The organism is Flavobacterium ginsenosidimutans, assembly GCF_037478105.1.
Classification (GTDB): Bacteria; Bacteroidota; Bacteroidia; order Flavobacteriales; family Flavobacteriaceae; genus Flavobacterium; species Flavobacterium ginsenosidimutans.
This window is the reverse complement of record NZ_CP147988.1, coordinates 1-230,686: the sequence shown is the minus strand read 5'-3', so window position 1 is coordinate 230,686 and position 230,686 is coordinate 1. Positions and strand designations below refer to the sequence as shown.

222 protein-coding genes, 6 tRNA genes, 1 pseudogene and 1 riboswitch are annotated in these 230,686 nt (G+C 32.8%); of the genes and pseudogenes, 83 read left to right on the top strand and 146 right to left on the bottom strand.

The window, feature by feature from the left end; all coding sequences use genetic code 11:
• Positions 1–168 precede the first annotated feature (168 nt).
• Both V6624_RS01145 and V6624_RS01140 read left to right on the top strand, forming a co-directional pair.
• Entirely contained in the window at positions 169–1,038 is an 870-nt protein-coding gene (locus V6624_RS01145) for a M48 family metalloprotease (protein ID WP_338840628.1), read from the top strand.
• Positions 1,039–1,231: 193 nt separating this feature from the next.
• Positions 1,232–2,104, top strand: a complete 873-nt coding sequence (locus V6624_RS01140; protein WP_111285680.1) for a M48 family metalloprotease — start codon at positions 1,232–1,234, stop codon at positions 2,102–2,104.
• Between the two features lie 52 nt (positions 2,105–2,156).
• On the opposite strand, the gene V6624_RS01135 is transcribed toward V6624_RS01140, so the two are convergent.
• The 7 genes from V6624_RS01135 to murB all read right to left on the bottom strand — a co-directional run bounded on the left by V6624_RS01135 (position 2,157) and on the right by murB (position 7,602).
• Complete coding sequence (locus V6624_RS01135) at positions 2,157–2,537, bottom strand: PH domain-containing protein (protein WP_111285682.1); 381 nt, start codon at positions 2,535–2,537, stop codon at positions 2,157–2,159.
• A 134-nt stretch (positions 2,538–2,671) separates the two neighbouring features.
• Complete coding sequence (locus V6624_RS01130; protein WP_111285684.1) at positions 2,672–3,499, bottom strand: energy transducer TonB; 828 nt, start codon at positions 3,497–3,499, stop codon at positions 2,672–2,674.
• 158 nt (positions 3,500–3,657) lie between these two features.
• On the bottom strand, positions 3,658–4,209 hold the full coding sequence (locus V6624_RS01125; RefSeq protein ID WP_111285686.1) for an RNA polymerase sigma factor: 552 nt from the start codon (positions 4,207–4,209) through the stop codon (positions 3,658–3,660).
• The gene (locus V6624_RS01120; RefSeq protein ID WP_111285688.1) at positions 4,200–5,306 is read right to left on the bottom strand and encodes a glycosyltransferase; all 1,107 of its coding nucleotides are present in this window, start codon (positions 5,304–5,306) and stop codon (positions 4,200–4,202) included. Before V6624_RS01120 ends, V6624_RS01125 begins: the two co-directional genes overlap by 10 nt.
• A gap of 84 nt (positions 5,307–5,390) precedes the next feature.
• A complete protein-coding gene (locus V6624_RS01115; protein ID WP_111285690.1) occupies positions 5,391–6,005 on the bottom strand; it encodes an FMN-binding negative transcriptional regulator in 615 nt (204 codons plus the stop codon).
• 39 nt (positions 6,006–6,044) lie between these two features.
• Positions 6,045–6,557 carry a hypothetical protein gene (locus V6624_RS01110; protein ID WP_111285692.1) on the bottom strand — a complete coding sequence of 171 codons (513 nt, stop codon included), beginning with the start codon at positions 6,555–6,557 and terminating at the stop codon, positions 6,045–6,047.
• Positions 6,558–6,588: 31 nt separating this feature from the next.
• A complete protein-coding gene (murB, locus tag V6624_RS01105; protein WP_111285694.1) occupies positions 6,589–7,602 on the bottom strand; it encodes a UDP-N-acetylmuramate dehydrogenase in 1,014 nt (337 codons plus the stop codon).
• Between the two features lie 170 nt (positions 7,603–7,772).
• Between murB and V6624_RS01100 the strand changes: the two genes are divergently transcribed.
• Positions 7,773–8,507, top strand: coding sequence for a hypothetical protein (locus V6624_RS01100; protein WP_111285696.1), 735 nt, complete (start codon positions 7,773–7,775; stop codon positions 8,505–8,507).
• A 70-nt stretch (positions 8,508–8,577) separates the two neighbouring features.
• On the opposite strand, the gene V6624_RS01095 is transcribed toward V6624_RS01100, so the two are convergent.
• The 3 genes from V6624_RS01095 to recF all read right to left on the bottom strand — a co-directional run bounded on the left by V6624_RS01095 (position 8,578) and on the right by recF (position 11,597).
• A complete protein-coding gene (locus tag V6624_RS01095) occupies positions 8,578–9,627 on the bottom strand; it encodes a glycosyltransferase (RefSeq protein ID WP_111285697.1) in 1,050 nt (349 codons plus the stop codon).
• A gap of 100 nt (positions 9,628–9,727) precedes the next feature.
• The gene (locus V6624_RS01090; protein ID WP_111285699.1) at positions 9,728–10,405 is read right to left on the bottom strand and encodes a DUF2461 domain-containing protein; all 678 of its coding nucleotides are present in this window, start codon (positions 10,403–10,405) and stop codon (positions 9,728–9,730) included.
• A gap of 112 nt (positions 10,406–10,517) precedes the next feature.
• Complete coding sequence (gene recF, locus V6624_RS01085) at positions 10,518–11,597, bottom strand: DNA replication/repair protein RecF (RefSeq protein ID WP_111285701.1); 1,080 nt, start codon at positions 11,595–11,597, stop codon at positions 10,518–10,520.
• 241 nt (positions 11,598–11,838) lie between these two features.
• Here recF and V6624_RS01080 point away from each other — a divergent pair, with 241 nt between their 5' ends.
• The 6 genes from V6624_RS01080 to V6624_RS01055 all read left to right on the top strand — a co-directional run bounded on the left by V6624_RS01080 (position 11,839) and on the right by V6624_RS01055 (position 18,162).
• Positions 11,839–12,618 carry a tetratricopeptide repeat protein gene (locus V6624_RS01080; protein ID WP_111285705.1) on the top strand — a complete coding sequence of 260 codons (780 nt, stop codon included), beginning with the start codon at positions 11,839–11,841 and terminating at the stop codon, positions 12,616–12,618.
• A gap of 85 nt (positions 12,619–12,703) precedes the next feature.
• Complete coding sequence (ribH, locus tag V6624_RS01075; protein ID WP_111285707.1) at positions 12,704–13,276, top strand: 6,7-dimethyl-8-ribityllumazine synthase; 573 nt, start codon at positions 12,704–12,706, stop codon at positions 13,274–13,276.
• A 165-nt stretch (positions 13,277–13,441) separates the two neighbouring features.
• Complete coding sequence (gene mutL / locus V6624_RS01070) at positions 13,442–15,382, top strand: DNA mismatch repair endonuclease MutL (RefSeq protein WP_111285709.1); 1,941 nt, start codon at positions 13,442–13,444, stop codon at positions 15,380–15,382.
• Positions 15,379–16,191 carry a rhomboid family intramembrane serine protease gene (locus V6624_RS01065; RefSeq protein ID WP_162614940.1) on the top strand — a complete coding sequence of 271 codons (813 nt, stop codon included), beginning with the start codon at positions 15,379–15,381 and terminating at the stop codon, positions 16,189–16,191. The genes mutL and V6624_RS01065 overlap by 4 nt, the downstream gene beginning before the upstream one ends.
• 43 nt (positions 16,192–16,234) lie before the next feature.
• Positions 16,235–17,098, top strand: a complete 864-nt coding sequence (locus tag V6624_RS01060) for a rhomboid family intramembrane serine protease (protein ID WP_111285711.1) — start codon at positions 16,235–16,237, stop codon at positions 17,096–17,098.
• Positions 17,099–17,115: 17 nt separating this feature from the next.
• Positions 17,116–18,162, top strand: a complete 1,047-nt coding sequence (locus tag V6624_RS01055) for an endonuclease/exonuclease/phosphatase family protein (RefSeq protein ID WP_162614941.1) — start codon at positions 17,116–17,118, stop codon at positions 18,160–18,162.
• A gap of 83 nt (positions 18,163–18,245) precedes the next feature.
• On the opposite strand, the gene V6624_RS01050 is transcribed toward V6624_RS01055, so the two are convergent.
• From V6624_RS01050 to V6624_RS01020, 7 genes are all read right to left on the bottom strand, one after another.
• Positions 18,246–18,860, bottom strand: coding sequence for a WbqC family protein (locus V6624_RS01050; protein WP_111285713.1), 615 nt, complete (start codon positions 18,858–18,860; stop codon positions 18,246–18,248).
• Positions 18,861–18,944: 84 nt separating this feature from the next.
• Positions 18,945–20,498 (bottom strand): signal peptidase I, encoded by a 1,554-nt coding sequence (gene lepB, locus V6624_RS01045; RefSeq protein WP_111285715.1) that lies wholly within the window; start codon positions 20,496–20,498, stop codon positions 18,945–18,947.
• 57 nt (positions 20,499–20,555) lie between these two features.
• Positions 20,556–21,257: a 4-hydroxy-tetrahydrodipicolinate reductase gene (gene dapB, locus V6624_RS01040; protein ID WP_111285717.1), complete on the bottom strand. Its 702-nt coding sequence runs from the start codon at positions 21,255–21,257 to the stop codon at positions 20,556–20,558.
• A 39-nt stretch (positions 21,258–21,296) separates the two neighbouring features.
• A complete protein-coding gene (locus tag V6624_RS01035) occupies positions 21,297–21,857 on the bottom strand; it encodes a DUF5683 domain-containing protein (RefSeq protein ID WP_111285719.1) in 561 nt (186 codons plus the stop codon).
• The gene (locus tag V6624_RS01030; protein ID WP_111285721.1) at positions 21,857–22,759 is read right to left on the bottom strand and encodes a ParB/RepB/Spo0J family partition protein; all 903 of its coding nucleotides are present in this window, start codon (positions 22,757–22,759) and stop codon (positions 21,857–21,859) included. The genes V6624_RS01035 and V6624_RS01030 overlap by 1 nt, the downstream gene beginning before the upstream one ends.
• Before the next feature lie 5 nt (positions 22,760–22,764).
• Positions 22,765–23,532, bottom strand: a complete 768-nt coding sequence (locus V6624_RS01025) for a ParA family protein (protein WP_111285723.1) — start codon at positions 23,530–23,532, stop codon at positions 22,765–22,767.
• Positions 23,533–23,751: 219 nt separating this feature from the next.
• Positions 23,752–24,156, bottom strand: a complete 405-nt coding sequence (locus tag V6624_RS01020) for a septal ring lytic transglycosylase RlpA family protein (protein WP_111285725.1) — start codon at positions 24,154–24,156, stop codon at positions 23,752–23,754.
• Positions 24,157–24,396: 240 nt separating this feature from the next.
• On the opposite strand from V6624_RS01020, the gene V6624_RS01015 reads away from it, so the two are divergent.
• Positions 24,397–26,544, top strand: coding sequence for a hypothetical protein (locus tag V6624_RS01015; RefSeq protein WP_338840619.1), 2,148 nt, complete (start codon positions 24,397–24,399; stop codon positions 26,542–26,544).
• A 239-nt stretch (positions 26,545–26,783) separates the two neighbouring features.
• Here the strand turns inward: V6624_RS01015 and V6624_RS01010 are convergent.
• Positions 26,784–26,858, bottom strand: a tRNA-Pro gene (locus V6624_RS01010).
• Positions 26,859–27,109: 251 nt separating this feature from the next.
• Between V6624_RS01010 and trxB the strand changes: the two genes are divergently transcribed.
• Complete coding sequence (trxB, locus tag V6624_RS01005; protein WP_111285729.1) at positions 27,110–28,057, top strand: thioredoxin-disulfide reductase; 948 nt, start codon at positions 27,110–27,112, stop codon at positions 28,055–28,057.
• 164 nt (positions 28,058–28,221) lie between these two features.
• Here the strand turns inward: trxB and V6624_RS01000 are convergent, their stop codons facing one another.
• The 5 genes from V6624_RS01000 to V6624_RS00980 form a co-directional block, all read right to left on the bottom strand.
• Positions 28,222–29,055 (bottom strand): GIN domain-containing protein, encoded by an 834-nt coding sequence (locus V6624_RS01000; protein WP_338840617.1) that lies wholly within the window; start codon positions 29,053–29,055, stop codon positions 28,222–28,224.
• Positions 29,056–29,139: 84 nt separating this feature from the next.
• Positions 29,140–29,874, bottom strand: a complete 735-nt coding sequence (locus tag V6624_RS00995; RefSeq protein WP_111285733.1) for a head GIN domain-containing protein — start codon at positions 29,872–29,874, stop codon at positions 29,140–29,142.
• Positions 29,875–29,877: 3 nt separating this feature from the next.
• A complete protein-coding gene (locus V6624_RS00990) occupies positions 29,878–31,605 on the bottom strand; it encodes a PspC domain-containing protein (protein WP_111285735.1) in 1,728 nt (575 codons plus the stop codon).
• A 3-nt stretch (positions 31,606–31,608) separates the two neighbouring features.
• Complete coding sequence (locus tag V6624_RS00985; RefSeq protein WP_008464689.1) at positions 31,609–31,941, bottom strand: PadR family transcriptional regulator; 333 nt, start codon at positions 31,939–31,941, stop codon at positions 31,609–31,611.
• A 123-nt stretch (positions 31,942–32,064) separates the two neighbouring features.
• Positions 32,065–32,520: a DUF4870 domain-containing protein gene (locus V6624_RS00980; RefSeq protein WP_111286014.1), complete on the bottom strand. Its 456-nt coding sequence runs from the start codon at positions 32,518–32,520 to the stop codon at positions 32,065–32,067.
• Between the two features lie 254 nt (positions 32,521–32,774).
• Between V6624_RS00980 and V6624_RS00975 the strand changes: the two genes are divergently transcribed.
• The gene (locus tag V6624_RS00975) at positions 32,775–33,227 is read left to right on the top strand and encodes a DUF4442 domain-containing protein (protein ID WP_111285737.1); all 453 of its coding nucleotides are present in this window, start codon (positions 32,775–32,777) and stop codon (positions 33,225–33,227) included.
• Positions 33,228–33,762: 535 nt separating this feature from the next.
• The gene (locus V6624_RS00970; protein WP_338840608.1) at positions 33,763–41,205 is read left to right on the top strand and encodes a gliding motility-associated C-terminal domain-containing protein; all 7,443 of its coding nucleotides are present in this window, start codon (positions 33,763–33,765) and stop codon (positions 41,203–41,205) included.
• Positions 41,206–41,274: 69 nt separating this feature from the next.
• On the opposite strand, the gene V6624_RS00965 is transcribed toward V6624_RS00970, so the two are convergent.
• From V6624_RS00965 to V6624_RS00930, 8 genes are all read right to left on the bottom strand, one after another.
• Positions 41,275–41,433 (bottom strand): hypothetical protein, encoded by a 159-nt coding sequence (locus V6624_RS00965; RefSeq protein WP_162614942.1) that lies wholly within the window; start codon positions 41,431–41,433, stop codon positions 41,275–41,277.
• Between the two features lie 118 nt (positions 41,434–41,551).
• Positions 41,552–41,953 carry a hypothetical protein gene (locus V6624_RS00960; protein WP_111285741.1) on the bottom strand — a complete coding sequence of 134 codons (402 nt, stop codon included), beginning with the start codon at positions 41,951–41,953 and terminating at the stop codon, positions 41,552–41,554.
• Positions 41,954–42,046: 93 nt separating this feature from the next.
• Positions 42,047–44,287 carry a multicopper oxidase family protein gene (locus V6624_RS00955; protein WP_338840606.1) on the bottom strand — a complete coding sequence of 747 codons (2,241 nt, stop codon included), beginning with the start codon at positions 44,285–44,287 and terminating at the stop codon, positions 42,047–42,049.
• Between the two features lie 199 nt (positions 44,288–44,486).
• A complete protein-coding gene (locus V6624_RS00950) occupies positions 44,487–47,021 on the bottom strand; it encodes a heavy metal translocating P-type ATPase (protein WP_338840605.1) in 2,535 nt (844 codons plus the stop codon).
• 374 nt (positions 47,022–47,395) lie between these two features.
• Complete coding sequence (locus tag V6624_RS00945) at positions 47,396–47,956, bottom strand: AraC family transcriptional regulator (protein ID WP_338840604.1); 561 nt, start codon at positions 47,954–47,956, stop codon at positions 47,396–47,398.
• A gap of 2 nt (positions 47,957–47,958) precedes the next feature.
• Positions 47,959–48,489 (bottom strand): DUF3347 domain-containing protein, encoded by a 531-nt coding sequence (locus V6624_RS00940; protein WP_338840602.1) that lies wholly within the window; start codon positions 48,487–48,489, stop codon positions 47,959–47,961.
• A gap of 98 nt (positions 48,490–48,587) precedes the next feature.
• The gene (locus tag V6624_RS00935; RefSeq protein ID WP_338840601.1) at positions 48,588–48,944 is read right to left on the bottom strand and encodes a hypothetical protein; all 357 of its coding nucleotides are present in this window, start codon (positions 48,942–48,944) and stop codon (positions 48,588–48,590) included.
• A gap of 71 nt (positions 48,945–49,015) precedes the next feature.
• Positions 49,016–49,849, bottom strand: coding sequence for an AraC family transcriptional regulator (locus tag V6624_RS00930; protein ID WP_095929454.1), 834 nt, complete (start codon positions 49,847–49,849; stop codon positions 49,016–49,018).
• Between the two features lie 102 nt (positions 49,850–49,951).
• Between V6624_RS00930 and V6624_RS00925 the strand changes: the two genes are divergently transcribed.
• The 4 genes from V6624_RS00925 (at position 49,952) to V6624_RS00910 (ending at position 58,372) form a co-directional block, all read left to right on the top strand.
• On the top strand, positions 49,952–51,118 hold the full coding sequence (locus V6624_RS00925; RefSeq protein ID WP_338840598.1) for an MFS transporter: 1,167 nt from the start codon (positions 49,952–49,954) through the stop codon (positions 51,116–51,118).
• 616 nt (positions 51,119–51,734) lie between these two features.
• Positions 51,735–54,962, top strand: a complete 3,228-nt coding sequence (locus tag V6624_RS00920) for a TonB-dependent receptor (protein WP_338840595.1) — start codon at positions 51,735–51,737, stop codon at positions 54,960–54,962.
• Between the two features lie 20 nt (positions 54,963–54,982).
• Positions 54,983–56,773 (top strand): RagB/SusD family nutrient uptake outer membrane protein, encoded by a 1,791-nt coding sequence (locus V6624_RS00915; RefSeq protein WP_111285755.1) that lies wholly within the window; start codon positions 54,983–54,985, stop codon positions 56,771–56,773.
• 30 nt (positions 56,774–56,803) lie between these two features.
• A complete protein-coding gene (locus tag V6624_RS00910) occupies positions 56,804–58,372 on the top strand; it encodes a DUF5123 domain-containing protein (protein ID WP_338840592.1) in 1,569 nt (522 codons plus the stop codon).
• 89 nt (positions 58,373–58,461) lie between these two features.
• Here V6624_RS00910 and V6624_RS00905 read toward each other — a convergent pair whose 3' ends face one another.
• The 4 genes from V6624_RS00905 to V6624_RS00890 form a co-directional block, all read right to left on the bottom strand.
• Positions 58,462–59,040 carry a pentapeptide repeat-containing protein gene (locus tag V6624_RS00905; RefSeq protein ID WP_422389342.1) on the bottom strand — a complete coding sequence of 193 codons (579 nt, stop codon included), beginning with the start codon at positions 59,038–59,040 and terminating at the stop codon, positions 58,462–58,464.
• A gap of 21 nt (positions 59,041–59,061) precedes the next feature.
• Entirely contained in the window at positions 59,062–59,262 is a 201-nt protein-coding gene (locus V6624_RS00900; protein WP_111286020.1) for a hypothetical protein, read from the bottom strand.
• A gap of 70 nt (positions 59,263–59,332) precedes the next feature.
• Positions 59,333–60,253 (bottom strand): helix-turn-helix domain-containing protein, encoded by a 921-nt coding sequence (locus V6624_RS00895; protein WP_239455636.1) that lies wholly within the window; start codon positions 60,251–60,253, stop codon positions 59,333–59,335.
• A 2-nt stretch (positions 60,254–60,255) separates the two neighbouring features.
• Positions 60,256–60,819: a DUF6642 family protein gene (locus tag V6624_RS00890; RefSeq protein WP_111286024.1), complete on the bottom strand. Its 564-nt coding sequence runs from the start codon at positions 60,817–60,819 to the stop codon at positions 60,256–60,258.
• A 183-nt stretch (positions 60,820–61,002) separates the two neighbouring features.
• Here V6624_RS00890 and V6624_RS00885 point away from each other — a divergent pair, with 183 nt between their 5' ends.
• The 4 genes from V6624_RS00885 (at position 61,003) to V6624_RS00870 (ending at position 65,000) form a co-directional block, all read left to right on the top strand.
• Entirely contained in the window at positions 61,003–61,608 is a 606-nt protein-coding gene (locus V6624_RS00885) for a nucleosidase (RefSeq protein ID WP_338840590.1), read from the top strand.
• A 310-nt stretch (positions 61,609–61,918) separates the two neighbouring features.
• Complete coding sequence (locus V6624_RS00880) at positions 61,919–63,721, top strand: glycoside hydrolase family 2 protein (RefSeq protein ID WP_338840588.1); 1,803 nt, start codon at positions 61,919–61,921, stop codon at positions 63,719–63,721.
• A 98-nt stretch (positions 63,722–63,819) separates the two neighbouring features.
• The gene (locus tag V6624_RS00875; protein WP_111285769.1) at positions 63,820–64,449 is read left to right on the top strand and encodes an MgtC/SapB family protein; all 630 of its coding nucleotides are present in this window, start codon (positions 63,820–63,822) and stop codon (positions 64,447–64,449) included.
• Between the two features lie 11 nt (positions 64,450–64,460).
• The gene (locus V6624_RS00870) at positions 64,461–65,000 is read left to right on the top strand and encodes a GNAT family N-acetyltransferase (RefSeq protein WP_338841899.1); all 540 of its coding nucleotides are present in this window, start codon (positions 64,461–64,463) and stop codon (positions 64,998–65,000) included.
• 43 nt (positions 65,001–65,043) lie between these two features.
• Here the strand turns inward: V6624_RS00870 and V6624_RS00865 are convergent, their stop codons facing one another.
• From V6624_RS00865 to V6624_RS00775, 19 genes are all read right to left on the bottom strand, one after another.
• A complete protein-coding gene (locus V6624_RS00865) occupies positions 65,044–65,886 on the bottom strand; it encodes a DUF4249 domain-containing protein (protein ID WP_338840587.1) in 843 nt (280 codons plus the stop codon).
• A gap of 4 nt (positions 65,887–65,890) precedes the next feature.
• A complete protein-coding gene (locus V6624_RS00860) occupies positions 65,891–68,509 on the bottom strand; it encodes a TonB-dependent receptor (protein WP_111285773.1) in 2,619 nt (872 codons plus the stop codon).
• A gap of 100 nt (positions 68,510–68,609) precedes the next feature.
• Positions 68,610–69,452 (bottom strand): FecR family protein, encoded by an 843-nt coding sequence (locus V6624_RS00855; protein ID WP_111285774.1) that lies wholly within the window; start codon positions 69,450–69,452, stop codon positions 68,610–68,612.
• Positions 69,453–69,464: 12 nt separating this feature from the next.
• A complete protein-coding gene (locus tag V6624_RS00850) occupies positions 69,465–69,674 on the bottom strand; it encodes a hypothetical protein (protein ID WP_338840583.1) in 210 nt (69 codons plus the stop codon).
• A gap of 46 nt (positions 69,675–69,720) precedes the next feature.
• On the bottom strand, positions 69,721–70,245 hold the full coding sequence (locus tag V6624_RS00845; RefSeq protein ID WP_111285776.1) for an RNA polymerase sigma factor: 525 nt from the start codon (positions 70,243–70,245) through the stop codon (positions 69,721–69,723).
• Positions 70,246–70,522: 277 nt separating this feature from the next.
• Positions 70,523–72,187: an FAD-dependent oxidoreductase gene (locus V6624_RS00840; protein ID WP_338840582.1), complete on the bottom strand. Its 1,665-nt coding sequence runs from the start codon at positions 72,185–72,187 to the stop codon at positions 70,523–70,525.
• A gap of 213 nt (positions 72,188–72,400) precedes the next feature.
• On the bottom strand, positions 72,401–72,883 hold the full coding sequence (locus tag V6624_RS00835; protein WP_338840581.1) for a GNAT family N-acetyltransferase: 483 nt from the start codon (positions 72,881–72,883) through the stop codon (positions 72,401–72,403).
• A 7-nt stretch (positions 72,884–72,890) separates the two neighbouring features.
• Positions 72,891–74,309: a PLP-dependent aminotransferase family protein gene (locus tag V6624_RS00830; RefSeq protein ID WP_338840580.1), complete on the bottom strand. Its 1,419-nt coding sequence runs from the start codon at positions 74,307–74,309 to the stop codon at positions 72,891–72,893.
• Positions 74,310–74,330: 21 nt separating this feature from the next.
• A complete protein-coding gene (locus tag V6624_RS00825) occupies positions 74,331–74,699 on the bottom strand; it encodes a hypothetical protein (RefSeq protein ID WP_111285780.1) in 369 nt (122 codons plus the stop codon).
• 166 nt (positions 74,700–74,865) lie between these two features.
• Positions 74,866–75,465, bottom strand: coding sequence for a DUF6624 domain-containing protein (locus V6624_RS00820; RefSeq protein WP_338840579.1), 600 nt, complete (start codon positions 75,463–75,465; stop codon positions 74,866–74,868).
• 68 nt (positions 75,466–75,533) lie between these two features.
• Positions 75,534–75,791: a hypothetical protein gene (locus tag V6624_RS00815; RefSeq protein ID WP_111285782.1), complete on the bottom strand. Its 258-nt coding sequence runs from the start codon at positions 75,789–75,791 to the stop codon at positions 75,534–75,536.
• A gap of 71 nt (positions 75,792–75,862) precedes the next feature.
• On the bottom strand, positions 75,863–76,273 hold the full coding sequence (locus V6624_RS00810) for an ACT domain-containing protein (protein WP_111285783.1): 411 nt from the start codon (positions 76,271–76,273) through the stop codon (positions 75,863–75,865).
• Between the two features lie 344 nt (positions 76,274–76,617).
• Positions 76,618–77,361 carry a hypothetical protein gene (locus tag V6624_RS00805; protein WP_338840578.1) on the bottom strand — a complete coding sequence of 248 codons (744 nt, stop codon included), beginning with the start codon at positions 77,359–77,361 and terminating at the stop codon, positions 76,618–76,620.
• A gap of 1 nt (position 77,362) precedes the next feature.
• Positions 77,363–77,884 (bottom strand): Pycsar system effector family protein, encoded by a 522-nt coding sequence (locus V6624_RS00800; RefSeq protein WP_338840577.1) that lies wholly within the window; start codon positions 77,882–77,884, stop codon positions 77,363–77,365.
• A 4-nt stretch (positions 77,885–77,888) separates the two neighbouring features.
• Entirely contained in the window at positions 77,889–78,416 is a 528-nt protein-coding gene (locus tag V6624_RS00795; protein ID WP_338840576.1) for a hypothetical protein, read from the bottom strand.
• Positions 78,417–78,459: 43 nt separating this feature from the next.
• A complete protein-coding gene (locus V6624_RS00790) occupies positions 78,460–78,663 on the bottom strand; it encodes a hypothetical protein (RefSeq protein WP_338840574.1) in 204 nt (67 codons plus the stop codon).
• Positions 78,664–78,683: 20 nt separating this feature from the next.
• Positions 78,684–80,744: a hypothetical protein gene (locus V6624_RS00785; RefSeq protein WP_338840572.1), complete on the bottom strand. Its 2,061-nt coding sequence runs from the start codon at positions 80,742–80,744 to the stop codon at positions 78,684–78,686.
• On the bottom strand, positions 80,713–81,240 hold the full coding sequence (locus tag V6624_RS00780) for an ABC-three component system middle component 4 (RefSeq protein WP_338840571.1): 528 nt from the start codon (positions 81,238–81,240) through the stop codon (positions 80,713–80,715). The genes V6624_RS00785 and V6624_RS00780 overlap by 32 nt, the downstream gene beginning before the upstream one ends.
• Positions 81,237–82,460 carry an ABC-three component system protein gene (locus V6624_RS00775; RefSeq protein WP_338840570.1) on the bottom strand — a complete coding sequence of 408 codons (1,224 nt, stop codon included), beginning with the start codon at positions 82,458–82,460 and terminating at the stop codon, positions 81,237–81,239. The genes V6624_RS00780 and V6624_RS00775 overlap by 4 nt, the downstream gene beginning before the upstream one ends.
• 183 nt (positions 82,461–82,643) lie before the next feature.
• On the opposite strand from V6624_RS00775, the gene V6624_RS00770 reads away from it, so the two are divergent.
• Positions 82,644–82,922 (top strand): helix-turn-helix domain-containing protein, encoded by a 279-nt coding sequence (locus V6624_RS00770; protein WP_338840569.1) that lies wholly within the window; start codon positions 82,644–82,646, stop codon positions 82,920–82,922.
• Positions 82,923–83,005: 83 nt separating this feature from the next.
• On the opposite strand, the gene V6624_RS00765 is transcribed toward V6624_RS00770, so the two are convergent.
• A complete protein-coding gene (locus V6624_RS00765; protein ID WP_338840568.1) occupies positions 83,006–83,605 on the bottom strand; it encodes a recombinase family protein in 600 nt (199 codons plus the stop codon).
• A 156-nt stretch (positions 83,606–83,761) separates the two neighbouring features.
• Entirely contained in the window at positions 83,762–84,031 is a 270-nt protein-coding gene (locus V6624_RS00760; protein ID WP_338840567.1) for a helix-turn-helix transcriptional regulator, read from the bottom strand.
• A 126-nt stretch (positions 84,032–84,157) separates the two neighbouring features.
• On the opposite strand from V6624_RS00760, the gene V6624_RS00755 reads away from it, so the two are divergent.
• Complete coding sequence (locus tag V6624_RS00755; RefSeq protein ID WP_338840565.1) at positions 84,158–84,529, top strand: hypothetical protein; 372 nt, start codon at positions 84,158–84,160, stop codon at positions 84,527–84,529.
• Between the two features lie 35 nt (positions 84,530–84,564).
• The gene (locus tag V6624_RS00750; RefSeq protein WP_338840564.1) at positions 84,565–85,176 is read left to right on the top strand and encodes a hypothetical protein; all 612 of its coding nucleotides are present in this window, start codon (positions 84,565–84,567) and stop codon (positions 85,174–85,176) included.
• A gap of 529 nt (positions 85,177–85,705) precedes the next feature.
• Here V6624_RS00750 and V6624_RS00745 read toward each other — a convergent pair.
• The 3 genes from V6624_RS00745 to V6624_RS00735 all read right to left on the bottom strand — a co-directional run bounded on the left by V6624_RS00745 (position 85,706) and on the right by V6624_RS00735 (position 88,157).
• A complete protein-coding gene (locus tag V6624_RS00745; RefSeq protein ID WP_338840562.1) occupies positions 85,706–86,347 on the bottom strand; it encodes a hypothetical protein in 642 nt (213 codons plus the stop codon).
• 445 nt (positions 86,348–86,792) lie between these two features.
• On the bottom strand, positions 86,793–87,338 hold the full coding sequence (locus V6624_RS00740) for a hypothetical protein (RefSeq protein ID WP_338840561.1): 546 nt from the start codon (positions 87,336–87,338) through the stop codon (positions 86,793–86,795).
• Between the two features lie 48 nt (positions 87,339–87,386).
• Complete coding sequence (locus V6624_RS00735; RefSeq protein ID WP_338840560.1) at positions 87,387–88,157, bottom strand: hypothetical protein; 771 nt, start codon at positions 88,155–88,157, stop codon at positions 87,387–87,389.
• 263 nt (positions 88,158–88,420) lie between these two features.
• On the opposite strand from V6624_RS00735, the gene V6624_RS00730 reads away from it, so the two are divergent.
• Positions 88,421–88,783 (top strand): hypothetical protein, encoded by a 363-nt coding sequence (locus V6624_RS00730; protein WP_338840557.1) that lies wholly within the window; start codon positions 88,421–88,423, stop codon positions 88,781–88,783.
• Position 88,784: 1 nt separating this feature from the next.
• Positions 88,785–90,032 carry a tyrosine-type recombinase/integrase gene (locus V6624_RS00725; RefSeq protein ID WP_338840555.1) on the top strand — a complete coding sequence of 416 codons (1,248 nt, stop codon included), beginning with the start codon at positions 88,785–88,787 and terminating at the stop codon, positions 90,030–90,032.
• Between the two features lie 69 nt (positions 90,033–90,101).
• Here V6624_RS00725 and V6624_RS00720 read toward each other — a convergent pair.
• Positions 90,102–90,175 (bottom strand) — tRNA-Met (locus tag V6624_RS00720).
• 150 nt (positions 90,176–90,325) lie between these two features.
• Here V6624_RS00720 and V6624_RS00715 point away from each other — a divergent pair.
• Complete coding sequence (locus V6624_RS00715) at positions 90,326–90,718, top strand: START-like domain-containing protein (protein WP_111285785.1); 393 nt, start codon at positions 90,326–90,328, stop codon at positions 90,716–90,718.
• Between the two features lie 54 nt (positions 90,719–90,772).
• Positions 90,773–91,609, top strand: coding sequence for an aminotransferase class IV (locus V6624_RS00710; protein ID WP_111285787.1), 837 nt, complete (start codon positions 90,773–90,775; stop codon positions 91,607–91,609).
• Here V6624_RS00710 and V6624_RS00705 read toward each other — a convergent pair.
• The 7 genes from V6624_RS00705 to V6624_RS00675 all read right to left on the bottom strand — a co-directional run bounded on the left by V6624_RS00705 (position 91,606) and on the right by V6624_RS00675 (position 97,874).
• Entirely contained in the window at positions 91,606–92,166 is a 561-nt protein-coding gene (locus V6624_RS00705; protein WP_111285789.1) for a YqgE/AlgH family protein, read from the bottom strand. The two genes, V6624_RS00710 and V6624_RS00705, sit on opposite strands and share 4 nt — an antisense overlap.
• A gap of 128 nt (positions 92,167–92,294) precedes the next feature.
• A complete protein-coding gene (locus tag V6624_RS00700; protein ID WP_008464760.1) occupies positions 92,295–92,567 on the bottom strand; it encodes an HU family DNA-binding protein in 273 nt (90 codons plus the stop codon).
• Between the two features lie 180 nt (positions 92,568–92,747).
• Positions 92,748–93,695, bottom strand: coding sequence for a methionyl-tRNA formyltransferase (fmt, locus tag V6624_RS00695; RefSeq protein ID WP_111285791.1), 948 nt, complete (start codon positions 93,693–93,695; stop codon positions 92,748–92,750).
• Positions 93,695–95,590, bottom strand: a complete 1,896-nt coding sequence (locus V6624_RS00690) for a RecQ family ATP-dependent DNA helicase (RefSeq protein WP_111285793.1) — start codon at positions 95,588–95,590, stop codon at positions 93,695–93,697. Before V6624_RS00690 ends, fmt begins: the two co-directional genes overlap by 1 nt.
• Positions 95,591–95,655: 65 nt before the next feature.
• Complete coding sequence (locus V6624_RS00685; protein ID WP_111285796.1) at positions 95,656–96,189, bottom strand: AAA family ATPase; 534 nt, start codon at positions 96,187–96,189, stop codon at positions 95,656–95,658.
• Between the two features lie 318 nt (positions 96,190–96,507).
• A complete protein-coding gene (locus V6624_RS00680) occupies positions 96,508–96,948 on the bottom strand; it encodes a hypothetical protein (RefSeq protein ID WP_111285798.1) in 441 nt (146 codons plus the stop codon).
• Between the two features lie 11 nt (positions 96,949–96,959).
• A complete protein-coding gene (locus V6624_RS00675; protein WP_111286030.1) occupies positions 96,960–97,874 on the bottom strand; it encodes an alpha/beta hydrolase family protein in 915 nt (304 codons plus the stop codon).
• A 344-nt stretch (positions 97,875–98,218) separates the two neighbouring features.
• Here V6624_RS00675 and V6624_RS00670 point away from each other — a divergent pair, with 344 nt between their 5' ends.
• The 4 genes from V6624_RS00670 (at position 98,219) to V6624_RS00655 (ending at position 101,691) form a co-directional block, all read left to right on the top strand.
• Positions 98,219–98,515: a DUF493 family protein gene (locus V6624_RS00670; RefSeq protein ID WP_111285800.1), complete on the top strand. Its 297-nt coding sequence runs from the start codon at positions 98,219–98,221 to the stop codon at positions 98,513–98,515.
• A 4-nt stretch (positions 98,516–98,519) separates the two neighbouring features.
• Positions 98,520–99,248 carry a DUF4290 domain-containing protein gene (locus V6624_RS00665; protein WP_111285802.1) on the top strand — a complete coding sequence of 243 codons (729 nt, stop codon included), beginning with the start codon at positions 98,520–98,522 and terminating at the stop codon, positions 99,246–99,248.
• A gap of 97 nt (positions 99,249–99,345) precedes the next feature.
• Entirely contained in the window at positions 99,346–100,659 is a 1,314-nt protein-coding gene (gene murA, locus V6624_RS00660; RefSeq protein WP_111285804.1) for a UDP-N-acetylglucosamine 1-carboxyvinyltransferase, read from the top strand.
• Positions 100,660–100,812: 153 nt separating this feature from the next.
• On the top strand, positions 100,813–101,691 hold the full coding sequence (locus tag V6624_RS00655; protein ID WP_263522369.1) for a cation diffusion facilitator family transporter: 879 nt from the start codon (positions 100,813–100,815) through the stop codon (positions 101,689–101,691).
• Positions 101,692–101,946: 255 nt separating this feature from the next.
• Here V6624_RS00655 and V6624_RS00650 read toward each other — a convergent pair whose 3' ends face one another.
• The 3 genes from V6624_RS00650 to V6624_RS00640 all read right to left on the bottom strand — a co-directional run bounded on the left by V6624_RS00650 (position 101,947) and on the right by V6624_RS00640 (position 105,705).
• Positions 101,947–104,436, bottom strand: coding sequence for a DUF5686 and carboxypeptidase regulatory-like domain-containing protein (locus tag V6624_RS00650; RefSeq protein ID WP_338840545.1), 2,490 nt, complete (start codon positions 104,434–104,436; stop codon positions 101,947–101,949).
• Between the two features lie 171 nt (positions 104,437–104,607).
• A complete protein-coding gene (aroQ, locus tag V6624_RS00645; RefSeq protein WP_111285810.1) occupies positions 104,608–105,021 on the bottom strand; it encodes a type II 3-dehydroquinate dehydratase in 414 nt (137 codons plus the stop codon).
• 126 nt (positions 105,022–105,147) lie between these two features.
• Positions 105,148–105,705, bottom strand: a complete 558-nt coding sequence (locus V6624_RS00640; protein WP_338840542.1) for a porin family protein — start codon at positions 105,703–105,705, stop codon at positions 105,148–105,150.
• A gap of 291 nt (positions 105,706–105,996) precedes the next feature.
• Here V6624_RS00640 and V6624_RS00635 point away from each other — a divergent pair, with 291 nt between their 5' ends.
• The 4 genes from V6624_RS00635 (at position 105,997) to V6624_RS00620 (ending at position 110,029) form a co-directional block, all read left to right on the top strand.
• Entirely contained in the window at positions 105,997–106,596 is a 600-nt protein-coding gene (locus V6624_RS00635; protein WP_338840541.1) for a porin family protein, read from the top strand.
• Positions 106,597–106,806: 210 nt separating this feature from the next.
• On the top strand, positions 106,807–107,382 hold the full coding sequence (locus V6624_RS00630; protein ID WP_320493162.1) for a porin family protein: 576 nt from the start codon (positions 106,807–106,809) through the stop codon (positions 107,380–107,382).
• Between the two features lie 79 nt (positions 107,383–107,461).
• Positions 107,462–108,358 (top strand): site-specific tyrosine recombinase XerD, encoded by an 897-nt coding sequence (gene xerD / locus V6624_RS00625; RefSeq protein ID WP_338840539.1) that lies wholly within the window; start codon positions 107,462–107,464, stop codon positions 108,356–108,358.
• Between the two features lie 150 nt (positions 108,359–108,508).
• Entirely contained in the window at positions 108,509–110,029 is a 1,521-nt protein-coding gene (locus tag V6624_RS00620) for a sensor histidine kinase (protein ID WP_338840538.1), read from the top strand.
• A 55-nt stretch (positions 110,030–110,084) separates the two neighbouring features.
• On the opposite strand, the gene V6624_RS00615 is transcribed toward V6624_RS00620, so the two are convergent.
• The 5 genes from V6624_RS00615 to V6624_RS00595 all read right to left on the bottom strand — a co-directional run bounded on the left by V6624_RS00615 (position 110,085) and on the right by V6624_RS00595 (position 113,839).
• Positions 110,085–110,951 carry an IS3 family transposase gene (locus tag V6624_RS00615; RefSeq protein WP_204251648.1) on the bottom strand — a complete coding sequence of 289 codons (867 nt, stop codon included), beginning with the start codon at positions 110,949–110,951 and terminating at the stop codon, positions 110,085–110,087.
• Positions 110,951–111,385 (bottom strand): hypothetical protein, encoded by a 435-nt coding sequence (locus V6624_RS00610; protein WP_204251647.1) that lies wholly within the window; start codon positions 111,383–111,385, stop codon positions 110,951–110,953. The genes V6624_RS00615 and V6624_RS00610 overlap by 1 nt, the downstream gene beginning before the upstream one ends.
• Before the next feature lie 96 nt (positions 111,386–111,481).
• A complete protein-coding gene (gene rny, locus V6624_RS00605; protein WP_111285842.1) occupies positions 111,482–113,041 on the bottom strand; it encodes a ribonuclease Y in 1,560 nt (519 codons plus the stop codon).
• A gap of 209 nt (positions 113,042–113,250) precedes the next feature.
• A complete protein-coding gene (locus tag V6624_RS00600) occupies positions 113,251–113,544 on the bottom strand; it encodes a cell division protein ZapA (RefSeq protein ID WP_111285845.1) in 294 nt (97 codons plus the stop codon).
• Between the two features lie 4 nt (positions 113,545–113,548).
• The gene (locus tag V6624_RS00595) at positions 113,549–113,839 is read right to left on the bottom strand and encodes a hypothetical protein (RefSeq protein WP_111285848.1); all 291 of its coding nucleotides are present in this window, start codon (positions 113,837–113,839) and stop codon (positions 113,549–113,551) included.
• A 180-nt stretch (positions 113,840–114,019) separates the two neighbouring features.
• On the opposite strand from V6624_RS00595, the gene V6624_RS00590 reads away from it, so the two are divergent.
• The 3 genes from V6624_RS00590 (at position 114,020) to V6624_RS00580 (ending at position 118,997) form a co-directional block, all read left to right on the top strand.
• A complete protein-coding gene (locus V6624_RS00590) occupies positions 114,020–115,702 on the top strand; it encodes a M23 family metallopeptidase (protein WP_338840536.1) in 1,683 nt (560 codons plus the stop codon).
• 12 nt (positions 115,703–115,714) lie between these two features.
• The gene (locus V6624_RS00585; RefSeq protein WP_338840535.1) at positions 115,715–118,180 is read left to right on the top strand and encodes a TonB-dependent receptor; all 2,466 of its coding nucleotides are present in this window, start codon (positions 115,715–115,717) and stop codon (positions 118,178–118,180) included.
• 97 nt (positions 118,181–118,277) lie between these two features.
• Positions 118,278–118,997 carry a hypothetical protein gene (locus tag V6624_RS00580; protein WP_111285852.1) on the top strand — a complete coding sequence of 240 codons (720 nt, stop codon included), beginning with the start codon at positions 118,278–118,280 and terminating at the stop codon, positions 118,995–118,997.
• A 454-nt stretch (positions 118,998–119,451) separates the two neighbouring features.
• Here the strand turns inward: V6624_RS00580 and V6624_RS00575 are convergent, their stop codons facing one another.
• From V6624_RS00575 to V6624_RS00555, 5 genes are all read right to left on the bottom strand, one after another.
• The gene (locus V6624_RS00575; protein ID WP_111285854.1) at positions 119,452–120,153 is read right to left on the bottom strand and encodes a DUF2971 domain-containing protein; all 702 of its coding nucleotides are present in this window, start codon (positions 120,151–120,153) and stop codon (positions 119,452–119,454) included.
• Between the two features lie 128 nt (positions 120,154–120,281).
• The gene (locus V6624_RS00570) at positions 120,282–122,111 is read right to left on the bottom strand and encodes an ABC transporter ATP-binding protein (RefSeq protein ID WP_111285856.1); all 1,830 of its coding nucleotides are present in this window, start codon (positions 122,109–122,111) and stop codon (positions 120,282–120,284) included.
• A gap of 233 nt (positions 122,112–122,344) precedes the next feature.
• Complete coding sequence (locus tag V6624_RS00565) at positions 122,345–124,072, bottom strand: phospho-sugar mutase (RefSeq protein ID WP_338840534.1); 1,728 nt, start codon at positions 124,070–124,072, stop codon at positions 122,345–122,347.
• A gap of 85 nt (positions 124,073–124,157) precedes the next feature.
• Positions 124,158–125,114, bottom strand: coding sequence for a glycosyltransferase family 2 protein (locus V6624_RS00560; RefSeq protein WP_111285860.1), 957 nt, complete (start codon positions 125,112–125,114; stop codon positions 124,158–124,160).
• Between the two features lie 8 nt (positions 125,115–125,122).
• A complete protein-coding gene (locus V6624_RS00555; protein ID WP_111285862.1) occupies positions 125,123–125,653 on the bottom strand; it encodes a DUF4199 domain-containing protein in 531 nt (176 codons plus the stop codon).
• Between the two features lie 250 nt (positions 125,654–125,903).
• On the opposite strand from V6624_RS00555, the gene V6624_RS00550 reads away from it, so the two are divergent.
• On the top strand, positions 125,904–126,158 hold the full coding sequence (locus V6624_RS00550) for a type B 50S ribosomal protein L31 (RefSeq protein WP_011921626.1): 255 nt from the start codon (positions 125,904–125,906) through the stop codon (positions 126,156–126,158).
• 158 nt (positions 126,159–126,316) lie between these two features.
• Positions 126,317–127,492 (top strand): GlmU family protein, encoded by a 1,176-nt coding sequence (locus tag V6624_RS00545; RefSeq protein WP_111285864.1) that lies wholly within the window; start codon positions 126,317–126,319, stop codon positions 127,490–127,492.
• 125 nt (positions 127,493–127,617) lie between these two features.
• Here V6624_RS00545 and V6624_RS00540 read toward each other — a convergent pair whose 3' ends face one another.
• Positions 127,618–128,061, bottom strand: coding sequence for a PepSY-like domain-containing protein (locus V6624_RS00540; RefSeq protein WP_338840526.1), 444 nt, complete (start codon positions 128,059–128,061; stop codon positions 127,618–127,620).
• Positions 128,062–128,306: 245 nt separating this feature from the next.
• On the opposite strand from V6624_RS00540, the gene V6624_RS00535 reads away from it, so the two are divergent.
• From V6624_RS00535 to V6624_RS00515, 5 genes are all read left to right on the top strand, one after another.
• A complete protein-coding gene (locus V6624_RS00535; RefSeq protein ID WP_338840525.1) occupies positions 128,307–129,944 on the top strand; it encodes an ABC-F family ATP-binding cassette domain-containing protein in 1,638 nt (545 codons plus the stop codon).
• Between the two features lie 201 nt (positions 129,945–130,145).
• On the top strand, positions 130,146–131,300 hold the full coding sequence (locus tag V6624_RS00530; RefSeq protein WP_338840524.1) for a porin: 1,155 nt from the start codon (positions 130,146–130,148) through the stop codon (positions 131,298–131,300).
• An 18-nt stretch (positions 131,301–131,318) separates the two neighbouring features.
• Positions 131,319–132,752 carry an anion permease gene (locus V6624_RS00525; protein ID WP_111285870.1) on the top strand — a complete coding sequence of 478 codons (1,434 nt, stop codon included), beginning with the start codon at positions 131,319–131,321 and terminating at the stop codon, positions 132,750–132,752.
• A gap of 230 nt (positions 132,753–132,982) precedes the next feature.
• Positions 132,983–134,134, top strand: a complete 1,152-nt coding sequence (locus V6624_RS00520) for a porin (RefSeq protein WP_111285872.1) — start codon at positions 132,983–132,985, stop codon at positions 134,132–134,134.
• Positions 134,135–134,154: 20 nt separating this feature from the next.
• A complete protein-coding gene (locus V6624_RS00515; protein WP_111285874.1) occupies positions 134,155–135,585 on the top strand; it encodes an anion permease in 1,431 nt (476 codons plus the stop codon).
• Here V6624_RS00515 and V6624_RS00510 read toward each other — a convergent pair.
• Positions 135,582–135,884 carry a GNAT family N-acetyltransferase gene (locus V6624_RS00510; RefSeq protein ID WP_239455638.1) on the bottom strand — a complete coding sequence of 101 codons (303 nt, stop codon included), beginning with the start codon at positions 135,882–135,884 and terminating at the stop codon, positions 135,582–135,584. The two genes, V6624_RS00515 and V6624_RS00510, sit on opposite strands and share 4 nt — an antisense overlap.
• Before the next feature lie 294 nt (positions 135,885–136,178).
• Between V6624_RS00510 and V6624_RS00505 the strand changes: the two genes are divergently transcribed.
• Positions 136,179–136,838 (top strand): alpha/beta hydrolase, encoded by a 660-nt coding sequence (locus tag V6624_RS00505; protein WP_111285876.1) that lies wholly within the window; start codon positions 136,179–136,181, stop codon positions 136,836–136,838.
• Between the two features lie 283 nt (positions 136,839–137,121).
• Here the strand turns inward: V6624_RS00505 and V6624_RS00500 are convergent, their stop codons facing one another.
• Positions 137,122–137,637: a DUF2892 domain-containing protein gene (locus V6624_RS00500; protein WP_111285878.1), complete on the bottom strand. Its 516-nt coding sequence runs from the start codon at positions 137,635–137,637 to the stop codon at positions 137,122–137,124.
• A 168-nt stretch (positions 137,638–137,805) separates the two neighbouring features.
• On the opposite strand from V6624_RS00500, the gene rpmH reads away from it, so the two are divergent.
• Positions 137,806–137,967 (top strand): 50S ribosomal protein L34, encoded by a 162-nt coding sequence (gene rpmH, locus V6624_RS00495; protein WP_008464848.1) that lies wholly within the window; start codon positions 137,806–137,808, stop codon positions 137,965–137,967.
• Positions 137,968–138,112: 145 nt separating this feature from the next.
• A complete protein-coding gene (gene carB / locus V6624_RS00490) occupies positions 138,113–140,968 on the top strand; it encodes a carbamoyl-phosphate synthase large subunit (RefSeq protein ID WP_111285880.1) in 2,856 nt (951 codons plus the stop codon).
• Between the two features lie 66 nt (positions 140,969–141,034).
• Here carB and V6624_RS00485 read toward each other — a convergent pair whose 3' ends face one another.
• Together V6624_RS00485 and V6624_RS00480 are read right to left on the bottom strand one after the other, a co-directional pair.
• Positions 141,035–141,340, bottom strand: a complete 306-nt coding sequence (locus tag V6624_RS00485) for a hypothetical protein (protein ID WP_338840523.1) — start codon at positions 141,338–141,340, stop codon at positions 141,035–141,037.
• A gap of 108 nt (positions 141,341–141,448) precedes the next feature.
• Positions 141,449–141,994, bottom strand: coding sequence for a DUF6252 family protein (locus V6624_RS00480; protein ID WP_338840522.1), 546 nt, complete (start codon positions 141,992–141,994; stop codon positions 141,449–141,451).
• A 233-nt stretch (positions 141,995–142,227) separates the two neighbouring features.
• Between V6624_RS00480 and V6624_RS00475 the strand changes: the two genes are divergently transcribed.
• Complete coding sequence (locus V6624_RS00475) at positions 142,228–143,415, top strand: M57 family metalloprotease (RefSeq protein WP_338840521.1); 1,188 nt, start codon at positions 142,228–142,230, stop codon at positions 143,413–143,415.
• A gap of 104 nt (positions 143,416–143,519) precedes the next feature.
• On the opposite strand, the gene V6624_RS00470 is transcribed toward V6624_RS00475, so the two are convergent.
• The 4 genes from V6624_RS00470 to V6624_RS00455 are packed head-to-tail and all read right to left on the bottom strand — an operon-like array spanning position 143,520 to position 145,561.
• Positions 143,520–144,059: a DUF4252 domain-containing protein gene (locus V6624_RS00470; protein ID WP_111285886.1), complete on the bottom strand. Its 540-nt coding sequence runs from the start codon at positions 144,057–144,059 to the stop codon at positions 143,520–143,522.
• 1 nt (position 144,060) lies between these two features.
• The gene (locus V6624_RS00465) at positions 144,061–144,588 is read right to left on the bottom strand and encodes a DUF4252 domain-containing protein (RefSeq protein WP_111285888.1); all 528 of its coding nucleotides are present in this window, start codon (positions 144,586–144,588) and stop codon (positions 144,061–144,063) included.
• A 15-nt stretch (positions 144,589–144,603) separates the two neighbouring features.
• Complete coding sequence (locus tag V6624_RS00460) at positions 144,604–145,065, bottom strand: hypothetical protein (protein WP_111285890.1); 462 nt, start codon at positions 145,063–145,065, stop codon at positions 144,604–144,606.
• Entirely contained in the window at positions 145,052–145,561 is a 510-nt protein-coding gene (locus V6624_RS00455) for an RNA polymerase sigma factor (protein ID WP_111285892.1), read from the bottom strand. Before V6624_RS00455 ends, V6624_RS00460 begins: the two co-directional genes overlap by 14 nt.
• A gap of 166 nt (positions 145,562–145,727) precedes the next feature.
• On the opposite strand from V6624_RS00455, the gene V6624_RS00450 reads away from it, so the two are divergent.
• The gene (locus V6624_RS00450; RefSeq protein ID WP_111286038.1) at positions 145,728–147,191 is read left to right on the top strand and encodes a S41 family peptidase; all 1,464 of its coding nucleotides are present in this window, start codon (positions 145,728–145,730) and stop codon (positions 147,189–147,191) included.
• Positions 147,192–147,265: 74 nt separating this feature from the next.
• Here the strand turns inward: V6624_RS00450 and V6624_RS00445 are convergent, their stop codons facing one another.
• The 8 genes and pseudogenes from V6624_RS00445 to V6624_RS00410 form a co-directional block, all read right to left on the bottom strand.
• A complete protein-coding gene (locus tag V6624_RS00445) occupies positions 147,266–148,294 on the bottom strand; it encodes a YncE family protein (protein ID WP_338840520.1) in 1,029 nt (342 codons plus the stop codon).
• A 3-nt stretch (positions 148,295–148,297) separates the two neighbouring features.
• Entirely contained in the window at positions 148,298–150,151 is a 1,854-nt protein-coding gene (locus V6624_RS00440) for a TonB-dependent receptor plug domain-containing protein (protein ID WP_338840519.1), read from the bottom strand.
• Between the two features lie 28 nt (positions 150,152–150,179).
• Positions 150,180–150,383: riboswitch (cobalamin riboswitch) on the bottom strand.
• 66 nt (positions 150,384–150,449) lie between these two features.
• Positions 150,450–150,983, bottom strand: a complete 534-nt coding sequence (cobC, locus tag V6624_RS00435; protein WP_111285898.1) for an alpha-ribazole phosphatase — start codon at positions 150,981–150,983, stop codon at positions 150,450–150,452.
• Complete coding sequence (locus V6624_RS00430) at positions 150,968–151,753, bottom strand: adenosylcobinamide-GDP ribazoletransferase (protein ID WP_111285900.1); 786 nt, start codon at positions 151,751–151,753, stop codon at positions 150,968–150,970. Before V6624_RS00430 ends, cobC begins: the two co-directional genes overlap by 16 nt.
• 58 nt (positions 151,754–151,811) lie before the next feature.
• Positions 151,812–153,491, bottom strand: coding sequence for a nicotinate-nucleotide--dimethylbenzimidazole phosphoribosyltransferase (gene cobT, locus V6624_RS00425; RefSeq protein ID WP_111285902.1), 1,680 nt, complete (start codon positions 153,489–153,491; stop codon positions 151,812–151,814).
• A 116-nt stretch (positions 153,492–153,607) separates the two neighbouring features.
• Positions 153,608–154,114, bottom strand: coding sequence for a bifunctional adenosylcobinamide kinase/adenosylcobinamide-phosphate guanylyltransferase (gene cobU, locus V6624_RS00420; protein WP_111285904.1), 507 nt, complete (start codon positions 154,112–154,114; stop codon positions 153,608–153,610).
• An 18-nt stretch (positions 154,115–154,132) separates the two neighbouring features.
• Positions 154,133–154,513: pseudogene (locus V6624_RS00415) on the bottom strand (four helix bundle protein).
• A gap of 30 nt (positions 154,514–154,543) precedes the next feature.
• The gene (locus V6624_RS00410) at positions 154,544–154,891 is read right to left on the bottom strand and encodes a DUF5522 domain-containing protein (RefSeq protein WP_422389324.1); all 348 of its coding nucleotides are present in this window, start codon (positions 154,889–154,891) and stop codon (positions 154,544–154,546) included.
• Between the two features lie 108 nt (positions 154,892–154,999).
• Between V6624_RS00410 and V6624_RS00405 the strand changes: the two genes are divergently transcribed.
• The 3 genes from V6624_RS00405 (at position 155,000) to V6624_RS00395 (ending at position 158,035) form a co-directional block, all read left to right on the top strand.
• A complete protein-coding gene (locus tag V6624_RS00405) occupies positions 155,000–156,142 on the top strand; it encodes an ABC transporter substrate-binding protein (RefSeq protein ID WP_338840518.1) in 1,143 nt (380 codons plus the stop codon).
• A 1-nt stretch (position 156,143) separates the two neighbouring features.
• Positions 156,144–157,172, top strand: coding sequence for an iron chelate uptake ABC transporter family permease subunit (locus tag V6624_RS00400; RefSeq protein WP_111285908.1), 1,029 nt, complete (start codon positions 156,144–156,146; stop codon positions 157,170–157,172).
• 86 nt (positions 157,173–157,258) lie between these two features.
• Positions 157,259–158,035, top strand: a complete 777-nt coding sequence (locus V6624_RS00395) for an ABC transporter ATP-binding protein (protein ID WP_162614943.1) — start codon at positions 157,259–157,261, stop codon at positions 158,033–158,035.
• Positions 158,036–158,135: 100 nt separating this feature from the next.
• Here the strand turns inward: V6624_RS00395 and V6624_RS00390 are convergent, their stop codons facing one another.
• Together V6624_RS00390 and V6624_RS00385 are read right to left on the bottom strand one after the other, a co-directional pair.
• Positions 158,136–158,591, bottom strand: a complete 456-nt coding sequence (locus V6624_RS00390) for a tRNA (cytidine(34)-2'-O)-methyltransferase (RefSeq protein WP_111285912.1) — start codon at positions 158,589–158,591, stop codon at positions 158,136–158,138.
• 25 nt (positions 158,592–158,616) lie between these two features.
• Positions 158,617–159,201, bottom strand: a complete 585-nt coding sequence (locus V6624_RS00385; RefSeq protein WP_338840517.1) for a pseudouridine synthase — start codon at positions 159,199–159,201, stop codon at positions 158,617–158,619.
• 368 nt (positions 159,202–159,569) lie between these two features.
• On the opposite strand from V6624_RS00385, the gene V6624_RS00380 reads away from it, so the two are divergent.
• Positions 159,570–159,944, top strand: coding sequence for a hypothetical protein (locus V6624_RS00380; protein WP_338840516.1), 375 nt, complete (start codon positions 159,570–159,572; stop codon positions 159,942–159,944).
• A gap of 153 nt (positions 159,945–160,097) precedes the next feature.
• A complete protein-coding gene (locus V6624_RS00375; protein WP_338840515.1) occupies positions 160,098–160,850 on the top strand; it encodes a glucose 1-dehydrogenase in 753 nt (250 codons plus the stop codon).
• A 56-nt stretch (positions 160,851–160,906) separates the two neighbouring features.
• Here the strand turns inward: V6624_RS00375 and V6624_RS00370 are convergent, their stop codons facing one another.
• The 5 genes from V6624_RS00370 to V6624_RS00350 all read right to left on the bottom strand — a co-directional run bounded on the left by V6624_RS00370 (position 160,907) and on the right by V6624_RS00350 (position 165,037).
• A complete protein-coding gene (locus V6624_RS00370; RefSeq protein ID WP_338840514.1) occupies positions 160,907–161,413 on the bottom strand; it encodes a MepB family protein in 507 nt (168 codons plus the stop codon).
• 45 nt (positions 161,414–161,458) lie between these two features.
• Positions 161,459–163,153, bottom strand: coding sequence for an outer membrane beta-barrel protein (locus V6624_RS00365; protein WP_338840513.1), 1,695 nt, complete (start codon positions 163,151–163,153; stop codon positions 161,459–161,461).
• The gene (locus V6624_RS00360; RefSeq protein ID WP_422389350.1) at positions 163,150–163,626 is read right to left on the bottom strand and encodes an RNA polymerase sigma factor; all 477 of its coding nucleotides are present in this window, start codon (positions 163,624–163,626) and stop codon (positions 163,150–163,152) included. Before V6624_RS00360 ends, V6624_RS00365 begins: the two co-directional genes overlap by 4 nt.
• A 126-nt stretch (positions 163,627–163,752) precedes the next feature.
• A complete protein-coding gene (locus V6624_RS00355) occupies positions 163,753–164,151 on the bottom strand; it encodes a hypothetical protein (protein ID WP_338840512.1) in 399 nt (132 codons plus the stop codon).
• 7 nt (positions 164,152–164,158) lie between these two features.
• Entirely contained in the window at positions 164,159–165,037 is an 879-nt protein-coding gene (locus V6624_RS00350) for a protease complex subunit PrcB family protein (RefSeq protein ID WP_338840511.1), read from the bottom strand.
• Positions 165,038–165,227: 190 nt separating this feature from the next.
• Here V6624_RS00350 and rmuC point away from each other — a divergent pair, with 190 nt between their 5' ends.
• The 5 genes from rmuC (at position 165,228) to V6624_RS00325 (ending at position 169,271) form a co-directional block, all read left to right on the top strand.
• Positions 165,228–166,601 carry a DNA recombination protein RmuC gene (gene rmuC / locus V6624_RS00345; protein WP_338840510.1) on the top strand — a complete coding sequence of 458 codons (1,374 nt, stop codon included), beginning with the start codon at positions 165,228–165,230 and terminating at the stop codon, positions 166,599–166,601.
• Between the two features lie 417 nt (positions 166,602–167,018).
• Positions 167,019–167,567, top strand: coding sequence for an acyl-CoA thioesterase (locus V6624_RS00340; RefSeq protein WP_338840509.1), 549 nt, complete (start codon positions 167,019–167,021; stop codon positions 167,565–167,567).
• A gap of 42 nt (positions 167,568–167,609) precedes the next feature.
• Positions 167,610–168,005, top strand: coding sequence for a VOC family protein (locus tag V6624_RS00335; protein ID WP_338840508.1), 396 nt, complete (start codon positions 167,610–167,612; stop codon positions 168,003–168,005).
• A gap of 11 nt (positions 168,006–168,016) precedes the next feature.
• Positions 168,017–168,565: a hypothetical protein gene (locus tag V6624_RS00330; RefSeq protein ID WP_338840506.1), complete on the top strand. Its 549-nt coding sequence runs from the start codon at positions 168,017–168,019 to the stop codon at positions 168,563–168,565.
• 139 nt (positions 168,566–168,704) lie between these two features.
• On the top strand, positions 168,705–169,271 hold the full coding sequence (locus V6624_RS00325; RefSeq protein ID WP_111285934.1) for a YceI family protein: 567 nt from the start codon (positions 168,705–168,707) through the stop codon (positions 169,269–169,271).
• Positions 169,272–169,274: 3 nt separating this feature from the next.
• Here V6624_RS00325 and V6624_RS00320 read toward each other — a convergent pair whose 3' ends face one another.
• Positions 169,275–170,186, bottom strand: a complete 912-nt coding sequence (locus tag V6624_RS00320; protein WP_338840503.1) for a TIGR01777 family oxidoreductase — start codon at positions 170,184–170,186, stop codon at positions 169,275–169,277.
• Positions 170,187–170,284: 98 nt separating this feature from the next.
• Between V6624_RS00320 and V6624_RS00315 the strand changes: the two genes are divergently transcribed.
• A complete protein-coding gene (locus tag V6624_RS00315; RefSeq protein WP_338840502.1) occupies positions 170,285–170,944 on the top strand; it encodes a TetR family transcriptional regulator C-terminal domain-containing protein in 660 nt (219 codons plus the stop codon).
• Positions 170,944–172,248 (top strand): ABC1 kinase family protein, encoded by a 1,305-nt coding sequence (locus V6624_RS00310; protein ID WP_111285940.1) that lies wholly within the window; start codon positions 170,944–170,946, stop codon positions 172,246–172,248. Before V6624_RS00315 ends, V6624_RS00310 begins: the two co-directional genes overlap by 1 nt.
• A 245-nt stretch (positions 172,249–172,493) precedes the next feature.
• On the opposite strand, the gene V6624_RS00305 is transcribed toward V6624_RS00310, so the two are convergent.
• The 8 genes from V6624_RS00305 to V6624_RS00270 all read right to left on the bottom strand — a co-directional run bounded on the left by V6624_RS00305 (position 172,494) and on the right by V6624_RS00270 (position 179,394).
• Positions 172,494–173,789 (bottom strand): deoxyribodipyrimidine photo-lyase, encoded by a 1,296-nt coding sequence (locus tag V6624_RS00305; RefSeq protein ID WP_338840500.1) that lies wholly within the window; start codon positions 173,787–173,789, stop codon positions 172,494–172,496.
• A 165-nt stretch (positions 173,790–173,954) separates the two neighbouring features.
• Complete coding sequence (locus V6624_RS00300) at positions 173,955–174,425, bottom strand: SRPBCC family protein (protein ID WP_338840499.1); 471 nt, start codon at positions 174,423–174,425, stop codon at positions 173,955–173,957.
• 34 nt (positions 174,426–174,459) lie between these two features.
• On the bottom strand, positions 174,460–174,900 hold the full coding sequence (locus V6624_RS00295; RefSeq protein ID WP_111285946.1) for a sterol desaturase family protein: 441 nt from the start codon (positions 174,898–174,900) through the stop codon (positions 174,460–174,462).
• A gap of 250 nt (positions 174,901–175,150) precedes the next feature.
• Positions 175,151–175,990: a phytoene/squalene synthase family protein gene (locus V6624_RS00290; RefSeq protein ID WP_338840498.1), complete on the bottom strand. Its 840-nt coding sequence runs from the start codon at positions 175,988–175,990 to the stop codon at positions 175,151–175,153.
• A gap of 4 nt (positions 175,991–175,994) precedes the next feature.
• Entirely contained in the window at positions 175,995–177,461 is a 1,467-nt protein-coding gene (locus tag V6624_RS00285; protein WP_338840497.1) for a phytoene desaturase family protein, read from the bottom strand.
• Positions 177,462–177,500: 39 nt separating this feature from the next.
• On the bottom strand, positions 177,501–178,400 hold the full coding sequence (locus V6624_RS00280; protein ID WP_338840496.1) for a MerR family transcriptional regulator: 900 nt from the start codon (positions 178,398–178,400) through the stop codon (positions 177,501–177,503).
• Between the two features lie 216 nt (positions 178,401–178,616).
• Positions 178,617–179,117 (bottom strand): tetratricopeptide repeat protein, encoded by a 501-nt coding sequence (locus V6624_RS00275; RefSeq protein WP_111285954.1) that lies wholly within the window; start codon positions 179,115–179,117, stop codon positions 178,617–178,619.
• Between the two features lie 204 nt (positions 179,118–179,321).
• Positions 179,322–179,394: transfer RNA gene (locus V6624_RS00270), tRNA-Lys, on the bottom strand.
• Positions 179,395–179,823: 429 nt separating this feature from the next.
• Here V6624_RS00270 and V6624_RS00265 point away from each other — a divergent pair.
• Complete coding sequence (locus V6624_RS00265; protein WP_111285956.1) at positions 179,824–180,387, top strand: DUF6705 family protein; 564 nt, start codon at positions 179,824–179,826, stop codon at positions 180,385–180,387.
• Positions 180,388–180,812: 425 nt separating this feature from the next.
• Here V6624_RS00265 and V6624_RS00260 read toward each other — a convergent pair.
• The 3 genes from V6624_RS00260 to V6624_RS00250 form a co-directional block, all read right to left on the bottom strand.
• Positions 180,813–180,895: transfer RNA gene (locus tag V6624_RS00260), tRNA-Leu, on the bottom strand.
• Between the two features lie 44 nt (positions 180,896–180,939).
• Positions 180,940–181,012, bottom strand: a tRNA-Lys gene (locus V6624_RS00255).
• Positions 181,013–181,052: 40 nt separating this feature from the next.
• Positions 181,053–181,125, bottom strand: a tRNA-Lys gene (locus V6624_RS00250).
• Positions 181,126–181,251: 126 nt separating this feature from the next.
• Here V6624_RS00250 and V6624_RS00245 point away from each other — a divergent pair.
• Positions 181,252–181,770, top strand: a complete 519-nt coding sequence (locus tag V6624_RS00245) for a shikimate kinase (RefSeq protein ID WP_338840494.1) — start codon at positions 181,252–181,254, stop codon at positions 181,768–181,770.
• Here the strand turns inward: V6624_RS00245 and V6624_RS00240 are convergent.
• Complete coding sequence (locus tag V6624_RS00240) at positions 181,762–182,262, bottom strand: phosphoribosyltransferase domain-containing protein (protein WP_338840492.1); 501 nt, start codon at positions 182,260–182,262, stop codon at positions 181,762–181,764. The two genes, V6624_RS00245 and V6624_RS00240, sit on opposite strands and share 9 nt — an antisense overlap.
• Before the next feature lie 150 nt (positions 182,263–182,412).
• The gene (locus V6624_RS00235) at positions 182,413–182,808 is read right to left on the bottom strand and encodes an RNA-binding S4 domain-containing protein (RefSeq protein WP_338840491.1); all 396 of its coding nucleotides are present in this window, start codon (positions 182,806–182,808) and stop codon (positions 182,413–182,415) included.
• A gap of 79 nt (positions 182,809–182,887) precedes the next feature.
• Here V6624_RS00235 and V6624_RS00230 point away from each other — a divergent pair, with 79 nt between their 5' ends.
• Positions 182,888–184,057: a hypothetical protein gene (locus V6624_RS00230; RefSeq protein WP_338840490.1), complete on the top strand. Its 1,170-nt coding sequence runs from the start codon at positions 182,888–182,890 to the stop codon at positions 184,055–184,057.
• 180 nt (positions 184,058–184,237) lie between these two features.
• Here V6624_RS00230 and V6624_RS00225 read toward each other — a convergent pair whose 3' ends face one another.
• The 3 genes from V6624_RS00225 to V6624_RS00215 all read right to left on the bottom strand — a co-directional run bounded on the left by V6624_RS00225 (position 184,238) and on the right by V6624_RS00215 (position 186,659).
• Complete coding sequence (locus tag V6624_RS00225) at positions 184,238–185,191, bottom strand: transketolase family protein (RefSeq protein ID WP_111285966.1); 954 nt, start codon at positions 185,189–185,191, stop codon at positions 184,238–184,240.
• A 74-nt stretch (positions 185,192–185,265) separates the two neighbouring features.
• Positions 185,266–186,114 (bottom strand): transketolase, encoded by an 849-nt coding sequence (locus tag V6624_RS00220; protein ID WP_338840489.1) that lies wholly within the window; start codon positions 186,112–186,114, stop codon positions 185,266–185,268.
• A 245-nt stretch (positions 186,115–186,359) separates the two neighbouring features.
• Positions 186,360–186,659: a hypothetical protein gene (locus tag V6624_RS00215; protein ID WP_338840488.1), complete on the bottom strand. Its 300-nt coding sequence runs from the start codon at positions 186,657–186,659 to the stop codon at positions 186,360–186,362.
• A 294-nt stretch (positions 186,660–186,953) separates the two neighbouring features.
• Between V6624_RS00215 and tgt the strand changes: the two genes are divergently transcribed.
• From tgt to V6624_RS00165, 10 genes are all read left to right on the top strand, one after another.
• Complete coding sequence (tgt, locus tag V6624_RS00210; RefSeq protein ID WP_111285972.1) at positions 186,954–188,084, top strand: tRNA guanosine(34) transglycosylase Tgt; 1,131 nt, start codon at positions 186,954–186,956, stop codon at positions 188,082–188,084.
• Between the two features lie 83 nt (positions 188,085–188,167).
• Positions 188,168–189,256, top strand: coding sequence for an LptF/LptG family permease (locus V6624_RS00205; RefSeq protein WP_338840486.1), 1,089 nt, complete (start codon positions 188,168–188,170; stop codon positions 189,254–189,256).
• On the top strand, positions 189,243–190,133 hold the full coding sequence (locus tag V6624_RS00200; RefSeq protein WP_111285974.1) for a DMT family transporter: 891 nt from the start codon (positions 189,243–189,245) through the stop codon (positions 190,131–190,133). Before V6624_RS00205 ends, V6624_RS00200 begins: the two co-directional genes overlap by 14 nt.
• A 112-nt stretch (positions 190,134–190,245) precedes the next feature.
• A complete protein-coding gene (locus tag V6624_RS00195; RefSeq protein WP_111285976.1) occupies positions 190,246–191,199 on the top strand; it encodes an acetyl-CoA carboxylase carboxyltransferase subunit alpha in 954 nt (317 codons plus the stop codon).
• 140 nt (positions 191,200–191,339) lie between these two features.
• The gene (gene dnaB / locus V6624_RS00190) at positions 191,340–192,884 is read left to right on the top strand and encodes a replicative DNA helicase (RefSeq protein WP_095931682.1); all 1,545 of its coding nucleotides are present in this window, start codon (positions 191,340–191,342) and stop codon (positions 192,882–192,884) included.
• 136 nt (positions 192,885–193,020) lie between these two features.
• On the top strand, positions 193,021–193,392 hold the full coding sequence (locus tag V6624_RS00185; protein WP_111285978.1) for a hypothetical protein: 372 nt from the start codon (positions 193,021–193,023) through the stop codon (positions 193,390–193,392).
• A gap of 143 nt (positions 193,393–193,535) precedes the next feature.
• The gene (locus V6624_RS00180) at positions 193,536–194,030 is read left to right on the top strand and encodes a hypothetical protein (RefSeq protein WP_239455641.1); all 495 of its coding nucleotides are present in this window, start codon (positions 193,536–193,538) and stop codon (positions 194,028–194,030) included.
• Between the two features lie 18 nt (positions 194,031–194,048).
• Positions 194,049–194,840 (top strand): sensor histidine kinase, encoded by a 792-nt coding sequence (locus V6624_RS00175; RefSeq protein ID WP_111285982.1) that lies wholly within the window; start codon positions 194,049–194,051, stop codon positions 194,838–194,840.
• Positions 194,841–194,955: 115 nt separating this feature from the next.
• Positions 194,956–195,621 carry a response regulator transcription factor gene (locus tag V6624_RS00170; RefSeq protein WP_338840482.1) on the top strand — a complete coding sequence of 222 codons (666 nt, stop codon included), beginning with the start codon at positions 194,956–194,958 and terminating at the stop codon, positions 195,619–195,621.
• 349 nt (positions 195,622–195,970) lie between these two features.
• Positions 195,971–197,230 carry an asparagine synthetase B gene (locus V6624_RS00165; protein WP_338840480.1) on the top strand — a complete coding sequence of 420 codons (1,260 nt, stop codon included), beginning with the start codon at positions 195,971–195,973 and terminating at the stop codon, positions 197,228–197,230.
• Here V6624_RS00165 and V6624_RS00160 read toward each other — a convergent pair.
• From V6624_RS00160 to thrS, 12 genes are all read right to left on the bottom strand, one after another.
• A complete protein-coding gene (locus V6624_RS00160; RefSeq protein WP_338840478.1) occupies positions 197,227–198,030 on the bottom strand; it encodes an endonuclease/exonuclease/phosphatase family protein in 804 nt (267 codons plus the stop codon). The genes V6624_RS00165 and V6624_RS00160 overlap by 4 nt on opposite strands.
• Positions 198,031–198,102: 72 nt before the next feature.
• Positions 198,103–198,336, bottom strand: coding sequence for a hypothetical protein (locus V6624_RS00155; protein WP_338840477.1), 234 nt, complete (start codon positions 198,334–198,336; stop codon positions 198,103–198,105).
• 85 nt (positions 198,337–198,421) lie between these two features.
• Complete coding sequence (locus V6624_RS00150) at positions 198,422–199,090, bottom strand: response regulator transcription factor (protein ID WP_111285992.1); 669 nt, start codon at positions 199,088–199,090, stop codon at positions 198,422–198,424.
• 9 nt (positions 199,091–199,099) lie between these two features.
• On the bottom strand, positions 199,100–200,854 hold the full coding sequence (locus V6624_RS00145) for a hypothetical protein (RefSeq protein WP_338840476.1): 1,755 nt from the start codon (positions 200,852–200,854) through the stop codon (positions 199,100–199,102).
• A 35-nt stretch (positions 200,855–200,889) separates the two neighbouring features.
• Positions 200,890–202,647: a hypothetical protein gene (locus tag V6624_RS00140; protein ID WP_338840475.1), complete on the bottom strand. Its 1,758-nt coding sequence runs from the start codon at positions 202,645–202,647 to the stop codon at positions 200,890–200,892.
• Positions 202,648–202,677: 30 nt separating this feature from the next.
• Positions 202,678–204,402 carry a tetratricopeptide repeat-containing sensor histidine kinase gene (locus V6624_RS00135; RefSeq protein ID WP_338840474.1) on the bottom strand — a complete coding sequence of 575 codons (1,725 nt, stop codon included), beginning with the start codon at positions 204,400–204,402 and terminating at the stop codon, positions 202,678–202,680.
• A 169-nt stretch (positions 204,403–204,571) separates the two neighbouring features.
• A complete protein-coding gene (locus tag V6624_RS00130; protein ID WP_111286000.1) occupies positions 204,572–205,006 on the bottom strand; it encodes a carboxymuconolactone decarboxylase family protein in 435 nt (144 codons plus the stop codon).
• Between the two features lie 79 nt (positions 205,007–205,085).
• Positions 205,086–205,658: a Crp/Fnr family transcriptional regulator gene (locus V6624_RS00125; protein WP_338840472.1), complete on the bottom strand. Its 573-nt coding sequence runs from the start codon at positions 205,656–205,658 to the stop codon at positions 205,086–205,088.
• Positions 205,659–205,809: 151 nt separating this feature from the next.
• Entirely contained in the window at positions 205,810–206,154 is a 345-nt protein-coding gene (rplT, locus tag V6624_RS00120) for a 50S ribosomal protein L20 (protein ID WP_008464948.1), read from the bottom strand.
• Positions 206,155–206,255: 101 nt separating this feature from the next.
• Positions 206,256–206,453: a 50S ribosomal protein L35 gene (gene rpmI / locus V6624_RS00115; protein ID WP_026727505.1), complete on the bottom strand. Its 198-nt coding sequence runs from the start codon at positions 206,451–206,453 to the stop codon at positions 206,256–206,258.
• Between the two features lie 104 nt (positions 206,454–206,557).
• Entirely contained in the window at positions 206,558–207,112 is a 555-nt protein-coding gene (gene infC / locus V6624_RS00110; protein ID WP_111286002.1) for a translation initiation factor IF-3, read from the bottom strand.
• A gap of 16 nt (positions 207,113–207,128) precedes the next feature.
• On the bottom strand, positions 207,129–209,075 hold the full coding sequence (gene thrS, locus V6624_RS00105; RefSeq protein WP_111286004.1) for a threonine--tRNA ligase: 1,947 nt from the start codon (positions 209,073–209,075) through the stop codon (positions 207,129–207,131).
• Between the two features lie 467 nt (positions 209,076–209,542).
• Here thrS and V6624_RS00100 point away from each other — a divergent pair, with 467 nt between their 5' ends.
• Together V6624_RS00100 and pafA are read left to right on the top strand one after the other, a co-directional pair.
• Entirely contained in the window at positions 209,543–209,749 is a 207-nt protein-coding gene (locus V6624_RS00100) for a hypothetical protein (RefSeq protein ID WP_338840463.1), read from the top strand.
• Between the two features lie 322 nt (positions 209,750–210,071).
• On the top strand, positions 210,072–211,691 hold the full coding sequence (gene pafA / locus V6624_RS00095; RefSeq protein WP_111289244.1) for an alkaline phosphatase PafA: 1,620 nt from the start codon (positions 210,072–210,074) through the stop codon (positions 211,689–211,691).
• Positions 211,692–211,803: 112 nt separating this feature from the next.
• Here pafA and ald read toward each other — a convergent pair whose 3' ends face one another.
• Positions 211,804–212,922, bottom strand: a complete 1,119-nt coding sequence (gene ald, locus V6624_RS00090) for an alanine dehydrogenase (RefSeq protein WP_111289242.1) — start codon at positions 212,920–212,922, stop codon at positions 211,804–211,806.
• A gap of 200 nt (positions 212,923–213,122) precedes the next feature.
• Here ald and V6624_RS00085 point away from each other — a divergent pair, with 200 nt between their 5' ends.
• Complete coding sequence (locus tag V6624_RS00085; RefSeq protein ID WP_053474073.1) at positions 213,123–213,581, top strand: Lrp/AsnC family transcriptional regulator; 459 nt, start codon at positions 213,123–213,125, stop codon at positions 213,579–213,581.
• Positions 213,582–213,642: 61 nt separating this feature from the next.
• Here the strand turns inward: V6624_RS00085 and V6624_RS00080 are convergent, their stop codons facing one another.
• Both V6624_RS00080 and V6624_RS00075 read right to left on the bottom strand, forming a co-directional pair.
• A complete protein-coding gene (locus V6624_RS00080) occupies positions 213,643–215,091 on the bottom strand; it encodes a glyceraldehyde-3-phosphate dehydrogenase (protein ID WP_111289240.1) in 1,449 nt (482 codons plus the stop codon).
• Between the two features lie 200 nt (positions 215,092–215,291).
• Positions 215,292–216,692, bottom strand: a complete 1,401-nt coding sequence (locus tag V6624_RS00075) for a trypsin-like peptidase domain-containing protein (protein ID WP_111289284.1) — start codon at positions 216,690–216,692, stop codon at positions 215,292–215,294.
• A gap of 161 nt (positions 216,693–216,853) precedes the next feature.
• On the opposite strand from V6624_RS00075, the gene dapF reads away from it, so the two are divergent.
• From dapF to V6624_RS00055, 4 genes are all read left to right on the top strand, one after another.
• Positions 216,854–217,636, top strand: a complete 783-nt coding sequence (gene dapF / locus V6624_RS00070) for a diaminopimelate epimerase (protein WP_111289238.1) — start codon at positions 216,854–216,856, stop codon at positions 217,634–217,636.
• A gap of 36 nt (positions 217,637–217,672) precedes the next feature.
• Positions 217,673–218,206, top strand: coding sequence for a GNAT family N-acetyltransferase (locus V6624_RS00065; protein ID WP_111289236.1), 534 nt, complete (start codon positions 217,673–217,675; stop codon positions 218,204–218,206).
• A 10-nt stretch (positions 218,207–218,216) separates the two neighbouring features.
• On the top strand, positions 218,217–219,257 hold the full coding sequence (gene mltG, locus V6624_RS00060; protein ID WP_111289234.1) for an endolytic transglycosylase MltG: 1,041 nt from the start codon (positions 218,217–218,219) through the stop codon (positions 219,255–219,257).
• Positions 219,258–219,739: 482 nt separating this feature from the next.
• Positions 219,740–220,378, top strand: a complete 639-nt coding sequence (locus tag V6624_RS00055) for a peptidoglycan-binding protein LysM (RefSeq protein WP_111289232.1) — start codon at positions 219,740–219,742, stop codon at positions 220,376–220,378.
• Between the two features lie 141 nt (positions 220,379–220,519).
• On the opposite strand, the gene scpA is transcribed toward V6624_RS00055, so the two are convergent.
• The 10 genes from scpA to dnaA all read right to left on the bottom strand — a co-directional run bounded on the left by scpA (position 220,520) and on the right by dnaA (position 230,686).
• On the bottom strand, positions 220,520–222,646 hold the full coding sequence (scpA, locus tag V6624_RS00050) for a methylmalonyl-CoA mutase (protein WP_338840458.1): 2,127 nt from the start codon (positions 222,644–222,646) through the stop codon (positions 220,520–220,522).
• A 46-nt stretch (positions 222,647–222,692) separates the two neighbouring features.
• On the bottom strand, positions 222,693–224,057 hold the full coding sequence (locus V6624_RS00045; protein WP_338840456.1) for a methylmalonyl-CoA mutase subunit beta: 1,365 nt from the start codon (positions 224,055–224,057) through the stop codon (positions 222,693–222,695).
• Between the two features lie 14 nt (positions 224,058–224,071).
• On the bottom strand, positions 224,072–224,404 hold the full coding sequence (locus tag V6624_RS00040; protein WP_248727971.1) for an FtsB family cell division protein: 333 nt from the start codon (positions 224,402–224,404) through the stop codon (positions 224,072–224,074).
• Positions 224,405–224,551: 147 nt separating this feature from the next.
• Positions 224,552–225,160, bottom strand: coding sequence for a uridine kinase (gene udk / locus V6624_RS00035; protein WP_250837162.1), 609 nt, complete (start codon positions 225,158–225,160; stop codon positions 224,552–224,554).
• Positions 225,161–225,412: 252 nt separating this feature from the next.
• Positions 225,413–226,294 carry an SDR family oxidoreductase gene (locus V6624_RS00030; protein ID WP_162614997.1) on the bottom strand — a complete coding sequence of 294 codons (882 nt, stop codon included), beginning with the start codon at positions 226,292–226,294 and terminating at the stop codon, positions 225,413–225,415.
• A 77-nt stretch (positions 226,295–226,371) separates the two neighbouring features.
• Positions 226,372–227,499 (bottom strand): methionine aminotransferase, encoded by a 1,128-nt coding sequence (locus V6624_RS00025; protein WP_111289224.1) that lies wholly within the window; start codon positions 227,497–227,499, stop codon positions 226,372–226,374.
• A complete protein-coding gene (locus V6624_RS00020; protein ID WP_111289222.1) occupies positions 227,492–227,986 on the bottom strand; it encodes an energy transducer TonB in 495 nt (164 codons plus the stop codon). Before V6624_RS00020 ends, V6624_RS00025 begins: the two co-directional genes overlap by 8 nt.
• Before the next feature lie 18 nt (positions 227,987–228,004).
• Positions 228,005–228,718, bottom strand: coding sequence for an SAM-dependent methyltransferase (locus V6624_RS00015; RefSeq protein ID WP_111289220.1), 714 nt, complete (start codon positions 228,716–228,718; stop codon positions 228,005–228,007).
• A gap of 64 nt (positions 228,719–228,782) precedes the next feature.
• The gene (locus tag V6624_RS00010) at positions 228,783–229,250 is read right to left on the bottom strand and encodes a low molecular weight protein-tyrosine-phosphatase (protein WP_111289218.1); all 468 of its coding nucleotides are present in this window, start codon (positions 229,248–229,250) and stop codon (positions 228,783–228,785) included.
• A gap of 8 nt (positions 229,251–229,258) precedes the next feature.
• Complete coding sequence (gene dnaA, locus V6624_RS00005; RefSeq protein ID WP_091492283.1) at positions 229,259–230,686, bottom strand: chromosomal replication initiator protein DnaA; 1,428 nt, start codon at positions 230,684–230,686, stop codon at positions 229,259–229,261.

Here is a 230,686-nt window from a genome sequence, read left to right as displayed (position 1 = left end):
AATATATTTTGAGGTCATTTTTTTAGTTTGTATTTAATATTTTAATGAACGATCTGATTTTTATGGAATATAAAAGTTCAGTCTTAATCTGTTACAAATTTGGCTTTTAGAGACGACAAGGGATTTATTGAATAATAATTTTGTAGCTACTTTAAATATTTAGAAAACATGAGTAAAAGATTTATTATACTAGGAATTTTAGTTGCGGTATTAAGCTTTACTAAAATGAATGCACAAGAAGATTCAGAAAAAAAAGAAATGTCGCTTAAAGATAAAGCAATTATTGGATTAACTTTTAGTGATGCAGATGCAGTAGCTATGGCTCAAAAAGGAATTGCTGAAATGGATGCAAATAATCCAGTTGCTGACCCTACAGATGGTTATGCAATTCGATTAAATCGATTATTTGGGAAGCATGCTTCTAGTGAGGGAGTTACTTTGAATTATAAGGTTTATTTAGTAAAAGACATAAATGCTTTTGCCTGTGCGGATGGAAGTGTTCGTGTATTTGCAGGTTTAATGAATATTATGGATGATAATGAATTACTTGCTGTTATTGGACATGAAATTGGTCATGTGGTTAATCATGATAGTAAAAATGAAATTAAAGCATTTTATAGAAAAGAAGCTTTATTACATGCGGCGGCATCAAGGTCAGATATTGTTAATACTCTCTCTAAATCTAAATACGGAAAGTTAGGAAACGCCATGATTGATAGTGGTCATAGCAGAAAACAAGAATCAAATGCAGATTTGTTTGCGTATAATTTTATGAAAAAAAATGGTTATGATGTTAATGCAGTAGAATCATCTTTTAGGATTCTGCAAAAAATAAGTGAAGGAGCAGATTCTTCTTTTATTACAAGAATGAAGAGTTCTCATCCCGATCCAGGTAAAAGAGCTGATGAAGCTAAAAAAAGAGCGACAAAAGATGGTTTGTATAAACCTTATGTACAACAGCAAATTGTAAATACTGCACCAGTAAAAGTAACTACAACAACTGCTAAAAAGACAACGACTACAACAAAAAAGAAATAGCCTTTTTGCAACAAATATAGAGCCGATAGATTTCTTAGAATTTATCGGTTTTTTATGTAATGTTTTCTTTATGAGGTGGTTATGTAACTCGCTAAAAATTTATATCTTTATTTGTTGAAAAACAAGTTTTGTGTGAAATTAAAATAGCATTTTGTTATGCTACATTTGTTGTTAAATCGTAATTATAAAAAACATGAAAAAGAAATTTATAATAGTAGGACTTTTATTTACAGCATTTGGTCTAACTAAAATGACTGCACAGATTAATTTTGGAGATAAAGCAATTGGTGCAGTTCAGAAAGGAGTTACTGGTTTTACTTTTAGTAATGCCGATGCGGCAAAATTATCTAAAGAAGCGGTAGATAAATTAGATGCTGAGCATGAAATTGCTGGACCAACTGATGGTTATACTTTAAGATTAAATCGAGTTTTTGGAAAACATGCGTCAGGAGACGGATTTACTTTAAACTATAAAGTATATAAACTGAAAGAAGTAAATGCTTTTGCAACTGCAGACGGAAGTGTTCGTGTTTATTCAGGATTAATGGATATCATGGACGACAATGAATTAATTGCAGTAATTGGTCACGAGATCGGACACGTTGCAAATAATGATTCAAGAGATGCTATTCGTGCAGCTTACCAAAAAGAAGCGTTAATGGATGGGGCGGCTTCACAATCTGCTACTGTAGCAACAGTTACAGATAGCCAGCTTGGAAAAATCGGAAGCGCTATTATTGACAGCAAATACAGCCGTAAACAAGAATCGGAGGCAGATTTGTTTGCTTATAATTTCATGAAAAAAAATGGATATAATGTGAATGCTGAAGAATCTGCATTTAGAATCTTGGCAAAAATGAGCGAAGGATCTGAAGCTTCATTTATTGATCAAATGATGAGTTCGCATCCTGATTCTAAAAAGAGAGCTGATGATGCAAAAGCAAGAGCAGAAAAAGATGGTGTGTATAAGCCATATGTGCAGCAGAAGATTGTAAATACAGTTCCTGTAACTACAACTAAAAAGGCTACAACTACAAAGAAAAAAACAACTACCAAAAAGAAATAGCAGTTGTTTCTTAAATTATAAAAACCCGACAGTTTTCTGTCGGGTTTCTTTTTTATCCTAAAACATGAAATGCAAGAATCTTTTGCACTTCGTAAACATTCACAGATTTATTGAATTGTTTTACAATACTTGGCTGTTGTTCGCTCGAAATCCAGATTTTTAGTTCGGCATCAAGATCAAAAGTTCCTGCAGTTTCTACACTGAATCTAGTGATGTTTTTATAAGCTATAGATTTGTATTCTGTTTTGCTTCCAGTGATTCCTTGAACATCAACTAGAATTAATCTTTTGTTAGTAAAAATGAAAGTATCGCGAATAAGTTTAAAACCCATTTCAATTTCTTCATTTGCAGTCAAAAGCTGTCCGTATTTTTTAAGTAAATCTTCTTGGCTTACAGAACCTGCATTGCCAAGAATAGCTGAAAATATTCCCATTATTTCTAATTTTATTTTGATGATTAACGTTGTAAAAGTAGTTAAAAATAAAAGAGAATTTAGACAGTAAAAGTTATAATTATGAAAGCGCTATTAAATAAAAAAGCAGAACCTAAGTTCTGCTTTTTTTATGATTATTCAACTTCCGTTTTTATTGTAATTGGGAGATTGTATGCTGTTCTTACAGCTTTTCCATCTAAAATTCCTGGGCTCCATTTTGTTTTCAAAGATTTTAAAACTCTAATGGCTTCTTTCCCCATTCCATAACCTGGATCATTTCTAACAATAATATCTGTAAGAGATCCGTCTTTTTCAACTACAAAAGAAACATATACTTTCAATGTTTTTTCCATATCCAATTCTGGTCTGCGGAAATTGTTTCCAACATATTTGTAAAACTGCCCAATTCCGCCTGGGAATTCAGGTTGTTTGTCCAAAATTGCTGAAGAAAGAGGTTCTTCAATTTTAGGTGCTGTAGAAGCAGCAACGCCACTACCATCTCCTCCTGTTGAAGGCATTACATTAACGGCAGTTCCTGTTCCGTTAGTGTTTTCTACAACTGGTGCGTTTTCTGTATTTGGGGCAATTTTGTCAACTGCTTCTTCTGGTCTTGTCACCACTGGATTAATCAATTGACTTGCATCTGTCGATTTTACGGCGCTTTGCTCAACTACTGGTGCAGGTGGAGCTGGCGGCGGAGGCACAACAGTTGGATCAATGTTTACGGGTGTAATTGGATCGTAAATCATTGGTTCGGGCTCGACTTCAACTACTGAAGGCTTAAATTTGTTAATTAGCACAGATGCGCTTCCTAAAGCCGTTAATAACAATAAACCCATAAAGAGAGCTGTGATAGAGTTTTTAGAATTCTCTTGACGTAATTGATAAGCGCCGTACTCTTTGTTTTTGTTCTCGAAAACAAGATCGGTCCACTTGTTTTCATAAATGCTTAATTTAGACATAATTTTTGGGTTTTAAGGTTAAGTAACTTTAAATCATACGCGAAAAGGTTTAGGTTTGAGCTAACAACGTGAAAGTTGTAGTTTTAGTGTTGTAGAAATATATTATTTTAAGAATAAAAATACGAATAGTGCATTATTCTTAATCTAAAGATAGTAAATTATCTATTACGTTCGATAATTTCTGCTAATAATTTTTTCGCACGCAAAAGTTTTACTTTTACGCTGCTTAAGGGTTCATCTATCTTAACAGCAATTTCCTGATAAGACATTTCTTGAAAATAACGAAGCTGAATTACTTCTTGGTAGTGCGGTTTAAGTTCTTTGATGCAAAGAAGCAAACGAGAAAGATTCTGTTCCTTAATTAAAGCATCTTCTGCAGATGGAGTAGGGTCGGCGATGTTGTATGCCTGTTGATCTTCGTTGTCTGTTATTTCTATAAAAAGATTAGTTTTCTTTTTTCGTAACAAATCAATGTAGACATTTTTTGCAATGGCAATAAGCCAAGTGTTGAATTTAAATTCAGAATTATAAGAGGTTATCTTGTCAAAAGCTTTAGAGAAAGTTTCAATCGTGATATCTTCAGCGATAGTTTCGTTTTCGGTTCTTTTGAGCATAAAGGAATACACTTCATTCCAATAATGATCTAATAAAAAAGTAAAGGCGATCTGATCGCCTTTTTTTGCTTTTTCTATTTTAGAATTTATTTCCAATATACTGGTTTTGAAAAGATATTAGTTATAAAGATATTAATTTGCGTTAATATAAGTGCTATCTCAACAACTGGAAACCAAATTTTAATATCATTTTCTTTTAGTTTTCCTGCCGAACATCCAATTACTGTCCAAACAACAGTGTAACGGGTTGCTAAAATTGCTAATACAGCAATCCATTCAAATTGGAAAGCCAATAGAATAATAACTAATAAAAAGAAAAATAATTGTGAAAGGAAGAATAATCCCAACTGCATTTTGTCAAAAAACTTATAATGTTCTGCAGTAGAAATATGTCTTCTTTTTTGAGTAAACCATTCTTTATAAGTTTTCTTAGGTTGTGAATAAGTAAAACTTTCTGGACTATAAGAAATAGTAGTATTAGCCTTTGTTGCTGCTTGATTGATAAACAAATCGTCATCTCCAGAGCGAACCTGAATATGATCAATAAAGCCATTTACATTGAAGAATTCGTCTTTTTTATATGACAAGTTTCGGCCTACACCCATATATGGAAGACCTATTTTTGCCCATGAAAAATATTGAATTGCAGTAAGAATCGTTTCGAAACGAATGATTTTGTTTAAAAACGAACGTTCTACTTTTTCGTAACCTCCATAACCCAAAATAATAGTTTTGTTTGTAGTAAAGTGCGAAGTCATAGAAGTGATCCAATCTTTAGAAGCTGGATAACAGTCTGCATCTGTAAACAATAAATAATCTTTTTTTGCGGCTTTGATTCCAAGTGTCAAAGCATATTTTTTATTTCCCCAAAAAGCTTCATTGTTTTCAACTTTAACCAAACGAATGTTAGAGAATTCTTTTTCAAATTCTTCAAAAACTTCAAGAGTTTCATCACTTGATGCATCGTCTATAAGAACAATTTCAAAATCAGGATAGTCTTGCTGCGCCAAAAGCGGAATGTATTTTTTTACATTCTCTTCTTCATTTTTAGCACATACAATTACTGAAACAGGAAGATTTTTAGGCGTAACATGTTGCGGTTTGCTAAAAGCAAACTTTCCAAAAATTCCGAGATAATAAAATAGTTGAACAACAACAATAGCAATAAAAAAGTAAAATATGTATATAAGCATCTGATTTATTTGGTGTCTATTAATTTCAAATTCTGGTGTACAAATGTACTATGAATTAGCTAATTTCAATAGCTAAAAACTGATTTACTTTCGGCATTTTGACATTTCTTTTGCAACAGCAATAGACTGAGGGTTTTCGGTTTTTTCCAATTCAGAAATAATGTTTTTATAATTATAATCGTCACGGTTTTGCGAAAGTTTTTTTGTTGCCTGAATTTCCTCAATTTCTATTTCAAAACCAAATATTCCTCTGGCTTCGCGCATTGTTTTTGCAGATAAATCTTCAACTCGAACTGGGTTTTTAGAATTTGCTTCGTATTTGTCAACCAATTTTTTTAATTGTTCGACCGAAGTTTCATAATCTACGATTTTGATTTTTCCATAAACATGTACGGCTATGTAATTCCATGTAGGAACATTTTCATGATCGTACCAAGAAGAAGAAACGTAACTGTGCGGACCTGTAAAAACAGCCAAAACCTGATCATTTTCTTTAAAACCTTCTGCTTGCGGATTTAACTTTGAAATGTGTCCTTGCAGAATCTCTTTTCCGTCATTATTAAGCTCAAGTTCTATCGGGATATGTGTTGCACATAATTTTCCGTTAGTTTGATTAATCAGAATTCCGAAGCTGTTTTCTTTTAGAAAATTTCTAATTTCTTCAGCATTTTCGTTCTTGTATAAATCTGGTGTGTACATTTTTTAAGATTTAGTCAAACATTTCTAGGTTTCGATTCCTTATTGATTTTCGGCTGTGTCTTTTTGTAAAAGGAATAGATTTGAAGTTACACTTAAATATAAAATAAATATTCCGATAACAGTAAAAACAACTCCTTCAATTAAACATTGCGTTGCAAAATCATTGGAAAGTACTGTTCTGATAGGGCGAAAAAAAAGCGAGATTACTTCTTTTCTAAAAAACTTAAGTCTCATTAGCATATAAAGAGCCAAGGCGAGTAAAATTGTATTTATCGAAGAAAGTTTGTTTTTCCAGTTTAAGAAACCAATAGCTAAAATTCCAAACAATAAACCTAGAAAAATCCAGATGTATATACTTGGCCAGAAACTTAAAGCATCTTCTTTTGTTGGGAATAAAGCGCTCCAGTTTTTTGATTCTTGAGAATTGCAATGTTTTTTTATGCAAATAACTTTTTCAGCAGCAGTATAAATCCTTAATTGCAGAATTCCATTAATTAGGATAATCATCCCAAAAAATTGAATTAAAAGAACTCCAACATTTAGTTTTTTCATTAAAGTTATAATTTGATGGAAATTCCTGTTTTTAAATCACATTCACTTCGGCTTCGATATGGATGCCAAAAGTTTCAAAAACGGTTTTTTGAACTTCTTTAGAAACCGCTAAAATTTCCTGTCCAGTTGCATTTCCGTAATTCACTAAAACCAAAGCTTGATTCTTATGAACTCCTGCATCTCCAAAACGTTTTCCTTTAAAACCTGCCTGTTCAATAAGCCAACCCGCAGGAACTTTAACTTCTGTATCTGAAACTTCATAATATTTCATTTCAGGGAATTTCTGATGGATTTTCTCAAAATCAGATTTCAGTAAAATCGGATTTTTGAAAAAACTTCCGCTGTTTCCTAATTCTTTCGGATCTGGCAATTTACTTTGTCTAATGGCAATTACAGCATTACTCACATCTTTTAATGTTGGTTCTGTAATGTTGTTTTTGGCCAATTCTGCCAAAATATCTCCATAAGAAGTATTGATTTTATGATTGCGTTTGGTTAATTTAAAAACAACCGAAGTAATAATGTATTGGTCTTTTACTTCATGTTTGAAAATACTTTCGCGGTAGCCAAAATTACATTCTGCATTATCGAAAGTTTTCAGTTCTTGAGTTGCAATATTCATAGCTTCGCAAGAAACAAAAGTATCTTTGATTTCAGTTCCGTACGCGCCAATATTCTGAACTGGAGTTGTTCCTACGTTTCCAGGAATTAGCGACATATTTTCTAGACCGCCAAAATTATTGTCGATTGTCCAAAGTACGAAATCATGCCAAGTTTCTCCAGCCTGACTTTCAACCCAAACAAAATCATCGTCTTCTTTTGTGATTTTTTTGCCTTTTAAATCAATGTGAATAACCAGCGCCTGAATATCTTTCGTTAAAAGCATATTGCTTCCGCCTCCTAAAATGAACTTTTTCTCGTTTTTGTTTTCTTGTAAAATTGTCTTTAGTTCAGCAATAGAATGAACAGCAACAAATTGTTTAGCACTGGCTTCAATGCCGAAAGTATTATATTTTTTTAAAGAAAAATTGGATTGGATTTCCATAAATAAAAGGCTTTTTAATCTGTGTCAAAAGTAAGGATTATAAGTTTTGGTTTAGCCTGTAAGGGTGTAAAGTTTGTAAAAGCTTTTATTTAAAATGTGAAACTTAACATATTTGCTTTTAATCAGATTTCGTTTTTTTGTAAGTTTGAACTAGTTAATAGCGCATAATCATGTCAAAATCAATTATTAAAAACAGAGCATTCTTTTTTGTAATTCTAAATGTGTTTTTATCAATTTCCTCTTTTGCTCAAAGTGACATTGTCGGGAAATGGAAAACAAGAGACATAATTGGATATACTGATGTTGCAGAATATTCTTTAATAAAAGAAAAAGAACCTGATAGTGGACGTACTGTAACATTCAACTTAGATGGTACATTTTCAAGCGGTGAAACAATGCAATGTCTTACGGGTTGTTTTGCTTTTACCTCGGGAACTTATGCAATGGTTGATAACGATCACATACATCTGACTGTGGAGGACGTTCGTTTTGTTGGCTTCACATGTGGAATGAATAAAAGACAGAAAGAAGATTTTATTAAAGATTTAGGCGTTTTTTATATTTATAAAGAAGGAGATAAAATTCGTTTAATTCCAAGTAGTGGAGTTTTGCAGGATGATAGAGATGAAATGCTGTATACTCAAATGGCTAATAATTTTTACAAAGAATGGAGAAAGTATGATTATGTATGGCAAAATACAAATGGAAATAATCAGCAAGAAATTATAAACGATTGTATTGATTCTAAAAAGCAGATTGTTTTATCTAATTGCAAAGTTGTTTTTTCTACAAAAAGAGATTTAGAAGAATTTCTAATTTTGAAAGATGATAAAGAATTTCATTATGTAATTTATGATTCTCATAATAAAAAAGTCTCTTTAGCGTATCCAAAAAATAAAGGCTAATATTTTATATATAAAAGGTTATAATTTATTTAGCGTTCTTCGCGTAAAAAAAACTTTGCGTTCTTTGCGGTTAAATATTTCGCAAATCAAGTAATTCGTGATATTTCTCCGAAATAACCTTCATGTTAATATTATAATTCGCATTTTCCTCCACAAATTTTCTGTTTCGAATAATCGCTTCATTTCGCAATTCGGGATTTTCAAAAGACCAGATTAATTCTTCGGCCAGCATTTCGATATTATCAATTTCAATTAATTGACCATTTTCGCGATGTGTTATCCAGCTTTGATTTCCAGGAATATCAGAAACAATAGGAAAACAATTAGAAGCCATCGCCTCAAACAAAGAAGCAGAAACTCCCTCGGTAATTGGCATACTAATATAAATATTCGATTGCTGTAATAATTTTGGAAGTTCCGTATTCGGGATTCTTCCTGTAAAAATCACTTTGTTTTCTATTTGTAGTTCTTTGGCTAAATCTTTCAAAAACTGCAATCTTGTTCCATCTCCAACAATTGTAAGAGAAAAATCTATTCCTTTTTGGTTTAAAATTCCAAAAGCTTTTAGAATAGAATCGTGTCGATATTCTGGCTGAAGCGAACGTGTAACAATCGCTTCAATTTTATTTGAATTATTAGTAGAAGGAGTAAAAAGTGATAAGTCAATTCCTTTTGGAAGAACTAATACTTTGTTCATGTCAACGCCAGTTGCTTTCATGTGAATTGCCATAACTGGTCCCCAAGCATGAATTAAATGTGCTTTTTTAAAAGCATATTTCTGAATGAATTTTTTATAAGGATATAAAACTGAAGTTTCGGGCCATAAATCGGTTCGACCTTGTTGCGCGATCGCAATGGTTTTAGATCCAGATAATGCAGCAAGAAAACCGTAACTGGTTGTTCTTTCGGCAATAACCATATCGGGTTTTTCTTTTCTGATTGTTTTTCGAATAGAAAAAGGAGCAAAGAAATACTCTAAAATACGTTTGAATCTTTTATTATTTGGCGTTTGAAGTTCCCAAGTAATAATTTCAAAATCGCCAAATTCTTTCAGACCTTTCATCCAAGTAATAGCGTCAGCACGGTAAGATTCTCCAAGAAAAAGTATTTTCCTTTTCATTCAGTTGTTATTTTTTGCCACAGATTAAAAAGATTAAAAAGGATTTTGCAGTTGCGAAAAATTAATCTGTGAGAATCTGTGAAATCTGTGGCAAATAAAACTAAAATTCTTCAGTATCCAAAGCGCGATTGATGAATTCGTTTAGAGGTTTTAAAGCGATAAGTTTTTGGCTCATTTTCTTTACAAAATCTTTCTCCATCACTTCAGAGACATTATAGACTTGAGTTGCTGTAAAACTTTTTAATTTTAAAAACTCAATTGCAGGATGATCTTTTTCGTAACCGCGAGGCATGCTTTTAAGTGAATTGTTTTCGTTTATGTCTAAACTTTCAAACTCTTTTTTGAAGTTTTTATCATTTAAAATTTCCTGTAAATCATCATAGAAAAAAGCAATTTCTTTACGGACTTTCTTTAAGTCTTCCGCTTCAGGCGAATAAAATCCACCGGCAATAAAACTTGCACCTTTTTCAATATGAACATAATATCCGGCGCGGTTCAAACCTTTTGTTCCGCCAGACATCCAGATTCCTAAATGTGCTTTGTATGGCGATTTGTCTTTAGAAAAACGAATATCACGGTTAATTCTGAAAGTACAGTTTTTAACTTCCAACAATTCTAATGAAGGATCAAGCGGTTTCATGGCATCAAGAAAATCACTTACCAATTGATGGTAATCTTTCTTGAAAACTTCATATCTCTTTTTATTTTCCTGAAACCATTCGCGATTGTTGTTTCTTTTTAAATCGTCTAAAAATTGCAATGATTCTTTCGTTAGCATATTCCTTAAATATTTATTGCAGTTGTTTTTTAAATTTTGCTCAGGCTAATTTAATGATTTCTATTTTGGGATTGATCCTGAAAACTGATACAAATTGTACCAATTTTAAGACTTATAAATTGAAGATTTTATAAGTCTGATGCGTCGATTTTACAATCGCTTCGGTTCTTTCTGGATGTGTATCAGATATAAAAAGCTGTCCGAATGTCTCGCTATTTACCATTTCTATAATTTTGGCAACACGCGTTTCGTCCAGTTTATCAAAAATATCATCAAACAAAAGAATAGGTTTTACACCGCTTTGTTTTTTCAAAAACTCGAATTGAGCCAATTTTAAAGCAATTAGAAATGATTTCTGCTGACCTTGAGATCCGAATTTTTTTATTGGATGCGAATCAATCTCAAAAGACAAATCATCTTTATGAGTTCCAACAGTTGTATAATGTAGCGCTCGATCTTTATTGATGTTTTCCTGCAAAAGCGTTAAAAGGTCTTTTTCGAACAAATGACTTTCATAAACCAACTGAACCTTTTCCTCAGATCCAGTTATCGCCTGATGGTGTCTATTAAATATAGGTATAAACTGCTCGAGAAAATCTTTTCGTTTTTCAAAAATAGATTTTCCGTAACCTTGCAATTGTTCATTATATATAGACAAGGTGTCGTTGTCAAAAACATGATTTAGGGCAAAATATTTCAAAAGAGCATTTCGCTGCGTAATCACTTTTTGATAATTTATCAATTCATGCAAATATGTAGAATCTAATTGCGAAATCACGCTGTCCATAAATTTACGGCGCGTTTCGCTTCCTTCAACGATCAAATCTCTATCTGCGGGCGAAATAATAACCAACGGAATAAATCCAATATGATCGGAGAATTTGTCATAAGGTTTTCCATTTCGCTTTAAAACCTTTTTTTGTCCTTTTTTTAAACTGCAGACAATTTGTTCTGTTCGTTCATTCTTTTCCAGTTCAGCATCAATGACAAAAAACTCTTCGCCATGTTTGATATTTTGAACGGCAAGCGGATTAAAATAGCTTTTTCCGTAAGCTAAATGATAAATAGCATCAAGCACATTGGTTTTGCCAATACCATTTTTTCCCACAAAACAGTTGATTTTGATGTCAAAATCAAAACTTGCTTCAGAAAAGTTTTTATAATTGAATAAAGAGATTTTGTTTAAATGCATTTTTCGGGACTCCATGTGAAAAATTTACCGTTTTCGACCAGTAAAATTTTGAGGCTGCAAATTACCGAAAATTATCGATATAATTGGCTTTACGGTATTCTTCAGCCGATTTATTTTGACGCTTTCGCGGAAGGACAAGAGAATCATGAAAATATTTTTTTTAAAATAGTGATAAAATTGATTTTTTTTGCCTCAGTTTCAAGAAAAATTTTATTTTTGCCGTTCACTAAATAATTTTTAAATGGCAACTTACAATAAAAGAGGATATAAGACACCAAAAGAAAAGGAAGTAAAAGAAGTTACTGAAGAACAACAAGTAGTTATTGACGAGAAAGACAGCACAACAGCTGGAGTTTTCTCAAAATTAGACGAAACAGCTTCAAGAACTGAGGATTGGGTGGCTAAAAATCAAAAAATCATTATTGGTTTAGTGGCTGGTATTGCTGTTGCTACAATTGGATATTTGGCTTACCAAAAATTCATTGCAACTCCTAAACAAGAAGAAGCTGCAAGCGAAATGTTTGTTGCTCAACAAAATTTTGAAAAAGCTGTAAATGGTGTTTCTAGCGATTCATTATTCAAATTATCATTAAACGGTTCTGAAGGTAAATTCGGATTTATTAAAATCGCTGACGAATATTCTGGAACTGACGCTGGAAATTTAGCAAACTACTATGCTGGTATTGCTTACTTAAATACTGGTAAATATGATGAGGCGATTAAATATTTAGGTGAATTTAAATCTGAAGACGTTATCTTAAGCGCTTTAGCTAAAGGTGCAACTGGAGATGCTTACTCTCAAAAAAATCAGCAAAAAGAAGCTCTTGATTTTTATGTGAAAGCTGCTGAGTCTAACAAAAACGATTTTACAACACCTCGTTTCTTATTAAAAGCAGGAAAAACTGCTTTAGCTTTAGGACAAAAAGAAGATGCATTGAAATATTTCAATGACATTAAAGATAATTACGACAGTACTCCAGAAGCAGCATCTGTTGATGCTTTGATCGGATTAGCACAATAATATTATTTGTAGAGTTAAGATTTTAGATTTTAGATTTGTATTTTTACAATCTGAAATTAAAAAACTAAAATCTTAAATATAAAAGATGGCTACTGAAAATAAAAATCTATCAGAATACGATAAAAACACAATCCCAAATGCGAAAGACTTTCGATTTGGGATTGTTGTTTCTGAATGGAATGATACTATAACAGAAGGACTTTATAATGGTGCTTTTGATGCTTTAACTGATTGTGACGTTCCTGCTCAACAAATTATCCGTTGGAATGTTCCAGGAAGTTTTGAGTTGATTTATGGAGCTAAAAAAATGCTTCAAACGCAAAAGGTTGACGCAGTTATCGTAATTGGATGTGTGATTCAAGGAGAAACAAAACATTTTGATTTTGTATGCGAAGGTGTTACACAAGGAATTAAAGATTTGAATGTTCAAACTGATATTCCAGTTATTTTCTGTGTTTTAACAGATAATAACATGCAACAGTCAATTGATAGAAGTGGGGGAGCTCACGGAAACAAAGGGACTGAAGCAGCAATTGCGGCAATCAAAATGGCTTATATTCGTCAGCAAGCCTCAATATCTCATGCTTTCAATCAGCCTTTATTGACTTCTGGGGCATTGCAAATTGAAGATTCTCCTAGAAAAATAGAGAACGAATAAAACACATTTGTTTTAAAAATATTAAAACCTATACTGTGTCACAATAGTATAGGTTTTTTGTTTTTTTTATGATTATTCTTATTCTAAAAGCCAATCAAAATTTACTAAATTTGTACTTCTTGGTTTATAAAAACCGAATTTAAACTTTAAACTTATTTTTGCTTAATGTCGAGTATTATTCAATTGCTTCCTGATCACGTTGCTAACCAAATTGCTGCTGGAGAAGTGGTTCAAAGACCAGCTTCAGTCGTAAAAGAGTTGTTAGAAAATGCCGTTGATGCAAAAGCAACTGATATTAAATTGATTATAAAAGATGCTGGTAAATCTTTAGTCCAAGTTATCGACAATGGCGTTGGAATGACCGTTACAGATGCACGTTTGTGTTTTGCCCGTCATGCAACTTCAAAAATCCGTTTGGCAGAAGATTTGTTTTCACTTGGAACAAAAGGTTTCCGCGGTGAGGCTTTGGCTTCTATTGCTGCGATCGCGCATATGGAGCTGAAAACCAAACAAGATCAGGACGAGCTTGGAACGCATATTATAATCGAGGGAAGTAAATTTGTTTCGCAAGAAGTGGCTGTTTTGCCAAAAGGAACTTCGTTTGCGGTTAAAAACTTATTTTTTAATATTCCTGCTCGCCGTAATTTCTTAAAATCAGATACGGTTGAATTTCGTCATGTAATGGATGAATTTCAGCGTGTGGCATTAGCACATCCAAATATTCATTTTAGTTTTTATCATAACGGAAGTGAATTATATAATCTTCCAGCATCAGGTTACCGTCAGAGAATTGTGGGTATCATGTCTGGAAAAACTAATGAAAAACTAGTTCCTGTAAACGAGGATACTGAAATTATAAATATTCAAGGTTTTGTATGCAAGCCTGAATTTGCTAAGAAAAATAGGGGAGAACAGTTCTTTTTTGTAAACGATCGTTTTATAAAAAGCGGTTATTTGCATCACGCAGTAATGTCTGCTTATGATGGATTGCTGAAAGATGGTTCTCAGCCAAGTTATTTCTTGTATCTGCAAGTGCCGCCAAATACTATTGATATCAATATACATCCAACTAAAACGGAAATTAAGTTTGATGACGAACAAGCATTATATGCAATTTTAAGAGCGTCTATTAAACACAGTTTAGGACAATTTAACGTTGCGCCCGTTTTAGATTTTGATAGAGATGCTAACTTAGATACGCCTTATCATTATAAAGACATGGAAGCAGAAGTACCTACGATTCAGGTTGATGGGACTTTTAATCCGTTTACAGATGATAAAACGAATCAGCATTACAGCAAAGCTAGCTCTGGAACGTCATCAAGTTACAGTTCAGGTTCGTCGTCTTCTGGGTCTGGATCATCTTACTCAGGTTCGTCTTATTCAGGTTATTCAAAAAGAGTAGAACCAACTGCAAGCTGGGAAAGTTTATATGTTGGCTTAGATACTGAAAATCCGGAAAGTATAGAAAGTTCGCCTTTTACATTCGAAAATGAAGAAGTAACATCTTCTTTATTCAATGATGATGAGGTAGAACAAGCGACTCAAAAGACGTATCAAATTCATAAAAAATACATTGTTTCGCCTATAAAATCAGGAATGGTTATTGTAGATCAACAGCGTGCGCATCAGCGTATTTTGTACGAACAGTTTTTGCTGAATATGACGGTAAATCAAGCAGCAAGTCAGCAATTGCTTTTTCCTTTGGATTTGTTTTATTCGGCATCTGAAATGAAGTTAATCGAAGAATTAAAACCTTCGCTGGCAACAACAGGATTTGTTTTTGACGAAAGTAAAATAGACCATGTTGTGATTTCAGGAATTCCGGTAAATATTACCGAAAGTGAAGTCCCTTTGGTGATCGAACAGTTATTGAGTGATTTGCAAGACGGAATTCCAGCGAACAGTTATAGCCAAAATGATACAATTGCCAAATCGATGGCCAAAAGTTTAGCGGTTAAAACGGGATCTTATTTAACCGAAAAAGAACAAGATAATCTAGTAAACGGTTTGTTTGCTTGTAAAGATCCAAATATTTCACCTTTTCAAAAACCTACCTTCATCACGATGCGTGTGGAAGATATAGATAAAAAGTTTGCATTATGATGAATATTACACCAGTAGTTAAACAACTGCTAATTATAAATATTATATTCTTTATTGGCTCTCAGTTAGTGCCAGTTTCGTATGATTATTTAATGATGTATTATCCAGAGAGTGATAATTTTAGAATGTGGCAGATCATTTCACACATGTTTATGCATGCGCCATTACCTAATTTTGCTCACATTTTATTTAATATGTTTGCATTATATAGTTTTGGTTCTGCATTAGAGCATTTTTGGGGCGGAAAAAAATTCTTGTTTTTCTATATTTCATGCGGATTAGGTGCGGCATTACTTCATACTGGTGTGAATTATTTACAGTTACAATCTCTTTTAAGTTCTGTATCTGATCTGAATTTATCTAAATCAGAACTTCATTTGATTTTAAATGCAGATTATTCTTCTCTATTTGATTCTAGCGGAAAAATGGTTCAGGGAGAAGTTTCTAATATTTTAAGTAAAGCACATTGCACTCAAGAGCAATTTAATTCTTTGGCTCAGGCAAGTTCAATAGTTCAGTCACCTGTTTTAGGAGCTTCTGGAGCAATTTATGGCTTACTTACAGCTTTTGCATTTATGTTTCCAAATGCGCAGCTTGCTTTATTGTTTATTCCTGTTCCAATTAAAGCAAAATATTTTGTTCCTGGAATTTTAGCAATTGACTTATTTTTAGGATTTAAAGGAAGTTCTTTGTTTGGTAGCGGTGGAACTGGAATTGCGCACTTTGCCCATGTTGGTGGTGCAATTGCAGGTTTTTTAATGATGCTTTACTGGAAAAAAAATCAGTTTAATAACAATCGTTGGAATTAATTTTTAACTTTAAAGTACGAATTATAAAACAAAAAAAGTTTCTATGAATATTCTAGACGATTTAAAATTACAGTATAGATTGGGGGGTATTGCTATGCGTGTTATGTATTGGAACATCGCATGTTTTATTGTATCTCTTATTTTTTTCTATCAATTTTCAATTGGTCAGTTTGATTTTCCTAGCTGGATTGCTTTGTCATCCGATCCTCAGGTTTTCATGTTCAAACCGTGGACACTTTTAACCTATGCTTTTTTTCACGACGGATTTTTTCATCTGTTATTTAATATGATGGTTCTTAATTTTGCAAGTACATTGTTTCTAACGTATTTCACTCAAAAGCAATATTTAGGATTATATCTTTTAAGCGCTCTTTTTGCTGGAGTAGCTTTTGCATTAAGTTTTTATTTTTCTAATATCAGTGGCTCTATTGTGGGGGCTTCGGCGGCTATTATGGCAATTTTAGTAGCAGCAACGACCTATTCTCCGTTAATGGATGTTCGACTATTTTTATTTGGAAATGTAAAACTTTGGCACATTACAGCAGTAATTATAATTTTAGATTTAATGCAGTTCCGTTTAGGAAACATGGGCGGACATATTTCGCATTTGGCTGGAGCATTCTTCGGATTTGCGTACATTAAATTACTTCAAAACGGTACCGACTTAAGTACCATTGTTTCTAAAACTTTAGATTTCTTTGCAAATCTTTTTAGAAAATCTCCTTCGACCCCATTTAGAAAAGTTCATAAAAATTACAAAAAACCTACAGAAAAAACGACATCAAGAATTGTAACAAAAGACAAAACGCAACAACAAATTGATGAGATTTTGGATAAAATCAGCCAATCAGGATATGATTGTCTGACAAAAGAAGAAAAAGAGTTTTTATTTAAAGCTGGAAAATAAACTTGTAGGAGATAAATATGAAAAACCTTTCTTGGTTTAATAAAGTAATGTTCTTTTTGAACATAGTCCTAACTGTGCTTACATTTAGCGTCTATGTTTTACCTTTTTTAGCACCTAAAAGTTTCCCACTTTTATCGGTGCTTACTTTGTTTATGCCAGCCTTTTTTGTGGCAAATGGATTGTTCTTTGTTTATTGGGCAATTCAGTTTAAAAAACGCCTTATTTTATCTGGTCTGGTTTTGCTGACAGGAATTACATTTATCAGTAAGTTTTATAAATTCTCTGCTAAAGAGTATGTGGAAGACGAAAAAGATTTTTCTGTAATGAGTTATAACGTACGTCTTTTTAATGTTTTTAAATGGCTAGACCGAGATGATATTCCGTCAAACATAAAAGCTTTTATAGACGAAAAAGATCCAGATATTTTATGTATCCAAGAATATTCAAATTCGGCGCATTTGGACTTAAAAGTATATCCGCATCGTTATATTTTTATTGATGGAAAAAAAATCAAAACAGGACAGGCTATTTTTTCTAAATTTCCTATTATCGAGGAAGGAAATATTGTTTTTCCAAAATCAGATAACAATGTAGTTTATGCTGATATTAAACGCGGAAAAGATATTATACGTGTTTACAATATGCACTTGCAATCAATTAAGATTTCTCCTGATGTAAGTGAAATATCAGATGATATTGATAATGTAAACCAAAAGAAATCGCAGCGTATTTATGGCAGAATCAGCAAAGGATTCGAGCAACAGCAAGAACAGGCTGAGATTTTTAAAGAGCATATCAAAAAATGTAAAACTCCAATGATTATTTGTGGAGATATGAATAACAGTCCGTTTTCGTATGTTTATAGAAATATCAAAGGAAAGCTAAAAGATGCTTTTGAAGAAGCTGGCGGAGGTTTTGGCGCAACTTATAAATTCAAATATTATCCTGCTAGAATTGACTACATTTTTACAGATAGTAAAATGAAAGTAAAGGAATTTGAAAGTTTTTCTGACTTCGAAAATTCAGATCATTATCCGATTATGACAAGACTTTCTATGGAATAATTTATTAGCCGAAAGTTAAAAGTGGAAAGACAAAAGTTAAGGGGATTATGAGAATTCATAACTCATAACTTACAATTCATAATTTATATGATTTTCTGTGTTTTTAGGTAATCAATAGCAAATTTCCCTTCGTTAAAAAGTAAGTCTAAAACACTTAAATTATTGATGAAACCGTGTTTGTCATCAAAAACCTGAGTATATTTTTCGAAAGAATTAGTGTCTTTTTTTCCATTTGCTAAATACCTGAAATCTGTAAAGTCTTGTGCTTCGTGAAAGTATTCAGTTGTTCTTCCGAACTCTAATTTCATTCTAAGGCATTTTGTTACGGTGTCAAAAACTTCGAAATTAAGATCCATTAAAAAGGTGTGCTTTTTCTCGAAAATAGTCACAATGTCGTCTTCAAAGTACTCAAAGAAAGGAGAACTTCTATATGCAGCTTCTAATGATTTAAAATGCTGTTTCTGCCAATCAAATTCATTTTCGATCAAAATGTCTTTTGTCTTTTGATGCGTTTCTTTAGAATGCTTAACGGGTATGTTTAATAATTGAATTCCGTTTGGACTATAGATATAGGTTCTGTTTCTATTAGTCTGTTTCTGGAAATTATCTTCCATTTCAAAAGTAATGCTGTCAGATTGCGCAATTACAGCAAAATGACTAATTGATGGGAAATAAGTTGGAAGTATTAAGGAATTCATGATGATTTAAGTTTAATCGGTAAATCGTTTAACCGTACTTTTTGAGAACGATTAAACGATTTTACAGTTTAACGAATTAACGTTTTATGCTTTATTTTCTCTTCTCTTTTTCCAGATAAAATCTCCTACGAAATAGATAGCAAGAAGTATTAAGAAGTATTTAAAGTAAGAGTGAGGTTGGCCTTCACCATCTACAGTTGTAAATACTCTGCTCCAGCGAACTTTATTGATGCCTTTTCCGTTGGTATCCCAACTCATCCAAATGAAAACTGGTTTTCCTACGATGTGATCTTCAGGAACGTATCCCCAATAACGGCTATCTTCAGAATTGTGACGGTTATCTCCCATCATCCAATAATAGTTTTGTTTGAAGGTGTATGTCGTTGTTGGTTTTCCGTTAATTAAAAATTTAGAACCTTCTAAAGCTAATGTATTTCCTTCGTAGTTTGTAATGATTTCTTTGTAGAAAGGAAGTGATTCATTTGTCAAAGCTACCGTTTTTCCTGCTTGAGGAATATAAATTGGCCCCATGTTATCTTGGTTCCATCTGTTGATATGAGGGAAGATAGCATTGTTATTTCCTTTATCAACCTGTCTTATTACAGCAGTAACTCCGGGAGTGTTTTTAAATCTTTCAGCGCCAGCTTCTGTCAATGCACCTAAGAAAAGTGTATCTCTTTTTTCTGTTCTAAAACCTGCTGGATCTGTAATATCTAGTTCTTTGAATAGATTTTCGAAATCAATAGAAGTTTTTCCGTCTAAAGCGACTAAATAAGAATATTGTGGTTTAGCTCTTTCTGGTAAAACTAATTTTTTCCCGTTAATGTAAACAAAACCATCTTTTATTGATAAACTGTCTCCAGGGATACCAACGCATCTTTTTACGTAATTCGATTTTTTATCGATAGGTTTGATAACGCCTGGTCTTCCTTTTGGCTCAAAGAAATAATGAACCGTATCGACCGGCCAGTTGAAGACAACTATGTCACATCGGTTTATTTTTTCGATTGCTGGTAGTCTAAAATATGGTAGTTGAGGCCAGCTTAAATAAGATTTTCTTTTAGTTAAGGGTATAGAATCGTGAACCATTGGTAAAGCTACCGTTGTCATTGGTACTCTAGGGCCGTAATTTATTTTGCTCACAAATAAGAAATCACCAATTAGCAAAGATTTTTCTAAAGATGATGTCGGGATTGTGTAAGGCTGTACAACATAAGTGTGTACCAAAGTTGCTACAATAATAGCAAACAGCAAAGAACTAATAGTGTCAGCTGTCTTGTTTTCGGGAGTTAATTTACGGTCTTTATTATACTCTAATTTCTGAGTATAATTGACAACATAGATGTAAAAACCTAGAGTGAAAAGACCTAAAATAGTATCTAAAGTTGATCTTTTACCAAAAGTTCTTAAAGTTTCTACCCATACAACTGGAAACATAATTAAGTTGATAATCGGAATAAAAAGCAATAAGGTCCACCATGTAGGGCGCCCGATAATTTTCATTAATACGATTGAATTGTATACCGGAATTGCTGCTTCCCAGCTTTTTCTTCCCGCTGCCTGATATAATTTCCAAGTTCCAAGGAAATGGATGATTTGAACAGCTAAGAAAAATACGAACCAAGAGTAAAGTGTCATAATATTGTATTTTAAGTTTTAAATTCAGGATTTTAGCAATCCAAAACTTTATTCAATTTATTGTAAGTTTAGTACATCTTTCATTGAGAAAATCCCTTGCTTTCCAGCAAGCCATTCTGCGGCAACAACAGCACCAAGAGCAAAACCTTCGCGGTTGTGTGCAGTGTGTTTTATTTCGATACTGTCAATAGGAGAGTCATAATTTACGGTGTGAGTTCCAGGAACTTCTCCAATTCTTTTTGCTTCAATACGAATTTCGTTTGCTTTAGCATCTTCCATCGTCCAATTAGCATAATTGCTGTTTTGGATTACACCTTGAGCTAAAGAAATCGCAGTTCCGCTTGGAGCATCCAATTTGTGGATATGATGAATTTCTTCCATTGAAACTTTATAAGAATCAAATTGTTTCATGATTTTTGCTAAATATTCATTTAAGCCAAAGAAAACATTTACTCCCAAACTGAAGTTTGAACTAGAAATAAAACCTCCTTTTTTCTCATTGCAAAGCGCAATCATTTCATCATAATGTTCTAACCATCCAGTTGTTCCTGAAACTACAGGAACATTAGCATTGAAAGAAGCAGAAATATTACTTACTGCCGCTGATGGAACGCTGAAATCAATGGCAACATCAGCTGTTGAAAGTCCGTCATAGGTATTAAATTCATCTTTTCTTAAAACTATTTCATGACCTCTTTCTAAAGCAATTCGTTCAATTACTTTACCCATTTTTCCGTATCCTAAAAGCGCAATTTTCATTATGATATATTTTTGATTTTTTTTAATAGAACAGATCTATTAAAACTTATAATTAAAAGTTAGTCCGACATTTGGTTTAAATGTTACGTCGGCGGGGTAAATTTCTGGTCGCATTGAAAGCCTTTCGTTTACGTTAAACTGTATCAAAGCTGCGTCGACATTGGCGTCAATAATGTTTAAAACATAAAATCCAACAACAAATAAAGCAGATAGATCTCTATTTCTTTGGTAAAATTTCTGTCCAGCGATAAGTCGGTCATCATCAAGAAATTGATAATCGTCATCGTTATAGCCTTCTAATCTTCTTTTGTAGGCATCACGATATTCGTGGTACTTTTTGTTGTTGTCTATGTAGAAATACAAACTTGTTCCGATTGCTCCATAGACCAACGGAATTTTCCAATATTTTTTATTGTATGCTTGGCCTAAACCTGGTAAAATAGCAGAATAAAAAGCTGCTTTTGCTGGTGTAAGCGGATCTATTTCTTGTAATGCAGTAGTGTCTTTTACGACCAAAACCGTGTCTTTTTTTACCTGGGCAAAAAGAGAAACGGTTCCTGTTAGAAAGAACAATAGACCAATGGGGACAATCTTATTCACTATCCGTTTATTAATTTTATAATTCTGTTAAAGTCAGCTTCAGAATTAAATGGAATTGTAATTTTTCCTTTTCCGTTACCGGCAACTTTTATATCAACTTTTGAGCCAAAATAATCGTTGAAAGTATTTTTCTGAGTTTCTCTAACAACAAATGCAGAATCAGCTTTTGGTTTTCCTTCTGCTTTTGGTTGCTGACCTTCATGGTAATTTTTAACTAAAGCCTCTGTTTCACGAACAGATAAGTTTTGGCTAACTATTTTTTGGTAAATATCAGTTTGAACGTCTAAATCTTCGATGTTGATAATTGCTCTACCGTGTCCCATACTAATAAAACCATCACGAATACCTGTTTGGATAATCGGATCTAATTTTAATAGGCGTAAGTAGTTGGCAATTGTCGAACGTTTTTTTCCAACTCTTTCACTCATTTGTTCTTGAGTTAATTGAATTTCGTCGATCAAACGTTGGTATGATAAAGCAATCTCAATTGGATCTAAGTCATGACGTTGGATGTTTTCAACCAAGGCCATAACCAATGATTCGTTGTCATTTGCAATACGAATGTAAGCAGGAACGTGTGTTAAACCTACTAATGTAGAAGCACGAAGACGACGTTCTCCAGAGATTAACTGGTATTTATTAAAATCTAATTTACGAACAGTAATAGGTTGAATTACCCCAAGTTCTTTAATAGAAGTGGCTAATTCACGTAATGATTCTTCATTAAAATTGCTTCTAGGCTGAAACGGATTTATCTCGATCGCGCTTATTTCCAATTCAATGATATTTCCAACAACTTTGTCAGCATTTTTGTCTTCTACTGATTTAATGTCGTTTTCCGGATCTTTCAATAAGGCAGATAATCCTCTTCCTAAGGCTTGTTTTTTAATTACTTTTGTCATAAAAACTATTTACTGTTTTTCTTTATAATTTCTTGGGCTAAATGAATATAGTTCACTGCACCTTTGCTTGTTGCATCATAATTAATGATACTTTCACCAAAACTTGGAGCTTCACTTAATTTAACATTTCGCTGAATTACGGTATCAAAAACCATATCGTTAAAGTGTTTTTGAACCTCTTCTACAACCTGATTAGATAAACGTAATCTTGAATCGTACATTGTTAATAATAAACCTTCAATGTCAAGATCTGGGTTGTGGATTTTCTGAATACTTTTAATAGTGTTCAATAATTTTCCTAATCCCTCAAGTGCAAAATACTCGCACTGAATAGGAATAACTACAGAATCAGACGCTGTTAAAGCATTCAATGTTAACAAACCTAGAGAAGGTGCGCAGTCGATAATGATATAATCATATTCTTGTTTTGCCTCTTCTAATGCTTTTTTAAGCATATACTCGCGGTTTTCTTTGTCAACCAATTCAATTTCGATAGCAACAAGGTCAATGTGAGCAGGTATCACGTCAACATTTGGAGCTGTACATTTTAAAACGGCTTCTTTTGGTGTTACAGTATGCTCAAGAATTTGGTACGTTCCAGTTTCAACTGTTTCTACGTCAATTCCAAGGCCAGATGTAGCATTGGCTTGAGGATCAGCATCGATCAATAATACTTTTTTTTCTAAAACACCTAATGCGGCAGCTAGATTGACTGATGTAGTAGTCTTTCCAACGCCTCCTTTTTGATTAGCAATAGCAATGATTTTGCCCATTTATTTTCTGAATTTTGAACCGTAAAAATACAATTATTTATGGTTTTTGAAAATCTATTTTGTTAACATTTGTGAAACTTTGCTTAATCGGGGTTTCATGGGTGTTTGCTTGAAAATAATTTTAGTTATGAATAAGATTATTAGCAATATTTTGACCAATTTAGGTGAGGTTCTTTCAATAAAATGACAAGAATTAAATTTTATTTTGAAGAAAAGGTGTTATTTTAAAATTTCGATAGTGACATAAACTAAACCACTTTTTTTATTAGAAGCGATTTCCATAAATGCTCTTTTGCTGAGATCAATTTCTCTTCCATTAATAAAAGGGCCTCTGTCTGTAATTTCTACGATTACAAATTTCTTATTTATTTCGTTTGTGACTTTTAATATTGTGCCAAAAGGAAATTTTTTATGTGCAGCAGTAAAATCATTGTTGTTAAATCTTTTTCCACTTGCGGTTTTTCTTCCGTTAAATTTATCATGATAATAAGAAGCGTGTGCATTTGTCTTGTATAATACGCCTTCTTTTGCTGCTGAACATGAATCCACAGAAGTCGTGTTCTTTTCTTGCGCGATTATGATATTAGAAAAAACTATAGCAGTAAACAATAGAATCTTTTTCATTTTATTTTCCCTTTCGATTAAACTGGCAAAAGAAAGTTATTGAAGAAAAATGGACATCTTCAAAAAGGTTTATTTATGTCATTAAAGGACAAAATACGGGCTTTGTATAGTTTTTGATAAGAAATATGTAAAGACACGGGTTAAAGATTATTGCTATTTTGGGCTTTCTAAAAACTACAGCAATTACATACTATCAAACCACAAAAAACAAACATTTTTATGATTAAAAAAGTAAACTCAATGTTTCTAACATTCGTGTCAGTGTTTATGCTTTCCAGCTTTGTCTCACCGAATTCGTCTGTTGAAATAAAACATGAAAACAAGATCGAACGAAAAATTATTTATAACAAGAAAAAACACAGTATAACATTATCGTGGTCGGCTTTTGGTTCTTCTGGAAATTATATAATTAGTAGAGGAGGAAGTCGTTTGGCATCAGAATTTGTATCAGTTGGGTCTACTTCCAAATTGACATTTACAGATAATAAACCGAATACAGATAAATACGAGAACTATTATAAAATTACGCGTAATGACACAACCATAATAATTTCGCTGGAAAATCAAATTTTTGGTGATAACCTATATTTATACGACAGAAAGTATGAAAAAGTTGAAACAGCCCGAAATGAAATTAATTCGCATTTTGGTGCAATTGGTTTAGGAGGAGCAAATGGAGAATGGACAACAAAACGTCAGGCATATTATTTTAAAGCAAATGTTGACGGACAGACTTATGATGTTGGTGGGTCAGGTTCTGCTTCTTCGGTGGAGGCTAATTCAATAGAATTGGGATTTTATTCTCATATTGGAGGTTTGGGTAAAGTGCCATCAGATGTTAAATTGGGTTCTATATTTACTAGGCCTCATCTTTCTGGTGGAGCAAATGCTACTTGTACATTTTGGCGTTCGGTAGAAAATGTAGAAGTAATGCGCGATTTTTCATGGACTGTTTCTCAATCAACCAGCGCAAGAAGGCTTCTTATTGATAGCACTTCGAAATATATTTCAGATGTTGGAAATACAAATTTTTGGGGAAGTGGCGGTTTTATTGCTGATACTCATTACACATCTGACAGGCCAAACTGGGGCGGACAACAGCAATGGTATACGAGAAATACCGTTTTTCCTTCTGGTTCAGGAGCAATGGGAGGTTCATACAATATGGTTTGGCAAGGATGTGTTAATCCGCCAAAAGCGGATGATGCCAATTCTCCAGTTTCTACAACTCCTATTATTAGAGAAAAACCTTTTCTGTTTATAGATAAAGATGGAGAATACAAAATGTTTATTCCAGCATGGCAAAAAGATCGAGTAGGAACTTCTTGGACAGCAACGGATATGGGAAAAGGTAATGTCCAAGATTTGATTATAAGCTGGTATGTTGCTAAAGAAGGTGATACTGATGTAGAAATTAATGCTGCATTAAAATCAGGTAAGAATATATTTTTTACGCCTGGGCATTATTCGTTGAATGCGCCAATACAAGTAAATAGAAAAGATGCTATTCTTCTCGGGGCTGGAATTGCTTCGGTAACTTTAGAACCGACTGAAAAAAATACTTGGGGTTGTATTTATGCTGATGATAAAGACGGAATTATCATTGCCGGACTTTTGATGGATTCACTAAATAGTACAACTTATCAAGTTAGAATTGGTAATGAAGGAGCAAATGCAGATCATGCTACAGGTCCTATTTTGCTTAGTGATATTACTTGCCGTGTGGGTGGAGTTCAATCAAAAAATATCCAGATACAAGCTTCCATGCAGATAAATAGTAATAATGTTGTGGGTGATCATTTTTGGTTGTGGCGTGCCGATCATGGTTCGCAAAAAGGAGGAGATGCACGCTGGACAAGAGACAGATGTAAAAACGGACTTATAGTTGCTGGAGATGATGTTACACTTTATGGATTATTTGTTGAACATTATCAAGAATATGAAGTGATATGGATGGGAGAACGAGGAAGAACTTATTTCTTTCAGAATGAACCTCCGTACGATGCGCCAAATCAGGCGAGCTGGAGCAGTCAAGGAGGTAAAGTTGATGGTTATGCGGCTTTTAAAGTTGCTAATACTGTAAAAGAACATCAAAGTATCGGAATGGGGTCTTATGCCGTTTTTACTGGAACAGATGGGAATGTGAATAAGAAAAACGGTTATGAAATTCCGAATAGCCCAAATGTAAAATTGGAGAAAATGTGTATTACTCGTTTTGCTGGTCCAGGGAATATTCAAAATGTTGTAAATAGTACTGGCGGAAGCACAGCAACTGGTGCAAAACGTGTGACATTATATACTAATAGTGAAGGAATACAGCCTTTTGATGAAGAATTTATTTTACCTAAAGGAGAATCTTATCCTGCTTATATAAGTATGGAAAAATAGTAAGAACGATTTTTTTCGCCACGAATTCACGAATTATTTTTTCAAATCTTCGCGATTATTTATTCGAATTAATTCGCATAATATTAGATAAAGTATTTAAAAAGAAAATTCGTGAATTCGTGGCGAATACTATTTATTTCGTTTCTAGTATGTTTAAGGGATAGCTAATAAAGGCGCAAAGTTTTTTATCTGAGTTTAAAGCAAAAAAAAAGTCTTTTCAAAAAATGAAAAGACTTTTGTCGGGGTGGCAGGATTCGAACCTGCGGCCTCCTGCTCCCAAAGCAGGCGCGATAACCGGGCTACGCTACACCCCGTAGCATTTGCTTATTGGTCGTTACTGTGGTCTTCCCGTCTTAGAGCGGGACACGATAACCGGGCTACGCTACACCCCGAAGATGTTTTGCTGTACTGCCCGAAAGCGGATGCAAAGATATAAATAAATTTCGTTTACAAAAGCAAAAAGCAAAAATAAATAAAACTTATTTTGAGATAGCTATTTCAGATTTAATTTCGACGTTATTTTTTATAATAAAGTTTACATTTGCAACTCAAAAAAACTATTACTATGTCAAATACAATCGAAAAAATTAAATGCCTTATTATAGGTTCTGGCCCTGCAGGTTATACTGCGGCTATTTATGCGGCTAGAGCTAACATGAATCCAGTATTATATCAAGGAATGCAACCTGGTGGTCAATTGACTACAACTAATGAGGTTGAAAACTTTCCTGGGTATGTTGATGGAGTTACAGGGCCAGAAATGATGATTCAGTTACAAGAACAAGCAAAACGTTTTGGTGCTGATATTCGTGATGGTTGGGCAACAAAAGTTGATTTTTCTGGAGATATTCATAAAGTTTGGATTAACGATACAATCGAATTACACTGTGAAACTGTAATTATTTCTACAGGTGCTTCGGCTAAATATTTAGGATTACCATCAGAACAGCATTACTTAAATATGGGTGGTGGAGTTTCTGCTTGTGCTGTTTGCGACGGATTCTTCTACAGAAACCAAGATGTTGTTATTGTTGGAGCAGGAGATTCTGCTTGTGAAGAAGCGCATTACTTATCTAAACTTTGTAAAAAAGTAACCATGTTGGTTAGAAGTGAAAAATTCAGAGCTTCTAAAATTATGGAAGAACGTGTTCGTAAAACAGAAAACATTGAAATTTTAATGAATCACGATACTGTTGAAGTTCTTGGAGATAATAATGTAGTTCATGCTATTAAAGCTTTAAACAAAACAACTGGCGAAACAATCGAAATTCCTGCAACTGGTTTCTTCGTGGCAATTGGTCACAAACCAAATACAGATATTTTTAAAGATTACATTACACTAGATGAAACTGGTTATATCGTAAATACTCCAGGAACATCTAAAACAAATGTAGAAGGTGTTTTTGTTGCTGGTGATGCTGCAGATCATGTTTATCGTCAGGCAATTACTGCTGCAGGTACAGGTTGTATGGCAGCATTAGATGCTGAAAGATATTTAGCTTCTAAAGAATAATTTAAAGTATTCAGTCACAGTCGCAGTTTTCAGTTTATTGGAATTTAAACAGAACTAGACTTTAAAAATAAAAAAGTCCCAATCATTTTACGATTGGGACTTTTATTTTATGCAAAATTTTCAGACTGTAAACTGCGACTGAGAACTGCGACTGAGAACTGCGACTACTTAACTTTCTTAAACAACTTTGCTTCTTCAGAAAAACGAGTAAGCTGAATTGCAGGACTTCCAAAAAGAGAAATTTCTGCTTTATCACCCACAGCTAGCGAAAGTGTTGTTTCAGCAAAAATACTTCCTACTGCATTACTTTCAGCAGTAACATTCGCATCTTTCAAAGTAAATTTTACTCCAGTAAATGTAGAGTTATTGTCTAATCTAATAGTTGCTTTTTCTGCAATACCTTCAACAGCAGCACTTGCTTTTTGGTACAAATCACATTTAAATTTTATAGCAGAAACTAATGTTTTCACAATAGCATTTTTACTCAATTGTAAAGTTCCTTCTTCGGCTTTTAAATTCAACTCTGTTTTAGATTTATCATCTGCAATTAAAGTGAATTTTTTCGAATTTACGTTCAAGTATAATTTAGAAAAGTCAAGAGAATTCATTGTGATATCATCCAATTGCAATTCCTGAATCGCATAAACAACAGCTTCATTTTTAGTGATTACTTTGTTTAATGATTTAGTGTAAGTAACCTTAACTGCTAGTTTCTTAAAAATAGTCGATTCTTTATTAGTATATAATCGAAGTGTTTTTTCTCTTAAATCCATTCCAATGATATCATGAAGGTTATCATCGGCTTCAATTTTAATTTCATTTTTCTCTCCTTGTTCTAGATAAACTTCAAGATTATCATCGACTTCAAGGGCATCAAAACTGCCAACTTCTTTTACTGAAGTAGTTACAATTTTAGAACCTTTAATTTTTTCTCTTTTTTGTGCAAAAGTGAATGCTGTAACAAATAATAATAGGAGCAGCGCTGTACTTTTTTTCATTAATTCTAGATTTGATTTTGACAAATATAAAAAAATCATCCACTTTTGATGAATGATTTCTTTTATATTTAACAGTTAAATCTTTTAATTTTTGCCAACATTTCCTCCAGAGCTTTCTGATTTTTCAATTTTCTTTGGCTCACCAGTGTAATTGATATTTCCTCCGCTTGAAGCTTCAGCTTTTAAACTTAAAATAGGATGTACTAAAACGGTTCCGCCACTAGAAGCGTCTGCGTGAATGTCATTTGCCATTAATTTATCAGCGTCAACACTTCCTCCGCTTGAAGCCGAAGTATTTAAACTTAAAGCTTTACCTTCTATATTGACAGAACTGCCGCTTCCAACATCAATAGAAATTCTATCAGATTCAATGTTAACATTCATCGATGCTGCACTAGAGCTTTCTAAAGTCAAGTCTTCGCTTTCAAAAACGCCTTTAGTTTGTACAGATGATGCACTCGAAGCTTCTATCTTATGAAGAACAGGCATTTTTACAGTTACCTTTTTAGAAGTAATATTTCGGAAAGAATTGTATTTACATTCGATAATAAGAGTTCCGTTTTCTACTTTGGTTACAATTTCCTTTTGAAGATTATCATCTGCTTCAACTTTAATTTCTACAGAATCTGATTGCTCAACAACCACATCGATTGCATTGCTTACAGAGATATTAGTAAAATCTCCTTGAACAGTTCTTTTTTCTGTTGTAACATTACCGCTTCCTTCAATTGAATTCATGTTAAAATTACATGAGGCAAACAATAAAGCAGTTACAGTTGCAACTATAAATTTCGTAATATGAATGATTATTTTTATCATGGTTTAGTTAATTTTGATTATCACTCCGTTTTTATCAGTAGTTAGTTTTCCTTTAGTTTTTTTTCCGTTTAAAACTTCTTTTCCATTAATTTTAACCGAAACTTCATTTATTGTATCATTGGCAGTAGTATCTATTACTTCCGCATCGTCGTCGTCGTCATCGCTATCGTCTGCTGGGCAATTTAGACACTTAACTTTTGAACCGATAACTTTATAATTGTAATTACCGTCATAATTTAGATTAAAGAAATCATCGTCGTAATTAAAATAATCTCTAACAGAATTTTCAGGTTTAAATAATTGCCCTTCTGGAAGATATAGGTAGATGTCAACTTCTTGTCCTCTAAATTTATTCTTCACATCTGTCAGAAAATAGTTATCCAAAATTAAATGATTTCCGCTAATTTGAAACTTATAATTAATTTTTTCTGCTCTTTTTTTAGCATTAGTGAAAGAGTTTCCTCTAGCGCTTTTTTCAATCTGGATAAATGGAGCTGACTCGTCTGTATGTAATACATGTAAGCGTACATCATTAGAATAAATCAATTCGTTGTTTGCTGAATCCTGTACAAATTCAAACTCTCTGTAGTGATTTAAACTTTTTGCATAATAGTCACTGTATTTGAACTTTACAAATAATGTATCAGTTGGTTTGATTGCAAAAACTTTTTTCTCTATTACTTTATTATCGTATGAAATTTCAGTTGCCTGTTTGATTCCGATACTTGCCAAAATTGCTATAGAAATAATCCAGATAGCTAAAAGTGTATATTTTGTTATATTTCCAATTGATTTTAAGTTTGGAGATAACAGTTTAAATCCTAAAAGTGTTAAGAAGAAAAACGGAATTCCAACTGCAAAGAACATTAATAATCCAAATGACCAAAGCGGATATTCTGTAAAGTTTCCGGCTTCAATAAAATTCTGCCAAGGGAAATCGATGAAAATATTAGTTCCTAAAGTGAAAACGCCAATCAACAACATGATCAAAGTTGAAAGTCCTGCTATAATTAGAATTACACCTAAAAACTTAGCAAAGATTTTAAAAACCGTCATGATAAAGTCTCCAAATGAACTACTTATTCTCTCAGCTCCCGACTTTACCTGATTTCCCATTTTGTCATAATCTGCATTTTTGAATTTATCAGAAAGTGAATCAATTTCTTCTCGAACTTTTTTTTCGATGTTCGAAATCGTTACTGGCTCTCCTGTCATTTCTAATTTTTCAGAAGTTGTAACAGCTTCAGGCGTTACAATCCAAAGAACGAAATAAGCTAAAATTCCAGTTCCGAAACCAGCAAAAACGAAGATTAAGAATATGATTTTAATCCAAACCGCGTCAATTCCAAAATAATGTCCCAAACCTGTTGCCACACCGCCAATCATACCATTTTCTTTGTCGCGGTATAATTTTTTGTGTTGTCTTGCAGTGTAGTTATTAAAAGACTGATTTGCATTTTCTTCGTCTTCAATTCTGTAATCTTCTGGCTGTCCCATTACCGCAATCACCTCGTCAACATCTTTCAGTCCAACAACATGTTTTTCACTTTTTTGTTTTTCTGTCAACAATTCAGAAACACGCATTTCGATATCTTTAATAATTTCATCCTGACCAGATGAGTTATTAAGGGATCGTTTTATAGCGTCAAAATAGCGTGTCAATTTTAAGTATGCATCTTCATCGATGTGAAAAAACATCCCGCCTAAGTTAATATTTACTGTTTTGTTCATGACTTATTGATTTTGATTGGTGATTAAATTTACGGCGTCAGATAATTCCGTCCAAGTGCCGCTAAGTTCGTTTAAAAAAGTTTGTCCTATTTCGGTTAATCCATAATATTTTCGTGGTGGCCCAGAGGTCGATTCTTCCCAGCGATAATTTAGTAAACCGTCATTTTTCAATCTAGTTAACAACGGATAAACGGTTCCCTCTACAACTAGTAATTTTGCGTTTTTTAAAGTGTCTAATATTTCAGATGTATATGCGTCTTTTTCTTTTAGAACAGATAAGATGCAAAACTCAAGAACACCTTTGCGCATCTGTGCTTTTGTGTTTTCAATGTTCATAATTTCATTTTGTTTTTTTTTGATTGAACAATTCGTTTTTTGATTGATGATGATTGATTGATGATTGATTGCGAAACTTATATGATTTGATTGATGTTTCGACTATAACTTTTAATTTTTGTATCACTTTATAAAAGGAATCGTAATCGGATATTTGTATAATTCTCCGTTTGAAGCTTTTATCGAAGCATAAATCACTAAAAAGAATTCAACAAATTTTAGAACTCCAAAAAGAACGACAGCGGTAATTCCTACACTTAAAATTCCAATGTTTGCTTGAATGTTAAAGTTTCTAATTACAAAATCGTCGTCATTAAAAACAGCTTCTAGCGGAAGATTCTGCAAGAAAACAGTAACGAAAATTGGTATCGCAATAAGCGCTAAAATCAAAGTATAAAGCAATAAGCTTAACTGAAAGTTCAAAGCCTGTTTTCCGTGATGATCTGCAAATTCAGATTTGTCTTTGTAGTTTGTCCAAATGATTAGCGGAAAAATATAGTTCCCAAACGGAATTATATATTGACTTAAAGTACTCAAATGAGTAAATGCTGCTGTATTCTTTTCTGAAGTTTTTTCCATGATGAGTGGTGTTGTTGTTTCCATGATTAAAAGCATATAGTAATTTCTTATGCAAATATATGTCTAAAAGACAGTATCTTGTTTTACATAGTACCAAATATTAACAAAAAATTAACAAACACAAAGTTGTGAAATGATGCTTAAATTGTTGAAAATCATCGCTAGTTCCCGTGTTTGTTGACTTCTTTTGATAAGTAAAGAATTTATTGTGCGTGCATAGTTTTTTTGTATTTTTACATAAAAAAATATATCCTATGGCACTTTCAGTATCAAAACTTAATAAATTCGTCCTATTCAAATTACCATCAGCATACTTTTGCGGAGTACGTGTAAAAGATATAAACGATAGCAGTTGTACCGTAACAGTCAAACACAGATGGATCAATCAGAACCCGTTTAATTCTATGTATTTTGCAGTTCAGGCAATGGCTGCTGAGTTGACAACTGGAGCTTTGGTGATTTCTCAAATCCAGCAAAGTGGTAAAAAGATTTCTATGTTAGTAGCTAACAATAAAGGAAACTTCACAAAAAAAGCTACAGGAAGAATTACATTTGTTTGCAAAGACGGACATTTAATTGCCGATGCAATAAAGAAAACTATAGAAACTGGAGAAGGGCAGACGTTCTGGATGAAATCTATTGGAACAAACGAAGAAGGAGTTCAAGTTTCTGAAATGGATTTTGAATGGAGTATTCGAGTGAAATAAAGTAGCAATATCAATTAATAAATAGAAACAGCAGTAATTTTTTACTTGTTGTTGCATATAAAAAACGTCAGTAATTTTTTTTTACTGACGTTTTTTTTGTTTTTAAAATCTGTTTTTTTTATTTTTATGTTGTTAATGTACTGAATTTCAGTACATTTATGGTATTAAACTCATACACGCAAGAAAAATGCTTTCTTTCTAAATCAAAATTTTAGCTGATAAATTGATCTTAAAATATTTATCAAGCAACTTCTACAAGCCTCTATAATTTAAGGAATTTTGAAATAATTAAGTTTAACTAAAATCGATTAACATTGGGTATTTGTAATTAGAAATAGTCTATTCTGTTGTTTTTAGGCTTTTAGAGGAAACTGTAAAAAGAAGCCTATCATGCTTTTGCCACCGAAAAATACGGAAAACCTACACTGTATAATTTTTTTAGAAAATAATAAACAATTGTTATTTAAAGCTATTTAATCTTTTTGGAAGAATAGATCGTTTTAAGTGGCTGTTGTTGAATTAATAAAAAACAAATATGAGGACAAAAATTACTTTAATTTTAACATTGCTCATCCTGCCTTTTATCAGTAACAATCTTTTTTCACAGACAGTTTCTGGTATACCAAGCACTAATGGCTGCCAGAGCCAAGGTATAATTACTTCAAGCAGTACAGGATTAGGAGCAACACCGCAGTATCAGCTTTTAAGGGCTGGTGCAGTTGTTTCTCCAGTTTCAGGAGACAATACGCAGTTTACAACAAATCCAGTTTTTACAGGATTAATTTCAGGAACGTATACAGTAAACGGAAGAGCCACAGCAGGCGGAACCGTTTATTCGAGCAGCAATATTACTGTAAACGATGGCTATACAGCAATGACAGTGACAACTCCCACAAAAATAGCCAATTGTGTGGGAGGCACTGCAGTTTTAACAACTACAGTTGCAAACGGAAAAGCACCATTTACCTACACGATTGCCACGCAGACAGCACCGGGAACAATTTTACAGAATAGCGGTGCTATTGCTGCCAATACATTTGCTTTTAATGGACTTCCGGCAAATAGCTATATTGTGAGTGTTACGGATTCTTGTGGACTTACTATTACAGGAGCAACTTCCATTTCCAATCCAACAGTAGGACTTAACGATATTAAGTTAGGAAGTATCGCTTATCCTTTATATTTAACTCGTAATAATTGTTCATCTCCAATAGTAATAACTAATGAAACAGGTTTTCAATATTCTAATGGAACTGCTATTACCGTAGCAGATGCAGATCTTTTTACATGGAAAGTAAAATATCAAGGGAATTTATATGGAAAAGATACGGATGGAGATAGCTATGGGGATTTAAATGGTGAGGGATATTCTCCGTTAACTAGAGTTTTTAGAATGCCATTAATTGCGAATCGGGCTGGTATATTTGCCGATATTGCTAATATGAAAGTTGTATTGATTGACAAATGTGGAAGAGAAAAAGAGTTTCCAATGACTCAATGGCAATCGGGTGGCTTTATAGCTGTTCAAAATTGTGCAGGATCAGGTTTGATAAAAATTACTCCTAATCAGCTTAGTTGCTTACCAATGGATATAGTTTTTACAAATATTGCTAATCCTTCAGATGTAGTTTTAAAAACAGTTAACACAGAAATTGAAAGTTTCCTTGGTCTTACAGCCGGTGCAACATATCACGTAACATATATAGATGCCCAAGGAAACACAACCGGAAACTTTCAAGGACTTCCTGCATCTCAAAATATAATTATCCCACCTAATCCCACATTTTCTGTTGTCCAAAGTTTTTATGGAATACAGCCAAACCTAAATATTTTAGGATATGGAAAAGCAATGGTTTTTGTTAATCCGTTTATAGATCCATCAGTAACTTATACAATTGTTGCTTCAGATAATCCTTTAGTAGCAGTTGGTGCTACAGGAACCTCTTCTCTAGATGTTAATGGAACAGGGGTATTATCTAAAGTAAATCCAACAGATCCAGCAGGTTATTGGCCAAAAGGAAACTATACTGTCAATATTACAAACGCTTGTGGCTCTAAAGATGTAAATTTAGTTGTCCAAGGTTATTTAGCTAGTCTTTCAGGTTATACCACAACTCCAGTCTGCGGCGGATTTAACTATGTTATGAATGGCAGTTTTGATGTGCCAAGTGCTTATGAGGTGCGCATTATTTCAGGTCCTTCAAGCGTGGGGCAGACAAGAGATTTAGCCAGCACTACGGCTTCATTCCCTTTTGACGGTTTGGGATATGGCACGTATGTTTTTGGATTACGCATTAAAGGTGGGACGACAGATGTCCTAACCCAGACTATAACCTACGACGCCAATAATGCTATTATAGTTGACAAAACCAATACGGGAGGTTTTGTGTGCGCGACAGGAGCGACAAACGGAGTCTTGACCATCACCGCAGCATCCAATTCCCCGGCTCCTAACAATGTGCTCCAATATGCCTTGAGCACCGATGGCGGAAATACCTTTGGATCTTACCAGAGCGGGAATACCTTCAGCGGACTGACCGATGCAACCTATTTTTTCAGGATAGCAGACGGCTGCGGAAATGTGATCACGCAGTCTGTACAGATTGGTGTGGCGGCAGCCCCAGAAGCTACGGCCAACGGACTGAATACTCCTGCCGTGATCTGCGATATGACCTCGGGCACGGTACAGCTGGATGTTGACATTTTCGGCGCGCTTTCCTATTTATGGGCAGGACCTGGGATAAATGCATCCAATCAGAACCAGAAAGATCCAATGATCAATTATTCAGATCTGACAATAGGCGCGAATAACTATACCTGCACCGTTACACTCGGCGCGCCATGCAACAGCAGTGTGGTTTCAAATCTGACCATTAATGTAAACGCCAGACCGACAGTGGTAACGACAGCTCCGGCTCCAGTCTGTGCGCCAAATACAGTCAATCTTAAAGATCCTGCCGTTACAGCGGGAAGCGCTGCGGGGCTTACGTATACTTATTTCTCAGACGAGCAGGCTACGATTCCTGTTGCAGATCCCACAGCGGTTGCAGTGCGCGATACCTATTATATAAAAGGAACGGACGCTAGCGGCTGTTTTTCGATTGCGCCAGTTGAGGTTATCGTAAATGAACTTCCTCAGGCAGTGATAAGCTATTTAAATGCGCCTTACTGCCAGACGGGAACAGCAGTTCCCGAAGAACTCGGCACGGCGGGCGGAACCTATAGTTCTGATGCTAATCTTGCTATTGATGCAAATACCGGAGAAATAAATTTAGAAGCTTCAACAATAGGAGATCATGTTATTACCTATACATTTAGTGATGGCAGCTGTTCGAACACTGTAACCACAGATATTACTATTAATGCACTTCCAACGGCATCTATAAATTATCCAAACGGGCCTTACTGCAACAGAGGAACAGCCACATCTGTAGAAACTGGGATTGCCAGCGGAAAATACAGTTCAGATGCAGGACTTGTGATAGACGAACTGACAGGCGATATTGATCTGGGTGCTTCGACTCCTGGAACTTATACAGTAAGTTATGAATTCAGCAACGGAACCTGTTCAAATGTAGCCACAGCCGCAATCACGATAAACCCTACAGCATTGCCATCTGCAATGGCAGATATTACAGCGCAATGTTCAATTACCCCAGCAGCGCCAATGCTTACTGATCAGTGTGCGGGAAATATAACAGCAACAACGCCAACGGTTTTCCCAATTACAGCACAAGGGACAACAGCGGTAACTTGGACTTTCGATTACGGAAATGGCTATACACAAACAGCAAGCCAAAATGTCATTATTGATGATACCATAGCTCCAGCTGCACCAGTTCTTGCAGATGTAACTGAAGAATGCTCTGTGTCATTAGCTGCCCCTACTGCAACGGATAATTGTGCAGGAGCAGTTACTGGAACTACAGCAACAGTTTTCCCGATCACAGCTCAGGGAACAACGGTGGTTACATGGAGTTTTGATGACGGAAATGGCAATATTTCAACAGCAGCCCAAAATGTTATTATTAAAGATATTACCTTGCCAACTGTTCCAGTCCTTCCCGATGTGCAAGCGCAATGTTCCGCTTCTGTAACACCTCCAACAGCTACTGATAATTGCTCCGGAACTATTACAGGAACCACAAATACTGTTTTTCCAATAACAGCGCAAGGAACAACCGTAGTGGTTTGGACATTTGATGATGGTAATGGAAATATAGCTACAGCAAATCAGAATGTAATAATTTTGGATAATATTGATCCAATTCTGCCAACTCTTCCAGATGTTACAGCAACCTGTTCTGCTTCATTAGTAGCACCAATCGCAACAGATAACTGTGCTGGATCAATTGTAGGAACTACAGCTACGGTTTTCCCAATAACAGCACAAGGAACAACAGCTGTAACTTGGACTTTTGACGATGGCAACGGAAATATAGCAACTGCCAACCAGAATGTGATCATCAGTGACACCACAGCACCTGTTCCACCAGTTCTTGCAGACATAATCGGGCAATGTTTCGCTTCACCTGCGATACCTTCAGCAATAGACAATTGTGCAGGAAGCGTATTAGGAACAACAGCAACAACTTTTCCGATAACGACTCAGGGAACAACAATAATTACATGGATATTTGATGATGGAAATGGAAACATATCAACAGCCAATCAAAATGTTATTCTAAACAGTGCAATACAAGTTCCGACGGACCTGCCAGATATAACAGGAGAATGTGAAGTGACACTTGCTGCACCCGCGACTGCGGTAAATTGTTCTAACATTATAATAGGAACAACCACCACAGTTTTTCCGATAACGGCTCAGGGAACAACAATAGTCACATGGACATTTGATGACGGAAACGGAAATATATCTACAGCTAATCAAAATGTTATTATTAAAGATGTTACTGCTCCAGCAGTTCAGGCACTTAGTGATATAACAGCAGAATGTTCCGTTTCGCCATCTATTCCAACAGCTATAGACAATTGTGCCGGAATCATTTCAGGAACAACTTCAACAGTTTTTCCAATCACAGCTCAAGGGACAACAATAGTGACTTGGAGTTTTGATGACGGAAATGGAAATATAGCAACTGTGAATCAAAATGTTATTATTAAAGATACAGCAGCGCCTATTGCACCTGTTTTAGCAGATATACAGGAACAATGCTCTGCCACTCCAGCTATTCCTGCAGCAATTGATGATTGCGCAGGAATAATTTCCGGGACTACAACAACGATTTTTCCAATTACAGCACAGGGAACAACTGTTGTAACGTGGAGTTTTGATGATGGAAACGGCAATATATCAACCGCTAATCAAAATGTAATCATTAATGATACTACACCGCCAATTATACCAATATTGGACGATGTGAATGGAGAATGCGAAGTGACACTTACCGCGCCTTCAACGGTGGATAATTGTTCTAAAACTATTATTGGAACAACAAATACAGTTTTTCCAATTACAGCACAAGGAACAACTGTAGTTATCTGGACTTTTGACAATGGCAATAATAATGTCGTAACAGCAAATCAAAATGTTATAATAAAAGATGCGTCAGCACCTGCAGCACCAATTCTTGATGATGTATATGGAGATTGCGAAGTAACCCTTTCGCCGCCTACAGCTATAGACAATTGTGCCGGAATCATTTCCGGAACAACTTCAACAGTTTTTCCAATCACAGCTCAAGGAACAACAATAGTGACTTGGAGTTTTGATGACGGAAATGGAAATATAACAGCTGCAAACCAGAATGTAATTATTGATGATGCTATAGCACCGTCAGCACCAGTTTTGGCAGATGTCAGAGGAGATTGCAGTGTTACATTAGCCGCACCAACGACTATTGATAACTGTGCAGGACCAATTACTGGAACTACAGCCACTATTTTCCCAATTGTAACTCCAGGAACAAGTATTGTAACTTGGACTTTTGATGATGGGAATGGAAATATCTCGACATCAAATCAGAATGTAATTATTAATGATGAAACACCTCCTGCAGTACCTATTCTGGCAGATGCGACGGGAGAATGTTCTGTGACACCTCCAGTACCGACAACTATAGATGCTTGTGTGGGAACAATTACAGGAACAACTGCATCAATTTTCCCGATCACAGCTCAAGGGATAACAGAGGTGACATGGAGTTTTGATGATGGAAATGGAAACATCTCAACAGCAATCCAAAATATTATCATTGATGATGTAACACCGCCTGCAGTCCCGTTATTGTCAGATGTGACAGCGGAATGTTCAGTGACAGCACTAACAGCGCCGACAGCTACAGATAATTGTGCTGGCATTATCACGGGAACAACGGCTACTTTATTTCCTATTACAGCACAGGGAACAACAGCGGTTGTCTGGACATTTGATGACGGAAACGGCAATATTTCAACAGCGAATCAGAATGTGATTATAAAAGATATCACCGCTCCGACAGCTCCAATACTCGCAGATATTACAGCAGAATGCTCCGCAGCTCCGACAGCTCCGACCGCAATAGATAATTGTGCTGGCATTATCACGGGAACAACTACGACTTTATTTCCAATTACAGCACAGGGAACAACAGTTGTGACATGGACATTTGATGACGGTAATGGTAATATTTCAACAGCGAATCAGAACGTGATAATTGATGACATTACCCCTCCAAATATCCCTGTTTTAGCTGATATTACCGGGCAGTGCAATGTTACGCCCGCGATACCGACAGCAACAGATGCGTGCGCTGGAATAATTGCAGGAGTTACAGCATCAACGTTTCCAATAACAAATCCGGGAACGACAATTATTACCTGGACATTTAATGATGGCAATGGCAATAGTGTAACGGCAAACCAGAATGTGATTATTAGCCAGATTGCTTTGGCAGGAGCAGAAACTGCGGCCTGTTCTTCTACACAGCCAGGATATAACATTACTTTATCAGTAACAGGTCAGGCGCCTTATACTGCTACTGGAACCGGAGCACCGGGAACGTGGTCGGGAAATGCTTGGACATCAGGACTTATCAGTTCGGGAACCAATTATAATGTGAACTTTCAGGATGCAAGTGCCTGCAATACAGTAAATGTAGCCGGAATTTCGCCAAACTGCTGCCGTTTCAGTGTGATCTGCCCGACTTTCCAGCCGACTTCAGTGCAATGCTATGAGGAGCTTCCTTCGGCAGTGAATCTGACGGAAGCAGAATTCGAAGCTTTAGGAAATGGAGACGGACGCATTGCAGACACCCGATGCGGAGTGGTTGAAATTACAGCATCAAATGGAGCAGATCCTGGCTGTAATGCCAATGTAGCCAGAACTTATACCATAACAGAATATGCAGATGCTAACAGCAAGGGAGTTCGCGATGCAGGAGAGGATACCGTTCTGGATACTGCAGCGTGTACGCAGACGATATTAATTCATGATACTGCAGCGCCAGTATTTGCAGAAACACCGCCTGAGGCAACAATAACTGCGGACTGTGATACCATTCCTCCAGCCCAGACTTTTACAGCTGCAGATAACTGCGGCAGTGCAGCAGTTGCTTATGACGAGCAGAGAGTTGACGGGGACTGCGCCAGCAGATATTCGCTGATCAGAACCTGGACGGCATCAGATAATTGCGGAAATCAGAATTCTTTTGTGCAGACCGTTAATGTCTCTTGCGTAGAAGAAGTCTACAATGCCGTGTCAGTAAATGGTGACGGACTAAACGACAGTTTCTTTATAAAAGGAATTGACTGCTATCCAAACAATGTTGTAAGAATCTATAACAGATATGGAGTGGTGGTTTACGAGAAAAACGGCTACGACAACGTTACCAGTCCATTTCAGGGATTCTCAGACGGACGTGCAACTGTTGCCAGAGGAAACAAGCTTCCGACTGGAACTTATTTCTACACATTAGAATATGACAGCAACGGAAGAAAAATCGAGAAAGCAGGATATCTGTATGTCAGTAGTCAGTAATAAATGATTTTATTATATACAAAAAAGACCTCAAGAAATTGAGGTCTTTTTTTTGAAATCGAGTTTCAATTATTTTTTAACGCAGCAAGATTTTTTATCTTTCTTGTCTGTTGTCTTTTTGCAGCAAGATTCTTTTTTAGTTTTTTCTTTTGCAACTGGTTTTGTTTCCTGAGCGGTTACACCAATTGAAAATAAAGCAACAGTAACGATTGTAATTACTTTTGTCATTTTGTTTTAATTGTTTTTTGTTAGAAGAATTTATAATTGAGTGAATCAAATATAAATGGATTTTTTATTGTAAGAATAGTTTTATTGTTAATGTTTTGGTAAAAGTGAATTAATTTTATCACTTGTTTTTCATAATTTGACTAACATAATTTTTATGATTACTATATCCATTTTTTTCTGGATTCTCCAAATCTAACATTTCTCCTAATGAAGTATCGAAAATCTGCCAATTATGAAGTTTTGCTAATTCAATAATTTTAAATAGTGCTTCTTCACTATAAAGAGAAATCATCTTATTACTGCTTGGCTCATCATCAAAAAAGAAATTAATATCATCATTAATAGAATCAGAAAAGAAATCCTTACTACTATTTTTATTTTTTTGATCTTCCGCATTTTTTGTTGAACAATTTTCTAGCAGTATTTTATCAAAATCGATTGGAAGAAGTTTTTCTTCATCTAAATCTTGAATAGAAATTATTTTTTCTGCGGAATTAAAAAGTACAATATCCCAACTCATAATTAATCATTTTTAAAGTAGTAAAATTATTACAATTAATAGAATTAAACAAGTTATTGTAATATGGACTAAATAACTTAAATGTTTTAAAAATCAATAATTCAAATTAACCCCAAAACCAATTCCCATATCGCTGTCATAATGTGTTGTAATTCCGAAGTTTCTCGCAACAATATATTTTAATCCCGCCATATATTCTTTATCTGTATTCCACATTAAATTCATTCGAAGTCTTTGCGAAAGCGGAATATCTTTTCGTTCAAATTGTAAACGAACATTTCCGTCGGTATAAACCTCAACTTGTGCTTTTATGAGCATGGGTAAAGTATATTCAAGACCCGCACTAAAAACGGAACGATTGTCTTTTGTGTTTTTTTGACCAAAAAGATTCTGTTCCTGCTCGTCCATTCCCATTCTTCGGTATCTCCAGTCAAAACCAATAAAAGGCATTAACCATTGATTTTTTCCGATATATCTTCCAATATGAGTTTCGGTTTCATAACCGTGTTTGTCATTGTAGCCCAATCTCCATTCGGTTCCGATACTCCAACGCGTGTTGCTAAACATCGCTTCACCATCATTTCCATTGGTTGCAAAATCATTTTCTGCCATAAAATGAAACATTCGATCGTCCATTTTCAACATTTTGAAAGCCATTTCGGGATGATGAATCAACGGATTTGGAGCTGAATTTTCGTAACTAAAAATCCTTCCCATTCCAGCCATCATGTGATATAAAATATGACAGTGAAAAAACCAGTCGCCATCGGCATTGGCCTGAAATTCAATGGTATCGGTTTCCATTGGCATAATATCAATGACATTTTTCAATGGAGCATAATCGCCATGTTCATTCAAGATTCTAAAATCATGTCCGTGTAAATGCATTGGGTGTCGCATCATCGAACCATTGTATAAAACGATGCGAACGTTTTCTCCCTTTTTAATTAAAATTTTATCGGTTTCGGAAACCACTTTATTATCCAAACTCCAAACATAACGATTCATATTTCCAGATAAAGTGAAACGCAATTCTTTTACAGGCGCCTCTTTTGGAAGATCGGTTTTGAAAGGCGATTTTAGCATTCCGTAATTCAGAGTCACAATTTCAGCAGTTTCAGTGCTGTCGCTTTCCATTTTCATGTCGCCCATATTATGATTCGAATGATCCATTTTTGGTTTTGAATTTTCATCTTCGCCTGAAATTTCTGGATACATTACAGCATTCATATCCATTTTATTCAAAGACATATTCATGCCCATATCATTCATTTCGCCATTCATTTTCATCATATCGTTCATCATTTTCATGCCTTCAAAATATTTTAATTTTGAAAGATGATGAACAGGCTGTTTTTCCCCATTTCCTAAAAACAAAGAAGCAGATCCGGTTCTGTCTTCGGCTGTAGCCAAAAAAGCAAAAGATTTATGGTCTTCGGGAATTGTAACGACAACATCATAGGTTTCAGAAACTGCAATAATCAAACGATCCACTTCTACAGGTTCGACATCATTTCCGTCGGTTGCAACAACAGTAATTTTTCCACCGCCGTAAGTCAGCCAGAAATAACTCGAAGCGCCTCCGTTTGCAATTCGCAATCGGACTTTTGAACCAGGTTTAAGGTCTGAAAATTGCTGTTCATTTTTTCCGTTGATTAAAAACTTTTCATAATACACATCGCTGACGTCCATTGCATTCATTCGTTTCCATTCATTGGTCACTTTGGTTGAAAAATGTTTTTGTTTTAAAGCTTCAAAATAACTTTGCGTTGTTCCTTTTTTGATAGCAAACCAATCATTAGCATTGTGCAACATTCGCTGAATATTCTCTGGTTTCAAATCGGACCATTCGCTTAAAATGACTGGAACTGTCGGCAAATCATCAATTCCTTTTCGAATAGTAGGATCATCTTTTTTCTTATTGATGATAAAAAGTCCGTACAAACCAATTTGTTCCTGCAAACCAGAATGGCTGTGATACCAATAGGTTCCGTTTTGAATTATAGGAAAAGTATATTTATGAGTCGTTCCAGGTTCAATCGGCATTTGCGTTAAATACGGAACGCCATCTTCTTTATTTGGCAGAAATAATCCGTGCCAGTGCATTGAAGTTGTTTCTTTTTTGAGTTCGTTGTGAACATAAATTTCGGCAATATCGCCTTCGGTAAAAGTTAGAGTCGGCATCGGAATTTGCCCATTTACTGCAATAGCACGTTTTTCTTTACCCGAAAAATTGACGATTGTATCACGAACGTACAAATCGTAACGCACTACTTTTTGGGCTTTCAGCTGAAAAGCGATTAAAAATAAAAGAAGAATATATTTGATTTTCATTACAAATTATAATTTTAAGTCGTTAGTGTAAATTGAGCACAATTTAATTTTAACACATAGAAACATAGTAATTTGAAGATTAAGAAAGGCGTTTCACTTCTTTAAATACACATAGTTACTATGTGTGGAAACTTGTTTCTTCTCTTTTTTTAGACACAAAAATCTATGTTTCTATGTGTTAAAATAATTATGCTCCAACTTACAATTTTAGATTTCTCAATCGTAACGCATTTACGATTACTGAGACAGAACTCAAGCTCATTGCCACGGCAGCTAACATCGGCGAAAGCAATATCCCTAAAAAAGGATATAAAATTCCAGCAGCAATTGGTACGCCCAAAGTGTTATAAATAAAAGCAAAAAATAAATTCTGTTTAATATTTGACATAACGGCATGGCTGAGGTTTTTAGCTTTTACAATTCCGTTTAAATCGCCTTTTACTAAAGTAATTTTAGCGCTTTCAATCGCAACGTCAGTTCCTGTTCCCATTGCAATCCCAATATTGGATTGAGCCAAAGCAGGTGCATCATTAATTCCGTCTCCCGCCATGGCTACAATTTTTCCTTGCGCTTGAAGACGTTCAATTTCTTTCAGTTTATCTTCAGGAAGGCAATCCGCTTTAAAAGAACTCAAATGTAAATGTTCTGCAACGGCTTTTGCGGTATTATGATTGTCGCCTGTCATCATGATAACCTCAACGCCTTGAGCGATTAATTCTTTAATGGCTTTTGTGCTATTTTCTTTAATGGCATCAGTAATGGCAACATAGCCTAAAACAATATTGTCTATTGAGATGTAAGAAATAGTTTTTCCTAAATTTTGTTCGGCTGTAACTTTTTGTTCTAAATCATTAGAAATGGATGCGCCGATTTCTTCCATTAATTTTTTATTTCCTAAAGCTACTTTTTTGCCTTCGATAGTTCCTAAAATTCCTTTTCCTGCAATAGTTTCAAAACCTTGAACTTCTTTGAATGAACTATTTTTTGCTTTCGCGAAATTGACTACAGCTTGCGCCAAAGGATGTTCGCTATGCTGATTTAACGAAGCAATATTTTGAAGCAGAAAATCTTCCTCATTATTAACCGAATATATTTTTTCTACAGATGGTTTTCCTTCGGTAATTGTGCCTGTTTTATCGGTAATTAAAACATCAATTTTATTCATGTTTTCCAAAGCTTCGGCATTTTTGATCAAGATTCCGTTTTGAGCACCTTTTCCAACACCAACCATAACTGACATCGGAGTTGCGAGTCCAAGTGCGCAAGGGCAAGCAATAATTAAAACGGCAATAGCGTTGATTAATCCGTAAACGTAAGCAGGTTCTGGACCAAATTTTGCCCAAAGAAAGAATGTCAAAATCGAAATAATAACAACAGTCGGAACAAAATACTTAGAAACGCGATCTGCTAATTTCTGAATGGGAGCGCGAGATCGGCTAGCGTCATTTACCATTTGGATAATCTGCGAAAGCATCGTTTCTGAACCCACTTTTTCAGCAATCATCACAAATGATTTTGTGCCATTTATTGTTCCCGAAATTACTGCATCACCAGTTTTTTTATCAACGGGAATTGGTTCTCCCGTAATCATCGATTCGTCAATACTACTTTCTCCAGTTGTTATTTTACCGTCTACCGGAATTTTTTCTCCTGGCTTTACGCGAAGTAAGTCGCCTTTTTTGATATTATGAATAGAGATTACTTTATCCACTCCGTTCTCAACCAAAGTTGCTTCTGTCGGAGCTAATTTTAATAATTCTTTTATTGCTCCGTTAGTTTGTCCGTGCGCTTTGGCTTCCAATAATTGTCCTAATAAAACTAAAGTGATAATTACAGTCGCAGCTTCAAAATACAAATGAATAGTTCCGTGATGCGATTTAAATTCAGAAGGGAAAATATATGGAAAAAACATTCCGACGATACTAAATAGAAAAGCAACGCTTGTTCCAATTCCAATTAAAGTAAACATATTCAAGTTCCAAGTCACAATCGATTTGTAAGCACGGACAAAAAACATCCAGCCTGCATAAAACAAAACTGGAATCGAAAATAAAAGCTGAACACAATTCCATTTTTCGATAGACATTATATTGTAAAGCGGATTATTTGGAATCATTTCTGACATCGAGATGATGAAAATAGGAAGCGTAAACAAAATCGCTATTTTCATTTTCTTCAATAAATCAGAATAAGTTTTGTTTTCTTCGCTTTCTGAAGCCTGCATTGGAACCAAATCCATTCCGCAAATCGGACAGTCGCCAGGTTCGTTTGAAACAATTTCAGGATGCATCGGACAAGTAAATTGTGTTGCTGTTATGGCAACTTGCGGTACTAAATCCATTCCGCAAACAGGGCAGTCTCCCGGTTTGTTATAAGTTTTATCACCTTCGCAATGCATTGGACAATAATAAACGCCATTTGCACTGTGCTGATGTACCTTTTTAGTTTCTGTTTTATGATGATTGTGGTTCTCTTTTTTATGACCTGAACAGCACGATTTTTCAGCTGTATCAGAATGATTTTTAGGAGAATCCATTTCAATTGTATAATTTCCTGCTGCAGTTAGAACTTCTTGCAATTTTTCTGTCGCAATATGCTTTTCCATTGTTATAGTTGCCAACGGAGGATTCAAGGTTACTTCTGCTTGAACGCCTTCAACTTCATTTAAAGTTTTTTCGACTTTGGTTCGGCATCCGTTGCAAGACATTCCTGAAATTATATATTGATGAGTCATTGTTTTTGTTTTTAGTGTATTACAATGCAAATTTCTGAACTACCGACGAGTTTGGTTTGTATAATTTTGAGAATGATTTGTAAGATTTACAAAGTTTTTTGTTTCACGCAGATTCCGCAGATTTTAGCAGACTTTTTTGATCTACTTGATTTAAAGCTGAATTTTTGAAAAATTTTGTATTAATCTCGCAAAGTTGCAGAGGCGTGAAGTTTTTTAAATAAAGATAAGGCAATAAGTTTTTAAAGTTTTCACGCAGATTTTGCAGATTGAGCAGATTTGATTAACAAATAAATATCTGCAAAATCTGCTTAAATCTTTTAAAATCTGCGTGAAATAAAACTTTGCGTCTCTGCGACTTTGCGAGAAATTGACTTTTACAAATTTTCAATCTGAATACGCTTTTTATCTTTCGACTGTTTGAACGAAGTAGGAGTAAAGCCTGTAATTTTTTTGAATTGATTGCTCAAATGCGCCACATTGCTGTAGTTTAGAATATCGGCAATTTCACTTAACGAAAGTTCATTATAAATCAGTAATTCTTTTACCTTTTCAATTTTCTGGCTGATGAAATACTTTTCGATTGTCGTGTTCTCAATTTCAGAAAATAAATTACTTAACGAATTATAATCTTGATTCAGGTTTTCTGCTAAATAATCAGATAAGTTAATTTTAAGATCATTGTTTTTATGATGCACTAAATCAACAATCAGGTTTTTTATTCTTTCGACGGTTTTTGTTTTTTTATCGTCAATTAAATCAAAACCTAAAGATTGAAGATTTTCTAATAAAACTTCTTTTTGCTCGTCGCTGATTTCTTTTTCCAATTCGACTTCACCCAATTCAACAGAAATAGTAGGAAGTCCGAGTTTTTCGAACTCAGACTTTACTACCATTTTGCATCGGCTGCACACCATATTTTTGATGTAAAGCTTCATATTTATTTGATCGTTTCTACCACATTTCCGCAAGTCAGCATCGAAGAACCGTAGTATGGATTCTTAACTGCTTTTTCTTTGCTTAACCAGTCAGCATCTGCCATTGGGCAATATTGTTTGTAGATTGTTTGTTCTGGACTTGAAACTTTTATTAAATCATAAGTGTTTTTAGATAGAGATTTAAAAGTTTCGCGTTGTTTTTTAAGATCTGTTGTTGCTGAAATACTTTTAGCATCGGCAGTTAGTTTTTTAACCACTTTCATCCAAACCGTATGTTCGTTGCTCTTTAGTTTGTCCATTTTTACCGCAGTAATCGCTGTCAGTAAATCTTTGGCTTTCGCCGAAGTCAATTTGCTGTCACTTTTAATAAGTGCATCTTTTACAGTAAAATAAGCATCATAAACAGATTGAAGCTGACTCGCATCAACGATTTCTGTTGTTCCTGATTCTAATTTTGCTGTATTTGCCTGAATGTTATTCGCACTAAATAATGCTGTAAGTACTGTTGCTAAAGCTATGATTGATTTTTTCATTGTGTATAATATTTGGTAAAGGATTTTAATTTCCTTTAAAATTAATTAAAAATTTAGTTTTAAAAAAGACCCAATATGGGCTGTTACAAATACGATAATTATATTTTCGGCTTGAGCCAAATAGAAGTAAATCCGGAAGAAATTGTAGAATTACTGTAAGATGAAATAGTGTTTTTTAAAGAAAAATTAAAAACATCATTTTGTAAATCAAGATCATTTGAAGTTAAAATAACAAATTGCAATGCAGAAGTTGTACAGCCAGAATGACGACATTTTCCGTCACAATTGTGTTTTTCCTGTTTTGAAGTTTTCTTTTCGCAGCATTTTTTAGAACAGCTGTTGTCTTCTTTAGAAGCAACTTCTTTTTGATGCCCCATATTGCATGCGTAAGTATAACTCGGATTCAAAAAGAAACTTAGCGTTATGAAAAGCAGTATATGGATTTTCTTTTTCAAAGAAATTGTTTTTTAGAAGTACAAATTTAGTTAAAAATGTTTGGGAAAATTACTTTTTAAGATTTCGATAACTACAGTTTCTTAAAATCAGTCGGTTTCATGTTTTTACGTTTTTTGAAATAATTCGTCAAATGACTTTCGTCTGTAAAACCAAATTCGTAGGCAATCTGTTTAATAGGCAATTGATTGTTATGAAATCTTTTTTCGATTAAAGTCGTTCTTAAATTATGAATGTATTCGCGATAACTAATACTGAAAGTTCTTTTGAAATAAGCACTAAAATAGGTTTGAGCAATATTAAAATGATCTGCAATCACTTTTACCTGAACCAGTTTTGGCTGATAAATATTCTGATGAATGTAATTAGCAATTTGTTCGCTATCCAAATGAGTCGATTTCATTTGTAAATTCATGCCTCGAATTGTTTCTTTAATTAAACCAAAAAGGGAAAGAATCTGATAGAAAACAATGGGAGATGAGGTGACATCTATATAATGTCCGTATGTTACAATGTTTTCAACGGTATTTTTTAGAATCGTTTTGCAAGGTTCGTCAAACTTCAAAACCGTTTCTTTTAGGATTTTATCGCGCATGAAACTTTCGGGAGTATTTACTAAAAATTCATCGCAAGTAAGATTCTGTTTGGAGTTGAAATAATTATCAGTGAATTTGATAAAAATGAATCGGGTACTTTTCTTTATATCAAAATAATGTTCGTCGTCTGGCGAAATAACAAATAAATCTCCTGCTTTATATGGTAGCAGATTATTATTGAGGTGATGAATTCCGCTTCCTTTCTTTATATAGATGATTTCGTAATACGTATGAGTATGCGGAGGAAGATGAAATTTCTCTTCTTCAAATTCATCAAGAACAAGCGTTTTAAACTGATTTAATTTCGGCATAACCTAAATGTACAATTTTATATCGCAAATTTACAACTTTTTTTAAGGTTAACGGTGTTAATTTTGCGTCGTAGAAATCTATTCCTTTCTACAATAATCAAAATGAAAAAAAGTCTTATTGCACTCTCTTTAGGAGGGTTAACTATTGGTATTACAGAATTTGTAATGATGGGATTACTCCCAGATATTGCTTCAGATATGAAAGTTTCAATTCCAGTTGCAGGATATTTAATTTCATCTTATGCACTTGGAGTTGTTATTGGAGCGCCTTTGTTAGTAATCGCAGGAAGAAATTATGCGCCTAAAAAAATGCTTTTAATTTTAGCTTTAATGTTGGCAGTTTTTAACTCATTGTCAATTATAGCTCCCGATTATAATGTGTTATTTGCTTCTCGATTTTTGTCTGGTTTACCGCACGGAGCATTCTTTGGAGTGGGAGCGGTAGTCGCAAGCCGTTTGGCAGATAAAGGAAAAGAAGCGCAAGCAATCTCGATCATGTTTGCAGGTTTAACGATTGCCAACTTAATAGGTGTGCCAATTGGAACTTATATAGGTCACCACTTTATTTGGCGATATACTTTCGTATTAATTGCTATTGTTGGATTATTGACTTTTTTGGCCATTTATTTATGGATGCCAAATCTTGAAAAAGGAGAAAGTGTAAATATGAAGACACAACTTCAGTTCTTTAAGAAAACAGAAGCTTGGCTAATTATCGGAATAACTGCAATTGGTTTTGGAGGCCTTTTTGCCTGGATCAGTTATATTGCTCCTTTATTAATTAATGTTTCTAAATTTTCGCCAGAAGATGTCTCTTCAATCTTGATTTTGGCAGGATTAGGAATGGTTGTTGGAAATTTCGTTGGAGGTAAATTGGCAGATAAATTCTCGCCAGCGCCAACTACATTAGCTTTATTGTTAGTAATGTCTCTAGATTTAATTCTAGTTTACTTTTTCTCATTCAATCAATATGTATCGCTGTTTCTTACTTTCTTGACCGGAGCTATTTCATTTTCGGTTATCGCGCCAATTCAAATGCTAATGATTCGTACGGCAAAAGGAGCAGAGATGATTGCCTCGGCATCACTTCAAGGAAGTTTTAATATTGGTAATGCTTTAGGTGCGTTTTTAGGCGGATTGCCTTTGGCGGCAGGACTTAGCTATTCTTCTCCAAACCTTATTGGAGTTATGATGTCAATTATAGGAATGATTATTACATTCATACTGATGAGGTTACATCAAAAACAAGTGCAGTTGCAGCACATTTAAATACAATTTAGTTATCTTTTTAAGCCCTTAACGTTTGTTTAAGGGCTTTTTTTATGTCTATAATGAAATTTTTACAGAACACATTTCTTCCAAAGTCCAGTTTTATCAGAAAATACATTTTAAAAATGCGCTCTTTTTTCTATTTAATTTGGTTTTTTTTAAAATTTCTTCAATTTTTTAAGTGTAAAATCCACACCTAATAATTTCGTAATTAATATTCCTGTAATCGATTGTTTTTTTTGCAAAAATCAAATCAAATGAACGATTAATAATAATATATTTAATATTTTATGTTGGTATAAATTATATATCTAATATAAAAAAGCGATAAAATTTCTGATTCATAATTTTTTTTATGAAATTTTTGGCAAAATTTATTTTTCGCTTAAAAAAAATATCTATGTTTGTGTAATCGATTACAACTTTTTTTTCGATGTTCGAAATCGATTAAGTATTTAGATTAGAAAAGGAATATAAATGAAGAAGAAATAAGACGTCGAAAAATTTTAATGTTAAAACAAAACCACAAGTAATAATTATTAGAATAATTGAAAAGTAACCACAAAAAACCACTTAAACCAAACGAAAAAACATTAATTAACTTAAACAATCAACCATGAACTTTAAAGAATTATTAAACAAAGGAGCAGATTTTTGCTCTAAACTTGTTTTCTTACTGTGCTTATTGATCGGTAGTCAAGTACACGCACAGGGCACAACGATAGAGGGAACCGTGAAGGATGCTGCGGGACTTTCTCTTCCTGGGGTAAACGTCTTAGAGAAAGGAACTAAGAACGGAACTTCTACCGATTTTGACGGGCATTATAAATTGAAACTGACCAATTCAAAAGCCGTATTGAGTTTTTCTTTTATAGGATTTAAAACGATTGATATCTCTGCTGATGGTAAAACGAAAGTAAATGCAACTTTATCTGAAGATTCAAATAACTTAAATGAAGTTGTTGTAATTGGATATGGAACTTCTAAAAAATCTGATTTAACAGGAGCGGTTGCAACGTTTTCTGGAAGTGAGGTGCGTAAGATTCCAGTTCCAAATGTAGCAGAAGCCTTGACAGGACGTATTGCCGGAGTATCTGTATCCTCTTCAGAAGGTTCGCCAGACTCAAATGTTCAAGTGAGAATTCGTGGAAACGGATCTTTAAGCCAAGATGCTTCTCCTTTGTATATCGTAGATGGTTTTCCTGTAAACAATATCAACGATATTTCTTCATCAGATATTGAAACGATGACGGTATTAAAAGATGCATCATCTACAGCAATTTATGGTTCTAGAGGAGCTTATGGGGTTATTATTGTTACAACTAAAAAAGGTAAAGATGGTAAAATAGCTGTGAACTACAATATGTTCTACGGAATGAAAAAACTGGCTAATACTATTGACGTAACTTCTCCAGAGGACTATGTAAAATGGCAATATGAATATGCTTTACTTGATCAGAATGATAAAACCATTTTGAGCAACCCAAGTTCTTATACCAAATATTTTGGTAATTGGCAGGATTATGATATGTACAAAGGTATGAAAGGAAATAACTGGCAGAAGCAAGTTTTTGGACGTACAGGAGAAGTGCAAAGCCGTGACTTATCTATTCGTGGTGGAAGTGATAAAATGAATTACAACTTCAACTATGCACATTATGATGAAAAAGCAATTATGCTGGGATCAGATTTTAAGAGAAACAACTTATCTCTTGCGTTAAATAGTAAAGCTTCAGATAAAATAGATTTAAGCTTTACAGTTCGTTATTCTGATACTGAAATTAATGGTGCAGGAATGAACGAACAAAATGAAGTTTCATCTGCAGATTCTCGTTTGAAAAATGTTGTTGGATATGCACCAATTCCAATTCCTGGATTAACAACTGATGATACAGATGAAGCTGTAGCTAACAATTTAGTACACCCTTTTGTTTCTATTGTAGATAACAACCGTGAGCAGTTGAGAAAAAACTTTAACACATTAGGAAGTTTTTCTTGGAAACTTACCTCAGATTTAATTTTTAAAACAGAATTAGGTTTAGATAACTACAACTATCAAGATTACCGTTTCTACGGACGTACGACGTATTACGTAAAAAATAACCCTGCGGCAGAAAGACAAGGTATGCCTGCAATGATAATGTCAGATAGAAAAGATACTCGTTTTAGAAATGCAAATACGCTTAATTACGATTTGAAAAAAATAGTTGGCGAGAATCATAGTTTGAAAATACTTTTAGGAGAAGAATCTATAGATTATAAAAGAAATGATTTAACGAATACAATTCAAGGATATCCATTGTCTTTCGAGTTAGATGAGGCAAAGAAATTAACTACACAAGGAACTCCTGTATCTGTTGATAATTTCTATTATCCAGACGATAAATTGCTTTCTTTCTTTGGACGTGCAAATTATGATTATAAAGACAAATATCTTTTTACAGCGACTTATCGTGCAGATGGTTCAAGTAAATTTTTAGGAGATAATAAATGGGGCTTTTTTCCAGCAGCAGCAGCAGCTTGGAAAATATCTGGAGAAGAATTTATGAAAAATGCTTCATGGGTTAACCTGCTTAAATTAAGAGTAAGTTATGGTGAAGCAGGTAATAACAATATTCCAACTGGACAAATGGTTCAAAGTTTTATTTCTTCTACCTCAACATGGATCAATGGTGTTGATAACTATTGGGCAGCTTCTAAAACAATGGCCAATCCAGATTTAAAATGGGAAACTACAATTACACAAAACATCGGTTTAGATTTTGACTTATTCAAAAATAAAGTAACTGGATCTGTCGAAATGTATAAAAATAAGACGAAAGATTTATTAATGCTTTTCCCAATTTCTGGAGGTTATGATAACCAATATAGAAACATGGGTGAAATTCAAAACAGCGGTGTTGAAGCGACTTTGAACTTAAATCTTATTGAAAGACCTAAATACGGAGTGAGTTTATCTTTCAATGCGGCATTTAATACCAATAAAATCAACTCACTTGGAGTAATGGATAATTTTACTGCATCTTCTGGATGGGCTTCTTCATCAATTACTGGAGATTATTTAGTAAACGTAGGACAGCCATTAGGTATCATGTATGGTTATAAGAGCGATGGGCGTTACGAAGTTTCAGACTTTGATTACAGTGCAGGGGCTTATACTTTAAAAAATGGAGTGCCAGATGCTACTACAGTAGTAGGAAAGATGCAGCCAGGTGCTATGAAATTAAAAGATATCGATGGCGATGGTAAGGTAGATGCTAATGATCTTACGGTTATTGGAAACGCTAATCCAAAAAGTACTGGAGGTATGGTGTTAAATGCTAATGCTTATGGATTTGATCTTTCTGCAGCTTTTAACTGGAGTATTGGAAATGATGTTTACAATGCAAATAAAGTGGAGTTTTCTACATCAATTCCAAATGGGCAATATAGAAATTTAAATTCTGAAATGGCTGATGGAACAAGATGGACAAACTTGAATACGGCTACAGGACAGTTAGTTACAGATCCAACGGAATTAGCTGCTTTAAATGCAAATACTACAATGTGGTCTCCTTATATGCCTCGTTATGTTTTTAGTGATTGGGCTGTTGAAGATGGTTCTTTCTTGAGACTTAATAATTTAAGTTTAGGTTATACTACACCAGGCGATTTAACTTCTGCTTTAGGAGTTTCTAAGCTAAGATTTTATTTTACAGCTAGTAATGTTTTTGTTTGGACGAAATATTCAGGTCCAGATCCAGAAGCTTCAACTAGAAGAAACACGCCTTACACACCGGGTGTTGATTATTCAGCATATCCGCGAAGCAGACAGTTTATTTTTGGTTTAAACCTTAATTTTTAATTCAGTAAAACTTTCACAAGATGAAACATAAAATATTAATCGCAGGAATATTTGTAGCAAGCTTTTTTACTTCTTGCTCAGATGATTACTTAGATGCTCCAGCAAAATCAACACTAGACGAATCGGTTATTTTTTCTAGCCCAGGATTAGCTGAATCGGCAATTGACGGAATTAAAATTCCATTTGCTGAGACCAACTCATACAGAGGACGTTTTCTTCCTTTTTATGGATTAAATACAGATACAGAATGGTACAATTCTTCTCAAACAGTTAGTGATGCTTCTGATTTATGTACTTATGATGCAAAGCCAAATAACTCTCAGATGAATACAACTAATAATGCTTGGGCAATGATGTATTCAGGTATTGAGCGTGCTAATATCTGTATTCGTGGTTTACGTACTTATGGTAATCCAACACCAGGATCAGAATTAGGATATCTGCTAGGTGAAGCATTGACATTAAGAGCAATTTATTATGCAGATTTGGTAAAAGCTTGGGGAGATGTGCCTGCAAGATTTGAGCCATTAAACAATGCAACTATTTATATTGAAAAATCAAGTCGAGATGTAATTTACAAACAGCTTCTAGCTGATTTAGCTGAAGCAGCAACATTGGTTCCTTGGCCAGGTGAATCTACTGCAACAAGTACAGTAGAAAGAATTAATAAAGCTTTTGTAAAAGGGTTTCGTGCTCGTTTAGCATTAGCGGCAAGCGGTTATCAGCAATATCCTGACGGAATTAGAAGAAGTACAGATCCTGAATTATCTGTTGCAAATATGTATGCATTAGCTTTGTCAGAATCTCGTTCTGTTATTGCTAGCGGTTCAGCACATTTGGAGTCTTCATTTGAGACATTTTGGAAAAAATACAACCAAGAAAATATTACAGCAGGAGGAGAATCTCTTTGGGAGCTTCCTTTCTCAGATGGTAGAGGTCGTATGTTATTTACTTTTGCTGTTCGTCATACTACAAATGACCAGTTTCATGCTAACGGTGCAAATCGTGGTGGTGTAGCAGGACCACTTCCAACAGTATTCTACGATTACGATCAAGCAGATACAAGAAGAGATGTAACTTGTGTTCCTTATAAATATGGTACAGCAGTAAACAATATTGCTAAACAAGAATTGGGAGCTTTAAATACTTGGTATTTTGGGAAATACCGTTACGAATGGATGACTCGTTTTGTTACTTCAACAAATGACGATGGGGTGAACAAAATTTATATGAGATATGCAGAAGTTCTTTTAATTGCAGCTGAAGCAGCTAACGAATTAGAAGGTCCAGCGGCGGCAGCTCCATATTTAAAAGAAATTAGAAGAAGAGCATTCCCAACAGCAGTTCAAACAGAAAAAGTTGATAATTATGTAAATGCATTGACTAGCAAAACAGCTATGTTTAATGCTCTTGTTGAAGAAAATAAATATGAGTTTACAGGTGAAATGGAGCGTAAACAAGCTCTTATTCGTTGGAATTTATTAAAAACAAAATTAGATGAAGCTAAAGTAAAAATGAAAAATTTAGCGGATCGTACAGGTGCTTACGCAGATGTTCCAGCAACATTATATTATAAGTACCAATCTGATAATGTAAGCTTAGATATTTATGGTCTTAACCGTGGCGAAACTACAAATCCAGGCGCAGATTATACACAATTCGCTTGGACTTGGACTGGTGCCGCATCAGAAACTAAGATCAATACTTTGTACAAACCAGGTGTTAATCCAGATAATAGACAATTCTGGCCAATCTGGCAGGTGTTCCTTGACGGAAGTAATGGAAAACTGACTAATGATTATGGGTATTAATAACATTCTGATAATTAACAAAGTAGAATTATGAAAACAAAATATATAACTAGAGGAATAATCGCTGCATTATTAGTTTTGCTGACTTTTTCAAGCTGTGAAACTTTTAATGAAGCTGTTATCGACGATTTAAATGTAACTAGAGCTTTTTCGCCAATAGGGCTTACAGCTACCGTTAGAAATCAGACTACTGTCGAATTAAATTGGACAGTAAAAGAAGATGCAGATCATTATGTGGTAGAGTTTAGTGCAGATGATCCAGAGTTTAAAACCATTTATAAAACCATCAATGTCGCTCCAACAGAACTTCCTGTAAAAGTGGCGCTAGAAGGAGAAACGGTTTATTCAATCAGAGTGAAATCAGTAAGCGCTTCAGGTTTAGATGATTCTAAATGGTCTGTTGTAACTGCTACAACTTCGTCAGAGGAACTTTTTCTTCCAATTCAAGATGGTGATGTAGAAGCAAAACAAGTGACTTTAAGATGGACTCCTAACATTACTGTTACACAAATTGTTGTAAATCCAGGTGCAATAACACATACGATTACAGCAGCAGAAAAAACAGCAGGAGTTGCAGTTGTTACCGGATTAACTGCTGAAACAGCTTATACAGCCGAGTTAATGAATGGTACTAAGAAAAGAGGTACAACAACATTTACGACTGGAATTGATATTGGAACTGGAATTTTGATTAAACCAGAAGACGATTTGAATGCTAAAATTACTGAAGCTGCTTCAGGATCAGTTCTTGTATTAATGCCTGGAGATTATACTGTATTTACAGGCGAGATCGCATTGAACAAATCGATTACACTAAGAGGACTTCGTACTTATGATAAACCGAAGTTGCATGTGAAATTTACAGTTAATGCAGGAACAGCAAATCTGTCTTTGATTGATCTTGATTTGGATGGAACAGGAATGGATAATGCGGCCGTAATTACTATCTCTGGAGCAAACTCAACTTATGGTGATTTCTTAATTAGCAGCAGTAAAGTACATGATTATACTCGTGCATTAATTGCTGCAAACGCGGCTGGTTCTAAATTGTCTTCTTTCACAGTAGATAATAGTATTGTAAAAAATGTAAACACTAATATTGGTGCAGATTTTATCGATTTTAGAAATACGTATGTTGCAAGTATTGTTCTTAAAAACAGTACATTCGATACTTGTTCTATAGGACGTGACTTTGTAAGAGCTGATGCAGTGGTTTCTCCAAATGGTTTCTCAGGAACGGGATTAACTACAAATGTATTAATTGACAGCTGTACATTATACAATGTATCAAATACAGTTGCTCCTAAGAGAATATTGTACTTACGTTTTGCAAGTAATAACTCAACAGTTAAAAACACGTTGATTACTTCAACAACTGCAATTTTTACCAATCAGCCAGCGACCAATCAGCCGACATTTAATAAAAACTATTACAATGATGCGGTAAGTTTTATAGACGCAACAATTACTAATAATAAAATTGATGCATCAGCAACTACTGCAAATCCACAGTTTGTTGATCCAGCAAATGGAGATTTCACAGTTAAAAATCAAACGTTGATTGATAACAATATTGGAGATCCAAGATGGTTAAAATAAAATTTCATGGTTAGTTAATAGAAAAGCGGAATACATTTTTGTATTCCGCTTTTTTTATGAATCTATATTTTTACAAAATGATTTCTAATTTATTCAATTATAAAATCGAATTTTTCAAGTAATCCTGCGAGCGCTGTATGTGAAACTTTTGTGCCTTTTATTTTGTTTTCTGACGGATCAAAAGAATAATTTTTAGAAGTTCTGAAATCAGTTTTCTCCAGAATACTTTCCACGAAAGTGGCGCCAGAAAGATCACAATTTTTAAAAATAGCCAGAGATAAATCGGTATTAGATAAATCTGTTTCTTTCAAAGAACAATCGACGAAATTGGTCTTCTTGAGCTTTTTATAAATGAAAGTCGAATAATCTAAAATGCAATCCTCAAAATTCATCGAAAATAGAAAACTATTGCAAGCGCTGAAATCAAGTCCCATCAATTTGCATCCAATAAATTTGATGTTTTTCAACCCAGTGTTTTTTAAAACAGCCAGCGAAAGATTGCAGTTTTTAAAAGTAGAATCTAGAAAGTCATTATGACTCAAATCACTTTTAGAAAAGTTACAGTTAATGAATTCGCAATTAACAAATTCGGTATTGGCTAAACTTTGATCCGAATAATCGATCGATTCAAAAGTTCTGTTTTGATATAATTTTGATTCCATATAAATTTTAAAAAAGCGTATAAAGTTTTATTCTAATTCGATACAATCGAAAATAGTATTGTTTTGAAGTATTTCTGCAACATTCAATTCGCTGTCAACTCTCAGAATATTGTCGCAGTCTTCAAGGTCAAAATTCCACTCAGAATTAGGTAATAATTCATTTAGAAATACAGAAGCCGATTCAAATTTGGCCTTATTATCAACGGAAGTTTTAAAAACATAAATCATAATTTGCATTTTTGAGGAAGCAAATTTCTGAAAAACACCCACATATTTGTTAGGATTCTATAATCAATAATTAGGACTTATCAATCATTTTTCGGTATCGAATAGGAGAGATTCCTTCTGCTTTTTTAAAAAATCGGCTAAAGTAAGATTGATCTTCAAAGCCTACTTGCGTTGCGATTTCACCTACAGAAAGAGTAGTTTGAAACAGTAAATATTTAGCTTCTAATAATATGTTTTCGTCAATCCATTTAACCGCCGATTTTCCAGTTACAGTTTTGACACATTTGTTTAAATGGTTTGGAGTGACATTTAATAGCGAGGAATAATAATTAACTTGGTGTTGGACTTTTATATGATCATGAATCAGCTCTTTAAATTTTCCCGTAATTACTTCTGCTGCCGAAATGCTTTTAGAAGTTTTTACCGCATTTTTATTCATTTCATAAAACAACGTAATAAGATACGATTGCACAATATTCAAATCTGTAATTGTGGTTTCTGAATATTCCTTTTTCAATCGTTCCAAGATATTAGTAATTGGTGTAATATCTTCAGGAGCGAGTTTAATTTTCGGATTTCCTGAAATCTTTAAAAAATCAAAATCATTCAGCAGTTCGCGGCTTCCGTATTTTCGAATTAAAATATCAGGATGAAACTGGCAGATATAGCCTTTATGAATGTTATTAATATTATCAAGCGAAAAAATCTGCCCAGCCGGAACCATTATCATTTCGTTATCAGTTGTGATATGTTCCTGATAACCCAATTTCATAACATGCTGACCTGAAGAAATAAAAATTAAAGTATGGCAAGAATGTTTAGAAGGCGGAACAGGATGTTGCATCTGCATCATTTCTTCGATTTCAAGACAGAAAAAATGATCAGAATTCGACTTGAAAAGCAAATGAATAGGATTGTCTTCTCCTAAAAACTTTTCTCGAAATCCTTTTGGACCATAGGTTTTTATTTTTTCTGCCTGCTTCTTTTTCATTTTTAATAATATAATCTAAAATCAAGCAGTTTACAGAGATTGTAATGTTTGGCATAAAGATCTTCGACAACTTCAAATAAATTATCGTTTTCCTGATACAAACTAAAAAAAGCTTTATCAATCGTGCTGCAGCTTGCAATTTTATTATAAGTTGATCCGTAGCCAGAAATTGCTCTCGCTCCAGTTATGTCTAAAAAATATTGTGCTTCTTCTTCATTTAAATCTAAAACTTTCAGATTCGCAAAATGAATAATTTTGCCTTTCATTTTCCCTTCAAACAATTCGGCAATTTCTTCGATGCTGTAATAATAATCGTGAAGACAAATATTGTTTTCCTGACCTGGCATGGCAAGATAAATAATTTCATAATCCTTGAAATTATGATCTTCGTAAAGTAAAATATTCAAACTTTCTTCTAAACCTTCGATTGTATCACAAGTTTTATGAATGCTCGAAATTCCTTGGTCAATGGCCAATTCTTCCAAACATTTTACCACATTAGTTGGGGTATGATCGTCTATATCTTTGACGCCTTCAAGGCAGAAAATAAATTTTTCATTATCCATGCAGTTCTTCTTTCTGGTATTTAGGGATTGAAATTCTTCTTTTTTTGTTTCTAACAAAAGTATTTTTTCTGAAATGAAATCTAGCATAGAAAATAGAATTTAACGTGCTTTTTAGATTTTAAACTTTGGTTAAAGCCGAGTAAATTTTTAAGCGTATTTTTGTAAACCGAAAATAAATTACACATGATACAAATTAATCAGACGGCATCTTTTGCCCTCGAAGATATATTATTCTCTTTTGCTCTTGAATCTGAAGCAGCAGAAGTTTTTAAAGGACAGAATGTTTTATTTACCGGAATTGGAAAAGTAAACGCAACTTATGAATTGACAAAAGCGATTCAAAAGAAAAGACCTTCTGTAATAATAAATTTAGGATCGGCAGGAAGTAGCTGTTTTCAAAAAGGCGACGTAATTTGCTGTACCAAATTTATTCAAAGAGATATGGATGTTCGAGGCTTGGGATTTGCATTATACGAAACGCCTCTTTCGGGTTTGCCTCCAGTTTTAGAATACGGTTTATTGATGGATAATCTAAAAGAAGGAATCTGCGGAACAGGAGATAACTTCGAAATGGAACATTGTTCAGATGCCTACAATGTGGTTGATATGGAAGCTTATGCTCTAGCCATGATTGCCATGAAGGAAAACATTCCGTTTTTAAGTTTAAAATATATTTCAGACGGAGCCGATGATAATGCTGCCGAAGACTGGACGGTTCAGGTTCATAAAGCGGCAATTGCTTACGGTAAAATTTTAGGATTGATAAAAGAATCAGAAGCCATTTCTTAATTGAAGTGGCTTTTGTCTTTTTAGGAAGTTGCTCCAGCGGAGCAAAATATTTGTAGCATAATTCAAATCCGCAAATTCAAAAAGCTCCAGCGGAGCGACATGTAAATCATATTTAGGTACATTATTTTTATACAAATACAGCTCAAAAACAGCAAGAATACTTATTCTAACATAAAACTGATAAGTATTTGATGGGGTATTTTAAAGAAATGGATGAGTTTGATTTAATACAGCTTTAAAGAAACTTTTTAACTTTATAATCTTCATATTGTACTAACTAAAGATTCTCAAAACCAAAATGATTTTAACTATGAAAAAGATAATAATGCTGTGTTGTACTTTTCTGTTAATGGGAAAAACAATAGCACAGGAAATTCCGTTGGTATCTAACATTTCATCTCGAAACAATATTACATTAAACGGAAAATGGAGATATATTATAGATCCTCTCGAAAACGGATATTATAATTACCGTTTAGAGCCTTTTAAAAACAACGGATTTTTCGAAAATAAAAAATGGAACACCGCAGAACTGAGCGAATATAATTTTGCAACCTCAGCAGTTATGGATATTCCGTCTGATTGGAATTCGAAAGACGAAAGATTGTTTTTTTACGAAGGAACGGTTTGGTTTCAAAAAGATTTCAATTATAAAAAAGATGCCAAAACCAAAGGAATTCTTCATTTTGGAGCGGTCAATTATGATGCGAAAGTTTATGTAAACGGAAAACTAGCAGGAACTCACGTTGGTGGTTATACGCCTTTTAATTTTGATGTAACCGATTTGTTAGTTGATGGAAACAATTTTGTAGTAGTAAAAGTCGATAATAAACGCCATAAAGACAACGTGCCAACTGTAAATATGGATTGGTGGAATTACGGCGGAATCACAAGAGACGTAACTCTGGCTCAAGTTCCGAATACGTATATCGAAGATTATTTAATTCAATTGGATAAAAAAGAAAAAGGAAAAATTTCTGGTTGGATAAAACTAAACAGCGAATCGGCAAATCAGTCCGTTTCGGTTTCGATTCCAGAATTGAAAATTAAAAAAAGCGTTACCACCGACGCTAAGGGGATTGCCTCTTTTGAAGTCAAAGCCAATCCTGTTTTATGGACACCTGAAAAACCAAAATTATATGAGGTAGCGATTAGCAAAGCAGATGAAAATATTGCCGATCAAATTGGTTTTAGAACTATTGAAACCAAAGGAAAAGAAATTCTGTTAAACGGAAAAAAAGTCTTTTTACGCGGAATCAGCATTCATGAAGAAGCTCCTTTTAGATCCGGAAGAGCTTGGTCTCAAAATGATGCGATCACGTTGTTGACTTGGGCAAAAGAATTAGGCTGTAATTATGTTCGCTTGGCGCATTATCCGCACAACGAAAATATGGTCAAAGAAGCCGAAAAAATGGGATTAATGATTTGGTCTGAAGTGCCAGTTTATTGGACTATTTCGTGGACAAATCCTGATACTTATGCCAATGCCGAACGCCAATTGCACGATATGATTTACAGAGATAAAAACCGTTGCGGAATTGTAATTTGGTCAATTGCGAATGAAACTCCACACGGTGATGATAGAGATGTTTTCTTAAGCAAATTGGCAAAATATGCACGTACGCAGGATAATTCTCGTTTGATTAGTATGGCGATGGAAGTTACTTCGAGTTCCAATAATATCAATACACTTCACGACAATATGAATGAATATGTAGATATTGTGAGTTTCAATCAATATTTAGGCTGGTACAGAGGAACTAATGAATCTTGTAAAGATATGCAATGGGTAATTCCGTACAACAAGCCCGTTATTATAAGTGAATTTGGTGGCGAAGCTTTGCAAGGTTTACACGGCGATAAAAAAGAACGCTGGAACGAAGAATATCAGGAAGAATTATACATTCAAAACACACAGATGTTCAATCGCATTGAAGGATTAGCCGGAGTTTCTCCTTGGATTCTAGTTGATTTTAGATCGCCAAGAAGACAATTACCGAATATTCAGGATTTCTTCAATCGTAAAGGTTTAGTTTCAGATCAAGGAATTAAAAAGAAAGCTTTTTATGTAATGAAAGATTGGTACAAGCAAAAAGAAGAAGAATATAAGTAATGTAAAAGTTTAGATAAATAGAAAAACCTTCAAAGTTTAATTTTGAAGGTTTTTTTGTGTTTTTTATGTAATTTTATTTGAAAAAATATAAAGCTTAAATGGAAGTAGAAATTATTATAAGATTGCTTTTAGCAACATTTTGGGGAGCTTTAATTGGTGCCGAAAGAGAATACAAAGGAAAAGCTGCTGGACTTCGCACCACAATAATGATTTCTGTAGGAGCTTGTTTTTTTACCTTAATGTCTGAATGGATCGGTGGAGCAGGAAATCCAGACAGAATAGCTTCTAATATTGTAACTGGTTTAGGTTTTCTTTGCGCGGGAGTCATCTTTAGATCAGATAATCATGTTACGGGAATTACAACCGCGGCGACAATATGGTCGGTTGCGGCAGTTAGTATGGGAGTAGGAGCGGGTTATTACTTTGCTTCGGCTTGTGCAGCGATTATGATTATTGTAATCCTAACGATGCTAACGGTTCTTCAAGATAAAATTGACCTCATCAACGAGCATAAAATTCTCCGAATAACCTTCAAACGTTCCGATGATGGTCACGCAAGATGTAAAGAACTTTTTTCGACTTCTGGCGTAAAATCAAAATTGATCACACAGCGTCGTAATGTAGATCATGTTACTTTAGAATGGCAGATACATGGTTCCAAAAATTCGATAGAATCTTTGTATGCCTCGCTTTTAATGGATCCAATTTTTGAAGAATTAGTTTTATAAAAATAAGAATGATGAATTTTAGTTTACAACCCGTTTTAGAAAATGATCTTTGTATTCTATCTCCTTTAGAAGAAAAAGATTTTGATGATTTGTACCAAGTCGCTTCCGATCCTAAAATTTGGGAACAGCATCCAAACAAAGACCGATGGCAAAAAGAAGTCTTTCAAAATTTTTTTGAAGGAGCAATCAAAAGCAAAGGCGCTTTTAAAATTATAAATAAAGAAACTGGAGCCGTTATAGGAAGCACAAGATTTTACGATTTCAATCAGGAGGAAGATTGTGTTTTTATTGGTTATACTTTTTATGCTGTTTCGTGCTGGGGAAAAGGCGTTAATCAAAGTGTAAAAAAGACGATGCTGGATTATCTTTTTGAATATGTTTCTAAAGTTAGATTTCATATTGGTGCCGAAAATATCAGATCACAAATTGCAATCTCTAGGGTAGGAGCTAAAAAAGTTGCGGAAGAAGAAGTTGCTTATTTTGGCGAAAAACCAAAATTGAATTTTGTTTATCAAATCGATAAAAAAGATTGGAAAACACAAAAGCCTTAAACGAGAATGTTTAAGGCTTTTGTGTTTTTATGGATAACCATTTTTATTGTACCAAGTAAGGAACCTGATCGGCTTCGCACAGTCTAAAATAGCCAAAAGCGAAATTATTAGCATCAGTAGTATTGACAATGTTTCCTCTAATATTTCCAGGTGGAACAGAAAACGGATTAGAACTCGAAGCTTCCAAAATTAATTTCCAATAATTAAAGAAGTTTTTAGAAACACCTCTATGTGTAATTGTAACCGTGTTTCCTGGTTTCATGTCCTCTGAATGGGAATATCTTGTACTGATTTCATTTCCGTTATAGAATTCATCATTTGTGATTTCGTATTCTGGGTAAATCAAGAATTCACTTTGATAATCGGTCACGTAAAAATTAGTTTGATCTGCAGGATCGTTGTAATAAAAAGTCAATTCGATTATATCTTTTCCGTCAAAATCAGGAACAATTTTCTGTTCAACTTTATTAATTGGAGTTACAGAAGTCAGTTTTTCAGTCGCTGTAAAACTTTGTCCTTCTGCTTCTACAAAAAGCGTATAATCCATATCAATTACAGGAACAAAATCAGTGCATTTATAAACTCCAGTTTCAGTTTCGTTAAAAGTAAAAACATCTCCGTTACTGTTTTCTACTCTCACTTGCGCCCCTGAAACTTTTGGCGTAGAATTGTTGTAATAAGGAGCCGTTTTACTGATTTTTATGGTTTGTTCTTTTCCGTCAGTTCCTTTTTTCCAAATGATTTCTGCATCTATTACCAGTTTGGTTTCGCCAGTTTCCAGATCCAGATTGACTACATCTTCGCAAGAAGCGAAAGAAAAAACAAAAAGAAGACTTATTAATGCTAGCACTCTATTCATTACCGTATATTTTTTCAATTTATTCATAGCATTAAAATTTAAAATTATAAGAAACTCCAGGAACAATTCCGAAAATCGAAAGCCTTCTGGTTTCATTTGCTCCTGTATCTTCATTGGTTGTAAAACTCATAGAAGCCGCATTTTTTCTGTTGTAAATATTATAAAGGCTAAATACCCAATAGCTCTGCCATCCTTTCTTTTTGTCTGGTTTTGGCGTGTATGTAGCCGCAACATCTAAGTGATGGAAAAGCGGTAATCTATTTTCGTTTCTCAAAGAATAATTCGGAATATGAATGCCTCCCATTTCATAGTATCCATTTGCATACGTTACTGGCTGTCCAGACTGTAAAGTGAAATTTCCATTAAAAGACCATTTCGGATTCAATTCATAACTCCCCACAATACTTAAATTATGCAATTTGTCATAACCAGATAAATACCAGTCACCGTTTGCAACCCCTGGTTCTTCTGGAGTTCTTCCTGGCGTTTTTTGTTCTGCTCTAGATAAAGTATAGGAAACCCATCCTGTGAAAACACCCGTATTTTTTCTAAATAATAATTCCATTCCGTAAGATCTGGCTTTTCCGTTTAGAATAACCTGTTCAATGTTGTTGTTAGCCAAAATATCAGCGCCGTTAATATAGTCAATACGATTTTGAACATTTTTATAAAATAATTCGGTTTCTAAAGAGTAATCCCCGTCTTTGAAATTTCTGAAATAACCCATCGCATATTGATCCAAAAGCTGAGGTTTTGTGAAAGGCCCACTTGGTGTCCAGATGCTCATTGGAAGTGGAGATTGCGTATTTGATAAAATATGAATGTACTGAGCCATTCTGTTGTAACTTGCTTTTATAGAAGTTTCGTCGTTAAAAGCATAAGATAAGGCCGCTCTTGGTTCAAAATTATTGAAGTTGCTGATTGTTTTTCCTTTTCCATACGAAATGCTTCCGTTTGGCGTCCCTTCTTCATAAATTTTATAAAGCGGATTGTAGACTACTGCTTGACCATTTTCGTAAGTACTGATGGTTTCGTCTCCTAAACGTAAAAACATACTATAACGAAGTCCGTAGCGAAAAGTCAGTTTTTCTGTAATCTGATTTTCAAAATCAACAAAAGCAGAAGATTCTAAAGCGTATTTTTTATCCAGCTGCATATAATTAAACTGCGAATCCGAAGAAGTAGGTTTTACAACTCCAGGGTTGAAATTATAATACAAACCATCAATTCCGTAATTGATTTTAAACTTTTCAGATTGTTGGAAGTTCCAATTGTATTTCAATCCGTAACTCGCAATATTGCTGTCCCATTTAAAACTTTCAATTGGAATTTCTAGATTGAATCTGTAATCACTGTAGAAAACTGATAAATTGCTGTTTAAACGATCAGTAAATTTATGTTTCCAGTTTAAAATACCCATTGTACTTCCGTACGTACTTGCAAAACGATCGTTAATATCGAATAAATCATTTCCGAAATAACCAGAAAACGAAAGCGTATTCTTGGCATTAAAACGATAATTTAATTTAGCATTCAAATCATAAAACATCGCTGAGTTATTATTATCTGCCAATTTCATAAATAAATGTGCATAAGAAGCACGCCCAGAAAGAATAAAAGAACCTTTCTCTTTTTCTAGCGGACCTTGAACTAAAAGACGGCTTGAGATAATTCCAATTCCTCCATTTACTTTATATTCTTCAAAATCTCCTGTTTGCTGTGTTACATCTAAAACAGAAGAAACACGTCCTCCAAATTTTGACGGAATTCCTCCTTTATATAAATCTAAACCGTTAACAATATCAGCATTGAAAATAGAGAAGAATCCAAACATATGTGAATCTGCATAAACAGGAGCACCATCTAAAAGAATCAAATTCTGATCGGCAGCACCACCTCGAACATTAAAACCTGAAGAAGCTTCTCCAGCATTGGTAACTCCAGGAAGAGTCAAAATTGATTTTAAAGGATCTGGTTCACCCATTGCAACAGGAATTTTTTTAATTTCCTGCATCGAAAGCTTGTTAACACTCATTTGAGTTGCTTTAATATCAGCAGCTTTATTGTTCATTACAATAACTTCTCCTAATTGCTGGCTATCTGGATCTATGTTGAAATTGACTTTATTATCATCTGTAACAGAAACTCGTTTTTCCTCATTTTTAAATCCAACATAACTCACTTGAACCGTATAATTTCCGTCGGGAACTTCAATGCTATAATTTCCATTAACATCTGTTACAACACCTGTTTCCAATTCTTTAATAAAAACGTTGGCGCCAATAACGGGTTGTCTTTCATCATCAAAAATGCGACCTGTCAGCTTGTTTTTTTTTTTAGCTGGTTTCTGAGTTTGAGATTTCTGTTTCACAAAAATATTATTGCCCACTATAGAAAACTGTACAATAGAAGTTTGATTTAATTCAGAAATAAGCTTCTCAATTTCGATAGTCGTAAAAGTGCTTTTCTTTGTAAAATATTTTTTATTTGTATCAATTTGATCTGTAAAAGCAAATTTAAAATCGGTTTGACTTTCAATCTGCTTGAAGAATTCTTTTAATGTCGTATTTTGATCTACAGTTACTGTAACGCTCTGAGCTGACATACATAAACTGAATAAAAAAAAGCATGCTGAAATTATATGCTTCATGAAATTTTGTATTTTTGAATATTATTAAATGGAATAACCTCGTGTTATCCTGAATATTAGGAGGATGTGGAGTTTCGCGGCTTACATCCTTTTCCTGTTTTTATTGAAAAGTGATCTGTTTTAAATCTTCATTTATTTCAAATTTTAGGTTATACATTTCTGATATTAATTGTACAATTGTCTTTAAATCTTCTTTTTTATTGATTCGGATTGTAATTTTCTGACCCAGATTTTCTTCAGGAATATTGACTTTATAACCGTAGTTTTTTTCAATATAATTACTGATAACCGACAATTTTTCGTTATCAAAATCTATAAATCTGCTGAATTCTGTTATTGAAGCCATTTGGTTTGCGTAAGTGAATTTATCTCCAGGTTTCAAAATCCATTTCTGGTTTTGGCCTTTTATATTCATTTGAACGCTTCCTTCGAAAAGTTCAACTGTTATTTCTTCATTTTCAGATTCTTTAACAGTAAAAGAAGTTCCTAAAACTGTAGTTGTAGTTTCATCACAAAATACTTGAAAAGGATGCTGTTTGTCTTTTTTAACTTTAAAATAAGCTTCACCATCAATTTCTATTTTTCTGTTTAAAGCAAAATTGTTTCCGTAAATAATTTTAGAATTCGGACCTAATTCTACTTTTGAGCTGTCTGGTAAAACGACGTGTTTTATTTTTGAAGTTAGGTTTTCAATCACATTTTCGGTTACAACAGCATTTTCATTTGAAGATTCGGTATTGAAATAAATTCCAGTTCCAATTAAAACGAAAAGTAAGACAGCCGCGGCCGAATAATAGTGCCAAGGCCTAGATCTTCGTTTCTTTTGGGCAAAAGTTTTGGCATGGAATTGTTCCCACGAAGCTTCTTTTTCGTTATCCGAATGAGAAAGGGGAGACTCTTCCCATAACTTTTTAAATTCCTCGTCAAATTTTTCTTGATCCATCTTTTCTAGATATTAAATGATTTGACAATGAAAACCTTGTTTGTTAAAAACACCGTAAACCATTTCTTTAATGTCTCGGTTAGTTTTGATTTTAAGGATATTCTCTTGTCCTTGATGATCGAACTTTATGATACAATCAGAAATGATAAACTGTAAATAAGCCACAAGTAAACTTGCGTCTTTCTTTGTTTTAACATTAGTTTTATACGCTTCAATGTGCATTTTTAGTTCTTGTTTTTTAGTATAACAAACGAGAACTAAAAAGTTCCTAATGGTTTTCGATTTTTTTTCGAATAAATTTACTGGCGAGATAAATATGATTGGCAATGGTCTTTTCAGAAAGATCCGTTATTTCTGCAATCTCCTTATAGCTAAGGTTTTCCAGTTTATGTAAAGTGAATATTTTTTGTTGCTGTTCTGGAAGCTGATTAATGAAGTTTTGTAGTTTTTCTTGTCTTTCTTCAAAAATTCCTAAGTCAGTTTCTTCATCATCTAGCATTTCAACTTGAGAAGGATCAAGCTGCACTATTTTGTTTTCTCTGTTAACATGATTAAGAATAATGTTCTTGCAGATAACAAATATCTGTTTGTCAAACAGCACCTCTTCGTTAAGCAGTTCTCTTTTATTGTAAAGTCTTATAAAAGTCTCCTGAACAAAGTCTTCGGGAGTAAATACAGAAGAATTAAATCGTTTGGCAATATTTATCAGTTTATCGTAGTAGCTGAAGTAAACTTCTTTAAAAGCTGCTTCATTACCTTTTTTTAAACTTAAAATAAACTCTTTATTGTCCATAACGAAAATATCGTGACTAGCTTTTACCTAGTCTAAACTCATTGGTGTCAATATTATTGTATCCAAAAATTGAGGCAATCTCAAATCATGAATGTAATAAGTTGCAAAGAACCGTAATTAAATTTAAGATTTGACGCTTTTGTTGAAGAAATGTTACATATCGATACACGTTTTTATTTAGAAATAGAAAATACGCATTACTCATTGATTTGATTATGAATTATGCATATTGTAAAGGGATTTTTTGTAGTGTTTAAAGATATTGAAGTATATGGTATTATTTCTGTCCCACGACCATTTTCTTCTCTAATAGTGTATTTCGTAAAGTATCGTATGATAAATCTTGTACAGGTATATTATTATCTAAGGCTAGAATTGCTGCGACCGCAGAAACTTGTCCTAATGTCATATAAACGGGTTCCATTCTTATTGAACTATATGCTACACGGGAAGCAGATAAACAAATAGGGACCAGTAAGTTAGTGCATTCACTTTTTTTAGGTACGATAGATCGATAATCAATTGGATATGGGTTTGGGGTTTCGAGCATGTAACGTCCTTCATTTTTAACATTGCCATTTGTATCTACATAACGTTGCACTATATGTGAGTCCATTGCATAATCTGCTAATGCTATGGGGTTTTCAGCTATAACTTTTCCTGTACAGTTGTTTTCAGTCATGACATAATCGCTAATCATTCTTCTGCCTTCCCTAATATATAGCTGATTTGGCCAATTATTATTCTCTACAAATTCATCTTTTGAAAGTCCCCATTGTTTGTAAAAATCACGTATTTTTTCGGGCACTTTTGGATGATTTGCAAGAGTCCATAGAAGGCCAATTTGATATCGCTTATGGTTGGCAACAATTAATTCTCTTTCGGCATAATCTCCATCAGGATAATTATAATTTTGTCCTACATAATCCGTTGAAATCGGACCCAAATTATTCGAATCAGTTTTACCATTTGGTAAAGGCATTAGGTCAAAAAAGGTATTGGCATCATGGGTTTTTAGATATTCGAATAAAAGATGATAGTCCTCTTCATTATAATCAAAAGGTTTTTCTATGTCTCGTCTGTTATGGTCAACATTAGTTAAGCACATTCTAAAACAGAAAGCTTGTATTTTTTTATCGGCAGTACCATTTCCAGATATATAAGATGGTAGACCATTGCCAAGATATTTAACGCCCTCAGGGAATTGGTTGCGATCATTATTTGACATTCTGCGTACTCCATTAAAAAGTTCTTTATAAAGAGAGTTGCTTTCCCTTCCATAAGTATATGAAATACCTGATTTAGCCATGAGGTCTCCTTCATAACTAGTGTCTATAAATATTTTTCCTTTGATTTTAAGGCCCGACTCCATTCTAATAGACTCAATTGTATGAATGCTGTTTTTTAAAATGCCATTTTGCAAATCGAGTCTTTCATTGTTTAAAATTGGAATTTGATTTTCTAAGATGATATCACGAAAAACAAACTGCGCTGCTTTAGGCTCAAACCAAAGCATTATATCTCCGTTTTGAAAATATTTTTTGTAACCACCAGCACTACCAACAAACCAATTTTGTGAACTACTGTAATATTCTTTAATACGATGATAGAATGTCCTTGTAAGTCCGCCTAAAATATTGGTGTCATGAATATCAGTTATTCCCAGCCCATTAGTAGATATTCCGCCTAAAGCAGTATTTGAAGGTTTTATTAAAAGTACACTTTTGCCAGATTTTTTAACCTCGACAGCAGCTATAATTCCTGCTGCAGTTGCGCCATAAATTACAACATCATATTCTTTGGTCAAATCTATATTATCCACTCCATTAGTGGATTCAAAATCGGAAATAATTCTTTTTTCAGGTATGTAATCTTTGGAACAAGAAGAATAAACAAAACAAGAAAGTATTAGTGCAATTATTTGTAATTTAAAACTAGGCATGTTAAAAAGGTAAAAATATTAATATAAAACATTTGCAGCTAATTTAATAATGAGCATTGATTATTTGATGGTTTAATAAAAAATAATAATATTTTAATAATATTAATCCGATATTTATGTGTAAGTGGTAAAAAAATGTGATTGTTAGTTTAAAAAAATGATTCTTTTTTTGTGTTTTATTTAATGTTAAGTTTTAGAATTTAATAAATTTATTTAGGATTTAACAATAAGCATCATTTGAATATCAACTCTATTATAAGTCGAAGAAATTCCTGTTATTTCTTTAAAACCTAATTTTTCATATAATTTAATGGCAGGTTGAAGTTTGGTATTGCTTTCCAAATAAATTTTAGAAGCTCCTTTTTCTGTAGCCCATTTTATAGCCGATTCCGCCAATAAATTTCCAACGCCTTTTCCTTGCGCTTTTGGACTTACAGCCATTTTTGCTAATTCGTAATCATAATCTTTTCCATCACTTTTGATTAGAGCGCAAACGCCCAAAACTTCATCATTTAAAACAGCAGAAAAAATTTCTCCGCCTTTGTTTATAATATAATCTTCGGCATGATCTAGCGCTTTTATGTCATTTGGTTCAACTTCAAAATAATTTGAAATCCATTCGATATTTAAATCTTTAAAACTTTTTTGATATTTGGGGTTATAAGTTACTATTTCTACTTGATCTTTATTTTTCATGATTCTATTAAATACTATTTTTTATTATTCTGCCTAATTTTTCCAAATCAGAATCTACTCGTTCGTTCCATTCTAAAGCATAAGATAATCTCATGCAATTATTGTATTGATTGTACTGGGAAAAAATTCTCCCTGGGGCAAAATTGATTTTTTGAGCTAAAGCAGGGTTGTATAATTCTGTTGTAGAAATTCTTTCATCTAGTTCAAGCCATAACATAAAACCGCCTTTTGGCTGTGCAATTTTAGTATTGTCTGGAAAATAAGATTCTACAGCGCGATTAATTTGGAGATAATTGTTATAAAGTTTATTTCTAAAAGTTCTCAAATGATGATCATAACGTCCGTGTTCTAAGAAATCTGTAATAACATCTGAATACAACGAAGAATTACAAACTGTTTGGACTAGTTTTTGACGAATGATTTTGTCTTTAAATTTCCCTGGCGCAATCCATCCAACTCGATATCCTGGCGCAAGAGTTTTAGAAACAGATCCGATCCATAAAACTAAACCTGCTTCATCATAAAATTTACAAGGTTTAGGACGTTCCGAGCCAAAGTACAAATTGCCATAAATATCATCTTCAATTAACGGAACATTATATTGCGTTATTAGTTTTACCAATTCTCGTTTGTTTTCGTCGGGCATTTGAAATCCCATCGGATTATTGAAATTGGTAATAAAACAGCAGGCTTTTATTTCTAGAAGCGCTTTTTTTAAAACATCAAGATCTAATCCATACAAAGGATGAGTCGGAATTTCAACTGCCTTTAATCCCAAAACTTTAATCGCTTGAAGTATCCCAAAATAAGCAGGACTTTCTACAGCCACACTATCACCCGGGGATGTAACTGCCATAAGTGCATTGTAAATCGCATGCATTGCGCCAGATGTAATGACAAGATCGTCTTCGGTAATTTTTCCTTCCATGACAAGCGCCCATTTGGCAATAGCGCGGCGAAGTTCTTCTGGTCCTTGAACAGGTTCGTAATCGGTGCCAGCATCATTTCTTTTTCGAACCGCATTAATAATGCCTTTATTTAGTTTGGCAACTGGAAGGAAATTTTTGCCAGGCAATCCAAGTGCAAATTGTGTCACATCCGATTTATTGATTGTGCTGAAAACTTTATCAATTAAATCTTCTGGAGTATTTTCTTTTTCATGGTTATCTATACTTGCGATCGTAGGAAGTGCAGTTGTGCGCTGCGAACTTTTACTCACATAATATCCCGTTTTTGGGCGAGATTCTATAAGCGAACGGCTTTCCAATTCTAAATACGCTTGTTTAATGGTATTTAAGCTAACATTATACAGCTTTTGCGCGCTTCTAACAGAAGGCAGTTTGTCGCCAAGCGAAAGAGTTTCATTGTGAATTTGATCCTCAATAATTTGGGCAATTTTTAAATATAATGTTTCGCGATTTTTCATTTTTTCTTTTTCGTTATGCGCTTAAAAGCTAAGACAGTGAACAAACTGTTCTGTACTTTGCCTTAATTGTTCGACGTCATTGAAATTAGCATTTCTCTTTTTCGTTAGAAAATTTTGAATGTATTCATTAAACATTGCTTTATCTTCATTAGTCAAACTTCCGTCATCATAAATTTGAAATATGATTTCGTTCTTTTCATCTAATATTAAACTAGCAAACGAATTGATTTTATTGTTTTTTTCGCAAAGAAGAAAAGGTATTCCAAAAAGCATTTTATCTTCAGCTTTCACATTAATATTTTTATTGAAGATGATTTGTAAAATCTCCATGTCAAATATATATACCTCTCTAAAAGTTATTTTTTTCTGTGTTGCTGTTTTAGATTCCATGTCTTTTTTTAGCAAAATTATTGCTCTTAAAGATTTGGATACAGATACAGAAAAATATTTTTTTAAGGGTACAGATAAAATTACTGTTTTTATTCGAGTCGGTAAAAACTGTGGAAGACTTTTTATAGTAGGAGGAATTAATTGGGAATTACAGTTGGATTTGAAGTTATTTTATCCATCCTGTTTTTCTCCTCCATTCAAGTGCTTCTTGTTTTCGTTTTTCGAAATCTTCAGGAGGTAATTGATTTTCTTGTATTATTCGATTTCGAATAAGTTCGGTTTGCTCTTCCAGAGAGTTGAGTCCGATAGATTGTCTTCTTTGATTTACCATTTGTAGGTCATCGAATAAATTTGGACTTAAATTTCCTTTTTCATCCCAATCAAATTGAGTTCCGTAAAGTTGTGGCTTTCCCTCCAAGGTAGCTATTCTATCTGTTAAATAGGCAAGATTAATAGGGTCTGCTTGATTTTCTTTGACTGCATTTTGCAATTGCTCCGCACAGCGTTTCATAAAATCTGGAGATCCAATAGAATGCTGTATGATTAGCCAAGCAGCTTCGCTAGCTTCTTTCCCAACTTTATCAATCGTCGGATAACCGATTGTGTTTATGATTTCATTTAAGATTATTGCATTTTGTTTATGCAGCTTTTCCATTTCTTCATTATATCCTTCAAAAAGTTTTTTGTTTTCAATAAGCTTGTTTCTCAATTTGAGATCAGCATTTTTCAACTCAATTATTCTTTCGGAAATGATTTTGTTATCCATTTGATATTGGTTAAAAGAATTAACTGGAAATGGTTTTTGATTTTAAAAAAAAGGGCCTCAGGATAAAATTAATTATCCTCCTTTTCCAAATCTGCAGCAGAAATCTGATCTAAGATATTGGTCTGATTTGGCGAAATGTAATTTTTGTTTTCGGTAATCTGTTCTTTCTTAAAAAGAAGATCTAAGGCATTGTACAATTTTAATAAAACATCTTTGTCTTCTTTGGCAATATCTAAAGCGGTATTGAAATTAAAAACATAATTATTCGAATTGCGTACTTCGACTTTTATCGTTTTTGATGTGATCTTAAATTTGACTATATCCATATGCTATAAAATTACCTCTGCAAAATAACTATTTTAATGGCAGTTTTTATGGTTATTTTTTGATTTTTTAATTACAAAGAATTTTTATTCTCTTGTTTTAATTTCAGGAGTATATCCATTGCTTTCACAGCGTCATTTTCATCAACAAAAATATGATCGTGTAAATATGCGGCAATTACATTGCAGCTAATATTGGCCTTTCCTAATGCTTGAGAAAATGCAGCAGTCAAACCTACAGCGGCTAAAGAAGAATGAACTTCTAAAGTAATCCAAGAAGCAATGTAAGAGAAATGAAGATTAAGTTCTTCTGCAAAATGTTTTTCTAATACTACAGTAATCCCTTCTTTTTCTTTAAATAGAAACAAAATCTTTGAAAAAGGAACCTTTTCTAGAGAATCTACTTTTGTAAAAACATATTTTCCTGTATTAAGAACAGGATTGAGATTCTCTAAAATCGTATTTAAATTTATTTCGCCTTCCATAAAATTAGGACTGTTTTTTATTTAAAAATAATAAAAAACCCTTAAACATTTCTGTTTAAGGGTTTTACCTTCTAAGTAGCGAGGACGGGAGTTGAACCCGTGACCTCAGGGTTATGAATCCTATAATTAACTCTTTGACTATTCATCAAATAGCTAATAGTAGGATTATTAAAACTCTTAAATCGTTTTGAACCGTTTTTGACTGATTTCGTCACTCCTTTTCGTCACTCCTTATTTGTTTAATTGTGGATTATTTTTCCACTATCAGAATTATATAAGAACCTTTAAAATTTCTGTTGCAAAGATATTCAAATGAGAAAAGAATGCAAATACTTTTGATATTTTTAGTAAACTGTCCAATACCAACTTGTCTTGTAAAAAGTTTCATATTGACCATTATAAAAAAGTTGGTAAGGAATCCACATGTCTACCTTTTCATCTTGACCCCAAGCATTTTTTCTAGTTCCAAATTTTACATTATCATTTAAATTAGCATAAACACGACTTGAAATTCCAATGTAGTAATCAGCTTTGCATTCATCACTAATTACAACAGATTTATTCACAGGATTACCTATCCAAATTAAATCTTTTGTATTTGCATCACCACCTACACCAACTTTAACACAAAGTATATCCCCATCATCGATTCCAAGTCCAAAATCTACTGCTGAATATTTTGCTAATAAAGTATTAATTCCTGATTCAGAATTTGCTATCATGTATCGGATTTTCATAGCGGCTTCTACGGCATTACTTAAACTAGTTTTGGTAGTTCCTTGAAAGAATGCTAAGACGCTGTCACCGTTAAAACTTCGAACTTCCCCTCCAAGCGATTTTGTTATTCTTACGGTTGTATATAAATATGCTTTATGAATTTTAGCAATTGTAGATTTATTATGCTTATTAAGAATTTTTGTTGAATCTCTTAAATCAATATAGAGAACTGTCGCTTCAAATTTTAATCCTTTATTTCCAAAGGTTAATTTGCTATCAGTTATCTCAGGTACGTAAGTAACGTCCTCAATTTGAAAATTCGTATCTAAAATTCCTTTAACGGTATCTATTATTTCGCTTTTTAATCCCATACTATTTATCTTGGTCTAATAATAATTTAAATATTAAATAACTAAGAGGACTTAATAATCCCATAAACATGAAAGTTATTGCTATGTTGTAAAGTTTAAACTTTCTAGCGGCAATTTGGCTTGTAATAATTACCTGATTAGCTAAATCTCTTTCATGATTTTCATTTGACCTTTCGCAACCATAGTTCTTAGCAATTTTCTCTATTAGTTCTGTATCTGATAAGTGAGCAAGTGTTGCATAAAATAATAGGTTATTACTTTTGTTGAGAGCCATATTATTTGTTGTATGCTTTATTTTGGCTATTAACGCAGAGAAACAAATAAAAATTGATATTGCGCACATCACAACTGCATAAATTAAGTAATATTGCAGAAAACAGGTTAGCTCATCAGTAATTAGTTTTGATATTCCAACAATAATAGCGCCATTAAATGCGATTAAAGCAATGTTTTTTGATTCTCCAAATTTGACCATTTCAAATGCGTGAGTGTACTGTTTTTCTAAGTAATCAATGGTTTTCATTTTTTCATTTATTTTTGATTTTATCCAAATGCAAGTTTTGATGAATATTATCGATAATTAGTGCCTCAATAATTTCATTGTCTTTAAGCTTAGTTTGTCGATTATCACATCTTGGACATTTGGCTGTTGATTCAACTCCGTAGCTGAATTCATATTTCATCATTGTACCACAATTATCACAGATAGGAGTTATATTTCGAACTTGCCATTTATTCTCAAACATATCATATTCCCAACTCCATATCCATGTTGTTCCATGTATTGTATCTCGAATATAATCTCTAAAACTTATTGTTGTAGCTTCTTCCTTTTTTTTCGTCTTTGAAAAGGAATAGATGATAATCAAAATAATTGCAATGATTAATATTTGCCAAATTTTTATTTCAAATTGGAAAATTTGTTCCCAAATCCAAATTAATAGAGATTTTATAGAACTAAGAAGAGGTTTCTCTTTTATATAATCATAAACTCCAGATGAAATAACAGCTATTACTCCTCCGAAAATACCTACTTTGTAATCATTTGCAGTCAATTCTTTGCGCTTTTGTTAATATTACATTTTAATTTTTCAAAAATTATTCAATATCATCTTCATTACAGAAATGATGTTCGATTAATCCGTTTTTTTCTACTGAAACTAAATAGTCAAAACTTCCACTTGCATTTTCAGTTTTTATGTGTCCATTTTTGAAATCTATTTTACGTGCAATTATAATAGCTTCTTCTCTTTTTCCATTTAGAGCAACGTAAATAACTTTTTGGTTAACAGAGTATTTCATGGTTTATGTTGTTTGACAGATTAAAGCAGTGGAATATCTTCGTCGAAGTCGACGTCTTTCAAAATATCATCATCGTCATCATTAAAATTAAATAAATCACTTTGTTTCGAATTAGTGTCTGTAAGGATATCATCAATAAAACCAATTTCAGTACCTGGAATGTTTGTACTAAAATGCTTTCTTATATATCCTTGCATGTCTTCGCTTAAAGTCTCAGGTATGTCATTATCTACGATTATCAATTGAAAACTATCCTTGAATTTATTAAGAGAAAGTACGTACTTGTATAGATTTTCGTATTTTTCAAAATCAGTCATTCCTTCCTTAATGTCTTCTTCTCGATTTGTTGTTTCTAAGTCTTTATCTTTAACTTTTCCCAAATATTTTGTTAAAGTATCAATCATTAAAAAAGATGGATAGTTAACTGGGTTCTCAGTTGCATATATCATTAAGCTTAAAAAATAAGCAACTGAGCTAACAGTACGAACTCCGCCAGAAGTGATTGTTTCATAATCTCGATTTCTTATAATTGGCAAATAATTTCTCGATGAAATAGATATGTTAGTAGCATTTTTGACACCAACAAAAACCATAATTTCTTTAACCTTTTCTCCTATTTCAGCTAAAATACTATTTATCGACGGTGCATTCTCTTTTAAAATATTGAGTGTATCTCGTAAATCTTGAATTTTTCTGCCTAATTCTACAATTTCGCTATCGTTTATAGATTGCTGTAATCTTATTTTGTAAAAATGTTGAATATTTTTTAAATCACTTTGTAAAGTACCTGCTCGATAAGATAAGGCATCTCTGTGATTAAGGTATGGCGCAATAATATTAATGGACTGTTTGTCTAAAATTAATTTTAATTCATCAAGTTCCGCCGTTTTGTTTTTTATTATTATGTCTAATTGACTTTGATTTTCTTTTAGAGTTTGGTGCAAACTTATTAATTCCCTCATTCTTCTTCTTAAAGTATTTAATTCTCCTTTAATACTTTTTGAATCCGAGTTATTAAAATAATCTTTTAATTTGCTTACGTTGGTAACTGTGTCACAAAGGGGACATTCCAATTGTTTGTCATCTATTTTTGGGAATTTTCCTATAGCTTCAATTGTAGCTTCAATTTTTTGGATATCGTTTTTGTATTCGTTACGTAAAGCAATATTTTGTTTGATTTCTATGTCTAATGACCCAAGTTCTTGAATTGACTCCCGAATTGAATTTTCAAGTTCATTTACTACAAACCTTAGTTCATTTAATTCTTCACTACCATTTATAATTTTTTTGTCGATTTCATTAATTGAATCTTTTATAGCTTCAAAATCATTTTCTAATGTTTCTTTTTTTATAGTTAGTTCTGCTAGAGATTCTACTTGAGTTTCTTTTAAAAATGATGATACAGAATTGTTCTTGGTAGTAAGAATGTTTTTATCACTATTTAAAACACTTATACGTCCTTCCATCTCGGTAATTTGACCGTCTAGAACGTTATACATCAGTTTAAAAGCTTCCTTTAATTTTGTAAGGATGATAGGATTTTCACCAAAAATTTTTTTACTACCAATTTTGTCTTGGTCAAGGTAATTATATTTGAAAATATCTCTAAAGCTTAAATTAACCATTTTAGTGATTTCTTTTGATGGTGCTTCTTTAATTTTAATTAGAGGAATATTCATAGCTTCCATTAAAAATTCTGAAAAATATCCGTCATCACTAGTCTGAGAATAATTAGGAGAGTAATATTTTGGAAAACTATTTTCAATTTCCTTATAATTGCCATGATAGACTTCGATTTCGTCCTTCGGCGCAAAAATATTTCTTTTGATTGTATATCTTATTCCATTTAGGTTTACGTCAAGGAGACAATATTTTCCTTTCAATTCAATCTCATCGTACAAATCTACAGATGAAGCACCCAGACAATAATTTATTAGATTTAAAATACTCGACTTACCTGTATCTGAATCACCATATATGATGTTCAAACCAGTATCAAAAGGTACAATGTAATCCTTACTGCTACCAACTAATATTAAAAAATTTATTTTAAGTTTTAGTGTTTTTATTCTTAGTGCCATAGTTTAAATGTGAGTCAATTAAAAATCCTAATTTACTGCTAGGAAGACTAATAAATGGTCTTAATTCTAAATTTAAATTTCTTAGTCTTTGAAAATAATCTGATTGCAATTCTTCCGCTTTTTGTAATCCTTCGTTGGTGATTATGTAATAAATTTTAAAGTCACTTAGAATTTTAAATTCGATGTAGTTGTAAGACAATAATAGTTTGATTAATATCTTTATGCTTTTGAGGTCGAAAAGCTCTGCTCTGTTGAGAAATAGAGCTTCAATTGAATACATTTCGGAGTTTTGAAGTTGAATCACTTTTTTGTCTTTGTCATTCAAAATTTTATTGAGTATAACAGGATGTTTTAATAAAAATTCAAAGTGCCCAATGTTTTCTAAATTCGCATAAATTGGTTTTTTTGCTCCAGTTGATAGTACTTGAAATATTAATAATAATTTCCCAAGCCTAAAATTTAGCTCGGAATCAGGAATGTAGAATGGAAGATTCATGCTTCACGTGTTTTAAGTTTTTCGCTAAATTCTTTTAAAGTGGTTATATTATTGTCTTTCGCCCACCAAATACTTTTATCATCTGTAGCCAGTTGATGAAGCATTCCGAATTTTTGTAATGCTTGAAGAGGTGAATAAAGAGTATGTAAATAAGTTTTGTCTTCCTTTAGTATTTTAGCATGCACAGCAGTAATTAGAGCGTTTGAGTCCGTGTGCTGACCAGATAATAAATTTCCAAACTCTAAGGTGTATAATTCTTTAATTTTTTCATACAACGGATAAAGTTCTTTTACGTTTATTCCTTGAGCAATAAGTTTTCTTACTGCAAATTCGGCATTAAAAAAAGCCTGTTTTGAACCATCCATTAATGTTGAATGTATGTCAGCCATAAACATTTTTAATACAAAAATTTCTTCATCATATTGACCTGAATCTACAAAACGTTCTTCAACTTTAATTGATTGTATGTTTTGCTCTTGTAATAAAACATGTAACTCATTTACTATAGCATCAACAACTACGCTCTTTTTATCTGGATTAATTATGCTAAAATGGTCGTCATCACAAAAAATAACTTCTTGGTTGTCTCTATCGTAAGAAACGGAACTTACAGTTGGCACTACCGTATCATAACTGCCTTGCGCATAAAGTCTTTTGGGAAGAAGTTTGCATTTGACCCATTCATCATTCATTGTTGCGATACTCTCACTTAATGGGCTTAAATCTGTAAGTTGAAAATTTTTAATGATAGTCTTGCCTACAGTTGCAAGATTAGAACCAGAATGCGGGGTAGCTAATGAAACATATAGCTTAATTCTTGTATTCAAATTTTTGGAAATATCATCTAATATTAGTCTTTTTGCAACTAAACCACCCATACTATGACCAATTAGAATTATACTTTCATATGTATTGTAGGAGTGTTTAAGTTGAGAATCCAATAAACGACTTATTTCGTTAATAGGTAGGTTTGAAGCATTTTTTCTATTATTAAATAATCTTAATACGAATTTTGCTTTCGGGAAAAAAGATAATAATTTGGTATGGTATTGAAATAAGCCAATATCATAATTTTTTTTGATTTCTGCATCCTTTAAAATCAAGTCAATAAAAGGTCTTTTTTTATCTTCTCTAATCCAAGTTTGTTCACCGCCAATGAAACCATGGATAAAAACAATTAAATTTTTACTACTTTTATTTTTATGAATTAAATTTATCATTTGTCGCAGATTGTATATGATTACCTACAAATATAATAATTTGAGCAGTACTTGCTTTTTTAAATTCAAATTACGGTTATTATTGCAGATGAAAGTACAGGTAGAAATACCTGTTTTTTAAATATAGAGATTTAATTAGGAGATTAATTTACGACTTTAGTATTATCATTAATTAATATTTTCATGGAAAACTCAATCATTTTACACAATCTATCACCACTAGATTTAGAAGAAATTGTTAAGAAAGTTATTAAAATTGAATTAGGAGAATTTATTAGAAACAATAAAATTTATAATCCTAATGAATTACTTACAAGAGCTGAAGCATGCAGTTTTTTGAAAATTAACATGACTACATTATGGAACTGGTCAAAAAAAGGTAAAATTATTTCGTATGGAATTGGAAACAGAGTTTATTATAAAAAATCAGAATTATTAGAGAGCTTAGTGAGATTAAATTGAATATTACTAAGTCTTAATTTTAGAAAACTTTTTATTTTAACAACAACTTAATGATGGATTTGATTTAAAAATTATCATGGTCATTATTTATCTTGAATCAATGCTTTTTTAATTTTTACGATTGTGTTATTCGATAAATTGGTTATAGATGCCAGTTTTCTAATCGAATAATTTTTATCTTTTATTAACTCTAAATGAGATTGATTGTATTTTGACAAGAATTGTTGAGGTGTTTCATTGGTGTTTAGCTGTCTGCCTTTGTATGTTCCTTTAGCTTTAGCAATTAAGATTCCTTCTTTTTGTCTTTCTAGTATAGATGTTCTTTCCATTTCTGCGACGTTACTTAAAACGTCTGTAATCATTTTGAAGATAGAATTAGGCTTGTTTTCAATCATAGAATATAGACCAATGTTTTCTACATAAACATTTATGTTAAGTCTGCTTAACAAGTTTAAGGTGCTTTGAATGTCAAAAGCATTTCTTCCAAGTCTGTCTATGGAATGAACATTTAATGTATCAATTTTTTTGTCCGATATATCCTTTAACAATTTTATAGCACTCGGACGTTCGTTAAATGGAATAGAACCACTGCATTTGTCAACATATTGTTTGTGAGTAGACGTTAATTGTCTATCAACGTTTTGTTCTGTGGTACTAACTCTAATATATTTTGCGGTTTTCATTGTTCTTTGCTTTTGCTAAAACAAAGGTAATGAATTTTATTTATATGTGTTAATTTTAGGGTGGTTATTTTTGATACATGGTAAAGCCAATAAAACTGTTCAGATTTTAATTTAAATTGTACTAATGATAAGGTATAATCTAAAAAAGGCACACTTTTAATATTCGTTGAAGCCTTGAAAGAATTCTTCTAATGTAACATTCATTAGTTTTAAAATCTTAATGAGTGTGTTTAATTGGATATTTGCTCCAGCCTCATATTTTCCATATTGGGGTCTGCTTATGTGATTATCGTATGCGAAATTATCAGAGTTGGTGTAACCTGCTTTTTTTCGAAAATACTTTAATCTTTCACCTATTTTTTTTAAGTAGATTGATTCTTCAACTTTTGTACCTGTCTGAATTTCCTTGTCATTTTTTGAAGCCATTTCTTTACTTTTTTATAAAGCAAATCAAGCTAAAATCTCCATATTTATTTACTCTATATAAGGATACTCTATATATGGAGAATTTTTATATATTTGCGTTTTTAATAAATTTCTAAAAACCAAAAAATGAACAATCCATTAAAAATTATCGTAAGGGTTTCCGCTATTGTTTTTGCACTTCTCTGCTTTGCGGGCTATATGTTCAGTCTTCATGTTCACAATGAATACGCAAAAGAGCATCCGAAAACAAAAAGCCTAGAAGACCTGAAAGCATGGGCGCAGACAGAAATAATTCAAGACTACTGCAAAAGATACTCTTATGTAAAAACCATCAACAATGAAACAAGCCAACAACGTGAACTGAGCCGTGTCGATAACAGCAGGTATCTATATGTACCGCAGTTGGTTCGAAATGTCATTGAGGATAATGATTTGCCTGACAGCTATGCGGACGAATTATTCCACTACGTTGACAAGGAAATAGATAAATGTCGATAAAATAAGAAATTACTTAATCCAACTAAATAAGAAACATGAAAAAAATTGTACTTTTTGCATTGCTAAGCATCTTATTCACGAATTGCCAGTCTGATGACTCCGAGCATGAAAATGCGGATAATTCAAAATCATCCATCACTTTCACATTGAACGATAAAACCCAGTATGTGACCGCTACTGATGTTTCTGGTTCTGCAATTGACGTTACATGGGCGAAAAGCGAATCAACAGCGACAGCTGAGAATGAATACAGTATTTACGGCAGTTTCATCATCAAAAATCCCGCATCAAATGACAACCGTGATTCTGGAGATATGTATTTTCAAATCGTAACTTCTGATGCCAAGCTGACTGCAGGAAAAACATACGACATTTCATTCAATTATCTTAATTCTGGAGTACATGACATTCCTTTGGCTTATGACCCAGTTGTCTGCTACACGAGCACTGATTTGTTTGAAGGTGTTAAAACAGCAGGGAAAATCAAGATTAACAGCTTTGACGGAACAACACTGAAAGCTGAATTTTCAATTGATAATCTGACCAATAAGAATCCTTACTCCGATTTTGGATTCTGCAACGGAACTAAGATAATCGAGAAGTCATTCACTTTTGCAAAAGGTTCTATTATTGCAATTGCAGAATAGAATTTAATACTTATGTAGTTGTTACTACTTAATAAAGCTTTCAAAATGAACATGCCCAAATAGTTAGGTATTATTTGGAGCATGTTCAAATATTGTGGCTTTCTATTTTTCTTCTTCGTAGTAAATAACATTTATAGTCGCTCCATTTGTTGATAATGATTTGCAACAAGGCGGTATACCTATTTTATCTATAAGCATTCGCATCTGTGATGGTTTTAGTAAAATTCTTTTTTTCATGTTTTCTTTGTTTATAAATATCAGTTCAAAAAAAAATCTAAAAAAAAATCTAGAAATTTTTGAATGCCTATTCGAAGTACATGATATTAATGAGCTTTTTTGGGAATCATTAGCGGGAGGTAACTATGCTTTGTTCTGTCCGTAAGCCCTTTAAACACTGAGGGAGGGAGGATGCTGTCAGTGCTTTGGTTAGTATTCAATATTTTGGAAGATATGAAGCTTTTGCAGGACTATGTGTCTCAATATGGTACATTTAAAATGAGATAAAAAGTCATAAGAGAACATATAAAATCTACTTTTTTGCGCACATCTCCATAAATTTGGCATCCTGTTCCTTTGTAATAATTATTCCCTTGTAGTCTTGCATTTGACTGTCTGTAATTAGGCTTACATAATAGTCGGCAAAAGCGTCAAATGTGATTTGAGGGGTTTGGAAATGCTGTCTGATTTCATTGGAATCTTTGTCATTAAAATTGAAAATTGACAATATTTCATTTAAATCTACTATATCATTGATATGATATGTTGGTAGTATTTCCTTTTCATCTTCCAGAGAATTTGCATTCGATTCATTATCAAATTGAGCTTCCGTTAGGTTGGATTTAGTTATTGGTTTTTCTTCATCCAAAAAATTTTCAAGTTTAGCAACGTTGACAGTGATTTCATGCCCTGAAGTGCTGTTTTTTTCATCGTAATCTTTGCTTACGGATTTGAAAAAATCAAATCGGTTTAAACCTTTGAGGACTGACCTAATCCCGCCATATTTCATACCGAATTTAGAGGCTAACGTTCTGTTCGTCTCGAAACATATTTTGCCAGTTCTCTGCCATCCAAGAATGTAGGATATAAATAGTTTTTGAGTTGAATTAAGTTTTTGAGTAGCTAGTAAATTATAATTTACTTGGACAAAGTTTTGTTCTTGGTTTTCTTTCATATTTTTTTAGTTATTTATTGTTTGATTGTTTTCAGCAGGGGTATGCTGTTTTTTGGACATGGCGTGTCGTTTCTTCAACACCTGTCTGTTTCTAAAAAGGCATATGTATGTTGAGATAGAAACAGGCGGGTGTTGAATTAAGCTCTTTCTATTATACCCATTATTAAATTAAATCAAGGATAGAATAAGAAAAAGAACTATATTAATTATTAAATTACTGAATAACAGAAATGTTTCATTTTTTATTTTTTTTCTGATAATCAATGATTAAAAAGAATAATTACATTTCATTTCGTTTTTTTTTCAATATTTCAAAGAACTTGCTTCAACGAGAAGTTTTTTTTTTTTCAATATTTCAAAGAACTAAACTTCAACGAGGGAGAATTTTTTTTCTTTTTCAAATGTATATTCTAAGTGAAAAAGCATGTCAACTCGAAAAATGATTTCACTTCAATTTGCCACCCCCAATTCCGCTCACCCCCTCCAAAATAGGTTGGTTGAAAGCTGTAATGTTTGTATTGTATTTTTTGTTGAAGTAGTCGCACCATTCTTTGTTTACACTTACTACTAATTTTATGTATTGGTCTTCGTTAAAACCTATTATGGATGCATACTCACGAGCGTTAGCCTCTGCTAAATCGAAAGGATGCCACTTTACATCTTCAACATGGAAAATGTATTTACTTTCAATTATATCTTGTTTTATTATAAACTGATGCTGTGACCCAAATTCTCCAACATTGTCATTTAAAATTTTACCAGTGATATTTGATGAAGAAATTTGAAAGATTGAATATTCAGAGATGCCTAATTGACCAGAAGCAATCCTTTTTAATTGATTAAATTCGTTGCAAACAAATATCTCAGATGATGCTGAAATTAGTCCGTTTGATAAGATGGAATTTTTGTTTTTGATTGGTGATATGTGATAGAATAGATTGTTTTTCATTATTATTTTTATTTGAGTTATGACAGTTCTCTTCCTGTCCATTCTAGATAGATTATTTTTGATTTCGTAAAGTGACTTTTTTTCTAGCTTTTATTCATCTTTAGACTTATCACGATGTTTCATGAATTCAAGTGTAGTAGTTGCTATGTTCTGGTTAAACAAGTATTGTTTTAATTTTTCTTTGTTAGAAAATATTTGCTCGATTTCAGATTCTTCTTTTACGCTTGGGTCGAACAAGTCATATGTAATCACAATTTCATCATTTGGTTCAATTTCTAAAAGATTTATTGTGTCGTTAACAGTTCGATGCCCCATATATTTAGATACGATAATAAACGCCTTTTTTGTGCAGTTATATTTTGTTACGAAATCTCTTGCCCAAGCAATCTCAAATGAATTTGTTTTTAGTTCTCTGAGTTTTAGGTCTAGGAATGTTGTAGAGTACACTTCTGACCTAAATTCCTGGTAGAATTTGTTTAATTCCCTATTTAGACTTGAAGTAGTAAGGGGTTTTCCTGTTTTACAATTAATGTATATTAGAGATTCGATTGTTCGATTTTCGTCGTTAAAATCATTTTTATAAGCCCATTCTGTATAACGCATAAGAAAGTTGCTTAATCTATAACTATCAATTTTTGATTTTTTATCATCATGAATTTCAAGATAAAATTTGCATTTCTCATTGTGTTCTTCAATAAAGTCATTCCATTTTAGTTTTAGTAGTGTTCCTATTTTTAGTCCTAAACATGAGCCATGAATGCAAAGTAATCCGTAGCCGTGTTCGCCTTTGTTAAGTAGCCACATGCCAAGCATTACTAAATTTTCAGATGTCCAGATTAAGTTGTTGTTGTCATTTTTCATTGTTTCTGTATTTTCATATTTATAGTGCAAAGATAGCGCAATATTTGAAATAAACAATTTTATTTTCATATTTTTTATGAAAACACAGATTTTTTACTTTTTAATATTTTTTAATATATTGATTTATAGGTTTTTAAGTTTTTTTGATTCTGTATCTTCATAAAAAATATGAAAATAAGTTTGGTTTATGAATTTAATTTGCTACATTTGCACTATAAATATGAAAATACAGAAATCAATTAAAATAAAAAAATATGATTATTATGCTTCTAATGTGCTTTCCAACTTTAACAATTGCTGAGGTTGGAGTGAAAATTAATTTAAAAGATGATGATGCAATTAAAAAGTGGCTCATCGCAAACGGTATTACTATTCATAAATCAGGAAAATTTCGATTTGTATTTGAAATTGACGTCGATTGCGTGATTGATAAAATGAAAGTCTTAGAGTTGAAGAGGCAGTATCCAAATGACTGGATTGATTTGTATAAAACGATATGCAAAGACAATGCTGTTTATGAAATGGTTGTCCGCGAGCTTGGAGGTAAAACGATTAGAAAGCCCGCAACCAAGCTTAACTTGAGTAAAAGTGAAAATCAACTTTATAGTAAGTATGCAAATGAGTAAAATGAAACTTCCTAAAAATCCTCATAAAGGAATGAAGATTTATTGTCATAAATGTAAGCGAGATAATCCAACTTGTAATCATTATGATATACATAGATATAAGGTCAAGATACATGTTGTTGGTGGAGATGGAAGAAAACGAACTAAGGTTTTGAATTCTAAAAACTATAATGATGCAGTAAAGGAAGCTATTGATTTTGAAAACGAATTAAAGGCAACTAATTATGAAAAGGTTGTTATAGAAGAAGCAGGAAATGATTATTCGATTTTGGATGCAGTTGTTCAGTATCAACGTTATTTGTCTGGACAGCATAAATATGCTCATAAAATCAAAAAAGTGTCTGTAGAGTATCAAAAGGAGTGTATGCGTTATTGTAAATTCTTTTTGGATAGCTTACACGAGGTTAGGGATTTAATGGCTACCAGAGTAGTTGAGGTTAATCAAAATGATGTTGCTCGTTTCTACTTATGGGCAGAGAAGCATTACGGTGCTAAATCATTCAATAAGTGTATGGGAGCTTTGAAGGCTTTTTTTGCTTTTTTAATTGATGTTGAAGAGATAATGATGAAGAATCAATTTGCAGTTTATGAGTCAAAATCTGTAGTGATGAAAGATGTAACTACTCTGACAAAAGAAGAGTTTCAGACTATTATTGATTCAATAGGTGTTGTTAATCCTTTTCAGTTACTTGGAGGCAAGGGAGAAAGGAAAAACATGTATAAGCCGTATTTAGTTCATGGTTTTAAATTGTTTTTGCTAACTGGTGGTAGGAGAGAAGATGTTGTTGAGTTGAGGTGGAGTGATATGCTTATTACCATTGAAGGTGTTAAGTTTTTTAAAATTGCTAATAAGAAGGTTAATAGGATAAGAAGAACAGAAGAGTATAATAAGTATGTGCCAATCAATGATGATTTGTTTGAATTATTGTTAGAGATGGGGTATGAGGCAAAGAAAAATACAGATGATTATATTTTGTTTCCAGAACGAAATGTGAAAGCTAAAACTATAATGGATGCTTTGTCGAAGTCGTTTTCTCATTATGTGAAAGAATCAGGAGTTAAAAAAGATATTAGTTTGAAAAATTTGAGAAAGACCTACATAACTTGGATGCATCGTGCAATAGGTAAAAATACAGGTTTGTTGACTTCTCATAGTAGTGAAAAAGTTCTAAAAGACCATTATATCGATAGTGCTGTATTGTCTGCTGTGGAAGAAGCTACGTTGAAAATTAGAATGTTTGGAGAGTAAAAGTCACTCTTAAAAGTCACTCCAATAAAAAAAGGACTTACGAAATTTCGTAAGTCCTTCTGTTTCAAGTAGCGAGGACGGGAGTTGAACCCGTGACCTCAGGGTTATGAATCCTGCGCTCTAACCAACTGAGCTACCTCGCCTGGACTGCTATCATGAATTCCTGATTGCGGGTGCAAAGATAGAAATAATATTAAAGCGCGCAAGCATAAAATGAAGAAAAAAAAATATTTTTAATTATGCATTGTTTTTGGACATATATTCTTATATTTCGAAAAAAATTAAAGTAGCACATGGATTCAAAAATACGTTACGAAATCGAGTTTCCGATCAATTCTTCGCCACAATTATTGTATCAATATATATCAACGCCGTCAGGTTTACAAGAATGGTTTGCTGACAATGTTAATTCAAGAGGTGAATTTTTTACTTTCATCTGGAATGATTCGCAGGAAAAAGCTCGCTTGGCTTCAAAAAAATCTGGCGAAAAAGTAAAGTTCAAATGGGTTGACGAAAGCAGTAAAGACACTGAGTACTTTTTTGAACTTCATATTTTAGTTGATGAATTGACTAAAGATGTGTCACTTATGGTGGTTGATTTTGCCGATAAAGAAGAATTAGGCGAAGCTAAACAATTGTGGGAGAATCAAATCTCAGACTTAAAACATCTTATAGGATCTGTTTAGTAAAAGTCTATTTTATACCTTATATTTGCCCTGAACAAAATTCAGGGTTTTTTTATGATTAATTTTAACGGAAACATAGGGCAGGAAGATAATATACTAACTCTTAACCGCGCCTTTTTGTATGGTGACGGAATATTCGAAACAGTAAAAATTGTCAACGGAAAAATCTTGTTTCTTGAAGATCATTATTTTAGACTGATGGCTTCAATGCGTGTGGTCAGAATGATGATTCCTATGGATTTTACAATGGAATATTTTGAAGAGCAGATTCTTAATTTGGTTAACCAATTGAATATTGCATCTTCAGCAAGAGCTAGAATTACCGTTTTTAGAAACGATGGCGGTTTGTATCTTCCTAAAAGTAATGATATTTCATTCTTAATCAACGCTATTTCTCTTGGAAATAAAGCTTACTCTTTAAATACAAACGAATACGAAGTAGATTTGTATAAAGACTTCTATGTAACAAAACAATTATTATCATCTCTGAAAACAACAAACAAGATGATTAATATAACAGGAAGTATTTATGCAAATGAAAATGATCTTGCTAATTGTATTTTACTGAATGACAGTAAAAATGTTGTAGAAGCGCTTCAGGGAAATATTTTTATGGTTACAGGAAATAAGCTTATTACACCTCCAGTTTCAGAAGGTGCATTAAACGGAATTATGCGTAAGCAAATTTTGGCATTGGCCAAAAAAGTTGAAGGCATAGAAGTTGTAGAAGAGATAATTTCGCCTTTTGATCTTCAAAAAGCAGACGAATTATTCCTGACTAATGTAATCATGGGAATACAGCCGATAACTAAATATCGAAAAAAGGAGTTTACAACGAATCTGGCTCATTTACTAGTGCAGAAGCTAAATGAATCCATCTCTGAAAATTAATTCAGATATGGATTTTCAGGTGCGTTAGACCAAATAAGATAATCACCGCCAAGCTCAATAATCTGCTCTTTCCAAAAGTGAGTAGTAGATTTTCCGATAATTTTATTTTTATAATTATTATCAGCAATAATCCAAGAGTTTCCTTGCATCTCATTTTCGAGTTGATTTTCGTCCCAACCGGTATAGCCTAAGAAAAAGCGAATATTATTTTTACTAATAGTTCCGCTGTTTATTAAGTCTTTAGTTGACTCAAAATCACCTCCCCAATAAATCCCGTTCGAAATCTCAACACTATTTGGGATTAACTCAGGAATATTGTGAATGAAATAAAGGTTGTCTTGTTCTACAGGGCCTCCGTTATATATCTTAAAGTTAGCATCAATTTCGGGTATTAAGTCACTAATAGTGTATTTTAATGGCTTATTAATTATAAAACCTATTGATCCTTCTTTGTTATGGTCTGCTAATAAAATTACCGATCTATTAAAAGATAAATCTCCAATTATTGAAGGCTCGGCAATAAGCAGGTGTCCTTTTTTTAATTTTTCTGAAATCATACGGTTACAATTTTTATTAAATTTAATCATAAAAAAATTAAAATCACAAAAAAAATCGTTAAACCGCATAAAAAAACCTTCCAGATGGAAGGTTTTAATTATATTATAAGTTTAGAGAACTTTCTTACTTAGTTCACTGCACCTTCTAATTCAGCTCCAGCTTTGAATTTTACAACGTTTTTAGCTGCGATTTTAATAGTTTTTCCTGTTTGTGGGTTTCTACCGTCTCTAGCAGCTCTAGAAGAAACTGACCATGATCCAAAACCTACTAATGAAACTCTTCCTCCTTTTTTCAAAGTTGTTCCTACATTACCTAAAAAAGACTCTAAAGCTAATTTCGCCGCAGCTTTTGTAATTCCTGCATCAGCAGCGATAGCATCGATTAATTCTGATTTGTTCATAATAATTAGTTATTAATTGTTGGTTAAAAAAAATTGTTAATACACAAATTTAGTAGGAAATCCGTTGCGTGCAAGTGTTTTCTTTATTTTTAGCAAAAATTGTTAATAACTTGCTTTTTTTGTTCATAAAGAGTGTTGTTCGTCGATAAAAAACAGGTACAAACCCCTGTTTTACTGGCGTTAATACACTTTTGCAGCTTCGGAAAAAGTCACTCCATTTAATAATTCTGAAGCAAGCATTCTCTTTTTTCCTGGAAATTGTAGACTTAATAACTGAATAAACCCTTCTTTTATTGCAATCTTGATTTCTTTTTTACTGCTAATTAACTTTCCAGTCTCGTAAGAATGTGATTCTGAGATTAATTTAGCTTCATATATTTTGATGTTCAATTCTTCATTTTGGTCTTTCAAAAAACACCAAGAAGCAGGATAAGGACTTAATCCTCGAATTAAGTTATTGATTTCTGCTCCAGATTTTGTCCAATCGATTTTGCAGTTTTCTTTATTTAATTTGTAAGCGGTTTTAATATCGTCGTTATCTTCTTGAATTGTTGTGGTAACATTTCCAGTTTCAATAACTTTTAAAGTGTCAATTACAGTTGTGCTTCCTAAATGCATCAAACGATCGTGCAATTGTCCCGCAGTTTCTTCTGGCTCGATATTGATTTCAGAATTTAAAATCATTGCACCAGTATCAATTTTATCATCAATAAAGAAAGTGGTAACACCAGTTTTTGTTTCTCCATTAATAATAGCCCAGTTAATTGGAGCGGCGCCACGATAATTTGGCAATAAAGAAGCATGAAGATTAAAAGTTCCAAATGAAGGCATTTCCCAAACTACTTTTGGCAGCATTCTAAAAGCAACTACGATTTGTAAATTGGCATTCAAAGCTTTTAATTCTGCTAAGAAACTCTCGTCTTTTAAATTGGTTGGCTGTAATAAAGTAAGATTGTTAGCAAGTGCATATTCTTTAACAGCCGAATATTTTATTTTTTGTCCGCGTCCAGCTGGTTTATCTGCAGCTGTAATCACACCGACAACATCGTAGTCATTTTTAATAATGGTGTCCAAAATGCCAACGGCAAATTCTGGAGTTCCCATAAATATAATTCTCAATTTCTCCATTATGATTTTAAAGTGTATTTATTATTCGCTTGTATAATGATATGATTGTTTTCGAGTAACTCCTGAAGAACCGAAATTATGTCTTTTGTGTCCATTTTTATTTGGTTCTCAATTTCTCTCGAAGTCAACGAAGCTGTTTTTAGTAAAGAAAGGATTTTGTCTGCAATCGAATCGGCTTCAGTGATTTTTCCTTTTTGTGTAATGCAGTACGAACAAATACCGCAGTTTTCGTTTGTTTCTTCACCAAAATAATCTAGCACCAATCTGTTTTTGCAGGTTTTAGTGTCTTTTATATAATGCAAAACAGATAAAAGCTGTTCTTTTTTGACTTCGTTTTGTTTTTCTAAATATTTCGAAACTCTATTTATAGTGTGATCATCTTCGCGAACTTCATTAAACAAAATAGTAGCGTCGTTATTTTTAGACTTATATTCTATAATTTCTTTTTCTTTTAATTTTTCTAAAAGCGCTATAATTTGCTCTTCAGGGCGATTTGATTTTTTTGCAATTAATCCCAAATTCAAATTAGATTTCACTTCATAAACTCCGGGATAAGTTCTCAAAATAGCCAAAATGATTTCTTCATCATTTGGATTCAAACTCATGTATCGAATTACTTCTTTAGATTCAATCAGAAACTGAATGCTGATTTTTTCTGAGAATTCCTGAGACATCGTAATAATTCCCTGCTGATTTAAAAACTGTAAAGCATTATAAGTCTTCAAAGTTGGGAATTCATATTTATTGCAGAAATGATTTAGTTTGAATGAGAAAGATTCGTCTAAACCTTCTCCGTAAGCAATTTGAAAATAATTGCACAATTTGTTGTACATCGTTTTCAAGAATTTTTTGTCAGGAAGAACGCTTAAAAACTGCTGTTCAGTCTGAACGGAATCAGAATTGTTATAAAGTAAAACCGAAAAAGCTTTTGCGCCATTTCGTCCCGCGCGTCCAGATTCCTGATAATAATTTTCTAAGTTTTCTGGAAGCTGCGTATGAATAACGGTTTTTACATTGTCTTTGTCAATTCCCATTCCGAAAGCATTCGTAGCCACAATAACTTGCGCTTGTTCCGACATCCACAACTGCATGTTTTTATCTTTTTCTTTTGCAGAAAGTCCACCATGATAATACGTTGCCGTAAAACCTAACGATTGCAATTGCGAAGATATATTCAAACACGCTTTACGATTTCGTACATATATAATAGAAGGTTGCGGATTCTTTTTCAGAATTTGTTCTGTACGGTATAATTTATCCTCAACTTCAAAAATCATGTAAGCGATATTTTTTCGCTCAAACGATTGTTGAAAATGATTCGGGTTTTTTAATTCTAATTGCGTTCTAATATCTTCAATAACTCTTGGAGTTGCTGTTGCGGTTAAAGCTAAAAAAGGAATTTTAGGAAAGAATTTTTTTAGTTCTGAAATTTTAAGATACGCTGGCCTAAAATCATGACCCCATTGCGAAACACAATGCGCTTCGTCAATAGCAATTAAATTTATAGGTAGGTTTTTAATGCGTTCCAGAATCCAATCTGATTGTAAACGTTCTGGTGATAAGTAGAGAAATTTATAATTTCCGTACTGGCAATTGTCTAAAAGATCAATCAATTCTTCAGTGTGAATTCCGCCAGTAAGAGCAATTGCTTTAATCTCTCTTTTTTGTAGATTCATTACCTGATCTTTCATCAAGGCAATTAAAGGAGAAATAACTAAACAAATGCCTTCCTGCATCATAGCGGGGACTTGAAAACAAATCGATTTTCCACCTCCTGTCGGAAGTACTGCAAAAGTATCCTGTCCTTCAAGAACAGAATCGATAATTTCTTTTTGCAACGGTCTAAAACTGTCGTGTTTCCAGTATTTTAGAAGAATATCCTGTGCTCCGAGCATTGCCTTGGTTTTAAAGTTAAAAATTTAGAAAACAGTTTCTAGTTTTACAACTTTAAACCATACCGCTAAATTTTGTCTAAGATATAAAGAATTCTGTTTTCAACTGTATCTTTAGGAACTTCAATCAGTTCGTAACCATATTTTTTATAAGTCTCAACAAGATGCTCCTGAATTTTTACTGCCTGATCAAAATTTTCATAACGCTCAGAATCACTTTGGTAAATCTCCTCCCAAGGCGGTAAAATAAAGGTTTTAGAATATTTGAAATCTTCGCATGCTTTGGTAAAATGCTCTGGATACTCATCGCCAATATAATCCATATAGGCTACCACATCTGGAATTCCTCTGTCAATAAAAACCACATTATCAGGTTCGTTAACAGCATTTTTATATTGTTCAATACGTCCTTCCAACAACATTTCGCTAAACAAAAGCGGCTGTTCTAGAAACAGCTGTTCAATGCCTTGTTCCTGTGCTTTCATGGTAACCTGTCTAGAGATTTCAGGATAGCAGCAAAAGCCACGAGCTACCAATTCGTTAATAAGTGTTGATTTTCCAGTACCAGGTCCGCCAAGCAAGACAATAATTTCTTTTTGCACTATTCTAAAAATAAAGCGCAAATTTACCTAAACTTATTTGTAATTAAAAAGAATATTTATCAGAAACGAAAGATTTGATATTTTAATAAACAAAAGTTACTGATTGAGGAAGGGAAATGGTTATGTTTTAGCAAAGTGAAAAGTCCCTATAGAGGCGACATATTTATAGAAAAATTGGACACAATAAATCAAAAGCTCCAGCGGAGCGACATATTTTGCGTGATTTATATGTCGCTCCGCTGGAGCTTTTGATTGGTGTGAAATTGAATTGCTATAAATATTTTGCTCCGCTGGAGCAGTTTAAAACTTATCTGAATATTATATTTTATTCATAAGTTTTTTAGTCTCGTTGTTATACAAATCTTTGCCTTTTGAAATTTCTTCTGAATTAATAAAATCATCTATACTGACATAAATAAATTTATTGTTGTTTGTCTTTTTGTTTTTTTTATCAGCTTCTTCTGCACTTCCATCACCTTCTAGTAAGTAAAGAAGTATTCCATCACTATAATTTTTTTGAGCTATTTCAATTAATCGATTATATATAACTTCATTGATTTCTTTATAAGAGATACTTCGAAAACACTTTTTTATTGAACATAATTCTTCGGTTGGAAAAAAGGGGAATTGTGGAATTCGTTCTATTTTGCTTAAATCACTTCTACAAAAATTGTAATATTTGCTTTGAGGAGTTTCTTTTAATTTCTGACTAAAGGCAGTATTTGCAATTAGTATAATGATTAGGAATATTCTAAACATATTTTTAAAATTTATTCACAAAACAAATATTTTCCAGAATCCTTTCCTTTTTTATTAGAAGGAACAATCAAATGCGATTGGAATTTTTTGCCATTCAAAACATCATTCACAAAATCTAAAACATACTTTTGACCTTCATGAAAAAGGTAGCCTGAAAATTCATGTCCACCACCGCAGAAAGTAATCAGCTCGATGTCTTTGTGTAAATCGTTCATTTGATTGTAAACCGCATAAGAACCAAAAAGAATCAGCCAGCCAGAAGCGTTTGTAGGGCAGGAGCGATGCGAACCTGCTGCATAAGGAACCGTGTCATCATTATTTCCGTGAGCCAATAACATCGGAATTGCTTTTTCTTTTGTAATCAAATTAATATCCTGAATTGCTCCCGAACCTCCAATAAAACCTTTGTATTTAAAGTTTTCTGGGAGATTGCTTTTGTATAAATTCATCAATTTATAATCCCAAAAAGAAGCATGGAAACCAATTTCGGCACCCGCACTAATTCCAGAAATAAAGATTTTTGAAGTATCTAAATTGTATTTATCTGCATTCTCAATTAAGAAAGCCGTTGCCTGCCACATATCGCTAACGCCAATTTGGATTGCTTTTATTTTTTCGGTCAAAGTTCCTTTACAGCCAAAATCTTTTCCTTTCATATATAAACTGTACGAAATACTCGCAACAGCATAACCATTTTGATCCATAAATTTCCCGAAATCTTTTTCACTTGTACGTTCTCCACCTGAAAATCCGCCACCAAATGCGAACATTATTAACGGAATTTTTTCGCCAGCTTTTTTCTTTGGCAGATATAAATCTAAATCTAGTTTTAAAGTGTCGTTTTGGAAATACGTTAGCGTTTTAACTTCCTGCGCTTGAACTGAATTTAGTGTAAGAGCGATAAAAAGTAAAAGGAGTTTTTTCATTGCATTGTGTTTTAATCTCGCAAATTTTAAACGCAAACTTGTCATCCTGAGGAACGAAGGATCACACAAGTAGCTCCGCACAGAAATTCTCCAACCTTTGTCGAGTTTCTAGTGTGATCCTTCGTTCCTCAGGATGACAAAATGACGAAAAAAGCGCTCTAATTTGCGAGAGTTTTCGGTGGATTATTTTCTCAAATATAAGCGTAAAAAATACAATGAAATAATCTTCTAGAGGTTTTTTCTCTGCACCTTTGTAACTTTGTAACTTTGAACCTTTTTTCGAAGAAAAAATATAAAAAATCTAAATTCAAAAACCGTATATTTGCGTTTATTTTTAATTACGAATGGAGAACGATAAAGAAAAAAACACCGCCGAATTTTACGAAAGATTAAAAGTAGAACTTGATAACGCAAACACTTGGCCAGCAGAATATTTGTATAAATTTATTGTGCCTTCTGTAGGTGATAATGTAGAGCGTGTTGAAAAAGCTTTTGATAGAATGGGAGCGGTTATTAAAACAACAAAATCTAAAACAGGTAAATTTACCAGTGTTTCTGTAGATGTTACGATGCACAGCTCAGATGATGTGATTAGTAAATACAAAGAAGTTTCTACAATAGAAGGTATAGTTTCATTATAAACTTATGATCGAAAAATATAAAAGAGAAGCCGCAAGCGACGTTGTGTATAATTTAGAATACAATTCTGAAAGACAGCGTTTAATTATCCCAGAATATGGTCGTCATTTACAAAAATTGATCGATCAGGCAACTGCAATCGAAGATGATGAAACGCGCAATAAAGCCGCGAAATATATCATTCAGGTTATGGGAAGCCTAAATCCGCATTTGCGTGACGTGCCAGATTTTCAGCATAAACTTTGGGATCAGCTTTTTATTATGTCTGATTTTAAACTGAATGTTGAATCTCCGTACCCAATTCCGTCACGAGAAGTTTTGGAGCTAAAACCAGACGCTTTGCAGTATCCGCAGAACTTTCCAAAATATAGATTTTATGGTAACAACATCAAATATATGATTGATGTTGCCAATAAATGGGAAGATGGCGAAATGAAAAATGCCTTGGTGATGGTAATTGCCAATCACATGAAAAAATCGTTCTTGAGCTGGAACAAAGACACAGTAAAAGATGATGTGATTTTCGAGCATTTATATGAATTGTCTGGAGGTAAAATTAATTTATTACATAGCACAGAAGAGTTGTTGAATACAACGGATTTAATGCGTACAAATAAACGTATGTCTAATAAAACGGCTTCTGGTGTACAGCCAAAAATTCAGAATAACAACAAGAATAACAATAACAAAGGCGGTCAAAAAAAGACATTTCAAAAAAACAATAATCAAAAATAGAAGAAGTTGCTAAGATACTAAGCAGCTAAGGTGCTAAGATTTTAGCTTAACCTTAGAACCTTAGAATCTCAGAACCTTAGAACCTTAAAAGAAATCTATGGGAATTTTTAAAATCGAAGGAGGAACTCCTTTAAAAGGAGAAATCACTCCGCAAGGAGCAAAAAACGAGGCATTACAAATTTTATGTGCCGTGCTTCTAACGGGGGATAAAGTAAAAATTAATAATATTCCCGATATTATTGACATCAATAAATTAATTACTTTGTTGGGTAATTTAGGTGTAAAAATTCAACGTAACGAACCAGGTTCGATTACTTTTCAAGCTGACGAAGTTAATGTTGGATATTTAGAAACTGAAGCTTTCAAAAAAGAAGGTGGAGCGCTTCGTGGTTCTATTATGATTGTTGGTCCGCTTTTGGCTCGTTTCGGAAAAGGATATATTCCAAAACCGGGTGGAGATAAAATTGGACGTCGTAGATTAGATACACACTTTGAAGGTTTTATCAACCTTGGAGCAAAATTCAGATACAATAGAGAAGACCACTTTTACGGAGTAGAATCTCCAGAAGAAGGGCTTCAAGGAACAGATATGCTTCTAGATGAAGCTTCTGTAACTGGAACGGCAAATATTGTAATGGCTGCAGTTTTGGCAAAAGGACAAACTACAGTTTACAACGCTGCTTGTGAGCCATATTTACAACAATTGTGTAAGATGCTAAACTCTATGGGAGCAAAAATCACTGGAGTTGGTTCTAACTTATTGACTATTGAAGGTGTTGAAAGCCTTGGAGGATGTGAGCATACAATTTTACCAGATATGATCGAAATTGGTTCTTGGATTGGTCTTGCGGCTATGACAAAAAGCGAAATCACGATCAAAAATGTAAGCTGGGAAAATTTAGGTTTGATCCCAAATACTTTCAGAAAATTGGGTATTACAATCGAAAAACGTAACGACGATATTTACATTCCTGCTCACAAAGACGGATATGAAGTAAAAACAGATATCGACGGTTCTATCTTAACTATTGCCGATGCACCTTGGCCAGGATTTACACCTGACTTATTAAGTATCGTTTTAGTTGTGGCAACACAAGCAAAAGGAGACGTTTTAATTCACCAAAAAATGTTCGAAAGCCGTTTATTCTTCGTGGATAAACTAATTGATATGGGAGCAAAAATTATGTTATGTGATCCGCACAGAGCTGTGGTTATGGGACATAATTTTGAATCTCAATTGAAAGCAACAACAATGTCTTCTCCAGATATTCGTGCGGGAATCTCATTATTGATTGCGGCGCTTTCTGCAAAAGGAACTAGTACAATCCAGAATATCGAGCAAATCGATCGTGGATATGAGCGTATCGATGAGCGTTTAAGAGCAATTGGCGCAAAAATCGTGAGAGCGTAAATAAAAGTTAGCCACGAATTTCACAAATTACACTAATTTTTAATTTTTGAAATTCAATTACACGAATTAGCTTTTAAATTAGTGTAATAAAACACAATGTTAGTTTTCGTGTAATTTGTGTAATTCGTGGCAGAAAAAAATAAATGTCGCTAAATGACAAATGAACAAAAAGCTATAAAAGCTACATACTTTAGTATAGCTGGAAATACCTGCTTGGCCTTGATTAAAGGTCTTGCAGGTTTTTTTGGCAATTCTTATGCCTTAATTGCAGATGCGATTGAGTCGACTACAGATATTTTTTCATCATTTTTGGTTCTGTTCGGAATCAAATATTCGAATAAACCTGCAGATGAAAATCATCCTTATGGTCATGGTCGTGCAGAACCTTTAATTACGTTTTTGGTTGTTGGATTTTTAATTACTTCAGCAACAATTATTGCTTACGAAAGTATTTCTAACATTGGAACTTCGCACGATTTGCCAAAATCTTGGACATTATATGTCTTAGGCGCAATTATCATCTGGAAAGAATATTCATTTCGTTTGGTGATGAAAAGAAGCCGACAAACAAATAGTACATCTTTGGCTGCCGATGCATGGCACCATCGAAGTGATGCAATTACTTCTGTAGCAGCTTTTATTGGGATTTCGGTTGCTTTGATTATGGGAAAAGGCTACGAATCAGCAGATGATTGGGCAGCACTTTTTGCAGCGTTTTTTATTTTATACAACAGTTATAAAATTTTCAGACCTGCGCTTGGTGAAATTATGGATGAAAATTTAAACGACGACTTAGTAGAAGAAATTCGTGTTGTCGCTTTGACTGTTCCTGGAATTCTTGGAACCGAAAAATGTTTTATTCGTAAAGCAGGAATGCGTTATCACGTAGATCTTCATGCAATTGTTTCAGCAAAAATTTCAGTAAAAGAAGGACACGATTTGTCTCATAAACTTCAAGATACTTTAAAAGAACAAATTCCACAGTTAGGAAATGTTTTGATTCATATTGAACCGGATGATTATCATTGTTAAAGATGCTAAGGTTCTGAGATACTAAGATTCTAAGTTTTTTTCTTTGTCAAAGTTTAAAACTTTGACAAAGATTAATTTAAAAATCTGCTTAATTTACAATCTACTTAAAACCAGATTATAAATTAAGCAGATTTTTTTTAGTTTGAAAATCTTTGCAGTGCTTCTCCCGAAGCCTCGGGATCGCTCAGCCTGACAAAATTAGTATTAAGTACTAAAAGAAAACTTAGAATCTTAGCATCTCAGAGCCTTAGAATCTTAGTCTAACGCATTCAAAATCTTCAATCCAAAAACAACACCATTTTGCTGAATTCCACCTTGATAAGAATGCACATAATCAACACGGAATAATTTGAATTTTCCAAAACCTAAATTATCTAAACCAACAGTAAATTCAGAATAGGGTTTTCGATCAGGAATTGCTAAAGCGTGAAATCCGATATTCATTGTAGATTTTAGAAGATTTAACAGCGGAATTTTATTCATAATAAATCCCGTGTCATTGTATTCACTATGCATTTCGAAATAACTATCGTTTGTGCTGTTTGAATAATAGGGCATCATATTAAAAACATTTAAATAACGCTCACTTGTTCCAATGTGAGTTTGATTTCCGTTAAAATGTCTGTAATCGATAAACGAAATATTTTCTGCATTAAAGAATTTTCCAGCTCTAAAATTGGTTCCTAAAACACCTTTGTTTCCAAGAGATAAATCGTAAAGCACAGAAGCGCCGATTCTTTCATATTCGTACTTTTTTTCGCTTGCCGCGAATGCTTTTTCGAAAGATAGATACACTGTCGGATATTTATCATCTTTAAAATTAAATCGTCCGTCTGGTCTTGAAATATACTTGTTTCCAAAATTAATTCTTGATGTTACAAGAGCTTTAAATAAATGGTGCTGATCAAAAGCTGGAGTTGTAAAATCGTCTGGCGCCAATGGATTATTAGACGAATAAATATCATCTTTTTTAAAGAAAGAATAATCGGTTGTATTAAAAAGCGGTTTGCGCTGTTCGTAACCAATTCTTCCAGTAAGATTTATTCCGTTTGCGATGTCTTGCCCGTAATTGATTTGAACAAATTCTAGATTGTACAACTTCATATAATTATCCTTAAAAAACAAAGAACTTATAGAATTGATAAATTTACTTATGGGTTCTGCACCATTAAATTGCGCTGTTTTTGTCCCTCCAGAACCCCAAATTGTAGCGTAATTGATATTGTTGAAGCGATGGCTGAATTCGCCAATTGCACGAAAACGTTCGTCTGAAAAACCGTAATTAAAAGTAGTGCTTATTGTAGTGCTTTTTCCTTCCTCTTCATTCCATTTTTTAAAAGAGAAACCAGTATCGAGATTAAAACCTTGAACCGTATTAAAACTTAAAGAAGAAATATTTAGCAAACCTTTATATTCAAAAGAATATTTTCTAAAAGTGTTTTTATAATCATAACCCATTAAAACATCCCAAACCTTAAATTTATTGTTTTTTGCGTCTATAGAATCGGTGTATTTTTTTGATTTTCTAATGGTTTGCAGACTGTCTTTTTTGGCGTAATCACTGCTTTCTTCAATAGTTAAGGGAATCGGACGAATTTCATTCCAGAAAGCATCATCTTTTTTATTAGCATTGAGATCAAAAGCAACTAGTTCATTTCCGAACGTTTTCTTGTCAAACGACGCTGGAAATTCATAATTGGAATAAACATAATTGAAATTTCCAGAAAACTTTACGCCAAAAATGCCTGCATTAAAAGAAAGTGTCTGCGCGTTTTTTGACCATATCTTATTTTTGGAGTTATAACTGAAACTCTGTTTTAGATTCATTATTTCAGTAAATTCATTTTTCATTCGATACCCTTTGATATCTAAATCGATGGCATAAATTGCAAAACTATCATCTACAATATAAATGTAGCCTTCAAAAACGGGCTCTTTATCACGTTTTGGAGTTACTTTAATTTTATTAATCTGCTGATTATTATCGTCATAAAAAGTACTTTCCAATTTGTATTTGTAATAACTGAAGGCATTGTCTGCAATAGGAGAAATCATTTTCACATCAAAATCCAAAGTATTGTCGTAAAAGTCATAATTTGATAATGCTGCTGTGTTGTAACTGTAACCGCGGTTGTTTCCAGAAACTTTAGAAGCTATAATATTTTCTTTAAACTTGTTTGGCTTTTCAAGACTAACTTTCGAAATAGTTTCAGATAAATACAAAATTCCTGTTCCTGTCGAATCTAAATTTGACGCCATGTCTTCGCCTAAATCTACTTTTTGTCCAAGTATTTTTTTAGGAAGATCTTTTACTTTGAACATTCCTTTCGAATAAAAATCGGCGGTATATCTTCCCGTTTTATCTGAGTTTTCTTTTTTGTTTGCAATTGCACTTCTAATAATAGCATTTGCAGGATTATTTTTAGGATCGATGACAACTTCGTTTAAAGCAAAACTTTCTTCTTGAAGCTTTACGTCTAAAGTGATCGTTTTTGATCCCGAATCAACGGCTATTTTTTGCGTTTTAAAACCTAAATATTGAAAAGTGATTTTATTTTTTCCAATTTCTTTTACATTCAGCTGATACTTTCCTTGTTCATTTGACGTAGTACTTGCGTATGTGTTTTCTTCAAAAACCGAAACAAAGGGCAGTGGATTTCCTTTATCATCTGTTATAGTTCCTTTGATTTGAGCAAAGTTTGAAATTGAAAAAAATAGAAAGGCAATTAAAGTAAAGTTTCTCATGTAAGGTGGTATATCTTACAAAAATAGAATAAGTTAAATCTGAGCTTATTAATAATTTGTTAAATTCAATAAGAAACTACTGACTTGTTTGTCAGACTGAGCGAAGTCGAAGTCCTCATCTTGTTTACATTAGCCTTCGACTACGCTCAGAATGACATTTGTATGTAAAAATTACAAAAACGACTGAATTGCCAATTCGTAACTTTTAAGTCCGAAACCTAAAATAACGCCTTTTGCATTTCCAGATAAATAAGATTGGTGTCTAAAGCTTTCGCGAGCATAAGTATTAGAAATATGAACTTCTATTATTGGAGTTGTAACGGCTTTCATCGCATCGCCCAAACCAATAGAAGTATGCGTGTATGCACCTGCATTTAAAATAATTCCGTCAAAAGTGAAACCACATTCTTGAATTTTACCAATTAATTCGCCTTCAATATTACTTTGATAATAAGAAAGTTCAATGTTTGGGAATTTTTGTTTCAACGTTTCAAAATAATCTTCAAAAGTCTGACTTCCGTAAACTTCTGGTTCGCGTTTTCCTAAAAGGTTTAAATTGGGTCCGTTGATAATGCAGATTTTCATATGTATTTTTTTATTTTGAGATATTGACATTGCTATTAATTTTTGCAATTGTCATTGTACTTTGTAAAAATAAAAAAAACCGCACTAATAAATAGAGCGGTTTTTATAAAAGTATGTGATATATTTTTAGAACATGAATCCAGCAGAAATCTGGAATACAGAGTTTTTGATATCAGCATTTTTAGAAGCTTCTGTCAAACCTAAACCGTAACGACCTTGTAAAAAGATGTTTTCAGTAAGTTTAACACCTAAACCTGCATTTACACCAAATTCGAATGTTTCACCATTTTTAACATCGAAATCATTTCTTTCACTTACTAAGAAAGAAGCTTGTGGACCAACTTCTAAGCTGAAAGTGTTGTTTAAGTAAAATTTAGCCATTACCGGAATAGCGATATAGCCTAGTTCATTTTTAACATCTTCACTTACATCACTAAATTTATAAGATGCACCTGTAGTAGAGTACAAAAGCTCTGGCTGAATAGAAAATTTGTCTAATAATTTTACTTCTGCAACTAAACCAGCGTGGTAGCTAGTGATTCCTTCTTTGTCGATTTGATCTGGAAAATCTCCAGTTTGGCTTGCAAAGTTAACCCCTGCTTTAACCCCGATTTTTAGTAATTGTGCTTGTACTGCCGCCGATGTCGCAATAAACATAACAGCTGCTAAAATTATTTTTTTCATAAAAAGGTTTTTAAAAATTGGTATTTTAAATGTTATCTAAAGTTCAAAACTACATATTTAGGATTTTATTGCATTATATTTTGGATTAAATAATTACTAAAATTCCCACTCAAACGCGTTTTTTAAGCGAAAACAACTATTAAATTTATTTTAATATTCTGATTATCAGTTCTGTTTTTCGTAATTTTTTTCTGTCTTATTTTAATACTTTTTGAACTTATTGGGGAGTGATTTTTGTAGTCCTAATCTTAGTTTTGTGAATATTAAATCAAATTAATATTTAAAAAAATTATGAAAAAAATTGTTTTAGCTGCTATTGCAGTAATGACTTTCGGATGGGCAAATGCTCAAGATGTTAAGTTTGGAGTAAAAGGTGGGATCAATTTATCAAATCTGACAGGAGATATAGAAAATACATCATCTAAAGTTGGTTTTCAAGTAGGAGGTTTTGCAGAATTTAAACTTGCAGATAAATTCTCTGTACAACCAGAGGTTATGTATTCTTTGCAAGGTGCAAAAATTAAAGAATCTGGAGAATTTTATTCTTATGAAGGTAATATTAATGCAAGCTATTTAAATATTCCTGTATTAGCTAAATATTATGTGGTAGAAAAATTAGGCCTTGAGGCTGGACCACAGATTGGATTTTTATTATCTGCTAAAAATAAGTGGGAAGAGAGCGATAATGGAGAAAAATATTCTGGAAAAGAAAATATAAAAGATAATTTTAAATCTACATCTTTTAGTTTAAATATTGGTGCTGGGTATGATTTTACAGAAAATATTTCGGCTGGCGTAAGATATAATTTTGGAGTATCAAATATTTCTGATTTCAAAGATGAGAAAATACATAATAATGTAATTTCATTATCAGTTGGATATAAATTCTAATAAAAAACATTTAGTTAGTTTTTTAAAGACCTTTTCTTAATTTTTAAGGAAGGTCTTTTTTTATGTTGATAATTCTAATTTTTAAATAGGCTTAATTTAAAATTAACAATTAGTGTTTTATTTACTATTTTATTTGTTAAATTCCTAATATAGATTTGTGAAGAAAATTTTTATATTTGATGTAATTAATTTAACCCAAAACAAATTAAAATGAAAAAAATTATTTTATCTGCCATTGCAATTATGGCTTTTGCATTCTCAAATGCTCAGGAAACAAGATTTGGAATAAAAGGAGGTCTTAATATAACAAGTTTTGCTGGTGGTAACTATTATGATGCGAACTCTTTAGTTGGTTTTCAAATAGGAGGTTTTGCTGAAATTAAAGTTATCGAGAGATTGTCTATTCAGCCAGAGCTTTTGTTTTCTACTCAAGGTGCTAAACTTGAATTTGGCAATAGAGATTTTGATACTAAATTAAACTATATTAATGTTCCTGTTTTAGCTAAATTTTACGTTACTAAACAATTTACCGTTGAAGCTGGACCACAATTAGGATTTTTAGTTTCTGCGAAAAGCGAAGGAGAAGATGTTAAAGATGGTTTTAAATCTGTTGATACTGGGTTTAATTTTGGAGTTGGATATAACTTTACAGATAATTTTTCAGTTGGCGCTCGTTATACTGTGGGGTTATCTAATATTGCAGATAATGATGCTGACACTTGGGATGAGTATTATGATAGCCCAAAAAACAGTGTTTTAGCTATAACTGCTGCTTATAAATTCTAATCTGAATTTTAAAATATTTTAAAGACCTTCCCAATAACGGAAGGTTTTTTTATGCCAAAAAATTACTTACTTTGTAAATATGAATTGGAGCAGATATATAAAAGATTATCAGTCGTATTTGAGGATTGAGAGAGGTTTGTCTAAAAATACGATTGAGAACTACGGCTTTGATATCGAACGTTTGTGCCTTTTTTTAGAAACGAATCAAATAGATGTTTCGCCAATAAAAATTTCGGATGAAACATTACAGCAATTTATTTATTCGGTCGCTAAAGAGGTAAATCCGAGATCTCAGGCAAGGATAATTTCTGGATTAAAAAGTTTTTTTAATTATCTGGTTTTTGAGGATTACAGAAACGACAATCCTTTAGAATTAATTGAAGCGCCAAAAACGGGCCGAAAATTGCCTGATACTTTGTCTCTTCAGGAAATTGATGCTTTGATTGAAACAATTGATCTAAGCACCAATGAAGGTGAACGAAACCGTGCGATGCTCGAAACTTTATATGGCTGCGGACTTCGTGTTTCCGAATTAATTTCGCTGAAAATCTCTGATCTGTTTTTTGATGAAGGTTTTATTAAAATAACGGGTAAAGGAAATAAAGAACGCTTTGTTCCAATTGGTTCTCTAACTCAAAAATATATTGATATTTATCGAAATGCAGTGCGTATTAATTTGAATATTAAAAAAGGAGCTGAAGATACTTTGTTTTTAAACCGAAGAGGAAATCAATTAACTCGAGCTATGGTTTTTACGATCATTAAAGATCTTGCTCAAAAAGTAGGATTGAAAAAAAGTATCAGTCCCCATACACTTCGTCATTCTTTTGCAACTCACTTATTAGAAAACGGAGCAGATCTAAGATCAATTCAGTTAATGCTTGGACATGAGTCTATTACAACTACAGAAATCTATGTTCATTTGGATAGACGTTTTTTAAAAGAAGTGATGCATAGTTTTCATCCAAGAAAATAATTTTTCGGAATTTTATATTTATTATTGCAAAAATTAATATATTGTGTTAAAATCTTGTTGCAATAAAAACAAAAAAGCATAATGTTGTTATTTTTCTCTCTTTTTTGAAGTGAAAGCTTAGGATTTTTTATTTACATAAAAAGGTAGTATATGGTTTTTGATTTATATGGGAATGAAGATTGCTTAGAGGTAAATAATTTTTATAAGAAATTGTTGGCCGAAATGCCCGACTTACTTTTTCAGTTTGTTATCGATGCTGATAATAATTACTCGTTTCCTTTAATAAGTAAATCGGCAGATGAAATATTTGAACTTTCTGCACTAGATTTTAATAATGATATTAAGCTTATAGTTTACGATAGAATTGTGCCACAGGATCGTGAACTTTTTTTTCAATCTTTAATCAAAGCCAGAAAAGAAATAAAACCTTGGGAAATTGAGTTTAGAGCTACTCTTCCTCAAAAAGGAATTCGCTGGTTTAAAATATCTTCCAAAACAGAATCAGGAATAAATGGAAATGTAATTTTTTATGGTCACGTTTCTGATATCACAGAATTAAAAGATAAAGAAGAAAAACTGAGAATATCCGAAGAACGTTTTCAATTTGCACTCGATGCTTCAACTGTTGGTATTTGGGATTGGGATATGGTTACAAATAGCGTTTTTTACTCTTCTTTGTCTCTTAAAATTTTGGAGCTTGACTCTGCAGATATTTTTGATGATCCTGAACGCTGGGATAAAATTGTGCATCCAGATGATCTTCCAAAATATTATTCGGATATCCATGAGCATTTTGATAATAAAATCCCATATTATGAAAACTATCATCGAGTAATGACGTCGAGTGGTAATTATAAATGGATTTTAGATCGTGGAAAAGTAATTAAACGTGATGAAAATGGAAAACCATTACGGGTAATTGGAACTCATACAGATGTTTCGGCTCAAAAAGAAAAAGAGCTTGAGCTTATGAAAACCATGAAATTATATAGTGATCAAAATAGCCGTTTATTGAACTTTTCGCATATTGTTTCTCATAATTTAAATACGCAGGCAGGAAATATAAAATCGATTTTAGATTTTATTGATGCCGATGTTAATAGACAAACTGTAGAAGAAATGCTGGAACATTTGCGTACCGTTTCCAATGATCTGAATGAAACCATTTCAAATCTTACGCAAATTGTAAAAACGCAGAGTAATATTAATATTGCGGTTGTTCCGTTAAAGCTTTGTGAGTATATCGAAAAAACTATTTCGACAATTAAAGGATATGATAAACAGCGAAATGTAACCATTGTAAATAACGTTCCGAAATACTTGACGATTAATTTTAATCCTGCATATATGGAAAGTGTTTTGTTGAATTTTACGACAAATGCGATTAAATATGCGCATCCAGATCGAGATCCAATAATTACTTTTGATTTTGCAATAGAACGCGAAGGTTTTAAATCTCTGAAGATTACGGATAACGGCCTCGGAATTGATTTAAAAGTTTATGGTGATTTATTATTTGGAATGTATAAAACCTTTCATAAACACGAGGAAGCCCGAGGTATTGGATTATATATTACCAGAAATCAAATTGAAGCGATGAAAGGAACAGTTGAAGTGGAAAGTGAAGTAGGAGTGGGAACAAGCTTTAAAATCGTTTTTAATGATATGTAAAATTTAATGACTAGTCCTAAATAATCGATACAGATTATTAGACAAATATATTTAATTAAACACCTGTAAGAACTTTTTTTGCAGGTGTTTTTGTTTTATAAGTTCTCATTTCTACTATGTTTTGTTTGTGCATTTGATTGGGTGTTAGCATATAATTAGAATAATGGGGCCTTTCATTATTATAAACCTCAATTGCATCTTTTATTAAAATCTTCATCACAGCAAGTTGCTGATTAAATTTATCAATATTAAATTCTTGTTTTAAAATTCCATTTATTCTCTCCGCCACTGCATTTTCATAAGGATCAGAGTTTTGTGTCATACTGCATCTTATATTGTTTTTATATAATAGTTTTTGATATTGATCAGAACAATACTGCAGTCCTCTATCTGAATGGTGGATTAATGTTTTTCCTTTATCTCGGCGCTGTTTTATTGCATTTTTTAAAGCTGTTAAACTGCTTTTAGTATTCATATTATCTGCCACATAAAAACCCATTATTTTTTTAGAGTAAGCATCTGTTATAAGACTTAAATAACATGGATTCTCTCTTTTTCCAACATAAGTTATGTCTGATACCCAGACTTGTTCTGGTCTGCAGATTTTTAAATCCAATATTAGATTCTCATGCTTTCTAAATCTATGATGAGAGTTTGTTGTTATATGATAAGAACGTCTAGGTGTTATTAATAAATGATTAGCTCTAAGTATATCTATAAATTTATCCCTGCCGATTTTGAGTTGATTCAATTGGATTTTTAAAAGATAATATAGTTTTTTTGCTCCTATTCGGGGCATTGTATTTCTAATTTTCAAAACCAGACTAATAACTTCTGAGGCAATAAGCTTTCTGGAACTGGTTCTTTTTATTCTTCGATAATAAACCTGTCTGTCTATCCCGAACAAAGTACAGGCAAACATTATTGTTTGTTGATGTTCTTCTTTAAAATGTTCGATTGTTCGGGTGGTGAGTTTTTTCGAATGTCAATTTGATATTCTTTTTCTGCTATATCAATCATCATATCGAAAATAATAGCTTTTTTATCGGCAACGTAAGCCTGCTGTTCTAAAAATGATTTTTGTTTTTCTAATAACTTCACTTTGGCTTCAAGTTCCATTATTTTTTGTTCAGGAGATTTTGGCATAGCAGAAGGTGTTTGATTGTCCCAATCAAAGTTACCAAATTTTCGAAGCCATTGAACGATTGTAGAACGGGACTGAATGGCATAATCTTTTTTAACCTGAGAAATTGAAATTCTTCCTTGTTCTATTTCCTGAACAATTTGAAGCTTAAAAGACATGCTGTAATCTTTTTGGGTGCGCTTTACATAGCGCAATTCTTGATCTTTTTCCATAATGATACTTTTTGTGTATCGCTATTTCAGGACAAGACATAAACATAAATAAAAAAGGCTGTCAATTGACAGCCTTTTTATTTATGTTTCCTTAGATTATTTAGCAATATTTACAGCTCTTGTTTCTCTAATAACTGTAACTTTTACCTGTCCAGGATAAGTCATTTCTGTTTGAATTTTTTGTGAAATCTCAAAAGATAAGTTTGCTGCATTGTCATCAGAAACTTTTTCGCTTTCTACAATTACACGAAGTTCTCTACCAGCTTGAATAGCATATGCATTTTTAACTCCGCTGAATCCGTAAGCTACATCTTCAAGATCTTTCAAACGCTGGATGTAAGAATCTAAAACTTGACGTCTAGCGCCTGGTCTTGCTCCAGAAATAGCATCACAAACTTGAATAATTGGAGACAATAAAGATTTCATTTCAATCTCATCGTGGTGTGCTCCAATTGCGTTGCAAACTTCTTCTTTTTCACCGTATTTCTCAGCCCATTGCATACCTAAAAGTGCGTGTGGTAAATCACTTTCTGTATCTGGCACTTTTCCGATATCGTGTAATAAACCAGCTCTTTTAGCTAGTTTTACATTTAATCCTAATTCTGCAGCCATGATACCGCAAAGTTTAGAAACTTCTCTTGAGTGTTGTAATAAGTTTTGTCCGTAAGAAGAACGATATTTCATTCTACCAACAACTTTAATCAATTCTGGGTGTAAACCGTGAATTCCTAAGTCGATTACAGTACGTTTTCCAACTTCAATAATTTCGTCATCGATTTGTTTTGCTGTTTTAGCAACAACTTCTTCAATTCTTGCAGGGTGAATACGTCCGTCAGTTACTAATTTGTGTAAAGACAAACGAGCAATTTCTCTACGAACAGGATCAAAACAAGAAAGAATGATAGCTTCTGGTGTATCATCAACAATGATTTCAACTCCAGTTGCAGCTTCAAGAGCTCTAATATTACGACCTTCACGACCGATAATTCTACCTTTTACATCGTCAGATTCGATATTGAAAACAGAAACGCAGTTTTCAACAGCTTCTTCAGTTCCAACTCTTTGAATTGTGTTGATGATGATTTTTTTAGCTTCTTGCTGTGCAGTAAGTTTTGCCTCTTCAATAGTTTCTTGAATATGAGACATCGCTTTGGTTTTAGCTTCAGCTTTTAAACCTTCAACCAATTGCTCTTTTGCTTCTTCAGCAGAAAGTCCAGAAATTACTTCTAATTGCTGTAATTGGCTTTTGTGAAGTTTGTCAACTTCAGCTTGTTTTTTGTCTAAAACTTCAATTTTGTTATTGTATTCAGCCGTTTTAGCTTCAAACTCGTCATTTACTTTTTTAGCTTTTGAAAGTTCGTTCGAAACTTGAGATTCTTTATCACGTACGCGTTTTTCTACTTCAGCAACTTTTTTGTCTCTTGCTAAAATAACTTGTTCGTGTTCAGATTTAAGTTCGATAAAACGCTCTTTAGCTTGAAGAATTTTATCTTTTTTAATATTTTCAGCTTCTAAATTAGCATCTTTCAAAATTGAAGCAGCTTCTTTTTTAGCATTTTTGATTAGGTTTGAAATATTACTTTTCTCGATAATTTTAGCTATTGCAAATCCCGCCGCAATACCTACAATACCAATAATGATCGTTATGATGTCCATGTTTGTTAGGGTTTATATATAAAAAAAGCCTACATTAATTGCTTGTATAAACTCGTAAAGACAAGTTTTGAGCTAACTCACTGTTCAAGTTTCCCAGCCAAATGGAGGGCATACTATAGTAGCGACGATTTGCTCATTCTAAATTGTTAGTGTTGAGTTTACCAATTGTGAACTAATGTAGGCAGTATCTTAGTTTCTGTAAAGAACGTTTATTTTTCGAGATATTGATCTAAAAGCGTATTTAATCTTTTAATTCTTTCGATAGTTTCTTCTCCATCGATTGCGTTATCAATTTGTTTTTGTTCTACTTGTGATGCGAATTGTAATGCGCACATTGCTAGAACATCTTGTTTGTCGCGAACAGCGTAATTTTCTTCGAATTGCTTTATCATGGCATCAATTTTTTTTGAAGCACTTCTAAGTCCTTCTTCTTGAGCGGGTTCAACCGTAAGTGGGTAAACGCGATCGGCAATTGATATTTTAATTTTAAGCTTTCCGTCCATATTACTAATCTGATAATTGTGCTATACAGTAATCAATTTCGCGAATTAATGAATTTATTTTAAGCTTTGTCTCTCTCTTGTTATTGTCGCTGCCAAGCAACGAATTGGCTATCTTAAGTGTTTCATTTTGCTTTTTCAAAGCCTCCATTTCCTCAGATTGTTTCTGGATAATTTGCGCAGCTTTGGCTAATTCTAATCGTAATACTTGATTGTTTTTCTCCAAGCCTTTTGATTTTTCAAAAAGCTTTTCGACTTTATATTCAAGAGTATCAATTATTTCGGCAATTACACTCATTATACATCCTATTCATTACTTAATCCTACAAAGTTAATATTCCTTTTTATTAATGCAATTTTTTATCGATTTTTTTACATTAAAATAGATAAATAAGTGTATTTCAATTAATTGTATTTTTGAAGCTTTTTTCTTGCTTTTATTGGTTTATTTTTCGTTATCTTAGCAAAAATGTTGCTTATGAGATTTTCCGTACTTACCCTTTTGATTTGTAATTTTATATTTGCTCAGACGCAATATCCTAAAGATTATTTTAGACCTCCACTAGATATTCCAATGCAACTTTCCGGCAATTTTGGAGAGTTAAGACCCAACCATTTTCATGCTGGTTTTGATTTAAAAACCAATCAAAGAGAAGGATTAAGCGTTCATGCCATTGCTGATGGTTATGTTTCAAGAATTAAAATTTCGACTTTTGGAAATGGAAAATGTATTTACATTACACATTCAAATGGATATACTTCTATTTATGGACATTTGCAGACTCCAGTTGGGCCAATTTTAGATTATGTAAAAGCGACGCACTATAAAGAAAAGGCATACGAAATCGAAATGTTTCCAAAACCTGGAGAACTTCCGGTTTCAAAAGGAGATATTATTGGCCTTTCAGGAAATACAGGTTCTTCAGAAGGGCCACATCTTCATTTTGAAATTAGAGATACTAAAACAGAATTTGTTATAAACCCGATTTTCTTTGGCTTTGACCAAAATATAAAAGATACAAAAAAGCCAACTTTGTCTAGTTTATACGTTTATCCTTTAGATAATGCAACCGTAAATCAGTCTAAACAGCCGTTGCTGTTAAGTATGGCACTTCAAAAAGACGGAACTTATTTGGCTTCTAAAGTGAAAGCAAACGGAAAAATTGGTTTCGGAATCAATGCTGTAGATACTGATGATGTTTCGTTTAATAAAAATGGTGTTTTTAATGTTACTACTTTTTTAAACGGTAATCCAAATTATAATTACCAGTTTAATACTTATTCTTTTGATGAAATGCGTTACATCAATGCTTTCATAGATTATCAGCGTTATAAAAAAACAGGACAGCGTGTACAGAAACTTTTTATGAAAACGCCTTTTGCTTTAAGCATTATTAAAACAGATTCTCTTAGAGGTATCATAAAGACTGAACCAAATTTGGCTTCTTCTTATAGAATTGAAGTTTCTGATTATTTCGGAAATCTAAATTCTGTTACCGTTCCAATTGAATTTGATGATGCAACTCCTTTTGTAGAAGCGGAACCAATCACTTCGAAATATTTTGTAAAATACAATAGAGATACCAATTTTGAGAAAGATAATATGTCTGTTTTCTTTCCAGCTGGAACTTTCTATGAAGATTTTAATATGAATTTTGATGTTCGAAACAACAAGATTTATATTCATGATGATACAGTTCCAGTGCATTCTAATTTTACAATTACGGTAAAAGATGATTCTTATCCTGAAAATTTACGTGATAAACTTTATATAGGAAAAGGCACTAGTTACAATGGAACGATTAGAAAAGACAATGTTTTTACTGCTAAGGCAAAAATTTTAGGGCAGTATGGTTTGGTTTTAGATACAATTCCGCCTGTCATAAAAATTGCTAAACCAATTGAAGGAAAATGGATTAGCGATCAAAAGAAAATTGATTTTACAATCAGCGATTCTTTGTCTGGAATAAAATCTTATAACGGATATTTAAACGGAAGTTGGGTTTTGTTTGAATATGAAAGTAAAGCAAGAAGAATTACCCATACTTTTGATCCGCAATATTTGGCTGAAGGCGAAAACTTTTTAAAAATTGAGGTGGTTGATAATGTAGGAAATACTACTATCTTTGAAACTCGTTTTTTTAGGAGTCAACAAAAATAAAACCCAAAATCTTTGAATTATAATAGGTTTATATTCGTTTTTCTTTTTTCGTTTTTTAGCTGTATTGTACTAGCTCAAAATGCTCGCATAAAAGGAGTGATTTTAGATGCAGAAAAACATCCTGTTCCGAGTGTGAATATTTCTTCGCAAGGAACATCAGTGCAATCAGATTTGAATGGTTTTTATGAAATTGAAGTCCCTTCAAACAAAAAAGTTTCGCTGATATTTACCCACGTTTCTTTAAAAATGATGAGTTTGACGGTTAGCTTGAAAACAAATGAAGTTTTTGTTTTTAACCCTATAATGAATAATTCACAAGAGCAAATGGGAGAAGTTTTTGTTTCTTCGGGTAATCGAAAAAGAGTTCAAGGAATTGCAACTATTGACACAGAAACGATAAAGAAAATTCCTGGTGCTAATGCCGGAATTGAAAATGTTTTGAAAACACTTCCAGGTGTAAATTCAAATAACGAACTAAGTACACAATACATGGTTCGTGGCGGAAACTATGATGAAAATCTAGTTTATGTAAATGAAGTCGAAGTGTATCGTCCGTTTTTGATTCGTTCAGGACAGCAAGAAGGTTTGAGTTTTACCAATACAGATTTAGTTCAAAACGTTGAATTTTCTGCTGGCGGATTTCAAGCAAAATTTGGTGATAAATTATCTTCTGTTTTAGATATTACTTATAGAAAACCAACTCATTTTGGCGCTGCTTTTGAAGCAAGTTTTTTAGGAGGAAGCGCTGCGGTCGATTTGGTTTCGAAAAATAAAAAATGGTCTGCGGTAACAGGAGTCCGTTATCGAAATAATAGTCTTTTGGTAAATAGTCAAGATACTCAGACAAATTACAAACCAACTTTTGCAGATGTTCAGACTAATGTCAATTATGATATTTCTGAAAAATGGCAAATGAGCTTTTTAGGAAATATTTCTCAAAATAAATATTCTTATCAGCCTTTGGTTCGCCAGACTAATTTTGGGACTTTAGATCAGCCAATGGCACTTGCAGTTTATTATGACGGACAGGAAAAAGATCAATACGATACTTATTTTGGAGCTTTAAAAACTACTTATAAAGCTTCGCCAACACTTACTTTAAAATTAATTGGTTCTTTATTTCATACCACAGAAAAAGAACATTTTGATATTTTGGCGCAATATCGTTTAGGTAATATAAATTTTGAGGATTCAGGAGATGCATCTTCAGTTGATTTTACTCGCGGAATTGGTTCTCAATTAAATCATGCAAGAAATGATTTGGATGCTTTAATTGCTAATATCGAATTGAAAGGAACTAAAGATTGGAAAGAAAGCCAGTTAGAATTTGGTTTAAAATATACAAGAGAATCTATTCGAGATCGAGTAGTGGAGTGGGAAGTAATCGATTCTGCAGGATTTTCGATAAATCCACCTTTAGTTATCTTACCAGAAAATAATCAGCCGTATACACCTTATACAGGTCCGCTCTTGCCTTATCAAAATATACGCGCAACAAACTTTAATACGATAAATAGATTCTCTGGTTATGCCCAATGGAACAAACAATCTGAAATTGGCTCAAGCCGAATTTGGTATCATTTAGGAGCTCGTTTTCAAGGCTGGAATGTTTCTGGAGCTTTAGAAGAAGGAAAAACACAATTTGTAGTAAGTCCGCGAGCTCAGTTTGCTATAAAACCAGATTGGGATCGTGATATGGTTTTCAGGATTTCAGGAGGATTGTACCATCAACCACCGTTTTATAGAGAATTACGAGATTTAGACGGCGTTGTAAATCCGAATGTGAAAGCACAGGAAGCAATTCATATCGTTTTAGGAAATGATTATAATTTCAAAATGTGGAATCGCCCTTTTAAATGGGTTACGGAATTGTATTATAAATCACTTTCAGATGTCAACGTGTATTCGATCGATAATGTCCGCATTCGCTACGTTGCGAATAATAATGCAAAAGCGTATGCGCAAGGTCTGGATTTTAGATTGAACGGCGAATTTGTACCTGGAACAGAATCTTGGGTGAGTTTTGGCTATTTGAAAACCGAGGAAAATTACGAAGACAAAGGTTATATTGCACGTCCAACAGATCAGCGTTTGAAATTTGCTATATTGTTTCAGGATTATATGCCGAACATTCCAAGTGTGAAAGTATATTTGAATTTAGTCTACAATACTGGTTTGCCAGGTGGTGCACCGGCTTACTCAGATCCATATTTATATCAAAATAGATTGAATGATTATAGAAGAGCAGATATTGGTTTTGCAAAAGTTTTTGTAGACAGCAGTACACAAAACACAAAAACGGGTTGGCTGAAAAACTTTAAAGAATTATCGCTAGGACTAGAAATTTTTAATCTTTTCAATAATCAAAACGCGATTACTAATACTTGGGTTCGTGATGTGTATTCTAAAAATCAATATGCGATTCCAAATTATATGACTTCGAGAGTTTTTAACGTTAAGTTAAATGCGAGATTGTAATTTGTTTCGTTATGAACTAATGAACTAGTAAAATTCAATAAAAACAAAAAATACAATCAAAAATAGTATATTTGATAATCGTATATAACCATTGTAGATGAAAAAGTATTTTAAATATATCGCCCTAATACTTGTCGGAACAGTAATTAGCTGCCGAGAAGAAGTTCAAAAACCAAAAGTAAGCTACGGTGCTTCAAATAAAGTAAGTATTACTAAAACAGATACGACTCAAATTGAAATCGCCGATTTGCCGATTCAGTTGGAAGGGACAAATTATTTAATTCATCCAGTTGGTGATTTAAGAGTTTATGAAAGAGGTTCTAAAGCTAGATTTGGTTCTTCGAGTGTGAATGATGTAAGCTTTACGATTTCTAATTTAGGCGAATATGAGATTACGGGATATCTTCAGAATTTAAAATTCCAAAAAGTAGATTCAGATTCTATTCGTCCTTTGTCGGATAAACCAATTTTGATTTTAACAGCAACTTATTTAAAACCTGTTGCAGATAAAACTCATAATAATGTGATGGTTTACACACTGACAGATTCTGACACGAACAAAGATGGCAAAATAGATACAAGTGATATTAAAACGTTGTATTTGAGCGATATTAGCGGAGAAAATTTCACAAAAGTTTCAGCCGATTTAGAAGAATTGGTAGATTGGAGTTTAATTGAGTCTAAAAACCGTCTTTATTTTAGAACGATTGAAGATACTAACCAAAATGGGCAGTTTGATAAAAGCGATGTGCTGCACTACAATTATATAGATTTAGCTTCTAAAAAATGGGAAGTGAAGAGTTATAAACCTATCTAAGTTGCTGAGATTCTGAGACACTAAGATTCTAAGTTTTTTTAGCTACAGATAAAGGATTTTTTTAAGAAAGAGGTTGTCTTGATTTATTGAGACAACCTTTCTTTTTTAATTATTTTTATAAAAATGCGTTTTCTGTTTTTATATCAAGTTGTCATTCCGTAGGAATGTTTCATCGGTAACAAAAAAAGGTGGACGATAATTTTACGTTCCGTAGGAACGTTTGATGTGTCGGATTGTCAAAAAAAATGTCAAAATCAAACGTTCCTACGGAACGTAAAATTAACCATAACAATATTTTTTTTTTGCTACCGATGAAATGTTCCTACGGAACATGATCAGATACTGGAAAGAAAACCTTTACAATCTTTGGCTAAAAAAAACTTAGAATCTTAGTGTCTCAGAATCTTAGAAACTTAGAAACTTTGTGTCTTAGCATCTCAGAACCTTAGCGCCTTTAAATTAATATGTCACTTTCTAAATCTGATTTTTCGATTTCGAAACCAAAATCCAAACGTTCAACTAATTCGATTACGAGTTTTTTATACCAGTTTTCAGATTTTGGATGAATGTATATTTTTTCAATTAATTGATTGATGTCGACATTGATTTTTAATCCGTCGTTTAGTTTTATGTCACTTTTTGAAGTGTCGGTAATAATACGGACTTCGCGCTCGTATTGAAAGCTTTTTCGCTTAAATAAAAAGGGAAAGAACAAATCATCAAACGGAATATATTCTTTTTTGTAGTCGATGTAATTTACTTCACCAATATATTGGTCAAAATTATTTTCTGGCTTTAATGCTTTCTGTAATCTTCCAATAGTTGATTGAATTGCTAATCCTTCGCTATTTTGTGTGAAAATCTGCCACATCGCAAAAGATTCATATTCATTAATATGCCAGCTGCTTATAGCAACTTGTTCTCGATGTGTTTTGTAGTAATTCAAAAAGTCCGGATTATCAATAGCAAGTTTTTTGATCTCTTCATAAGTAGGTTCGCTGAAAGTGCCTTCGTATTGATCTTCAAACTTGTCTGAACGTGACATGAATAATTTCTTCGAAAGCAGTAAATCCAAAAATTTTGATAAATCCAGATATTTCCAGACAATGGTATCAGGGTTGTCAGGAAGTGTGATGTTTGGGTTGTTAAGATACATTTTTGTGAGGTTAAATGATTTATTCTTTAACTAACCTAAAGTTATAAAAATAAACACAGATTAAAGAAATTAAACTGAGTTTTAATATTTCCTTAATCTGTGTAAATTAATTTGGGTGGATGCGTTTCTTACGATTCGAAAGACTGCATTGTTACCAGTTTATTGTAAGTTCCGTTCAGTGCGATTAATTCTTCGTGCGTTCCTTGTTCAACGATTTTTCCTTTTTGCATTACAACAATGACGTCTGCTTTTTGGATTGTTGAAAGACGGTGAGCAATTACGATTGAAGTTCTGTTTTGCATCATGTTTTCAAGAGCAACTTGAACAAATTTTTCGCTTTCTGTATCCAAAGCCGATGTTGCTTCATCTAAAATCATAATCGGTGGATTTTTCAATACGGCACGAGCAATTGATAAACGTTGTTTTTGACCTCCAGAAAGTTTGTTTCCGCTGTCTCCAATATTAGTATAGATTCCTTGCGGAAGATCTTTTACAAACTCATAAGCATTAGCAATTTTAAGCGCTTCGATAATTTCGTCATCAGTAGCGTCTAATTTTCCTAAAGCGATGTTTGCTTTAATCGTGTCATTAAATAAAATGCTGTCTTGCGTTACCAATCCCATCAAACTACGAAGCGATTGCAGATTCATGTCTTTAATGTTGATTCCGTCAATCGAAATAGAACCGTCATTAACATCGTAAAAACGAGTTAATAAATTGGCAATTGTACTTTTTCCGCTTCCAGATTGTCCAACAAGTGCAACAGTTTGTCCTTTTTTAATTTGAAGAGAAAAATCTTTAAGAACAGTTTCTTCTTCATATTTAAAGTTTACATTTTGAACGCTGATATTGTGATCAAAAGTTGTTTTCTCAATTGCATTTTCTTTAGAAACAATAGTGTTTTCTTGTTCCAAAATTTCAAGAACACGTTCTGCAGCAGCATTTCCTCTTTTTACTCCGTAAGAAGCTTTAGAAATGGCTTTTGCAGGAGTTAGAATGTTGTATGCTAATCCCATGTAAGCAATAAACGCTGCGCCTTGTAAAGTTTTATCAATCAAAACCATTTGACCTCCGTACCAAAGCAAAATAGCAATTACAGTAATTCCCATAAATTCGCTGGCAGGAGAAGCTAAATTTTGGCGGTTTCCAATACTATTTGATAAAGTAAAAAAGCGTTCTGTAGAGTTTCTAAAAACAGTATTAAAATAGTTTTCAGAATTATATCCTTTTACAACTTTTAAACCTCCAATTGTTTCTTCAATTGTAGATAGAAATCTTCCTTGCTCTTCTTGAGCTTTAGTTGATTGTTTTTTAAGCTGTTTTCCAATCAATGAAATGATATATCCAGAAACTGGAATAAAAATGAAAACAAACAAAGTCAACTTAGCACTGATGATAAGCATAGTGGTTATCGTAAAAATAATTGTTAAAGGCTCTTTTACAATAAGCTCTAAGATGGCTAAAAATGAGTTTTGAACCTCGTTTACGTCAGCAGAAATTCTTGAAATCACATCTCCTTTTCTTTTTTCAGAATAAAAAGCCAAAGGAAGCTCTAGCGTTTTTTTATACAAGGCATTTCGCATATCTTTTAAAACACCATTTCTCAAGAAATTGATAAAAAACATTGCCAAATAATCGGCTAAGTTTTTTAGTAAGAAAATAGAAATGATGATGGTTACCATTACAGATAAAACATAACCCGGTTCATGGTTTTGCTGCGCAGTTGTAATATAATAGGCTAAATAGTCTTCGGCGTATTCTTTAATTTTAAAAATACCTTGGTAAACTGGCTCTATTTCTACTTTTTTTCCTTTTTCAAATAATACCTGAAGCATTGGTATTAAGGCAACAAACGAAAGTGTGCTGAAAAGCGCATACAAAATATTAAAAAAGATATTTAAGAATGCGTATTTTTTATACGGATATATAAAAGGAACTATTTTTTTGAAATTACTCATTTATTTTTTTGATATTATTTTCTTTTAATGCGATGGCGTTTCTCGGTATTGAAATTATTTTGAGCACGCAATTTTTACTGCACAAAATTAATCCAATTGAGGTGTTTTCAATTTCTTTTTAGTTTTTTTTATAAAAAAAACTCTGATTTACTTTCAAGATTGTAAATCAGAGTTCAAAGATATCGAACTTGCTAATTTTGCGTACAATCTGCAAAATTGCATATATTCAGATTTTAATTCAATTGCATATCTGCAATGATATTTTCTATTTTTTGATCTAAGAATTTTTCTGCTTCATCAAAATCCGAAACCGATTCGATTTCAGCATTTACGCTGATGTAGAATTTAATTTTAGGCTCAGTTCCGCTTGGTCTTGCACAAATTTTAGAACCATCTTCTGTATAATAAATTAATACATTAGATTTTGGCATATCCATTATCGATTCTTCGTTTGTCAATAAATTCAAAGCTGTAGATGATTGATAATCTTCAACCATAATCACTCTTTGTCCGTTGATTTCTTTCAGAGGGTTTTCACGTAAATTAACCATCATTTGGTTGATTTCTTCTAAACCTTCCATTCCTTTTTTAGTTAAAGAAACTAAGAATTCTTTAAAGAAACCGTTCTCAACATAAAGTTGTAAAAGTTCTTTGTAAACTGAACTTCCAGTAGCTTTTGCTTGAGCAGCAACTTCGCATATTAATAAAGTAGCAGCAACGGCATCTTTATCTCTAACTGCGTCTCCAACCATGAATCCGAAACTTTCTTCACCACCTCCGATAAATTGAAGTTCAGGAAAATCTTTGATCATTTTAGCGATCCATTTAAATCCTGTTAAACCAACTTTGCATTCAACGCCATAGCTTGTTGCTAATTCCATAATCATTGGAGTCGATACAATTGTAGAACCAACGAATTGTTTGCCATTAAGTTTTCCTGCTTTTTTCCATTGTTTCAAAAGGAAAGAAGTCATTAAAACCATCGTTTGGTTTCCGTTAAGCAAAATCATTTTACCGTCGTTATCACGAACGGCAACACCTAAACGGTCACAGTCAGGATCTGTTCCAACAACAATATCAGAATTTGTTTTGTCAGCTAAGGCTAAAGCCATTGTTAAAGCTTCTGGTTCTTCTGGATTTGGCGATTTTACAGTTGGGAAATCTCCATCTGGAACTGCTTGTTCTGGTACAATGTGAACGTTTTTATAACCAGCTTGCGCTAAAACGTCTGGAACAGATTTAATAGAAGTTCCGTGCAATGAAGTGAAAACAATATGAAGATTGTCTTTTGCTTCAGCAGGAGTATTGAAACTTGCGTTTTCGATTGATGATTTTATAAAAGCTTTATCAATTTCAGTGTCGATATACTGAATTAAACTTTCGTTTGCGCTGAATTTGATTTTGTCATAGCCTAAAGCTTCAATTACATTGACAATTTCTTTGTCTTGCGGAGGAACAATTTGTCCGCCATCTTGCCAATATACTTTGTAGCCATTGTATTCTGGCGGATTATGAGAAGCTGTTAAAACAATTCCGCATTGACATTTTAAATATTTAAGAGCAAAAGATAATTCTGGTGTTGGTCTTAAATCAGAAAATAAATAAACTTGAATACCATTTGCAGAGAAAACATCAGCTACCACTTTTGCTAAAGTATTACTGTTGTGACGGCAATCGTAAGCAATAACAACTTTTAAAGGTTCATTTGGAAAAACTTCATGCAGGTAATCAGATAATCCCTGAGTGTTTTTTCCAAGTGTGTATTTGTTAATTCGGTTGTTTCCAACGCCCATAACGCCTCTCATTCCTCCAGTACCAAATTCTAAGTTTTTATAGAAACTTTCTTCAAGTTCTTTTGGAGAAGTTGTCATTAATTCTTTAACTGCAGCCTGCGTTTCTTGATCAAAAGTTGGTGTCAGCCATTCGTTTACAGCGCTTAAAATATTAGGTGCTATGTTCATTTTTACTGTTTTTTATGTTTTAATAAAGATAGTTTTTCAGCAAAGGTTAATTTGACTCAAAAAGATTTTTTTTTCCTGATTGGTGTCAAAAATTTACTTCGCGTGCTACTTTATATCGTTCTTCATTGTTTTTGGTTCTTAAAATAATTTCTCCTAAAAATCCAGCCAAGAAAAGCTGAGTTCCTAAAATCATTGTTGTTAATGCAATGTAAAACCAAGGGTTATTGGTAACCAAACTATATTTCATTCCATTATACATATGGTATAGTTTTGATACCCCAATATATCCAGCCGATAAAAAACCGATGATAAACATTATTGAACCAATAAAGCCAAATAAGTGCATTGGCCTTTTTCCGAATCTCGATAAAAACCAAATGGTAATTAAATCCAGAAAACCGTTTATAAAACGCTCCATTCCAAATTTAGTTTCTCCATATTTTCTAGCTTGGTGAATAACTACTTTTTCGCCAATTTTTCCAAATCCAGCATTTTTAGCCAAAACAGGAATATATCGGTGCATTTCACCAGAAACTTCGATGTTTTTAACTACGACATTTTTGTAAGCTTTTAATCCACAGTTAAAATCATTTAATTCAACGCCAGAAGTTTTTCTAGCCGCCCAGTTAAATAATTTTGAAGGAAGATTTTTAGCCACAATAGAATCGTAACGTTTCTTTTTCCAGCCAGAAACCAAATCATATTTCTGAGCTGTAATCATTTCATACAATTCAGGGATTTCGTCTGGGCTGTCTTGTAAATCGGCATCCATTGTTATAATAACATCCCCTTTTGCTTTTGCAAAACCAGCATGCAAAGCCTGAGATTTACCAAAGTTTTTCATGAAACGAATGCCTTTTACATTCGGATTTTCATTAGAAAAACCTTCAATAATTTGCCAAGAACTATCTGTACTACCATCATCTACAAAAATGATTTCATAAGAGTAATTATTAGATTGCATCACTTTAATGATCCAAGCATAGAGTTCTTTAAGTGATTCCTCCTCGTTTAGAAGCGGTATAAGTATAGATAAATTCATTTATAGTTTTATTCTTGTGTAGATTTGCTTTTGAAAAATGCTGCGAAAATTAATCCAAAAATGGCACTAATTACGATTGCAAAAATAGATCCTTTTAATAATTCGATTGTAGAATAAGGACTGCTTTCTTTCATCTTAGCAACAGCTTCATTAATTGCTGAGGCTGGTGTACCAAATTTCTGCATCATACCAACAGTATATTTGATCATAATTTCGTTCAAAGTCTCCTTTGCACCCGGATCAATTACATTAAAAAGTACAATGTTAAAAGTTGTAGATATTAAAATACCAATTACTGCAGCTATAAAATAAGTAGTAAAAGCATCTTTAAAAGGAAAAACACCATTTAATTCTTTCTTAGTTTTAGAAAGTAAAATGATACTAATTGTAAGACTTATTACGATTCCTAGTATTCCCATCCACCAAGCTGTAAATAAGTTTAAATCAACAGCATAGATTGTAGCGGTAACCAAAGCAGATGCAATTCCGATCATTACACCGTATGTAACTCCATTCTTTTTTATAACTTCATTAATCATATTTTCTATATGTTTAAAATTAATCCACAAATATAGTAATTCCCACTATAATCGGATATAAAAAAAGCTTTTCGAAATAAACTAAAAAAAAGTGAGCTAAGTATTTGTTTATTAAAAAAGAATTGTAAATTTGCACACTCAAAAATAATTAAATTTTTAAACAAAAAAAGAGTAGAGTTGTTTACACCTTTTTCTAACCATGAGAAAGCTTCAAAATAAAAATGCTCTAAAACAATAAATAAAAGAAAAGATGAAAAAAGGAATTCACCCAGAAAATTACAGATTAGTTGCATTTAAAGACATGTCTAATGATGACGTTTTTATCACTAAATCTACTGCAGATACAAAAGAAACAATTGAAGTTGACGGAGTTGAGTATCCAGTTGTAAAAATGGAGATTTCTAGAACATCTCACCCTTTTTATACTGGTAAATCTAAACTTATCGATACTGCAGGACGTATTGATAAATTCAAAACTAAATATGCAAAACACGCTAAAAAATAATAGCTGTTTTTCTTTAAATACAAAAGCCTTCCACTCTGGAAGGCTTTTTTTATGCGTTAAATTATGCTTATCATTAAAAGGGCATTTTAAGAAACCAGATAAATATTTGTAACTTTGGGGCAGGTAACCAAACTAATTTTTAATAAACTCAATTATTTATGAACTACATTCTTTTCGACGGCCCCGTTCGGAATGCTTTATTACCTTTTACTTTTACGAGACCAGTTGCAGATATTCTAGTTGGAATTATGACGATTCGCCAGAAATGGGAAAAATATCTTGGTTCTACAATTACCACTATTACAGAGGAATATTTGTCTGAAAAATTTCCAATGGTTGAAATGGAAGAAAACGTAATGATCAATGCAGCGTATTTACCAAATGATACTCTTGCTGAGATGATTTCTAATTTAACAGAAAATCAGGCGATTTTTAAAGGTGAAGATGTAATTGCATTTTTTACAAATGAAAACCAAGAAGAAGTCGATTTTGATACTTACGAAATTATTCAATACAATGAAGATTGTATAACGATTGAACATACTTGGGATATTTTCTCTAAAAATGATGCAGCAATTCGTCAAGATTTTAAATATCTAACTGAAGATCGTACGTCACAGCCAATTCCAAAAAGCGTAAATGTAATTTCGCCAGAAAATATTTTTATCGAAGAAGGAGCAAAATTAGAGTTTGTAACTTTAAATGCTTCAACAGGTCCTATATATATAGGTAAGAATGCTGAAATCATGGAAGGAACTGTTATTCGTGGACCATTTGCTTTATGCGAAAATGCTATGGTGAAAATGTCTGCTAAAGTTTATGGCGCAACGACTGTTGGTCCTGGATCTAGAATAGGCGGTGAGGTAAAAAACTCAGTTCTTTTTGCTAATTCAAACAAAGGGCATGAAGGATTTTTAGGTGATTCTGTTTTAGGTGAATGGTGTAATATTGGAGCAGATTCAAACAATTCTAACCTGAAAAACAATTACGAAGAGGTAAAATTATGGAGCTACGAAACAGAAGGTTTTGCAAAAACCGGACTTCAGTTTTGTGGTTTAATGATGGGAGACCACAGTAAATGCGGAATCAATACGATGTTTAATACAGGAACAGTTGTTGGTGTAAGCGCCAATATTTTCGGATCTGGTTTTCCTCGCAATTTTGTTCCGAGTTTTTCTTGGGGCGGCGCAGCAGGATTTACAACTTATGTAACTAAAAAAGCTTTTGAAACTGCAAGGTTAGTGATGAGTCGAAGAAATATCGAATTTGATGCAACTGAAGCTGCTATTATGGAGCATATTTTTGAAGAAACAAAAAAATGGAGAAAAGACTAATTAGATAATTAGTCAATTTGAAAATTAGATAATTATAGCAAACCCGACAGGTTTTTTAAAACCTGTCGGGTTTTGTTGTGTTTAAGGTTTTGAGAATTTCTAATTAACACATTTTCTCATTTTACTTATTTGTCTATTTTAATAAAATTTTCTTTTAAGTTGAATTTTAATTCTAAACCGTTTGTAAGTTTCGTTTCATAACCAGAACTTCCAATTTCGATTTTAGTTACTTTTTCTTTCGGGAAATTTTCTTTTATGTACGAAGCAATTTTTTTAGGAACAATAGATTTTGGAATTTTAGAGTTATTGCCGTCAACTTCTTTCCAGTTTCCTTTTTTATCGAATTCAATTTCAATTTCATTGGCAAACTTAACTTTGTATTCTGTAGAAAGAATTTCTTTGTCTTCTAATATGTAGCTTGGTTTTTTTGATCCAAAATGGGTTTTTAAAAAAGCTTGAGCATTTGCTGGCAAAGCTTCTTTTTTAATTACAGTTTTTTGTGCATTTGCAGAAAGTCCAAATATTAATCCTGCAATTAAGTAAATAGTCAGTTTTAATTTCGATCTCATATTTTGCTGATTTTTAAAATTATAATACAAGGTAAGACGAAAAAATTGAAATATAAAAAAAAGGCTAAGGTTTCACCCATTGTGATTTAGATATTGTCTAATTGGTTTGAGATCTAATTAGCACATTTTCAAAATTATCTAATTATCAAATTGGGACATTGTCTAATTAAATCTATCTTTGCAGCACGAAAAAAAATGGGTAGTCAAATAAACGATTAACCGATTAAACAAATTAACAAGAACAAATGATTACAGTTAACGATATTTCGGTTCAGTTTGGCGGAACTACACTTTTTAGCGATGTTTCTTTTGCTATTAATGAAAATGATAAAATTGCCCTTATGGGTAAAAATGGTGCAGGAAAATCGACACTTTTAAAAATAATTGCTGGTGCAAACAAACCTTCAACCGGAAGCATTTCTGCTCCAAAAGAAGCTGTAATCGCTTACTTGCCGCAGCATTTACTTACTGAAGATGGTGCGACGGTTATGGAAGAAGCATCAAAAGCGTTCAGTGAGATTTTTACAATGAAAGCTGAAATCGACAATATCAATGAGCAATTGACAGTTCGTACAGATTATGAAAGTGACGAATACATGAAATTGATCGAAAGAGTTTCTGACTTAAGCGAAAAATTTTATGCAATCGAAGAAGTTAACTACGAAGCTGAAGTTGAAAAAGTATTAACGGGTCTTGGATTTGAACGTGAAGATTTTACACGTCAAACTTCTGAATTTTCAGGAGGATGGAGAATGCGTATTGAATTGGCTAAAATTTTATTGAGAAAGCCAGATTTAATTTTGCTGGATGAGCCAACCAACCACATGGATATTGAAAGTATTCAATGGTTAGAAGATTTCTTATTGACTCAAGCAAAAGCAGTTGTGGTAATTTCGCACGATAGAGCGTTTGTAGATAACATTACAAACAGAACTATCGAAGTTACGATGGGAAGAATTTACGATTACAAAGCAAAATATTCTCATTATTTAGAATTGAGAAAAGATCGTAGAATTCATCAGCAGAAAGCATACGATGAGCAACAAAAAATGATTGCAGAAAATCGCGCTTTTATTGATCGTTTCAAAGGAACGTTTTCTAAAACAGATGCGGTTCAATCTCGTGTAAAAATGTTAGAAAAACTTGAAATTGTTCAGGTTGATGAAGTGGATACTTCTGCATTGCGTTTGAAATTTCCGCCTGCAGCGCGTTCTGGACAATATCCTGTTATTGTAAAAGAAATGTCTAAAGCCTACGGAGATCATGTTGTATTTAAAGATGCAAACATTGTAATTGAGCGTGGACAGAAAGTTGCTTTTGTTGGAAAAAATGGTGAAGGAAAATCTACTATGATTAAAGCCATTATGAAAGAAATCGGTGTTGATTCTGGAAGTGTTGAAGTTGGACATAATGCTCAAATTGGATATTTTGCTCAAAATCAAGCAGCTTTGTTGGATGAAAATGCAACTATTTTTGAAACAATCGACAGTATTGCAGTTGGAGATATTAGAACACAAATTAAAAATATCTTAGGAGCATTCATGTTCCAAGGAGATGATATTACGAAGAAAGTAAAAGTGCTTTCTGGGGGAGAAAAAACGCGTTTGGCAATGATCAAATTATTGTTGGAGCCAGTTAACTTGTTAATTCTGGATGAGCCTTCGAATCACTTGGATATGAAAACTAAAGATATTATTAAAGATGCTCTTCGTGATTTTGATGGAACTTTGATCTTAGTTTCTCACGACCGTGATTTTCTTGATGGTTTAGCAACTAAAGTTTTTGAATTCGGAAACAAGAGAGTAAAAGAACATTTTGAAGATGTGGCTGGTTTCTTGGCGCACAAAAAAATGGATTCTATGAGAGAGATAGAAAAGAAATAAATTAAAATACATAATAGTTTAAAAAGCATAAGTTAATTCTTATGCTTTTTTTTGTTTTAAGTATTAAAATAGCTAAAGGTTTGTAATAGTTTAAAATATGACTTTCGTCAGGTTTTTAAATGATCTCCAAAATTATATTTTCGTAAGAATAAACTTATTTTTAAATAATCTTTATTCAATAAGAAATTTAATTTTTTAGTTATGAATCGAATAAATAATTTTTTAGGTTTTAAAGCCTTTCTTCTACTTTTAATACTTCCTGTTTTAGTGAATGCACAAAGTACAGAATCCAATTTGCAGTCAGAAGTAAAATACCCGCAATTCAAATTCCAAGGACTTTTTCAGGCTCGTTACATGAGTGGTTTTACAGATGGAATTGATGCCACAACAGGACTTCATCATTCTGATGGTAAAGCAGTCGAAAATACATTTGATGTTAAGAGAATGCGTTTAGGAGTAACGACCAAATTAGGTGAACGCTTTGATGTTGTCGTTTTAGCAAATTTTGCAGATTTCAAATCTGATCCAAAAGGTAAAGTTCTTGAAAATGCTTTTGCACGATATACTTTCAATAAGAATATTGGGGTCTTAGTTGGTCAGTTTAGACCAGCATTTGGGATCGAAGAATTAAATCCTGCAGATATTCTTAAATCATTTGACTACTCCAATCAATACAGTGAATTTGGAAATAATGGTTGGACCAGTTTTCAAATTGGGGCATCGATGTTTGGTAGTTTTAATTTAGGCAAACTTCCTGTTACATACGCGGTTTCTGCAGTAAATGGAAATGGTAAAGATCAGGTTTCTGATAAAGACAACGGAAAACAATATTCTTCGCGCTTTGGTTTTGAATTAGATAAAACGCACAATATTAATTTTGGAATAAACGGCGGAATTGGTGAGGTATACAATAATAAAGTATTTGCAGTTGGATTGGATTTAACAGCAGATTTCAAATTGGCAGATAAATTAATACTGCAAACCCAGCTTGAAGCAAAACAAGGAATTAATCACTACTTATATTATTCCTTAGCAGCAGATGCAAGATCTTCAAATCTCAACGAATATCAAATGAGAGGGGCTTATTTTCTGCCTAATTTAAGGTATGAAATTAAATATCAAAAATTGACTGCGATAGAATTTTCATGCAGATATGAATATTTTGACAGGAACTTCAAAATCGATTCAAATGCCAAACAAACTTATACACCAATGGCAGGTTTAGAATTTGGAAAAGGTTACACAGGACGTATCGAAATGGGAATGCAGTTTGACAATTATAAACGTAATGTACCCAATACTACTGTTTATGATAACAATCTATTTATCATTCAATTTCAAGGAAGATTTTTCTAAAACTAAGACATAATTATTATGAAAGAAATTAATATAAAAAATTCAGTTATTACCTTAGTTATAGGTTCTATAATTTGGTTTGTTCCAACTCCAAATGGGCTTTCGACAGAAGCATGGCATTTATTTGCAATTTTTATCTCAACCATTATTGGGATTATTTTAAAAGCGGCGCCAATGGGCACTATGTGTATGGTTGCGGTTGGAATTACAGCTTTTACTCAGGTTTTAGCGCCAGAAAGTGCAGGAGATTCCATAACATTGGCTTTAAGCGGTTTTGGAAATAAAGTAATTTGGCTTATCGGAATTTCATTTTTTATAGCCCGTGGATTTATAAAAACAGGTTTAGGTAACCGGATAGCTTTTTTATTTATTAAAATATTTGGAAAAAGTTCTTTAGGATTAGCGTACGGTTTAGGTTTGGCAGATTTGGTTTTGGCGCCTGTGGTACCAAGTAATACAGCTCGTGGCGGAGGTATAATTTATCCGATTATGAAGTCGATGTCAATGAATTTTGATTCAGATCCTGATAAACCAGAAACAAGAAGAAGACTTGGAGCTTTTCTTACTTTAAGTAGTTATAATGTAAATTTAATTGCGTCATCAATGTTTCTAACAGGAACTGCAAGTAATCCGATGTGTCAAAAATTTGCAGAAAATTTAGGCATACATATTTCATGGACCTCTTGGGCAATTGCTGCATTAATTCCTGGATTAACAGCATTCTTCGTGATTCCATTTTTATTATATAAGATTTATCCGCCAGAATTGAAAAATACAGGCGATGCCCCAAAAGTGGCTTCTCAAAAACTAAAAGAAATGGGGCCAATTTCTAAAAACGAATGGCTAATGCTTTTAACCTTTTGTATTTTATTATTTCTTTGGATGACAGGAGATTTGTTTTCAATAGATGCTACAACAACTGCATTTATAGGCTTAGTAGTTTTGCTATTAACATCTGTTCTGACTTGGGAAGATGTAAAAGGAGAAAAAGGAGCTTGGGATACAATAGTATGGTTTGCAGTTTTAGTTATGATGGCAAGCTCTTTAGATAAATTAGGCTTTATTGGCTGGTTTAGTGAAATTGTAAAAGGACAAATGATTGGTACGAGCTGGCAAATTGCATTTGTAATTATTATTGCGGTATATTTCTTTAGTCACTATATTTTTGCAAGCGCTACAGCTCACGTTGCAGCTATGTATGCTGCTTTATTGGCTGTTGGAGTTTCTTTGGGAGTTCCAGGATTGTTTTTGGCATTTATGCTTGGATTTGTAGGTTCTTTGTATGGAACATTAACCCATTATGGTCATGGGCCAGCACCAGTTTACTTTGGAAGTGGTTATGTTGATTTAAAAAGCTGGTGGATAAAAGGACTTATTACAGGGCTTGCAATGCTTGTGATTTATCTTGTTATTGGTGGTTTATGGCTAAATGTTTTAGGATTTATTAATTAAAAAAGGTTATTATTTTTTGAAAAGGTGCAAGTTAAATCTTGCGCCTTTTTTTATTAATTTTTTTTAATAACAGTATTTTAATGCAATTTTTTTTACAGAAAGAATCTTTTTTTGTTATTTTAGTATTCCCATTTCGCGTTGGCTCTAAGCAGTTAGTTTTTTGATCTCAAAAAGTAAAAATCTGATTTTTAAATCAGTACAAAAAATAATGTTTTATTTATTTGAAGTCTATGAGGAAAAGTCTACTATTTACAATCGTTTTTCTGTTTTTTATAAGCCCAATTTTTTTATACGCCCAAGGAGATGTCAATCAAGGTGCTGATACAATAAAAAAAGAGGAAAAATATCCGCAGTTTCAATTAAAAGGACTTCTTCAGGCGAGATATCTGGAAAGTTTTGGGGATAATGTAGATGTTTTGGGAATGCATCATTCCACAGGAGATGTAACACAGAGCTCTTTCGACATAAAAAGAATGCGTGTTGGTTTAAATACGAAACTGAGTGAGACCACAGAGATTGTGATTTTGGTCAACTTAGCCGATTTTAAATCAGATACAAAAGGAAAAGTTCTCGAAAACGCCTACGGAAAATATACTTTCAATAAATATATTGCATTAACGGGAGGACAATTCCGACCAGCTTTTGGTATAGAAGAGCTTGTTCCAGTTGATATTATTAAATCATTTGATTTTTCCAATCAATATTATGAATTCGGAAAAAATGGATGGACGAGTTTTCAAATTGGAGCGTCGGCAACTGGAGCTTTTGATGTTGGGAAAATCCCAGTGAATTATGCCGTTTCGGTTTTAAATGGAAATGGAAAAAACCAAGAAATGGATAAAGACAATGGAAAGCAATTTTCTTCAAGATGGGTTTTAGGATTATCAAAAGCGCATAAAATTAATCTTGGTTTAAATGCTGGTTTCGGAAAGGTTTTTAAAGAAGATGTTTTTGCTATTGGAGCAGATATAACCAGTGATTTTAAAGTAACAGATAAACTTAGTTTTGATTTACAGATAGAATACAAACAAGGAACAAACCATAATTTATATTATTCTTTGCCAGTTGACAGCCGAACAGCTAATGTTGCCGATTATGTAATGCGAGGCATTTATTTTCTGCCCAACTTTAGATATGTGGTAAATTACAATAAACTTACAGCGCTAGAATTCTCTTGCCGTTATGAAACTTTTGATCCAAGTTTCAAGGTTGATTCAAATGTGCGCACGACTTACACGCCAATGGTTAGTTTAGAATTCGGAAAATCTTATACAGGTCGTATTGAATTGGGATTTGAAATTGATCGTTTTGATAGAAGTATCCCAGATACAACAACCTATAATGATAATTTATTTTTAATTCAGTTACAGCTCAGAATTTAATTCACTTAATCTTTGTTTTTATGAAAGAAGTAAAAATTCCCCAAACTCTGATTACGCTGGCAGTTTTAATTGCCATTTGGTTTATTCCAGCTCCAGAAGGTGTTGTGATAGAAGCGTGGCATTTATTTGCCATTTTCGTGGCTACAATTTTAGGAATCATCCTAAAAGCAGCTCCGATGGGAACGATGTGCATGATTGCGATTGCTTTAACTGCAATGTCTCAGGTTTTGGCTCCAGGAGATCCAGGAAAATCAATAACGTTGGCATTAAAGGGATTTGGAGATAAAGTAATCTGGCTTATCGGAATTTCATTTTTCATTGCGAGAGGATTTATAAAAACGGGTCTTGGAAACAGAATTGCTTTTTTATTCATAAAAATATTCGGAAAAAGTTCTTTAGGATTAGCTTACGGTTTAGGATTAGCAGATTTGGTTTTAGCGCCAGCTGTTCCAAGTAATACGGCAAGAGGAGGAGGAATTGTTTATCCAATCATGAAATCAATGTCAATGAGTTTTGGTTCGATGCCTGATCAGCCTGAAACGCATAGAAAATTAGGGGCATATTTAACTTTAAATAGTTATAATATGAATTTGATTGCGTCTTCTATGTTTTTAACGGGAACAGCAAGTAACCCGATGTGCCAAAAGTTTGCGCTTAATCTCGGAATAAAAATAAGTTGGATGTCATGGGCAGCCGCAGCGATTGTTCCAGGTTTGTGTGCTTTTTTTGTTATTCCGTTTGTGCTGTACAAAATTTATCCGCCAGAATTAAAGAAAACGGGTGATGCGCCACAGCTTGCCATGCAAAAATTAAAAGAAATGGGCGCAATAACAAGAAACGAATGGATGATGCTATTGACGTTTTTTATTCTTCTTTTTCTCTGGATGACAGGAGATTTACTTTCTATAGATGCTACTTCGACAGCTTTTATTGGATTAGTAATTCTGCTTTTAACTTCAGTTTTAACTTGGGAAGATGTAAAAGCCGAAAAAGGAGCTTGGGATACAATTGTTTGGTTTTCTGTTTTAGTAATGATGGCCAGTTCGCTTAATGAATTAGGTTTTATAGCGTGGTTTAGTGATTTAGTAAAAGCGCAAATTGGCGGATTAAGCTGGCAAATGGCTTTTCCAATTATTATTTTGGTTTATTTCTTTAGCCATTACCTTTTTGCGAGTGCAACTGCGCATGTTGCGGCAATGTATGCGGCACTACTTGGTGTTGGTGTTTCACTTGGAATTCCGGGATTGTTATTGGCGTTTATGCTTGGATTTATAGGTTCGCTTTACGGAACATTAACGCATTATGGTCACGGACCGGCACCCGTATTTTTCGGGAGCGGCTACGTTGACCTAAAGAGCTGGTGGGTCAAAGGGCTTATAACGGGATTGATTATGCTCTTTATTTATATGGTAATTGGAGGATTGTGGCTCCGAATTATTGGATATTTTTAAATTCTAATTCCTGGAGGAAGTAATTCTTTATATTTCGGATTTTTTTTGAAAAACGTAACAATTTTTGGATGAATTGGAACTACTCGATAATTTTTTTCAGAACTTAAATCTAAAATATTTTTAAGTAAAGTGTTGATGATATCTTCGTTCTCGTATGAATCAGGCTTGTTGATTTTGGTTAAGAAGATTTTTTTCTCTTGAAATTGATACTCAACTGCTAACATTCCTTCAGGGATAACAGTTTCAAATTGGCGCGCAAAAGTGTTGTCTTTAATTTCCATAGTTACAGAAGTTTCCATAGTAAATTTTTGTTAGGTTATGTATAAAAAAATGAATTTGGGACACGAAACAGTATTGAAAGAAAATTCTTTATAAGATTTAAAATCAAAAATATTCCGAAATGCAAAGGTAATCATTTGATTTTCAATATTGAATTATTTTTTGAAGATGTAAACTTTATGCTATCGTTTCTAAGTTTATTTTTTTTGGATTGGAAGTAATAATTAGGTCTGAAATTTGATTGTCATGACAGTAAATAAAGTAACTTTATTTTTTTAGAATAAATGTCGCAATGGTAATTTCATTTTAATGTTATGAGTAAAATTCCAGTTTATTTTATGCCAGGTCTGGCAGCAAGTTCGTCTATTTTTGAAAGAATAAAATTGGACGAAAATATTTTTGAAATGCATCTTTTGGAATGGGAAATCCCGAATCCAAAAGAATCTTTATCTGATTATGCACTTCGAATTAGTAAAAATATTAAAGACGAAAACCCTGTTTTAGTTGGGGTTTCTTTTGGCGGAATTCTAGTTCAGGAAATTTCGAAACATATAAAAGCACGAAAAGTCATTATTATATCGAGTGTAAGAAGTAATTTGGAATTCCCGAGAAGAATGAAAATAGGGAAGAAGACAAAAGCTTATAAACTTATTCCAATGCAGTTAATTCTTAATATTGAGAAACTGGCTAAATTTTCTTTTGGCGAAAAAGTCAATAAACGAATTAAATTGTATGAGAAATTTTTATCTGTTCGTGATTTAGGCTACTTGCAATGGGCTGTAGAAAGTGTAATTCTGTGGGAGCGAGATAAAATTGACGAAAATGTAGTGCATATTCACGGAGATAAAGACGATGTTTTTCCGATTAAGTATATTGATAAATGCATTTTAGTCAAAGGAGGAACGCATATTATGATTCTTAATAAATATAAATGGCTGAACGAGAATTTGCCATCTATTATATTGGAAGACTAAAATTCCAATTTAGAAACTCCAAATTCCAAGTTTTCGATCTTTGTCAAAGTTTAAAACTTTGACAAAGATTTAGATAAAGTAAACACAAAGCTTTGTTGTCCTGAGCGAAGTCGAAGGATCTCATGCTTAATCCATTCAGTATTTTCTTTACTTTGCGTGTCCTTCGACTTCGCTCAGGAAGACATAAATGAGAAAAATCTAAAATCTAAAGTCAACAATCTAAAATAAAAAATCCCAAACTCTTTTTCAGAATTTGGGATTTATAATATTGTGATTTAGAAAATTAGATTTTCTTCATTTGTTCTTTCATCATAGAAATTTGCTCTTTCAGCATTCCTTGTTTGTCTAATTTTTTAGCTTCATTTAATAAATTAGTTGCTTCAAGTTTTCTTCTGCGTGACATTGCAACTCCTGCAAGGTTTAATTTAGCTACAGCTAAATCCATATCCATTGATAGTCCAAGTTCGATTGCTTTTTTGAAATGCTTCTCCGCTTGGTTAATATTGGTTTGAGATAACATGATACCTTGTAAGTAATTTAAGTATCCTTGTTGTTTTCTTACTAATGCACCTTCTGGATTTTTGATATATGATAACCATTTATTAGCACCTACAAAGTCTTGTTTTCTTAATTTAAGGAAGGCTAAAAGGATAAATTCGTTTTTAAAATAAAGAAAAATTGGAATTGCAGTCAATAATATAAGAAAGATTCCATTTCCGATATTACTTTCTGTAAATTGCCAAATGCCCGCCACTACAAGAAGTCCGGCCAAAATAAGTTTAATATTTTTGTGAAACATAATTAATGTAAATTTGTGATTGCAAAGATAGTAAAAGGAATTAAAAATATTTTTATAAAAGTGCTTGCCAGAAAAAAAAGTCTTTGTATATTTGCACTCGGTTTTTGAACAACGATATCCAAAACCAAGAAAGAGTTAATTAGATACCATTTTTAAAGATACAAAGCAATGAGCAAAAGAACATTTCAACCATCGAAAAGAAAAAGAAGAAATAAGCACGGATTTATGGACAGAATGGCTTCTGCGAATGGAAGAAAAGTTCTAGCGCGTAGAAGAGCAAAAGGAAGACATAAATTAACTGTTTCTAGCGAGCCTAGACACAAAAAATAATGTTTGTATAAACATACATAAGGCGATTACTTTTTTAGTATCGCCTTTTTTTATACCTTGTCGGTAAAAATTTTCTCAACTTTCTAGTTTTTAGTACACTAGAATAGTTTTTTAAAATCGTAAATAACTACACAATACATAAAAAATGCCTAAAGACACATCAATAAAATCAGTTTTAATTATAGGTTCAGGACCTATTGTTATTGGCCAAGCTTGCGAATTCGATTATGCAGGATCTCAATCTGCTCGTTCGATTCGTGAAGAAGGAATTGAGGTTATCTTGATTAACTCGAATCCAGCGACAATTATGACCGACCCATCTATGGCCGATCATGTTTATTTGAAACCTTTAACGACAAAATCGATTATTGAAATTCTTAAGGAACATCCACAAATTGATGCTGTTTTACCAACAATGGGAGGGCAAACAGCTTTGAACTTGTGTTTGGAAGCTGAAGAAAAAGGAATCTGGCAAGATTTCGGAGTAAGATTAATCGGTGTTGATGTTAACGCAATTAATATTACAGAGGACAGAGAGCAATTTAAACAGCTTTTAGAAAAAATTAATGTGCCAACTGCACCAGCAAAAACGGCTACTTCTTACTTAGAAGGAAAAGAAATTGCTCAAGAATTTGGTTTCCCGCTTGTAATTCGTCCTTCGTTTACACTTGGAGGAACTGGAGCTGCTGTGGTTTACAAAAAAGAAGATTTTGATGAGCTTTTAACTCGCGGACTTGAAGCTTCTCCAATTCATGAAGTTTTAATTGACAAAGCTTTGATGGGATGGAAAGAATACGAATTAGAGCTTTTAAGAGATAAAAATGACAACGTTGTAATTATCTGTTCGATCGAAAACATGGACCCAATGGGAATCCACACTGGAGATTCGATTACAGTTGCACCAGCGATGACATTATCTGATACAACTTTCCAAAAATTACGTGACTACGCAATCTTAATGATGAGAAGTATCGGAAACTTTGCGGGAGGATGTAACGTACAATTCGCAGTTTCGCCAGACGAAAAAGAAGATATCGTAGCAATCGAGATCAACCCTCGTGTATCTCGTTCTTCTGCTTTAGCATCAAAAGCAACTGGATATCCAATTGCAAAAATTGCTTCTAAATTAGCTTTAGGATACAACTTAGATGAGTTGCAAAATCAAATTACAAAATCTACTTCGGCTCTTTTCGAACCAACTTTAGATTACGTAATCGTAAAAATACCACGTTGGAACTTCGATAAATTTGAAGGTTCAGACAGAACTTTAGGTCTTCAGATGAAATCTGTAGGTGAGGTTATGGGAATCGGACGTTCTTTCCAAGAAGCGCTTCACAAAGCAACTCAATCTTTAGAGATTAAGAGAAATGGTTTAGGGGCTGACGGAAAAGGATATAAAAATTACGAACAAATTATCGAGAAACTAACTTATGCAAGTTGGGATCGTGTTTTCGTAATTTACGATGCAATCGCAATGGGAATTCCGTTGAGCACAATTCACGAAATTACAAGAATCGATATGTGGTTCTTAAAACAATACGAAGAGCTTTATATTTTAGAAAAAGAAATTTCAAACTACAAAGTTTCAAATCTTCCAAAAGAATTATTGCTTGAGGCGAAACAAAAAGGTTTTGCAGACAGACAATTAGCACACATGATGAGTTGTCTTGAAAGTGAAGTTCACACTTTACGTATGGAACAAAAAATCAACCGTGTTTTCAAACTGGTTGATACTTGTGCGGCTGAGTTTAAAGCTTTGACTCCATATTACTACTCGACTTTTGAGGCTGATATTGAAAAAGCAAACGGAGAGCGTTTTGTTGACAATGAAAGTATTGTAACAGATAAAAAGAAAGTAATCGTTTTAGGTTCTGGGCCAAATAGAATTGGACAAGGAATAGAGTTTGATTACTCTTGTGTACACGGAGTTTTAGCTGCGAAAGAATGCGGTTACGAAACGATCATGATTAACTGTAATCCTGAAACAGTTTCTACAGACTTTGATACAGCTGATAAATTATACTTCGAGCCAGTTTTCTGGGAGCATATTTATGATATCATCCAACACGAAAAACCTGAAGGTGTAATCGTTCAGTTAGGTGGACAAACAGCTCTTAAATTAGCTGATAAACTTTCTAAATACGGAGTTAAAATTATCGGAACTAGTTTCGACGCACTTGACTTAGCAGAAGATAGAGGACGTTTCTCTGACTTATTGACTGAATTAAATATTCCTTTCCCAAGATTCGGAATTGCTGAAACGGCTGATGAAGCTTCAAAACTAGCGGATACTTTAGATTTCCCACTTTTAATTCGTCCTTCTTATGTATTAGGAGGTCAGGGAATGAAGATTGTAATCAACAAAAAAGAATTGGAAGAGCATGTTATCGATTTGTTGAAAGCAATTCCAGGAAACAAATTATTACTAGATCATTACTTAGCTGGAGCAATCGAAGCTGAAGCCGATGCAATCTGTGATGCTGATGGAAATGTTTACATCATCGGAATTATGGAGCACATTGAGCCTTGTGGAGTTCACTCTGGAGATAGTAACGCAACATTGCCTCCTTTCAACTTAGGAGAATTTGTAATGCAGCAAATTAAAGATCATACGCATAAAATCGCTAGAGCTTTAAAAACGGTTGGATTAATCAATATCCAGTTTGCGATTAAAGATGATACGGTTTATATTATCGAGGCAAATCCTAGAGCTTCTAGAACGGTTCCGTTCATTGCAAAAGCTTACGGAGAGCCTTACGTGAACTACGCGACAAAAGTAATGTTAGGACACAATAAAGTAACTGATTTTGATTTCAACCCACAATTAAACGGTTTTGCAATCAAACAACCGGTTTTCTCTTTCAGCAAATTCCCGAATGTAAACAAAGCGTTAGGGCCAGAAATGAAATCGACAGGAGAAAGCATCTTGTTTATTGACGACTTAAAAGACGATCAATTCTACGAATTGTACTCTAGAAGAAAGATGTATTTGAGTAAATAATCTCAGATTTATTATAAAATAAAAGCTCCAATGAAAATTGGAGCTTTTATTTTTTTAAATTATTCCTCATGAAAATAATTTTTGTCCTAAAGCAGAAAGTTCAATCCCATAATCTTCAAATCGTTCTAGATCTTCTTCTGAATAATTTAAATTGGAAACGAAAAAATAATTGCTAATATCTACAAAAGCTAATGCCAGTTTTTTGGGAATATTTGGATTGATTTTATAAGACTCAATTAAGAAGTTTATTGCGTTTATTAATTCGCAATACTCAGCATGTTCAACATTATTAATGTTTCTTATTTTCGATGGGATAGAATTTTCCTCAATTAATTTTTCAAATACAATTTGTAAAGCCTTTTCTGTTTCCATTTTTTATATTTAAAACCACAACAAAAGTAAGAAATATTTTACAATAAAGAGTGATGATAAAAAGCTCCAATGAAAATTGGAGCTTTTTTTATTTATGGTTGAAGTTTCTTAGTTTGAAACATCGTATCTGTAACTAAAAGTACCATCCGTTACGTTTGTTGTAATAGGATTAGATGTGCTGATAGGTTTTGAATCATCTTCAACACAATTAAATGAGAATGTCCCTTTTACAGTTTTTGCATTTGTATCAACTGCAGTTATGATCACGCTTCCTTCAACTGGATATTGAATATTTGTTCCTTTGCTGTTGTATGACATTTCTACTTGAGTTTTAGAGGCGTCATAAGTAGCTGCTGTAATGGGATATGTACCAACTTTAAGGTCGCTTCTTTTAATGAAAATTCTAATTTCGTCAATCAAATTTTTTCTTCCTTGTAGCTGAATGTATTCACTTTCAGGATAATAAGTAAATAAAGGTTTTGTTGCGTAATCTGAACCAAATGGGTTTTGCATTTCCCACAATGTTCCATCAATTTTTGCAGTCATTGCATATTTTGATGTTGGATTGTTTTCTGGGGTTTCGCTGCTATCATCGCTTGAACAGCTGCCTAAAATAAGGACAAAAAGAAGCAGTAGGGTTTTTGTTATTTTCATTTTAATTAAATTTGTTAAGCTGTAAATGTAGAAAAATATGGGTTAATATTTACTTAAAAATGTAGTAAAAATTTGAATTTTTTTGCAATAAAAAAAACATTTTTCATTGGAGCTTTTTGTTTAATTTTTGAAAAACTAATACTGTCTGTAATTTTAAAAAGTAAGAAAAAGAATATTTAAAATATATTTTTGTAGCGTTTTTATTATATATTTGTCTTTTTGAATTATGAAAAATGATTATGGAAAAAATGACAAAAATCGGGATGATTATTATTTTTTGTTTCACGCAATTATTTATCCAATGTACTTCTGCAGATAATAAAGACACATATAAAAAAAAGACTGAGCAATATGACGAAGAAATTGTTACGTTGAGGAACTTTCTTGCAGAAAGCCTACGTATGGATATAAAAAAAATCACCTATGATTTGAATGAAAATGCTTTTATAATTGATGGAGATGTAGTAATGCCTTTAGACCAAGCTAAGGGGCGTTATGATAGTTCTAAAAATACAAATAAAACCGATCAAAGATTTAGTGGTTATATTATGAAATTTGAAATAGCATCAGCAATACAAATATTTATATCGCCAGAAGTTACATCAGAATGGCAAATTGCAATAAACAAGGCAATAGATGTTTGGAATAATACTAATTCAGGTATAAATATAACCGCTGTAACTGCTTCAACATCTTCAAATGTAAAAATAATTATGGGTAATATAGACAGCAAAGCTACAATTGCTAATGCTTATTATCCTTATGGAGGTCAACCAGGAGAAAGGATAATGATAAATACTAGCTATATTAATAAATTAAACGATGCTCAGAGAATTAATGTAATCATTCATGAACTTGGACATATCTTTGGGCTTGCTCATACTAATGATCCTTCTAATTCTCTTATACCATGTACTCCTGTTTCAGAAATGACATCCATAATGTTTTCAATAGTAAGTGATTCGACAGCTTTTACTACTTATGACAACATCGCAATTAGTACACTATATCCAGTTAATGAAGGGACGAAAAAGTTGTATCGATTTAAAAAAGGTCAATATTATTTTTATACAGTAGATCCTTGCGAAATAATTGATGGTCAGAATGGTTATGTCTATGATGGAGATTTAGGATATTTATATTCAACCCAAATTTCAGGTACAGTGCCATTGTATAGATCGATAAATGGTAGCGCTGAAAAAGGACATAAGTTAAGTAAATCTCAGGCGCTTTCAAATGATATCATTTTAGGTTATTTATATCTTGATCAATATTCTGGATCTACCGCTTTATATTGTTATAAAAATTCTGCACAAGATTTTTATACAGTAGAGAATTTAGGGCCTTTATTAAGACTGACTTATGGATTTGTACCGCATAAAATTGTTGCAAATGGGAAATACGATGGAATAATATTTTAATTTTTTTTTTTTGAAAGAGACTTATTGCTCTTTTTTGTATTGAAATAACAATTAAAAAGCTCCAATGAAAATTGGAGCTTTTTAAATTATAAAAGTAAGATGTATTATTTTTTAAGTAATTGTTCTAAAGGCTTTAACTGTTCCATGTCGATTTTAGATTTCTGCAATACCGACATTAAAGTCATAATATTATTTGGATTCATATCTTCTCCTAAAACGCGAACTACTGCAAATCCAGTTTCTTTTCTGTTTGCAAAAATGACAAACTCTTTAATATTGTCGTCACTTCCAACGTAACTTACAGAAGCACCGTCTCTACCAGAACCAAATTTCATTAATTCTTGATATTTCGGATCTTTTAAGATGGCTTTTACTTTGTTTCTTTCTGTTTCAAACTCTGTTTGGTTATTTTGATCCGCTTTAAAAGCTAGAATATTCATTTTATCAAACGAATTTAAAGCTTCGTTTTGTTCTGTAGATAATTTTGCTTTGTCAACATTCAAAATGTTTGGCGAAACATCTAAAGCGATAAAATCTTTTTTCTCCGAATTCTCAACAAAATACTTTTGAAGAGTTGGTTCAGAATTACAGCTTCCTAAAGTTAGTAAAGCTATAAGTGCTAAGGTGAAGATATTTGTTCTCATTTTATTTTTTGCCTTTAGAAGCTTTCTTTAAGTCAGAACCTCCAGGAAGCTGCATTTTATCTGTTAATACTGAAATTTCGTTTATGTCAAAATTACCAGTTAAAGATAATAAAACAGTTTCATCGTTTTTTGCGCCGTCAACATACATTAACAATTCTTTTATTTGTGTGTCTGTAGCGCCAGATTTTACCATTATTCTAACATTCTTTCCGCCGTCATTTACTCGCATTAATTCTTCTAAGCCAGCAGTTTTTACATATTTATCAGCTGTAGCTTTCATGTCGGCTTCGATTTTTGGATTTTTGGTTGTAAACACTTTTAAGTAATCTAACTTTTTGATTAGAGCAATATATTGCTGTGTTTCTTTATCAGAAGCATCAGCTTTTACTTTACTCATTAAATCAAACATTTTTTTGTTTACAATTACAGATGTTACATCGTCCTGACCGTCAAATTTATCGAAGGCACTTTGTGCATAGAAAGTTGTGGTAACAAATGCGAATACTAAAGTTATGATGAAATTTTTCATGATTATTTTGTTTAATTACTGTTTAAAAATTTTGTTTTTTGATTGTTCATATTCGTTAATGTATTGTACACTTTCAATACCTACATTAACATTGTTTGATAATAATGCCAAAGCTTTTTGTGTTGCTTTAAGCGCTTCTTCGGGATCATCGTAGGTTCCTAATTCTGTTTGCGAAGCTACTGCAGTAGTGTCATTTTTTTCGCTTACAAAAAAGTAAGTCCCGATGCCCAGCAAAACAACAGCAGAAGCTGCAATCGATAACCACGCCACATTTCGTTTCTTAGTTTGTAGTGGAATCTCATACGTCGATTTCTGTTCTTTTGCTTGAGAGAAATATCCAAACATAGGCTTGTATTGCTCCAAATGCTGCGCAACATTCGATGAAGAAAAATATTCTTTTAATTGATTTTCCTCAGCAATAGAAGTTTCTCCCTGAAAGTATTTTTCTAATATATCTTCTATTTTATTTAGTTCCATAAAGGTGTGTATTTGTCATTGATTCTCTAATTTTTTTTCTCGCTCTCGAAAGTGCCACTCGTATTGCGGTTTCGTTCATATTAACGATTTTCGCTATTTCGTCAAATTCATATTGTTCAATATCTCGAAGCTGAATTAATAATTGCAATTGCTCTGGCATTTCATTGATAATTTTCTCGACCCATTCTAAAGTGTCTTCATCTTCAATTTTTTTATCTAATCGAGGTTCTCGATCTGTAAAATTATTGTGAACAATCTGCAGATTACTGGCTCTTTTAGATTTTAGCTGATCGAGACAATAATTTTTGGTCATTGTCATTGCCAATGCTTCGACGCTATTGTAATCTTCCAGATTTTCTTTTTTGTTCCATAATTTCACCATTACTTCCTGAGTAGCATCTTCGGCTTCTTCAGTACTTGTAAGCAATCTTTTTGCCAGACGAAAAACTTTGTCTTTAAAAGGATTTATTAATTCTATAAATACAACTTGGTTCATTAATCTGATGGTTAATCGTTAGCTTATATAGTCAAGACGAGACACAATTATATTTGTTACAGCAAAAGATAAATATTTTTTTTATGTAAAAAAATACTGATTTTATGATGAAGGTAAAACTAAAGATATTACTTTTACACTTATACCACTAAGATATTAAATGATTATGAAAACAACTTTAAAGAGCTTTCTCTTTCTTTTTTTATTCGCTTTTTCTTTACAGTCTTGTGAAGATAATGACGATGTTGCTCAACCTGCAGATGTGCAAGTTAATAGTTTTATCTGGAAAGGATTAAATGCAGTTTATTTATGGCAGGCCGATGTTCCTAATTTGGCCGATAATCGTTTTGCTACAGAGGAAGACTTAAATCAGTTTTTAAGAGGATATTCTAAGCCAGAAGATTTATTTGAAGATTTGCTTTACAAACCAGTAAGTAAATATCCAAACGGTGATGCGGTTGATCGTTTCAGCTGGATTGTTGATGATTATACTGTTTTGGAACAAGAATTAAACGGTATTTCAAAAAATAATGGTGTCGATTTTAGATTAAGTCGTATAGCATCAGGATCAGATGATGTTATTGGATATGTTCGATATATTATTCCAAACTCAGATGCTTCTACAAAAGCAATTAAACGTGGAGATTTATTTACTAGTGTAAATGGTGTAAAGCTTACGGTATCTAATTATGAGGAATTATTGCTAAATCAAGATAGTTATACTTTAAATCTTGCTGATTACAATGGAAGCGGATTTGTTTTAAATGGTAAATCGGTTGCTTTGACAAAAACAGTTTTAGAAGAAAATCCAATTTTAATCAATAAAGTAATTACTTCAGGAAGTCACAAAATTGGTTATTTAATGTATAATGGTTTCTATGCAGAATATGATGCTAAATTGAATCAGGCTTTTGGTGAATTAAAAGCACAAGGAGCAACAGATTTAGTTTTAGATCTTCGTTACAATGGAGGAGGATCAATTACATCTTCAACTAGACTTGCTAGTATGATTACTGGACAATTTGATGGTCAGATTTTTTCTAAAATGACATTTAATGCTAAACAAATGGAAGGTCTTACAACTGAAGATTTGGAAGATTTAAATGAAAGATTCGTTAATAATATTGACGGAACAGCATTAAACAGCTTAAATTTAAATACTGTTTATGTTATTACAACTGCGAGTACAGCTTCTGCCAGCGAATTAGTTATTAATGGTTTAAAGCCTTATGTAAATGTAATTCAGATTGGAGAAACAACTACGGGTAAAAATGTTGGATCGTTTACGGTGTATGATTCTGAAACTTTGGTAACAAAAAAAGGAATCAATCCAAATCATAAATATGCAATGCAGCCGTTGGTTTTAAAGATTACAAACTCAGTAAATTTTGGAGATTATACTCAAGGTTTGCAACCAACTTTTCAGCAGTATGAGCAAGTAAGCACTTATGGTGTTTTAGGAGACACATCTGAACCGTTATTGAATATTGCCATTTCGCAAATTACAGGTACAACTGCTAAAAGAATATTTAATGATTCTGAACCATACAGGCCTTATCTAACTGATTCTAAAATCATAAACGGATTAAGACATGGAATGTATCTTAAAACTGGACCAAAATTATTCTAGTAGATTATAATAAAAAAGGCTTTCATTTCTGAAAGCCTTTTTCGTAAAACAAAAAACTAATTCTAATTAGGTAATTAATCGTTAAAGTAGAAACCGTTTGGACCCACACCAACCGTTAACTCTTTTAATAAACTTCCGCTGAAGTGATAAATATATGCTTTGCTATCTGTTTTAAAGTTTCCTCCATCTGAAAGATAAACGCGGTTGTCTTTTACTGCAAATCCGTAAAGGTATCCAATATCTGAACTAGCTGTAAACATAGGGCTAATAGAAGCTGTTGTTGCAGCTGTATTAATTGAGTATACTGAGTTTCCTACTGTATAATAAATTTGGTTGTTTTCTATGTCTAAATAACCAGCAACTCCTTGAGATTCCGGAATTTCAATTTTAGAAACCGATTTATCAGAGATTTTAACTTTTATAATTTCGCTGCTTTGTGTGTAAGAAGGACGTAAGATATAAAGAGTTCCGTTTTCTTCCTCAATAGAATCTGAACCAGAACCAATTGTAATTGGATCTTCTAAAGTTTTCGTATTGATATTGTAAATAGAAAGCTTGTCACTACCCATAGGATCTGTAATGTATAATTTTCCGCTTTCTTCAATAATTCTATTTCCAGTTGTGTTTAAGTTAATTTTAGATTCAACTAGGTTTGTTGCTAAATTAATAACAGCGATATAATCATCTGTAACTGAATCATAAGAGTTTGCATTTGTTACATAAGCTTTACCGTCTTTTACAACGCCATATCTTGGGTTAGCCAATCCGCTGTCAACTTTAGCAATTAACTTAAAAGTATAACGGTTTACAATGCTTATTACATTTGATCCGCCCGCAATGATATAAGCTTTGTCTCCTTCAAAAAAGATGTTTTGAACAAATTTTCCAAGTACATCAGCTCCGTTTTCTGCTTTATAAGCGTCTTTTGTGAAAATCGTGAAATCATTACTAGAAAATGATACAGTTCCAGCGTCTGAACTTCCTTCATTTAAAATGAAAAAACCATTGTCGTAAGCACCTTTTGGGCCATCGTTGTCATCACTTGAACAAGAAGCAAATAACGAAATGCTTAACGCTATTAAGAGTAATTTACTAAACTTCATATATTAAAATTTTAAGGTTAAATACATATTGAAATTACGACCTGGCATTGGTCTGTTTTCTAGACTTTCATAGTCTTTATTAAAAAGATTTAAAACTTGAAAACCTAGTTTGAAAGAATCTAAAAATTTAAAATCATAATCGATTCCGATATTTGAAATCGTATAATCATTAATAATTTCATCAGGATTATTATCAGCTCTAGTATAAACAAAACCGTTATAAAGAATTTGATAGTAAGCGCTCATTTTATTTCGAGAATATGAAACCGATCCTGTCGCTTTGTGAAACGGAACAAAAAAGATCTGGTTTTTCGTTTTTTCATCCTGCGAAACCGTGTATGCATAAGTAGTATTTGCTGCAAAAATATTTTTGCCATAACTTTTTTTCCAGCTTAATAAAGTTTCGGTTCCATAACTGTTTACTTTATCTTGATTTTGCGGGGTCCAGATGCCATTTGCGCCAGGAACCCATTGAAGCATGTCAGTTATTTTCATGTAATAGAAATTCTGCGTCCAAGTGAAATTTTTAAATGTAAACACATTTCCAATTTCTCCCTGATAAGAACTTTCGGGTTTTAAATTAGGATTTCCGCCTTCGTCCCAATACAAATCATTATAAGTTGGAATTCTGAAATTTCTGGAAACGTTCAATTTTAAATTGTACCAATCATTGAATTTATAAGAAGAACCTAAATTGAATAAAACAGGAGATTTGTAATTGCTTGTAAATTCTTTTCTAATCCCAATTTTATTTTTCCAGTTTTCGCCGACACCTTGTCTGATTAAAAAAGATGCTGAGCTGATCTCGCGTAGATGACTGCCAAAACTGCTTCCGTAACCATTTGTTCTGCTGTAATCTACAATTGCATTAATTTGAGTAGATTTAAATAAATTATAATCTAAATCTAGTTTAGTGATTAGATTTTCGGTTTTTCCGTAAGTGAAATTATTCGTGCTGTTATCGGCAAAATATTGATAGTTTTCAAAAATATAAGCGGTTTTGAAATTGGTTTTCAGTTTTCCGAAATTTCCATCGTATTCCAATAAATTTCGATTAAAACCATTTATATATTTACTTTTTGTCTCCGATTCGGTAATTAAAGAAGTATTGCGGTCCGTATTTGAAGTCTGAGTATAAAGTTTTAAAATATGATTTTCGTTGAATTTGTATCCAGCATTAGCACTCAATGTAATAATATCATATTGTCCATTTTGGTTCCAGCGCTGTTCGCCTCTCCAAGTGTAACGATTTAAATATTTGTAATCGTTTGTTGAGCTGTTTTTCGAAAATCCGATTTGAGTACTCCATTTTTTACTAGAAATAGAAGTTTTATAATTAATCCCAATAGTATTAAAACTACCGTAATCTAGTTTTAAATTATTCTCAAAACGATTAAAAAATAACAAATCGTTATTTAAATGAACCGTTCCTCCAACAGCACCGCTTCCGTAAATAACACTTCCGCCGCCAGCTTTTACACTTATAGAATTATAATCTGAACCTGAAATAGTATTGAAATCGGTGCTTCCATTCATTTGCGAATTAATATTTATTCCGTTCCAAATTACTGCTGTTTGAGAAGAAGTTGTTCCTCTAAAAGAAACTGTGGAAAGCATTCCGCGCCCGTATTCTTTAAAATACAGCGTTGAATTAAAATTTAATAAATCGGTTAAAAGTGCTTCATTTTTATTAATGATAGAATCATTAAGTTTTAAAACAGATTGAGAAGCAGAATATTTTTTTAGGTTTTTATCAGAAATTAAAACTTCTTTCAAAGAGGTAATAGAATCGTTCTGCCCCAAAATAATCTGGCACATCAAGAATAAACAAAAAGCAAAAAATCTTTTTAAAGTCATATATTTCTACACTCTTTTTCCCGAGAGCTCGATAATGGTTACAAAGGCAGGTCTCCTGGCTCGCGTCTTGTTGTTTACCTTCCCACCACGCGGGGCGTGACAGTGGTTTGTAGTTACAACAAGCATTCGTTTGAACTAAGCTTACAGTTGCGGGTACAGCTCAAGAATTTACTTGATTCCCTTTTAATGCATTTTTAAAATCAAAAATGCAACCTTTAATTTGCTGCAAAGATAAAGTTAAAAATATTGATTATTCAAATTTGTTTTGCGTTTCATATAAAATTATAAATAATTCGCTTTAAAAATCAATTTTTATAACTTGTCCAAAATCGACTTTATTATTGAAAGCTTCTTTCAACGGAAGCGAAGTTTGATGACACAAAATACTTCTGATTATACCAGCGTGAGCCACAATAACAATTGGCTGATCAATTTTTGAAATTTTATCAGATAGAAAATAGCCAACTCTTTCGTGAAGTTCGACAAAAGATTCTCCGTTGGTGACTTTGAGATTTACAAAATCTTCCATCCAAGGATTAAGTTCTTCAGACGGAATTTCGTTCCAGTTTTTTAATTCCCAATCGCCAAAATTCATTTCTTTTAAACGCTCGTCTTCCTGATAAGAAATGGTTTTGATGTTGTCTTGAATGTATTTTGCCAAAATAACACAACGCTTTAACGGACTTGAAAAAATAACTGCTTCTTCGGGTAATTCAGAAATTATTTTGCTAAAAATTGCATCAAATGGCTCTGCAATATTTACATCCGATTGTCCATAACAGATTCCTTTCTCGCAAATGGTTTCGGTATGACGAACTAGATAAATTTCCATAAAAACAAAATACTTAAGTAGAAAATAACTTCGCAAACCTGCTGCGTTGCTCCAAGACAATCTCCAGTATAACCATCAATCCATTTTTGAAAATATCGCGCTAGAAAATATCTTGTTATAAAAACAGGAATAAGAGCAAGAAGAAATTTTAAATCAAAATAAGAGAAAGCAATCAACGGAATTAAACCAAAAAAGAAAGATCCAAAAACTTCTTTCCAAGTATATTGTTTTGCAATTGGTTTGCTTTTGCTTGAGGCATCTTCACGAGAATATTCATGTGTAAAAATAATACTAATTGCTGCCAAACGGCTCAAAGAATGAGCAGAAATAAACAAGAGAAAAATGAGAAGAATGTCATTAGTGAAAAGCGAAATGGATTCTGAAAGCAATTTGAATTTTAGCAAAAACATTAAAACCAATCCGATTGCTCCATAAGCGCCAATTGCACTGTCTTTCATAATCATTAAAATTTTTTCCTTGGTCCAGCCTCCTCCAAAACCATCGCAGACATCTGCAAATCCATCTTCGTGAAAAGCGCCAGTTGTTAAGATAGAAGCAATAATTGCCAATATAACAGCAATTTCTGTCGAAAGAAAAAATGAAAAAAGATAAAAAGCCAGAAATGAAATACTCCCAACAATCCATCCAATAAAAGGGAAATATCTTGTGGCTTTATTTAAATAATCTGGATGATGTGTAATGTTTTTTGGACATGGAATTCTAGTGTAAAACATTAAACAGGTAAAGAAAATGTGTAGTTCTTTTTTCATTTAAAAAGAGTAATAATTATGATTTATAAAGACTGAAAACTGAGACTGAGATTGAAAACTATTTACGGCTTATACCCGCGCTTTCAAAACTAGCCATTTCATTCAAAAAAGCTTCAGCCGATTTTAAAATTGGAAAAGCAACTGCGCATCCAGTTCCTTCGCCCAAACGCAAATCGAGATTTAAAATAGGTTTTGCATCCAAATAATTTAGCAATTTTGAATGTGCTTTTTCAGCAGAACAATGACAGAAAACAGCATTTTTTTTGATGTTCGGATTTATTTTCGAAGCAATTAAAAAAGCAACTGTACAAATAAAACCGTCAACCAAAATCAACATTTTATTTTCAAAAGATTCGAGCATTGCACCAGACATTTGAAGAATTTCAAAACCTCCAAAATAGGAAAGCTGCGATATTAATTCGGCTTGACCGGAATAATTGTCAACTGCTTTTTTGAGTAAGTTTTGTTTCAGAATTAATTTCTCATTTTCAACTCCAGTTCCTTTTCCAATGCATTCTTCAATAGGAATTTCCGTTAAAAGACTCATTAAAACAGAAGCTGTAGAAGTATTTCCAATTCCCATTTCGCCAAAACCAATACAGTTTGAGCCCAATTTTGCAATATTCTGTACAATCGATTTTCCTTTATTCAAACACAATTGTACTTCAGATTCGCTCATTGCAGGAACATGTAGAAAGGATTGAGTTCCTTTGGCGATTTTCGCATCAATTAATTTTGCATTTGTTGGAAAATCATAATTAACGCCAGAATCAACAATTGATAATTCAATATTATTTTGTTTGCAGAAAACATTGATTGCCGCTCCGCCATCCAGAAAATTATTGACCATTTGTCGCGTAACATCCTGCGGATAATCGCTTACGCCATGATTTGCAATTCCGTGATCGGCAGCAAAAACTACTATATTAGGTTTTTCAATTTTTGGGTTTAAAGTTTCAAAAACAGTCGCCATTTGAAAGGCCAAAGATTCTAAAGTTCCCAAAGAACCAACAGGTTTTGTTTTCGAATCTATTTTTTCTTGTAAAAGTCTATTGAAATCAGATTTGTTTTCGACTTTATTTTCAGATTTCAAATCAGTAGCAGGAATATTTATCTGATGAATTTCTTTGATTTCCTTGCAAATTGGAGCTTGTGATTTTTGTTTCCAATGCAACTGTTGTAACATTGGCTGATTGTTATAATTGGTTGCAGGTTTCCCGATGCAGAAATAACCCAGCGGCTCTATATTTTCAGGTAAATCGAGGATTTTTTTAAACTGATAATAATTCAAAATGGAAACCCAGCCCATTCCGTAGCCTTGTTCTGTCAACGAAAGCCAGATGTTTTGTGCCGCACAAACAGAACTGAATTTTACGGCTTCGTTACTTCCAACTGTCCCAATCGTAAACTGATTGAGAACCGAACGATCGTAAGCAATTATAAGTCCGATAGGAGCTTCTTCGATTGCTTCTAATTTTAATGATCTGTAAAGTTCCTTTTGTTCTAGATTGTCGGTTAGTTCTTCGGCTTTTTTATTGTAGTCTAAAAAGAGTTTTTTAATAGACGCTTTAACTTCATCCGATTTGATGAGATAATATCTTGTAGCATCGGTTAATCCCACAGAAGGCGCCCAATGTCCAGCCTGTAAAGCTTTTTGAATTACTTCGTCTGGAACTTCATCGCAGGTAAAATGTCGGGTGTCGCGTCGGGATTTTAATATATCGTCTAGATTACTCATGCTATAAAATTACAATTTTTAAATCCCAAATTCCAAGGTCAAACTCTAAAAAAGAAAATTCCAAATTCCAAAGCTCAGTATAGTTTTGGAATTTGGAATTTCTAATTTGGATATTTTTATTTGATTTTAACCGGAATTCCAGAAACCATTAAAACGACTTCATCAGCATTTTCGGCAATAAATTGGTTCATCCAGCCTTGAAGTTCGACAAATTTTCTTCCAATGTGCGTTTCTGCATGAACACCCATTCCGATTTCGTTTGTTACAATAATTATATTTGCATTTTCGTGCTTAGCGATAGCAAGAAATTCTTTTTTAGCTTCCTCTAAACTCGCATCGACATCATTTTTATGATCAATAAAAAAGTTCGTCAGCCAAAGTGTAACACAATCAATTAAAGCAGTTTTTCCAGAAAAATCGATTTTACTTAAATATTTTTCTTCTTCAATGTTTGTCCAACGTTCGTCTCTTTCTTGTTGATGGCGATCGATTCGATTTTGAAAATCGGAATCCCATTTTCTGGCTGTTGCAACATATAATGGAGAATTTGAAAGTTCTAAAGCTAGTTTTTGAGCATGACCGCTTTTTCCAGAACGTTCGCCGCCAGTTATCAAGTAAATCATTTTATTAATTGTGAATTGTTAATGGTTAGTTGTTAATTTTTTTGTTGCTAATTGACTTTTAGAAGTTTTAATAATACTGGTAATTAATTTTAGAATTATTACAGCATCGTTGTTGATGTTGTCAAATTCTTTTTCATTTAAATAATCAGTAGCTTTTAATAATTCTAGCCAATATACAGTTTCATTAGCTTCTTTTTGAGCAATTGCAAATTTATGAATAAAATCGCTTTTACTTTCAGCATGTTCAGCTTCTCTTATCATTGCACCAACACTTGTTCCAGATCTTAAAAGTTGTTTTGAAAGAATAAATTATTTTTTAGTATTATTTAGGTATTGATAAAGTTTTACAACTCTAATAGCAAAATCAAAACTTTTATTTCTAACAATGTTGTTTTTCATAATTAACAACTAACAATTTATAATTAACAATTAATAAGGGCAATGTCGGCAGTCATTTCCGCAGCAAGTTCCTCTTTTTAGATGAAACCAGGCTTTGAAAACATAATTGCCATTTTCGATATAATAATCGATGCCTTCAATTAGTTTTTCTGTTTTGGGTAATGATAGAGCTTTATTTTGAAGCGCTTTTTCAGGAGTTAAGGTTTCGATATAGGCATCGATTTTGTCCTCGCAAGCTTCTTTAAAACAAACGGGACAAAGACAATCTCCGCCTTCAGAAAGATTGAAGATTGGTGGATAATCGTTGCACCAGCATTTGTTTTCTACAGATATATCTCCACAGCTGAATTCTGAATCACAGCTTGAGCAAATTTTCATTTTTGTGGTATTCATGTTGTAAAGATACAATTGTTTAAATTTGTAAGAATAAAGGTAAACAAAAAAAATAATAAATACTTTACCTTTGTTCCATCCAAAACAGAAAATATGAGACATTTATTCCCTAAAATGATTTTTATAACAGCTTTTTTTATTCTTATCGGATGTAAGAAGAATGAAAAAGTTGAAACTGTAAAAGTAGAAAATGCCAAAAATAGTATCGAATACGCATCAGGACTTTCAATCGTAAAATATGGCGATTATTCAGTTGTAACTGTTTCAAATCCATGGCCTAATGCCAATAAAGATTTCAAATATATTTTAAAAGAAAAGGAAGCTAAAGTTCGAGATAGTCTTCAATCATATACTACAATTCAAGTTCCGTTAACGTCAGTTGTAGTTACTTCAACAACCAATATTCCGTTTTTAGAAATGCTGGAAGTGGAGAATAAATTAGTAGGATTTCCACATACCGATTATATTTCTTCGGAAAAAACGAGAGCATTAATTGACAAAGGTTCTGTGAAAAACGTTGGACAAAATGAGAAACTAAACATCGAACAATTAATAGAATTATCTCCAGATTTGATTGTTACGTTTGGAGTTGATAATAATAATCCGATGTTGGACAATTTGAAAAAAAGCGGTTTAAATGTATTAATTCAAGGCGATTGGATGGAACAATCTCCGCTTGGAAAAGCAGAATGGATTAAACTTTACGGAGTATTGTTTGGAAAAGAAGATCAGGCAAAAGAACTTTTTGATAAAATTGTAGAAAGCTACAATCAAGCGAAAAAACTGGTTCAAGATAAACCTGCAACGTCAAAAGTATTATATGGTTCTATGTATGAAGATGTTTGGTACGTTGCAAAAGGGAATAGTTGGGTTGCGCAATTTATGAAAGATGCAAAGGCAAATTATCTTTGGGCAGATTTAAAAGGAACAGGAAGCGAAGGCTTGTCTTTTGAAAAAGTTTTGGACAAAGCAAAAGATGCAAATATCTGGATCGCTTCGGGTTCTTTTAAAAGTTTAGAGGAATTACAAAAAACGAATCCGCATTACGCAGAATTTGATGCTTTCAAAAATAAAAATGTTTACAATTTTGAAGGTAAATTGGGCGCAACCGGTGGAACTGTTTATTATGAATTGGCCCCAAGCCGACCAGATTTGGTCTTGAAAGATTACATTAAAATTTTTCACCCGGATTTATTGTCAAGCTACGAATTTACATTTGCATCCAAACTGAATTAAATTGGCGAATAAAAAACGAAATACTATTTTATTTGTCATTTTGGCTTTAGCTCTTTTGCTAATGTTTTTTGCGAGCATTAGTTTAGGATCAGTTATGATTCCGCTAAAAGATGTTTTTGCGAGTTTAACAGGAGGACAGGCTACAAAATCGACTTGGGAATATATAATTATAAATTATCGTCTTCCAAAAGCAATTACTGCAGTTTTAGTTGGAACAGGACTTTCCATCAGCGGACTTTTGATGCAGACTTTATTTCGAAATCCGCTTGCGGGACCGTATGTTTTAGGATTAAGTTCTGGAGCAAGTCTTGGTGTTGCTTTTGTGATTTTGGGAGCAGGATTTCTTCCGCCGTTTTTAAGTGTGATAGCTTTATCGTCGTATGGAATTGTTTTAGCGTCAACTTTAGGAAGTACTTTAGTTTTGTTCTTAGTTTTAGTGGTTTCACAGAGATTGCGAGATACAATGGCAATTTTAATTGTAGGACTAATGTTCGGAAGTTTTACGACGGCGATTGTTAGCGTTTTGACATATTTTAGTACAGCAGAACAGCTTCAAAAATTTACTTTTTGGTCAATGGGAAATCTCGGAAATCTTTCATGGACAACCATCGTGATTTTGACAGTATGCGTTGGAATCGGATTGCTTTTAAGTGCTAAAAGTATAAAACCACTAAATGCGTTACTTTTGGGCGAAAACTATGCAAAAAGCATGGGATTGAATTTTAAGCAAGCACGATTAATAATCATATTTGCAACAAGCATATTATCTGGAGCAATCACAGCTTTTGCAGGACCAATTGCTTTTGTTGGTTTAGCAGTGCCACATATTGCAAAACTGACTTTTCAGACGAGTAATCACACCATATTATTTTGGAGTACTTTATTTTTTGGATCTATTATAATGTTGTTTTGTGATATTGTATCGCAAATGCCTGGTTTTGATGTCACGCTTCCAATAAATGCTATAACATCTATAATTGGTGCGCCAGTTGTAATTTGGCTTTTAGTCAGAAAAAGAAATTTTAAGTAAATTATTCAGCCACAGATTAAAAAGATTTTATCGTTTAGAAAAAACTTAGAACCTTAGCATCTTAGTAACTTAGTATCTCTAAAAAAATGAACGACATTCTATCAACTTCTAGTCTAAATATTGGATATAAATCCAAGAAAGGTGTTACGACTATTGCTGAGAATCTGAATTTAAATTTAGCTTCAGGAAAACTAATTACTTTAATAGGAGCAAACGGAATTGGAAAATCAACTTTACTGAGAACGATTACTGGAATCCAAAAGCCATTATCTGGAAATGTTTATCTGAATGAAAAAAACATTTCAGATTATAATCCTTTGGAATTAGCGCAAAATTTAAGTTTGGTTTTAACCGAAAAACTACCACCAAGTAATCTTTCTGTTTTTGAATTGGTCGCTTTAGGTCGCCAGCCTTATACCAATTGGGTTGATAAATTGTCGGAAGAGGATATTGCAAAAGTTCACGAAGCAATGGGTTTGACTCAAATCGAACATTTAGCTTCAAAAAAGCATTTTCAAATTAGTGACGGACAATTGCAAAAAGTTTTAATTGCAAGAGCTTTGGCGCAAGATACTCCGCTAATTATTTTGGACGAACCAACAACACATTTAGATTTATTGCATAAAGTATCTTTGTTCAAATTATTAAAGAAACTAACTCAAGAAACTCAAAAATGTATTCTGTTTTCAACGCACGATATTGATTTGGCCATTCAGTTAAGCGATGAAATGATTATGATGACGCCAGAAAATATAGTACAAGACCAACCTTGTAATTTAATTTCGAATGGAAGTTTCAGCAATTTATTCAAAGATGAAAATATTGTTTTTGATGCTGAAAAAGGGAAGTTTATTGTGAATTGATTCTCCTGCAAGGTTTTGAAAACCTTGTAGATGTCTTTGAATTTGATTGTGCTTAAAATACCTACAAGGTTTTGAAAACCTTGCAGGAAATCATAAATAGTTATTTCTTTAATGAAATCTGCCTCTTCGCTTCCCCAACCACAAAAGCAACAGAATTTGCTATATTAAAACTGCGAATAAGCGGTGACATTGGAATTGTCAAATGATTTTCAAATCTTGCCATAAACTCCTTGCTTAAACCAACGCTTTCTTTTCCGAAAACAAGCCAGTCACCATCTTGAAATTCATTTTGTAAATACGATTTTTCAGAATGCGAACTCATTAAAAATACACGAGAATGATCTGGAATCTGTGCAATCCATTCTTCTACATTTTGATATTCGGTAACATCAAGATGAACCCAGTAATCTAATCCCGAACGTTTCAGGTTTTTGTCATTAATTACAAATCCGAAAGGATGAATTAAGTGAAGTCGGCTTTCTGTACCTACGCACAATCTTCCAATATTTCCAGTATTATTTGGTATTTCTGGTTCTACAAGAACAACGTTTAACATCTTTTTTTGAGTTATGAATTATGAGTTATGAGTTTTTGGAATTATCTAATTGAAAATCGGAAACCTCTAGTACTTCGCCTGCTTTTAGGTTTTGCAAATATACATTTCCTATTCGAACACGAACGAGACGAAGAGTTGGAAAACCTACTGCAGCAGTCATTTTTCGAACCTGACGAAATTTCCCTTCATTAATGGTAATAGACGCCCAAGAAGTTGGACCGTGACGTTCGTCTCTGATTTTTTTGGCTCTTGCGCCAAAATCTGGAATTTCTGTAACGATAAAAGCAGAACAAGGTTTTGTTTTGTATTTTCCGCCATCAAAACCAATTTCGACGCCTTTTTGCAATTGTTCGATTGCTTCGGGAGTAATAACGCCGTCAACTTGAACGTAATACTCTTTGTCAACTTTTTTACTTCTAATTTGTTCGCTTACTTTTCCGTCGGTTGTTAGCAAAAGCAAACCTTCAGAATCCTCGTCTAATCTTCCAATTGCCATTGTTCCTTCTGGGAAATCATGCAATTCGCCCAAAAGCTTTTTCTTTCTTTTTAATTCATAAATAAATTGGCTTAAATAGCCGTAAGGTTTAAAAAGAATGAAGTGTCTGTGCATTTTTAATTTTTTGCAAAGATAGTCTCTTTCCTAAAATTAAAATGAATTACTGTCTTTGTGCTTTCATTTTTTTATACCATCGATAAACAAACCAAACCGCAGTAAAAGCAAAAATCTCAAGTAAAGCCCAATAATAGTTTTTAAAAAATTCATGAAAATAACTTCCAACAGAAATATAGATAGAGGCCATGCAAATTTTGATCATAATAAATTCTGCATTGGACCAGCTGGTTTTGATTTTGAAGAAATTCATAAGCTTAGAGATTAGTTTAATCGTAAAATGTTGTAAATAAAGATAGTAAATTATGAAACGTGAATGCTTATTAGAATTCGTAATATTATAAATAGAAACTCAAAAAAATAATGCTATGGAAACTAATCATTTAGGAACGAAAAAGATAAACGGAACACAGAAAAATATTGACGAATCTAAAGGGAAAAACGTTTCGCACGATAAAGATTTAAAAGATGCAAAACTTAATAAAGAATTGGTTACAGATCAAGACGGTGACAAAAAGATTGTAGAACGAGCTAGAAATGAAAATGAAGATATTAATAAAACGCTGCATCAAATCAATCCAGAGAACCCAAATGCAAACCGTGGTGTAGAAACCGAAGAAGAAGCAAAAAAAACGGTAGAAAATAAAGATCGTAATTCTGATATAACACCAAATCGATATCCAAATTCGCACCCAGATAATCATGAGGAGCGTGGAAACATGAAATTGGATGAAGAGGAATAATCAATACGAAATTTTCAATAAAATCCAGTCAATTTAATATCAAATAACATAACATTAGCGGTATGCGTTAATGTTTTTGTAAACTCTTTTGAAAGCTTCGTTATCGGTTGAGTTCTTTGTAATTTTAAGGAACAAATTTAATACCTAAAGAATATGGCACTTTTAGAAAATAAGGTGGCTTTTGTATCTGGTGGCGGTTCAGGAATTGGACGTGCAGTGGCAGAAGCTTACGCTCGAGAAGGAGCAAAAGTAGTAGTATCTGATATAAATGTAGAGCACGGTGAAGAAACCGTAAATAGTATAAAAGAAAAAGGCGGAGAAGCTTTTTTCGTAAAAGGAGATTCGTCGAGTGCAAGTGATAACAAACACATGGTTGAGGTAACGGTTTCTAAATATGGCCGACTTGACATTGCTTGCAATAATGCCGGAATGGGCGGACCAGCAAAACCGACTGGAGAATATGAGCCTGCAGATTGGGATAGAGTTATTGCGCTAAACTTAAACGGTGTTTTTTATGCATGCCGTTATCAATTAGAGCAAATGGAAAAGAATGGAGGAGGAAGCATTGTTAATATCGCTTCTATCCACGGACAAGTTGCAGCGCCACTAAGTCCAGCGTATACGGCTTCGAAACATGCTGTTGTAGGTTTAACTAAAAACATTGCGGTCGAATATGCACAGAAAAATATTCGTTGTAATGCGGTTGGACCAGGTTATATCGAAACAGCACTTTTAAAAGACAATTTAAATAAAGAAAAGATGCAGGCGGTTGCAGCTAAATCGGCGATGAATCGTTTAGGAACTGCAGAAGAAATTGCCGAATTGGTCGTTTTCCTAAATTCTGACAAATCATCATTTACAACAGGAAGTTATATTATCGCTGACGGAGGTTATACAGCAGTTTAATATATTTAGAGTATATAACATTGAAAAAGCCGTAAAAAGAGAGTTTACGGCTTTTTTTATATCAATATCTTTTCTAGTTTGCTTAAATCAATATTGTTTTGGTCTAATAGAAAGAAGTATTCTAATTGCCATTTTTGAGTTTTCTGAGCCTGTTTGCTTGTAGTTTCATCCCACGAAGGATAAACTCTTGTCGCTCTAATTCCTTCTTTTTTTTCAGTTGAAAAGATTCCTTTTTCTAGCAATACAAGTTTAGGAAATATAAATAGTCCCCAATTTTCATTTTTTCGAACACTGACCATCATAAAATCTATGGCATCAGAATAATCAAAAGGTTCGATTGTTCCAGTTTGATTCCGTTTCCATAAAGTAACAAATTGCCCCGTTTTGGTTGGAGTAATTTTTGCCTCTCTGTAACAAATGTTTTTGTTGTTAATTTGAAAACGGTAGGCACTATATTCGTCGCTTTCAGCTTCTTTTTGTAGAGAACTTAATTCTAAGTTTGCTTTGTCAAAAATGGTTTCTTTGGCTAATAATAAATCAGAAGAAGCGGCTGTGAAATTCATGAAAAGATAATTTTAAATTTTCACGAAAATTACTACAAAATAAACTTAGAAAGAAACATTCAATCCAAAATTTAATCCCCATTGAAATTGATTGAAAGATTGATTGTTTAATGGATTGATATAATAGTTCATAGCAGGCTCAACAAAAACATTGGTTTTTTTGTACACACGATATTGAACAGTACTGCTCAAAGTAGAACCATAAACATAATCGTTGGCATTTATATTTTGGCCAATTGTATTACCATCTAATGACACATTATTTGAGACTAATTTACCAACAAAACCACCCGTATTTAAATTTATTCGGGCTCTGTTTTTATTAAAGACAGAATACGAAACCTCAAGAGGCATTTCGATATATCTTAAACTTTGATCAAGATTACCGCTTTGCACATTATCATCTTTTAAAGCTTCTTTTGTACTATTTGATAATAAAATATATTCTGAATTACCAGTAGTTGCAGCCACAGAGTTGCCAGAATAAGCGACTCCTGGTAAAAATAACGCATCGCTTTTGGCGCTTATATATGAAACATTGGCAACACTTTGCCCTAATTCGTTAAATTTTAAACCAGAGCTGACAGCCCATTTATTATTAATGGCATATTTTGTTTTAACCCCGTACGAATTCGATTGTTTAGAATCGTTTGTATTGCCCAAAGTCTTGTCGTTTTTAGTGTTTTCTGAATTTGCTACACCAGCAAAAACAGCTACAGCCCATCTTTCTTTTGGATCAATTTTTTTGTCTTTTTTATCCTTTTTGTCTTTTACTTCTGTTGAAGCTAAAATGCCTTTTTCTAAATTTTGTAGTTCTGCCAGTTGCACAGAATCTATTTTGCTTAAAGAAGAATTGTTTGATTTTGAATTTTCTTTTGCAGAAACAGCAACAGCATTTTCAGAAATCATTTTTCCGTTTTCTTTTGCAGAAGTAACAACCGCAGTTTCAGAAATCATGTTTCTGTTTCTAGAAGTCGATGTGTTTTGTTTAGACGCTGTATTAGGATTTACAGCATTATTTTGATTGTTAAGAGCAAAATTCTGATTGTTCTTACCAATAAGTTTTTCATCAAAAATAGAATTCGAAAGCTGTTTTTTTGCATTCGAATTAAATTTGTTTTGTTTTCCAAATGCAATTCTTTCTTCAGCAATACCTTTATTAGAAGATTTTCCTGTATTTTCTAAAATAGATTTGTTAGAAGATTTTCCTGCCGATTTATTTTCTGATGAACCAGAATTCTGAAACGCAACAGATTCATTCGGAACATTAGCCGAACTTGGCACGCTGTATTTAGAATCTTTTTTATTGCTATTGTTTTTAGAATTTGTATTCGCTACAGCACTTTCTTGAACTTGAATTCCTGATTCTGTATTAAATTGATTTTTTCTTGTCGAATTTTCATTTAAAGAATCCGCAGTTTTACCAATATTTTTATTTTGGTCTAAATTTCTGTTAGTAGATTTATCATCTGTTTTTTTATCAAGAACAACACTATTTTTATTAGTATCAAAACCGCCATTGTTAAGGTTTTTATTCTCAGGCGAAGCAGTAAAATGTAAAATTGAAGGCAGAAGCAACCCTAATAATAAGCATGCAGCAGCCGACCACCAAAGAACAACTCTCTTCTTCTTTTTAGGTTTGTCTAGTTTTTCTTCAATCTGACTCCATAATTCTGGAGGCGGAACACTAGAAAAGTCTTCCATTGATGAAAAAATATCTTCTATTTTGTGCTTCTTCATGCTGTTTTAAAATTTTTTATGCTCAAAATTCGCTTTTGTAATATATGTTTGGCGCGATTTAAATTTGATTTTGATGTTCCTTCAGAGATTTTTAAAAGTTCGGCGATTTCTTTGTGTTTCATTTTCTCAAAAACATATAAGTTAAAAACCGTCCGGTATTGATCTGGTAAATCCCGTATGTATTCTAACAGTTTTTCTTGTTCTATCGGAATTGCTTCTAATTCCTCTTCTTCAATAAAATCTGTGTCTGGATCAAAAACATCTAAAAAGAAACTCTCTTTTTTCTTCTTATTTAAAGTTTCGATTAACTTGTTTATAAAAATCCGTTTTAGCCATCCTTCAAAACTTCCTTCAAACTTGTATTGGCTCATTTTCTGAAAAGCAATAACAAAAGCTTCCTGAAAAACATCTTTCGCATCATCCTCGTTTTTCATATACTTCAAACAGATACCATACAAAACAGGAGAGAACAACTGATAAATTTTCAGTTGTCCCTCTCTGTCATTTTTTATGCACAGTTTGATGTATTTTTCTAACTCGTCTTTCAAGAAATGGTTCAAATTTGTTTTTGCAAAAATAGTTCTAAATAGTTTACAAAACTATCTTTTAAAAATAGTTCGAGCACCATCTTGATGGTTGCTTACAATCGTTAGGTTTTGATTGTCAAGGTTTTCTATTACGTAAGTTTTGCCTTCAAACGTAATCAAGTCATGCTCTGATTTATCAAAATATCCAATCCCTTTTTCTATCTGATAAGTACTATTTCTAATCTCTACATTATTTTTATATGTAATCACTCTTCCGTCGTTAGTAAAGACAATCTTCTTAGTAAATCCAGCTGTTTTTGGCGTTGCTACATAAGGATTATGGCTTCCTCCAACAGATTTTTGCCAAGTCCATGTATTTACAATTGATGATGAAGTTACTTTACGAGCTTCTAATGAATACATTGTTGTAAAAAGAAAACAGACAATAAAAGATATAAAAAGTTTCTTCATGATTGAATTATTTTAGGCTTGTAATTTTGTCTTTAATTGTTTTCTTGAAAGCTATAATAGCAGCACTTTGATCTGTCGTGTCATTATTGTCAATGTAGATTTTTGTAACGCTAGAACCTTGGCGCAATTCAAAATAAATTCCTCCTTGATCTGCAGAATCTGGAGCACCATAAATTTTAGTTTGTCCTTTAAGCGCTAAAATTTCAGCAGGAACTTCTTTTAAGAACAAAGTATAATCACCTCTTTTAATAGTTGTGCTGTATTTGTATTGACCAAAATCAAATTGTCCAGCAACAACACCTTGGAATTTTAAAATATTATAATCATTGATTTGGAAGAATTTTTGGCAATCTGTAGCTGAACATTCAGCAAAGTAACTTCCAATTACAATATTGTCAGCATTCTCAGTTGTTTTGTTGAAGATGAAACCTTTAGTAGTTTTAGGAATCAAAACAAAATCTGAAGGATAAGTTGGATTTTGAGTTACCGTTTCGCCTGTTGCTGGAGATTTTTCATAGTAATTAACAACAATCTGACAGTTGTTCTCTACAATCGAAGTAATTTTAATAGCATAACCATTTGTTGGTTTTACACCTGCAAAAAGAGCAACTAAATATTGTTTTGTAAAATCAATAGTAGGATCACTTGCAACTGGACAGCTATTGTTATGTTTTGTAAAAAGCTCGTTCAATTTTTCCTGTGATGCAACAACGGCTACAGCTGCATTATTTGGCTGTGTTTTTACACTATAATTACATAAGAAAGGGAATCCGCTAAATTCTACATTCGTATTAGCACCACAATCAACATATTTGCTATTATCATCGCTAATAGAACAAGCGCTAATTCCAAAGGCTACAAATAAGCCAAGCATTAATTTTTTCATGAATATTTTTTATTAGGTTTATATTTTGTAGATGGCGGTTTTAAAAAAAGGTTGCGTCTTGATTATTTTTTTTTGAAAAAAAAGATAAAATGTTGGTTTAGTTTGAATTGATTATGAATTCGTGAAATTTCTAAATTTAAAACTAAGTACTACGTATTATTGCGTACTTTTACGTAAAATAAACTTAGTTATGTTTGATTATCTACCGTTTTTATTAGGTTTTGTAATAGCACTTTTTATTGGCATCTACGTAGGCAGAATGCTTTCAGGATCTAAATCTCAATCAGAAAAAGCTATTGCAGAGGAAAGATTGCACGCATTAAACAGTCAGTTGCAAATGCAGAAAGAGCAGTTTGAAAACGAAAAAAATAATTTTCAGAAACAGCTGCAATTGCATATTTCTGAGAAAGAAAATATTCGAACAGAAAAAGACAGTCTCGCGATTCAGCTTTCTAAAAAAGAAGTTGATTTTGAAAATTTATGGGAACGACATAAAGAGCAAAAAAGCGAAATCAACGAACTTCAGGAAAAATTCACCAAAGAATTTGAAAACCTTGCCAATAAAATTCTCGAAGAAAAATCGGCAAAGTTTACCGAGCAAAACAGCGAGAATATGAAAAATATTTTGGTTCCGCTTCAGGATAAAATCCACATTTTCGAACAAAAAGTAGATCAGACACACAAAGAAAGTATCGATTATCACGCAGCATTGCGCCAGCAGATTATTGGTTTGAGTGAAATGAACGCCCAAATGAGTAAAGAAACCTTAAATCTTACCAAAGCCTTAAAAGGCGATAGTAAAATGCAGGGAAACTGGGGAGAATTGGTTTTAGAACGTGTTTTAGAAAAATCAGGATTAGAGAAAGGAAGAGAATATGAAGTACAGCAAAGTTTTACTAATGCAGAAGGGAATCGCGTTTTTCCAGATGTTATAATTAATCTTCCAGATGGTAAAAAAATGATTGTCGATTCTAAAGTTTCGCTTTCAGCTTATGAAAAATGGGTGAATGAAGAATCGGAACTTTTAAAAACAGAATTTCTAAAAGAACACGTTATTTCTATAAAGCGACATATCGAACAGCTTGGCAGTAAAAATTATCATGATTTGTATCAAATGGAAAGCCCCGATTTTGTATTGCTTTTCATTCCGATGGAACCGGCTTTTGCCATTGCTTTAAACGAAGATCCAACTTTATACACAAAAGCATTCGACAGAAATATTGTAATTGTAACGCCAAGTACGCTTTTAGCAACTTTAAGAACTATTGACAGTATGTGGACCAATCAAAAGCAGCAAGAAAACGCTTTGGAGATTGCAAGACAGGCGGGAGCTTTATATGATAAATTTGAAGGTTTTGTATCAGATTTAGTCCGAATTGGGAATAAAATAAAAGATACAAAAACAGAATACGAAAGCGCCATGAACAAATTGGTTGACGGAAAAGGAAATCTAATTTCGAGCGTTGAAAGATTAAAAAAGATGGGAGCAAAGGCCAAGAAATCGCTTCCAGATAATATTATTGCAAGAGCGATTAATTCAGATGAAAATGAATTATTGAATTAAAAATTTAAACACATAGAAACATAGAATTTAGATTGAGATAAAAGGCGTTTCACTTGCATAAATACATCCCGAAGCTTCGGGACTATGTGTTAGAAACTAGTTTCTTTCTAAACTCTTTTTTAAAGGAAAAAAAATCTATGTTTTTATGTGTTGGGAAAAAATAGACAAAGAATAAAAAATCATTTAAAATCCATTATCCCGATAGCTATCGGGAGTGGCAAAAAAATTTAAACACATAGAAACATAGAAATTAAGATTGAGGTAAAAAGGCGTTTCACTCGCAGAAATACATCCCGAAGCTTCGGGACTATGTGTTAGAAACTAGTTTCTTTCTAAACTCTTTTTAAAGGAAAAAAAATCTATGTTTCTATGTGTTAGAAAAAAACACAACTAAAAAAACATTCCAAAAACAAAAACATGAGTACAGATTTTAAACCCATTTCATCATCAAAAGTTAGTATATCAGAATTAATGTTGCCTTCGCATACCAACTTTAGCGGGAAAATTCACGGAGGATATATTTTACAATTATTAGATCAAATTGCTTTTGCGTCAGCATCAAAATTCAGCGGAAATTATTGCGTAACCGCCTCTGTAGATACAGTAAACTTTTTAAAACCAATTGAAGTTGGAGAATTAGTAACTATGAAAGCTTCTGTTAATTATGTTGGGAGAAGTTCCATGATTGTTGGCATTCGCGTTGAAGCAGAAAACATTCAAACTGGAGTTATAAAACATTGTAATTCATCTTATTTTACAATGGTTGCCAAAGATAAAGAAGGAAAAAGCGTTCAGGTTCCTGGATTGATTTTATCTAATCTAGAAGAAGTGCGCCGTTTTAGAAAAGCAGTAAAACATATCGAGGTTAGAAAAGAAGTGGAAGAACACGAAAAATTGACCAATATAAATTCGATTGAAGATCTGGCGAGTTTAGAAAAATACAATGTCCTATTAGAAATCAGCTAAATTTTCTTATATTTATTTAATACACATTAAATAGTAGAAAATATGGTCAAGTTTGGATACACAATATTATATGTTGAAAATGTTGAAGAATCTATTGCATTTTATGAAAATGCATTTGGTTTTTCGAGAAAATTTGTCACGCCAGATAATGATTATGGCGAATTAATAACAGGAGAAACAACGCTTTCATTTGCTTCTAAAAAATTAGCTTCAAAAAATTTACCTGACGGTTTTATCGAAAGCAGTTTAGAAGACAAGCCTTTTGCAATAGAAATTGGTTTTATAACCGAAAATGTACCAGAGGTTTTGCAGAAAGCAACTTCTTTTGGTGCCGTTATAGTTTCAGAACCTGTAGAAAAACCTTGGGGACAAATTGTAGCATACGCAAGAGATTTAAACGGCTTTTTAATTGAGATTTGTACAGAAGTAAAAGGTTAATTTTTTTTAGAATGAATTATATACAAAGCACACCTCATTTTTTATTTTTAATAGTAATAGTAGGTCTTTTAGCTTTTGGCTTTTATAGAGGGAACGAAATGCTCGATATTAATATTCATGCTACTTATTATCTTATTTCTTGGAAACATTTAATGATTCTCATTTCTGTAATTTATGGAATATTGGCTTTGATTTATTTTGGTCTCCTAAAGCTAAATTTTGGTTTAGTAAATTGGATGACAGTTTCTCATGTTTTAATTAGCATAATAGGTTTGTTTGCAGTTTTTGTTTTGCCTAAATTTTTAAGAGAAAGTGTTCCTGGCGATATGGTTGCACTTTTAAAGGACATGAATTTTAACCAAAGAATAGAAATAGGAATAGTGATTTCCATTTTTGCATTATTTGGAGCACAGCTTTTGTTTTTTATCAATGTAATTTATGCTTTAATAAAAGGAAGATTTTTAGTCTTTTTTGCCTCTCACAATTCTCATTTTACTACAAAAAAATATTCACAAATATTTAGCATTAATTCCAAAACTTTGCATGCAAAAATTCCGTAACTTTAAGTGTAATTATTGGGTTACGGAATTTTTTCACTGAGTACTGCCGTTCGATTTTTTCAGGTCAATTAGAATCTGAATTTTAATTCTCTTTATCAGAAATAAATTGGATGACATAATTGTTTAAATGTAGACGATTATGAAAACAACTACCTTATTATTTTTACTCTTTACCGCGTTTTCTGTCCTTGCCCAAGACAAATTTTTTACCAATACAGGAACAATAAATTTTGAAGCCTCTGTTCCCTTATTCGAAGAAGTAAAAGCTGTAAACAGACAGGTTGCCATTCTTTTAGAACCTAAAACAAGTACTTTTATATGTACTGTTATCGTTAAAAATTTCCGCTTTAAATTAGATTTGATGCAAGAACATTTCAATGACAATTATATGGAAAGCAATCGTTATCCTAAAGCCGTATTTAAAGGGAAAATCCAAAAATTTGACTTGAAAGATATTACTGAAGTTGAAAAGAAATACGAGATTAAAGGAAAACTTAATTTACGTGGCAAATCGAAAGAAATTGTTGTAAATGCTTTAATCAAAAGAGTTCCGGAAGGCATTCAGGTAATTTCAGACTTTCCAATTTTAGTATCTGATTTTAATATCCATATTCCAAGTTCTATAGCTTCGAAAGTTTCAACAACAGCTAATACTGAACTGACGGGAATAGTTCGAAGCGAAGAATCGTTGCTAACGCTGAAATAGGACTTACTTTATACAATTTATAAGCGTTTTTTCTAAATCGGTAAATTGGAATTCAAAACCTGTTTTCTGAATTTTTTCTGAAGAAGCACGCGTTCCTGTTAAGACAGCAATGCTCATTTCGCCTAGAAGAATTTTTAGAAAAAAAGGAGGTAATTTAGGCACCCATATTGTGTAATCAAACAATTTAGCGAAGGTTTTAGAGAATCTGGCATTGGTCGTGTTGTCTGTTGTACAAGCGTTATATGCGCCTTCTAGTTTTGCGTCTTCGATGCTTTTTAGATAAATCTGGCACAAATCTTCAATATGGATCCAAGGCAAATATTGTTTGCCCGAACCAAGTATTGCGCCAAAACCAGATTTAAAAGTCGGAGTTAATTTTTTTAAAAAACCTTCATTTTTTCCTAAAACAATACCAGTTCTAATTTTGACCGTTCGAATATTTAAAGAACCAATTTTATCTGCAGCACTTTCCCATTTTTGGCAAGTAATGCCTAAAAAATCATTGGCTGGAGGCGTATCTTCTGTGAAGATTTTATGGCTGGTAACAGCACCATAAATCCCAATACCTGACGCAGAAACAAATGCTTCCAGTTTTTTATTGTTGTTTTCCAAAACCGAATAGATCATTTCGATAGGTCTTACACGGCTTTCAATAATCGCTTTTTTGCGTTTTTTGGTCCATCTTTTCTCTACAATTCCTTCACCTGCAAGATGAATGATGTAATCTGCGTTAAGAACGGCATTTTTATCAATGTAGTTTTTCTTAATGTCCCATTTATAATAAGTGACTCTTGGCGTATTTTCTTTATCAGAACGACTCAAAATAGATACAGAATATCCAGCTTCGATCAGAACATCTGTTAAATATTTCCCGATGAAACCAGTTCCGCCAGTTAATAGAACATTTTGAGCCATAATAGTTTATAATATATTTAACAGAATATAGTGTTTAATGATAAGTAAAGGTACTTAAACAATGTTTACCTTTATGGCAAATTCTAAATTTTAATAAAATGGCGACTAAAAAAAAGGTGATTACCAAAGATGATATCGTTTCAAAATATATGGAAGAAGTTCTAGAAAAAGGTCAAAAACCAAAATCGGTTTATCATTTTGCCAAAGAAAATGATTTTACTGAGGCTGAATTTTATGCTTTTTTTGGAACATTAGAAGGTTTAGAAAAAGAAATATTCCGACTGTTTTTTGAAAACACAGTTAATCTTCTTCACAAAAATGAAGAATATCAGGGATATGATATGAAAAATAAAATGTTGAGTTTTTATTTCACTTTCTTCGAAATTCTAACTGCCAACAGAAGTTACGTTCTGCAATCGCTTAAAATTGACAGAAACCCGTTGAAAAACTTGGTTCAGCTGACTACGCTTCGAAATAGTTTTAAAGATTATGTTGCTGAAATTTTAACGGACGATTATAGATTGGAACAAGAAAGATTTCAAAAATTTCAAGAAAAAGCAATTCAGGAATCGGCTTGGTTGCAACTAATGATGACGATTAAATTCTGGATGGAAGACGAATCTCCTGCTTTTGAAAAAACTGATATTTTTATCGAAAAATCAGTGAATGCTTCGTTCGAATTAATGAATGTCGCACCGATGAATCATTTGATTGATTTCGGGAAATTTTTGTTTAAAGAAAAAGTATACAGCAGATAATGAAAACGATCGATTATATTCCAACCTCAAAAATAGAGCGAGCAGGAAAATTGGTTCAAACTGGTGCTAAAATTGGCGTAAACTATGTAAAACATTATGCCGAAAAAATAGTAAATCCAGATTTGAGCCGTGATAAACTGAACGAAAACAATGCCGAAGATATTTACGACGGACTAAAAAGCTTAAAAGGAAGTGCGCTTAAAGTTGCTCAAATGCTGAGTATGGACAAGAACTTTCTGCCTCAGGCTTACGTAGAAAAGTTTTCTTTGTCTCAGTTTTCTGTTCCGCCACTTTCCGCTCCTTTGGTTTTAAAAACGTTCAAAAGCAATTTTGGCAAAACACCTTATGAAATTTTCGACGAATTCAATCCAAATTCAATAAACGCTGCGAGTATTGGTCAAGTGCATTTGGCAAAGAAAAATGACAAAAAACTAGCGGTTAAAATTCAATATCCGGGCGTTGCCAATAGCATTTCTTCCGATTTGGCTTTGGTAAAACCAATTGCGATTAGAATGTTTAATCTGCAAGGAAAAGATTCTGACAAATATTTTAAAGAAGTTGAAGACAAACTTATCGAAGAAACTAACTATTTGCTAGAATTGAAGCAAAGTCAGGAAGTTGTAGATGCTTGCTCAAAGATTGAAAATATTACTTTTCCAAGCTATTACCCAGAGTTTTCGTCAGAGAAAATCATCACAATGGATTGGATGACAGGAATTCATCTTTCTGAATTTACAGCAAAAAATACCGATCAGGAAATAGGTGATAAAATAGGGCAGGCGCTTTGGGATTTCTATATGTATCAAATTCATGTTTTGCGAAAAGTACACGCAGATCCGCATCCGGGGAATTTTTTAGTTGATGATCAAAATCAATTAATTGCTTTGGATTTTGGCTGCATGAAACAAATTCCCGAAGAGTTTTATACGCCGTATTTCGAGCTGATTAATAAAAATGTCATTACAGATGAGAAGCTTTTCAACCAGAAATTATTCGAATTAGAAATTCTTCGTCCAGACGATACGCCAGCAGAAATCGAATATTTCACCGAAATGTTTCATGATTTGCTGTCTCTTTTTACAAAACCTTTCCAAAACGAAACTTTCGATTTTGCCGATGAAAAATTCTTCAACGCTATTGCCGAATTAGGAAAGCGTTTCTCAGAAGATACAAACTTGAAAAAAATGAACGGAAATCGCGGTTCTAAGCACTTTATTTACATGAACCGTACTTTCTTCGGTTTGTACAATTTAATGTTCGATTTGAAAGCGAAAATAGTTGTAGAGAATTATTTGAAATATTAGGTTTTTGTTTCAAGTTTCAGGTTTCAAGTTGACCAAACTTTACGTATAGGACTTTGTCAAAGTTTAAAACTTTGACAAAGTTTTTTTTCGTCTAGTTTGTCATCCTGACGAAGGAAGGATCACACTAGAAACTCCACGATCAAAATCGATAATCTTTGCAGAGCTACGTGTGTGATCCTTCCTTCGTCAGGATGACAAGATTGCGATAATTGGAATTTGGAATTTGGATTTTGAAATTTCAAAATTTATTTCAAAATCCCTTTTTTATAAGTCGCAATTGCGCGATCTCTTGCAAAGGCATGATCGACCATAGGTTCTGCGTAGCCAAAATCAAATTCAGGAATCCATTTACGGATGTATTCGCCTTTTTCGTCAAATTTCTTTTGTTGAATTTCAGGATTGAAAACTCTAAAATAAGGCGCGGCATCGCAACCTGTTCCCGCTGCCCATTGCCAGTTTCCTGCGTTTGAAGCCAATTCGAAATCAAGAAGTTTTTCGGCAAAATAAGCTTCGCCCCATTGCCAGTTAATCAGCAAATGTTTGCAAAGAAAACTTGCCACAACCATACGCACGCGATTGTGCATATAACCCGTTTCGTTAAGCTGACGCATTCCCGCATCAACCATCGGATATCCTGTAGTTCCAGAACACCAGCGTTTGAAATCTTCTTCGTTATTTCGCCATTGTATTCCGTCGTAAGCCGATTTAAAATTATGATTGACACAATTCGGAAAACTAAACAGAATCTGAATAAAGAATTCTCTCCAGATTAATTCGCTTAGAAAAGTCTGATTTTTTCGATTTGCCCAGTTTACTAATTTTCTAATACTAACAGTTCCAAAACGCAAATGTGGAGAAAGATAAGAAGTGCTGTCTAAGGCAGGGAAATCTCTCGTTTCTTTATAATGGGCAATTTGAGTTAAATTATGTGGCTGTACTTTTATGGAACTTCTTTCAAAACCTATTTCAGCTAAATCGGGGAACTTGAATTTATCTTTAGCAAAATTAGATTGAAATGGCGCTGAATCATATTCTGGAGCCGAACCTGAAAGATGGTATTTTTCTAGCCATTTGTTTTTATACGGCGTGTAAACCGTATAGGGAAGTCCGTCTGCTTTTGTGATTTCTTTTTCTTCGAAGATTACATGATCTTTAAAAGAGAACGATTCGATGTTGTTTTCTTTTAATAAAGATGAAATTGCATTATCGCGCTTAATAGCAAAAGGTTCGTAATCTTTATTAAAGAAAACACTTTGAATATCAAATTCTTCAATTAACGATTCCCAAACGTCTTTTGTTTTTCCTTTTTTGATTAAGATTGAAGAATCAAGTTTGTTTAATTCTGAATTTATTTTTTCGAGTGAATCATAAATAAAAGTTACTCTGGCGTCGTTTTTTGGAAGATGTTCTAAAATATCATCATCGAAAATAAAAAGAGGCACAACAGGAAAATCAGATTGCAAAGCATGAAATAATCCTGTATTGTCTTCTAAACGCAAATCACGTCTAAACCAGAAAATGGTAACTTTTTGTTTTGTCATTGTTGTATGTTATTTTAAACACATAGAAACATAGATTTTATTTTTCTTTTAAGAGTTTGGAAAGAAACCAGTTTCTAACACATAGTCCCGAAGCTTCGGGATGTATTTATGCAAGTGAAACGCCTTTTGTTAATCTAAATTCTATGATTCTATGTGTTTAATTTTTTAAGCTTTTTTAGAATTAAACAATTCTTCGATTTTATTAAATCTATAATCGAAAATACTTTTCAGTTTGTTTTTTACGACTAATCGATTCATGATTCGGCCTAGAATTCCGAATGGAAGAGCGTAATGAACAATGTCTGTCATTTTAGTTCCGCCATCAGGTGTTGGCTCAAAGAAATGTTTGTGATGCCAAAGTTTATAAGGACCAAATTGTTGAATGTCTACAAAATACTCGTTTTCTTGGCAAGCCGTAATTTCGGTAACCCAAGACATTTTGATTCCGAAAAGCGGTTTTAAAGTATAAGTTATGAGTTGTCCGTGATACATGCGTTTGCCGTCGTAATCCTGAATTTGGAAATTCATATTATCGAGCGTAATGGTTTGCAAGTTTTTCGGACTTGAGAAAAAACCCCAGCAATCTTCTACACTTGCATTGATATGTTGTACGGTTACTATTTTGTATAATTTCATAATCAAATCTTTCTTGAAACACGCTCAAAGAATGCTACATTTTATAATATTTGAATGGCACGAACAACATTCCGAAGCATTCTCCTTTTTCTTTGTTGAGGTGTTTGTGATGTATTTTGTGAGCTTTTCGTAATCCGATGAGGTATTTGTTTTTGGTATTTTTAAACCATTTAAAACGCTGATGAATGAGAACATCGTGAACTAAAAAATAACAAGCGCCGTAAAGTGTGATGCCACAAGCGATGAAAAACAAATAATTAAATCCGCCTTGAACGCCAAAGTAGAATAAAATAATACTTGGAGTGGCAAAAATGACAAAGAAAATATCGTTGCGCTCAAAAGTATTTTCGTATTTCGGCTGATGATGATCGGCGTGAAAATACCACATAAATCCGTGCATAACGTATTTGTGCGTAAGCCAAGTCACACATTCCATAAAAAGAAAAACGCCTAAAAAGATTAAAAAAGAAATCATTTTATAAATGTTGATGTTTTAAAATTATCGTTTTATTGTTTTTGAGTTTAGCTTTAGATTATAAAAGATTGACTCAAAAGAGTTTTTTTATTGATGATTCTCCCATTTTTTGTCATCCTGAGCGAAGTCGAAGGAACGCAAGTAGCTCTTCAACAGTATACCAATCTTTGTGGAGTTTCTCGTGGTTCTTCGACTTCGCTCAGAAAAACAAACAGTTGGCTTAATGATAATAACTGAACGATGAACGAATCTAAACCAACTTCAATTTATACGTCACAAAAGACTGCGCTAAAAGTCCCGCTTTGGTGTAATTAGAAACTCGAATTCTGGAGTTTCCAATTTCGTAATACGGAGTGTTTTTTAGTTTTTTGAGCAGTTTTTTGTAATAAATATAAGCGGTGTAAACTCCGAATTTAGCTTCGATTGGAAGTTTTACAATTCCTTGATAAGCGATTTGAAAATCTTCTTCAATTTCTTTGATGATTTGATTTTTCGAATCTTCGTTGAAATTATTCAGGTTTACGCCTGGAAAATAAGTTCGGTTCAAGATGGTGTTATCGTCTTTTAAATCTCTCAAGAAATTTACTTTCTGAAAAGCAGAACCCAAACGCATGGCTTCATTTTTCAATTGTTCGTATTTATGTTCTTTTCCAGAAACAAAAACTTTTAAACACATTAAACCCACAACATCGGCAGAACCATAAATGTAGTCGATGTATTCGGATTGAGTTTGGTAATTTGATTTTATCAGATCCATTTTCATGCTTTTTAGAAAAGCCTGAACCAAATCATCTGTGATATTATATTCTTTTACAGTATGTTGGAACGAATTTAAAATTGGATTTAAGCTAATGCCTAATTCCATTGCTTTATAATATTCTTTTTCGAAATCTTCAATTAGATATTCTTTTTCATAATCATGAAATGAATCTACAATTTCATCAGCAAAACGGACGAATCCGTAAATACTGTAAATAGCATCGCGAATACTTGGTGAAAGCATTTTTACGGCAAGCGAAAATGAAGTACTGTAACTTTTAGTAACAAGTTTGCTGCATTTGAAAGAAACGGCGTCGAATAGTGATTTCATTTTTTTAAGATCTAAAAGATTTTTGAATTAATTCAGCTGCGAGTTTTCCTGAAATTAAAGCAGGCGGAACACCTGGTCCAGGAACGGTTAATTGTCCTGTAAAATATAGATTCTTGACTTTTTTGCTTTTTATTTTTGGTCTTAAAAAAGCCGTTTGCATTAATGTATTTGCCATTCCGTAAGCATTTCCTTTATAAGCATTATAATCAGATACAAAGTCATTTTTGCAGAACGCTCTCTTAAAGATAATGTTATTTTTAATTTTTTGCTGCGTAAGTTGCTCAAAACGAGTGATTATTTTCTCGAAATATTCTTCTCGGAGTTTTTCGGTATCTTCAATTCCGGGTGCAAGCGGAATTAGGAAAAATCCAGATTCCATTCCGTTTGGAGCTGCGGTTTGATCTGTTTTGGATGGAAAATTGGCATAAAATAACGGAGCTTCTGGCCATTTTGGATTATCGTAAATATCGGCTGCATGCTGATTAAAATCGACATCAAAAAATAAAGCGTGATGCGATATGTTTTCTATTTTTTTATCAAAACCCACAAAAAATAGGAGAGAAGAAGGTGCAAAAACTCGACTTTCCCAATATTTCTCAGAATACATTTGATGTTCTTTTTCTAAAAGAGTTTCGGTATGCTGATAATCGGCGCCACTCAAAACAATGTCTGCTTTTAGGATTTCACCATTAATTACAATTCCAGTTGCAGTATTATTTTCTACAATAATTTTTTCTATTGATGAATTGGTTTTGATGGTTACACCAAGTTCGAGAGCCAGTTTTTCGATTCCTCGAATGACATCAAACATTCCAGTTTTTGGATGCCAAGTCCCGAGGCCAAAATCGGCGTAATTCATAAAATTATAGAAAGAAGGTGTTTTGGTTGGTTTTGCACCAAGAAACAAAACAGGGAATTCTAGAATTTGAATTAATCTTTCGTTCTTAAATTGTTTTCGAATATCTGAACTTACGTTGCTAAAAAACTGATTGAGTTTTAAAGCGGTCTGTGGCGTAATTAATTCTAAAGGAGAAACTCCAGGACGGTAAACTAAATCTTTAATTGCAATATCATAATTGCTTTTTGCTTGATTGATAAAGTTTTGCAGTTTTTCTCCGCTTCCTTTTTCAATGCTTTCAAAAGTAGATTTGATGTCTTCTAAATTATCATAAATGCTTATGAAATCATTTATCCCAAAATAAACCCGATAAGCGGGATTAAGTTTTATAAGCTCATAATAATCAGAAGGTTTTTTGTTGAAGTCTTGAAAAAAACGTTCAAAAACATCTGGCATCCAATACCAGCTTGGGCCCATGTCAAATGTAAAGCCGTTTTCTTTAAACTGTCTTGCGCGCCCGCCAATCGTACTGTTTTTTTCATACACAGTAACGTTGTTTCCTTGTTGGGCAAGGTAACAAGCGGCAGCCAAAGAAGAGAAGCCAGAACCTATTATTTGAATAGTTTTTCTCATTTGTTTAACAAATATAAGAAAAACTTAAACAAAAATAAATTAGATCATGTTAATAGTTTCTTCCATCGAATCAAAAATCCTGATTTTGTCCGTTAAGACTTTCTGATCGATATGTTCAACCATTTTACCCATAAGCCAGATTTCGTTGTTGTTTTGCAATAATTTCTGTCCCATAGATTTTACATATTGATTGATTACGCTTCGATCTGGCTGAACTGTCATGAACGAAATAAAAGTAATATTTTCAAAATGTTTGGTTAAATCCTGCAAGTTCTCAATTGGCATACTTTCTCCTAAATAAATGGTTTTGTAACCTCTATCTAAAATTTCGTATTGCAGGTATAGCAATCCGATTTGATGAATTTCATTTAACGGAAGTGATAAAACGAAAATTCGATCGGTTTTGGTTGGTTTTCTTATTTGAAGACTTTCTGTATAAATTAATATTTTCTGCTTAATCAAATGACTCATAAAATGTTCATTTGCCGGCGTGATAGTTTCAGACTGCCATAATAGTCCTAATTCTTTTAATAATGGCAAAAAGTGTTCCTTGAAAACTTCTTTAAAAGTCTTTTCCGAAATAAGCCAGTCGAATGTATTAAAGAATAATTCTTGATCGAAATTCATCATTGCCATTTTGAAAGAAGTAATGGCATAGTTTTGTGAATTTTTCTTCGAAATGATTTCTCGCACTAATTGTGGAATCTTTTCGTCAGGATATGTCGCAATTTTAGAAATCTTATAACCATATTCGTGTAATAACGTAATGTTTAAAAGTTTCTGCAGATTTTGAAGATTGTAAAATCTAATATTAGTATCGGTTCGCATTGGTTCAAGGATGTTGTATCTCTTTTCCCAGATGCGTATGGTATGCGCTTTTATTCCAGATAAGTTCTCAAGATCTTTAATACTGAAAACAGTTTTAATATTGTTTATCATTTTTTGCGATTAAGTAAACAAATGTAAAACAAAATCTTATATTCGACCTTAAAACTACATTAAAAAGATAGAGGATTAGAGGTTTAAGTATTAAAAATATATTTTTTACCTAAAATCAGGTATATTTTTTTTAAGAAATTTATTACTTTGATAAAAAAGAACAGTCTGCAGGTTAAAAATTTCTGTAGACTGTTCTTTATTTTTTGTGAGTTTTTATTATTTACAAAAAGTTGCTCTGTTTTTTGTAGCGCTCTGACTTCCTAATTCAATTGCTTTTGTGAAATCTTTGCATGATTTTTTTTTGTCTCCGATTTTGTTATAAGCTAAACCACGCAAATTGTAAGCCACATAATCGTTTGGATTTAATTCAAGAGAAGAAGTGCAATCTTCTATGGCTTCTTCGTAATTCTGCAATTTGTAATTAACGTTTGCTCTTCCAGTATAAGCATCAGTATTCGTATCGCTTAATTCGATTGTTTTGCTAAAGTCGGCATGAGCTCCTTTTAAATCGTTTAGTTTAAATTTTGCAACGCCTCGATTTTGATAAGCTTCAACAAATCTAGAATCCTTGCTGATGGCTTTTGTGTAATCGGCGATTGCACTTTTGTAATTTCCGGCGGCGGCTTTGTTAAAAGCTTTGTTAAAATAAATTGCTGCGGTTTGTGACCACGACGAAAAGCTTATCATAATAAATGATAGTACTAGTAGGTTTTTCATAAGACTAATTTGGGATTAGTGATTAATTATTTCCCGACGAATTTAAGAAAGTTTTGTTTTGTAAGGGAATTTCTTTTTTAAAATAATAGTTCGGAGATAAGAAAATATAAAGAAGGGATAAAGGGGTTTTTTCTAAATCTTTCAGGATTTGAATCTTGCATAAAAAGAAAAAAGGTCAAGTAAAATAAATTACCTGACCTTTTGTGACCCGACTGGGGCTCGAACCCAGGACCCCATCATTAAAAGTGATGTGCTCTACCGACTGAGCTATCGAGTCTGTCTCTTGAATGAGGGTGCAAATATAAGTACTTTATTTAGGTTAATAAGCCTTTTTTTAAATGAATTTTACAATTAATTTCGATAAAAGCTTTAAGTTCTTATTTTACAATCAAATAGAGTTTATTTTTTTTTCTATGATCGTGAAGATACAGAATTCGAACCATTTAATGGAAGATTTAAAAGTTTTAGATGTAATTTCAATATTCTAATTAAAAGTTGTGGAACTTTTTTTTAAAATCCACATATAAAAAATATGCATCTTATATGAAATCAGGAAATAAAGAGGCTAGTTTTTTAAGTTTTTTAAGCGATAAAAGCTACATATCCGGAATTGAATTATATAAAATCAACAAGGATAATACATCAACAAAGAAATCGTTAGACGCTAATAAAAAAATAATAAATACAAATTGCTAAAGAGACAATCATGAAAAAAACAATAATACTCATAAGTTTAACAATGATAATAATATCATGTAAAGCACAGCAAACAATACCCTTGGAAAAATTAATTGAATATAGGGATTCTCAATCAGATATTCCAAATGGTGCCTATCTTCAAGATGTAAATAGCTTATTAAATAAGTATATCGGAACTTGGAAAGGAACGAATAACAATAAAAATTACACTTTTATTTTAACAAAAGTAAAACGTAATATAAGAGGTGTTTTTATAGATGAATTACTTATTCGTTATTTAATAACCTCTACTACTGGAACAGTTATCGAAGATACCAGAAACTTAACAGATACTGATCCACTAGTTATAGAAGGAGATTATATCAGTGCGAATAAAAAGTATTATGTGCTCAATTATTTTGGAAGAAACTCAAAATGTGGTCAATCTGGAGAGGTTTTTATTTCGACAACTTCTGATAATCAACTTAAGCTGTTTTTGGCGACCTCACAAGACATGATAAATGGAAAAAAATGTGCAACTGTAGCGGAGCAAATATTACCAACAAAATCAATTCTCTTAACTAAACAATAAAAAAAGCTTTGATAAAATTAAAATTTCGACAATTAAAAACATTTCTAAATTTTATAATAATTCTTTAGTTTTTAGAATTGTTGGCGGTTCATTTGATATAGCAGATGGGAATAGCAGAAAATTTGAAATTGCAACATTTAGAGCTATTGCTAATCTAATTGATTTTAAAAACCAAAAAAGTAATTAATATTTAACAAACTAATACATTGCAGCTAGTGCAGAGAATTTGGAAATAGGTCGAGAAATAAACCGTAATGATGTTACAGCTTGAAAAAGAACCTTAAATCTTAACAGATTCATGATGGGGTTTGAAGCAAGATCCTCTTTAAACATAGGTCCTTTCAAACTAAAAAAAATCTTGTAAATTATAGAACCATAAAAAAATCCTGAGAATCTATATTTCTCAGGATTTTCAATTTTTATAGTGACCATGGAGGGATTTGAACCCTCACGCCCTTGCGAGCACCACCCCCTCAAGATGGCGAGTCTACCGTTTCTCCACATGGCCTAAAAAGAAAAAAGGTCGAGTAAAATAAATTACCCGACCTTTTGTGACCCGACTGGGGCTCGAACCCAGGACCCCATCATTAAAAGTGATGTGCTCTACCGACTGAGCTATCGAGTCATTGCTTTCAAGAAATTTAATTTGTTAATCACAAAATTTGTGACCCGACTGGGGCTCGAACCCAGGACCCCATCATTAAAAGTGATGTGCTCTACCGACTGAGCTATCGAGTCATTTAATTTCTTGAATGCGGGTGCAAATATAAGGAGTTTTTTTTGAAGTTTCCAAGCTATTTTATCATAAATTTGTCTTTTTTTTGGAAAAATCTCCAATCGCTTAGTTTATAAGGTTTTATTAATATGAAAAAAATTGTGTTATTAGGTTATATGGGCTGCGGAAAGTCGACAATTGCCCAAAATTTGTCAAAAATTACAAATATTCCGTTCTTGGATTTAGATAAATGCATCGAAGAAAGAGCAAATTTATCCATAAATGAGATTTTTGAGAAGCATGGAGAAGTGTATTTTCGAAAATTAGAACACGAAATGTTCGTCGAATTGCTGCAATCTTTAGAAAATAATATTATTGGTCTTGGAGGAGGAACTCCATGTTATGCCAATAATCATGAATTATTAAAAGGAGATGATGTTGTATCTATATATTTAAAGGCATCTATTGATACCTTATATAGTAGATTGGTTCACAATAAAAGCAAACGTCCTTTGATTGCAAATATGAATGAAGAGGAAATGAAAGAGTTTATCGCGAAACATTTGTTCGACAGAAGTTTTTACTACAATCAAGCGAAACATAAAGTATCGGTTGATGATAGATCTGTCGAAGAAACGGTTCAGGATATTTTAGAAATCTTAGCTTAAAGAAGCGTAATCGCCCTTTTCTGAATTGAAAACAACTTGAACGTGTTCTAATAAAGAGGTCGAAAGCGAAATGCCTTTAAAATCTGCCTTTACTGGATATTTTTTATGATTTCGGTCAACAAGTACTGCTGTTTTGAATTTTTTAAGCGGAACGTCTAAGAAATGACGAACAGCATAGATTAATGTGGTTCCCGAGTTTAAGACATCGTCAACTAGCACGAGTCCTTTTTCTTTATATTCTTCAGGACTTAATGAAGTTTGTATCGCTTCTTGCGGATTTTGTTTGTTTACTTTTACTTCGCAGATTGAAACGTTTAAGGTAGAAATACTGCTAAGTACTGAAGCGATTTTTTCGGCAAAAACAAATCCGTTAGAAGCAATTCCAGCAATAACAACTTCTTCTTCGTTTACAAAAGTCTCGTAAATTTGATAAGCGATACGTTTTATTTTATGTTCGATTTCCTCGTGGGTTAGAATAATATTGTTACTCATGGTGTGTTTTTTTTGCTAAGATAATTAATTTAAAAATCCAATATAGAAAATCCAAATTCCAATGTTAGGTTTTTGATTTTTGTATTGTTTTGAATTTGATTTTTTTGTTTTTATAAGATCTTGGAATTTGGCATTTGATAAATTTAGAATTTATTCAGTATCATCTTCTTCGTCATCAAAAATGTCATCTCCGTAATCGTCAATGTCTCTTCGGTCTTTCTTGGTTGGACGTCCTGCTCCAGTTCTTCTAGAATGTTCTTTAGATAGTTTTAATAGTTCTAAATGTGCAAAAGCTTCTGGCGGAGTTTCATTTTTTTGATAAAGATCTACCAATTTTGCTCCAACACGATTTTGCGGTATATCTAAAACTGTTATAATTTGTGTAATTTGATCTTTTCTAAATGTAATTCGGTCTGTAGGAAAAACTTCTTTTGAAGGTTTTGCAACTTGCCCATTTACAGTGATCTGATTCTTTTTGCAAGCTTCAGTAACCATGTTTCTGGTCTTGTAATAACGAACGCACCACAAGTATTTATCTATTCTCATAATTTTTCTAAAATCCAAGTTAAATTCTTTACAAAAATAAATCAATATTGTATCTTGCGCACCTAAAAAAATGATAATAATGAATAAATTTAAATATTATTTTGTTTTACTACTTGCTGGTATCGCCATCGTTTCTTGTAATAAAAGTGATGACGATGATTCGACAACGGTTCCGCTGAGAGATTTTGCAGAGCAGTATAAAGCAGATAATGATTCTATTGTAAAATTTTTAAAAACCAATTATATTGAATCAGTTACCGCTGATTTTGATGTTAAAATATCAAAAATTCCAGCAGGCGGAACACAAACTTCTATCTGGGATCAGAAGACTTACACATTAGCATCAAGAGATGTTTATAGTGACGATATTACTTATAAAGTATATTATTTAGTTTTAAGAGAAGGTTCTGGTCAGAATCCAACTAATACCGATAAAATTTCTACAGCATATAGCTGTTATTTGTTAAACGGAACCATGGCTGATTCTTCGTATGGAATTCCTTTTACAGCTAATTTATTTCCATATGCAAACACGAGTACTGTAATAGAAGGTTGGTCAGAGATTTTTCCAAAATTTAAAACAGGAACTTCTACAACTGGTGATGATGGTTCAATTACGTATAATGATTATGGTGCTGGTGTAATGTTCTTGCCTTCAGGTTTAGCTTATTATGCTTCGGGTAGTGGCGCTAATATTCCTGCATATACACCAATCTATTTTAGTTTTAAATTATTTGATCTCCAAAGAATGGATAACGAATATAATACAACAAGCAGCGGAAGAGTTTTTGTTGGTGATGGCGTTCCTGATTATTTAGAAGATATTAATGGTGATGGTTATCTTTATGATTTTAGAAATACAACGAAATATCCTAATCCTCCTAAAGAATTAATCGATGATACTGATGGTGATGGAATTGCTGATTTTGTTGATCTTGATGATGATGGAGACGGATTTACAACTAGATTTGAGCTTACAAAGCCTACAAGTGAAGTTGGTATAGTGGATGGTATTAATTATGGAATCAGACTTTATTATCCTTGGGATCCAATGGTAGATAATCCAGCAACACCAAATGTTGATGAAACGGAACCTAGAGGAATTCCTAGAAGACCTACAGGAGCTCTTACAGATCCTTCAAAACCTGAATCTTCGACTAATGTTAAAAAATATGTTGAAGAAGATTACACGGCTAGCGGAAGGTTAAGAATTCATTTAGATAAAACTTATCCGATAAAGCAGAATTAAAACTCTAAATTATAAATAAAAACCTGAAAGCAATTTCAGGTTTTTTTATGTCTAATATATTTCTCTTTTTTTAGAAAGGGAAAAATTTCTATAGAAGATTTTGAGAAAGCACATCTTTAAAAACAAAAAACCTCGAAATCTAAATTCCGAGGTTTTTCTATAAAGTAAGAAAATCTAAAATTATTTTCTTTTGATTACTCTTTCTACAGCTTCAACAATTGCTTGATTGTTTAATTTGTATTTTTCCATTAATTGCTCTGGAGTTCCAGATTCTCCAAAACTATCTTTTACTGCTACAAATTCTTGCGGAGTTGGGTTGTTTAAAGCTAATACTCCTGAAACGCTTTCTCCAAGACCTCCAAGGTAGTTGTGCTCTTCTGCAGTTACTACACATTTAGTTTTAGCAACAGATTTTAGAATAGCTTCTTCATCAAGAGGCTTAATAGTGTGAATGTTGATTACTTCAGCAGAAATTCCTTTTGCTTCAAGAGCTTCAGCTGCAATAAGAGCTTCCCAAACTAAGTGTCCTGTAGCAATAATTGTAACATCTGTTCCCTCATTTAACATAATTGCTTTTCCAATTACGAATGGTTCGTCAGCAGGAGTAAAGTTAGCCACTACTGGACGGCCAAAACGTAAATAAGCAGGACCGTGGTGATCTGCTAATGCTAAAGTTGCAGCTTTAGTTTGGTTGTAATCGCAAGTATTGATTACAGTCATTCCTGGCAACATTTTCATTAAACCAATATCTTCTAAGATTTGGTGCGTTGCTCCGTCTTCTCCTAAAGTTAAACCAGCGTGAGAAGCACAGATTTTTACATTTTTATCTGAATAAGCAACAGATTGACGAATTTGGTCGTAAACTCTTCCTGTAGAGAAGTTAGCAAAAGTTCCAGTAAAAGGAATTTTTCCTCCAATAGTTAAACCTGCAGCGATTCCAATCATGTTTGCTTCTGCAATACCGATTTGGAAAAAGCGCTCTGGATGATTTTTCTTGAATTCATCAAATTTTAATGAACCAATTAAGTCAGCGCATAACGCTACAACATTTTCATTTTTTTGACCTAGTTCAGTCATTCCCGCTCCAAAACCAGAACGAGTATCTTTGCTTCCTGTATTTTCGTATTTTTTCATTTTTATTTTTTGCTTTAGGCAATAGGCTTTAGGCAATAAGCTTACTGCTTACTGCTTACAGCTTAAAGCTTTTTTTAATAGTCTGCTAAAGTTGAAATGTTTTGAGCTAATGCAGCTGCTAACTGATCGTTGTTAGGAGCTTTACCATGCCAAGCGTGTGTATGCATCATGAAATCTACTCCGTTACCCATTTCTGTATGTAATAAAATACAAACTGGTTTTCCTTTTCCTGTTCTAGATTTAGCATCATTTAAACCAGCAAGGATAGCGTCGATACTGTTTCCTTCTTTAATTTCTAAAACATCCCAGTCAAAAGCTTCAAATTTAGCACGTAGGCTTCCCATTGCTAAAACTTCATCAGTTGTTCCGTCAATTTGTTTTCCATTAAGGTCAATAGTTGCGATAATGTTATCAACTTTTTTAGCAGATGCGTACATAATTGCTTCCCAGTTTTGACCTTCTTGCAATTCTCCGTCTCCGTGTAAAGTATAAATTAAGTGATTGTCACCGTTTAATTTTTTAGCTTGCGCTGCTCCAAGAGCTACAGATAAACCTTGTCCTAATGAACCAGATGCAATACGAACTCCAGGTAAACCTTCATGTGTTGTAGGGTGACCTTGTAAACGAGAATCTAATAATCTGAAAGTAGCAAGTTCTGAAACTGGAAAATAACCGCTGCGTGCTAGAACGCTATAAAAGACAGGAGAGATGTGTCCGTTTGAAAGGAAGAACAAATCTTCTCCAATTCCGTTCATATCAAAACCTTCTTTGCGGTCCATAATATTTTGATATAGTGTTACCAAAAATTCAGTACAACCTAATGAACCACCTGGGTGTCCAGAGTTTACAGCATGTACCATTCGAAGAATATCTCTTCTTACTTGGATCGTTAAATCGCTTAATTGTTGTGTGTTAGGCTTCATTTTATATGTAAAAGTTAAACTGAAGCAAAAGTAATTTTTATTTTGTGGGCAGACAAATGATTTTTTGCTTTAGTTGCATAACAATTGTTAAATTTAGCTGTTTTTTCTGCATTCCGTAAAAAAATATAACGGAACTTTTGCTTCAAAAGCCTTTATAAGTGTGTTTTTTACAATTTTAAATTGATGAATAAAAAAATCCTGCTTTTGCAGGACTTTTAAATATAATTTTCTATTAAGTATCAGTATCAATTATCACTTTCGCTATAATAATTGTTTTCTTCATCTTCAGAACCAATATCTTCTTGCTGGTCATCTAACTCAGATCCTGGAATATCCAAATCGTTACCGATTTTATCGCTGTTTTGTTTCCATTCGTGATTGTTCTGATTAACGATGCGTTCTCCTGAAATGTCTTCAGGATTAATATCTTCCAGTTTGTTGTCCTGATTGTAAATATCTTCGTTTGCGGGATAATCCATATTTTCAAGATTTCTTTCAATCTGGTCATCTTTTATTTGATCTAACTTTTCTTCTGAGTTTATCATGATTTCTAAGACTTTAAAAATTAATAAATTAAAGTTAGAGAATCTGTATTCTTCGTGTGTTATATTTAAAATGATGGAAGTTGCAGTTTTTACATTTTGGTTTTATATTTAAACGTAATTATTAGGACTGGGAAACCTTAAAAAGAAATTTGTAGTTAGAAACGTTAAAATTCCAATTTTCAAATTAAGAAAACATTATCTAATTTTTCTAATTGACAAATTACCTAATTAATAAAATTTTCCTGAAATTAAACTATCTTTGCCGTCCCGAACGGTCGGGAGAAAAACGAATTTATGAAGTTTGATTTATTACAGAAAGATCCGCAGTCGAAAGCGAGAGCGGGAAGTATTACTACTGATCATGGAGTTATAGAAACTCCTATTTTTATGCCAGTTGGAACGGTTGCATCTGTAAAAGGTGTGCATCAGCGTGAACTAAAAGAAGAAATTAATCCAGATATTATTCTTGGAAATACCTATCATTTATATTTACGTCCGCAAACTGAAATTCTTGAAAAAGCAGGTGGATTGCATAAGTTCATGAACTGGGATCGTAATATTTTAACAGATTCTGGAGGATATCAAGTATATTCTCTTTCTTCAAATAGAAAAATTAAAGAAGAAGGGGTAAAATTTAAATCGCATATCGACGGTTCTTACCACTTTTTCACACCAGAAAATGTAATGGAAATTCAGCGTACTATTGGTGCTGATATTATCATGGCATTTGATGAATGTACGCCGTATCCTTGCGATTACCGTTATGCTCAGCGCTCTATGCACATGACACATCGCTGGTTGGATCGCTGTATCAATCATTTAGAAAAAGTGCCTTATAAATATGGCTACGAACAAACGTTTTTTCCGATTGTTCAAGGAAGTACTTATAAGGATTTACGTCGCCAGTCGGCTGAATATATTGCTAATTCTGGACAACAAGGAAATGCAATTGGCGGACTTTCAGTAGGTGAGCCAGCTGAAGAAATGTACGCTATGACTGAAGTAGTTTGTGAAATTCTTCCTGAAGATAAACCTCGTTATTTAATGGGGGTTGGAACTCCAATTAATATTTTAGAAAATATTGCGTTAGGAATTGATATGTTCGATTGCGTTATGCCAACTCGTAATGCAAGAAACGGTATGTTGTTTACAGCAAATGGAACAATCAATATCAAAAATAAAAAATGGGAAGCCGATTTTTCTCCAATTGATGAAATGGGGCACACTTTTGTTGATACAGAATATACAAAGGCTTATTTGCGCCATTTGTTTGCCGCAAATGAATATTTAGGAAAACAAATTGCTACCATTCATAATCTAGGTTTTTATATGTGGTTGGTTCGTGAAGCTAGAAAACATATCTTAGCGGGCGATTTTAGACCATGGAAAGAAATGATGGTTAAAAATATGAGCCAAAGATTATAAAAAGTTCCAAGTTTCAGGTTTCAAGTTTCAAGTTTTGTAGAGAACGTGAAACTTGAAACTTGAAACAAAAAAACAAAAACTATATGCTTTCAATAATAGATAAATACATCTTAAAAAGATATCTGGGAACTTTCTCTGTGATGTTGCTTTTATTTGCACCAATCGGAATCGTAATTGACGTTTCTGAGAAAGTAAATAAAATGCTCGAAAACAAGATTCCGTTTGGCGATATTGCTTTCTATTATTATAATTTTACGATCTACTTTATTAATTCGCTGTTTCCGATATTTTTGTTTTTATCGGTAATTTGGTTTACTTCAAAATTGGCTAATAATACAGAGATTATTGCTATTTTGAGTTCAGGGATTTCATTTACGCGTTTCTTGCGTCCTTATATTATAGGTGCAACAATCGTTTCTATTTTCGTTTTGCTAATGGGATTTTTTATTGTTCCAGCAGCAAGTGAAGGGTATAATAATTTTAGATATACCTATTTAAAAGGAAATGGAAAAGAGCTCATGCGTGGAGAAAACACTAATGTTTACAGACAAATTAACGATCATGATTTTATTTTTGTAAACAGTTTTAATGAAGAATCTAAAACAGCTTTCAACTTTTCTTTAGAACATTTTGAAAAAGAAAAATTAACCTATAAAATTACTGCAAGCCGTATTAAATGGGATCCGAAGAAAAAGATTTACATCTTATATGATTATACAAAACGTACAGTTGGAGATTTAAATGATGTAATTGAAAAGTCTCCAGAAAAAAATATGGCCTTCAAGTTTGAATTGGCCGATTTGACTCCTGTGGTTTATATTGCAGAAACTTTGACTTTAGGTAAATTAATTGATTTTATTGAGAAAGAAAGAAAAAGAGGTTCAGGAAACATAAACACCTATTTAGTTGTTCTTTATAAAAAATATAGTATACCAGTTTCGGCATTTATTTTAACAATTATTGCGGTTTCGGTTTCTTCTATGAAGCGGCGTGGTGGAATGGGAATGAATCTAGCTATTGGAATCGCAATTGCATTTTCGTTTGTATTCTTTGATAAAATATTTGGTACACTTGCCGAAAAATCTACTTTTTCACCTTTATTAGCTGTTTGGTTCCCAAATATTGTTTTCGGAATCTTAGCAGTTTATTTACTACGTAATGCGAAACGATAATTTAAAAAGTTATTTAAATCTTCACTTAATTGTTTTTATCTGGGGTTTTACAGCCATTTTAGGCGCTTTAATTACAATTGATGCCGAAAATTTAGTTTGGTATAGAATGTTGCTTGCCATGATTTTTCTTGGCGGATTTATAGCAGTTAAAAAACAATCATTTCAAGTCCCAATAAAAGAATTTTTCAAATTGATTTTTGTTGGTTTATTGATTGCATTGCACTGGATTTTCTTTTTTAAAGCAATTCATGTTTCTAATGTTTCAATAACACTTTCGATATTTTCTTTAGGAGCTTTTTTTGCTTCTTTATTAGAACCCTTATTTTATGGAAGGAAAGTGCTTTGGTATGAAGTTTTTTTTGGACTTATAATCATAGCTGGTTTAGGATTGATTCTTCAGGTTGAAATTAAATACCTTACAGGAGTTTATTACGCTTTAGCAGCAATCATTTTAGGTGTGCTATTTACCTTAATGAACGGAAAATTGATCTCAGATCACGAACCTTCTGTAATTACGTTTTATGAGTTTGGAGCAGGAGTTTTCTTTATCACGATTTATTTTTTATTCCAAGGAAAATTCACTGCAGATTTCTTCGAAATGTCTTTGAATAATTGGATTTTATTATTGATTTTAGCTTCAATTTGTACGGCTTACGCTTTTACAGCTTCGGTAAAAGTAATGCAGCGATTAACCCCTTATACAGTAATGTTAACTACTAATTTAGAGCCAGTTTACGGGATAGTTTTGGCTTATTTTATCTTAGGGGGAAAAGAGAAAATGAGCGTCGAATTTTATATCGGAGCTGTTATAATAATCATAACAGTTATTCTAAACGGTGTTTTCAAACATTATCAGAACAAGAAAGAAAACTTGTAATAGTTTCCTTATTATTAAAATGCATTTTTATACTTTAAATAACAATTAACTTCGCCAATGATATAATATTTTTATATTTGCGGTTCGATTTACAAACAAAATTCAAAAATCCATGGAATATTTAGATTTTGAGCTTCCAATTAAAGAACTTGAAGAACAGTTAGAAAAGTGTGTTATTATTGGAAAAGAATCTGACGTTGACGTAACCCCGACGTGCAAGGAAATCAACAAAAAATTAGTAGAAACTAAAAAAGAAATATACAAAAACCTTACGGCTTGGCAGAGAGTGCAATTGTCAAGACACCCAAATAGACCGTATACTTTAGACTATATCAAAGCAATTTGCGGAGATACTTTCTTAGAACTTCATGGAGACAGAGGTTTTAAAGATGATAAAGCTATGGTTGGTGGTCTTGGTAAAATAAACGGACAATCGTTTATGATTATCGGTCAGCAAAAAGGTTTTAATACAAAAACACGTCAGTACCGTAATTTTGGTATGGCAAATCCAGAAGGATACCGTAAAGCTTTGCGTTTGATGAAAATGGCAGAGAAATTCGGAATTCCAGTTTTAACTTTAGTTGATACTCCGGGTGCATACCCAGGACTTGAAGCCGAAGAAAGAGGACAAGGAGAAGCTATCGCTAGAAACATTTTCGAAATGGTTCGTCTGCAAGTGCCAATTATCACAATTATTGTGGGTGAAGGTGCTTCTGGTGGAGCTTTAGGAATTGGTGTTGGAGACCGTGTTTATATGTTAGAAAATACTTGGTACTCTGTAATTTCTCCAGAATCTTGCTCTTCTATTTTATGGAAAAGCTGGGAATACAAAGAGCGTGCAGCAGAAGCTTTAAAATTAACTTCTTCTGACATGAAAAAACAAAAATTAGTTGATGATGTAATTCCAGAACCACTAGGAGGAGCACATTATGACAGAGAAACTACTTTCAAAACAGTAGCGGAGTATATTACTAAAGGATATAACGAATTGAAAGATTTATCAACAGCCGATTTAATTGCCCAAAGAATGGACAAATACAGTAATATGGGCGAGTTTAAAGAGTAAATTCATATAATATGATGAAAAATCCGAAGCCCTACGGTTTCGGATTTTTTTTTGGTTATGAACAAATCAAGATTATTTATAAACAATTATTAGTTATAACTCGATAGCATATTTTTTTTAAATTTTGCTACTTTCGCTATATGGAAAATTTCAAAAACTTAAACCCCGTTAAGGTCGACAAAACCACAATTATTAATCTAGAAAAAGGTAAGCTTCCTCCTCAAGTTATTGACTTAGAAGAGGCTGTTCTTGGCGCGATGATGATTGATAAAAAAGGGGTAGATGATGTAATTGATATTTTACAGCCTGATGCTTTTTACAAAGACGCGCACAAACATATTTTTGAGGCGATTTTACAGCTTTTTACAGAAACTCAGCCAATTGATATTTTAACGGTTTCAACACAGTTAAAGAAAAACGGAAAGCTGGATCTAGCTGGAGGAGATTTTTATTTGATTCAGCTAACGCAGAAAATTGCTTCTTCTGCGCATATCGAATTTCACTCGCGTATTATTCTTCAAAAATTTATTCAAAGAAGTTTGATTCGAATTTCTTCTGAAATTATTGAAGAATCTTATGACGAGACAACAGACGTATTCGATTTGCTGGATAAAGCCGAATCTAAATTATACGAAGTAACTCAGGGAAATATCAAGCGTAGTTCTGAGACTGCTCAGAGTTTGGTTCTTCAGGCGAAAAAACGTATTGAAGAAATTGCTGGTAAGGAAGGTTTGAGTGGAGTTGCAACTGGTTTTGAGAAACTGGATGAAGTAACTTCTGGATGGCAGCCTTCGGATTTAATTATTATTGCAGCTCGTCCTGGTATGGGTAAAACGGCTTTCGTCCTTTCGATGGCGAGAAACGTGAGTATTCAGTTTGGACATGCAGTTGCGATTTTCTCTCTGGAGATGGCATCGGTTCAGTTAATTACGAGGCTTATTTCTTCTGAAACAGGATTGTCTTCAGAAAAATTAAGAACAGGTAAATTAGAAAAACACGAATGGGAGCAATTAAGTACAAAAGTAAAAAACTTAGAAAAAGCCCCATTATTTATTGATGATACGCCTTCGCTTTCGATATTCGATTTACGTGCAAAATGTCGTCGTTTGGCTTCTCAGCACGGAATCAAACTAATTATTATTGACTACTTGCAGTTAATGACTGCAGGAGGTAGTGGTAAAGGAGGAGGAAACCGTGAACAGGAGATTTCGACAATTTCCCGAAACTTAAAGGCTTTGGCAAAAGAGCTTAACGTTCCGGTAATTGCACTTTCTCAGTTATCGCGTGCCGTTGAAACCCGTGGTTCTAGTAAACGTCCGCTTCTTTCGGATCTTCGTGAATCTGGAGCGATCGAGCAGGATGCCGATATCGTATCGTTTATCTATCGTCCTGAATATTATAAAATTGAAGAATGGGATGATGATGAAGCTTCTTCTACACAAGGTCAAGCTGAGTTTATTATAGCCAAGCACCGTAACGGTGGTTTGGAAAATATTCGTCTGAAATTCTTAGGACACTTAGGTAAGTTTGATAATCTTGAAGAGTTTACAGGAGGTTATGATGATTTACCATCAAAAATGAATCATGATGATAACCCTTTTATAACTAAAAATTTACCATCTGCTAACGAAGCTTTCGGAAGTAATTTAAATGACGACGACGACGATAGTGATGTTCCATTTTAAAAAATTAAAAAGCCTTATTATTAAGGCTTTTTTTATATTTTGACGTTAATCTTTTAATAAAAATCAGTAGTTTAGCTAAACCAATCAGAAACTATTAATTTTTTTTAAATTATTAACCAATTAACAAATGTAAATTATGAATGATGATTTTAATCTAGGAAGTGTTGAAGTATCTTTAGAAGAAGGTAAAAGTTGGGCAAAAAAATACCGTGATTCGCCTAAAGAGGTTGAAGAAGGTAAAGGTAAAATAGACGCTTACTTAATCCCTTTAGATGCTTTGAGATTAGTATTAAAGCAAGACATTGATGCAGTTAGAGCATACAAAGGAATTAACAATGCTGGAGAACAAACTTTAATGTTTGTGGGTACAAAACTGGACAAAAAAACCGGTATTTATGTAGATGTATTTAATGTGGGTGTATCAGAAGGATGTGAGGGAAGCGAAGTTGTTTATGACACTAGCCGTCCATGTCCTCCTTATGGTGATCCAGCTAGTCCGATGGCATAACAATGGATGATTTTTTAATATATTCTTCTTATATCATTTTATTTATAAGTTTGATATTATATACATATAGCTTTTTCCGCAAGGAAAAAGCTAATGTCTTTTTCATCATATATATTGTTTTTAGCTTTTTAATTCAGATTTCTATGGAAATCATGTATCATATGCATTTAAATAATTTATTGTTGATGAATACATTTGTCATTGGACAGATGATATTGTTAGGATTGTTTTATAAGTCATTATTTAAAATTCAGGCACAAAAAAAAGTGGTAGTTTGGAGTATGATTTTGGCTCTATTGATCATTTTTATTCAATTATATAATGACCCAGAACAGATTTATAAATTTAATTTGTTTGAAATTACAATCTGTTCATTGCTAGTCCTTATTTTTGCTTTAATGCATTTTTATAATATGCTTGGCGATAATAAAACTTACTATTATTTTTCGATTGGAGTTGTAGCTTTTATGCTTGCTTCAACAGTATTATTGTTGGTAGGGAATTTAACGCATAACTTGTCAAATGAATTTAAATATTTAAGTTGGAGATTAAATGCATTTTTAGTTGGAGTATTTTATTTCTCTATGATTGTAGAATGGAAAGTGAGTTTTTCAAAAACGAAAAATTTAGCTAATTAAAATATTTCAATCCATAATATGAGTCTCCATTCAATACCAGAAAAAGAAATCGTTGCTATAATTTTATATACCTCACTTTTCTTTATGATTGTTGCGGTAGTTTTAATTATATTCTTTTATTTTTCTAGACAAAAAATAATTCAGAAGGAATTAGAAAAAGTAGATTTAATACTTCGCTATCAAAAAGAACAATTGCATGCTGTTATTATCACGCAGGAAGAAGAACGCAAAAGAATTGCACAAGATCTTCATGATGATATCAGTTCGAAATTAAATATTGTTTCATTAAATAGCCATTTGCTTACTGCGCCAAATCTTACAGAATCTGAAACGGCTGAAATAACCGAAAATATAATCAATTTAACTACTAAAGCTTTAGAAAACTCTAGAAAAATTGCCCATAATCTATTGCCTCCTGTTTTCGAAAAATTTGGATTAAATGCAGGAATAGAAGAATTATGCGAGGAATTTGAAACCAGTAAATCTGTCAAAACGCATTATAAAAATGAAATCGATTTTGACGACAAAGATCTCGACAGACATTTGCATATTTTTAGAATTCTTCAAGAATTAATGAATAATTCGCTTCGTCATGGAAAAGCAACCGAAATTTGGATTTCATTTATCAATATTGAAGGTGTAAATACATGTAATTATGAAGATAACGGAATTGGTTTTGATAGTTCAAATGCTGAAAATCAAAAAGGTTTAGGAATGAAAAATATTGATAGCCGAATATCATTTTTGGAGGGAACAATCAAAATTACCTCTGAAATTAATAACGGAATCGCAGTAAATTTTACTTTTTAGGTCGAATTTAGAACTTTAATAAGGTTTTTAGTCGATAAAATGATATGTTTTGGCTATTTATTAATCATATTTTGTAATTTCGGGATACCAAACTAAACGACCAAAATCCAAAAAGATGAATGCCACTATTAAAATTGCCCTTGTCGATGATGAAATTTTGTTTCGAAAAGGAATTTCTTTTTTATTACAGAGAGAAGATAATGTAGAAGTTATTTTTGAGGCCTCAAACGGAGAAGATCTAATTTCTCAGTTAAATGAAAACGAAGTCAAACCCGATTTAATTATAATGGACTTAAAGATGCCAGTTTTAAATGGTGTCGAGGCCACTAAAATTATTCGAAAGGCGTTTCCCGATATCAAAATAATAGCGCTAACAAGTTATGATACGAAGTCATTCATTGCTAATATGATTCAGGTTGGTGCTGTTGCTTATTTAATTAAAAATACTACTCCAAAAGATTTAATTCTGACAATTAGAGAAGTAGCTGCAAAAGGATTCTACTATAATGAAAATGTTTTAAAAACAATTCAAGAAACCATAGTTTCTCCTAAAAATACAAAAGGCGGTTTAGATACGAGTTTCCTTTCGCCTCGTGAAGTAGAAGTTCTGCAATTGATCTGTCAGCAGAAAACAACTGCCGAAATTGCCGAGCAGCTGTTTTTAAGTCCGAGAACTATTGAAGGGCACAGAAATAATTTGCTGCTTAAAACAGAATCGCGCAATATTGCTGGTTTGGTTGTGTATGCCATTCAAAACGATTTAGCAGATTTGACAATCTAAAAAATTATGCTGTCAAAAACTGAATTGATAACACATAATACAATATGATTGTTATCACGAGAACACATAAACCTATTTTTTGAACTAAATTCATACCCTTTTCTTGGTTATTACTATCATTAAACTTCATTGGTTGGTTGTTTTTTACATTGATTAGTTTTATGACCTGGGATAGCAAATGTATATAGAATATTTAATGGCACTATAGGTGTTTTTACCTGTTTTTTTCAAGGGTGTAAATCAGGTATTTTCCCCTGTTTTTTTATTTAACATTCTCTTATGCCATAAAAGGGACTATAGATTCTTTTTTTAGATAGTTCCTTTATATCTTTACTAAAATAATTTTCGGATGAATAGAAGTTTATTCTACATTTTTATACTATTAGTTACATTCAATGCCCGCGCCTCGTTCATATTACTTCCGATGGACGAAACAACTCAACAGAATCATTTAAAAGCATACGGTATTACTTATTGGTGTTTAAGCAGAGATTATAAAGCAAGCTGGCTTTTAAATTACCGTGGAGGCTCTTTCTTGCTTCCTGATGCTGAAGAGATTAGAAAAGAATGTAAAATTAGAGGTGTTAGTTTTGAAGTTATTTCAGATAGTGAACAAGCTTCTATTTTAAATGAAATCTCGAGTCCTTCTCAAAATATGGAATCTGTAATTTTGGAGAAAGCTCCAAAAATTGCTGTTTACACGCCAAAAGGAAAACAACCTTGGGACGACGCAGTAACTTTGGTTTTAACTTATGCCGAAATACCTTTCACTCCAATTTATGACGAAGAAGTTTTAAGCGATCAGTTATTAATGTATGATTGGCTACATCTTCATCATGAGGATTTTACTGGACAGTACGGAAAGTTCTATGCGGCTTATAAAAATACACCTTGGTATATTGATCAAAAAAAGGATGCTGAAGCTTTAGCGACAAAATTAGGATATGCCAAAGTATCTCAGGAAAAGGGAGCAGTAGCAAAAAAAATTAGAGATTTTGTAATTGGCGGTGGATTTATGTTTGCAATGTGTTCTGCTACAGATAGTTTTGATATTGCGCTTGCAGCTGATGGAGTCGATATTTGCGAAACAATGTTTGATGGCGATCCAAGCGAGTCTAATTATCAATCGAAATTAAATTACAATAACTCTTTTGCTTTCAAAAATTTTACCTTAGAAAGAAGACCTGAAGTTTATGAATTTTCAGATATCGATATGACTACAAAAAGACGTATTGTTATGGAAAAAGATTATTTCACTTTAATGGAATTTTCAGCAAAATGGGACCCAATTCCAAGTATGTTGTGTCAAAACCATACCCAATTGGTAAAAGGTTTTATGGGGCAAACGACTTCATTTGATTCTTCGCTAATAAAATCTAACATATTAATTATGGGAACTTGTGAGCTAAATGGCGAATCAAGATATATTCATGGCGAAAAAGGAAAAGGAATGTTTACTTTTTTCGGAGGACATGATCCAGAAGATTTTCAGCATCAAGTTGGAGATCCGCCAACGGTTTTAGATTTGCACCCAAATTCTCCAGGTTACAGATTAATTTTGAATAATGTTTTATTTCCTGCTGCGAGAAAAAAGAAACTTAAAACCTAGTTTAGTGAGATTTCAAACCAGATCGGAATATGATCTGAAACTTTTCTTGCTGCTTGAAGAGAATCAAAATCTTCATAAAATTTAATTACTCCCGAATTGATAACTTTTACAGATGAGGATTTGTAAAAAATATTATCAAATTCAGATGCTAAACAGATATTGTTTTTGCATTTGTGCTTAAGCGTTGTTTTCTGATTCTTCAATACAGAATTATATCCCATTTTTTTTAAAGGAATGAAAACAGTATGTTTTTCAGGGCAATTAAAATCGCCTAAGAAAACTAGATTTAAATTAGGATATTCACTTGGCAAAAACTTAAAATATTTGATTTCAGTTTCTGGCTGCTTTTTTTGAGTTATAGCGTGAAAATTGACTAGTGTAATTGTTTTTTTATTGATTTCGAAAGTGCCGAAATAAGGTTCTCGGTCAATTTCTAAATTATATTTTTTCTCCAGCCAAGGTTTGTTTTTTAATTTTATTTTATGTGTTTTCCAAATAAAAGCATATCGTTCAGTTTTGTAACTGCTACTGCTTGTTGGATCACTTATATTATAGTCCCACTTATTTCCTTTTTCGTTAAGTAATTCAGTGAGCTTTGCTACAGTTTGTGCACCGCCATTTCCTGCAACTACCTCCTGAATAGCAATTATATCATAGGCAGAGATAGTTTTGGCAATATAGTTTAATTCGGTATTCGATTTTGATTTTCCGAAGTTTTCTATATTCCAAGACAGAATTTTGGTTTGCGCAAAAGATATAAATGTAAATAATAGTAGGAGAGGGCTGAGAACGTTTTTCATGTAAAAAAATAATTGTAATCAAATATAGATAATTCTCTTTCTACAATTATCAGGCCTTTCTTAGAAAATTATTTAGTGTTTTTTGTATCTGTTTTTTAAAGCTGTGCTAATTATGATAATTTGTAATACTAAAAGCGCTGGAATAAATATAAGTTTCCAATCAATTTCAAGCCATCCGGTTTTTGCAGAGACAAGAACAAAACTTATTGATAAAAAAAGACAAAGTAGCATTGTTTTCATTATTATTTTATTTTGGGTTGTGTTAATTTTTGCGAATAAAATATCCGCTTTGTTTTTTGGTCTCATTGTAGGTTAATAGATTCATAACAAATTTAGATTTATTAGAATTGATATCCTTACGGGAATCCGTAAACGTATCATATTATGCTAGTTATACCAATCCAAAATCTTTTGCTATAGCAATTAAATGCACATTATTATTTGCTTTAAAGTAAATTTTTAGTTTATTAATTCTTTTTTCAATACTACTCGTTCCGTTTGGGGTAATAGACAAATCTTTAAATTCTTTTGAAATACTTTCTAAAATATATCCTTGAGATAAAAGTTTTAAAATTGAAATATCATAAGATTCAATTTCAATTAAGGCCTTATCATTAAAATTAAAAGACAAATCAGACGAAAGTATTTTTTCTTCATTATTGAATGTGCTTTCAATCGCATTTCGTAATTCTATAATGCTATTTCTTCCTTTAGAAACGTAGGCATTAATTCCTAGTTCATTAAAAAGCGTTTTAATTCTATAACTTTTGTCTTCAATAGAAAATACAATTTTCTTTAGTTTAGGCTGAACACGATTGATTGCTTCAATTAACCCATCGCCAGTTTCGATATTTGCTTTTCGGTGATCTGATTTGAACGACAGATCGGTAATTAATAAATCATAAGGCTCATTTTCAACCAAAGCTTTTTTTACTTTGAGTAAACCTTCATCACAATATTTCACATGGTGAATTACTGGAACTTGTAGTTCTTCAAGTACTTGAATAACAGCGATACTAATACTGTCTAAATCTTCGGCAACTAAAACTTTTTTAAACATATAATTGTTTTATAATGGGAATGTGAAACTTATTTTTAAACCATTTTCTAGATTCGGTTCAAAATTAATAGTTCCTTTTATTGTTTTAATACGGTTTTCCACATTTTGTAGTCTTTTTTTTAAATTGACATATCCATCAGTGGTTTCTGTATTGTTATCAATATAAATTATTTGAATATTTTTTGTCTCTTTTTTAAAATTTAAGCTTATTAAAGATGCGTTACTGCTTTTCGCCATTTCATTTAAGAGCTCTCGAAGTATTCTAAAAATGGTAATTTTTTTAATTCGATCAATCTCATGCCACGAAAAACTGCTTAAACCATTTGCAATTATATTTAAAGAAGAATTGGAATACTCAGAAAGCATCATTTTTAGATTTTCGAGATAGTTTTCATCTGTTAGTATGGCACTATTTTCTCTCGAAATTTTCCTAGTTTTCAAATAAATTTGATCTAAATGATTAAGTAATTCTTCCTTGCTTTCAGGTTTTTCAAAATTTGAGTTTTGAATATTTGTAGATAATTTAAAAACTTCGCTTGTTAATTCGTTATGAAGTTTTTGAGAAATCCGTAATTCACTTTTAAATATAGTATCGTCTTTTTCTCTTTTCCCTTTTAAAGTAATATGAAGAGTTAAAAACAGCAAAGCGAAAACACTAATAAAAATTACTACATACAAAATGTAACTTTGATTTTTTTGTATTTCAAATTGCAATTCTTTTTCTGCTTTTTGAGTTTTCAGTTCTAAATTCTCTTGTTTATCTTTTTTGAAATAGTATTGTATGTTGGCAAATTGATTTTTTTGTGATAATTGAATTTTATTAATACTGTCGAGATAATGAACATAGATATTAGAATATTTCTTTAAGTCATTTCCTGTAGTGGTTCGTATTAAAGTTTCTAAAGCATACTTTTTTTGCCGATAAGTATTTATTATGCAAGCGTGTTTATAAGCTGCTTCAGCATATTTTTTAGCCAATGCAAGATTTGAATCTACATAATAATCGGAGAGATTTGAGTAACTTTCTGGTAAATTATGTTTGTCATGTAATCGAAGTCTAATCTTTAGAGCTTCTTGGTAATAGGATAGAGCTTTAGGATGTAATAAATTAGCGTAAGAAATACCTATGTTATTTCTCATTACTGCATAGTCAATTAATTCAAAATCTTTTAAAGTATTTGTTTTTTTCTTATTGCCATAATATCCCGTGGTAGTTAGCTGAGTATAAATTTTTACAGCTTTTTTGTATTGTTTTTTATGCATATAAACAAGCGCAATATTAGCTAATGCATTTGCTTTCCTTCTCACAGTTGTATTTAGATCGTAAGCTTTTTTAGCATAGATAAGAGCATTGTCATAATCTTTTGTAGCTAAATAATTACTTGCAAAAACTTTATATGTTTCCCAAGCAAACCTTGGCTTTTTCATGTATTTAAGGTGAGGCAATATTTTTGTAGCAGTATTTTCACTCTCCAGGTAATTGCCTTCATATTGTTGTATAAGCGCTATTGAAATTAGTGCGTCAACATAATCTATTCTATTTTTTTCAGGATCAGAAAGATGAATTATTTTTAAATAATTTTTGTACGCCTTTAAATATTCATTATGATCGTAATCATTATCAGCGATAATAGTCAGTCTTTTTATTTCAGCCGTATTGTCAATTTTTTTTAATACTGCATGCTTTTCCTTTTTGCATGACGTTGGTAAAACGAGCAAAAGAAATACAGAAATTAAAATTTTAACTACAGATGAGACTTTCATTTATGGATTTTAAATATTAAAAAAGGGCATTTATATTATAAAGGAAGATTAATAAAAACTTTAAAACCTTGATTTTCGGAATCAGAAACCTGTAAAAACCCTTTCAATGTTTTAAGACGATTTTCGACACTTTTCAGTCTGTTTTTTAAATTAATACTGCTATTTTGAACTTTTGTATTATTATCGATGTAAATTATCTGCAGGTTTTTATCGTTTATTTTAAAAGTAAGACTTGCCAATGATGCGTCACTATGCTTTTTCATAGTGTCGAAAATTTCTTGAAGTGATCTAAAAACGGTTATTTTTTTAATGCGTTCGATTTTTGACCATGAAACGGTATTTAAACCATTTACTATTATGTGCAAATCAGAATGAGAATATTCAGAAATCATTTCTTTTAAACCAATTTCATAATTTTCATTGAAAGGAATAATACTGTTCTCTTTAGAAATTTTTCTGGTTTTCAAATAAATTTGATCTAAGTGATTAAGTAGTTCCTCTTTTGTTTTTGGTTCTTCAAGATTAGAATTTTGAATACGTGTCGATAATTTAAAAACGTCATTTGCCAATTCGTTGTGAAGCTTTTGCGAAATTCTTAGCTCGCTTTTAAATATGGCATCATCTTTCTCTTTTTTTCCTTTTAACGTAATGTGAAAAAATAAAAAGAGTAAAATGAAAGCACTGATAAAAATTACTACATAAGAAATGTTGCTTCTATTTTTCTGCCTCTGCATCTCTAATTCATGCTCAGCTTTTTGGGATTTAAGTTCTAAATTTTCTTCTATATCTTTTTTGAAATTGTATTTTATATCTGAAAATTGATTTTTATTTTTTAATCGGGCTTTATTAATACTGTCTGTAAAATGGATATAAATATTAGTATATTTTTTCAATTCATTTCCGGTCGCAGTTTGAACCAAAAAACTCAAGCAATAATTTTTATCTACATAGAAATTGACTTCAGAAGCCTTTTCATATCCCAATTTGGCATATTTATTTGCTAATGCGGGGTTGGTTTTTAAATAATATTCAGAAAGAGCGGCATAACTGCTAGAGATATTATCACGGTCATTTATTTTAAGTCTAATCTTTAAAGATTTATTGTAAAAATCTATAGCTTTTGGATTTTTTAAGTTTTGATAGCATATACCTAAGTTGTTTAACATTACAGCATAATCCATTAATTCAAAACGATCACAGCTGTTTGTTTTAAATTTTTGAGCGTGATATCCCTCTGTGGTAATTTTCTCAAACATATAAGCAGCTGCGTTATATTTTTTTTGCTTCATATACACGATACCTATACTGTTTAAGATGCCCCATTTTCTAAATGCACTGGTATTAAGGTTTAATGCTTTTCTAAAATACACTAAAGCGCTTTCTAAATTGTCGGTTTTAAAATAATTAAATCCCTGAATAAAATAGGCATTCCAAGCAAATCTTGGTTTCTTCATATATTTTAAGTGCGGTAATATTTTAATTACCGTTTCCTCACTTTGTATATAATCACCCTGATATTGATAAATGTAAGCTAGAGATATTAATGCATCAACATAGTCGATTCTATCCTTTACAGTATCTGAAAGAGAAATTATTCTAGTATAAGTGTTGAAGGCATTTTTATAATCAGAGTTTTCAAAACAACTATCTGCAATAATTGTTAATCTTTTAACTTCTGCCGTATTATCAGTTTTTTTTAATACCGCATGCTTTTCCTTTTTGCAAGACGTTGGAAGAACGAGCAAAAGAAGTACAGAGACTAAAATTTTAAGTAAAGCTGGGGCTTTTTTCATTTTGAGACTTGGGAAAAACAATTCGTTAAATTAGGCAGGAATTTTAATAAAAACCTTAAATCCTTGATTTGGACTAGAAGATATATCTATAGCACCTTTAATTTTTAGAATTCGATTTTCTACATTATAAAGCCCGTTTTTAAATACAATTTTCTCGGTATCTATACCTTTTCCGTTATCGGTGTAGTTAACTAAAATATTTTTTTCTGTTTGTTTAAAATTTATCCCGACTAATGAAGCTTCACTATACTTACGCATATTTACAAGTAATTCTTGTAATACTCGATAGATAGTAATTTTTTTATTTTTGTCAATTTCATCCCATAGAATACTGTCTAGCCCGTTTAGAATTAAAGTGATATTCAGAGTACTGAAACCAGAAATCATTTCTTTAAGTGATAAAATATAATTTTCATCAGTAGTAATGGTGCAGTTTTCTTTCGAAATGTCTCTTGTTCGAGAATATATGGCATCTAAATTATTTAGTAATTGCTCTTTATTTTCGGCCAGAGATAGATTTCTGTTTTCGGCGAAAGCCATAGTGTGATAGATATCGTTTGCTAACTCGTCATGCAGTTTTTTTGAAATTCTAGTTTCACTGTTGTAAGCGGCTTCAATTTTTTCTCGATTTGCTTTAGAAGTTAGATAATAATATAAAATTAAAATCAAACAAAGACTCAGAACAATTATGATATAAGATATTATGTTTCTGTTTTTTTGTCTCTCAAGCTTTAATTCATTTTGTGCTTTATGTGTTTTAAGTTTCAAGTTTTCTTCTCTTTCGCGTTTAGAGTCATACTTTATTCTCGCAAATTGATTTTTAGCTTTTTGTGTAACTTCGTAAGTACTATCAACAAGACTTATATATTCGTTCGAATAATTTTTAAGTTCTAAATTCGAGCTGTTTTTAATAATCATTTTTAAAGCAGATAATCTCCCTTCTACATGATTTATTCTACTGAATTCTTTATAACTTAAAACCATGTACTTCTTTGCTAAAGACAAATCTTTAAATTCATAGAATTCTGCAAGATGAATATAACTTTTTCCTAATCCATACGGGCTTTTTAAAGTTTTTCTAATTTCTAAACCTTTCTTCAAGTAATGCAAGGCACTTTCGTTATTGTGAATTTGATAATAGCAAAGTCCAATATTGTCTAATAGTGCTCCATAAAATTCTTTATCTCTAATTACCTCTTTTTTATTTTCTAAAGGAAGAAAGATGTTTAGGGCTTCATTAAATTTTTTCTCTTGAATTAATGTAACCGCAATATTGTTTTTTGAGGCTAATTTTTTCCACGGCTTTACATTAAGCTTTAGGGCTTTTTTATGGTATAAAATAGAATTTTTATAATCGAAAGTGTTTAGGTAATTGCTCCCTAAAGTAGTATAGAGGTTCCAAGTCTGAAGTTGGTTTTTTACAAGTTTAGTGTATGGTAACGCCTTAGTAATTGTTGCCTCACTTCCAGCATAATCTCCATGAGTCTGCTGGATAATTGCCATACGATTTAAAGTACTTATGTAGTTTTCTGCGTCATTTGAAGGTGAACAAATAGATATTGTTTGATTGTAATAAAAAAAAGCGCTATCGTATTTATTAGTGTCGAAAAAATTATCTGCAACTGCAATTAGTCTATTAACTTCAGCTTTATTATGGATGCCTTTTAAACTATTGTTTGTTCTCTTTTCACAGGAGAAAAGAGTAATAAAAACAGCAATTAAAAAGGAAAATATTTGTATTCTTTTTGGTATCATGCGCCAAAAATAAAAAATCTGAGTTCCTGTGAAAGAGTATAAATACCTGTTTTTGTAAAAAGTGCATTTTTTTTATTTTCTAGTATTCATTTACAGTGATATACAAACAAACCCTCTGAGTGAGGGTTGTCAAAAATTTAAAATGTTGTAAAACTTATCTTTATAAAACTTAAACGGCTCTCATTCCAGTTGCAATTGCAAGTCTATTCCAAGAATTAATTGTAATAATTGCTAAAATGATTTCGGCAAGATATTTTTCATCAAATAATTGAGCGGCGTTTTGGTAAACTTCATCAGAAACATGATTGCTGATTAAAGTTACTTGTTCTGTTAAAGCTAAGATCGCTTTCTCTTCTTCGGTATAAACATCAGCTTCACGCCAAGCACTTGTTAGGTATATTCTCTGTTCAGAAATTCCATGTTTTCTGGCATCAGCAGTGTGCATATTAATACAGTAAGCACAGCCATTTATTTGAGAAGCACGTATTTTAATTAATTCTTTGTGTACAGGCGTTAATGAAGTAGATGCGATATATTTTTCTAGGTTTAATAAAGCATTATAAGCTTCCGGAGCAACATTCGGGATAACAATTCTTGATTTCATTTTTTTGTGTTTTAAAAGTTCATTACAAAGGTCAATAATGTATGCTTTCAAAAACTTGAACTACTTCAAGAAATTCAAATTAGACTTTCCCAGCTCTTATTTTACTCATAAATTCTGCTGAAAAATCCAGATAGGAGGCAAGCATATATTGTGGAACACGTTGAACAAATTCTGGGAAATGGTCATTAAAGTGATGATATCTTTCTTCAGCCGACATTGTAAATAAGAATTTGATGCGCATTTGCATAGCGCCGAAACTTTTTTGTGTGACTATTCTGAAGTACCTTTCTAGATACGGTATTTCAATTAGCAGAGATTCTAAAATTGTCTTATCTATAGCTATGACTTCTGAATTTTCTACTGCCTGCAAGTAAAAGCTTGAAGGAATATGATTGTGGTAACTTAAATAATCGGTAATCCACCAATTTTCGATACCAAATTGCAACGTTTGTTCAGCTCCTTTAGAGTTGATGATATATTGTCGCATACAGCCTTTAACAACAAAATACATGATGTTGCAGATTTGACCTTCTTCTAAAATATGTTCTTTCTTTTTTATTTTAGAAAGTTCTAGGCATGATTCTAATTTATCAATATCTGAAGGTTCAAGAGAAATGAATTTTTGAATATGATCAAAAAGAGCTTTGTGCATAAAACAGTTTTAGTATTATACAAATGTACTTTTTAAATTTTGTTTTTAGAAAAGCAGGACAATTGAAACTTCTTTAAACAAAAAAACCATTCGCGTTAACGAATGGTTTTATATAATAAGTAAGTAATCTTAAATTGAGTTTATAAAACGTTTATTTTACTTTATTAAGAATAGCTTTGAAAGCTTCTGGGTGGTTCATAGCTAAATCTGCAAGAACTTTACGGTTCAATTCGATTCCGTTAGCTTTAACTTTCCCCATGAATTGAGAATAAGACATTCCTTCTAATCTAGCTCCAGCGTTGATACGTTGAATCCATAATGAACGGAAATTTCTTTTGTTTTGTTTTCTATCGCGGTAAGCGTAGCTCATCGCTTTCTCTACTGCATTCTTAGCAACTGTCCAAACGTTTTTACGTCTTCCAAAGAAACCTTTGGCTTGCTTCATTATTTTTTTTCTTCTTGCTCTTTTAGCAACTGAATTTACCGATCTTGGCATAATTTTAATGTGTTTTTGTAGCAGGCGTCCTGAATTGAATCAAAGGAACTTCAAAGCCATACTCCAAGGTTATATAAATAATTTTTTAACCTAAAGAATTATTAGATAATTCTTAATTGTTGTTTGATGCTTTTCATATCTGTTTGGTGAACTAGCGCTGAGTGAGTCAAAGCTAATTTACGTTTTTTAGATTTTTTAGTCAAGATGTGACTTTTAAAAGCATGCTTTCTTTTAATCTTTCCAGAGCCAGTAACTTTAAAACGTTTCTTAGCGCTAGATTTTGTTTTCATTTTAGGCATTTTTCCTAGTTTTTTAATTTATTCTTACTTACTTATTTTTTTAGTTGTCAGTCGCAGTTTTCAGTTTACAGTACGAAAACTGAAAACTGCGACTGCAAACTGTTTTACTTTTTCTTCTTCGGAGCAATGAACATGATCATTCTCTTTCCTTCTAAAACAGGCATAGCTTCAACTTTACCGTGTTCTTCTAAGTCTTGAGCAAGACGTAATAATAGAATCTGACCTTGATCTTTGTAAATGATAGAACGTCCTTTAAAGAAAACAAAAGCTTTTAATTTAGCTCCTTCTTTCAAGAATTTTTCAGCGTTCTTTCTTTTAAACTCATAATCATGCTCGTCAGTTTGAGGACCAAATCGAATTTCCTTTACAACAACTTGAGAAGATTTAGCTTTTAAAGCCTTATCTCTTTTCTTTTGTTCGTAAACAAATTTCTTGTAGTCCATAATTTTACAAACCGGTGGTTCAGCGTTTGGCGAAATTTCAACTAAATCCAACTCAAGTTGGTCAGCTAAACGTAGCGCATCAGCTATTTTAAAAACCCCAGGCTCAATGTTTTCACCTACAAGACGTACTTCGGGAACACGAATAAGATTGTTTATTCTGTGTGCATCTTTTTTTTCTACTCGAGGTTGAAAACCTCTGTTACTTTTTATTGCTATGACTTTCTAATTTAAGTTAAACTGTAAATACTTTTAATGTCTTTTTTATTTCTTCGTCTACAATCGCAGCAAATTCTTCGATTGAAACAGTGATATTACCTTTTCCTTCTTGTCCGTGACGACGAATAGAAATCGTACCGTTTTTCTCTTCTTCCTCACCAACGATAAGCATAAATGGAATTTTCTGCATTTCTGCATCTCTAATTTTCTTACCGATAGTTTCATTTCGGTTGTCAATTAGGGCGCGAATTTCGTGATTTTCTAGCAAATCTAAAACTTTTTTAGCATAATTTTCGTATTTCTCGCTCAAAGACAAGATAATAGCCTGCTCAGGCATTAGCCAAAGTGGGAAATTTCCTGCTGTATGCTCAAGTAAAATTGCTATAAAACGTTCCATAGATCCAAAAGGAGCTCTGTGAATCATAACAGGGCGATGTAATTCATTATCAGCACCTTTGTAAGTCAATTCAAAACGCTCTGGTAAGTTGTAGTCTACCTGAATTGTTCCTAATTGCCATTGTCTTCCCAAAGCATCTTTTACCATGAAATCAAGTTTCGGACCATAAAATGCAGCTTCACCATATTCTACAACAGTATTAAGACCTTTGTCTTTTGCCGCATTGATAATAGCATTTTCTGCCTTTTCCCAGTTCTCATCAGTACCAATGTATTTTTCTCTATCTTCTTGATCTCTTAACGAAATTTGAGCAGTAAAGTTCTCAAAGCCTAAAGAACCAAATACATATAATACAAGGTCAATTACTTTTTTAAACTCCTCATCTAATTGCTCTGGAGTACAGAAAATATGCGCATCATCTTGAGTAAACCCTCTAACACGAGTTAAACCATGTAATTCTCCAGATTGCTCATATCTATAAACAGTACCAAATTCAGCATAACGCTTAGGTAAATCTTTATATGACCAAGGTCTTACATTGTAAATTTCGCAGTGGTGAGGGCAGTTCATTGGTTTCAATAAAAACTCTTCACCTTCTGCAGGCGTATGAATTGGTTGGAAACTGTCAGCTCCATATTTAGCATAGTGACCAGAAGTTACATAAAGTTCTTTTTGACCAATGTGCGGACTAACAACTTGCTCGTATCCAGCTTTCTTTTGTGCTCTTTTTAAGAATTGCTCCAAACGATCTCTTAAAGCAGCGCCTTTAGGCAACCATAATGGTAAACCTTGTCCCACTTTTTGAGAAAAAGCAAACAATTCAAGTTCTTTTCCTAATTTACGGTGATCACGACGTTTTGCTTCTTCAAGAAGTTCAAGATATTCAGTCAAATCTTTTTGTTTAGGGAACGAAGTTCCATAAACACGAGTTAACTGCTTGTTTTTCTCATCACCTCTCCAGTAAGCACCAGCAACGCTCATGATTTTCACAGCCTTAATGATTCCAGTGTTTGGAATATGTCCACCACGGCATAAATCAGTAAAAGTAGAATGGTCGCAGAATGTAATAGTACCATCTTCAAGATTAGAAATCAATTCAGTCTTGTACACGTTATCTTTGTACATCTCTAAAGCTTCCGCTTTGGTTACAGGACGCATTTTAAAATCGAACTTTCCTCTTGAGATTTCAAGAATGCGATCTTCAATCTTTTTAAAATCAGCTTCAGAAATTTTCTGATCTTCAAAATCTACATCATAATAAAAACCATTAGCAATTGCAGGCCCTAGAGTTAATTTAATTCCAGGATACAATTCCTCAAGAGCTTGAGCCATTACGTGTGAAGTCGAATGCCAGAAAGCTTTTTTTCCTTCCGCATCATTCCAAGTATATAATATAAGATTACCGTCGGTCGTTAATGGAGTTTCGGTTTCAATAGTTGTACCATTAAAAGATGCAGAAATCACGTTTCTAGCAAAACCTTCGCTAATGTTTTTAGCGACCTCCATTGGAGTTACGCCCGAAGCGAACTCTCTAATTGACCCATCGGGTAAAGTAATCTTGATCATTGTTTATAATTTTGTGAATGCAAATATACATGATTACAAAAATACATACAATACGTATTCATAAGTTTACTGTATTATATATGTATAGCTTTTGCACTCCATTATATATATGAGTAATTCTTATTCATAACCTGACAGGTTTTTAAACACCTGTCGGATTTCTTTTTTGTACATATATATAAGTATGATTTGAATATTATGGTTTTTAAGGAGCTGTTTCCCGCTATCCGCTTCAATCTTTTTATGGCGAACCCCGCCACAAAAAGGATTTCCGCTTCTATCGGGGCTAGGGCATCGGTTTCCGGAAGAAGCTTTTAGATGGAAAGAGAGGATTAAAACGATAAAGAATCATATAAAAAGATGCGGAAACGCTGAAAAATCCCCAAAAGCGGCAGCCCAAAAGATGCGGAAAATAAGAAAAACACGGTTCGGTACAGAAAAACCCCACATCGCCCCAAAAGAAGCGAATGTATAAAGGCTATGTTATCAGTAAGTTAAGAAAAAGTTTTAAAAAAGATCAAAAAAAGGCGGATAAAAAGCTTGCGCAAGCGGAAAAAGGTTCTACTTTTGCACCCGCAACAGCGAAAGGCGCTCATCGAAATACCGGCAGGAAAGAAGAATCGGAGGAAAAGAAATTTTCTGAAAAAAGATTCGGAAAAGCTTGCGGGATTTGAAAAAAGCTTTTACATTTGCACCCCGCAAAACACGGAAGTTCATTGAGAGATTGGAAGAAAAATTGAGAAAAAGGAATATGTCGTCGCCTTTCTTTTAAGAATCCTCATCATGTATTTGATGGGGATTTTTTGGTTTTAAGCTGTATTAAAACAATACCGGAAAAGATTCAGTTGGCGGCTTGGTCCATAGGGAAATTACAGATGTGTAAGGCTGATAGTTTTAAAACTGTTAAATTATAGTCAATTGTTTGTGGTTAAACATTGATACTTTAGACTTTTTGGATATGAATAAGTATTTTTGTGTTTAAATTACTTTTTAAATATGAAGAAAAATATTTTATTGTTAGCACTTCTTGCTGTAACAGGCCTAAGTGCGCAACAACGTCCAAAGTTAGTTGTGGGTATAGTTGTCGATCAAATGAAAATGGAATATTTATATCGCTTTTCAGATGATTTTTCTCCAAACGGCTTTAAAAGATTAATGAATGATGGATTTACTTTCCAGAATATGCATTACAACTATATGCCAACTTATACTGCTCCTGGGCATGCTTCAATCTACACAGGTACAACTCCAGCTACTCACGGAATTGTAGGTAACGAATGGTTTAGTAGAACACTTGGGAAAGAAATGTATTGTACAGATGATGCAGGTGTGAAAACTGTTGGTGATGGAACGGCAGAAGAAGGTGCAATGTCTCCAAAAAACCTTCAAAGTACTACTATTACTGATGAAGTAAGAATGGCTACTAATTTTAACGGAAAAGTAATCGGAATGAGTTTAAAAGACCGTGGCGCTATTCTTCCTGCGGGACATTTTGCAAATTGGGCATTTTGGTACAGTAAAACAGGTTCTTTTATTTCGAGCACTTTCTACGGAGAAAAATTGCCTGAGTGGGTAACAGAATTCAATAACGAGAAAAATTACTTAAAATATATTAATAAAGGTTGGGATTTGTATAAGCCTGCTTCGGTTTATAATGAGAGTCTTCCTGACAACAATCCTTATGAAGGTAAATTATATGGAAGTGCTGCTCCAGTTTTTCCATATGATTTAAAATCTATGTATGAGAAGAACGATGCAGGAGTTATCCGTGCAACGCCATACGGTAACGATTTATTAGCTGAATTTGCAAAAAGAGCGATTGAAAAAGAAGAATTAGGTAAAGATAATATCACAGACTTCCTAACAGTAAGTTTTTCTTCTACAGATTATGTAGGCCATTTACTTGGGCCAAGATCTATGGAACTTCAGGATACTTATTTAAGATTAGATCAGACAATTGCTGATTTCTTAGCTTATCTTGATAAAACAGTTGGTAAAGGAAACTATTTACTTTTCTTAACTGCTGATCATGCTGGAGCAGAAAATGTAATTTATTTAAAAGATCGTAAATATAATGTAGATAATTACCCGTCTAAAGAGGTTAGAAAAAGTCTGCAAGATTTCTCAACTAAGACTTTTGGTGTAGATCTGATTCAAAACTATTCAAATTTTAATGTTTTCTTCAATAGACAAATTATTAAAGATAAAGGATTAGAACTTGCTAAGGTGAAAAGAGATTTTAAAGAGTTTTTAATTGCTCAGCCACAAGTTAAAAAAGTCTATACTGAGGAAGAAGTTTTAGCGAATGCTGGAAATGATTATTCTTTAAATTTTGTTGCAAAAGGTTATGATGTTACACAAAATGGAGATTTAGTTATTGTAGATAAACCAGGTGTTATTGAATATACACCAACTGGTACATCTCATGGAACTATTTATGCTTACGATACTCATGTTCCTGCAATTTTTTATGGATGGCATATTAAAAAGGGTGAATCTTATGATAAAAAAGCAATTACAGAGATTGCTCCAACAATTGCTCAAAAGATTAAAGTTACTTTTCCAAATGGAACTGAAGCTAAAGTAATGACTGAAGTTCTAAACGATAAAAAATAAATTTTAAAAACCTGTCTCTAAAAGGCAGGTTTTTTTATGCAATAAAAAAGGCTTTTCAATTAAGAAAAGCCTTTATAGTAGTGACTTAGTAAGCACTTATTAAGTATTAGCACTATGCGTTTGCTAATACTATTTCTTCGTTAAAAGGAAGATTCCAAGCTTCAGCAACTCCTTTATAAAGGATTTTTCCATTTGCTACGTTTAATCCTTTATTTAATTCTTCATTTTCTGTACAAGCTTTTTCCCATCCTTTATTTGCTAATTGTACAGCGTATGGTAAAGTTGCATTTGTTAAAGCTAAAGTAGAAGTGTAAGGAACAGCACCTGGCATATTAGCTACACAATAGTGAACAATATCGTCAATAATGAAAGTTGGGTTTTCGTGAGTTGTAGGAGTACAAGTTTCGATACATCCACCTTGGTCTACAGCTACGTCAACAACAACAGTTCCTGGACGCATTAATTTAAGCATATCACGAGTAATTAAGTGAGGCGCTTTTGCTCCTGGAATTAAAACCGCTCCAACAATTAAGTCAGCATCTTTAATTGCTCTTGTGATGTTGTAATGATTAGACATTTCTGTATTTACGTTAGCTGGCATAATGTCGTCTAATTGACGTAAACGTGGTAAGCTTAAGTCCATAATAGTAACCTGAGCTCCTAAACCTGCAGCCATTTTTGCAGCTTGAGTTCCTACAATTCCTCCACCTAAAACCAATACTTTTGCTGGTGGAACACCAGGAACACCTCCTAAAAGAATTCCTCTTCCTTTTAATGGTTTTTCAAGGTATTTTGCTCCTTGTTGGATTGCCATACGACCTGCAACTTCAGACATTGGAACTAATAATGGTAAACTTCTGTCTGTTTTTTCTACAGTTTCGTAAGCTAAACAAACAGCTCCTTTTTCTAACATTGCATGCGTTAATTCTTCAGAAGAAGCAAAGTGGAAATAAGTAAATAATAATTGATCTTTTTTGATCAATGGATATTCAGAAGCAATTGGTTCTTTTACTTTGATGATCATCTCAGCGATAGCGTAAACTTCTTCAATAGTTGGTAAAATAATCGCACCAGCTTGTGCATATTCTTCATCAGCAAAACCGCTTCCTAAACCAGCAGTAGATTGAACATAAACTGTATGTCCGTGTTTTTTCATTTCTGAAACACCTGCAGGAGTTAAAGCAACTCTGTTCTCATTATTTTTTATTTCTTTTGGAACACCTATTATCATTTGTTATATTTTTTTGTTTTTATTGAAATTGTTTTACAAATCTACAGATAGAGAATAAATTATGGTTTGAGGGTTAATAAATAAGAAAATATTATTTTATTTTTTAATTTTACAGAAAAATATTCTGTTTTGAAATGAATTTTATTCTTCAAAAAGAAAAAAAGACTGAATTCTATAGATTTTAATAAAACGTTTTCGTTATGGCTTTAGATGAAATTGACAAAAAAATCCTACGTCTTTTACAAGAAGATGCGCATTACACTTTAAAAGACATTGCAAACAAAATAAATTTGTCTTTAACTCCCGTTCATGATCGAGTGAAACGTCTTGAAAAAGATGGTATTATAGAAAAGTATGTTACTATTTTAGACAAGAAAAAACTCGGAAATAATCTTACGGTTTATTGTCAGGTAACCTTAACAAAACAGACTTATGATACTTCTGAAGGATTTAATCAGTCGATTTTAAATTTGCCTGAAGTTGTAGAGTGTAATTATGTTTCAGGAAATTTTGATTATATGCTTAAGATTATAATTCCAGACATGGAAAGCTATCATCATTTCCATCAAAAAAAATTATCCGTTTTGCCCGAAGTTTCACTAATCAATACAGTTTTTGTAATTTCAGAAGTAAAAAGTACGACGGTTTTACCTATTTAATAAATGAAAAAACCACCAAGATGAACTTGATGGTTTTAAAAAGAAAGTTAGTTTGGTTGAATTAATAATAAGTATAACGTCTCACTTTGGCAATATATTTTGCTAAGCGAATTACTTGATGACTATATCCGAATTCATTATCATACCAAATGTACAGCACGATATTTTTTCCATCTTTTGAAACAATTGTAGCATTGCTATCATAAATTGATGGTGCTGAAGTTCCAACAATATCAGAAGAAACTAGTTCGTTGTTTAATGAATATTTTATTTGCTCTACCAGCTCTCCTTCAAGAGCATACTTCTTCATTACCTTATTAATTCCTGCAATTGATGTTGCTTTTTTTACTTCTAAACTCAAAACTACTAGTGATCCATTTGGGACAGGAACTCTAATCGCATTAGAAGTTAATTTTCCTTCTAATGATGGCAATGCTTTTGAAACTGCATTTCCTGCGCCAGTTTCTGTAATTACCATATTTAAAGCAGCGGCTCTGCCACGGCGATATTTTTTATGCATATTATCCACGAGATTCTGATCGTTTGTATAGGCATGAATAGTTTCTAAATGTCCTTTTACAATACCAAATGTCTCTTCTATAACTTTTAAAACTGGAGTTATAGCATTGGTTGTACAAGAGGCCGCAGAAAAAATATCAATTTGATCTGGATCAAAATCATTATGATTTACACCGTGAACAATATTTGGAACACCTTTTCCTGGAGCTGTTAATAGTACTTTGCTAACACCATTTGATTTTAAATGTCGTTTCAAAGCTTCTTCTGTAATAAATGCGCCAGTGTTATCAATAACTAATGCATCGTGTATTTCATATTCTGTATAATCAATTTCTTCTGGTGAATTGGCAGTAATTATGTGAACGGTTGTCCCATTAATAATCAATGCGTTATTTTTTGAATCGACAACAACAGATCCATGAAAATCTCCATGAATAGAATCATAACGCAATAGAGAAGCTCGTTTCTCTAAACTTGTTACATCATGTTTATCACGGGTTACAATTGCTCTCAAACGCAGTTGATTTCCCTTTCCAGTTTTAGACATTAGCTCTCGTGCTAATATGCGTCCGATTCTACCGAAACCGTAAAGCACAACATCTTTAGGCTGAATTTCTACAGATGATTTCGCTTTTTTCAATTTCTCAATAACAAAATACCTTGCGTCAGGATATTTTTCGTCTTCTAAACGATATTCAAAAGTTAGTTTCCCAAGATCAATTTTTGCTGGAGGAAGATCCAGTGATAAAACAACTCTGGCGATTTCGACAGAATCGAATATCGTAATTGGTTTTCCAACAAATTCACCCGCATATTGGTGAAGATTGATAATATCGCTGACGTTTTTATCTAATAGCTGATTTTTAAATAAAACCATTTCTATCGATTTGTCATACCATAAATCGCTTATGATTTTAATTAATTCGACACCGGCTTTTCTTCGGTCGACTTGTAATGATACCTCTTTTTGGTATAATGATTTGTTATTCATAATTGAAAAAATAAAATGCTCACTATTTTAAAATTTTGCGCAAAAGTATCTATTTCAATCGATTTCGTAAACTATTTTAGCATTTATTTTTAAAAATAAAAAAGCCACCTTAAATTTCTTAAGATAGCTTTTTTTAGTTTTCAGTCGCAGTCTCAGTTTTCAGTTTTTTAATACTGCAAACTGAGACTGAATACTGCGACTTAAATTATAATTCTGAAAATCTCTCCGTTTCTGTTGATCATTTCAATTCGAACGCTTTGTCCTTCGTCTTTTTTGCTCAACAGTTTTGAAACAGTTTCAACATTTGTTGCTTTTACATTATCAATGCTCAAAATGATGTTTCCTAGTAATTCGTTTTGATATTGCATTAAATTCTCGTTTGTGATGTTTTTGATTTTAACACCATAATCAATTCTGAATTTTTTCTTATCAGCAGCGTCAATGTTTTCTAATTCGATTCCTTTAATTTCAGCGCTGTAAAACTCATTTTTACTTAAAGTTACAGGAACAGTTTTGGTTTTTCCATCTTTAATATAAGTCACTTTCACAATATCGTTTGGACGTTTCGTATTGATATAGCCAGATAAATCAGCATAAGTTGAAATATTTTGCTCATCAAGTTTTACGATAATATCTCCTTTTGTTAAACCAGCTTTTTCTGCACCAGAATTTTTAGAAACTCTATTAATATAGAATCCTTGTGTTTCTGTTACTCCTAATTCTTTAGAAGCAGTTGCATTCAATTCGCCTCCTTCAACTCCAAGAATACCTCTTTGAACATTTCCGTATTCCATAATATCCTCAATAATTTTGCGGGCAATATTAGAAGGAACAGCAAAAGAATATCCAACGTAAGAGCCAGTCATTGAAGAAATCATAGTATTAATTCCAATTAATTCGCCTCTCGCATTTACTAACGCTCCACCGCTATTGCCTGGATTTACTGCAGCATCAGTTTGAATGAAAGATTGTATTCCGCTTTGGTCTAAATTTCTGGCTTTCGCCGAAACAATTCCTGCAGTTACAGTTGAAGTTAAATTATATGGATTTCCAACAGCTAATACCCATTCTCCAACTTTTACATTGTCAGAGTTTGCAAAAGCAGTGTAAGGAAGTTTTTCATCGGCACTAATTTTCAATAGGGCAATATCCATTTTTGAATCTGTACCAATTAACTTCGCTTTGTATGATTTTTTATTGTTTAAAGTAATTTCAATTTCCGTAGCATCTTTAATTACGTGATTGTTAGTCACAATGTATCCGTCTTCAGAAATAATTACACCAGAACCAGTTCCTACTTGTTCTTGCTGTTGTTGTCCGCCATATCCGTAGAAAAATTCTAGCATTGGGTTGCTTACAGTTCTTCTCGAAACATTTTTTACGTGAACAACGGTATGAATTGTTTTGTCTGCGGCTTCGGTAAAATCTAATGTTTCAGCACCTAAACCAACATTTTTTCCATAAGAGTTAGGGGCAAGAGTTACAACAGAATTTCCTTTTCCAAAAAAAGAATTGTTGCTTTCAAATAATAACTTGTAAGCACCAAGAGTAATAGCACCACTTAATAATGACACTAGAAATAAGGCTGAAAATTTTTTCATATTAAAATTTGTAATTAAGTTATTAGAATTTAAGTTCATGTTTTTATTTAACGTAAAATTACTTCAAAAAATTATTTGTAAAAGTGGTTTAACTCTCTTTAACAATGATTAACATTTCATTAATTAATAGTTTGTACTTTTGTATTTCTAACAACTAAAAAATGCAAATAGAATTTTATAAATATCAAGGCACAGGAAATGATTTTGTAATGATTGATAACCGTTCCAATTTCTTTCCAAAAGACGATGTTAAACTTATTGAACGTCTGTGTGACAGACGTTTCGGAATTGGAGCTGATGGATTGATTCTTTTAGAGAATGATACCGAAACCGATTTTAGAATGGTTTATTACAACTCTGACGGAAACCAAAGTTCAATGTGCGGAAATGGCGGTCGTTGTCTTGTTGCTTTCGCTAATCAATTGGGAGTAATTGATGATAAAACGACTTTTATAGCTACTGACGGATTACATCACGCTTCTGTTAATGCTGATTCAATTGTTTCTTTACAAATGATTGATGTGAATGAAATTCAGAAAAAAGATTCTTATACTTTCCTAAATACAGGTTCGCCTCACCATGTTCAAATTGTAGACGATTTGGAACATTATAATGTAAAAGAAAACGGAGCTGCAATTCGTTACGGAGAATTATATGGAGAAAAAGGAAGCAATATCAATTTTGTTAAAAAAGTAGATAATGATACTTTTTCTTTGAGAACCTACGAAAGAGGTGTTGAAGACGAAACTCTTGCTTGCGGAACTGGAGCTACAGCCGTTGCAATTGCTATGAATGCTATTGGAGAAACAGATAAAACTTCAATTAATTTAAATGTTGAAGGAGGAAAACTGGTCGTTTCTTTTGATAAAGATAATGATGGTTATACAAATGTTTTCTTGACAGGACCTGCAAAATTTGTATTCAAAGGCACAATTGAGATTTAAATCTAAAATCTACAATCAAAAATCTAAAATTGTAAAATGATAACATTAAAAGGCGATTCTATTTATTTGCGTGCGCTTGAACCTCAAGATTTAGAGTTCATTTATTCTATCGAGAATGATGAGAATATCTGGGAAGTTAGCAATACGCAAACTCCTTATAGCCGTTTTTTGATTAAACAATATTTAGAAAATGCTCATCAAGATATTTATGAAGCAAAACAGCTTCGTTTGGCAATCTGTCAAGATGATGATTTTCCTGCTATTGGATTGATTGATTTGTTCGATTTTGATCCTAGAAATAATAGAGCAGGGATTGGTATTGTAATTCAGAAAGAAGAAAATCAAGGGAAAAACATTGGTTCTGAGGCTTTAGAGCTTTTAATAAAATATTCTTTTTACAATTTAAATCTCCATCAATTGTATGCAAATATTGGCGTACAAAATGTAGCCAGTGTCGCACTTTTTACTAAATTTGGTTTTAAGAAAATCGGAATAAAAAAAGACTGGATTTTGTATCATAACCACTATCAAGATGAAGCAATTTTTCAGTTAATTAATAAACAAATTTAAAATTTAAGCTTTGAGTCTAAAAAAAATAATCACAATAAGTGCCGTAGCCATAATTTCAGTTTTATTGATATATGGTTTTATTCTAGTAAATAAAATTTTTAGTTCTAATACTAAATTTGAAGAGAAAGAAGTATATGTTTACGTGCCTACAGACGCCAGTTATGCCGATGTAAAGAAAATTTTGGCACCTTATATAAAGAACTTTGACAACTTTGAAATGGTTGCAGAAAAAAGAGATTATCCGCAAAATGTAAAATCGGGTCGTTTTCTTTTAAAGAAAGACATGAATAATATTGATTTAGTTCGAGCGATGCGTTCTAATATTCCAGTTAAGTTAGTTTTTAACAATCAAGAGCGTTTAGAAAATTTTGCAGGAAGAATTGGTAAAGAAATTGAAGCTGACAGTTTATCTTTATTGAAAGCCATTAAAGATTCGACTTTCTTAGCAGCAAACGGATTTAATGAAGAAAACGTTTTTGCGATGTTTATTCCAAATACTTACGAAATTTACTGGAATACATCGGCTGAGAAGTTCCGTGATAAAATGATTAAAGAATATCACAATTTCTGGACAGCTGAAAGAATTGAAAAAGCAAAAGCACAAGGTTTAACTCCTGTTCAAGCTACAATTTTAGCGTCAATTGTTCATAAAGAATCAGTTAAAAAAGATGAAAGACCTCGTATTGCGGGTGTTTATTTAAATCGTTTACGTTTAGAAATGCCTTTACAAGCAGATCCAACAGTTATTTATGCTTTAAAATTGAGAGATAACGATTTTGATCAAGTTATTAAAAGAGTTTTTTATAATGATTTGGTAATGAGATCTCCATATAATACTTACGTAAATAAAGGACTTCCTCCTGGACCAATTGCAATGCCTGATATTACGGCTTTAGAAGCTGTTTTAAACCCAGAAAAGAATGATTATATCTATTTCTGTGCAAGTGTTGATCGTTTCGGATATCACGAATTTGCTGCAACATTGGCGGAGCATAATGTAAATGCAAAAAAATATTCAGACTGGATTGCAAGTCAAGGTGTGACAAGATAATTTAGTTTCTAAAAAAAATATTATAAACCGAAGTAAATTTTGCTTCGGTTTTTTTATTTCTAATTTTATTCAAAATTAATTTTGCTTTGAAAATTATTAAATTAATATTTTGATCAATTTTTAAGTTGGGACTAATGAAAATTTAAACAATTTTCGACAGTAAATTTTATAAAATTCGAAAACTCATTTTTAAAATTGACACAAAAAAGACAAATTAAATGTAATCCATTTCTTTCATTTTTAATGAATTTGCTTAAAATTTATATAAAATTGATTTTTTTTAGACCTCAATTTTCGGTTTTTAAGGTTAAAAAATCATTACCAAAATCTTTCGGAATCCATTACTATATCTGGGATGAAAGCGAATCCTAATATTTCTTTAAAAATGTTAAAATGCTGGTTTTAAGCATATTTCGAAATTGTCTTATCTTTGCACCGTAGAAATTTCAAGAGAGTGACAGTGTCTTGAAGAAAAACAATTTATGATAAAGAAATGGTATTTTTATGCGAGTTTAGTCGTTATTATTACATTTTTAAGTTTGGGATTTATTCCCTCAAATCACGAAACCAAACCTTGGTTTTTAATTGAAAAAACAGATGGATCAGAATACATTTTTCCATCAAAAGAAAAGAATGATTATCCGAACACCAACGTCCCATTCACAGGAAATCATCTTATAGGATTTAAAGAAGCAGTAGCTTTTAAAGAATCGCAAGGGCAATACAGATTAGTAAATTCCCTTGGTTATATGGGTAAATATCAATTTGGTTCTAAAGCTTTAAGAGCAATCGGAATTAATGATAATAAAGCCTTTTTAAAAGATCCCGCTCTACAAGAAAAAGCTTTTATAGCTTTGTTAGCCAAAAACAAATGGATTTTACGTTACGAAATCGAAAAGTATCAAGGTAAAATCATCAGTGGTATTGAAATTACCGAATCTGGAATTTTAGCTGCAGCGCATTTAGGTGGCGCAGGTTCTGTAAAGAATTTTTTCAAAAACAAAGGAAGCAGACATTTTAGAGATGCTTTCGGGACTTCTTTGAAAAGCTACATGAGAGATTTTGCAGGTTACGATCTTTCTTTTATAGAAGCAGATAGTAACGCAACAGTAAACGACTAAATTAAAAGAGGTTGTTTCACAATTGTGAAACAACCTCTTTTTCTATTGAGTATGTTCTTTATGAGCTAAAACGCTATCTCAAGAACTTTATTTATTTTCCGTATCTCTAATAACTGAAAACTGCGACTGCGACTGCTAACTTTAATCTATTAAGGCTTCTAAAATTTTTATAGCAGCTTCACTTATTTTAGTTCCAGGTCCAAAAACTGCCGATGCTCCAGCATCGAACAAGAATTGATAGTCCTGAGACGGAATAACACCGCCTACAATTACCATTATATCTTCGCGTCCATGTTTTTTTAGTTCTTCAATAACTTGCGGAACTAATGTTTTATGACCAGCAGCAAGAGATGAAACTCCCAAAATATGAACGTCATTTTCTACAGCTTGTTTTGCTGCTTCTGAAGGAGTTTGAAATAACGGACCTATATCAACATCAAAACCTACATCGGCATAACCTGTTGCAACTACTTTTGCACCTCGATCATGACCGTCTTGTCCCATTTTTGCAATCATAATTCTAGGACGTCTTCCTTCTTGTTTAGCAAAAACATCTGCTAGTTGTTTTGCTCGTTCAAAATTTTCGTCATTTTTTATTGCTGCACTGTACACTCCGCTAAAAGATTTGATTTGTGCTTTAAAACGACCAAAGACTGTTTCCAAGGCATTACTGATTTCGCCCAATGTTGCTCTGTTTCTTGCAGCTTCAATTGCAATTTCTAGTAAGTTGCCTTGTCCGGTTTGTGCACAAAGGATTAATTTTTCTAGTGACTTATTTACTTTTTCAGAATCTCTTGTTCGTTTTATTTCTTCTAGACGTTCAATCTGCTGTTTACGAACCAATTGATTGTCTACATCTAGGATATCTAATGGATCTTCTTTTTCTAAACGAAATTGATTAACGCCAACAATAATATCTTGTCCGCTGTCAATTCTTGCTTGTTTTCTTGCTGCGGCTTCTTCAATTCGAAGTTTCGGAATTCCTGCTTCAATTGCTTTGGTCATTCCGCCAAGTTCTTCTACTTCTTCAATTAGTTTCCAAGTTTTTTCAACAATATCGTTTGTCAGACTTTCAACATAATAACTTCCAGCCCATGGATCTACGGTTTTGGTAATTTTGGTTTCTTCTTGAAGAAATATTTGAGTATTTCGAGCAATTCTAGCCGAGAAATCTGTTGGAAGTGCAATTGCTTCATCTAAAGCATTGGTGTGTAAAGATTGAGTTCCACCAAAAACCGCTGCAGCAGCTTCTATACAAGTTCTCGCCACATTGTTAAACGGATCTTGCTCGGTTAAACTCCATCCGCTTGTTTGGCAATGTGTTCTTAAAGCCAAAGATTTATCACTTTTCGGATTGAATTGCTGTAATAATTTCGCCCAAATCATTCGTCCAGCTCTCATTTTGGCAATTTCCATAAAATGATTCATACCGATTGCCCAAAAGAAAGATAATCTTGGAGCAAAATCGTCAATCGTCATTCCTGTTGATAATCCGGTTCTGATATATTCTAAACCATCGGCTAAAGTGTAAGCTAATTCAATATCAGCTGTCGCACCAGCTTCTTGCATGTGGTAGCCAGATATGGATATCGAATTGAATTTTGGCATTTTCTTGCTCGTAAATTCAAAAATATCGGCGATAATTTTCATCGAAGGAGTGGGAGGATAGATATAAGTATTTCTAACCATAAACTCTTTCAAAATATCGTTTTGAATTGTTCCTGCCAGTTTTTCTGGACTAACGCCTTGTTCTTCTGCAGCAACAATGTAAAAAGCCATAATGGGTAATACTGCTCCATTCATGGTCATAGAAACCGACATTTCGTCCAACGGAATCTGATCGAAAAGCACTTTCATGTCTTCAACAGAATCAATTGCAACACCTGCTTTTCCAACATCACCAACGACTCTTTCGTGATCTGAATCGTAACCGCGATGCGTTGGTAAGTCAAAAGCAATGGAAAGTCCCTTTTGTCCTGCAGCTAAATTTTTTCTGTAAAAGGCATTACTTTCTTCCGCTGTCGAAAATCCTGCATATTGACGAATAGTCCACGGACGGCGTACATACATCGTTGCATACGGGCCACGTAAATTGGGTGCAAAACCAGCTCCAAAATCAAGAAATTCTAAATCTTCGATATCTTTCTCCGAATAGTTTTTTTTGATTTCGATTCCTTCAGCAGTCGTAAAGTTGTCAGAACTAGAATTAACTTTTGGTTCCTGACTTTTAACTTCTAGCTTTATATGTTTAAGGTCTTTTCTAATCATTGAGACACTTGTTTTTTGAATTTGTAATTAATTACGGTTGAGATTATTATTCAAGCTCCAATCTTTCTTGCTCCATTTTCTCAGCCAATCTTTTTTCAATAATTGGCGTAATTAATGTTTTTCTTGGTTTGATTTTTACAAAAGGAAACAGTTCTAAATCATGTTTCATTCGGTCTTCTTTGTTGGGATATTTATTAGTTCCTAAAAGAATTTCTTTTTTAGAATCGAATAATTCCTGCTCTTTGTTCGCACTTTCTTGAATTTTCTTTTTGATTGTTCCGTCGTTTAAAAGTTTCAAGAAACCTCCATTGGCTTCGATGTCTTTAAACAAAGTCAAGCTTTTTTCAGCCAATTGCATGGTCAAACTTTCGATATAATAACTTCCGTCGGCTGGATTATTTACTTTGTCAAAATAGCTTTCATGTTTTAAAATCAAAAGCTGATTTCTCGCAATACGATCGCCAAATTCATTGTCTTTGTGATATAAAGCGTCGTAAGGTAAATTAGCAATCGCATCTGCACCTCCTAAAATTGCCGACATGCATTCGGTTGTTGTACGAAGTATATTCACGTTGTAATCGTAAATAGTTTTGTTTCGTTTTGTAGGAGTTACCAAAAAATGGCATTTTATTTCTGAATTATATTCTTTAGCTATTAAATCAAAAAGCATTCGGAGCGCTCTAAGTTTAGCAATTTCGAAGAAATAATTGGTCCCAACTGAAATCTGAAAAACAATTGATTTTCTTTCGATAGAAAAACGATTCAAATATTCGTTTGCATGTGCTAAACTATAAGCAATCTGCTGTGTAATATTTGCTCCAGAATTTTGATATAACCCCAGATCTACACTTAGCAGATTTAAATTTGTTGTGTTTTTAAAAAGTATATCTAAAGTTTCAAAGTTATTTTTCTCTGAAGTTGCAAACCAATTTCCATCTTTTGCCAATTGACCAATTGGATCAAAATTACAATAGAAAATGGCTTTTTTCTGAATCGAAATCGTGTCTAATTTTTTAACGAAATCGATTGAGATAAAATTGAAATTAAAGTAAACGTTTTTGTTTTCTAAAGGAAGATTTTCCAATAGTTTTTGAACGTCAACTTTATCATTTTCAATTGTAAAACGAAGACTTTCTGCACCTCTTTCTAAAGTATTCAAAGCACGTTCGATAGATTTTTCTACATCGAAAACAAAGATATTTTGGCAGATTTTAAAATCTGAGGCTTGAGTATTTACATTTGCTGCTTTTGTAAATTCATCGCTATGATAAAAAGGTTTTACCTGAATATTCTCCGGAGAATTCCAAATAACAGTCTGATTGTAATCGGCTCCATCTAATTCAAACTGAATTTTTTGTTTCCATTGTTTGGATGAAATCGGATTAAAATCGTCGAATAGGTTAGTGGCCATTGTGTTTTGTTTGATTATTCTTTTTCTTGAATGGTGTCTCCTTCAAATTGTATGATATAAATATCTTCGCTGTCTTTTTTCATGAAATACTTTTCGCGAGCGTATTTTTCAATTTGTTCAGGATTTTTGAGCTGTTTGATCTGCTCTTGATCTTTTTTGATCTCGTCCTGATAATACTTTTTATTATCCTCAAGTTCATGAATTTGCTCATCTAAAAAGCGATGATCAAAATAGGAGTAATTGTCTAGAAATAACATCCAAACTATAAAAAACAGCAAAACCCAAACGTATTTGTTTCCTAGGTATTTGAACCATTTTTTGTCTTTGTATGGATTTTTAAATTTCATCTTAAACGAATATTTCTTTTGAATTTGAATGTTGTCTCTAGCCCCGATAGTAGTGAAAATCCTTTTGTGCCGGGGTTCGGCACAAAAGATTGCAATGGATAGCGGGAATCAGCTCCTAATTATTATGGTTTAAATTTACGATAAAAATTATGAAATTCTCTGATTAATTACAGCGCGAACTACATCAATTGCTACCGTATTGTATTTGTCATTCGGGATGATAATGTCTGCAAAAGCTTTAGAAGGCTCTATAAATTGCTCATGCATAGGTTTTAAAGTCGTTTGGTAACGGTTTAAAACTTCATCAATATCACGTCCTCTTTCTGAAATATCTCTTTTTAAACGACGAATTAATCTTTCGTCAGAATCTGCATGAACAAAAACTTTAATATCAAACATATCTCTCAATTCTGGATTGGTCAAGATTAAAATTCCTTCCACAATCATTACTTTTCTAGGATGTGTCGAAACAGTGTCGTCTGTTCTGTTATGCTGAATAAAAGAATAAACAGGTTGGTCAATTGTTTCACCTGCTTTTAGTGCTTTTAAATGTTTTACCAATAATTCGAAATCAATTGCTCTTGGGTGATCAAAATTGATTAATGCTCTTTCGTCAAACGATAAATTATCGGTTTGTTTGTAGTATGAATCCTGAGAAATTACTCCAACTTCTGTATGTGGCAATTCGTTCATGATTTGGTGTACTACTGTTGTTTTTCCGCTTCCTGTTCCTCCTGCAATTCCTATAATGAGCATAAAATTTTTGTTTGATATTTGTTTGGCAAAAATAATAATTTAACTGAATTGTATTAAAATATTATGATTTTAAACATATAAGTAACGTAAGTAAAATTAAGCTAGAAAATGTTTAAACAAAATGTTACTTAACTGAAATTATATTGCTTATATGGTGAAAAACATAAAAAAAATCCCGAAAGTAAACCTTCGGGATTTCGTGCAATCAGTATAGTTTTAAAAAAATATTCTGAATTTAGTAAGCACTTGTAATTATTTATTCTTTTTTGCTTTTATCATCATTTCAAGCTGATCCCAAAGTTCTTCTGGAATTGCTTCTAATAAATTGAACTGTCCAGCGCCTTTTAGCCATTCACCACCATCAATCGTGATTACATCTCCGTTTATATAAGATGAAAAATCAGAAACTAAATACGCTGCCAAATTGGCTAATTCTTGGTGATCTCCAACTCTTTTTAATGGCACTTTTTTAGCCATATCGAATTTTTCGGCTAAATCTCCAGGTAATAATCTGTCCCAAGCTCCTTTTGTTGGAAATGGTCCTGGAGCAATTGCGTTAGAGCGAATTCCGTATTTTGCCCATTCTACAGCAAGACTTCTAGTCATTGCCAAAACTCCTGCTTTTGCTGTAGCACTAGGAACAACATAGGCAGATCCAGTCCAAGCGTAAGTTGTAACAATATTTAAAATCGTAGCAGAAGTTTGTTTTGTATCGATCCAGTGTTTTCCAAAAGCCAACGTACAGTTTTTAGAACCTTTAAGCACGATATCTATCACAGTATCAAATGCATTTGCTGATAATCTTTCGGTTGGCGAAATAAAATTTCCTGCAGCATTATTTAAAAGAACATCTACTTTTCCGAAAACTTTTAAAGTTTCCTGAAGCATGTTTTCTACTTCTTCGTAATGACGAACATCACATTGAAGAGGAAGACATTTACCTCCAGTTTGGCTTTCCAGTTCGGCAGCTGTAGTTTTTAACTTTTCTAGATCTCTAGAAGTTATGGCTACTTGAGCTCCTAATTCGAGAAAATATTTGGTCATAGCTTTGCCTAAACCGCTTCCGCCGCCTGTAACGACAATGACTTTGCCTTGTAAAGCATCATCACGTAACATTTTATCTGTGTAGCTCATACTTTTTTCTTTTTTTGCAATATTAGTTAAATAAAATAGGATGCATGCATAATAATGTTATAAAATTTTGAAAAAAATTATATTTCAGATAATTTTTTTGCTGCAGATTCTAATGTGAAGTTATCCTTTGCGAAACAAAAACGAATTAACTTTTGATCTTTATGATCTGAATAAAAAGTTGAAATTGGTATTGCCGCAACTCCGTGATCGATAATAAGGTTTTTACAAAAAGTCACATCGTCTTTGTCTGAAATGTTTGCATAAGAAGCAACCTGAAAATAAGTTCCTTCACAAGGTTTCAATTCGAAACGGCTATTTTGAAGCAGTTTCTGAAAATAATCTCGTTTTTCCTGATAGAATTTCCCAAGTAAATTTACATCGACAACATCAAGATATTCGCTTATGGCAAATTGGGAAATGCTGTTTACACTAAAAACCAAAAACTGATGCACTTTTTTAATTTCTTTCATTAAATGTTCTGGCGCAATGGTATAACCAATTTTCCATCCTGTTATATGAAATGATTTTCCAAAAGAAGAAACCATAACGCAACGATCTAAAAGAAAATCTTTAGTGTGTGCTGAAATATGTTTTTCTTCGAAAGTAATGTATTCGTAAACTTCGTCAGATAAAATGATAATATCTGGATATTTTTCAAGAAGATTTTTTAATTGAACAAAATCATTTTGAGTTAAAATTTTCCCTGTTGGATTATGTGGATTATTGATAATCATCATTCTGGTTTTTGCAGAACAAGCTTTTTCAATTCTTTCCCAATTTGGAGTATAATCGTCATTCAGTGCCACTCGAACAGGTTTTGCTTTACAGAGTAAAACTGGAGACTCGTAAGAATCATAACTCGGATCGAGAATAATTACTTCGTCATTATCTTTTACTAAAGCTAAAATTGTGGTAAAAATTCCCTGAGTTGCTCCAGCCGTAACCAAAAGTTCTGTGTCAGAATTTATTGTTCTGTTATAAGAATTCTGGGTTAACGTTGCAATTTTGTTCATCAACGGCGGATAACCTGCCATTGGTGTATATTGGTGAACGTTTTCTTTCGCTAATCTCGAAACAATATCTGTTAATCTTTCATCAACTGGAAAATTTGGAAATCCTTGAGAAAGATTTATAGCATTGTATTCAGCAGCCATTTTAGACATTACTGTGAAAATGCTTGTGGTTACGTTTGGGAGTTTACTCATGATATGCGTCTATTGGTATCGTTAAATAGTAACGAACTCTTACAAGTCTATTATTATGCATTCCAGGAATCCATTTTGGACATTTTTTAAGAACTCGAATTGCTTCGTTTCCAGTTCCAAAGTCTGCATCTTTAGTGATTTTTATGTCACTTAAATCGCCGTCCTTTTCAACTATAAAGTTTACATCAACGATGCCTTTTACCTGAAGTTCTTCTTCGGGATATTTATAATTGTATCTAATGAATTTTTGAAGTTTTTCAATTCCTTTTTCAAAGTCAGGTTTTACATCTATTGAGTCAATATTATATATTTTGTTATCTTCTTTTGTTTTAATTTTATTGACTTTGGTAGGTGTATTTGTCTCAGATACATAATTGCTATCTTTAATAATATTCTCTTCTGTCTTTTTGTCTTTTAATGCTTTGTTGTCTGGTGAAGAAATACAGTGTGTTAAACAAAGAAATAGCAGAGCTGAGATTCTTTTCATAAATGAAGATTTATTAATTTACATTTTATGAATAATAAAAATCGCAGGACGTTTATCTAAGTCAACTTTTAACTTTTTCCAATCCGAAATTTTCATTGTTTTGATAAATTCTGTTGGCAAAGTAATATCTGCCGCAATACAAAGATGAGTTGCAGGACTTAAAATCTGCAAAAGATCTTCAATCAGTTTGTTGTTTCTGTATGGAGTTTCAATGAATAGTTGCGATTGGTTTTTATCATAAGACAATTTCTCGAAATGACGAATTGCCGATTTTTTCTCGTCTTTATCAATTGGTAAATATCCATTAAAAGTAAAACTCTGACCATTCATTCCAGAAGCCATCATTGCCAATAGGATAGAAGAAGGTCCAACTAAAGGTACAACTTGAATTCCTTTTTCATGAGCCAACTTTACAATTGCGGCACCTGGATCTGCAACTCCAGGACAGCCAGCTTCACTCATTAATCCCATATTTTTTCCTTCTAATAAAGGTTTTATGAAATCATTATGTTCGCTAGTTTCTGTTCTTTTATTTAAAGTAAAAAGAACAAGTTCAGATTGTTTCTTTTCAGGATAAACTGCTTTTATAGATTTTCTCGCTGTTTTGTCGTTTTCAACAATATAATGGTCGATAACTTCTATCGTTCTTCTAACGGTTTGTGGTAAAACATCCATCGGATCGCTTTCGCCCATTGTAGTTGGAATTAAATATAATTTTCCGAGAAGTTTCATGTGTTTGTTTTTCTTTAAAATTAAAAAATTCAATTATCTCTTTTTTAGAAATAATTGAATCGAATTAGGAGTGTTTTTTAAGTAATTGATCTGCAATAAGATCTGTTACTTCGTCCAGCATTTTGTAAACGTTGTCAAAACCATTTGTTGAACCGTAATATGGATCTGGAACATCAACATTTTCATCTGGAAATAATTCGTTTAAAATCAAACGAACTTTGTTTTTATGCTCGGGAGTTTTTGCTAAATGAACAACATCACGAAAATTTGAATTATCCATTACATAGATATAATCAAATTCATCAAAATCAGAAACTTGAATTTGTCTCCCTTTTTGAGCACTGATGTTAATTCCGTTTTTTTTAGCTACTTCAATTGAACGTTTGTCTGGGCAATGCCCGATATGCCAAGAACCTGTGCCAGCCGAATCGACAAAGAATTTATCTTGAGGTAATTTAGAAGCTAAAATTCCTTCTGCTAAGGGAGATCTACAGATGTTCCCTAAACAAACCATTAAAACTTTTACTGGCATGATTCGCGTTATAGCGTTAGTTTTTTATTGATATCTTCAACAAACTTTTTAAATTGTTTGTCTGTAGAAACTAAATTATCGACTGTTTTACAAGCGTGAAGAACAGTTGCGTGATCGCGATCTCCAATTTGTGAACCAATATTAGCGAGAGAAGCTTTGGTGAATTTTTTTGCAAAGAACATAGCGAGCTGTCTTGCTTGTACAACGTGCCTCTTTCTAGTCTTAGATTGAAGTGTTTCAATATCCAATTGGAAATAATCTGAAACGATTTTTTGAATATAATCGATTGAGATTTCTCTCTTTACGTTTTTAACAAATTTCTCTACAACGCTTTTCGCTAATTCAATCGTAACTTCTTTTTTGTTGAAAGAAGATTGAGCGATTAAGGAAATAATAGCGCCTTCCAATTCTCTAACATTTGATTTAATGTTTCGAGCAACATATTCTAAAATATCTTCTGGCATCTCAACACCATCACGATATAAAATGTTTTTTAAGATCGAAATACGAGTTTCGTAATCAGGCTGATGTAATTCTGCAGATAATCCCCATTTAAAACGAGACAATAATCTTTGTTCGATATCCTGCATGTCAACAGGAGCTTTATCTGAAGTTAAGATTACTTGTTTTCCGTTTTGGTGTAAATAGTTAAAAATATGGAAGAATACATCCTGTGTTCCTGATTTTCCAGATAAGAACTGAACGTCGTCAATAATTAAAACATCAATTAATTGGTAAAAGTGAATAAAATCATTACGATTATTCTTTTTTACAGAGTCAATATATTGTTGTGTAAAAATCTCAGCAGAAATATATAAAACGGTCTTTTCCGGATACTTATCTTTTACTTCTACGCCTATAGCATGTGCTAAGTGTGTTTTTCCTAAACCAACTCCTCCAAAAATCAATAAAGGATTAAATGAAGTTCCTCCAGGCTTGTTGGCAACAGCCATACCTGCAGAACGAGCCAAACGGTTTGAATCTCCTTCAAGGAAATTATCAAAACTGTAGTTCGGATTTAACTGAGACTCAATTTTTAAATTTCTAATTCCAGGAATTACAAATGGATTTTTTAGTTCAGGATTTAAGTTTTTAAACGGAGCGTCAACCTCTTGCGGTTTCATTGGCACTCTGTTGGAACTTGGCAGCTGCTCGGTAAACGGCTGTTTATTTCCATAAGTGTTCTCCATTTTAATTTTATAGAGTAACTTTGCGTTTTTTCCCAGTTCTTTGGTAAGCGCAACTTTCAACAATTTTACGTAGTGCTCTTCGAGCCACTCGTAGAAAAATTTACTTGGAACCTGAATGTATAATGCGTTATCGGTTAGCTCAACTGATTTGATTGGTTCAAACCAAGTTTTATATGCTTGGTCTTGAATATTATCCTTTATAAAGGACAAACAGTTTTCCCATACCGATTGAGCAGTTTTAGTCAT

Coding starts and splice junctions, on each gene's coding strand:
- V6624_RS00185 (WP_111285978.1), top strand. CDS start 193,021: ATGAATGATGATTTTAATCTAGGAAGTGTTGAAGTATCTTTAGAAGAA.
- V6624_RS00550 (WP_011921626.1), top strand. CDS start 125,904: ATGAAAAAAGGAATTCACCCAGAAAATTACAGATTAGTTGCATTTAAA.
- V6624_RS00960 (WP_111285741.1), bottom strand. CDS start 41,953: ATGAGTTGGGATATTGTACTTTTTAATTCCGCAGAAAAAATAATTTCT.
- V6624_RS00150 (WP_111285992.1), bottom strand. CDS start 199,090: ATGTTTAAAAAAGTTTTAGTTGCCGAAGATTTAGACAGTATTAGTATC.
- V6624_RS00015 (WP_111289220.1), bottom strand. CDS start 228,718: ATGAAACTTCTCGGAAAATTATATTTAATTCCAACTACAATGGGCGAA.
- V6624_RS00515 (WP_111285874.1), top strand. CDS start 134,155: ATGAAAGAAGTAAAAATTCCCCAAACTCTGATTACGCTGGCAGTTTTA.
- cobC (WP_111285898.1), bottom strand. CDS start 150,983: ATGGAAATTTATCTAGTTCGTCATACCGAAACCATTTGCGAGAAAGGA.
- rmuC (WP_338840510.1), top strand. CDS start 165,228: ATGTTTGATTATCTACCGTTTTTATTAGGTTTTGTAATAGCACTTTTT.
- V6624_RS00195 (WP_111285976.1), top strand. CDS start 190,246: ATGGAATATTTAGATTTTGAGCTTCCAATTAAAGAACTTGAAGAACAG.
- cobT (WP_111285902.1), bottom strand. CDS start 153,491: ATGAGTAATCTAGACGATATATTAAAATCCCGACGCGACACCCGACAT.
- dapF (WP_111289238.1), top strand. CDS start 216,854: ATGCAAATAGAATTTTATAAATATCAAGGCACAGGAAATGATTTTGTA.
- V6624_RS00405 (WP_338840518.1), top strand. CDS start 155,000: ATGAGACATTTATTCCCTAAAATGATTTTTATAACAGCTTTTTTTATT.
- V6624_RS00800 (WP_338840577.1), bottom strand. CDS start 77,884: ATGAAAACCATTGATTACTTAGAAAAACAGTACACTCACGCATTTGAA.
- dnaA (WP_091492283.1), bottom strand. CDS start 230,686: ATGACTAAAACTGCTCAATCGGTATGGGAAAACTGTTTGTCCTTTATA.
- udk (WP_250837162.1), bottom strand. CDS start 225,160: ATGCTCATTATAGGAATTGCAGGAGGAACAGGAAGCGGAAAAACAACA.
- V6624_RS00970 (WP_338840608.1), top strand. CDS start 33,763: ATGAGGACAAAAATTACTTTAATTTTAACATTGCTCATCCTGCCTTTT.
- xerD (WP_338840539.1), top strand. CDS start 107,462: ATGAATTGGAGCAGATATATAAAAGATTATCAGTCGTATTTGAGGATT.
- V6624_RS00560 (WP_111285860.1), bottom strand. CDS start 125,114: ATGAATTTATCTATACTTATACCGCTTCTAAACGAGGAGGAATCACTT.
- V6624_RS00365 (WP_338840513.1), bottom strand. CDS start 163,153: ATGAAGAAGCACAAAATAGAAGATATTTTTTCATCAATGGAAGACTTT.
- V6624_RS00085 (WP_053474073.1), top strand. CDS start 213,123: ATGGCTTTAGATGAAATTGACAAAAAAATCCTACGTCTTTTACAAGAA.
- rpmH (WP_008464848.1), top strand. CDS start 137,806: ATGAGCAAAAGAACATTTCAACCATCGAAAAGAAAAAGAAGAAATAAG.
- V6624_RS00640 (WP_338840542.1), bottom strand. CDS start 105,705: ATGAAAAAAATAATTTTAGCAGCTGTTATGTTTATTGCGACATCGGCG.
- V6624_RS00300 (WP_338840499.1), bottom strand. CDS start 174,425: ATGAAATTATACAAAATAGTAACCGTACAACATATCAATGCAAGTGTA.
- mutL (WP_111285709.1), top strand. CDS start 13,442: ATGTCGAGTATTATTCAATTGCTTCCTGATCACGTTGCTAACCAAATT.
- V6624_RS01145 (WP_338840628.1), top strand. CDS start 169: ATGAGTAAAAGATTTATTATACTAGGAATTTTAGTTGCGGTATTAAGC.
- V6624_RS00340 (WP_338840509.1), top strand. CDS start 167,019: ATGAGTACAGATTTTAAACCCATTTCATCATCAAAAGTTAGTATATCA.
- ald (WP_111289242.1), bottom strand. CDS start 212,922: ATGATAATAGGTGTTCCAAAAGAAATAAAAAATAATGAGAACAGAGTT.
- V6624_RS00275 (WP_111285954.1), bottom strand. CDS start 179,117: ATGAAAAACCTACTAGTACTATCATTTATTATGATAAGCTTTTCGTCG.
- V6624_RS00480 (WP_338840522.1), bottom strand. CDS start 141,994: ATGAAAATAACAAAAACCCTACTGCTTCTTTTTGTCCTTATTTTAGGC.
- V6624_RS00125 (WP_338840472.1), bottom strand. CDS start 205,658: ATGCACAAAGCTCTTTTTGATCATATTCAAAAATTCATTTCTCTTGAA.
- V6624_RS00545 (WP_111285864.1), top strand. CDS start 126,317: ATGAACTACATTCTTTTCGACGGCCCCGTTCGGAATGCTTTATTACCT.
- ribH (WP_111285707.1), top strand. CDS start 12,704: ATGGCTACTGAAAATAAAAATCTATCAGAATACGATAAAAACACAATC.
- aroQ (WP_111285810.1), bottom strand. CDS start 105,021: ATGAAAATCTGCATTATCAACGGACCCAATTTAAACCTTTTAGGAAAA.
- V6624_RS00730 (WP_338840557.1), top strand. CDS start 88,421: ATGCTTCTAATGTGCTTTCCAACTTTAACAATTGCTGAGGTTGGAGTG.
- V6624_RS00430 (WP_111285900.1), bottom strand. CDS start 151,753: ATGAAAAAAGAACTACACATTTTCTTTACCTGTTTAATGTTTTACACT.
- V6624_RS00390 (WP_111285912.1), bottom strand. CDS start 158,591: ATGTTAAACGTTGTTCTTGTAGAACCAGAAATACCAAATAATACTGGA.
- V6624_RS00810 (WP_111285783.1), bottom strand. CDS start 76,273: ATGGAAGGCGAAATAAATTTAAATACGATTTTAGAGAATCTCAATCCT.
- V6624_RS01025 (WP_111285723.1), bottom strand. CDS start 23,532: ATGGGCAAAATCATTGCTATTGCTAATCAAAAAGGAGGCGTTGGAAAG.
- V6624_RS00815 (WP_111285782.1), bottom strand. CDS start 75,791: ATGGATATAGTCAAATTTAAGATCACATCAAAAACGATAAAAGTCGAA.
- V6624_RS00575 (WP_111285854.1), bottom strand. CDS start 120,153: ATGTATCTTAACAACCCAAACATCACACTTCCTGACAACCCTGATACC.
- V6624_RS00580 (WP_111285852.1), top strand. CDS start 118,278: ATGAAAAAGTATTTTAAATATATCGCCCTAATACTTGTCGGAACAGTA.
- V6624_RS00140 (WP_338840475.1), bottom strand. CDS start 202,647: ATGAAAAAAGCCCCAGCTTTACTTAAAATTTTAGTCTCTGTACTTCTT.
- V6624_RS00770 (WP_338840569.1), top strand. CDS start 82,644: ATGGAAAACTCAATCATTTTACACAATCTATCACCACTAGATTTAGAA.
- V6624_RS00075 (WP_111289284.1), bottom strand. CDS start 216,692: ATGAAAAAATTTTCAGCCTTATTTCTAGTGTCATTATTAAGTGGTGCT.
- rplT (WP_008464948.1), bottom strand. CDS start 206,154: ATGCCAAGATCGGTAAATTCAGTTGCTAAAAGAGCAAGAAGAAAAAAA.
- lepB (WP_111285715.1), bottom strand. CDS start 20,498: ATGACACTTTACTCTTGGTTCGTATTTTTCTTAGCTGTTCAAATCATC.
- V6624_RS00555 (WP_111285862.1), bottom strand. CDS start 125,653: ATGATTAATGAAGTTATAAAAAAGAATGGAGTTACATACGGTGTAATG.
- V6624_RS00835 (WP_338840581.1), bottom strand. CDS start 72,883: ATGAAAAATAAAGATCAAGTAGAAATAGTAACTTATAACCCCAAATAT.
- V6624_RS00375 (WP_338840515.1), top strand. CDS start 160,098: ATGGCACTTTTAGAAAATAAGGTGGCTTTTGTATCTGGTGGCGGTTCA.
- V6624_RS00705 (WP_111285789.1), bottom strand. CDS start 92,166: ATGATTTCAGAAAAATTAAAAAAAGGACACCTGCTTATTGCCGAGCCT.
- V6624_RS00715 (WP_111285785.1), top strand. CDS start 90,326: ATGGATTCAAAAATACGTTACGAAATCGAGTTTCCGATCAATTCTTCG.
- V6624_RS00410 (WP_422389324.1), bottom strand. CDS start 154,891: ATGAAAATTTGCTCAAGCTGTGATTCAGAATTCAGCTGTGGAGATATA.
- V6624_RS00165 (WP_338840480.1), top strand. CDS start 195,971: ATGAATAGAAGTTTATTCTACATTTTTATACTATTAGTTACATTCAAT.
- V6624_RS00635 (WP_338840541.1), top strand. CDS start 105,997: ATGAAAAAAATTGTTTTAGCTGCTATTGCAGTAATGACTTTCGGATGG.
- V6624_RS00465 (WP_111285888.1), bottom strand. CDS start 144,588: ATGAAAAATTTCATCATAACTTTAGTATTCGCATTTGTTACCACAACT.
- V6624_RS00755 (WP_338840565.1), top strand. CDS start 84,158: ATGAACAATCCATTAAAAATTATCGTAAGGGTTTCCGCTATTGTTTTT.
- V6624_RS00690 (WP_111285793.1), bottom strand. CDS start 95,590: ATGCTCGGAGCACAGGATATTCTTCTAAAATACTGGAAACACGACAGT.
- V6624_RS00620 (WP_338840538.1), top strand. CDS start 108,509: ATGGTTTTTGATTTATATGGGAATGAAGATTGCTTAGAGGTAAATAAT.
- murA (WP_111285804.1), top strand. CDS start 99,346: ATGGGAATTTTTAAAATCGAAGGAGGAACTCCTTTAAAAGGAGAAATC.
- V6624_RS00670 (WP_111285800.1), top strand. CDS start 98,219: ATGGAGAACGATAAAGAAAAAAACACCGCCGAATTTTACGAAAGATTA.
- V6624_RS00155 (WP_338840477.1), bottom strand. CDS start 198,336: ATGAGACCAAAAAACAAAGCGGATATTTTATTCGCAAAAATTAACACA.
- V6624_RS00680 (WP_111285798.1), bottom strand. CDS start 96,948: ATGTTTAGAATATTCCTAATCATTATACTAATTGCAAATACTGCCTTT.
- V6624_RS00880 (WP_338840588.1), top strand. CDS start 61,919: ATGAAAAAGATAATAATGCTGTGTTGTACTTTTCTGTTAATGGGAAAA.
- V6624_RS00370 (WP_338840514.1), bottom strand. CDS start 161,413: ATGAATTTCACAGCCGCTTCTTCTGATTTATTATTAGCCAAAGAAACC.
- V6624_RS00735 (WP_338840560.1), bottom strand. CDS start 88,157: ATGAAAAATGACAACAACAACTTAATCTGGACATCTGAAAATTTAGTA.
- V6624_RS00615 (WP_204251648.1), bottom strand. CDS start 110,951: ATGTTTGCCTGTACTTTGTTCGGGATAGACAGACAGGTTTATTATCGA.
- V6624_RS00295 (WP_111285946.1), bottom strand. CDS start 174,900: ATGATTTCTTTTTTAATCTTTTTAGGCGTTTTTCTTTTTATGGAATGT.
- V6624_RS00840 (WP_338840582.1), bottom strand. CDS start 72,187: ATGCCTAGTTTTAAATTACAAATAATTGCACTAATACTTTCTTGTTTT.
- V6624_RS00750 (WP_338840564.1), top strand. CDS start 84,565: ATGAAAAAAATTGTACTTTTTGCATTGCTAAGCATCTTATTCACGAAT.
- V6624_RS00455 (WP_111285892.1), bottom strand. CDS start 145,561: ATGAACCAAGTTGTATTTATAGAATTAATAAATCCTTTTAAAGACAAA.
- V6624_RS00100 (WP_338840463.1), top strand. CDS start 209,543: ATGTATAAAGGCTATGTTATCAGTAAGTTAAGAAAAAGTTTTAAAAAA.
- scpA (WP_338840458.1), bottom strand. CDS start 222,646: ATGATTAGAAAAGACCTTAAACATATAAAGCTAGAAGTTAAAAGTCAG.
- V6624_RS00285 (WP_338840497.1), bottom strand. CDS start 177,461: ATGAGAAAAACTATTCAAATAATAGGTTCTGGCTTCTCTTCTTTGGCT.
- V6624_RS00525 (WP_111285870.1), top strand. CDS start 131,319: ATGAAAGAAATTAATATAAAAAATTCAGTTATTACCTTAGTTATAGGT.
- V6624_RS00475 (WP_338840521.1), top strand. CDS start 142,228: ATGATTATGGAAAAAATGACAAAAATCGGGATGATTATTATTTTTTGT.
- V6624_RS01095 (WP_111285697.1), bottom strand. CDS start 9,627: ATGAAAAGGAAAATACTTTTTCTTGGAGAATCTTACCGTGCTGACGCT.
- V6624_RS00725 (WP_338840555.1), top strand. CDS start 88,785: ATGAAACTTCCTAAAAATCCTCATAAAGGAATGAAGATTTATTGTCAT.
- V6624_RS00855 (WP_111285774.1), bottom strand. CDS start 69,452: ATGGATCAAGAAAAATTTGACGAGGAATTTAAAAAGTTATGGGAAGAG.
- dapB (WP_111285717.1), bottom strand. CDS start 21,257: ATGAAAATTGCGCTTTTAGGATACGGAAAAATGGGTAAAGTAATTGAA.
- V6624_RS00850 (WP_338840583.1), bottom strand. CDS start 69,674: ATGCACATTGAAGCGTATAAAACTAATGTTAAAACAAAGAAAGACGCA.
- V6624_RS00320 (WP_338840503.1), bottom strand. CDS start 170,186: ATGGCTCAAAATGTTCTATTAACTGGCGGAACTGGTTTCATCGGGAAA.
- V6624_RS00900 (WP_111286020.1), bottom strand. CDS start 59,262: ATGATTTATGTTTTTAAAACTTCCGTTGATAATAAGGCCAAATTTGAA.
- V6624_RS00440 (WP_338840519.1), bottom strand. CDS start 150,151: ATGACTTTAAAAAGATTTTTTGCTTTTTGTTTATTCTTGATGTGCCAG.
- V6624_RS00505 (WP_111285876.1), top strand. CDS start 136,179: ATGAGTAAAATTCCAGTTTATTTTATGCCAGGTCTGGCAGCAAGTTCG.
- V6624_RS00920 (WP_338840595.1), top strand. CDS start 51,735: ATGAACTTTAAAGAATTATTAAACAAAGGAGCAGATTTTTGCTCTAAA.
- V6624_RS01135 (WP_111285682.1), bottom strand. CDS start 2,537: ATGGGAATATTTTCAGCTATTCTTGGCAATGCAGGTTCTGTAAGCCAA.
- V6624_RS00385 (WP_338840517.1), bottom strand. CDS start 159,201: ATGCACAGACACTTCATTCTTTTTAAACCTTACGGCTATTTAAGCCAA.
- V6624_RS00500 (WP_111285878.1), bottom strand. CDS start 137,637: ATGTTTCACAAAAATATTAAACTTATTTTGGCCGGACTTCTTGTAGTG.
- murB (WP_111285694.1), bottom strand. CDS start 7,602: ATGGAAATCCAATCCAATTTTTCTTTAAAAAAATATAATACTTTCGGC.
- V6624_RS00160 (WP_338840478.1), bottom strand. CDS start 198,030: ATGAAAAACGTTCTCAGCCCTCTCCTACTATTATTTACATTTATATCT.
- V6624_RS00355 (WP_338840512.1), bottom strand. CDS start 164,151: ATGAAGAAACTTTTTATATCTTTTATTGTCTGTTTTCTTTTTACAACA.
- V6624_RS01000 (WP_338840617.1), bottom strand. CDS start 29,055: ATGAAAAAAAGTACAGCGCTGCTCCTATTATTATTTGTTACAGCATTC.
- V6624_RS00710 (WP_111285787.1), top strand. CDS start 90,773: ATGATTAATTTTAACGGAAACATAGGGCAGGAAGATAATATACTAACT.
- V6624_RS00995 (WP_111285733.1), bottom strand. CDS start 29,874: ATGATAAAAATAATCATTCATATTACGAAATTTATAGTTGCAACTGTA.
- fmt (WP_111285791.1), bottom strand. CDS start 93,695: ATGGAGAAATTGAGAATTATATTTATGGGAACTCCAGAATTTGCCGTT.
- V6624_RS00535 (WP_338840525.1), top strand. CDS start 128,307: ATGATTACAGTTAACGATATTTCGGTTCAGTTTGGCGGAACTACACTT.
- V6624_RS00610 (WP_204251647.1), bottom strand. CDS start 111,385: ATGGAAAAAGATCAAGAATTGCGCTATGTAAAGCGCACCCAAAAAGAT.
- V6624_RS01110 (WP_111285692.1), bottom strand. CDS start 6,557: ATGAAAAAACTAAATGTTGGAGTTCTTTTAATTCAATTTTTTGGGATG.
- trxB (WP_111285729.1), top strand. CDS start 27,110: ATGTCAAATACAATCGAAAAAATTAAATGCCTTATTATAGGTTCTGGC.
- V6624_RS00305 (WP_338840500.1), bottom strand. CDS start 173,789: ATGACAAAACAAAAAGTTACCATTTTCTGGTTTAGACGTGATTTGCGT.
- V6624_RS00860 (WP_111285773.1), bottom strand. CDS start 68,509: ATGAAGCATATAATTTCAGCATGCTTTTTTTTATTCAGTTTATGTATG.
- V6624_RS00630 (WP_320493162.1), top strand. CDS start 106,807: ATGAAAAAAATTATTTTATCTGCCATTGCAATTATGGCTTTTGCATTC.
- rpmI (WP_026727505.1), bottom strand. CDS start 206,453: ATGCCTAAAATGAAAACAAAATCTAGCGCTAAGAAACGTTTTAAAGTT.
- V6624_RS01090 (WP_111285699.1), bottom strand. CDS start 10,405: ATGCTAACGAAAGAATCATTGCAATTTTTAGACGATTTAAAAAGAAAC.
- V6624_RS01130 (WP_111285684.1), bottom strand. CDS start 3,499: ATGTCTAAATTAAGCATTTATGAAAACAAGTGGACCGATCTTGTTTTC.
- V6624_RS00325 (WP_111285934.1), top strand. CDS start 168,705: ATGAAAACAACTACCTTATTATTTTTACTCTTTACCGCGTTTTCTGTC.
- V6624_RS00350 (WP_338840511.1), bottom strand. CDS start 165,037: ATGAAAAAATTAATGCTTGGCTTATTTGTAGCCTTTGGAATTAGCGCT.
- V6624_RS00170 (WP_338840482.1), top strand. CDS start 194,956: ATGAATGCCACTATTAAAATTGCCCTTGTCGATGATGAAATTTTGTTT.
- V6624_RS00930 (WP_095929454.1), bottom strand. CDS start 49,849: ATGCCGAAATTAAATCAGTTTAAAACGCTTGTTCTTGATGAATTTGAA.
- tgt (WP_111285972.1), top strand. CDS start 186,954: ATGAAGTTTGATTTATTACAGAAAGATCCGCAGTCGAAAGCGAGAGCG.
- V6624_RS00335 (WP_338840508.1), top strand. CDS start 167,610: ATGGTCAAGTTTGGATACACAATATTATATGTTGAAAATGTTGAAGAA.
- V6624_RS00985 (WP_008464689.1), bottom strand. CDS start 31,941: ATGAACATTGAAAACACAAAAGCACAGATGCGCAAAGGTGTTCTTGAG.
- V6624_RS00520 (WP_111285872.1), top strand. CDS start 132,983: ATGAGGAAAAGTCTACTATTTACAATCGTTTTTCTGTTTTTTATAAGC.
- V6624_RS00845 (WP_111285776.1), bottom strand. CDS start 70,245: ATGGACAATAAAGAGTTTATTTTAAGTTTAAAAAAAGGTAATGAAGCA.
- V6624_RS00175 (WP_111285982.1), top strand. CDS start 194,049: ATGAGTCTCCATTCAATACCAGAAAAAGAAATCGTTGCTATAATTTTA.
- V6624_RS00045 (WP_338840456.1), bottom strand. CDS start 224,057: ATGGCCACTAACCTATTCGACGATTTTAATCCGATTTCATCCAAACAA.
- V6624_RS00775 (WP_338840570.1), bottom strand. CDS start 82,460: ATGATAAATTTAATTCATAAAAATAAAAGTAGTAAAAATTTAATTGTT.
- V6624_RS00315 (WP_338840502.1), top strand. CDS start 170,285: ATGGCGACTAAAAAAAAGGTGATTACCAAAGATGATATCGTTTCAAAA.
- dnaB (WP_095931682.1), top strand. CDS start 191,340: ATGGAAAATTTCAAAAACTTAAACCCCGTTAAGGTCGACAAAACCACA.
- V6624_RS00230 (WP_338840490.1), top strand. CDS start 182,888: ATGAATAAATTTAAATATTATTTTGTTTTACTACTTGCTGGTATCGCC.
- V6624_RS00950 (WP_338840605.1), bottom strand. CDS start 47,021: ATGACTCATCAATATATAATTTCAGGAATGTCTTGCAACGGATGCCGA.
- V6624_RS00280 (WP_338840496.1), bottom strand. CDS start 178,400: ATGATAAACAATATTAAAACTGTTTTCAGTATTAAAGATCTTGAGAAC.
- V6624_RS00130 (WP_111286000.1), bottom strand. CDS start 205,006: ATGAAATCAAGAATTGTTATCCCGAATGTTGCTCCGGAAGCTTATAAT.
- V6624_RS01140 (WP_111285680.1), top strand. CDS start 1,232: ATGAAAAAGAAATTTATAATAGTAGGACTTTTATTTACAGCATTTGGT.
- thrS (WP_111286004.1), bottom strand. CDS start 209,075: ATGATCAAGATTACTTTACCCGATGGGTCAATTAGAGAGTTCGCTTCG.
- V6624_RS00805 (WP_338840578.1), bottom strand. CDS start 77,361: ATGGGATTAAAAAGCGAAATAATAGATACCGTTAAAGGAATTTTAGAT.
- V6624_RS00460 (WP_111285890.1), bottom strand. CDS start 145,065: ATGGAACTAAATAAAATAGAAGATATATTAGAAAAATACTTTCAGGGA.
- V6624_RS00020 (WP_111289222.1), bottom strand. CDS start 227,986: ATGAAAAGAATCTCAGCTCTGCTATTTCTTTGTTTAACACACTGTATT.
- V6624_RS00215 (WP_338840488.1), bottom strand. CDS start 186,659: ATGATAAACTCAGAAGAAAAGTTAGATCAAATAAAAGATGACCAGATT.
- V6624_RS00830 (WP_338840580.1), bottom strand. CDS start 74,309: ATGAAAAATCGCGAAACATTATATTTAAAAATTGCCCAAATTATTGAG.
- V6624_RS00650 (WP_338840545.1), bottom strand. CDS start 104,436: ATGAGAAACTTTACTTTAATTGCCTTTCTATTTTTTTCAATTTCAAAC.
- V6624_RS00330 (WP_338840506.1), top strand. CDS start 168,017: ATGAATTATATACAAAGCACACCTCATTTTTTATTTTTAATAGTAATA.
- V6624_RS01080 (WP_111285705.1), top strand. CDS start 11,839: ATGGCAACTTACAATAAAAGAGGATATAAGACACCAAAAGAAAAGGAA.
- recF (WP_111285701.1), bottom strand. CDS start 11,597: ATGCATTTAAACAAAATCTCTTTATTCAATTATAAAAACTTTTCTGAA.
- V6624_RS00760 (WP_338840567.1), bottom strand. CDS start 84,031: ATGGCTTCAAAAAATGACAAGGAAATTCAGACAGGTACAAAAGTTGAA.
- V6624_RS00055 (WP_111289232.1), top strand. CDS start 219,740: ATGATAAAGAAATGGTATTTTTATGCGAGTTTAGTCGTTATTATTACA.
- V6624_RS01065 (WP_162614940.1), top strand. CDS start 15,379: ATGATGAATATTACACCAGTAGTTAAACAACTGCTAATTATAAATATT.
- V6624_RS00940 (WP_338840602.1), bottom strand. CDS start 48,489: ATGAAAAAATCAATCATAGCTTTAGCAACAGTACTTACAGCATTATTT.
- V6624_RS01100 (WP_111285696.1), top strand. CDS start 7,773: ATGTCAAAATCAATTATTAAAAACAGAGCATTCTTTTTTGTAATTCTA.
- V6624_RS00790 (WP_338840574.1), bottom strand. CDS start 78,663: ATGAAATACTCTGTTAACCAAAAAGTTATTTACGTTGCTCTAAATGGA.
- V6624_RS00665 (WP_111285802.1), top strand. CDS start 98,520: ATGATCGAAAAATATAAAAGAGAAGCCGCAAGCGACGTTGTGTATAAT.
- V6624_RS00225 (WP_111285966.1), bottom strand. CDS start 185,191: ATGAAAAAATACGAAAATACAGGAAGCAAAGATACTCGTTCTGGTTTT.
- V6624_RS00875 (WP_111285769.1), top strand. CDS start 63,820: ATGGAAGTAGAAATTATTATAAGATTGCTTTTAGCAACATTTTGGGGA.
- V6624_RS00975 (WP_111285737.1), top strand. CDS start 32,775: ATGGCACTTTCAGTATCAAAACTTAATAAATTCGTCCTATTCAAATTA.
- cobU (WP_111285904.1), bottom strand. CDS start 154,114: ATGATTTACTTGATAACTGGCGGCGAACGTTCTGGAAAAAGCGGTCAT.
- V6624_RS00675 (WP_111286030.1), bottom strand. CDS start 97,874: ATGAAAAAACTCCTTTTACTTTTTATCGCTCTTACACTAAATTCAGTT.
- V6624_RS00380 (WP_338840516.1), top strand. CDS start 159,570: ATGGAAACTAATCATTTAGGAACGAAAAAGATAAACGGAACACAGAAA.
- V6624_RS00145 (WP_338840476.1), bottom strand. CDS start 200,854: ATGAAAGTCTCATCTGTAGTTAAAATTTTAATTTCTGTATTTCTTTTG.
- V6624_RS00010 (WP_111289218.1), bottom strand. CDS start 229,250: ATGCCAGTAAAAGTTTTAATGGTTTGTTTAGGGAACATCTGTAGATCT.
- V6624_RS00510 (WP_239455638.1), bottom strand. CDS start 135,884: ATGGAAACTTCTGTAACTATGGAAATTAAAGACAACACTTTTGCGCGC.
- V6624_RS00890 (WP_111286024.1), bottom strand. CDS start 60,819: ATGGATAATGAAAAATTTATTTTCTGCCTTGAAGGCGTCAAAGATATA.
- V6624_RS00205 (WP_338840486.1), top strand. CDS start 188,168: ATGCTTTCAATAATAGATAAATACATCTTAAAAAGATATCTGGGAACT.
- V6624_RS01120 (WP_111285688.1), bottom strand. CDS start 5,306: ATGCTTATATACATATTTTACTTTTTTATTGCTATTGTTGTTGTTCAA.
- V6624_RS00980 (WP_111286014.1), bottom strand. CDS start 32,520: ATGGAAAAAACTTCAGAAAAGAATACAGCAGCATTTACTCATTTGAGT.
- V6624_RS00080 (WP_111289240.1), bottom strand. CDS start 215,091: ATGAATAACAAATCATTATACCAAAAAGAGGTATCATTACAAGTCGAC.
- V6624_RS01055 (WP_162614941.1), top strand. CDS start 17,116: ATGAAAAACCTTTCTTGGTTTAATAAAGTAATGTTCTTTTTGAACATA.
- V6624_RS00655 (WP_263522369.1), top strand. CDS start 100,813: ATGACAAATGAACAAAAAGCTATAAAAGCTACATACTTTAGTATAGCT.
- V6624_RS00235 (WP_338840491.1), bottom strand. CDS start 182,808: ATGAGAATAGATAAATACTTGTGGTGCGTTCGTTATTACAAGACCAGA.
- V6624_RS00240 (WP_338840492.1), bottom strand. CDS start 182,262: ATGAGTAACAATATTATTCTAACCCACGAGGAAATCGAACATAAAATA.
- carB (WP_111285880.1), top strand. CDS start 138,113: ATGCCTAAAGACACATCAATAAAATCAGTTTTAATTATAGGTTCAGGA.
- V6624_RS00135 (WP_338840474.1), bottom strand. CDS start 204,402: ATGATACCAAAAAGAATACAAATATTTTCCTTTTTAATTGCTGTTTTT.
- V6624_RS00530 (WP_338840524.1), top strand. CDS start 130,146: ATGAATCGAATAAATAATTTTTTAGGTTTTAAAGCCTTTCTTCTACTT.
- V6624_RS00065 (WP_111289236.1), top strand. CDS start 217,673: ATGATAACATTAAAAGGCGATTCTATTTATTTGCGTGCGCTTGAACCT.
- V6624_RS00780 (WP_338840571.1), bottom strand. CDS start 81,240: ATGAATCTTCCATTCTACATTCCTGATTCCGAGCTAAATTTTAGGCTT.
- V6624_RS00785 (WP_338840572.1), bottom strand. CDS start 80,744: ATGGCACTAAGAATAAAAACACTAAAACTTAAAATAAATTTTTTAATA.
- V6624_RS00445 (WP_338840520.1), bottom strand. CDS start 148,294: ATGAAGTTTAGTAAATTACTCTTAATAGCGTTAAGCATTTCGTTATTT.
- V6624_RS00030 (WP_162614997.1), bottom strand. CDS start 226,294: ATGAGCTACACAGATAAAATGTTACGTGATGATGCTTTACAAGGCAAA.
- V6624_RS00825 (WP_111285780.1), bottom strand. CDS start 74,699: ATGGAATCTAAAACAGCAACACAGAAAAAAATAACTTTTAGAGAGGTA.
- V6624_RS00945 (WP_338840604.1), bottom strand. CDS start 47,956: ATGAAGCTTTACATCAAAAATATGGTGTGCAGCCGATGCAAAATGGTA.
- V6624_RS00565 (WP_338840534.1), bottom strand. CDS start 124,072: ATGAACATAGCACCTAATATTTTAAGCGCTGTAAACGAATGGCTGACA.
- V6624_RS01060 (WP_111285711.1), top strand. CDS start 16,235: ATGAATATTCTAGACGATTTAAAATTACAGTATAGATTGGGGGGTATT.
- V6624_RS00395 (WP_162614943.1), top strand. CDS start 157,259: ATGAACGACATTCTATCAACTTCTAGTCTAAATATTGGATATAAATCC.
- V6624_RS00895 (WP_239455636.1), bottom strand. CDS start 60,253: ATGAAAAAGAAGCAGGCAGAAAAAATAAAAACCTATGGTCCAAAAGGA.
- V6624_RS00025 (WP_111289224.1), bottom strand. CDS start 227,499: ATGAGTAAACTCCCAAACGTAACCACAAGCATTTTCACAGTAATGTCT.
- V6624_RS00765 (WP_338840568.1), bottom strand. CDS start 83,605: ATGAAAACCGCAAAATATATTAGAGTTAGTACCACAGAACAAAACGTT.
- V6624_RS00700 (WP_008464760.1), bottom strand. CDS start 92,567: ATGAACAAATCAGAATTAATCGATGCTATCGCTGCTGATGCAGGAATT.
- V6624_RS00885 (WP_338840590.1), top strand. CDS start 61,003: ATGATACAAATTAATCAGACGGCATCTTTTGCCCTCGAAGATATATTA.
- V6624_RS00820 (WP_338840579.1), bottom strand. CDS start 75,465: ATGGATAACAAAATCATTTCCGAAAGAATAATTGAGTTGAAAAATGCT.
- V6624_RS00485 (WP_338840523.1), bottom strand. CDS start 141,340: ATGGAAACAGAAAAGGCTTTACAAATTGTATTTGAAAAATTAATTGAG.
- V6624_RS00245 (WP_338840494.1), top strand. CDS start 181,252: ATGAAAAAAATTGTGTTATTAGGTTATATGGGCTGCGGAAAGTCGACA.
- V6624_RS00600 (WP_111285845.1), bottom strand. CDS start 113,544: ATGGACGGAAAGCTTAAAATTAAAATATCAATTGCCGATCGCGTTTAC.
- V6624_RS01015 (WP_338840619.1), top strand. CDS start 24,397: ATGTTTCTAACATTCGTGTCAGTGTTTATGCTTTCCAGCTTTGTCTCA.
- rny (WP_111285842.1), bottom strand. CDS start 113,041: ATGGACATCATAACGATCATTATTGGTATTGTAGGTATTGCGGCGGGA.
- V6624_RS00220 (WP_338840489.1), bottom strand. CDS start 186,114: ATGAAGCCTAACACACAACAATTAAGCGATTTAACGATCCAAGTAAGA.
- pafA (WP_111289244.1), top strand. CDS start 210,072: ATGAAGAAAAATATTTTATTGTTAGCACTTCTTGCTGTAACAGGCCTA.
- V6624_RS00310 (WP_111285940.1), top strand. CDS start 170,944: ATGAAAACGATCGATTATATTCCAACCTCAAAAATAGAGCGAGCAGGA.
- V6624_RS00040 (WP_248727971.1), bottom strand. CDS start 224,404: ATGAAATTTAAAAATCCATACAAAGACAAAAAATGGTTCAAATACCTA.
- V6624_RS00450 (WP_111286038.1), top strand. CDS start 145,728: ATGAAAACAACTTTAAAGAGCTTTCTCTTTCTTTTTTTATTCGCTTTT.
- V6624_RS01020 (WP_111285725.1), bottom strand. CDS start 24,156: ATGAAAAAGATTCTATTGTTTACTGCTATAGTTTTTTCTAATATCATA.
- V6624_RS00955 (WP_338840606.1), bottom strand. CDS start 44,287: ATGAAAATCAAATATATTCTTCTTTTATTTTTAATCGCTTTTCAGCTG.
- V6624_RS00915 (WP_111285755.1), top strand. CDS start 54,983: ATGAAACATAAAATATTAATCGCAGGAATATTTGTAGCAAGCTTTTTT.
- V6624_RS00470 (WP_111285886.1), bottom strand. CDS start 144,059: ATGAGAACAAATATCTTCACCTTAGCACTTATAGCTTTACTAACTTTA.
- V6624_RS00910 (WP_338840592.1), top strand. CDS start 56,804: ATGAAAACAAAATATATAACTAGAGGAATAATCGCTGCATTATTAGTT.
- V6624_RS00570 (WP_111285856.1), bottom strand. CDS start 122,111: ATGAGTAATTTCAAAAAAATAGTTCCTTTTATATATCCGTATAAAAAA.
- V6624_RS00965 (WP_162614942.1), bottom strand. CDS start 41,433: ATGACAAAAGTAATTACAATCGTTACTGTTGCTTTATTTTCAATTGGT.
- V6624_RS00290 (WP_338840498.1), bottom strand. CDS start 175,990: ATGAAATCACTATTCGACGCCGTTTCTTTCAAATGCAGCAAACTTGTT.
- V6624_RS00200 (WP_111285974.1), top strand. CDS start 189,243: ATGCGAAACGATAATTTAAAAAGTTATTTAAATCTTCACTTAATTGTT.
- V6624_RS00595 (WP_111285848.1), bottom strand. CDS start 113,839: ATGAGTGTAATTGCCGAAATAATTGATACTCTTGAATATAAAGTCGAA.
- V6624_RS01050 (WP_111285713.1), bottom strand. CDS start 18,860: ATGAATTCCTTAATACTTCCAACTTATTTCCCATCAATTAGTCATTTT.
- V6624_RS00865 (WP_338840587.1), bottom strand. CDS start 65,886: ATGAATAAATTGAAAAAATATACGGTAATGAATAGAGTGCTAGCATTA.
- V6624_RS00925 (WP_338840598.1), top strand. CDS start 49,952: ATGAAAAAAAGTCTTATTGCACTCTCTTTAGGAGGGTTAACTATTGGT.
- V6624_RS01115 (WP_111285690.1), bottom strand. CDS start 6,005: ATGTACACACCAGATTTATACAAGAACGAAAATGCTGAAGAAATTAGA.
- V6624_RS00180 (WP_239455641.1), top strand. CDS start 193,536: ATGGAAATCATGTATCATATGCATTTAAATAATTTATTGTTGATGAAT.
- V6624_RS00870 (WP_338841899.1), top strand. CDS start 64,461: ATGAATTTTAGTTTACAACCCGTTTTAGAAAATGATCTTTGTATTCTA.
- V6624_RS00265 (WP_111285956.1), top strand. CDS start 179,824: ATGAAAAAAACAATAATACTCATAAGTTTAACAATGATAATAATATCA.
- V6624_RS01030 (WP_111285721.1), bottom strand. CDS start 22,759: ATGACAAAAGTAATTAAAAAACAAGCCTTAGGAAGAGGATTATCTGCC.
- V6624_RS00745 (WP_338840562.1), bottom strand. CDS start 86,347: ATGAAAGAAAACCAAGAACAAAACTTTGTCCAAGTAAATTATAATTTA.
- V6624_RS00590 (WP_338840536.1), top strand. CDS start 114,020: ATGAGATTTTCCGTACTTACCCTTTTGATTTGTAATTTTATATTTGCT.
- V6624_RS00990 (WP_111285735.1), bottom strand. CDS start 31,605: ATGAACAAAACAGTAAATATTAACTTAGGCGGGATGTTTTTTCACATC.
- V6624_RS00740 (WP_338840561.1), bottom strand. CDS start 87,338: ATGGACAGGAAGAGAACTGTCATAACTCAAATAAAAATAATAATGAAA.
- V6624_RS00540 (WP_338840526.1), bottom strand. CDS start 128,061: ATGAGATCGAAATTAAAACTGACTATTTACTTAATTGCAGGATTAATA.